This window comes from Sphingosinicella xenopeptidilytica, assembly GCF_042676985.1.
GTDB classification, from domain to species: domain Bacteria; phylum Pseudomonadota; class Alphaproteobacteria; order Sphingomonadales; family Sphingomonadaceae; genus Sphingosinicella; species Sphingosinicella xenopeptidilytica.
Genome location: NZ_JBHTIK010000004.1, coordinates 54,643 through 277,461 on the forward strand (window position 1 = coordinate 54,643; position 222,819 = coordinate 277,461).

The window sequence follows — 222,819 nt, forward strand, 5'->3', positions numbered from 1 at the left end:
CAACTTCGACGTGTCGGTGAACGCGGTGAAGGAACTGATGGACGCCTGCCGCAACCTCGACAGCTCGCTGAAATAAGGATCGCTGATGAACATCCACGAGTATCAAGCCAAGCAGCTGCTGGCGAAGTTCGGCGCGCCGATCTCGGCCGGTTTCCCGGCGTTCACGGCTGATGAGGCCGAGGCGGCGGCGAAGCAGCTTCCCGGACCCGTCTATGTCGTGAAGTCGCAGATTCACGCCGGCGGACGCGGCAAGGGCCGCTTCAACGGCCTCGGCGCTGACGCCAAGGGCGGCGTGCGTGTCGTGAAGTCGGTTGAAGAGGTGAAGTCGAACGCTGCCGAGATGCTTGGTCGCGTGCTCGTGACGCACCAGACGGGCGATGCCGGCAAGCAGGTGAACCGCCTCTACATCGAGGCGGGCGCACCGATCGCCAAGGAATACTACCTCTCGCTGCTCGTGGACCGCGCCGTCGGCCGTGTCGCTTTCGTGGTCTCCACCGAAGGCGGCATGGACATCGAGGAAGTCGCCGAGCACACGCCCGAGAAGATCCACACCATCCGCATCGACCCAGCCTCGGGCTTCATGCCGCACCACGGCCGCGGCGTCGCGGCGGCGCTGAAGCTGGAGGGCGATCTCGCCAAGCAGGCGGCGAAGCTCGCGCAGCAGCTCTACACGGCGTTCAAGACCACCGACGCTTCGCTGCTAGAGATCAACCCGCTCGTCGAGACGACGGACGGCAAGCTGCTCGTGCTGGACGCCAAGATGGGCTTCGACGGCAACGCGCTGTTCCGCCACCCGGACATCCTCGAACTCCGCGACCTTACCGAAGAGGACGCGATGGAGATCGAGGCGTCGAAGTACGACCTCGCCTACGTGAAGCTCGACGGCAACATCGGCTGCATGGTGAACGGCGCGGGCCTCGCCATGGCGACGATGGACATCATCAAGCTGAACGGCGCGGAGCCTGCCAACTTCCTCGACGTCGGCGGCGGCGCCACGAAGGAGAAGGTGACGGCGGCGTTCAAGATCATCCTCAATGATCCGGCGGTCGAGGGCATCCTCGTCAACATCTTCGGCGGCATCATGCGCTGCGACATCATCGCGGAAGGCATCGTGGCGGCGGCGCGCGAGGTGAACCTCTCGGTTCCGCTCGTCGTTCGCCTTGAAGGCACGAACGTCGAGCTCGGCAAGCAGATCCTCGCCGACAGCGGCCTGCCGATCGTCAGCGCCGACAACCTCGGCGACGCGGCGAAGAAGATCGTGGCGCAAGTGAAGAAGGCGGCCTGACCCCATGAGCATTCTCATCAACAAGAACACCAAGGTTCTCTGTCAGGGCCTGACCGGCGCGACCGCGACGTTCCATACCGAAGCCGCTATCGCTTATGGCACCAAGATGGTCGGCGGTGTGGTTCCGGGCAAGGGCGGGCAGGAGCATCTCGGCCTCCCCGTGTTCAGCACGATGCGCGAGGCGATGGACGTGACGAAGGCGGACGCCAGCGTCGTCTACGTGCCGCCGGCGTTCGCGGCGGACTCGATCCTTGAGGCCATCGAGGCGGAAGTGCCGCTCATCATCTGCATCACCGAGGGTATTCCGGTGCTCGACATGGTGCCGGTGAAGCGTGCGCTCTCGGGCTCCAAGTCGCGCCTCATCGGCCCGAACTGCCCCGGCGTGCTGACGCCGGACGAGTGCAAGATCGGCATCATGCCGGGCTCCATCTTCAAGAAGGGGTCGGTCGGCGTCGTCTCCCGCTCCGGCACGCTCACCTATGAAGCGGTGCACCAGACGACGGCGGTCGGCCTCGGCCAGACCAGCGCGGTCGGCATCGGCGGCGATCCGGTGAACGGCACCAACTTCATCGACGTGCTGGACTTGTTCCTGAACGACCCCGACACCAAATCGATCATCATGATCGGTGAAATCGGCGGCTCGGCCGAGGAAGACGCAGCCGAGTTCCTGAAATCGCATCCGATCAAGAAGCCGATGGTGGGTTTCATCGCGGGACGCACCGCCCCGAAGGGACGCACCATGGGCCACGCCGGTGCCATCGTTTCGGGCGGCAAGGGCGGCGCCGAGGACAAGATCAAGGCGATGGAATCGGCGGGTATCGTCGTTTCCCCGAGCCCGTCCGAACTCGGCACCACGCTCGCGAAGGTGCTCGGGCACTAAGGCATCACGAAATTGTCAAGTTTTTAGGTGCTTTTTAGGAAGGTCCTGCGTAGGGAGGCGCGCAGGACCCTCCGCACGCCAGGAATGACAGGAACCATGGGTTTCGAAGGCCAGCCTCCCTCCGCTCTCGAAGGCGTTTCCGCCTCGTTCGTTGAATCTCTTTATCGCCAGTATTCAGCCAATCCGGCGTCGGTCGACCCGGAATGGCAGCGGCACTTCGCGGGGCTGGAAAGCGTCGCTTCCGGCCCGTCGTGGCAGCGCAAAGGCTGGCCGGATACGGCGACCGACGACCTGACGGCGGCGCTCGATCCGATGCAGATGACGCCGGAGCCGAAAGCGCCGGCGGCGAAGAAGGGCGGGGCCGTCGCGGCGCCGTCCGTCGAAGCGATCCGGCAGGCGGCGGACGATGCGATCCGCGCCATGACGCTGATCCGCACCTACCGCGTGCGCGGGCACCTTGCGGCGCAGCTCGATCCGCTCGGGCTTGCCGAGCGCCCGTTCCCCGAGGAACTGACCCCCGAATATCACGGCTTCACCGGCGATGCGCTGAACCGCAGCGTGTATCTCGGCGGCGTGATGGGTTTCGAGGAAACGACGATCACGGCGCTCGTCGCGGTGCTGAAGCACAATTACTGCGAGCATGTCGGCGTCGAATACATGCACATCAACGATCTGGAGGAGCGCCGCTTCATCCAGGAGCGGATCGAAGGCCGCAACGCCGAGATTCACTTCACGGATGCAGGCAAGAAGGCGATCCTCAACAAGATCATCGAAGCCGAGCAGTTCGAGAGCTTCCTTGGCCGCAAGTACGTGGGTACCAAGCGCTTCGGTCTCGACGGCGGCGAGGCGATGGCGCCTGCGCTGGAAAGCGTCATCAAGTACGCGGGCGCCGGCGGCGTGCAGGAAATCGTGATCGGCATGGCGCACCGCGGGCGCCTAAACGTGCTCGCAAACGTGATGCAGAAGCCGTTTCAGGCGATCTTCCACGAATTCGCTGGCGGTTCCTCGAACCCCGACGACGTCGGCGGATCGGGCGACGTGAAGTATCACCTCGGCACCTCGACGGATCGCGATTTTGACGGCCACCCCGTCCATCTGTCGCTGACGCCGAACCCTTCGCACCTCGAAGCTGTGAACCCGGTCGTGCTCGGCAAGGTGCGCGCGGCGCAGGCGCTGCGCGGCGACGTGGAGCGTGACGAGGTGCTGCCGCTGCTGCTGCACGGCGACGCGGCGTTCGCGGGGCAGGGCATCATCGCCGAATGTCTCGGGTTCTCGGGGCTCGACGGCTACAACACGGGCGGCACCGTCCATTTCATCATCAACAACCAGATCGGCTTCACGACGAGCCCGCAGTTCGCACGCTCCTCGCCCTATCCGTCGGACGTGGCGCGCATGGTGCAGGCGCCGATCTTCCACGTGAACGGCGACGATCCCGAGGCCGTGACCTTCGCCACGAAGGTCGCCACCGAGTTCCGCCAGAAGTTCAACCGCGATGTCGTGATCGACATGTGGTGTTATCGCCGCTTCGGCCACAACGAGGGCGATGAGCCGGGCTTCACGCAGCCGCTGATGTACAAGGTCATCAAGGGCAAGCCGAAGGTCAGCGAGGTCTATGCCGGGCGCCTGATCGCCGAAGGCGTGATCGACGAAGCCTGGGTGGAGGGGGCGACGAACGCCTATGTCGACCGGCTTGACAAGGATTTCGAGGCGGCGCCGAGCTACAAGCCGAACAAGGCGGACTGGTTCGAGGGGCGCTGGGAAGGGCTCGGCCGCCCGGCTGACCCCGAAACCGCGCGCCGTTCGGCGGACACCGGCGTGCCGATGGACCGCATCGATGCGGTGACGAAGGTGCTGACCACCGTTCCCGAAGGCTTTTCGATCCACCCGACGCTGAAGCGCGTCGTCGCCGCGCGCGGCGAGACGATCGCGGCGGGCGAGGGCATCGACTGGGCAACCGCCGAGGCGCTCGCTTTCGGCACGCTGCTGCAGGACGGCTTCGGCGTGCGGCTTTCGGGTCAGGATTCCGGCCGCGGCACGTTCAGCCAGCGTCATGCCGTGTGGGTCGATCAGAAGACCGGCAGCAAATACATCCCGCTGCAGGACATGGACCCGCGCTTCAAGGTGTTCGACTCGCCGCTCAGCGAGTTCGGCGTGCTCGGCTTCGAATACGGCTACGCGCTGACCGATCCGAAGACGCTCGTGCTGTGGGAAGCGCAGTTCGGCGACTTCGCGAACGGCGCGCAGGTGATCATCGACCAGTTCATCGCGTCGGGCGAGATCAAGTGGCTGCGGGCGAACGGCCTCGTCATGCTGCTGCCGCACGGCTACGAAGGGCAGGGGCCGGAGCATTCGTCGGCACGTCTGGAGCGCTATCTCCAGCTCTGCGCCGAAGACAATATGCAGGTCTGCAACATCACGACGCCGGCGAATTACTATCACGTGCTGCGCCGCCAGATGCTGCGCCCGTTCCGCAAGCCGCTGATCATCATGACGCCGAAGTCGCTGCTTCGGCACAAGTCGGCGGTGTCGCGGATCGAGGAGTTCAGCGGCGATTCGCACTTCATGCGTATCAAGTCGGATACGAACCCGCCGGCGGACGACAAGATCGAACGGCTCGTGCTCTGCTCGGGCAAGGTCTATTACGACCTCGCGGACGCGCGCGATGCGGCGGGCGACAAGGCCACCTCGATCGTCCGTATCGAGCAGATCTATCCGTTCCCGCTCGAAGCGCTCGTGGTTCGCCTGAAGCGGATGAAAAAGCTGAAGACGGTCGTGTGGGCTCAGGAAGAGCCGAAGAACGCCGGTAGCTGGAGCTTCGTGCGCGCCTATCTCGAATGCGCGCTCAAGGAAGCCGGGGTGAAGACCGAGCCGGTCTACGCGGGCCGCGCGGCCGCCGCCGCGACCGCGACCGGTCTTGCCAAGCGGCACGCTGCCGAACAGAAAAAGCTCGTGGCGCAGGCGCTCGGCCACGATATCGAAGGTTGAGGAGAGATCATGGCTATCGACGTCGTTATCCCCGCGCTTGGTGAATCGATCACCGAGGCCACTGTCGGCGAGTGGCTGAAGAAGCCCGGCGATGCCGTGAAGGCGGATGAGCCGATCGTCAGCCTCGAGACCGACAAGGTTGCGGTCGAGGTGCCCGCGCCGTCCGCGGGCGTGCTCTCGGAGCAGCTCGCCGCGGTGGGGGATACGGTGAATGTCGGTGCGGTGATCGCGCGCCTTGAAGCGGGCGGTGCGGCTGCTGCGCCCGCGAAGGCCGCGGCTCCGAAGGCGGCAGCGCCTGCCAAGGCTGCCGCGGCCGCCGAAGCCAAGCAGTCTCCCGCCGTCACCGTGGCGCTCGCCGAAACCGGCGTCGATGCCGCGAACGTGCAGGGCACGGGCAAGGACGGACGCCTCACCAAGGCCGATGTGCGTGGCGCCGCGACAGCCCCGGCACCCGCCGCCGCGGCGCCTGCTGCCGGTGCGCGTCAGGAAGAGCGCGTGCGCATGACGCGCCTGCGCCAGACGATCGCCCGCCGCCTCAAGGAAGCGCAGAACACTGCCGCGATGCTCACCACGTTCAACGACGTCGACATGACGGCGGTGATGGAAGCGCGCGACCGCTACAAAGACATGTTCGAGAAGAAGCATGGCGTTCGCCTCGGCTTCATGAGCTTCTTCACCAAGGCCTGCTGCCTTGCGCTGAAGGACGTGCCCTCGGTGAACGCGGCCATCGAGGGTGACGAGATCGTCTATCGCAACTACGCCGACATCGGCGTCGCGGTCAGCTCGCCGGGCGGCCTCGTCGTGCCGATCCTGCGCAATGCCGATGCGCTCTCGTTCGCGGAGACCGAGAAGGCGATCGGCGACTTCGGCCGCCGCGCGCGCGACGGCCAGCTCAAGATCGAGGAGCTGCAGGGCGGCACCTTCACGATCTCGAACGGCGGCGTGTTCGGCTCGCTGCTCTCGACGCCGATCCTCAACCCGCCGCAGTCGGGCGTGCTCGGGATGCACCGCATCGAGGAGCGTCCGGTGGTGCGGGACGGCCAGATCGTCGTGCGCCCGATGATGTACCTCGCGCTCAGCTACGATCACCGGCTCATCGACGGCCGCGAGGCGGTGACCTTCCTCGTCCGCGTCAAGGAAGCGCTGGAAGACCCGACCCGGCTAGTGCTGGACCTTTAAAGGCTCTCGTCGACGTCGATATCGAAGCCCGGCGGCACGCCTTCCGGGCTCTGGTCCCAGCTGCCGCGCAGGCGCGCGAGCGGGCGCATCAGCCATGGCATGTTGCGCCACATGAAACCGGGACGGTGTGTCCAGTAGCGCGAGCGTTCGAGCCACGGGCTGTGGAAGTTCATGGCGATCGAGACACGCTCGCTGTCGCCTTCCTGGGGCTCGACGCGATGCGAAACCCATGAGGGCCACATCAGCATCTCGCCGTCCGAAGGGGCGTAGCGGAAGCTGCGCCGCGACCCGGACTGCAAGGTCTGCACGCCGCTCCAGAGATCTTCGAAGACGATCGCGCCGCCCTTGTCTGTAGCCGACGGCGCGCCCGATACGTAGTAGCAGGCGGACCAGTTCCAGTTGAGCATCACGTGATCGTGTGCTTGGTTGTAGGCGCCGGGCGGATTGACGTTGGCCCAGCCGTCCATGCGCCATTGCTGCGGCGCCGGTTGCTGTTCACCCTGACGCCACTGCGCAGTCGCATCCGTCGCGCGCGCCGCCGCCCAGTGCGTCAGCATCTGCGTCGCGCGGTCCTGCCAGCCGGGCAGGTCGCGCTTCGAGTGCCAGCCGCCGATGTTGGTGCGCTTCATGCCTTTGGACGCGCGCCGGCGTTTTTCGATCGCGGCAAGGATCTCCGCCTGCCAGTATTCCGCCTCTTCCCAGCGGAAAATCAGCAGCGGCGCCGCGAACAGGTTGACCTGGCTCGCGACATTCGAGGCCGCACTGCGATTGATGAACTCGATACGTGTCACGCCGGCTGAACACCCCCCCTTGCGACTCGATGAAATTCGTTTCGCAGGCATTATCATTTCATGTTCGCTTCTAAATCGCCACCCACTGCGGTAAGAGCGGCACGAATCCGTGACTCCCACATAGAACAGGCAAGGTTGACGATGGCTGAAGAGTTCGACGTGATCGTGATCGGTGCAGGCCCCGGCGGCTATGTCGCCGCCATTCGGGCCGCGCAGAACGGGCTCAAGGTGGCCTGTGTCGAAAGCCGCGAAACGCTGGGCGGCACCTGCCTCAACGTCGGCTGCATCCCCTCGAAGGCGCTGCTCCACGCCTCCGAACTCTATGCGCACGCGGCGGACGGCAGCCTTGCGAAGTTCGGTGTCGAAACCGCGGGCGTGAAGCTGAACCTGAACGCCATGCTGGACGAGAAGCTCGCAGCGGTGAAGGGGCTGACCGACGGCATCGCCTTCCTGTTCAAGAAGAACAAGGTGACCTGGCTGAAGGGCCGCGCGCGCTTCACAGGCAAGTCGAGCATCGACGTGGGCGGAACAGCCTATACGGCGAAGTCGATCGTGATCGCGACAGGCTCCTCTGTGACGCCGCTGCCGGGTGTCGAGATCGACCAGAAGGTCGTCGTCGATTCCACCGGCGCGCTGTCGCTGCCGAAGGTGCCGAAGCATCTCGTCGTCATCGGCGGCGGCGTGATCGGTCTCGAGCTCGGCTCGGTTTGGATGCGCCTCGGCGCCAAGGTCACGGTCGTCGAATATCTCGACCAGATCCTCCCCGGCATGGACGGCGACGTGCGCAAGGATATGGCGCGTCTTCTGAAGAAGCAGGGCATGGAATTCCGCACTTCAACGAAGGTCACCGGCGTCAAGGTCGCCAAGGGCGCGGCTGCGGTGACGGTGGAGCCGGCGGCAGGCGGCACGGCAGAAACGCTGGAAGCGGATGCGGTGCTCGTTTCCATCGGCCGTCGTCCGAACACCGAAGGTCTTGATCTCGAAAAGGCGGGCGTGGCGCTGAATGCGCGCGGCCAGATCGAGGTCGGCCACAAGTTCGAAACGGCGGTGGACGGCATATACGCGATCGGCGACGTGACGCCGGGGCCGATGCTCGCGCACAAGGCGGAAGATGAAGGCGTCGCGGTGGCGGATTTCCTCGCGGGCCGTGTCGGCTATGTGAACCACGATGTGATCCCGGCGGTCGTCTACACGATGCCGGAGGCGGCGAGCGTCGGGAAGACCGAGGACGAGCTGAAAGCGGCGGGCATCGCGGTCAAGGTCGGCAAGTTCCCGTTCGCGGGCAACAGCCGCGCCAAGACCAACCGCGATACCGACGGCTTCGTGAAGGTGATCGCCGACGCGGCCACCGACCGCGTGCTCGGCGTTCACATCGTTGGCAGCCTTGCCGGTACGATGATAGCGCAGGCCGCGCAGGCGATGGAGTTCGGCGCTTCAAGCGAAGACATCGCGCTCACCTGCCACGCGCACCCGACGCATTCCGAAGCGCTGAAGGAAGCGGCAATGGCCGTGGAAGGCAAAGCCATCCACGTCTGAACCGCGCCTGATCCGGTTGGGTTGACGGCGACTCGCTTCAGCGCAGCGAAAGCGACGGCTGCTTGCGGTCGCTTGGCCGTGTTTCGGCGGCAGTACGCCATGCATCCTTGCGGCGTTCAGCGAGGCAGATCGAATGCTCGACGCTGCCCTGCCGTTCATTGCGGCAGCTTTGCCTGACGTTTTCATCGATGCGGGTGTGTACGCCCGGGTCGGCGAGATGCGCCGTCTGGTCTTTAGCGGCGGCTTTGGCCGGGAAACCGGTGAGCAGGAAAGCTGCGACCACCGGCACCAGCATCACCGCGCCAACGGTTATGCGTAGAGACTGGCTCACGTCCTCTGTCCTCGTCCATTCTTCCCCAGCCCCTCGCGGCACGATCACCGCATCTGCGGCCTCATACGCCAGACCAGCTCCGTAATATTGTACGGATTCGACAAACATCTTCCTAACGTCGACGAAAATGTCACACTGTGGCGCGGGGCATACAGCCGGGCCGCTGCGGCCGGGGGCTTCCGATCAGTGAAACAGCCACTTCAACCACGTGGGCGGCGGCGTTTTTGCCACTGCCGACACAGGGCGCAATCCGGTGCAAGCGATACAGCGCGCCTGCATCGAGGGGCCGGAGGCGATCGCGCTGGTTTCCGCGAGCATCGACAGGCTCCTGAACTGCTGCACACGCGCAAGCCGCGTAAGCGCATCGGGCGGCGCGGTTTCGCCCTTGTCGCTGCTGAACAGGCTGTTCAGCACTTGCAGCGGGATCGGCGGGGCGACCTCGACGTCCACGGTGCGGACTTTGCCCGGCTGGAGCCCGGCGCGCTTCGCAGCGGCGTCGACCGCGGCATCGAGACCGCCGAAATGGTCGACGAGCTTCAGTTGTCGCGCCGTACCGCCGTCCCACACGCGGCCCTGGCCGATCGCGTTGACGCGCTCGACGGGAAGCTTCCGCGCCGCGCCGACGATCCGCATGAAGCGGGCGTACATATCCTCCACCGAGGCCTGCAGCAGCGCGCCGACTTCGGGTGTGATGCCATCGAGCACGTCGGGCGCGCCGGAGAAGGGCGTGCTCTTCACGCCGTCGGCGTTGATCCCGAGCTCGGCGAGCGTGCGCTGGAAGGTCGGGATGATCGCGAACACGCCGATCGAGCCGGTGATCGTGGAGGGCTGCGCGTAGATTTCGTCGGCGGCGGTCGCGATCCAGTAGCCGCCGCTTGCAGCAACCGGGCCGAACGAAGCGACGACGGGCAGGCCCTGCGACTTCGCAGTCATCAGCGCCTCGCGAATCTGCTCCGATGCCGTGACCGAGCCGCCGGGGGAATCGATACGCACAACGAGCGCCTTGATGCTGTCGTCGGTCAGCGCCTCGTCGATAAGGCCCGCGATGGTCTGCCCGCCTGCAGTACCGGACGGCGCCTCGCCGTCGACGATCTCGCCGGAGACATAGACGATGCCGATGGCATCGCCGCCGCCGATCGGCCCGGCGCCGCTGTGCGCATAGTGATAATCGGCAAGGGCGATGCCGTTGAAACCGCCCGGTCCGCCATTGTCTCCGCTGCCCACAACCTTCGCGAGCATCTCGCCGAACGCGACGCGCGTGCCGATGTGATCGACCATGCCACCCTTGAGCGCCGCCTGCGCGAAGCCGCCGCCCGATGCGGAGAGCAGGCGGGGTAGGGCCTGCATATACGTGCGGACATCGGCGCTCTTGCGACGCGTCGAGACGTCCGTCATCCAGGTTTCCCACAGGCTGTCGACGAGCGCCTGATCGGCGGCCTTCGCCTCGGGCGAGCCTTCGGTGCGCGTGAAGGGCTCGACCGCCGACTTGAAGGTGCCGACGCGGAACACGTTGACGTCGACCTTCAGCTTGTCGAGCGCGTCCTTGAAATACAGGCCCGATCCGCCGGGGCCGGTGAGCAGCACCGCGCCGAGGGGAGCGAGCCACACCTCGTCGGCGTGCGCGGCGAGGTAGTAGCCGTCGTCAAGGTAAGCGGAGGAGAAGGCGTAGACCTTCTTGCCGCTCGTCTTGAACGCGGTGAGCGCCGAGCCGATCGACTGCAGGTTCGCAAGGCCGCCGCCCCAGAAGCCATCGAGATCGAGAACAAGCGTCTTCACGCGCTTGTCCTTCGCGGCGGCGTTGATCGCGTGGATCACGTCGGCAGCTTCGGTCTCGCCGGGGAGGCTCGGGCCGCCCGTCAGCATCGCGAGGGGGTCGGGATCCGTGGCCTGATCGACGACATAGCCATCGATGTTGAGCACCAGCGCGTCGCCCTCCGGCACGCTGATCGGGGCGGAGCCTTGCCTGAGCGCGAGGATCGCAAACAGCAGCAGCAGCAGGAAGAGGAGCGCGAGCGCATCCTTGACGCCGACCAGAAATCGCCAGAAACCGCGCAGGATCGCCATAGTGCTTCCTTAAAAGGATTGAGCCGGTGTAGCGGCAAGGGCCTTGAAGGCCAAGGATAGGCCCCGGGACGTTACAAAAAAATTCACAGGCCAGCCGTTGACACCCCGGGGGGTGGGGCACATATCCGGCCGCGTTGGCACTCACTTCGCGTGAGTGCTAATATCCGAATTCGAAACTTGAACGAGAGGGTGACACGAATGGGCTTCCGTCCTCTGCACGATCGCGTGCTGGTCCGCCGCATCGAGGCTGACGAAAAGACCGCCGGGGGTATTATCATCCCGGATACCGCCAAGGAAAAGCCGCAGGAAGGCGAAGTCGTCGCCGCCGGCGCTGGCGCCAAGAACGAAGAGGGCAAGGTTTCCCCGCTCGACGTGAAGGCTGGCGACCGCATTCTGTTCGGCAAGTGGTCGGGCACCGAGGTCAAGGTCAACGGCGAAGACCTGCTCATCATGAAGGAAAGCGACATTCTCGGCATCGTTAGCTGAGAACGCGCTTTTTTTCGTTTCAGATCCCAGGAAAGGGTAGTCAATCATGGCAGCCAAAGACGTAAAATTCGGCCGCGACGCGCGTGAGCGCATCCTTCGCGGCGTCGATATCCTCGCCGACGCGGTGAAGGTGACGCTGGGGCCGAAGGGCCGCAACGTCGTTATCGACAAGAGCTTCGGCGCGCCGCGCATCACCAAGGACGGTGTGACGGTCGCGAAGGAAATCGAGCTCAAGGACAAGTTCGAGAACATGGGCGCGCAGATGCTGCGCGAAGTGGCCTCGAAGACCAACGACATCGCCGGCGACGGCACGACCACCGCCACGGTGCTCGCCCAGTCGATCGTCCGCGAGGGCATGAAGTCGGTCGCGGCCGGCATGAACCCGATGGACCTGAAGCGCGGTATCGACCTCGCTGTCGCCAAGGTCATCGAGAACCTTGCGTCGCGCTCCAAGGCCGTCGCGGGCTCTGACGAGATCGCCCAGGTCGGCACCATCTCGGCCAACGGCGACACCGAAGTCGGCAAGATGATCGCGGAAGCGATGGAGAAGGTCGGCAAGGAAGGCGTGATCACCGTCGAGGAGGCCAAGGGCCTCACCAGCGAGCTGGAGACGGTCGAGGGTATGCAGTTCGACCGCGGCTACCTGTCGCCGTACTTCATCACGAACCCGGAGAAGATGCAGGTCGAGCTCGACAACCCGCACATCCTGATCCACGAAAAGAAGCTCTCGAACCTGCAGGCCATGCTGCCGATCCTCGAAGCCGTGGTGCAGAGCGGCCGTCCGCTCCTCATCATCGCTGAGGACATCGAGGGTGAAGCGCTTGCGACGCTCGTCGTCAACAAGCTGCGCGGCGGCCTCAAGGTTGCGGCCGTGAAGGCGCCGGGCTTCGGTGATCGCCGTAAGGCGATGCTCGAGGATATCGCGATCCTGACCAACGGCCAGATGATCAGCGAAGACCTCGGCATCAAGCTCGAGAACGTCACGCTCGGAATGCTCGGCCAGGCGAAGAAGGTCACGATCGACAAGGACAACACCACGATCGTCGACGGCGCCGGTGACGGCGAGCAGATCAAGGGCCGTGTCGAGCAGATCCGCGCCCAGATCGAGACGACGACCAGCGACTACGACCGCGAGAAGCTCCAGGAGCGTCTCGCCAAGCTCGCCGGCGGCGTTGCCGTGATCAAGGTCGGCGGTGCGACCGAAGTCGAAGTGAAGGAGAAGAAGGACCGCGTCGACGACGCGCTGCACGCCACGCGCGCGGCCGTTGAAGAGGGCATCGTCCCCGGCGGCGGTACGGCGCTCCTCTACGCGACGAAGGCGATCGAAGGCCTCACGGGCGCCAATGAAGACCAGACCCGCGGCATCGATATCATCCGCCGCGCGCTGCAGGCGCCGGTGCGTCAGATCGCGCAGAACGCCGGTCATGACGGTGCCGTCATCGCGGGCAAGCTGATCGACGCCAAGGACGAGAAGCTCGGCTTCAACGCGCAGACCGACACCTACGAAGACCTGGTGAAGGCCGGCGTCGTAGACCCGACCAAGGTCGTGCGCACCGCGCTTCAGGACGCCGCATCGGTCGCGGGCCTGCTCATCACCACCGAGGCGACGATCGCCGAGCTGCCGGACGACAAGCCGGCGCCGGGCGGTATGCCGGGTGGCATGGGCGGCATGGGTGGCATGGACTTTTAAGTCCAGCCTTCCGCAGTCAAAAGAAAGGCCGCTGGGTGATCCCGGCGGCCTTTTTCTTTGGCGTCATCAATCAAGATTGACGATGGACAAAAAGAAACGGGCCGCATCCGAAGATGCGGCCCGTTCTTTTTTCCGAACTGTCAGTAAAGCTTACTGAGCAGCTTCCGTCGCGGCGTCCGCAGCGGCGTCGGCAGCGCCGGCAGCGGCGTCGGCCGCACCAGCAGCGGCGTCGGCAGCGCCAGCGGCCGCATCGGCAGCGGCGTCGGCCGTCGCGTCGGCAGCGGCGTCAACCGCAGCGTCGGTCTCGGCGACAGCGGCATCAGCAGCAGCAGCAGCGTCTTCAGCCGCGGCGTCCGCGGTCGCGTCAGCGGCTTCTTCGGTCTTCTCGCTGCAAGCGCCGATGCCGAGGCCGGCGACGAGCGCGAGAGCTGCGAAACCCTTGGTAACATTGCGCATCGACTTGTTCCCCTAGAACAGTTTGTATTGACCCTGCGCCCAATAATGGGAGCGGCGCGGATTGTCACGGAAAACCTTGTCTGTGGGAAGAGTTTTGATGCCGCTGTGCAAAATATTTTTGTGAAGAACTTCCGCGGTCCGCCGCCTGCTTCACGGGTGTCGACTTAATGTCTTGTAAAACAATAGATATTCTTCGCAGCGGCAATCCGCACCGGGCATCGGCCGGTCGAGCTGGCGCATGGCTGGTACCCTCCAAAATGCCGCAGGTATCGGATTCGGCAGGATAAATTCCGTATGTGGAGACTGGCCGGCGCGATTCGCGGTTGGTGCCCGCGCCCCTTACGGCGTGACAGTTTCGGCCTTGGGCTCGCCCGTATCAGACTCGGGTGTGGGCATGGGCGCTTCGTCGGTCGCGGGGGCGGGCGTGTCCGCGGGTTCTGATGCCGCGTTTTCGCCCGGCATTGCGTGGGGCGGAGTCTCGTCGTCGAAGGTCGGCGTGAAATCGTCTTCGGGCGGATCGCCATCGTAGATGTCGCTGAGGCGCTGCTGGAGATAGGCGGCGCGAACGGTCGCATATTCGTCGAGCGCCGTGGCGAGCAGCGGGTCGGCCGTATCGATGAGGCGCGAACGCAGGTCGATCGCTTCGCCGGCGGTGACGCCGATCCGCTCGGTGCCGTTGAGGCCCGCGACATGCTTCTGGAACTTCGGCCACGGGTCCGTCACCGAATCGACGCCGAAGCCGACGGTGTCGCGAAGCGTCGAGGGGCCGAGCAGGGGCAGCATGATATAAGGGCCGGAGCCGACGCCCCACGCCGCGAGTGTCTGGCCGAAATCCTCCTCCTGCTTGGGAAGGCCCATCTCGGTTGCATGGTCGAAGAGGCCGGCGACGCCGAACGTCGAGTTGATCATGAAGCGGTCGACGGCGCGGAAGGCCACCTTGAACTTGCCCTGCAGCACCGCGTTGATGAACGACAGCGGCTCGTCGACATTGTCGAGCGCATTCGAGACGCCGCGTCGCGCGATGCCGGGGACGACTGCGCGGTAGCCCTGCGTCACCGGCTTGATGACCGCCGTGTCGACGCCCTTGTTGAATTTGTAGATCGCCCGGTTGGTCTTTTCGAACCGGTCGAGCTCGGCCTCCGAAACGCCGCCCGGAGTCGTTACGCAGCCGGTGAGGAGCGGTGCGGCGAGGAGGGCGACGAGAGAGACGGTGCGTGCGGACATGAGGCTTCCCGGATAACGCTGGGCGACAAGGCGCGGAACGTAGAGTTCCCCGATAGGGCGTGACAACGTATTTCGTTCATTGACCGCATATAAAGATATCTTTATATCCCTTTTCATGCAGCCTGCGCTCGACCTTTTCCGCGCTCTCGCCGATCCGTCAAGGCTTCGGATCATGGCGCTCGTGCGTTCGATGGAGCTGTCGATCGGCGAACTGGCCGAGGTTCTGGGGCAATCGCAGCCGCGCGTGTCGCGGCATGTGCGCATTCTTGCCGAGGCGGGGCTTCTTGTGCGGCACAAGGAAGGCGCCTGGGTTTTCCTGCGGATTGAAGGCGCGGGGCTCGCGGGCGAAGTCGGCGGGCTTCTGGATCGTATGCTGGACGACAGTGCTGCCGTCGTCGCCGACGCGCGGCGGCTCGACGAGATTCGTGCGCGCCGCGTCGCGGAAATGCACAGCTATTTCGATGCCCACGCCGAGGGCTGGGACGGCATTCGTTCGATGCACGTCTCCGATGGCGAGGTCGAGGCCGCGATCCTGCGCGCACTTGCGGCGCGGCCCGTGGGCTATCTGCTCGATATCGGCACGGGAACGGGGCGGATGCTCGAACTGCTCGCGCCGGGATCGCAGGGCGCAGTCGGCGTCGATCGCAGTGCGGACATGCTCCGCGTCGCGCGCGGCAAGCTGGAGGCGGCGCGGCTCGGGCACTGCGAGGTGCGGCAGGCCGATATGTATGCGCTGCCGCAGGCGGACGGCAGCATCGATACCGTGCTGCTGCACCAGGTTCTGCACTATGCGGACAATCCCGCGGCCGCGATCACCGAGGCGGGGCGCGTACTCGCGCCGGGCGGGCGACTGCTCGTGATCGATTTCGCTCCGCATACGCTTGAGGAACTGCGTTCGAATCACGCGCACACACGCCTTGGCTTCGCCGACGAGGCGGTGCTTGGCTGGATGCGCGAAAGCGGTCTTGAAGGCCGTGTTGTGGATCATCTGAAAGGGGGCACGTTGACCGTCAGCATCTGGCTTGGGGAAAAGGCCCCGCTCGCGAAAAGGAAAGCGGCATGATCCTGACGCTCGACCAGATGACGGAAGCGCAGAACGCCGTCCGCCAGCCTTTGTTCGCGGATCTGCGCGGCGACATTGCCGTCTCGTTTGAATTCTTCCCGCCGAAGACGGAGAAGATGGAAGAGACGCTGTGGGATTCGATCAAGACGCTCGAGCCGCTTGAGCCGCGTTTCGTTTCCGTCACCTATGGCGCGGGCGGTTCGACGCGTGAACGCACGCATGCCACGGTCTCGCGCCTCGTGCGCGAAACGACGCTGACGCCCGCCGCGCATCTGACCTGTGTGGATGCCTCGCGCGGCGAGATCGACGATGTCGCGCGCGCCTATTGGGATGCAGGTGTTCGCCATATCGTTGCGCTGCGCGGCGATCCGCCGCGTGCGGGCGAACGATTCGTGCCGCATCCCGATGGATACGAGAATGCCGCCGCGCTCGTCGCGGGGCTTCGGCGGATCGGGGATTTCGAGATCAGCGTTGCCGCCTATCCGGAAATGCACCCTGAAGCCGCGAGCGTGGTGCAGGATCTCGACAATCTGAAGCGCAAGCTCGACGCGGGCGCACACCGCGCGATCACGCAATTCTTCTTCGAGCCGGAAACCTATTTCCGCTTCCGCGATAATGCGGCGGCGGCGGGGCTTAGCGCCGAGATCGTGCCGGGCATCCTGCCGGTGAGCAATTTCGCGCAGACGAAACGCATGGCCGAGATGTGCGGTACGGCGATACCCGGCTGGATGGGGCGGCTGTTCGAAGGCCTCGAGGAGCGGCCCGCCGCGCGCGGTCTCGTCGCCGCCACCGTTGCTGCCGAATTCTGCCGCCGCCTTTATGCGGGCGGGGTACGCGAATTCCATTTCTACACACTGAATCGTGCGGATCTCAGCTATGCGATCTGCCATATGCTTGGAAAGCGCGCGGCATGACGAACGCAGCGGAAAGACTTCGCGCGGAAGCCGCGAAGCGCATCCTGATCAACGACGGCGCGTTCGGCACGGCGATCCAGACCTATGGGCTGGATGAGGCGGCCTATCGCGGCCAATACGACACCGGCCACGATCAGAAGGGCAACAACGATCTTCTGGTCCTCACCCGTCCCGATATCGTGCGCGCGATCACGCGCGGCTATGCCGATGCGGGCGCGGATATCCTTGCCACCAACACCTTCAACGCCAACCGGATCAGCCAGGCGGATTACGGCGCCGAGCATCTGGTCGCGGAGATGAATCATGCCGCCGCCCGCATCGCGCGCGAGGAGGCTGATGCTGCCACCGCGCGCGACGGTCGCCCGCGGTTTGTCGCGGGCGCGATCGGGCCGACGAACAAGACGCTGTCGTTGTCGCCGGATGTGAACGATCCCGGTTTTCGCGCCGTGACGTTCGACGAGGTGAAGGACGTTTACAAGGAACAGGCCGAAGCGCTGCTCGATGCAGGATCGGATTTCATCCTCATTGAAACGATCTTCGACACGCTGAACGCCAAGGCCGCGATCATGGGCATCATCGAACTCGGCGAGGCGCGCGGCGTGCGCATCCCGATGATGATCTCGATGACGATCACCGACATGTCGGGTCGCAATCTTTCCGGCCATTCGGTCGAGGCGTTCTGGTATGCAGTGCGCCATGCCGAGCCGGTGACGATCGGACTCAACTGCTCGTTCGGTGCGAAGGAACTGCGCCCGCACGTGCAGGCGCTGTCGCGCATCGCGGACACGCTGGTGATGATCTATCCGAACGCCGGTCTTCCGAATGAACTCGGCCAGTACGACGAGGCGCCGGACACCACGGGCGGCATGATCCACGAATGGGCGGAGGCCGGGCTCATCAACATCGTCGGCGGCTGCTGCGGCACGACGGCCGCGCACATCGCCGCGATGGCGAAGGCGGTTGAAGGCTTGCCGCCCCGCGCCATTCCGCACCCCGAACCGGCGATGCACCTCGCCGGGCTCGACGCTTTCACACTCGCCTGAACTGCACATCATGACAGACAACACCGCGCGCTTCGTCAACATCGGCGAGCGCACCAATGTTACCGGCTCGGCGAAGTTCAAGAAGCTGATCATGGCGGGCGACTACACCACCGCCATCGAGGTCGCGCGCGATCAGGTTGAGAACGGTGCGCAGATCATCGACGTCAACATGGACGAGGGTCTGCTCGATTCAGAACAGGCGATGGAGACCTATCTGAAGTTGCTCGCGGCCGAGCCTGATATCAGCCGCGTGCCAGTGATGATCGACAGCTCGAAATGGAGCGTGATCGAGGCGGGCCTCAAGTGCGTGACCGGCAAGCCGATCGTGAATTCGATCAGCATGAAGGAAGGCGAGGAAGCCTTCCTTGAGGCGGCGCGGAAAGTGCGCGCTTATGGTGCGGCTGCTGTCGTGATGGCGTTCGACGAGGTGGGGCAGGCGGACACTGCCGCGCGCAAGGTCGAGATTTGCGAGCGCGCGTACAAGCTGCTCACCGCGAACGGATTCCCACCTGAGGATATCATCTTCGATCCTAACATCTTCGCCGTGGCGACAGGGATCGAGGAGCATAACAATTACGGCGTCGATTTCATCGAGGCGGCGCGCGAAATCCGGAAGCGCTGCCCATACGTGCACATCTCCGGCGGGCTTTCAAATCTCTCGTTCAGCTTCCGTGGCAACGAGCCGGTGCGCCGGGCGATGCACAGCGTGTTCCTCTTTCATGCCATTCCGGCGGGCATGGACATGGCCATCGTCAACGCGGGCCAGCTCGACGTTTACGACACGATCGATCCCGAACTCCGCGAAGCGTGCGAGGACGTGGTGCTCAACCGCCGCCCGGATGCGACCGAACGCCTGCTGGAGATCGCCGAGCGTTTTCGCGGCGATGGCCAGGTTGCCGAGAAGGCGACCGAGGAATGGCGGACGTTGCCCGTGCAGAAGCGCCTGGAACACGCGCTGGTGAAGGGCCTCGACGCGTATGTCATCGAGGATACGGAGGAAGCGCGCCAGCAGTTCGCGCGGCCGATCGAGGTCATCGAAGGACCGCTGATGGCGGGCATGTCTGTCGTCGGCGACCTGTTCGGTTCGGGCAAGATGTTCCTGCCGCAGGTGGTGAAGTCGGCGCGCGTGATGAAGAAGGCGGTCGCGCATCTCATCCCGTTCATCGAGGCGCAGAAGGACGAGGGTTCGCGTGCCAAGGGGCGTATCGTGATGGCGACCGTGAAGGGCGACGTTCACGATATCGGCAAGAACATCGTGGGCGTCGTGCTCCAGTGCAACAATTTCGAGGTCATCGACCTCGGCGTGATGGTGCCGTTCCAGACGATCCTGAAAACCGCGCGCGAACAGAATGCCGACATGATCGGGCTTTCCGGCCTCATCACGCCGTCGCTCGACGAGATGGTGACGGTGGCGGCCGAGATGGAGCGCGAAGGCTTCACGATGCCGCTGCTGATCGGCGGCGCGACGACGAGCCGCGTGCATACCGCGCTCAAGATCGAACCTGCATATTCGGGACCGACGCTGCACGTGCTCGACGCGAGCCGCGCGGTCGGCGTCGCGAGTGCGCTGACGTCCGACAATATGAAGGGCAAGCTCGTCGAGGAAACGCGCACCGAATACGCGATGATCCGCGAGGAGCGTGCGAGCCGGGGCGAAAGTAAGCTCGCGAGCCTTGCAGACGCGCGCGCGAATGGATTCCCTGCGGATTTCGCGGCGCATCCTCCGGTGAAGCCCGCGACGTCGGGCGTCCGCGTGATCGACGATGTGACGGTGGATACGCTGATCCCGTACATTGACTGGACGCCGTTCTTCCGCGCGTGGGAACTCGCGGGCAACTACCCGGCGATCCTCAAGGACGAGGTGGTGGGCGAAAGCGCGCGGTCGCTGTTTGCGGACGCGCAGAAGATGCTGGAGCAGATCGCGGGCGAGCGCTGGCTCAGCGCACGCGGTGTCGTCGGCTTCTGGCCGGTGCGGCGCGAGGGTGACGACATCGTGGTGTTCTCGGACGAGGGCCGCACAAGCGAGATCGGCCGCTTCGCCATGCTCCGCCAGCAGATCGAGAAGCGCGCGGGCCGCCCCAACATGTGCCTTGCCGATTTCATCTCGCCCGAAGCCGACTGGATCGGCGGTTTCGCGGTGACGGGCGGGGAGGGGATCGACCTTCATTCCGAACGCTTCCGCCGCGCGCATGACGATTATTCGGACATCATGCTGAAGGCGCTCGCCGATCGCCTCGCCGAAGCCTTTGCCGAATATCTTCACGAGCGCGTGCGTCGCGAGCTCTGGGGCTATGCGCCGGACGAGCGGCTGACGAACGAGGAACTGATCAAGGAGCGCTACAAGGGCATCCGCCCGGCGCCCGGCTATCCGGCCTGCCCGGATCACACGCTGAAGCCCGAACTCTTCCGCCTGCTCGGCGCAACGGCGGCGACCGGAATCGTGCTCACGGAAGGGCTGGCGATGCTTCCCACCGCGAGCGTTTCCGGCTTCTATTTCGCGCATCCGGAGTCGTCGTACTTCGGCGTCGCGCGCATCGGCCGCGATCAGCTTGAGGACTATGCCGCGCGGTGCGGTATTCCGGTTGACGAAGCCGAGCGCTGGCTGCGGCCAAACCTCTGATACGGAAAACGCCGGCGGACCGCGTGGTCCACCGGCGTATCCGGGGTCTGGAAGGGAGAGAGGCCTGCCGGATTACTGGGCGTCGGGCTTGCCGTCGCCATCGGCATCCACCGCATCGGGCTTGCCGTCGCCGTTCGTATCCCACGCATCGGCCTTGCCATCGCCATTCGTGTCCCAGGCATCGGGCTTGCCGTCACCATTGGTGTCGATCGTGGGCGGTGCGTCAGCGCTCTGGGCAAACGCCACTGCCGGAACACCCGCAACCATCACGGCGCCGAGCGCCGCCCCAAGGAGTTTTTCGATTTTCATTTGAATCACCTTTGTCTGTCCGGTTCGCCCCCCGGCTCAGCAAAGGTTGGTCGGTCGCCACGGTGAGACAACTGCCGCGGCGACGAAATGCCCCGCCGAGCGGACGGGCACGATGTTCCGTTCGGCCTGCCGCATTTCCGGCACATCTCGTTCAGGCGAAGGGTTCGGAGGCTTCCACGGATTTCCACCCGCGCGTCGTGAGTCGCTCGATCGGGCGGAAGCGGGTCTTGTAGCTCATGCGCTCGCAGCCCTCGATCCAGTAGCCGAGGTATACGTAATCGAGCGCGGCGGCGGCGGCTTGCCGGATGTGGTCCATGATGATGAAGGTGCCGAGGCCCGAGCGCGTGGGGTGCGCGGGATCGAAGAAGCTGTAGACCATCGACAGGCCATCCGCCTGCCGATCGGTGAGGCAGCAGCCGATGAGGCGCCCCTGCCGTCCGTCCGTCATCGGTTCGCGATACTCGATGATGAGCGTGTTGACCGGCGTCTGCTCGACCATTTCCGCATAGTCGTAGGCATCCATGCGCGTCATGCCGCCTTCGGGGTGGCGCTGGCCAAGGTAGGCACGCAGCAGATCGAACTGCTCGGGCGTCGTCCACGGCTCGCAGATGCTGACCTCGATGTCGTCGTTGCGGCGCATGATGCGACGCTGCGTCTGGCTCGGGGCGAAGCGCTGCGCGAGGACGCGCACCGAAACGCAGGCGTTGCAGCCCTCGCAGCTCGGCCGGTAGACGACGTTCTGGCTGCGCCGGAAGCCGATGCGCGACAGCGCCTCATTGAGCTCCACCGCATCCTCGCCGCGCAGCTCTGTGAAGACCTTGCGCTCGAGCTTGCCCGGCAGATAGGGGCAGGGGCTGGGCGCCGTCACGAAAAATCGCGGGAATCGGAACGTTTGGTCAGTCACGGCTGCGAATTATGGTGCGATGTTGCCGGTTTGGGAAGGCATCGCCTGCACGGCTCGTCGCCCGGCGCCGGGAGCGAGCGCGGGCGGTTCATCGAGCAGGATGATGGTGATGCGCCGGTTCTCGGGCCGGGCAGGGGCATCGGGCAGCAGCGGCTGGCTCGCGGCGCGGCCGGTCACGGCGGCGAAGCGGTCCGCAGGCACGCCGCCGGCCGCGAGGATATCGCGCACGGCGACCGCGCGGCGCGCGGAAAGCTGCCAGTCGTCTCCCTCTCCGGCGCTGTCGGTGTGCCCTTCGACGGCGATGCGGTTCGGCAGGGTGCCGATGCGCGCTGCGATGGTGCGGAATGCGTCGGGGGCGAGCGGCACGGCGCTGCCCTCGGCGAACATCGGGCGGAGGGCGGTGTCGGTGAGCTGGATGTGGATGCCGTCCGCGGCCGGTTCGAGGAGGACATTGTCTGCAAGTGGCGCAAGGTCAGGGTCCGCCGCAAAGGCCGTGCGGATGTCGCGGAGCAGGGCGTCGGCGCGGGCGCGGGTCTTGTCGCTTGGCGCGAGCGAGAGTGGCTCGGGTCCGCCGCTTGCGAACGCGATATCGCCTTCGGCTGCCGCGCCGGCTGCGGGCGCTGCGACCGAGGGGGTGAAGTAGTCGGCGATGCCCTGGAGCGACACTTTCTCCGAACTCGATATGAGCCAGAGCAGCATGAAGAAGGCCATCATCGCGGTGGCGAAGTCGGCGTAGGCGACCTTCCACTGCACGTTCACCGGCCGGACGCCGCGCGGCGTCTGTCGCGCGCGCCGCCGGATGACGGGACGCGCGTTCGCGGCGGGACGGAGGTGACGACTGGCCATTGCAGGGCCAAGTCTAGCCCTCAGAGGGTTAAGCGGGCGCTAAGCGCTTCTGCGAACAGGCGGCCGCGATCGGCGGCGTGCGACAGGAAGAGCGCGGGCTCGATCAGCTCAAGCTCCATCAGGCGCAGCCCACCGTCTGCACCGCGCACCATGTCGATGCGTGCGTAAAGGGCCTCGGCGGGGGCGGCGCGCAGGGCCTGTTCGGCCACCGCGCGGGCGTCTTCCGAAGCTTCGACGGTGATCTCGCGCCCACCGAACTGCTCCTGCACGCGGAAGTCACCGGCGGACGGCACCTTGAGGATCGCGTGGCTGAACGCGCCACCGAAGTAGAACAGCGAATATTCGCCCTCCGTGGCGATCGCCGCCATCATCGGCTGGATCAGCATCGGTTTCCCTGCCACGTCGGCGGGTATGGGGTCGCCGGGCGCCAGACGGTAGGTTCCATCGGCGCCGCCCGATACCGGTGGCTTCACGATCACCGTGTCGCCGAAGCGTGCCCGCGCTTCGGCCATGTCCACGTCCGAAAGCGCCTGTGCGAAGGCCGTGGGGATCACCGGCACGCCCTTCGCCTCCAGATCGAAGAGGTAACGCTTGTCGGTGTTCCAGCGCATCAGCGGCACTGGGTTCGCCATCGGGATGCCAGCCGCCTCCCACGTGTCGAGCGCTGCCGACCAGTCGGCGCCGCGCGATTGGTAGCCCCACGCGAGGAGCGGCAGGGCGATGCCGTCACCGTGAGAGAGAGGCGCCGTCCACGGCTGGAAGCGCACGGCTTCCCCAAGGACTGCTCGAAGCTCGTTCTCGGCGCGGGGCACAGAGTCGGCGTAGCCGCTGTCCGGCGTCAGGATGCAGATATCGGCCATGGTGCGCCTCAGGCGATCTCGACCGACGAGACTTCGTAGCCGCTGTCCTTCAGCGTCGCGATCAGCCGTTCCAGATGGTCGCGGTCGCGCGTTTCGCACTCGATGTCGGCATAGATGCCCTTCGCCGACAGGTTGGTGAACACGCGCTGGTGGTACACCTCGACGATGTTGACCTGCATGTCGTCGAAGATGCGCGCGACGCCGAAAAGCTGCCCCGGCCGGTCGTTGAGCCGGATGCGCAGCCGTGCGAGGCGGCCGGCGCGGGCGAGATCGCGGAGCAGCACGTTCGCAAGCAGACGCGTATCGATGTTGCCGCCGGTGAGCGGCAGGCCGACGACGCGGCCCTTGAAACGCTCGGGATAGGCGAGAAGGGCGGCGAGGCCTGCGGCGCCGGCGCCTTCGACGACGGTCTTCTCGATGTTGAGCAGCATCGCCGTTGCCTGCTCCAGCTTGGACTCGTCGACGAGCAGGATGTCTTTCACGAGCGCGCGGACGATGCCCTGCGTGATCGTGCCCGGTTCCTTGACCGAGATGCCTTCGGCGATGCTGTCGCCGCCGCAGGGCAGGGTTTCGCCCTTCATCTTCGCGGCCATCGAGGGATAGAGCGCCGCCTGCACGCCGACGATCTCGACATCGGGGCGCATCGCGCGCGCCGCGATCGACATACCCGAGATGAGCCCGCCGCCGCCGATCGGCACGACCAGCGTATCGATCTTCGGCGCGTCGGTGAGCATCTCGACCGCGACCGTGCCTTGCCCGGCGATCACCTTGGGATTGTCGAAGGGGTGCACGAAGGTGAGACCGCGCTCGACTTCAAGTTCGCGGGCGCGGGCGTAGGCCTCGTCGTAGTTGTCGCCGTGAAGAATGATTTCCGCGCCGTGGCTTTCGGTCTGCTGCACCTTCACCACGGGCGTGTAGCGCGGCATCACGATCGTTGTCGGGATGCCAAGCCGCGTACCGTGATAGGCGATGCCCTGCGCGTGATTGCCGGCGGAAGCCGCGATGACGCCCTTCTTGCGCTGCGCGTCGGTGAGCGACAGCAGCGTGTTGAGCGCGCCGCGCTCCTTGTAGGCGGCGGTGAACTGAAGGTTCTCGAACTTCAGCCACACCTCTGCGCCGACGATATCGGACAGCGTGCGCGATTTCAGACAGGGCGTGCGGACGATGTGCGGCATGATCGCCATGTGCGCTGCCTCGATATCGGCAAACGTCACCGGCAAAGCCGCCACACCCTGAGAATCGCCCATCTTGTCATCCTGACCTGTTGAATTGGCACCGGCGCCATAGCCCATCTGGCAGCCGAGGCAAACAGCCGCTAGGAACCCGCTCGAGCGGATCAAAACAGGAGGCTGCCGATGGCGCGGGTCGCATTTCTCGGAATGGGTGTGATGGGCGCGCCGATGGCACGGCACCTGAAGGCGGCGGGCCATGACGTTACCGTCTACAACCGCACGCGGGCGAAGGCGGAGGCGTGGGTCGCTGCGAACGGCGGCGCGCTTGCGGAAACGCCCGCCGAGGCCGCGAAGGGCGCCGAGATTGTGCTTACCTGCGTCGGCAACGATGACGATCTGCGCGCCGTGACGCTGGGGCCGGACGGCGCGTTCGGCGCGATGGCGCCGGCGAGCCTTTACATCGACCACACCACCGTTTCCGCCGCGATCGCACGCGAGCTTGCCGAGGCGGGCGCGGCACGCGGCATCGGCGTGCTCGATGCGCCGGTTTCGGGCGGTCAGGCGGGCGCGGAAAACGGACGTCTGACGATCATGGTGGGCGGCGATACGGAGAGCTTCGCGCGCGGCGAGCCGGTGATGCAGGCCTATGCGCAGCGCATCGGCCTTATGGGACCGGCGGGGGCGGGTCAGCTTACGAAGATGGTCAACCAGGTCTGCATCGCGGGCGTGCTGCAGGGCCTCGCCGAGGCGATGAACTTCGCGATGGAAGCGGGGCTCGACGCCAATGCCGTGGTGGACGTGATCTCGAAGGGTGCGGCGCAGAGCTGGCAGATGGAGAACCGCGCGCCTACCATGATCAAGGGCGAATACGACTTCGGCTTCGCGGTGGACTGGATGCGCAAGGACCTGTCGCTCGTGCTCGGCGAAGCGCGGAGCATCGGGCTTTCGATGCCGCTCACCGCGCTGGTTGACCAGTTCTATGCCGATGTCCAGAAGATGGGCGGAGGACGGCAGGACACGTCATCGCTGCTCAGGCGGTTCAGGGGATAAAGATCATGCGGATTGCACTCGCGCTTGCGGCGCTCCTTTCGGCCGGCGCCGCAGACGCGCGAACCGTGATCGTCAATGCGAACGGCTACACGCTCGACGATATCGGCAGGCTTCAGAAATTCGGGGGGCTCATCGTCAGCGACGACGGCCGTGTCGAACGCTTGCTGAAGCCCGGCGAGACGGTGGACGGCGATATCGTGGATGCGGGCGGCAGGACGCTGCTTCCCGGCCTGATCGACGCGCATGGCCATGTCATGCCTCTCGGCTTTATCGCATTGCAGATCGACCTTTCGGACACGACAAGCATCGATCAGGCGCTCGCGAAGATCGCCTCCGATGCCACGGCGAACCCGGAGCGGAAGTGGATCGTCGGCGGCGGCTGGAATCAGGTGAGCTGGGGGCTCGATCGTTTTCCGACAGCCGAAGAGCTCGATATCGCGGTGGCGGACCGGCCAGTCTGGCTGACCCGCGTCGACGGTCACGCGGGCTGGGCGAATTCGGCGGCCTTGAAGGCGAGCGGTATCACCGCGAAAACGCCCGACCCCGCGGGTGGACGTATCGAGCGTGATGCGAAGGGCAAGCCGACCGGAGTGCTCGTCGATACGGCCATGGCGCTCATCGAGAAGAAGCTGCCGCCGCCGACCGCTGCGGAAAGGGCCGCCGCGCTTGAAACGGCGCTCCAGATCATGGCTTCGGTAGGGCTCACCGGCGTTCATGATGCGGGCATCGATCCGGCGACGTGGGCGCTCTACGAGCAGTTTGCGAAGGACGGCAAGCTCACCGTGCGCATCTCTGCCATGGCGGGCGGCGCGGATGCCCTGCGCGCGATCGCGCCGAAGGGGGCGACCGGCTGGCTCTTTGAGGATCGTCTTGCGCTGAACACCGTGAAGCTGCTCGCGGACGGCGCGCTCGGTTCGCGCGGTGCAGCGATGATCGAGCCCTACAGCGACGATCCCGAGAACACCGGCCTGATGATCATCGAGGGTGCGAAGCTGCGCAACGTGATCGCGGCCGCCTCGATGCGCGGCTTTCAGGTGAACGTCCACGCCATCGGCGACAAGGCGAACCGCGAGGTGCTGAACGCGTTCGCGGACATCCAGAAGATGGGCCAGCCGCTGGTGCGCCCCAGCATCGAGCACGCGCAGATCCTGGCGCCGGACGACATCGGTCGGTTCGCGAAGCTCGGCGTCATTGCCTCGATCCAGCCGACGCACGCCACCTCCGACAAGGCGATGGCGGAGGACCGGGTGGGGCCCGAGCGGATCAAGGGCGGCTATGCATGGAAATCGCTTGTGAACAGCGGTGCGCGCATCGCGGGCGGGTCGGACTTCCCGGTCGAGCCGGCCAATCCGTTTTATGGTCTCCACGCCGCCGTCACGCGGCAGGACCGCGACGGGCAGCCGCCGAAAGGCTGGTATGCGAACGAAGCGCTGACCTTGCAGCAGGCCTTCGCAGCCTTCACGACGGGTGCGGCCTATGCGGGGCAGCAGGAACGCAGCGTGGGGACGCTGACGCCCGGCAAGTGGGCCGACTTCATCCTCGTCGACGGCGATGTCTTCAAGATGCCCGCCGGGGACATCTGGAAGGTGAAGGTGCTGGAGACGTGGCTTGCGGGGAAGCGCGTTTACGCGCGGGACTGAGGCGGCCTACTGCTGCTTCAGCACGGGGATGATGCTCGCGAAATCGTCGGTCCAGGGTTGCAGGTCGGGCCGTTCGCGCAGCATCGCCCAGCCTGCGGGGCCAGCGCCGCCGCCGTACATCAGATCCTGCATCCGCATTTCCGTGGGCGTGAGCGCGACCCAGATCGATCGCGAATAGTCGATGCCGGGAAGGCCGGGATCGTAGGGCGTGTGATCGCGCACACGCGCCGTCCAGCCCATATCGCTCGCGATGGCGGCGATCACCGGCTGCAGATCGATATGGCGGTTCGAGATGTGCACCATCAGCACGCCGTCCGGTTTCAGCGCGCCTGCGTAAACCTTGAACGCCTCTTCGGTCATCAGGTGCATGGGGATCGCGTCCGACGTGAAGGCGTCGATGGCGATGAGGTCGTAGGTGTGTTTCGGCTCCTTCGCGAGCGAGAGCCGTGCGTCGCCCATGACGATGCGGAGGTCCGGCGTGCAGCGGGAGATATAGGTGAACAGGCGCTCGTCCTTCGCGATCCGCACCACAAGCGGATCGATCTCGAAGGCGGTCCAGCCTTGTCCCGGTTTCGCGAAGCAGGAGAGCGAGCCTGCGCCGAGCCCGACGTAGCCGACTTTGGCAAAGCGGCCAGCAATGTTCGGCAGTGCGGTGAACGCCTCGGCGATGCCGCTGCCCTTGGCGTAGTAGGACTGCGGCTCGCTCTGCAGGTCCGGGATCAGGCTTTGCACGCCGTGCAGCGTCGTGCCGTGCTCCAGGAGGCGGATGAGCCGCTCGCCGTCTGCCTTCACCGTGTAGATGCCGAAGAAGCTGCGCTCGCGCGCAAGCTCGATACGGCTGATCGCGATCGCCTGCCAGCCGCCGAGGCCAAGCATCAGCGCGCCGAAGCAGGCCGCGAAGGTGAGCCGCCGCCCGATCGAAAGCACGGCGGCAAGCGCGATGAGCGCAAGCGCGGGCGCTGCGGTTTCGGCACGGTCGGCGAGGATCAGTTCGGTATGGACCCACCATGAGGCCGCGAGCGCGATGATTGGAAGGGTGATGTCGAGAACGAGACCCCGGCGGCCGTGCCACAGCTTTCCGATGCGCTTCGTCAGCGGCTTCGCCGGGATCAGCGCGGCGGCGCACACGAGCAGGATCGGGTGCTCATACACCCAGTCGAACACCAACGGCGCGACGATCGCGGAGAAGAAGCCGCCGATGACGCCGCCCAGCGAGATCCAGAGGTAGAAGTCTGTAAGCTGTGACGGTGGCGGGCGTCTCTCGGCGAGGTGGCCGTGGAGTGCCAGCGCGACCACGAACAGCAGCACGAGGTTGGTGAGCGCCATCAGGAGCGCGAACACGCCCTGCGCGAGGAACGTGTAGCCGCCGAGCAGCAGGAGCAGGATCGGCGACGCCATCTTCGCCTGCTTCACAAAGAGCGCGCCGCCCATCGAGAAGGCGACGATGAAGGTGACAAGGTAGAGCGCGAGTGGCACCACCCAGAGCAGCGGCACGGCGACGATGTCCGTCGTCAGGTGCGTCGTCGTCGAGAGCAGCAGGCCCGAAGGCACGGCGGCAAGCGCCGTCCAGACTGCGCGCTCGCGCCACGTGGCGGGCGGTGCGGCCTCGGCGGCGGGCACGGGTTCACGCGCCGGGCGGCGCGCGCAGAAGGCGACGAGAAGGGCGAGGATCACGAAGCCGCCCGACCACAGCCACGCCTGCTCCTTGAGGCGCAGGTACGGCTCGACCGCGAACGGATAGGCGAGGAGCGCGAGCAGGCTTCCCGCATTGCTCGCCGCGTAGAGGAAATAGGGGTCCGCCGCTGCCGGATCGTCGACGCGCGCGTACCACGACTGCATGAGCGGCGCCTGCGCGGCGACGACGAAGAACACCGGGCCGATCGAGGCGGCGAGCAGTGCCAGCAGCCACAGCATCGGCGGCAGTGTCTCGCGGCCCCCGATGTCGGCGAGGCTGATCGGCAGCGTGAGCGCCGCGATGGCGAAGACGGCAAGGTGGAGGATCGTTTGCCGCCGCTGTGCCATGCGGCTGATCGCGTGCGCGTAGACGTACCCCGCGAGCAGCATCGCCTGATAGAACAGCATGGCGACGTTCCACACCGCGGGCGCGCCGCCCAGCGTCGGCAGCGCCATGCGGCCGAGCATCGGCTGGATGAGGAACAGGAGGAACGAGCCGAGGAAGATCGTCGCGATGAACAGCGGCCGTGCCGCCAATCCCCGCGTCTGGACACCCTCGGCGGCTGTCATCCGAGCAGCCGTGCCGCGTCGCGCGCGTAATAGGTGAGGATGCCCGAGCAGCCCGCGCGGCGGAACGCGGTAAGCGCTTCGATGATCATGCGGTCGCGCTCGATGAGGCCAGCGCGCGCGGCGGTTTCAAGCATCGCGTACTCGCCGGAGACCTGGTAGGCGAACACGGGGATGTTGAAGGCGTCCTTCACGCGGGCGATCACGTCGAGATACGGCATTCCCGGCTTCACCATCACGCTGTCCGCGCCCTCGGCGATGTCGAGCGCGACCTCGCGCAGTGCCTCGTCGGCGTTCGCGGGGTTCATCTGGTAGGTCTTCTTGTCGCCTTTGAGGAAACCGCCGGAGCCGACCGCGTCGCGGAACGGGCCGTAGAAGGCGGAGGCGTATTTGGCGGCGTAGCTCATGATCTGCACGTCGTGGAAGCTGCCCGCTTCCAGCACCTTGCGGATCGCGCCGACGCGGCCGTCCATCATGTCCGACGGGGCGATGATGTCCGCACCGGCGCGGGCCTGCACCAGCGCCTGACCCTGCAGCATCTCGATCGTTTCGTCGTTGAGGATGCGGCCGTCTTCCGCGAGCAGGCCGTCGTGGCCGTGCGTCGTGTAGGGGTCGAGCGCGACGTCCGTCAGCACACCGATGCCGGGCGCGGCGTTTTTGATGGCCTTGATGGCGCGGCAGGTGAGATTGTCAGGGTTGAGTGCCTCGCGGCCGTCGGCGGTGCGGCGTTCGGGGGGCGTGTTCGGGAAGAGCGCGATGCAGGGGATGCCGAGGCCTTCGGCTTCCTTCGCGGCCTCGGCGACGAGATCGACCGACAGGCGCTCGACGCCCGGCATCGTCGGCACCGCCGTGCGCTCGCCCGTGCCATCGGTGACGAAAAGCGGCCAGATGAAATCGGCCGGAGAGAGCGCTACTTCCGCGAACAGCGCACGCGACCATGCATGTGCGCGGGGGCGTCTCAGGCGGGTAGCGGGGTAGGCGGCGGCGGGTTTGGGGACGGGAGACATGGCGGCATCTATGGTCGAAAACGCACGCCTTGAGAAGCACGGGCTTTACCGGGGTGCGGCGCGGGCGCTAATCGCGGATCATGACGGGACTCACGATAGAAGCCGTGCTCACCGGCACCGCCCGCCCGCTGCGCGGCGAGGAGATGAGCGCGATCGTCAAGGCGCCCCGGCTCGGCGCGGTGGTGGTGAAGCCGCTCGGCCTTGATGGCGACGAGCAGGCGGATACCGTCCACCACGGCGGCGTCGACATGGCGGTCCACCACTATCCGCGCGATCACTATGCGTGGTGGGCGGAACGGATGCCCGATCAGGCGCTGCTCGGCGCGGCGGGGGCGTTTGGCGAGAATATCTCGACGACGGGCCTCGACGAGAACGGCGCCTGCATCGGGGATCGCTATCGGCTCGGCACCGCACTCGTCGAAATCTCGCAGGGTCGCAAACCCTGCTGGAAACCCGCGCACCGGCTCGGGCGCCCGGCGCTCGTCGCCGAGATCGTCAAGACGGGTCGTTCGGGCTGGTACTACCGTGTGATCGAGCCCGGCGTCGTCGCGGTCGGCGATACGCTGACGCTCGAACGCAGGCCGCATCCCGAATGGACCGTGGCGCGTGTCTTCGGCCTGATCGTCGGCGGGGCGGGGAAGTCCGACCCCGCGTCGCTGCAGGCGCTTTCGGGTCTGAAGCTGCTGTCCGCCGAATGGCGCGAGCGTGCGCGAATGATGTCGGCATGACCTGCCCGCCGATTCTCGTTTTCGATTCGGGCATGGGCGGCCTCTCCGTGCTGGCGCCGATCCGCGCCGCGCTGCCGCAGGCGCCGGTCGTGTACGTGGCGGACAACGCCGGGTTTCCTTACGGCAGCAAGAGCGAGGCGGAGATTGCCGCGCGCGTGCCCGCGCTGCTCGGGCGGTTGACGGAGCGATATCGGCCCCGCCTCATCGTCATCGCCTGCAACACCGCCTCCACGATCGCGCTGGCGCACGTGCGCGCCGCGCTCGACGTGCCGGTGGTGGGCACCGTGCCCGCGATCAAGCCCGCCGCCGAGGCGACGGAGACCAAGGTGATCGGCGTGCTCGGCACGCCGGCCACGGTTCGGCAGGCCTATGTCGATAACCTTGCCGCCGAGTTCGCTTCGGACTGCGTGGTGCTCCGCCATGGCACGCCGGAGCTTGCGGCGATGGCGGAGGCGAAGCTGCGCGGGGAGGAGGTTCCGGCGGAGGACTATGCGGCGGTGATGGCGGGGCTGACAGGGCAACCGCACGGTGTGGACATGGACATCGTTGTGCTCGCGTGCACGCACTTCCCGCTGGTGGAGGATGAGCTTGCCGCTGCCGCCCGCCGCCCCCTGCGCTTCGTCCACGGCGGGCAAGGCATCGCACGCCGCGTCGCGCACCTGCTTCGCGACGCGGACTGGACCGGGTGCGAGCCGACAGGCCTTGCCGTTTTCACACTGAGAGACGAAAAGTCCGCCGCGCTGGTGCCCGCACTCGCGGTGCGCGGGCTCGATGTAGATTATCTCTAACAAAGGGATCGCGGCGAAACTTATGACGACGCATGAGGAATTGCTCGCGCGCCTCAACGCCGATCTGCCGCCCACAGGCATTTTGCTCGGCGCCGAGATTCTGGAGCTGGACCCGGCGGGGCGCGTCCGTATGTCGTTCGTCGCGACGCCTGCGTTCTGCAATCCCAACGGCACGGTGCAGGGCGGCATCGTTGCCGCGATGCTCGACGACGCGGCGGAGATGGCCTGTGTCGCCGATGCGGGCAAGCGCATCTTCGTGGCGACGATCGAGATGAAGGTGAGCTTCCTGCTGCCCGCGAAGGCCGGGAAACTCTACGCGGAAGGCCGCGTCATCAAGCGTGGTCGCATGATCGCCTTTCTTGAGGCGGACCTTTTCGATGGCGAAGGCGCGCTGCTTGCGCGTATGACCTCCACCGCCGCGCCGCGCGCATTCTGAAAGACTTCGAGGGGAGCTGAATGACCGACGACATCCTGTTCGAAAGGCGCGGCCGTGCCGGGCTGATGACGCTGAACCGGCCGCAGGCGCTGAATGCGCTCAATCGCGAGATGTGCCTCGCGCTGCATCGGCAGCTCGATGCGTGGGCCGTGGACGACGACGTTTCGGTGGTGATCATCCGCGGCGCGGGCGAAAAGGCGTTCTGCGCGGGCGGCGACGTGGTGGGCCTCTACCATTCCGGCAAGGGAGGCACTTCGGAGTGGGAAGGCTTCTTCGCGGACGAATACCGCATGAACCTCGCCATCGGCACGTTTCCGAAGCCCTATGTGGCGCTTGTCGACGGGTTCAGCATGGGCGGCGGTGTCGGTGTTTCGGTTCATGCGCCGTATCGCGTCGTTACGGAAAAGACGCTGTTCGCAATGCCTGAAACCGGCATCGGCCTGATCCCGGACGTTGGCGGCACACATGCGCTTGCGCAGATGCCGGGCGAGGTCGGCACCTATCTCGGCCTGACCGGCGCGCGGCTGAAAGCGGCGGACTGCATGTATGCCGGATATGGCACGCACCACTGCACGAGCGCGCAGATCGAGGCGCTGACCGATGCGCTCGCCGAAGGTGGCGATGTCGCGCAGACGCTGAACGCCTTTCATTCGGATGCGGGCCCCGCACCGCTTGAGGCGGTTCGCGCCGAGATCGAGCGGCACTTCGCCTTCGATACGGTGGAGGCGATCATGGAATCGCTTTCGCTCGGCAGCGACTGGGCCGTGGCGCAGCGCGACGTGCTGATGAAAATGTCGCCGACGAGCATGAAAATCAGCCTCCGCGCGCTCCGCGAAGCACGGGGCGACGACCTCGCCGGATGCCTCCGCCGCGAATACAGGCTGGTGTCGGCGATCAAGTCGGGCCATGATTTCTTCGAAGGCATCCGCGCCCAGCTCATTGACAAGGACAAGTCGCCGCGCTGGCGTCCCGCCGCGCTCCGCGACGTGACGGAGGAAATGGTGGACGGCTACTTTGCACCGCCGGCGTGGGGAGACCTCAGCTTTTGAGCGGCAGCGCGCTTGTCGTGGGCCTTGGCCTCAACGGCCTCGGCGTCGTGCGGTCGCTGGCGGCGGTGGGCATCCGCGTGCATGCCTTCGACGACACGATGGGGCCGTTTACCGCCACGCGTCACGGCACGAAGGCGAAGGCGCCGCTTGCAGGCGAAGGGCTTGTCGAGGCGCTGGCCGTCTATCGCGCCCGGCTCGATCATGATCCCGTACTGTTTCTGACGCGCGAGGACGGCGTTGCCACGGTGGCTGCGAACCGGGACCGGATTCCGGGTTATCGCATCGCGATGCCGGAGCGCGATGTCGTAGAGGCGATGGTCAACAAGGATCGGTTCATGCCGATCGCGGCGCGCGCCGGGCTTTCTGTGCCGCGCACAGTGACGCTGCGCAGCGCCGACGATCTCGCGCTCCTTGAAAAGCTGACGCCGCCGCTGATCGTGAAGCCGAGCGAGCATGTCGCCGCCTATCAGGCGCGTTTCAAGAAGGCGTATGTGTTCGACAGCGCTGCCGACGCCGCCCCGATGATCCCGGACATGCTCGCCGCCGCGGGCGAACTCGTGGCGCAGGAGTATGTGCCCGGGGATGACGGCAGCGTCTTCTTCTGCCTCGGCTATTTCGGCGCCGAGAGCGACATGCTCGCTGCCTATACGGGCTACAAGACGGCGAGCTGGCCGCCGCGCGTGGGCGGCACGGCGGGCTGCGCGCCCGCACCCGAAGCGCACGCGCGGCTCGCGGCCGACACGCAGGCGTTCTTCGCCGCCGCGCACTTCCAGGGCATGGGCAGCCTCGAATTCAAGCGCCACGCGCAAACGGGCGCGTTTTACATGATTGAGCCGACCGCGTGCCGCACGGACTACCAGTCGGAGCTGGCGACGCTGAACGGTGTGAATCTGCCCGCAGTGCAGTTTGCCGACCAGATGCGCCTGCCGCTGCCTTCCGCCCAGCCCCGGCACCGGTTCGGCTGGCGCGATCCCGGTGCGGTCGCATCCGGCGCGGTCGTCCCCAAATCGGGGTCCGGCTGGCGGGCGGTGGACGCGCTTTGGCGCGGCGACGATCCCGGGCCGTGGCTTGCCTCGGGACGGGGACGCATCGCGCGCAAGCTCGGCCTCGGCGGCCGGCGATAAAACCTTAACCGTCTCCGGCTAGGCAGGGTTCATGCTCAATACCTTGAAATCGCTCTACAACGACTTCCAGCTTGCGCCCGCTGAACGCGAGGCGAAGAAACGCGACGCGGCCGGACTGCCGTTTGCCGATCCCGGCATCGATGCGGCTGTGGCGGCGTGCACCGCATGGCTTGGCCGTGCGCAGGACTGCTCCGCCACCGCAGACGGCGGCGTCGCCCGCGACTATCACGTCGCCAAGGGCTGGGCGACGAGCTACCCCGAGACGACCGGCTACATCATTCCGACGCTGCTGACGCTGGGCGAGGAAGCCCGGGCGCGGCGGATGCTCGATTGGATCTGCGCGATCCAGCTCGACGATGGCGGCTTTCAGGGCGGCAAGATTGATGCCGTGCCGGTGAAGTCCGTCACCTTCAACACCGGCCAGATCCTGATCGGCCTTGCCATCGGCGCACGCACGCTCGGCGATGCGAAGTATCTGGAGGCCATGCACGGCGCCGCGCGTTTCCTGAGGGACTCGCTCGATCCGGACGGCTGCTGGCGCTCGCATCCGTCGCCGTTCACGCACGCAGGCGAGAAGGCTTACGAAACGCACGTGTCGTGGGGCCTGTTCGAGGCCGAGCGCACTGCGCCCGGCGAAGGCTATGGCGCGGCGGGGCTCAAACAGGTCGACTGGGCGCTCGGCAAGATGCAGGCGAACGGCTGGGTCAATGATTGCTGCCTGCAGCACAAGGACCGGCCGCTCACCCACACGCTCGGCTATTATCTGCGTGGTGTTGTGGAGGCGCACCGGCTTTCCAGTGAACAGCCCTATCTCGATGCGGCGCTGACGATGGCGCGCGGCCTCGTCGGCGCGCTGCGCAGCGACGGGGCGCTTCCGGGTCGTCTGCGCTCGGACTGGGCGGCGGCGGTCGACTGGTCGTGCCTCACCGGCAACGTGCAGATCGCCGAAAGCCTGTTCTATCTCGCTCCGCTTGGCGGCGGCGAGGGTTTCGTGAAGGCGGGCAAGGGGCTCAACGCCTTCGTGCGTCGCACGATTGCCGTGGAAGGCAATCCCGATCTCGTCGGCGGCGTGCGCGGTTCGTTCCCCATCGACGGCGAGTATGGCCAGTGGGCGTACCTCAACTGGGCGGCGAAATTCGCCATCGACAGTTTTCTTGTCGAGAAGTTGATCTAAGTCATTCCAGCCCCTCGTAAAAGTTGCGAACAGATCGCAACAGAGGCCTGCGACATAAAGTGGGGTGACGGGACCGCCACCTCCGATGTAAAGCGGGCAAAAGAGCGGGCAGGACGGGTTAGAGAGCGTGGACTACAACCGCATTTTCAAGGACGCGATCGACCGGCTGCACGCCGAGGGTCGCTACCGCGTGTTCATCGACATTCTGCGTAACCGGGGCAACTACCCGAACGCGCGCTGCTTCGCCGGTCACAACGGCGCGCGCCCGATCACCGTGTGGTGCTCGAACGACTATCTCGGCATGGGCCAGCACCCGGACGTGATCGGCGCCATGGAAGAAGCGCTGCGCGATGTCGGCGCGGGCTCGGGCGGCACGCGCAACATCGGCGGCAACACGCACTATCACCTCGAGCTTGAGAATGAGCTGGCCGAGCTTCACGGCAAGGAAGCCGCGCTGCTCTTCACCTCGGGCTACATCTCCAACGAGGCGACGCTCTCCACGCTCGGCAAGCTGCTGCCGGGCTGCATCGTCTTCTCGGACGAGCTGAACCACGCCTCGATGATCGCGGGCATCCGCGGCGCGGGCTGCGAGAAGCGCGTTTTCCGCCACAACGACCTCGAACACCTCGAAGAGTTGCTCGCCGAGGCGCCGAAGGACGCCGCGAAGCTGATCGCGTTCGAAAGCGTCTATTCGATGGACGGCGACATCGCGCCGATCGCCGAGATCTGCGACCTCGCCGACAAGTATAATGCGCTCACCTACCTCGACGAGGTGCACGCGGTCGGTATGTACGGCGACCACGGCGGCGGCATTTCGGAGCGGGACGGCGTCGCGCACCGGCTGACGATCATCGAGGGCACGCTCGCCAAGGCGTTCGGCATCATGGGCGGCTATATCGCCGCATCGAAGGCGCTGACGGACGTGATCCGCAGCTATGCGCCGGGCTTCATCTTCACGACCAGCCTCGCGCCGGTCCTCGTCGCGGGCGCGCTCGCCAGCGTGCGGCACCTGAAGGCTTCGGGCGCGGAGCGCGAAGGTCAGCAGGCCGCCGCCGCCACGCTCAAGGCGAAGATGGGCGACGCGGGTCTGCCGGTGATGCCGTCCACCACGCACATCGTGCCGCTGCTCGTCGGCGACCCCGCGAAGTGCAAGAAGATCAGCGATATCCTGCTCATCGAGTACGGCGTCTACGTGCAGCCGATCAACTACCCCACCGTGCCGCGCGGCACGGAGCGGCTGCGCTTCACCCCCGGCCCCAACCACGACGAAGCGATGATGGACGACCTCGTCCGCGCGCTCGTGGAAATCTGGGACCGCCTGGAAATGCGCCTCGCGGCCTAGCGGGCCTTTTCCAAGTACGGCCTTGGATCGGCCGGCGCGAAACCCGGCGTCGTTCCGGCGAAATGCTCCAGCCAGTATTTGTGGCCTGAGCCCACGAGCACCAGCACGCGCTCGCCCGGCTTCGCGATGAGGCCGATCTTGGCGAACATCTTGGCGTTCCGCATGTACCACATCGCGTTCAGCACGGCGCCCGGCTGGTCCTCCCCGTCGCCGAAGCGGAGCATGTCGTAATAGCCCTTCGCGTGTTCGGCCGTGCTGCGCGCCGGGTCGTTGATGGTGAGCAGCAGCGCCGGGATCGATTGGGTTTCCTGTGCCTTCGTTTGCGCGTCTGCCTGCTGCCGGAAATAGTCGAAGACCGCGTCGAGTTCGGCCTTCTGTCCGTGCGCGGCGGCGAACGCCTCGACGGGGCCGAACGGGAAATAGTCGGGCTCGCCAGGGCCGGGTTGCTCGTCGAAGCCGTAGACCTCGGCATGGCCGAGCTTCCGTGCCAGCCGGAAGCCGATCTGGATGACCTCGTTGGTCTTGGTCTTCAGGTCTTCGGGCTTGAACGCTCGGTATTCCGGCACGGTGAACGGCTGGGGATACTGCCATTCCACCAGCACCTTGTCCGGCTTCCATGCCGCGAGCGCGGTCGTCAGTCGTTCGAGTTCGGCTTGCCGGGCAGGGGCGGTCACGTCGTCCGCCTTCATGTTCGCCTTGTCGAGACCGGCATTCGAGAAATGGTAGGTGCCGAGCACCATGATCGCTGTGTCCGCGGCGGCCGCGGGCACGATGAAAGCGGCCCCAATGATGGCAAGCATGGCAATGCGCATGAAAACCTCCCCTAGTCGTGTATTATTCATGCAATACACTTGACCGATAGGCAAGCCTCTGCCTGTGCGCTAAGCTCCGATCATGGCGACGAAAACCATCAACCTCGCGCTCCAGGGCGGCGGCAGCCACGGTGCGTTCACCTGGGGCGTGCTCGACCGGCTGCTGGAAGACAAGCGCATCGAACTCTCCGCGATTTCCGGGACCAGCGCGGGCGCGATGAATGCCGCCGCGCTTGCACAGGGCTGGATGTCCGGAGGGCGCGAGGGTGCGCGCGAAAGTCTCGACCGTTTCTGGAAGCGCGTGTCCGACGCGGCGATGTTCGTGCCCGTGCGCGACACGCCGTGGGATACGTGGTGGAACGCATGGACGGGGCACGGCGCGCCGGGACGCGAGATGCTGCGGCAGGTTTCCCGTGCCGTGAGCCCGTACCAGTTCAATCCGGCGGGGCTCAATCCGCTGCGCGACATCGTCGCCGACTCCTTCGATTTCGAGAAGATCGGCAGCTGCAAGGCGCTGACGCTGTTCATCGCGGCGACCAACGTATTCACCGGCAAGGTGAGGGTGTTCTCGGGCCATGAGGTGACGGCAGACGTGCTCGCCGCTTCCGCGTGCCTGCCGCAGCTCTTCCAGGCGGTCGAGATCGACGGCGAGCCCTATTGGGACGGCGGCTACATGGGCAATCCGGCGCTGTTCCCGCTGTTCTACCACGAGGGACCGGAAGACATATTGCTCGTGCAGGTGAGCCCCATCGAGCGGCGCCAGACGCCCACCAGCGTCGAGGACATCGACAACCGCATCGACGAGATCGCCTTCAACGGCTCGCTGCTCCGCGAGCTTCGCGCTATCGAGTTCGTCGACCGGCTGATCGGGGAAGGGCAAATCGTGGCGGGCAAGCGCTACCGCAAGATCCTGATGCACCGCGTGGACGGCGGCGACGAACTGACCGCCTATCCGCCCGCCACCAAGATGAACGCGGACTGGCCGTTCCTCACGGCGCTGCGCGATCTCGGCCGCGTGAAGGCGGAGCATTGGCTGAAGGCGAACTATGCGGCCGTTGGAAAGCGGGCGACGCTCGATCTCAGGGGCATCTTCGAATAGCAGCTATGTTACAATTCTTGGTAGCTTCGGAAGGGGCGCTCCCCTAGATAGTGCGCTCACGCGAATCGCACCCGCAGCTTGCATGAGGCCCGCCGCTCCATGTCCGTTATCGCCATTGGCAGCGACCACGCCGGTTACGTCCTGAAGTCCGCTGTGGCGGACTGGCTGAAGGAGGCCGGGCACGAGGTTCTAGACCTCGGCACGAACGGTGGCGAGTCTGTGGATTACCCGGATTTCGGCCGCGCAGTCGGCGAAGCGGTCGCTTCAGGCAAGGCCGAGAAGGGCGTTGTCGTCTGCGGTTCCGGCATCGGCATTTCGATTGCGGCGAACCGCGTGAAGGGCGCGCGTGCCGCGCTTTGCATGAACGGGCTGATGGCCCGGCTTTCGCGCCAGCACAACGATGCGAACATCCTCGCGCTCGGCGAGCGCCTGATCGGCATCGAGACGGCGCGCGATTGCCTCAATGAATTTCTGAACACGCCCTTCGAGGGCGGACGTCACCAGCGGCGCGTCGACAAATTGTCGGCGTAGCCCACGAAGGAGATACGAGCATGAGCACCGCCGCCGCCACGCCGCTTGCCCAGGACGGGTTCTTCACCGACGGCGTCGCCACTGCCGACAAGGCGGTTTTCGACGCAATCACCAGGGAACTGACCCGCGAGCGTGACCAGATCGAGCTGATCGCCTCCGAGAACATCGTGAGCCGCGCGGTTCTGGAAGCGCAGGGGTCGGTGTTCACCAACAAGTATGCCGAAGGCTATCCGGGCAAGCGCTACTATCAGGGCTGCGCGCCTTCGGACGAGGTCGAGCAGCTTGCCATCGACCGCGCCCGCAAGCTCTTCGATTGCGCCTATGTCAACGTGCAGCCGCACTCTGGCGCACAGGCGAACGGCGCGGTGATGATGGCGCTGGTGCAGCCTGGCGAGACGATCCTCGGCATGAGCCTCGCCGCCGGCGGCCATCTGACGCACGGCGCGCCGCCCGCGCAGTCCGGCAAATGGTTCAACGCCGTGCAGTACGGCGTGCGCGAGAGTGACCACCTTGTCGACTTCGACGAGGTCGAGCGGCTGGCGCTGGAGCACAAGCCGAAGCTGATCATCGCGGGCGGCTCGGCCTATCCGCGCACGCTCGACTTCCCGCGCTTCCGCGAGATTGCCGACAAGGTGGGCGCGTATCTGCTCGTCGACATGGCGCACTTCGCGGGGCTCGTCGCGGCGGGTCTGCACCCGAGCCCGCTGCCGCACGCGCACGTCGTCACCACCACGACGCACAAGACGCTGCGCGGCCCGCGCGGCGGCATGGTGCTCTCGAACGACGAGGCGCTCGGCAAGAAGATCAACTCGGCGGTGTTCCCGGGCCTTCAGGGCGGCCCGCTGATGCACGTAATTGCCGCGAAGGCGGTGGCGTTCGGTGAGGCGCTCGACCCGAGCTTCAAGGTCTATGCGCAGGCGGTGATCGCCAACGCGAAGACGCTTGCGGGCCGTCTGAAGGAGCGCGGTTGCGATGTCGTCGCGGGCGGCACGGATACGCACCTCGCGCTGATCGATCTTCGCCCCAAGGGGCTGACCGGCAAGGACGCCGACGAGGCGCTGGAGCGCAGCCACATCACCTGCAACAAGAACGGCGTGCCGTTCGATCCGTTGCCGCCGACGAAGACGAGCGGCATCCGCGTCGGCTCGCCCGCAGGGACGACCCGCGGGTTCGGGCAGGCGGAGTTCACGCTCATCGCCGACATGATCGCGGATGTGCTGGACGGCCTTGCCGCGAACGGCGAAGCGGGTAACGGTGCGGTGGAAGCGGACGTGCGGGCGCGCGTGAAGGCGCTCTGCGATCGCTTCCCGATCTATCCGGGGCTCTGACGCGGTAAAGGCATAGCGGGAGGGGGGACGAGCGATGCGCTGCCCGTTTTGCGGAGGCGAGGATAGCCAGGTCAAGGACTCGCGGCCAACGGAAGACGGCAGCGCGATCCGCCGCCGCCGGCAGTGCCCGGCGTGCGGCGCGCGTTTCACGACGTTCGAGCGCGTGCAGCTTCGCGAACTCGTGATCCTCAAGAAGTCCGGCGACAAGGAAGTGTTCGAGCGCGACAAGCTTGCCCGCTCCATCGAGATTGCCTGCCGCAAGCGCCCGATCGCGCCCGAGCGCATCGAGCGGCTCGTCTCCGGTATCGTTCGCCAGATGGAAGCGATCGGCGAGGCCGAGATCGAGGCCGAGGTGATCGGGCAGGCGGTGATGGAGGGGCTGAAGAGCCTCGACGCCGTCGCTTACGTGCGCTTCGCGAGCGTCTATCGCGATTTCCGCGAGGCGAAGGACTTCGAGGAGTTCATCGGCGCCATTGAGACCGTTGCGAGGACGGGCGCGAAGTGACGGATGCGGTGGCCGCCGCGCCGCCGCCCGCCATCGTGCTGGTGCGGCCGCAGCTTGGCGAGAACATCGGCAAGGCGGCGCGCGCGATGCTCAATTTCGGGCTCGCCGAGATGCGGCTCGTTTCCCCGCGTGACGGCTGGCCGAACCCCGATGCGGGTCCGGCGGCGAGCGGCGCCGATCTCGTGCTTGAAAACGCGAAGGTCTTCGAAACCGTGGCCGATGCGGTGGCGGACTGCGCCTTCGTCTACGCCACGACGGTTCGCAAGCGGGGGCTTACCAAGGAAGTCGTCGGCCCCGAAAAGGCGGCGCAAGATACGCGCGGCCGCGCGGGACGCACGGCGATCCTGTTCGGCCCCGAACGCTCCGGCCTTGAAACCGACGATGTCGCGCTCGCGCAGACGATTCTCACCGTGCCCGTGAACCCCGCGTTCGGCTCGCTGAACCTCGCGCAGGCCGTGATCCTCTTCGCCTACGAATGGTCGAAAGCCGGGGTCGGCGAGGCTGCGGCCTTCGACAATTACGAAGGCCCGGCCCCGCAGGCCGATCTCGAAGGGCTCATCGGGCAGATCGAAACCGCGCTCGACGCGGCAGAATACTTCCGCGTCGAAAGCCGCGCGCCCGCCTCGCGCCGCACACTCAGGAACATGCTGACGCGCCCCGGCTTCTCGGCGAAGGAGGTGCGAACCTTCAGAGGCATCATCACCGCGCTGACGAAAGAGCGGCGCTAGTCTATACGTCTCGCGCATAGCAACGGTAGCGAGGGTTCCGGTGGCGATCACTTTCGATCACACGATCATTGAAGCGCGTGACAATGAAGCGACGGCGCGCTGGCTGACAGAGCTTTTCGGCCTGCCGACGCATCAGGTGATGGGGTATTTCGCCGTCGTTCGGATTGGCGGCACATCTCTCGACTTCATCAGCACGGCAGACGAGATTGTACCGCGGCATTTCGCCTTTCTCGTTTCCGAGACGGAATTCGATGCGATTTTCGGGCGGTTGAAGGCATCGGGGCAGGGCTGGTGGGCCAATCCGTTTCACAAGCAGCCGGGCGAAATCAACCGCTGGGACGATGGCAGGGGCGTGTATTTCGACGATCCGAACGGCCATTCTCTGGAAATCCTGACGCGGCCTTATGGAAGTGGTGGGCTGGAGGCGAAGCATCCCAACCCCCTGCTGCGGCAGGCGGGGTCGGGTTCTTGACCTTTGGCGCGCGTGCCGCTAAACGCGCGCCTTCGCAATTGGCCCTGCACGTCCGGTGAAGCAGTGGCCGCGTTCTGCGCTTTGGCGGGGCGGTGCGGTTCCGGGCATTTTTGAAACGCGAATTGAAAGGATTGCGCATGTCCAAGCGCAGCAATGCCAAGTACAAGCTCGATCGCCGCATGGGCGAGAACATCTGGGGTCGTCCGAAGAGCCCGGTCAACAAGCGCGAATACGGCCCCGGCCAGCATGGTCAGCGCCGCAAGAGCAAGCTTTCCGACTTCGGTATCCAGCTCCGCGCCAAGCAGAAGCTGAAGGGCTACTACGGCGACGTCACCGAGAAGCAGTTCCGCAAGGTCTATGAGGAAGCCGTCCGCATGAAGGGCGATACCTCGCAGAACCTGATCGGTCTCCTTGAGCAGCGCCTCGACATGGTCGTGTACCGCGCCAAGTGGGCGCCGACGATCTTCGCCGCGCGCCAGATCGTGAACCACGGTCACATCGAAGTGAACGGTGAGAAGTGCAACATCGCCAGCCGCCGCGTGAAGGCGGGCGACGTGCTCTCGCTGCGCAAGAAGGCGCAGGAGATGGCGCTGGTTCTCGAGGCGCAGGGCCTCAGCGAGCGTGAAATTCCCGAGTATGTCTCGGTCGATGGCGACGGCAAGGCGACCTACGTGCGCGTGCCGACGCTTGATGAGGTGCCCTATCCGGTCCGCATGGAACCGAACCTCGTCGTCGAGTTCTACTCGCGCTAAGCCTCACGGCTTTTGCAGAAAACAGGGCGCTGCCGGAAGGCGGCGCCCTTTTTCTATCTGCGCCCTGCAAGCGTCAGGTAGAGCGCGACGGGCACCACCGACAACAACCCATAGATGAGCAGCGTCGAAAGCTGGACGATCCAGAGCGCGGGTGAGGTGATCGTCATCGACTGAACGATCGCGGCGACCTGCTGCGGCGTCTGCGCGGCGTGAAAGACGACGAAGCGGATGGCCATGATCACCGGCGTCAGCGCAAGCGCAATGAAGATGCACAGTGCGGAGAGGCGCCAGCGATTGCCGCGTGTCAGCTCTGCCGAGCGCTGAAATGCGACCATCGGCCATTGCCGCTCGTGGAGTGCCGCGGGGATCGCGAGCACCCAGACGGCGAAGACGGCGATGCAGGCGACGACGAAAAGCAGCGAACTCATCTGCCCCAATTGCAGCAGGCGCGAGACGAGCAGCAGGATGATGCGCAGCGTCATGAGGCCGATGCCGATGACGAGCGCGACGACAAGCCCCGGCTGGAGCCGGCTGAGCCCTGCGCGTATGAACGCGCGCGGATCACTCGTGCGGGCGAGAACGCCGCCGGTGACGGCGCAGAGAAAGATCATCACCAGCAGCCAGCGCAGCGTTTCGGCGATGGTGCCGAGCGCCGGATCGGGCGCGGCCGTGGTGGCGATGCTGAGCGTGCGGAGCGCGACGGCGGGCAAGGTGAGGAAAACGAGGCCGAGCAGGATGATCGGCGCGAACTGCCGCCAGAAGATCGTGAGTGCAAGCCGGAGGACGGTGATGAGGTCGAGCGGGGCGGGAGGCTTCATGGCGTTATGGTACGCGTTCGCCCCCGGCCCACAATATGGAATGCGCTGCCGCCAACGACGAGCGCGACGTCCGCAAGGTCGCTCGCCGCGACGAGTTCGAGCGGGCCGGCCGAGGGTAGCACGATGTTCGCGGCGGGCCAGCTCGGCGCGCCTTTCCTGAGCGAAACCAGCCGGTCGCCGGATGCGCCGCGCAGGTGGACGTAAAGCGTGTCCCGGCCGGCCTTTGCGGCGATGATGCGGAAACCCGAGGGCGGCGTGTAGGCAAGCTCGGTCAGTGTCTGGCTGGCGGGGCCGAGCAGCGGTGCCATCGGATAGGCGACGAGGCTACCCGGGGGATGGCGGCCGTCCGATGTCATCCAGCCGCTGTCGCCGAGGACGGCGATGGCGCGGCCCTGAAAGAAATCGAGCAGACGCGCATCGGCCGGTAGCTGCGAGCGGCGGAAATTCTGCGCCCAGCCGAAATGATAAAGCTCGAAATCTCCGCTCGCCGTCGTCACCTCGGCAGCGTGAAAGAGGCCGCCGCCCGAGAGAGAGAAGAACGGGCGGATACCGCGTGCATCGAGCGGCGCGGCAAGGATCGTCGTTGCGGCATAAGCGGGCTGACCGCGTGTCCAGAGCTTGAGGAGGCGCGGCACGCCTGCACTCGTCAGTGATCCCGGCCCGGTGTTGGCGGCGATGAGGATGCGGCTGTCGTCGTACCAGATCGCCTGCGTTGGTCCCGGCGGCAGTGCGAAGCCGTTCGGTACGAAGCCACCCGCCTTCGTGTCGTACTCGCGCAGCGCGACACCCGGTCGGCCGGTTTCGGCCAGGAAGAACAGACACCGCTCGAAGGCGGGCGGCAGGCAATCGGCATCGACAAGATGCCACGATTTCTTCTCGGCCTTGCCGAGCGCGGCGATATCCGCCGTTACCGACCAGTCCGGCTTGCCGCGCAGCAGCGGCGTCAGGTCGCTGCGCCGCAGGAGGCGCGCCTCGCCGGTTTCGCTGTAGAGCGCGAGGTCATCGTCCTGAAAGCGCGCGACCGTACCCGCCGTAGCGGGGAGGGCCGCTGCAGCAATCAGAAACGCAAGGCAAATTTTGATGCGCGACCCCAACGACATTGCCGCTGGTAACCATGACTCCGCGTGCGGCGCAACCATGCGCCCGCCCGGATGCCGGAAATCAGCGTTCAGCCGTCAGGCTCAATTGCCTGCGCGGGCCACTGCAGGAAGCTCGCTGCGGCCGCGCTTCACGATCAGCTTGTTGAGCGCATTTGCGTAAGCTTTCGCGGACGCGACCATCGTATCGACATGCGCGCCCGTGCCGCGCACGGTGCGGCCGTCTTCGGCGAGCACGACGCTGACTGTCGCCTGCGCGTCCGTGCCCTCGGTGACGGCATGGACTTCGTAGAGCGTCAGCTGCGCGTCGTCATGTGGCACGATCTTGCGCATCGCCTTGAACACGGCATCGACAGGGCCGTTGCCGCGCGTCGTGACGGTCTGTTCCTCGCCGTCCACTTCGAGCGTCAGGATGGCGCGCTGCGGGCCGTGGGAGCCGCAGTAGATTTCCAGCTCCTTGAACTGGATCGCCTGATTCTCGCGCATCGTCTCGTCGTCGACGAGGGCGATGATGTCTTCGTCGTAGACGTGCTTCTTGGCGTCGGCGAGATCCTTGAAGCGCTTGAAGGCGTCCTGGAACTCATTGTCGCCCAGCTTGTAGCCCAGCTCTTCCAGCTTCTGGCGGAAGGCGTGTCGGCCCGAGTGCTTGCCCATGACAAGGCTGGATTCGGAGAGACCCACCGATTCCGGGGTCATGATCTCGTAAGTGCTCGCGTCTTTCAGCATCCCGTCCTGATGGATGCCGCTTTCGTGCGCGAAGGCGTTGGCGCCGACGATTGCCTTGTTGGGCTGAACCTGAAAGCCGGTGACGGCTGAGACCAGCCGCGAAGCGCGGGTGATCTCGCGTGTCTCGACGCCGGTTTCAAAGGGCATGACGTCGTGACGCACGCGAAGCGCCATGGCGATTTCTTCGAGCGCGGCGTTGCCCGCGCGCTCGCCGATGCCGTTGATCGTCGATTCCACCTGCCGTGCACCGCCCGCGACTGCCGCAAGCGTGTTGGCGACGGCGAGGCCGAGGTCGTTGTGGCAATGGGTGGAGAAGATCGCCTGATCCGCATTGGGAACGCGGGAGATCACATCGCGGAACATGGCGCCGTAGGTTTCCGGCGTGGCGTAGCCGACCGTATCAGGCAGGTTGATCGTGGTGGCACCGGCGCGGATCGCGGTTTCGACGGCGCGGCACAGGAAATCGAGATCGCTGCGCGTCGCGTCTTCCGCCGACCATTCGACATCGGGGCAGAGATTGCGCGCATGGCTTACCGAGGCGCGAATCTTCTCCAGTACCGCTTCCGGCTCCATCTCCAGCTTCACGCGCATGTGGAGCGGCGAGGTGGCGATGAACGTGTGGATGCGCGGGCTCACCGCCTCCTTGAGTGCGGCCCATGCGCGGTCGATGTCGCCGGTGGCGGCACGTGCGAGGCTCGCCACCGTGGCCTTCTTCGCCTGACGGGCGACCGCCTGTACGGCTTCGAAATCACCCTCGGAGGCGATGGCGAAGCCTGCCTCGATGATATCGACGCCAAGCGCTTCCAGCTGCTCGGCGACGCGCAGCTTTTCAGCGAGGTTCATGGAACAGCCGGGGGACTGCTCACCGTCTCGCAGCGTGGTGTCGAAAATCTTCACATAGTTCTGACTGGACATGGCACACCTTCAAAATCTCGGAAAATGGGAGCGAACCTTTGCGGTTCGGTTTGATCGAGACCCTTAGGCGGCGGCGCGTCCAGAGCGCCAGACAGCGGAAACCGCGCGCCTAAGGGCGCGTAAGTCGAAGGAGCGCGAGAAGGGCGCGCTGAGAGAGGGCGAGGCTGTCGGACCGCATCATGGGCGGCAGTCTATGTGGCAAGCGGCCGGATTTGTCCAGAGCTTTGGCCTGAAATGATGTCGGCAAGCCATTCGGGTAGTCGCTGTCGAGATTCTTTACAGAAACGTAACGATATTCATTGGTGATCCGGAACCAAACATCAATGTCAGTAACAAGGCGCTGGAACGTAAAGAAATTTCCAGATCGGCATATTCCTTGCAAAACGAAAATAACTGTCTGAACGGTGCCTCCGGGCATGTCAGGCAGCTATCCATAAATCGGGCAGGGGAGTATGTAATGTTCAAGGTTCTTCTGGCAGGTGTTGCGGCAAGCGGTCTTCTGGCCGGCGCGGCCAATGCTGCCGTTATTTCCATTGATAGCGTGTCAGGTGTCTGGACGGCGACTGATCCCGTTGCCGGCATTTCCGGCATCAACACCAACGAGATTCGTTGGGGCACGAGCACCGGCTTCGGCAAGAGCGGTTATGATTTCGACGGCGCCGCTCCGCCCGCGTTCAGCGTGAACGAGGACGAAGGCTTCAACCTCGGCACGTTCACGCACCACAACAACCCGATTACCGGTACTTCGCTGGAATCGGCGACGCTGAAGGTGACGACCACGCTCACGATCGATGGCGAGACGCAGGATATCGTCTCGATCTTCGACTTCGCGCACCTCGAAACGGACAATGATCCGCGTGGTTTGTGCGACAACGGCGAATCCAACTATCAGGGCGTCAACATCAACGGCTGTGCCGACCGTGTGACCTTCACGATCAATGTCGGCGCTTCGGATTCGTTCCTCATCGGCGGCATCAATTACTACGTCGATATCCTCGGCTTCACGATTGAGGATGCGCTCGCCAGCGCGTTCTGGACCAAGGAAAAACTCGATAACGATGCCGTACTCCAGGGCGTCATCACGTCGACGCCCGGCGTGCCGCCGTCGACGGATGTTCCGGAGCCCGCGATGCTCGGTCTGTTCGGGCTTGGGCTTGCCGGCATCGCCGCTGCGCGCCGCCGCCGCGCCGCCTGAACGCCAAGCAGCACTTCAAAAAACGGAAAGGCTCCCGAAACGGGAGCCTTTCTTTTTCGTGCGCGTTCCGCTGCGTTTCAGATGATGTTTGCCGGAAGCGGTTTTGTCTGCGAGGCGCCGGCGACGGCTGGCTTCACCTCGCTCATCACGCATTCGAGCTCGATATCGACCGGGCCTTCGATCTGCGCCATGGCGTCCGCATCGAGAATGGCGCCGTCGATGTCCACGGCCCAGCAGCGGCCATCGAGCTCGGAGAGGAGGGCGGCGACGTCCGATCCGTTTTCGACGGGTTCCGCTGCGACGGGTGCGGCCACCAGAAGGGTTGCCAGGGCTGCGATGCCATACCGAACGATCATTGCCGGTTTCCTCTCCATCATTTCGTATGGATCAAATGCAAAAGTGGTGCCAGCGTTCCCTCAGCCCGCTGGATCAGCGGCTTCGATGGTTAAGGTGCGGAGCGCCGGTATCGAACTGTAAAGGCAAGCGACAATCGCCTGCGGGGCAAAGAAAAAGGGCGACCCGAAGACCGCCCTTTCCACCTGAGACCGAAGCTGTTCAGCCCTTGCGGCGACGCGCGGCGACAAGGCCGATCGCACCGAGACCGAAGAGCGCGAGCGCGCCCGGTTCGGGCACATCGGTGATCGGCTTGTAGGCCAGCGCGACGTTATCGAACTCGAACGCATAGCCCGAGCTGGAGGCGACCACCTTGTTGAAGGCCGTGTCCGAATTGATGTTCACGTAATAGGTGCCGGCCGCGCCCTGATCGCCGTTCGCGATCGCCGCGACGTCCGATCCCGAGTAGGTGAACAGCAGCGTATCGCCGGCGTAGAAGGCGAGCGAGTTGTAAGTATCGACCGAGCCCCACAGGATGCCGAAATACTGGTGATCATCACCAAGGTCGAGCGTGACGGTGCCGATGCCGGTCGTCAGATACTGGGTGGCGTCCTGGCCATCCGCCTGCGCGTTGCCGAACAGCGTGCCGTTGCCGCCCGAAATGTAAGGCGCCGCATACTTGCCGCCAACATTCGGAAGCGAAGCCGTGCCTGCATCCGTGCCGGCGAACGAAACGGTGATGCCGCTCGCGGTCGTGCCGCCGGGGCCGATCGCATCGAAGCTCTCGTAGATGTTGGCGCCGACGGGAACGCCGCCCACCGACGATGAAATCACAGCGGCCGACGCGCTGGTGGAGGCGAGCATGGCGGCAACAGCAAAAGCATACTTCATGACATTATCCTCTGATCAAACCGTGTTCGGTCGATCAGATGCAGAGACGATGCCAGAATCGAGGGAGTCAGCTTTTACAGGATAGACGATAGTTAACAGTGCGTTAGCTATAATCGTTATGTAAGTTTGCCCGACACGCCCACCTGCTGTCAGGGGCGGCGTTCGAAGGCGGCCGTAATGTGGAGGCTGACCTCGTCGCCAAGCACGGGCAGCGCATAGGTGATGCCGTAGTCGCTGCGCTTGATCGTTGCGCGCGCCTCGAAGCCGACGGTTTCGATCTTGCTCATCGGATTGGGGCCGGTGCCGGTGAAGCGCGCATCAAGCACCACGGGTTTCGTGATGCCCTTTATGGTGAGGTCGCCGGTGATCTTCGCCTTGAGGCCGTCGACGACGACGCCTGTCGACTTGAAGGTGGCGGTCGGGAACTTTGCCGTGTCGAAGAAGTCGGCGGTCTTGAGGTGTGCGTTCAGCTTTTCGCTGGTCGTCGTCACCTTGTCGACGGGAATGGTCAGCGAAACGCTGGCAGCCTCGGGCTTCGCCGGATTCAGCGTCAGCGTGCCCGTGGGATTGCCGAAGATGCCATAATAGACGTTGAAGCCGAGATGGTTGATGCCCCACGCGATCTGCGTGTGGTCTGTATCGACGGTGTAGGTGCCCGCGGCGACCTTCGCGGCGGCCTCGGCGCCCGGCTGGCCCTGGGCGAACGCGGGGGCGGCAAGTCCGATGAGGGCGAGGGCGACAAGCTGGGCTTTCATGGCGGGGCTCCTGAAACGGGAAACGGCGCCCGCAGCCTGTGCCGCGCGCGCCGTTCCTGTCAACCGAAGCTATCGTGACAGGCGTTAGTTCACCGCCTTGTCGACGAGCTTGTTCTTGCCGATCCACGGCATCATCGCGCGCAGGCGGCCACCGACCTCTTCGATCTGGTGCGCGTTCTGGTTCTTGCGCGCAGCCTTGAGCTCGGGGTTGCCGGCGCGGTTGTCGAGGATGAAGTCCTTTACGAAGCGGCCCTGCTGGATGTCGGCGAGCACGCGCTTCATCTCGGCCTTGGTCTCTTCGGTAACGATGCGCGGACCAGTCTTGTAGTCGCCGTATTCGGCGGTGTTCGAGATCGAGTACCGCATGTTGGCGATGCCGCCTTCATACATCAGGTCGACGATCAGCTTCACTTCGTGCAGGCACTCGAAATACGCCATCTCGGGCGCGTAACCGGCTTCCACCAGCGTTTCGAAACCCGCCATGATGAGGCTCGAAAGACCGCCGCAAAGCACGGCCTGCTCGCCGAACAGGTCGGTTTCGCACTCTTCCTTGAACGTCGTCTCGATGATGCCCGAGCGACCGCCGCCGACGGCGGAGGCGTAGGAGAGTGCAACGTCGTGCGCGTTGCCGGTGGCATCCTGCGCTATGGCGATGAGGCAGGGCACGCCGCCGCCGCGCTGGTATTCGCTGCGCACGGTGTGGCCGGGGCCCTTCGGCGCGATCATGAACACGTCGATATCGGCGCGCGGCTCGATGAGGCCGAAGTGGACGTTGAGGCCGTGCGCGAACGCGAGCGCCGCGCCTTCCTTCATGTTCGGCGCGAGGTCGTTCGCATAGATCGCGGCCTGATGTTCGTCGGGCGCCAGCACCATGATGACATCGGCCCACTTGGCGGCCTCGGCATTCGAAAACACCTTGAAGCCGGCGCCTTCGGCCTTTTTCGCGGTGGCCGAGCCTTCGCGCAGCGCCACGGCGACTTCGGCGACGCCGCTGTCGCGCAGGTTCTGTGCATGGGCGTGGCCCTGGCTGCCATAACCGACGATCGCGACCTTCTTGCCCTTGATCAGGCCCACATCGGCGTCGGCATCGTAATAAACGCGCATGATATCAGGACTTTCTCTGTTCGATTGGGAGGGAGTGACGAAAAACTCAGCTCGGGTCCTTGCCGCGCGAGATGGCGACAACGCCGCCGCGCGCGACCTCGACAAGGCCGACTTCGCGCATCAGCGCGATGAACGTGTTGACCTTCTCGGTGGACCCGGTGATCTCGAAGATGAAGCTCTCGATCGTCGCATCGACGACGCGCGCACGATAGATGTCGGCAAGGCGCATGGCTTCGAGGCGCTTGTCGCCGCCACCCACTACCTTGAGCAGCGCCATTTCGCGCTCGACGTGCGGTCCGAGCTCGGTGAGGTCGCTGACCTTGTGAACCGTCACGAGCCGGTCGAGCTGTGCCTCGATCTGGTCGATCACCTCCTGCGAGCCAGAGGTGACGATGGTGATGCGGCTGACATCATGCGATTCCGTGATGTCAGCCACGGTCAGGCTCTCGATGTTGTAGCCGCGCGCGGAGAACAGCCCGACGATCTTCGCAAGAACGCCGGACTCGTTGTCGACGGTGATGGCGAGCGTGTGCCGCCGGATAGGCCCGAGATCGCGCATCAGACGAGCGCCTGCGCGTCTTCGTCGAGTTCGCCCTTCACGTCGGACGGGTTCAGGAGCATTTCCGTGTGTGCGGCGCCCGATGGGATCATGGGGAAGCAGTTCTCCAGCTTTGCGACGCGGCAATCGACGAACACCGGGCCGTCATAGGCGATCATTTCGGCGATGCCGGCGTCGAGCCCGTCGACGTCTTCGATGCGGATGCCCTTCCAGCCGTAGGCCTCGGCGAGCTTCACGAAATCGGGAAGCGCCTCGCTGTAGCTTTCGGCATAGCGGCTTTCATAGGTGAGCTGCTGCCACTGGCGCACCATGCCCATGTATTCGTTGTTGAGAACGAACACCTTCACCGGCAGGCGATACTGCACGGCGGTGGACATCTCCTGAATGTTCATCAGGATCGAGGCTTCGCCGGCGATATCGATGACGAGGGACTTGGGGTTGCCGAGCTGCGCGCCGATCGCGGCGGGAAGGCCGTAGCCCATCGTGCCGAGCCCGCCCGAGGTCAGCCACTTGCGCGGAGATTCGAAGTGGAAGTGCTGCGCGGCCCACATCTGGTGCTGACCGACCTCGGTGGAGATGATCGGCGCCTTGGCCTTCGTCGCCTCGTAAAGGCGCTGAATAGCGTATTGCGGCAGGATTTCCTTGCCGGTCTGCTTGAAGCCGAGGCTTTCCTTCTTCCGCCATTCGTCGATCTTCGCGAACCATGCCTTCTGGTCGACGGCCTTGTGGGCGCGCGCCTTCCAGATCTTCAGCAGGTCTTCGAGCACGTGGCCGACATCGCCGATGATGCCGAGGTCCGCCTTCACGTTCTTGTTGATCGATGAACGATCGATATCGATGTGGATCTTCTTCGAATTCGGCGAGAAGGCGTCAAGGCGCCCGGTCACGCGATCGTCGAAGCGCGCGCCGATGCAGAGCATCAGGTCGCATTCGTTCATCGCCATGTTGGCTTCATAGGTGCCGTGCATCCCGAGCATTCCGAGCCACTGTGGGGAGGCTGCGGGGAAGGCGCCAAGGCCCATCAGCGTCGAGGTGACGGGCGCCCCCGTGACGCGCGCCAGCTCGCGCAGCAACTGCGAGGCGCCGTTGCCCGAATTGATGACGCCGCCGCCCGTGTAGAGGATCGGACGCTCGGCCTTCGCCAGCATCTCGACGGCGGCTTCGATATCCTTCAGCTCGCCCTTCAGCTGCAGCTTGTAGCCGTTGTGCAGCGCCGAGCGCTTGCGATAGCCAGCGCGTGCGACTTGCACGTCTTTCGGGATGTCGATGACGACAGGGCCGGGGCGGCCCGAGGTGGCGATGTGGAACGCCTCGTGGACGATGTCCGCCAGCCGCTCCGGGTCTTTCACCAGATAGTTGTGCTTGGAGCAGTGGCGGGTGATGCCGACCGTGTCGCACTCCTGAAAGGCGTCCGAGCCTATGAGGTGCGTGGCGACCTGCCCGGTGAGCACGACGATCGGGATGGAATCGAGCAGCGCGTCGGTGATGCCGGTGACCGCATTGGTCGCGCCGGGGCCCGAGGTGACGAGCACGACGCCGGGCTTTCCGGTCGAGCGCGCATAGCCCTCTGCAGCATGGACCGCGGCCTGCTCGTGGCGGACGAGAATGTGCTTGATCACCGACTGCTGGAACAGCGCGTCGTAGATCGGCAGCACGGCGCCGCCCGGATAGCCGAAAACGGTATCGACGCCGAGCTCGGTCAGCGCCTGGATGAGATTTTCCGCTCCGGTTTTCTGTTCGTTCACGGCCATGGTTTCCTTGATTCGGCCCGCGCATGTACGAGATTAAAACGTTCAGGGCAACCCCATTGCTTGTAATATTCGTACAAATTGAATTTTAATAACGCATGATAGATGCAAAACTGGCGTCGTGCTTTGAGGCCTCGCCTTCAATCGTCAAGTTCGGCAAGATACGCCGGATGGAAGACGCTACCGTTTCCACCGGGTTCGAGGATAGCCGCGCCGGGACCCGGACCTGGCATTTCGTCGTCGGAGTCTTCGCGCTGCTTGCCGCGCTGATCGGCATTGGCGCGATTTCGTTTGCCGCGTTCCAGCGCGCGGTCGACATCGAACGCACGCGTACCGAAGCTGTGGCCCGAACCAGCGAGGGCTTCGAGAGCCTTGTCGCGGCTGAGCGCGCGATCAACGCGCTCCAGGAGGCCGAGCGCAGCCAGCGCGGTTACATACTGACCGAAAACCCGGTCTTCCTCGAACCCTATGAAGCCGCGATCGCGCGCAGCTCGACCGTGCTCGACGACCTGCAGCGCCGGATCGGCGAGGGTGACGAGCGGCAGACGGCGCGTTTCGTCGTGCTGCGGCGTCTCATCGCGCTGAAGCTCGAAGAGATGGCGCGGTCCGTGGAGATGACCCGCCGGGGCCGTATGGAGGCGGCACGGATCGACGTCGCCTCGGGCTATGGGCGCCGCCTGATGGATGAGATTCAGGCGATGATGAACGAGATCGTTGCCGAGCAGCGCGCTGTGCTCGACCGACGGCAGCAGGAAGTGGTGAAGCGCGACCAGCTCGGCGCGCAGTCGCTCTACCGACTGGCGGCGCTCGGCGTTGCGTTGCTGGTGGCGGCGCTCATCTCGATGATCGCGCTCGCCTACATGGTGTACCGCACCAAGCTGGCGCTGGAGCGCGAGGAGGCGGGGGAAATCCGGCGCAACGTGCTGGAGGCGGCGGTCGCCGCGCGCACGCACGAGCTGACACAGGCGAACGTCGCGCTCCGCGCCGAGATCGCTTCACGCGAGGCCGCGGAAAACCGTTTGAGGCAGGCGCAGCGGATGGAAGCCGTCGGGCAGCTCACGGGCGGGATCGCGCACGACTTCAACAACATGCTCGCGGTGATCATCAGCAGCCTCGACCTTCTGAAACGGCGGATCAGCGCAGACGACGCGCGCGTCGTGAAGCTGATCGACAATGCGCGTGAGGGTGCGAACCGCGCCGCGTCGCTCACCGCGCGGCTGCTCGCTTTCTCACGGCGCCAGTCGCTCAATCCGCAGACCGTTGACGTCAACATACTGATGAAGGGCGTCATCGAGCTGATCGGCCGCACGCTCGGTGAGCGGATCAGCGTGGAAACCAAGTTCGGCGACGACATTCCTCCGGTGTTCGTCGATCCCGGCGAGCTCGAGAACGTTATCATCAACCTCGCCGCCAATGCGCGCGATGCGATGCCCGACGGCGGCGCGCTCAGGATCGAGACGAAGCGCTACGTGCCGGATGACGAGCCGCTATCCGAAGGCGAGGCGGCGAGCGCCTATGCGCTGATCAGCGTGGCCGATACGGGGCAGGGGATGCCGCCGGAAGTTGTCGAGCGCGTCTTCGAGCCCTTTTTTACCACCAAGCCCGTTGGCAAGGGCACCGGCCTCGGCCTCAGCCAGGTGCACGGCTTCGTCCACCAGTCCGGTGGACATATTTCGATCGAATCCACGCCGAGCAAGGGCACGCGCGTCGATATCTATCTGCCGGTGCAGATCATCGGGCGCATCGTTTCGTCCGCGCCGCGCGCGGAAGGGCCACTCGCGGGTGGAAGTTCCGAAGAGACGATCCTTGTGGTGGAAGACGAGGACCAGCTCCGCATGGTGACGGTCGAGAACCTGCGCGAGCTCGGCTACACGGTGCGCCATGCCGCGAACGGCAAGGAAGCGCTCGAAATCCTCGACGAGCATCCGGGTATCCATCTGCTCTTCACCGATATCGTGATGCCGGGCATGTACGGCGACGAACTGGCACGCGAGGCGCTGTCGCGCTGGCCGGATCTCGGCCTTCTCTACACCAGCGGTTTCGCTCGCACGGGCGTCGATGGCGAGCCCCTCGATCCGCCTGCCGAGACCGTGCGCAAGCCCTATACGATGGAGGGGCTCGCGCAGAAGGTACGCGAAAGCCTCGATCAGACCTCTAAGGCCGAAGCCGGGGCCAGTCCGGCGTCTGGTTCCTGAACCACGTGCGCTGGCGCTTGGCGTAGCGTCGCGTATCGAGCTTCGCGCGCAGGATCGCGGCCTCCAGCGTGGATTCGCCCCTGAGATGCGCGACGAGTGGCGGGACGCCGATCGCCTTCATCACCGGGAGCGCCGGGTCTAGGTTCATGGCAAGGAGGCGCGCCGCTTCATCGAGGCCGCCATCCGTCAGCATCGTATCGAAGCGCGTATCGCAGCGGCGCCCGAGTTCGTCACGGTCGATTTCGACGACGGCGGGCTCCAGGGCCACCACGCCGAGCAATCCGCCCGAGAGCTGCGCTTGATGATCGCCGAGCGAGATGCCGGTGCTGCGCATCACCTCCAGCGCGCGTGCCATGCGCTGAGTATCGTTGGGGTGGAGGCGCGCGGCCATGGCCGGGTCTTCGCGGGCAAGCGTCTGTGCGAGCGCGGCGGTATCGAGCGCGCGGACTGCGGTGCGGACGTCCGGATCGATCTCCGGCACCGGGGCGATTCCGTGCAGCAGCGTGCGGAGATAAAGGCCTGTGCCGCCGACAAGGATCGGCAGCAGGCCCTGTTCATGCGCACGCGCGATCTCGCGCCGTGCGAGGCCTGCCCACCCGGCGGCGCCAAGCGGAGATTCGGCATCGAGAAAGCCATAAAGCCGGTGCGGCGCGCGCGCGGTCTCAGCGGACGAGGGGCGGGCGGAAAGCACGCTCAAATCGCGGTAGCACTGGCTCGCATCCGCATTGATGATGACACCGCGCCGCGTTTCCGCCATGCGCAGCGCGAACGCCGACTTGCCGCTGGCAGTCGGCCCTGCAATGACCGCCAGCGGCGGCGAGGAAGGCGAGGCCATGAAGCTTGTTACAATCGTGGGATCGGAGCGTCTATCCGCAGGCGACGTAAGCGCGGCACGCGATGCCGCTGCCTCTGCCGGGATGGATGCCGGCGCTGCGAGCTGGACGGAAGCTGAGGCTGTTGCCGAGTTCTCGGGAGCCGGTCCCGCCGCGGCTGTGCGCGACGCCGTGGAGGTCGCGGTTCCGCACGCCGACGTCATCGTTCAGGCAGCAGCGGAGCGCAGGCGGCGGCTTTTCATCGCCGACATGGATTCGACGATGATCACGGTCGAATGCATCGACGAGCTTGCCGATTACGCAGGCCTCAAGGCCGAGATCAGTGCCGTTACCGAGGCGGCGATGCGCGGCGAGATCGATTTCATCGGCGCGCTCGAAGGCCGCGTTGCGCTGCTTGCCCAGCTTCCTGTTGCTGCCATAGACGACTGCCTGCGCGACCGCGTGCGCCTGTCGCCGGGCGCGCAGACGTTGGTGCGCACGCTGCGGCGGCACGGTGTTTACACACTGCTCGTCTCCGGCGGCTTCACGCGCTTTACCGGCCCGGTCGCGGAGATGATCGGCTTCGACGAGGCGCGCGCCAATGTTCTTGAAACCTACGGCGACGTACTCACCGGCAAGGTCGTTCCGCCCATCGTGGACGCGAACGCCAAGCGCGAGGCGCTGACCGGCGCGGCACACGAGAGGGGCATCGCGCTTGCCGAGACGATCGCGATCGGCGACGGCGCCAACGACCTGCTGATGGTGGAGACGGCGGGCCTCGGCGTTGCCTATCACGCCAAGCCGAAGCTTGCCGATGCGGCGGACATGCGGATTCGTCGCGGCGATCTCACCGTGCTGCTGCACGCGCTTGGCATTCCCCGCGCCGACTGGATTTCGGCTTAGAGCCTGTCCTGTTGATTTTGAGGCATCGTGATTGCGTTTCCGTGTTCGTCCGGCAAGGAGCGTGGTGCGGCGCGTAGCAGAGCTACGCGCAAACCGCGCGACGCCGTCCGGCGGGCGCGGTAACGCAACCGCGAAGCGGCGGGCGGAAATGGGCGCATGGGGGCGTCGCTCGTCGGTCACGATGCTTCTGCATCGCTCCCTCCTCGCTCCTACCCATGCACCCTTTTCCGCTCCGTCACGACGCCTCAAAATGAACAGGACAGGCTCTAGCGCCTCGCGCGGTCCCGCCGCGTCGCGATCAGGATACGGGCGCCGATCGCGCCCTCGCGGATGAGTTCGATGCGGTTCAGCCAGCGCTCGCCTTCGGCCAGGAGCTGCGGGATCAGGGCTTGCCCTGCGGCCGTGCGGTGCATCGCCCGAATTCGGTCGATCGCGCCGCCCCAGCTGTATTCGACCTCGGCGGCATAGTCCGCGGAAATATCGCTGACCGCGACGACGGAGAGCCGCGCATCCTCCACCAATCGAGAAAGCGTCTCCACGGAGCGCAGGCGCGGCCGCACGGGTTCCGTATCCGCCCATTCGCGGTAGCGCGGCGATGTCGTCTGGCGTTCGTCGGTGAGCACGAGGCTGCGCACCGCCACCTGCCCGCCGGGCACGAGCGTTTCGCACTGGCTGCGCAGCAGCGTCGTCAGGGGTTCGCCGCGTTCGGCGACGCCATCGACGAGGATGAAATCCGCGTCCGAAAGCAGGGCGCTGTCGGCAGCGCGGAGCAGCCTCACGCGTCCATCCGAAGCGTCGGCGAGCGGCTTCTGCGTTTCGGCGGCGAGCACCGTGCAGCCGATCGCCGACTGGAGTTCGCTCGCCACGCCGCCGAGTTCCGCACCGAGATGTAGAATGCGGCTGCGTTGCCCCAGCCCGGCGCGCGCGGACAGCGCCCTCAATTGGGATGTGCCGCGCGGCGTCAGTGAGCCGTTACCCCACACGATCTGTGCGGCAGCCAGCCGTTCGGGCGTCCAGTTCGTGGGTTCGGACGGCTGCGATGGAACCGCCTGCGCACGGGCCAGTGGCGACGGGCGCGGTGACAGTTGCTGGGAGGGCGCTGCATCCTCGTTGGCGACACGGGCGGCGAGGCGGCGTTTCAGCTCGGCAAGGTCATAGCCTTCCCACCATGCGCGCAGGCGCTGCCGCAAGGGTCCGCGCATCGGGATGCTGTCAGGCATTCAGGGCGTGATCGGCGGCCGACGTCATACCGGCGCAGAGCGAGGCAAGCGCGAAGGTCGCCGCATCCTCGCCCACGAGGAAGCGCACCGCCGCGCCATCGCGGCCGACGCGGACGACCCGCGCGCGAATCGCCCCAGCAAGCGGATGGGAGAGTACGACCGGCTCATCGATTTGGAGCGCGTGATCGGTTTCGATGAAGGCGCCGGCTGCTGAGACATCGCGAAGCGCGGCGCTGACGTCCACGCCCGCGGCGTGGAGCGTGCAGAATCTGCCGCTGCGGATCGCAGCGTGCCGTCGTGGGAATTCGCTGATGTTGTTGCCGATCATTCGCCGTCTGTCCCGCACCAAAGCAACTCTCGGGACATACGCGTCCCGCGGGTATCCAGAGCTAGCGCAAAGCCGTCGATGAAAGGTTAATTGGTGTGGACCGCGAAGCACGGCCTGCCGCTGTCGCGCAGGCGCTGGCAAATGGCGTTGGCATCGCCGGCGTTCGCGAAGCGGCCAGCCTGCAGGCGGACCATGTTGCCGCTCGGCGCGTAAGCCGGTTCAAGGCCTGATACGATCGCCGGATATTCGCGGCGCAGCGCAGTCCACGCCTCGCGGGCACGGGCTTCCTGGGAGAACGCGCCGAGCTGGATGCGCCATTCGCCGCCTGCGGGGTTTGCGGCCGCTGGAGCGGCGGCACGGGGCGCTGGGATTTCAGTGTTGGCGACAATCGTGCGGCCGGGTGCGGCGGCAGGGCGGGGGCTTATCACCGCGGGCGTCTGCGCGGGCTTTTGCGTTGCTGCCGGCGTCTTCTCTGCTGCGATGGTGTTGGCGAGCTTGCGCGGGGCAGGCGCGGGCACGGGCTTGCCGCTTGATGCAAGCTTGTCACCCGTCGTCATCGCCTCGACCATCTCGCTGCCGGCTGCCCGGTCGGCAGGCGACAGGCTTGCCGTCATGGTGGCAAGTGCGCGCCCGGCTTGCGGGAGGCCCGCGTTGTTCGCCTGTGTCATGTAAGCATAGGCGAGCGGCCAGTTCTTCGGCAGTGTGTCGCCGTTGAAATGGAGTACGCCGAGCATGTATTGCGCGCGGGCATCACGCTTCGCCGCCGCCTTCTGCCAGAGTTCCGCCGCCTGCGCCTTCTCGCCGCGCTGGGCGAGCAGGATGCCAAGATTGGACTGGGCGGGCGCGTGGCCCTTGTCGGCGGCGCGGCGATAGAAGTCTTCCGCTTTCGCCTTGTCGAGCGGAACGCCGCGGCCGAGCTTATAGGCCTGCCCCATGTTGAAGAGCGCGTCGGGGTCGCCTTTGGCGGCGAACGGCATCCATTCGGTGACCGCGCCCTTGTAGTCGCTTGCCTGCCATTTGACGACGCCTTCCTTGACGCCGCCAAGTGCCGGAACCGAAACGAAAAGGGCAAGAAACGCAGTCGCGGTGATGAGGCCGTGTCGCATGGTGGCGTTCTCTAGAGCAGTCTTTCCGGCAAGGGAATCCCCGACAGCGGTTACGATGCCGTATGCGGAAACTCCCCGCCGCATTTTTCGCACGCAATCATCGGAGAGTTTTCAAGAAATAACCCCAAGGCTTTACCGAAAATTAGCTTTGTGCGTGCGATCCATGCCCCTGCAATTCGCAGAGTCTATGGGGAAAAGCCAATGCGCGTTCTCGCGTTAGCTTCACAAAAGGGCGGTTCGGGCAAGACCACGCTCAGCGGCCATCTCGCTGTTCAGGCGCAGAGGGCCGGCGCGGGGCCCGTCGTTCTCATCGATATCGATCCCCAGGGCTCGCTTGCCGACTGGTGGAACGAGCGTGAGGCCGAAATGCCCGCATTCGCGCAGACGACCGTCGCGCGTCTCGTCACCGATCTTGAAATGCTGCGGCAGAAGGGCTTCAAGCTCGCCGTGATCGATACGCCGCCGGCGATCACCGTCGCCATCCAGAGCGTACTTTCGGTCGCTGAACTCGTCGTCATCCCGACCCGCCCAAGCCCGCACGACCTGCGCGCCGCAGGTGCCACGGTGGAGCTGTGCGAGCGTGCCGGCAAGCCGCTGATCTTCGTCGTGAACGCGGCGACGCCGCGCGCCAAGATCACCTACGAGGCCGCCGTCGCGCTTTCGCAGCACGGCACGGTCGCGCCGGTGACACTGCATCATCGCACCGATTTCGCGGCATCGATGATCGACGGCCGCACGGTCATGGAAATCGAGCCTGACGGCAAGTCCGCGCAGGAAATCGAAGAGCTGTGGACGTACATCGCGGACCGCCTTGAGAAGAATTTCCGCCGGACGGTGTTCAACGCACCGGGCCAGCACGTGCCGACTCCTGCCGCGCGGGCCGCCGGCGGGTTCGGTCGGAAAGCTGCAAGCTAACAATAAGATGCAAGGGGCCGTTCCGGGGAAAGGTAAGTTATGAACGAGGCCAACTATGCTTCTTTGACCGCCGGTCTACTCGCGCGGAAAGGACAAGCGCGTCCGGCGATGCGTCCGCAAGGCTACGGCTTTGCGTCTGACGACGATCTCGGTTGGAACGACATGGGCGGCACCGACATGCTGACCGCCGAACAGCGCGCCGCGCTGATGCCGGCACAGCCGATGCATTTCCAGCCGCGTCCGGCGGCGGATTTCGATCCGTCCGTGCCGTCTCCGGTTGCCGCGCAGCAGCAGGCGATCGCGGACGAGTTCGCAGCCGCAGCGGCTGCGATTGTTGCCGCGCCGGAACCGGAAATGACTGAGCTTCCCGAGGTTCCCGTGTCTGCGCCGATCGCAGCGCCGATCCCGACAATCAACGTGGCGCCCGCGCAGCCCGTGCATCGCCCGCGGGCGATCGCAGGCTCCAAGGCGAAGGCCGCGTTCACGCTGCGCCTCGATCCGGAGCGCCACATGAAGCTGCGCCTCGCGTGCGTCTATGCGCACCAGTCCGCGCAGCAGCTCGTGACCGCGGCGCTCGACGAATATCTGTCCACGCATTTTCCGGACGCGTTGAAAGACGTGAGGAAGACCGCCGCCAACTAGGCGCGAACGACGGGGTGAAGGGGCCAAGACCATGCAGACTCAGCGCAATACGGTGCTCAAGCTGGCCGCGAGCGCATTCACGCTCGGGGTCTCTCTGACGGCGTGCCAATCCTCGAACAGCCCGGTGGCGCACGTGAATACGGCGATCGGCTCCGTCGATGCGCCGCAGCCTTCGGTCGTCCTCATCAAGCAGGCGGAAGCCGCGCGGCTGGCCGGTAATCCCGTCGCTGCGATCAGCTTCGCCGAGCTTGCCGTTACGGCCGATCCGCAGAACGCCGACGCGCGCTTCACGCTTGCCAAGGCCTACACGGCGGCCGGTCGCTACCAGTCGGCTGCGGAAGCCTATGGCGACCTTTCGGCGATGAACCCTGCGGACGCGAACGTCCGCTTCCGTGCTGCGCTTTCGTCGCTTGCGGCGGGCAACCGCTACACGGCGCTGTCGTCGCTCGATGCGCTTGCCGCCGAGCCTTCACTTGCCGCCGACGTTGGCCTCGCACTCGCGCTTTCGGGTGAGACGCGCAAGGCGATCAGCCTGCTCGAAACGTCCGTTCGCGCGGGCAATTCGACCCCGCGCCTTCGCCAGAATCTCGCGCTTGCACAGGCTCTTGCCGGTGAATGGGCTGCGGCGCGCACGACCGCCTCGATGGACCTCGCCCCCGATGCGGTCGATGCCCGCGTTGCGGAATGGGCTGCAATTGCTTCCAACACCGACAGCTCGTGGCGCACAGCCTCCGTGCTTGGCGTGGAGATGGCCGCGAATGACGCTGGCCGCCCGGTGGCGCTCGCCTGGGCGCAGCCGCGGGCGGACGTCGTGGTGGCGGCCGTTGAAGCCCCTGTCGTGGAAAGCGCGCCGGAGCCTGTGGCTGTTGCCGTTGTCGCTGAACCCGCGGCGGTCATTGCTGAGGCCGCGCCGATCGTTCGTGCCGAGCCTGTCGCCATTGCGCGGGCCGAGGTGCCGGTCGCGGCCGAGCCTGCGCAGCCGATCGTGAAGATCCGGGCGGTGCAGCCCGGGTTTGAGGCGCCGAAGCCTGTTTCCGCCGTGAAGCGGGAGATTCGTGCGCTGCAGAAGCCGACGCATGGCGCCTGGGTCGTCCAGCTCGGTTCCTATGCGAAGCCCGAGTTTCTGAACGCGGGCTGGAAGACACTGATCCGCAAGAACAGCGCGCTTGGCGAATTCGAGCCGATCCGGAGCCAGATCGCGGTGAAGGGCGCCACATATCACCGTCTCGCTATCGGCTCGTTCGCGAACGTCAACGAAGCGGTCGACCTCTGCCGCGACCTCAAGGCCGGGGGCTATAGCTGCTTCGTCCGCAAGGGTGCGGGCGCGCCGGAAGCCACCTCTTCCAAGAAGGCCTGATCAGCCGGCGAAAGCGATTTCGCCGCCTTTCACGGTCCATTTGACGCGACCCTGAACGGGAAGCCCGTCGAACGGTGTATTGTCTCCTGCCGAGACGAACTTCGACGCCGCGATGCGCCACGGCGCGCCGGGATCGAACAGCACGATGTCGGCCGGCGCCCCTTCACCGAGATTTCCGCCCGGAACCCCGAAGATCGCCGCCGGTGTCGCGCTCATCATCGCGATGAGGCGTGAGAGGGGAACGCCCGCGTTTTCGCCCGCCGAAATCGCCAGCGCGAGCAGCGTCTCCGCGCCCGACATGCCGGGCGTCGCGTGTGCGAACGGCAGTCGCTTCTCGTCCTGCCCGCGCGGATCGTGCGCCGAGGTGAGGCAATCGATCGTGCCGTCCGCAAGACCGCCAAGCAGCGCGCGGCGATCATCCTCGCTTCGAAGCGGCGGGGAGAGGCGCGTGAAGGTGCGGTAGCCGGTGACGGCCTCGTCGTTCAGCAGCAGATAGGCTGGTGCCGTGCCGCAGGTGATGCGTGCGCCGCGCGACCGTGCGGCGCGGATCACATCCAGCCCCTCAGCTGTCGTCACCTGATGGATGTGAAGCCGCGCGCCCGCTGCTTCGGCGAGGCGCACGTCGCGTGCGATGGCGACGGCTTCGGCGATGGCGGGGGCTGAGGCGAGGCCCAGCCGTGTCGCGGTTTCGCCCGTGGTCGCTTCTGCGCCTTCGGTGAGCGCGGCGTCTTCGGCATGGACGACGGTGACGAGATCGAACGCGGCCGCATATTGCAGCAGCCGGTACATGACTGCTGCGGAGGCGATCTGACGGCGTCCGGTTGCGATGGCGACGGCGCCTGCCGCCTTCATCAGCGCGACTTCGGCAAGCTCGGTGCCCGCGAGACCGCGCGTGGCGGCGGCGAGCGGATGCACCCACACGTGCGGCTTGCCGATGCGCTGGGCGCGTTCGGCAAGCGCGGGGTCGTCGATCACCGGCGACTGATCAGGCATCAACAGCGTGCGCGTGATGCCGCCCGCAAGGAACGCGGCCGGTTCCGATTTGAACACGCCCGCGTCGACAAGGCCCGGCGCGGCGACGAGACCCCCAGCGTCGATCCGCAGCGCATCGGATGGAATCTCGGGCCTGCCGATGGCGGCAATCGTGCGGTCGGCGATGAGGATGTCCGCCGTGGTATCGATCCCGCGCGCGGGATCGATGATGCGCGCGTCTGTGATGGCGAGCGGCTTCATACCCGTGCCTCCCAATCAGCCACGCCGCGCCGGGCGCGGGTCAGCACGTCGAGGCAGGCCATGCGGACGGCGACGCCCATCTCGACCTGCTCGGTGATCGCGGAGCGCGCGATGTCGTCCGCGACCTGCGATTCGATCTCGACGCCGCGGTTCATCGGGCCGGGGTGCATGACGAGTACGTTGTCGCCCGCGGTCGCGAGGCGCTTCGCGGTGAGGCCGTAGAAATGGAAATACTCGCGTTCGGAGGGGAGATAGGCCCCCGCCATGCGCTCGCGCTGCAGGCGGAGCATCATGATGACGTCTGCGCCTTCGAGGCCCGCGTCCATATCGGTGAAGGCAGTGACGCCGAAACGCTCGATCCCGGCGGGCATCAGCGTGGGCGGCGCGACCGCGCGCACCTCGGCGCCGAGCGCAGCGAGAAGGTGGAAGTTCGAGCGTGCGACGCGGCTGTGCAGGATATCGCCGCAGATCGCGACCTTGAGGCCTTCGATGCGGCCCTTGCGGCGGCGGATGGTGAGCGCGTCGAGCAGCGCCTGTGTCGGGTGCTCGTGGCGGCCGTCGCCCGCGTTGAGCACGGGGCAATCGACCTTGGAGGCGATGAGCGCGACCGCGCCCGAGGCATCGTGACGGATGACGATCACGTCGGGGTGCATGGCGTTCAGCGTCAGCGCCGTGTCGAGCAGCGTTTCGCCCTTCTTCATCGAAGAGGACTGGACGGACATGTTGACGACGTCCGCGCCGAGGCGCTTGCCCGCGATCTCGAACGACAGCAGCGTGCGTGTCGAGTTTTCGAAGAAGGCGTTGATCTGGGTGAGGCTCGCCAGCCGTTCGTCGCGCTTGTGCGCGCTGCGGCTGAGTTCGACCCAGTGTTCGGCCTCGCTCAAAAGGAAGCCGATTTCCCAAGGCTTCAGGCCTTCGATTCCAAGCAGATGTGCGTGCGGGAAGGGATGCACGCCCGGCGGCACGGCCGGTAGCGGAGCGGGTTCTGGTGTCGATGTCATTAAAGCCGAGCCTTTAGACGCACGCGCCCGGACGGGCAAGGGGCGAAACGGGAGAGGAGGGCGCAAGGCACCGGCGGGGGAACGGGAAGGCCGTAAGAGGCGCTGCCCAAACCCGCCCTCGAAAAATCAATAACTTGCCGAGCAAAGTGGAGGAAGTGGAGGCCAATGCGCGGATTTCGCGTTTGCGCGCGGCGGTGATTGACGAGAGGGGTGGTGGCGCGGGCGGGCATCGCAGTCTGCTACATCATCCGGTGTGCTGTAGGACAGGCGTTTCATACGGCAAACCTGCAGGCTTGACGGGCGGACACGCGCCGGGCACGCCCATGCAAAAGCCGGGGGAGCGTCAATGAAGCACGAAGAAACTGCCGATCTGCCGTATCTGAAGAAGGTTGTCGGGGCTTCGATGGCCGGAACGGTCGTCGAATGGTACGAATTCTTCCTCTACGGCACCGTCGCGACGCTGGTGTTCGGCAAGCTGTTCTTCCCCGACACGGGCAACGAACTCGACGGCATCATCGCGGCGTTCGCGACCTATGCGGTGGGTTTCATCGCGCGGCCGCTCGGCGGCATCATCTTCGGGCATTTCGGCGACAAGGTCGGCCGCAAGTCGCTGCTGCAGTTCAGCCTGATCCTGATCGGTCTTTCCACCTTCCTGATGGGCTGCCTGCCTTCGTTCCACCAGATCGGCTACTGGGCGCCGCTGCTGCTGGTGACGCTGCGCTTCATCCAGGGGTTCGCGCTCGGCGGCGAATGGGGCGGTGCGGTGCTGCTCGTGACCGAGCATTGCCCGAACCGCAGCCGCGGCTTCTGGGGCAGCTTTCCGCACGCGGCGGTGCCGCTCGGCAACCTTGCCGCGACGGTGGTGCTGCTCGTGCTCTCGGCGACGCTTTCCGAGGAGGCGTTCCTGTCGTGGGGGTGGCGCGTCGGTTTCTGGCTTTCGGTCGTGATCGTCGGGATCGGCTATTACATCCGCACGCAGGTGTCTGACTCGCCGATCTTCAAGGCCGCGAAGGCCGAAATGGAGGAAAAGGCGCACGCCGCCGGCAACGGCCTCACCGAAGTCTTCCGGCTCTATCCGCGCCGCGTGTTCACGGCGATGGGCCTGCGCTTTGCGGAGAACATCCTCTACTACATGGTGGTGACGTTCTCGATCACGTACCTGTCGCACCGGGGCGTCGACACTACGCGCATCCTGACTTTGCTGTTTTTCGCGCACATCATTCACGCATTCATCATCCCCGCCGTCGGGCACGCCACCGACCGGTTCGGACGGCGGCCGCTCTATATCGCGGGCGCTCTGCTGACGATGGTATGGCCGTTCGCGGCGTTTCCGATGCTGGATACGGGGGCGACGGGGATCGTGCTCGCGGCGATCATCACGGGCATGATGGTCCATTCGCTGATGTACGCGGCGCAGCCCGCGATCATGACCGAGATGTTCCCCACGCGGATGCGCTATTCGGGCGTCTCGCTCGGCTATCAGCTGACGGCGATCATCGCGGGCTCGTGGGCGCCGCTGATCGGTACGGCGCTGCTGCGCGAGTATGAAACGTGGTGGCCGATCGCGGTGTACATCATGTTCGCCGGGGCGGTGAGCCTGGTCGCGGCGCTCGTGATGCGCGAGACGAAGGGCGTTTCGCTTGTGGCGATTGACCGCGAGGATGCGGCGCGAAACTAAGCGGTCAGCGCCAGCGCATCGATGGCGGCTTGCAGGATATGCGCGGCGGCGAGGGCGTCGACGCGTTCGGCGCGCTTCGCGCGGCTCATGTCCGCGGCGATCATCTCGCGGGTGACCGCGACGGTGGAGAGGCGCTCGTCCCAAAGGAGGGCCGGGAGGGCGAATTCCGTTTCCAGCGCGCGCGCGAAGGCGCGGGTGGCCTGCGCGCGCGGGCCGTCCGTGCCGTCCATGTTCACCGGATAGCCGAGCACGATGCCGGCGAGCGCGCGGCCGCCCGCGAGGCGGCGAAGCTCGGCGAAATCCTGTGCCTGCTTGCGGCGGATGATGGTTTCCGCCGCGGTCGCGAAGCGCCATTCGGCATCACAGAAGGCGACGCCGATGGTCTTTGTGCCGAGATCGAGCCCGGCAAGAACACCGCCCGATGGCAACTCTGCCGCGAAATCCGCCGCCGAACGTGTGCTCACTTCGTCCGCCGGGATGCCGCGGCGCGGGCCGTGAGTGCGGCCTGCGTGCGACGCTCGGCATCTGTGCGCAGGTTCGCCCAGAACAGCGGGTAATCATAAACATGGTAGTTGTTGCCGGGCAGCACATAAGAGCGCAGCGCCTCCGGCGGTTTCTCGCCGATGCTGAGATAGCCTTTTTCCATGCACTTCGCGCCGACGATTCCGGGTTCGAGACGGGCATCGGAATAGGTCTCGTCGAACGGGATCAAAGTGCCGAGGTTGCGCGCCGCGCCGTAGGGGTCGGCCTCTGCCTCCGCCTCCGCCGTGGGCGCGGCTTCGGCGCTCGCATCGGCAGCTTCGCCGTCCGCCGGCGTTTCGGCTTCGGCGGTTTCGGGCGGTGCCTCCGCTGCGGGATCCACGCCTTCGAGCGGCGCGGCAGGCCCGGCCAGCGGATCGATGCAGAGCAGGTGTGTGTCCTTGCGCGGCGCTCCGGTGAGACCTGTCGTCGTATAAAACGGATCGAAGATCGATTCCGGTTGCGCCGGCTCCGCATAGCTCTGGTAGGCGATGATGCAGCGCGTCTCTTCGGGTGTTTCGCAGGGCTTGAGGCCGAGCGCGGGAAGGTCCGCCTCGATCGAGATCGGCCAGCCGATCAGATAGGCCGCGACGATCCGGTCCACCACGGGCGTGCCCGCGATCTTCTGCGCGAGCAGCGAGACGAGATGCAGCGATCCCTGGCTGTGCCCGGCGAGGATGATCTTCTGGTCCGCGGGGATTTCGCGCAGGAACAGCTCGAACGCCTTTTCGATATCGCTGTAGGCGACCGCAAAGGCCTTCGCCGAATCCGGCTCCCCAAGCGACAGGAAGGCGCCGAACGTAGCTTGCCGGTATTTCGGCGCCCAGATCTCGCCGATGCCGTTGAACACGCTCGCCTGGCTCTTCAGGAAAATGGTCTGCCGGAAGCGAGGATCGCCGGTGAGCGCGATGGGCGCGTTCCAGCGGTCGCCGCGCAGGTAGGTGGTCGGATGCACGTAGAACACCGCGACGGCGGGTTTCGGCGCCGGGCTGTAGCCTTCGGGTGTCCAGCGCACCACGTCGGCCGGGAGGCCGGGGCGGGCGAGCCATGCGTCCGCGCGATCATAGAATGTGGGCGGCGGCTTCGGGCTCTCCGCGAAGCTGACATCCGGCACGAACGCCGCGCGCATCAGGTAGGGCGCGAACAGCTGGTACGCGAACGCACCCACGATCGCGAGGACGATGAGAGCGGCGATGATGGCGAGAAACCGACGTGCGGCCAAGTTGCTGGACTCCTTTGCCCCGGCGCTTAGCATGGTCGCCATGCGACGAGAATACAGGGGTTAACACCATGCGTATCACACAGGTTCCCTTTGCCATCTGCATCACCCTGCCGCTTGCGGCCTGCGCGGCGGGAAGCGCTGCGCCCGCGCTTCACGACCTCGTGATTCGAGGCGGTACGATCTACGACGGCTCGGGCGGCGCGGCCGCGGTGGGCGATGTTGCCATCGACGGCGACAAGGTGGTTTCCGTGGGCCCCGCCGCGCGCGGGCGGACCGAGATCGACGCCACCGGCCTCGCCGTGGCGCCGGGGTTCATCAACACGCACAGCTGGGCGACCGAATCGCTGATCGTCGACGGGCGCGGGCTTGGCGACCTCAAGCAGGGCGTGACGCTGGAGGTGATGGGCGAGGGCTGGACCATGGGGCCGCTCAATGAAAAAATGAAGCAGCTCCAGGCGGCCCGCCTGGGCGACGTGAAATACGACATCACGTGGACGAGCCTTGGCGAATATCTGGCGGGGCTCGAGAAGAGTGGCATCTCGCCCAACGTGGCGAGCTTCGTCGGCGCGTCCACCGTGCGTATCCATGAACTCGGCGAGGACGATGTCGACCCGACGCCCGAGCAGTTGAAGCGGATGCAGGCGCTGGTGCGCTCCGCGATGAACGAAGGCGCGCTCGGCGTCGGCTCCGCGCTGATCTACGCGCCGGGGTCGTTCGCGGAAACCGCAGAGCTGGTAGCGCTGATGCAGGCCGCTGGGCCTTGCGGCGGGCGCTACATCAGCCACATGCGCTCGGAGGGGGACAGTATCCTGCAGGCGGTGGACGAGTTGATCGACATTGCGCGCCAATCGAAGGCGCCCGCGATCATCTATCACCTGAAACAGGCGGGGAAGGACAACTGGGATACGCTGGACCCGGTGATCGCCAAGGTGGAGGCCGCGCAGAAGGAAGGCCTCGACATCACCGCCACCATGTACACTTACCCCGCGGGCGCCACCGGCCTCGACGCGGCGATGCCGCTCTGGGTGCAGGCGGGCGGCGAGGAGGCATGGATCCAGCGGCTGAAAGACCCCGCGATCCGCGCGAAGGTCGCCGCCGAGATGAAGGCCCCCGGCAAGGGCTGGGAAAACCTCTATTATCAGGCGGGAACACCCGACGGGCTCCTCCTCCTCGGCTTCAAAAGCGAGAAGCTGAAGCCGCTGACCGGCAAGACGCTCGGCGAAGTCGCGCGCGAGCGTGGCAAGAGCCCGGAAGAAACCGCGATGGACCTCGTGGTGGAGGACGGCAGCCGCGTGGGCACCGCCTATTTCCTGATGAGCGAGGCGAACGTCGCCAAGCAGACGACGCTGCCGTGGATGAGCTACGGCTCCGACGCGGATGCGCCCGCGACCGAGGGCGTGTTCCTGAAATCGAGCACGCACCCGCGCGCCTACGGCAACATCCCGCGCCTGCTCGGCAAGTATGTACGCGACGAGAAGACGATCAGCCTCTCGCAGGCGGTGCGCCAGCTCACGTCGTTCTCGGCGCAGCAACTCGGCATCGAGGGCCGTGGCCGCCTCGCGCCGGGCTACTACGCCGACGTCGTGGTGTTCGACCCCGCGACGATCGCCGACAAGGCGACTTTCGACAAGCCGCACCAGTATTCGGTGGGCGTGCGCGACGTGTTCGTGAACGGCCAGCAGGTGCTGAAAAACGGCGAGCCCACCGCGGCGCGCCCGGGCCGCTTCGTGAAGGGGCCGGGCGCGGGGAAATGTCCGGCGTAGAAGCAACGTAAACGGGGGGAGCCATGATCAATTTGAAGGACGGGCTGCGGCGTCATCTGACGCTGGCAGCCTACGGCGCTTTGTGTGGCTTGATCTTCTGGTTGCTTGTTCGTGATGGTGAAGCGGTCGGAGATGCGCAGACAGCGGCCGCAACCGCTGTAGCCATTGCCGGGGTGATACTGGCCTTCACGCTTTCCGGCGTGCGACCCCGGTGGTCAGCCCTATTCGCTGTTATGTGCGGCACCATCGCTGGGGGCGTCGTCTGGTGGAATCTCCGCGCAGGGCCACAGGCCGACAGCAGCGCGTATGGTACAGGGTTCGTCTGGCAATATCTTTGCCTGTTCGCTGCGCTCGCCATTGCATTGCCGGCTTACCAAACGGTGCGTGACGAAGACCGCCGCAGGTTGCCTTACGAGACGCTACATCAGCACAGCTGGGGCAACATCGTGATCGCCATGGGTGCTGGCGGGTTTGTTCTGGCAGTGTCTCTGCTGTTCGCCCTTTGGGCTAGCCTGTTCAATCTGATCGGTGTGAAAATCTTCGGCGAACTCTTCGCGAAGCCTGTATTTTCTGCCGTTATTGGAGGGGCGACCGTATCGCTCGGCATTTCTCTGGCTCGCGAATGGTCTGCGGTCATGAATGCCATGCAGCGGGCGTTGGTGAGCGTGCTTTCGGTGCTGACGCCGTTCCTTGCGTTCGTGCTGCTGCTGTTTCTCTGCTTCCTGCCTGTGACAGGTCTGTCGGCACTTTGGGACACGACACGCCATGCGACACCGTTAATGCTGGGGGCAGTGCTGTTCGCGCTGTTGCTGGCGAACGCTGTTGTTCGCGAGACGAATGGGCAGGCGCCTTCCTTCCGCATATTGCGGAGCGGTGCGGCGGCGCTGGGCTTCGTAATGCTCCCGCTTGCCGTGATCGCGACCGTTTCCACAGGCAGACGGATCGACGCCTATGGGCTGATGCCGGATCGCATATGGGCGATGATTTTCACGGGTTTTGCAATTGCCTACGGTCTTTGCTACCTTTGGCCGCTGATCCGCGGATTCAATGGTTGGGCGGATGCCGTACGAACCGCAAACGTGCGCCTCGGCCTTGCGCTCGGCGCGGTTTTCCTTCTGCTTGCGACGCCCGTTATCGATTTCCGTGAGATTTCCGCAAGGAACCAGACAGCACGCTTGATGAGCGGCAAAGCGCCCGTTGAGACTTTCGACTTTGCAGCTTTGAAGTTCGATCTGGGCGCGCCGGGACGCGATGCGCTGAGCGACTTGAGGGGGATAGGCGATCATCCGCAAGCGAAACGTATCCGGCAGGAGGTGGCCAGAATCGACAAAACGCCATCCCCCTGGGAAGCGCACGCCAGCCGCGAGGCGGCCGATGCCGCCACTCAAACGCGCGCAGCCTTGAAACGAATGTCCGTATACGGCGGAAAGCGGGCAATTCCGACAACGCTGATAGATTATCTGAGCAATCCCGGCATCGATTTTGATCATCAGTTGAAGGCCTGCGGCGGCACAAGAAGTCGCTGCATGGCCGTGATTGCAGATCTCAACGAAGATGGTCGAGAGGATGCCGTTTTCTTTCGCGAAAGGTGCACGCAGGCCGAGGAAAAACCGACGTGCTGGAGTACGACTTATGCCTACAGCCAGACCGCAGACGGTTGGCGTGAAGGACTTGGCCGGGAAGGTACATATTTTTCGGACAGCGACGGCTCGATCATCAAGGCGCTGGAGGCCGGCAAGCTGGATATCGTGCCGCGCGACGGGGTCGAGCTTCGGGTGAATGGAAAACGGGTTGCGGGCATCGATTGATGCCTGCGAGCAGGCACAGACGCTTGCCCGCCAACGAAGCCGCGTGCTAACGGCTCGGGCTCAATCAATCCGGGGTTTTTGCATGTCCGTTGACGCTGCAACCGTCAAACGCGTCGCGCATCTTGCGCGTATCAAGATCGATGACGACAGGTCCGCCGTGATGGCCGAGGAACTTTCCAAGATCCTCGGCTGGGTGGAGATGCTGGGCGAGGTGAATACGGACGGCGTGGAGCCGCTCGCGGCCGTGATTCCGAACACGCTGCGCTGGCGCGAGGATGTCGTCACCGACGGCGGGATTCAGGACAAGGTGCTGCAGAACGCGCCGAAGGCCGAATACGGCTTCTTCGCCGTGCCGAAGGTGATCGAATAATGGCGGCGCTCACCGACCTGACGCTTGGCCAGATGCGCGACGGGCTGCGCGCCAAGGACTTCTCCGCGAAGAATCTCGCCGAGGCGCATGTGAAGGCGGTGGAAGCCGCGCGCGTGCTGAATGCCTTCACCGTGGAGACGCCGGAGCTTGCGCTGAAGGCCGCCGAGGCGGCCGACGCGGCGCTGGCGAAGGGCGAGGCGAAGCCGCTGTCGGGCATTCCGCTCGGCATCAAGGATTTGTTCGCGACCGAGGGCGTGCAGAGCGCGGCGGCTTCGAACATCCTGAAAGGTTTCAAGCCGGCCTATGAATCGACGGTGAGCGGCAAGCTCTTCGCAGACGGCGCGGGGATGCTGGGCAAGCTCAACATGGACGAGTTCGCCATGGGCTCGTCGAACGAGACGAGCGCGTTCGGCACGGTCATCAACCCGTGGCGCGGCAAGGGCAACGAAAGCCTCGTGCCGGGCGGCAGCTCAGGCGGGTCCTCGGCGGCGGTCGCGGCGCGGCTCGTCGCGGGCGCGACGGGCACGGACACTGGCGGCTCGATCCGCCAGCCGGCGGCGTTCACGGGCATTTCGGGGATCAAGCCGACCTACGGCCGCTGTTCGCGCTGGGGCATCGTGGCGTTCGCAAGTTCGCTCGATCAGGCGGGACCGATGGCGCGCGACGTGCGCGACTGCGCGATCCTTCTGAAATCCATGTGCGGGTTCGATCCCAAGGATTCGACCAGCCTCGACCTACCGGTGCCGGATTTCGAGGCGGCGCTGACCGGCGACCTCAAGGGCAAACGCGTCGGCATTCCGAAGGAATATACGGTCGAGGGCATACCGGCTGAGATCGATGCGCTTTGGAAGAAGGGCGCGGACATGCTGCGCGATGCGGGCGCGGAGATCGTCGATATCTCGCTGCCGCACACCAAGTATGCGCTGCCGACCTACTACATCATCGCGCCTGCGGAGGCTTCGTCCAACCTCGCGCGCTATGACGGCGTGCGGTACGGGCTGCGCGAGGCGCCGGAGAACGGCAGCCTGATCGATATGTACGAGGCGACGCGCTCGGCGGGCTTCGGTTCGGAGGTGCAGCGGCGCATCCTGATCGGCACGTACGTGCTCTCGGCGGGCTATTACGACGCCTATTATCTGAAGGCGCAGAAGGTCCGGGCGCTGATCCAGCGCGACTTCATGCAGGCGTTCGAAACGTGCGATGTGATTCTCGCGCCGACCGCGCCGAGCGCGGCGTTCGGCATCGGCGCGAACGTTGACGACCCGATCGCGATGTACCTCAACGACGTGTTCTGCGTGCCCGCGAGTCTCGCGGGGCTTCCGGCGATGTCTGTGCCGGGCGGGCTTTCTGACGACGGCCTGCCGCTCGGGCTCCAGATCATCGGGCGTCCGCTCGACGAGGAAGGCGTGCTGAACGCGGGCTATGCGATCGAACAGGCGGCGGGCTTCACCGCGCGGCCGGAGGCGTGGTGGTAGGTGTCTCTTTCAGATTTCTTCGGTGAAGTCCTGGAGGTGTGCGTTCGGGACGGTCTCATCGAGGGAGCGAAACGGCTTTTCGGAAAGAAGGAGGGCCGTTCAAATCCGGAACGAGAAAAGATATTGGCGAGACGGCGACGTGATCGCCACAATCGGCGGAAGAACAAATGACTGATTACCGCATCAAAGGCGAAACCGGCGAATGGGAGGTCGTGATCGGCCTTGAGGTGCACGCGCAGGTCACGTCGAACGCAAAGCTGTTTTCGGGCGCCGCGACGGCGTTTGGGGCGGAGCCGAACACGCAGGTGAGCCTTGTCGATGCGGCGATGCCCGGGATGCTGCCGGTGATCAACGGCGAGTGCGTGAAGCAGGCGGTGCGTACGGGTCTTGCGCTCGGCGCCGTCATCAACCGCTGGTCGCGCTTCGACCGGAAGAATTATTTCTACGCCGATCTGCCGCAGGGTTACCAGATCAGCCAGTTCCAGCACCCGATCGTGGGCGAAGGCGAAATCCACATCGATCTCGGCGAGGGGCGCACCAAGACGGTGGGGCTGGAGCGCATCCATCTGGAGCAGGATGCGGGCAAGTCGATGCACGACCAGTCGCCGCGCTATTCCTATGTCGATCTCAACCGCTCCGGCGTCGCGCTGATGGAGATCGTCTCGCGGCCCGACATGCGCTCGCCGGAAGAGGCGGGGGCGTATGTGAAGAAGCTGCGCTCGATCCTTCGCTACGTGGGAAGCTGCGACGGCAACATGGAGGAAGGCTCCATGCGCGCCGACGTGAATGTCAGCGTGCGCAGGCCCGGCGATGATCTCGGCACGCGCTGCGAAGTGAAGAACGTGAACAGCGTTCGCTTCGTGCAGGCGGCGATCGAGTATGAAGCGCAGCGGCAGGTGGAGATCATCGAGGGCGGCGGCACGATCGTGCAGGAAACACGCCTGTTCGATCCCGGCCGCATGGAAACGCGCTCGCTGCGTTCCAAGGAAGACGCGCACGACTACCGCTATTTCCCGGACCCGGACCTGCTGCCGCTGGTGTTCGACGATGCTTTCGTCGAGGCGCTGCGCGCGGAACTGCCGGAACTTCCGGATGCGAAGCTCGCGCGCTATGTGCGCGACCTCGGCATCAGCGACTACAACGCAAGCGTGCTGACGGCCGAGAAGGAAGCCGCCGACTGGTTTGAGCGTATGCTGGCGCTGAGTGCAGCGAAGCAGGGCAAGCCGCTCACCGAGGTGGCGCGCGCGGCCTCCAACTGGGTGATCTCCGACCTGTTCGGTGCGCTGAACGCGCTCGGCAAGGATGTCGTCGACAGCCCGATCAGCCCCGAACACGCCGCGACGCTGCTCGCGCTGATCGGCGACGGCACGCTTTCGGGCCGGCTCGGCAAGGACGTGTTCCAGATCATGCTGGAAACCGGCGACGACCCCGAGAAGATCGTGGAAGAGCGGGGCCTGAAGCAGGTCTCCGACACCGGCGCGCTCGACGCGGCGATCGCCGACGTGCTTGCGAAGAACGCAGACAAGGTCGCCGAATACAAGGGCGGCAAGGAAGCGCTGTTCGGCTTCTTCGTCGGCCAGACGATGAAAGCGACCGGCGGCAAGGCGAACCCGAAGGTGGTGAACGAACTGCTGAAGGCGGCGCTGGCGGGGTAGCGCAGCGCCGCCTTCGCAGGGTCAGAGCGTTGGCGGTGTTGTTTCTGCCGCGGCCGGGGCGGCCTCGATCGGTGCTGCAGCCGGGCTGGGTTCGGCCGCTGTAGCCGCAGGTTCCGCGGTGGCAGGCGCAACGGCCGGCGCTGGAGCGGCAGCGATGAACTTGATGGCGGTGCCGGTTACGGCGGTGCTGCCCCAGCTCATCAGCGTGACGCGCGAATCGCCGTAGCTTGCCTTGATCACGGCATCGGCGCCGAGCTTTTCTCCGCGCTCCCAGAGCTCGCGGTAAATCTTTTCCTGGCTGGCTTCCTTGCTGAAGATCGTGGCCTTGCGAACCTCGGCCTTCACTTCGCCCAGCACTTCGTAAGGACGGTCGGTGATGTCGTGCGGGAATACCGGCACGCCGACAGCCTCGTTCACGATCACGTAATTCAGCTTCTTCGTGTCTTTCGCAAGACCAGGTGTTGCGCCTAGGACGGCGGCGAGTGCTGCAATTCCAACCACAGCGGTGCGAACCATGATGGCCCCCAAGATTTTCGACTCCGGAAGGGCACCATCGCCCTCCCGCTCGCGCTTCACCACGCCTTCGGGGCAATTGCAATCGTCACGCATACGGAACATGATCGGGCATGTGGAATCCTGTTGGGGGACGGGTGTGAACGGCTGGGGATTGATGGCGGCAGCGCTGGTGCTGCCTTCGGCGGCAATCGCGCAGGAACAGACTTCGCCCGTGACTGCCGAGGCCGTGCCGGCGGTCACGACCATGTCGGCTGGACGGCTGACGAAAGGCACCGTTCTCGAACTGATGGTGCTGAACGAAGTGTCGTCCCGCACCGCGCAACCTGGTATGCGCATCGTACTCAGGCTCAACAAGCCGCTGCTCATCGATGGAAAGCTCGTGCTTGCCGAGGGCACGCCGGTGTTCGGGGAGGTGCTGGACACCAAGATGAGCGGATCGGCAGGAAGCCGGGGGCAACTCTCCGCGCGGCTCACGCACATCCAGAACGGTACGCAGCGCATTCCAGTGACGGGCGACATGAGCGCTCTTGGAAAAGGCGGGAAATCGGATGATGCGCTGAAATGGGTTCTGGCGCCGATCTATGCGCCGTTCGCTCCGGGGAACAATGCGAAGCTGAAGGCAGGGCAGATTGTGAACGGTGTGATCGAGGCCGATCATGACGTGACATGGGATGCCGGAGGAAAAGCGCAGATCACGCCGACGACAGCGTCAGGCCCGGTTTCCTAAACCGTGATCGTTTCAGGCTTCAAGCCTCGCCCACCGTGTCGATGAGTGCGGCGTCCAAGGCTTCGCGCGGCGTTTTGCCGGCCCAGAGGATGAACTGGAAAACGGGGTAGTAGCGTTCGCACTCGTCGACGGCGGCTTCGACGAGTGTTTCGGCCTGTGCGAGCGAGAGGCCACTGTCTTCGTCCGGGCCGTCGAGCATCGAGGCGTGGCGGAAGAGGAGCGTGCCATCCGCCGACCACATCTCGAAGTGGCCGAGCCAGAGCTGTTCGTTGATGAGGCTCAGCGCCTCCCACACAGCGGCGCGGCGGTTTTCCGGCACGCGGATGTCGGGCATGGCGATGAACTGGAGGACGCGTTCCTCCTCGCGCCAGAGCGCGCGGAGCTGGTACGTTGTCCAGCTGCCCTCGACGCGGGCGATGAGTTCCTCGTCGCTGGCGCGCTCGAACGACCAGCCATGCGCGCCGAAATAATGCTCGAGCATATCGAGCGGCGCCGCCGTGGCCTGGGCCATTTCAAGTTCGAGTTCGGTCAATAGCTGGTCCGATAATGTTCAAGCCTGCACCATATATGGTGCGATGCCCACAGGCGACACGCAAGACGCTGCGCGCCGGCGGCCGCGAATTTGCTGTGGATATCAGGCCGCGGGCGCTGATTTGCCCGCCTTCTTCGCCGCTGGCTTACGCACCGGGGCGGCTTTCGCGGGTGTCGTTCCTGCCGCGGCTTCGAGCTTGGCGATTCGCGCCTTCAGCTCCTCGTTCTCAGCGCGGGCGTTCGCGGCCATCTGCTTCACGGCTTCGAATTCCTCGCGCTTCACGAGATCGAGCCCGCCGACGAATTCCTCCATGCGCGCGCGGAAGCCCGCTTCCATCTCGCGGCCCATGCCGGCGAGCGAGCCCATGGCGCCGGTCGCCATGCGCGAGAAATCGTCGAAGAAGCGGTTTTTGGACTGCATGGACGGGGCCTTCGCTGTGTTGTGGGCCTAATATGGCGGCGCGGCGCCCGGATTCAACTGCCAGATGCGGAAGGACAGCCCGGCGGCGAAGCAGAGCCATACGAGATAGGGGACGAGCAGCCATGCGGCGATGCGGTCCAGCCGGGCGAACGCGAATGTCGTGGCGAGCGCGGCGGCGAGGATGACGAGGATGAGCGCGAAGCTGGGACCGAGCAGGTGCAGCTTGAAGAACAGTGTCGACCACGCGAGGTTGAGCACGAGTTGGACGGCGAAGAGCAAGGCGGCGCGGCGCCTCTCCGGGCCTGCAGGCGCCGCGAGGATGCGGGCGATGGCGACGCCCATCAGCGCGTAGAGCAGCGTCCAGACGATGCCGAACACGAACCCGGGCGGATAGAGCGCGGGTTTCAGGAGCGTCGCGAACCACGGATTGCCCTCGCCCGACCCCGCGACGACGCCGGAGAACGAGCCGAGCAGCATCACGCCCGGAACGGTCAGGAAGGCGATGCGCAGCGACTTGGCGAGCGCCACGCGTTTATTCGGCAGGCGCGGGCGCTATGCCGCGCTCCTCGTCCAGCTTGCGCGAAACCGCGAGCGGTGAACCGGTGCCACGGGCGAGGCGCCGGTAGAAGACGGGGATAATGAACAATGTGAGCAGCGTCGCGAGGCTGACGCCCCAGACGACGACAGTGCCGATCGCCTGCCGCGAGGCTGCGCCCGCGCCCGACGCGAACATCAGCGGCACCGCGCCCGCGACCGTTGCGATCGAGGTCATGATGACGGGACGCAGGCGGCGCACGGCGGCACGGCGGATCGCGTCGTCGAACGCGACGCCCTGGTCGCGCAGCTGGTTCGCGAACTCGACGATGAGGATGCCGTTTTTCGCCGCGAGCCCGACGAGCATGACGATGCCGATCTGGCTGTAGAGATTGAGCGACTGACCCATCACGACGAGGCCGAGCAGCCCGCCGCCGACCGCGAGCGGCACGGTGAGCACGATGACGCCCGGGTGCACCCAGCTTTCGAACTGCGCGGCGAGCACGAGGAAGACGAGCAGGATGGTGACGCCGAGCACGCCCCAGATCGCGCCGCCGGTCTGTTTGAAGGCGCGGCTTTCGCCGTCGTAGCCGATGGCGGCAACTTCGGGCAGCGTCGAGGCTTCCGCCTCCAGCCAGTTGAGCGCCTCCCCGAGCGAATAGCCGGGGGCGACAGAGCCTTCGAGCGTGATGGCACGGAGCTTGTTGAAATGGCCGAGCTCGCCCGCATCCGCGAAGCTGCGCAGCGAGACGAGGTTCGACAGCGGAATGACGTCCCCCGTGCGCGAGCGGACATAGACGTTGGAGAGGTCTTGTGGCGTCAGCCGGTCCTTGGCTTCGGCCTGCACGATGACGCGGTATTCCTCGCCACGATCGATGTAGGTGGTGACGCGGCGCGAACCCATCATGGTTTCGAGCGTGCGGCCGATCTCGCTGACGGACACGCCGAGGTCGCCCGCGCGCGTCGTGTCGATGTCGACGAGAAGCTGCGGCTTCGTTTCCTTGTAGTCGGCTTCGAGGTTCTCGATGCCGGGATAGGACGCGGCGGCATCGATGATCGCATCGCGGGCGCGGGCGAGTTCCTCGAATGTCGCGCCGGCGATGACGAAGCGGATCGGCCGGCTGCCCCGGTTTGCGCCGAGCGTTTGCCCGCCCGATGCGAAGGTGCGGACGCCCGGATAGTCTTCCAGCGCCTTCTGGATCATCTGCCCGGCTTCCGCCGTCGTTTGATCGCGCTCCGACCAATCCTTCAGGAACACGGTGACGCGGCCGTTCGCGAAATCCTCGCTCGTGCCCCAGCTGCCGGGCGCACGCACGATCATACGCCGGATGGGGCCATCGTCGATCATCGGCAGCATACGGGCCTGGATGTCTTCCATGTAGCGGACCATCTGGTCGTAGCCCGTGCCTTCGGCGGCTGTCACGTTCACCTGCAGGTTGCCCGTGTCCTCAAGCGGCGCGAGCTCGGAGGGCAGCGTGGTCGCGAGTGCGATGCAACCCGCCACGATGCCGGCCGAGATGCTGCCGATCAGCAGCGGCCGATCCAGCAGACGGCCGAGCACGCGATCGTACGCAGACTGGAGGCGCTCGAAACGCTGATCGACCCAGCGCGTCATGCGGTTGCTGCCCGATTCGGCGGTGAGCATCTTCGAGCAGAGCATCGGTGTCAGCGTCAGCGCGATGAAGCCCGAGAAGGCGACAGCGCCGATCATCGCGGCGGCAAGCTCGCGGAACAGGAGGCCGGTGTTTCCGGCAAGGAACATGATCGGCACGAACACCGCGCAAACCACAGCGGTCGTCGCGATCACGGCGAAGGCGACCTGCCGCGCGCCTTCGTAGGCGGCGACGAGCGGCGTTTCGCCATGTTCGATGCGGTAGTAGATGTTTTCGAGCACCACGATCGCGTCGTCGACGACGAGGCCGATGGCGAGCACCAGCGCGAGCAGCGTGAGCAGGTTGATCGAGAGCCCAAGCGCCCAGAGCACGGCGAAGGTCGCGATAAGGCAGATCGGTACCGTGACGGCGGGAATGATCGTCGCACGCAGCGAACCGAGGAACAGGAAGATGACGAGAATGACGAGGACCGATGCCTCGGCAAGCGTCATCCAGACGTTCTTGATGGCTGCTGAAATGAACACTGAACTGTCGTTCGACACGTCGAGGCTGACCCCGGCGGGCAGCATCTTGCGGGTTTCTGCGAGTCGCGCCTTGACCTCATCGGCCACCGCAAGCGTGTTTGCGCCCGACTGGCGAACGATGCCGATGCCGACGCCCGATTTTCCGTTCGTGCGGAAGAAGTTGTAGGGGTTTTCCGGTCCCACCTCGACCCGCGCGACGTCGCCGAGGCGGACGAGATGCCCGTCCGCACCGCGCGAGATGACGAGTCCGCGGAAATCATCTACCTGACTGTAGGCGCGGGCGACGCGAACCGTGAGGTTCTGCGTTTCCGCCTCGACGCGGCCGGCGGGCAGCTCGACATTCTGCGCGCGCAAAACAGCCTCGATGTCGCCCGGCGTCAGGCGATAGGCGGCGAGCTTCTCGCGATCGAGCCAGATGCGCATCGCGGGTTTCGAAAGGCCGGCGATCTGCACGCGCGCGACACCGTCGATCGAGGAAAAGCGGTCGACGAGGATGCGGTCCGCATAGTCCGCGAGCCACAGCGGATCGCGTCCTTCGGCCGAGAGGTTCATCCAGAGGATCGGCATCGAATCGACGTCGACCTTGCGGATTTCAGGTGGGATCACCTCGTCCGGCAGATCGTCGGCAAGGCCGCTGACACGGTCGCGGATGTCGTTTGCGGCGTCGTCCACGTCGCGGGTCGCCGAGAACTCGATATTGATGTCGGCAACGCCGTCGCGCGAGCGCGAGCGGATCATTTCGATGCCCTCGACGCCGGCGATCCGGTCCTCGACGAGCTGCGTTATGCGCGATTCGACGACGCTGGCGGCCGCGCCGGGATACGCCACCTCGACCGAAACGATCGGCGGCTCGATGGCCGGATACTCGCGTACCGGCAGCGAGAAGAAGGCGATGGCGCCGGCCAGCACGATGATGAGGCTGACGACAGCCGCGAACACCGGGCGTTTGACAGAGACATCGGAGAGGATCACCGGGACTTCCCTGCGCCGGCTGCGGCGCCGGAGAGGGCTCCGGTCGTGGATTTTTCAGGCTCTCCGGGGAACACCGGCCGAACCTCCGCATCGTCGCGCACCTTCACGACGCCATCGGCGACGATGCGGTCGCCGCGATTGAGGCCGCCTGTGATTTCCACCATGCCGCCCGACCGCATCCCGACCTCGACCGGTATGCGGTTGGCGACGTTCTTCTCATCAAGCCGGAAGATGAACTGGCGGTCGCCCTGCGCAACCAATGCCAGTTCAGGGACGGCGAGCGCATCGCGCGGATTGGTGACGATGGAAACGGTGAGCAACATACCGGGGTGCAGGCGCCGCTCAGGGTTTGGGAGCAGCGCGCGGACGGCAACCGAACGGGTGATGGGATCGACCTGCGGCTCGACACCCTCCACGGTGCCGCGGAACACCTCGCCCGGCCAGGCCTGCGCACGCGCCTCGATATTCTGGCCGGCCTTGACCGCCGAGATGAAACGCTCGGGCACGGTGAAATCGAGCTTGATCGAGCTGATGTCGCTGATCGTCGCGATCTCGGTGCCCGCCGTGACGACACTGCCCGGCGAGAGGCGGCGCAGGCCGACGACGCCGGAGAAGGGCGCGCGGATGATGCGGTCGCCGATCTGTGCGCGGATGACACCTGCCTGCGCGCGTGCCTGATCGCGCGCGGCGGTCTGTGCATCGATGCTGGCATTGGTGGCGAAGCCGCGCTGCTGGAGTTCGCGCAGGCGGCCGAGCTGCTGCTGCGCTTCGCGCGAGCGGGCCTCCGCGCTGGCAAGGTCTGCATTCTGCTCGACGGTGCGCAGCACGGCGATCACGGTGCCGGCCTGCACATAGGCGCCATCGGCGAAGCGCAGCGATTCCACGCGTTCGGTGACGGTGGAGGTCAATGTGGTGGATTCGCGGGCAAAAGCGGTGCCGACGGCATCGATGCTGTCGACGAAGCGCGTAGGCTCGACAACGCCGCCGACCACGGTCGGGGCGCGGCCTTCACCGCCTCCCTTTTGTCCGCCGCAGGCGGCCAGCGAAACGGCGAGCGCGAACGCAACGTGCCTTGATATCGACAAATCCCACTCCGATCAGGCGTACGCCGCTACACACAACGGCTAAAAATCATCCACACAGGCTGCAAAGTCCAATGCTTTACGAAACAGCGTCGGCAAATCCCGCGCGGCGGACTCATCCGCTGCACGCCAATCCCCCGCCGGTTTCGTTATGCCCGACAGATCGCCCGAAAACACAGTCAGATGCAACTCGAAATGCGTGAAAACATGGGTCACACGCCCTTCGCCGCGTGACCAGCGCGTGAGGGCGGGGGCGCCGGGATGCGTGTTATCGGCCATCGGAGCGTCGGCGATCTCGCTCATCGGTAGCCCGAGCATCCCGCCGAGAAGGCCGCGCGGCGGGCGCCGCACCAGCAGGATCTCGCCGCGGTCGCGCAGCACATAGACGTTTGCGTAGCGCACCGGGCGCGGTGCTTTCTGCGCCTTTTTCGGGAGCAGATCGGCGATGCCGCGTCGCGCCGCGTCGCAGGAGTCAGCGATGGGGCAGACGAGACAATCGGGAGACCGGGGGCGGCAGACCGTGGCGCCGAGGTCCATCATCGCCTGCGCGAAATCGCCTGCGCGCGCGGTGGGCGTGATCGTATCCGTGAGCGTGCGAAGCGCGGGTTTGGCGCTGGGCAGGGGCTCTTCAACCGCGAACAGCCGCGCGACGACGCGCTCGACATTGCCGTCGACGACGACGGCGCGCTCGCCGAAGGCAATCGCCGTGATCGCCGCGGCTGTATAGGCGCCGATGCCGGGAAGGCCGAGCAGCGCCTCTTCGGTGGATGGGAAATGCCCGCCGTGGCCCTCTGCAACTGCGCGCGCGCAGGCGAGGAGGTTGCGCGCGCGGGCGTAGTAGCCGAGGCCTGCCCATGCCGCGAGCACGTCTCCGTCCTCGGCCGCGGCGAGTGCCTCCACCGTCGGCCAGCGCGTGGTGAAATGCTCGAAATAGGGGATGACGGCCGCCACGGTCGTCTGCTGGAGCATGATCTCCGAAAGCCAGACGCGATAGGGATCGGCCGCATTCGCGCCGGGCGGCGCGCGCCACGGCAGGCGGCGGTGCGACCGGTCGTACCAGGCGAGCAGCGGCGCCGCGATGTGCTTGGGGGCGATTTCCTTGGCGGGCATGGCGCGCCTATGGCATGGGTTTCTTCATGAGGAAACCGGGTGACAGAAGGGGCGGGAGCCGGTCGGTGGCCGAGCTTGTGCCGCTTGTCGGGCGCAAGGCGTTCCGTCGCTTCGGCTTCGTCGATAGTGCGGTCGTGGCGCGCTGGCCGGAAATCGTGGGGCCGGACTATGCGCGGCATTCGACGCCCGAATCGCTGAGCTTCCCGCACGGCAAGCGCAGCGGCGGCACGCTCAACCTCTCCGCCACCGGTTCGCACGCGCTGATGATCCAGCACGTCGCGCCGCAGATCATTGAGCGGGTGAACCGCTTTTTCGGCTATGATGCCGTCGCGCGCATCGCCATCCGGCAGGGGCTTGCCGTTGAGCGCGCGCCCGCGGGCGAGGCCGTGCAGACCCCCGGCGAGGTGCCCGAAGACGTGGCGGGCAGCCTGAAGGCGATCGCCGACGACGGGCTTCGGCAGAGCCTTGAAGACCTTGCACGGCAGATGAGCGGGACGAAGGGTCTGCCCGTCATTCGATAGCTGAAAATGCGCTGATCGGCTTTGACTTGGGGTGCGGGCCTCGCCATAGTGTCCCACCCGCATTTGTGGCAGGTATTGGGTTTCTTTGAGGGTGGACTACCAGATGTTGAGAAAAGCGCGCTTCAAGGCATTGTGTTTGTTCGGAGCCGTCGCAGTGCTTTCGGCCTGCGGACAGGAATCATCTGAAGCCGCCGGGAGCAAGGCCGGCACTGCGCCCAAGGCGGAAACGCCGGCGACACCGGCCGCACCGGCCGGGAAAGGCAAGTGGCTCGAAACCGTGAAGGCGACCCCCGAGGGCGGCTTCAGCATCGGCAACCCGAACGCTCCGGTGAAGCTCATCGAATTCGCGTCGCTCACCTGCCCGCACTGCCGCGATTTCCACGAAATGGCGATGCCGGCGATCAAGGGCCAGTACATCGCCACCGGCAAGGTGCTCTACGAGTTCCGCAACTTCGTGTTGAACCCGGCGGACTACGGCGCCACGATGCTCGCGCGCTGCCAGGGGCCGAGCGCATTCTTCGGGCTGGCCGACGCCTTCTTCAAGAACCAGCAGACATGGATCGAGCCGTTCACCAAGCTCACCGAGGCGCAGACCTCCCAGCTGCAATCATTGTCGCCGGACGAACAGGTCGTCACCTACGCGAAGCTCGGCGGGCTCGACACGTTCGTGCGCGCGCGCGGGATTCCGGAAGCGAAGTTCAAGGCCTGCCTCACGGATGCGAACCAGCGCAGCCAGCTTGAGACGATCCGCAAGACGGCGGTCGAGCAGTACAAGGTGACGGGCACGCCCGCGTTCGTGCTGAACGACAAGTCACTCGAAGGCGTGCACAGCTGGGCGGACCTCGAGCCGCTGCTCAAGGATGCCGCGAAGTAGCGTGAAGCGTGTGGGCGTGAGAGAGCGGGGGGCGCGTGCATTTCAGGCGGATTAGACTCGCCGGGTTCAAATCCTTCGTCGATCCTGTGGAACTCAGGATCGATGACGGGCTGACGGGCGTCGTCGGTCCGAACGGCTGCGGCAAGTCAAACCTCCTTGAAGCCATCCGCTGGGTGATGGGCGAATCGAGTGCCAAATCCATGCGCGGCGGCGGCATGGAAGACGTGATCTTCGCGGGCACCGACCGCCGCCCGGCGCGCGACGCCGCGCACGTTACGCTTCACCTCGACAATTCGAGCCGTCGCGCGCCCGCGCAGTTCAACGATTCGGACGATCTCGAAGTGGTTCGCCACATCGAGCGCGGCCTGGGCTCTGCGTACCGCGTCAATGGCCGTGACGTGCGCCAGAAGGATGTACAGCTGCTGTTCGCCGACGCGGCGACCGGCGCGCACTCGCCCGCGCTCGTCAGCCAGGGTCGCATCGGCGCGATCATCGCCGCGAAGCCGCAAGACCGCCGCCTGCTGCTCGAAGAGGCGGCGGGGATTTCGGGTCTTCATGTGCGCCGCAAGGATGCCGAGCAACGCTTGCGCGCGGCGGAAACCAATCTGACGCGGCTCGACGATGTGCTGCAGGGCCTGTCCGCGCAGGCCGCGAACCTGAAACGGCAGGCGCGTCAGGCGGAGCGCTACAAGAAACTCTCCGAGCAGATTCGGATCGCCGAGGCGATGCTGCTCTACGCGAAGGCCGCTGAGGCGAACGCCGACGCGAATGCCGCGAAGGCCGAGGCCGAAGCGCTGCGCGGGAAGATCGAGGACGCGACGCGGCTCGGCGCGGCGATCTCGGCGCGGCAGGCGGACGCCGCCGCGAACCTGCCGCCGCTGCGCGAGGCCGAGGCCGAAGCCGCGGCGATCCTGCAACGCCTGAAGCTCTCGCGCGATTCGCTGAACGCCAAGCTCAACGAGGTCGAGCGCCGACGCCGCGAGGCCGAAGCGCGGCGCGAGGCGGCGGAGCGCGACATCGCGCGAGAAGATGCGCTGCACCACGATGCGCACGCCGCGCTCGAACGGCTGGCGGCGGAAGACGGGGCCATCGCCGGGCGGCTCGCCGAAGCTGAGGCCGCGCTTGGTCCGGCGGAAGTACGCATCACTGATCTCGAAGCCGTCGTCGAGGCGGATCAGCGCGCGCTTGCCGATGCGCTTGCCGCGCAGGCCGAGGCGCAGGGACAGCGCCGCGCGATCGAGGCCGAGCTTTCGGCGCTGCGTTCCCAGATCGCGCGGGCCGAATCCGAAAAGACGCGCACGCTCGCCGCACAGGCCGCGGCCGCGCAGGGTGATGACGCGGGCGAGCGGCTGATCACCGCCGAGGGCCGCGCGAAGGATGCCGAGGCGGAAGCCGAGCGTGCCTCCGCCGCGATCGCGACCGGAGAGGAACGCCGCGCCGGGGCGGAGACCGCGCGCGATGCGGCGCAGGCGAAGCGGGGCGAGGCACAGGCGGCGCTATCCGCGCTCACCGGTGAGAGGCAGTCGCTCGAACGCTCGCTCGCGGCGAGCCGTGGTGGTGATGCCGAGCCGCTGATCGACCGTGTGCGCGTGGCGAAGGGTTTCGAGGCGGCGTTCGCGGCCTCGCTCGGCGACGACACGGCGGCGCCGGTGGGCGGCGAAAGCGGACGCCGGTGGGGCGGGGCGACGAAGGGCGAATGGGATCCGGCGCTTCCGGCAGGCGCGCGGCCGCTTTCCGAGGTGATCGAGGCGCCCGAGGAAATCGCGCGGCGCGCCGCACAGATCGGTGTCGTCGACAACGAGATGCTGGACCGGATGGCGGCGAAGCTCTCCGTCGGCCAGCGATTGGTGACCACCGAAGGCCGCTTGGTGCGCTGGGACGGCTTCCGCACCGAAGCGGGCGACGGCAGCGCGGCGGCGGAAAAGCTGCGCCAGCGCAACCGGCTCGCCGAGGTTGAGGCATTGCTGCCCGACGCCGAGGCGGCGGTGGAAGCTCTTGATACCGAGTTCGCCGCTGCGCGCGCGATTGTCGCCGAAACCGCCTCCGCAATCGACGGCGAACGACAGGCGTTGCGCCGGGCGGAAGCCGCGCGTGCTGAAGCGGCGAAGGTGATGTCGCAGCTCGCGGGTGAGGTCGAGCGCCGCGCCGCGCAGCTCGAAGCGTTTGCGGCAGCCGTGACGCGCGCGAACGACCAGATCGCCGAGTGCGGCGAGAAGACGCAGGAACTGGAAGCCGCGCTTCTGGAGGTTCCCGCAGCAGAAGGGCTGACCGAAGCGGTGACGGCGGCGCGCAATACGGCCGATGCGCATCGCTCCGACCTCGCGATGGCGCGCGCCGAACATGTTGCCCTCCAGCGCGGCCTGCAAAGCGATGGTGCGCGACGCGACGCGATCACCGCCGAACGCGAAGCCTGGGAGCGTCGCATTTCGGGCAGTACCGCACAGCGCGAGGAGCTTGCCGCGCGAATCGCGGCGGCGAACGCAACGATTGCCGAAATCGCCGACGTGCCCGCAGCGATTGCCGAGCGTCAGGCGCGGCTCGCGGGCGATCTTGCTGACGCAGAGGCCGCGCGTCAGGCGGCGGCGGACCGGCTCGCCGAGGCCGAGGGCGGGCTCCGCACCATCGACGGCGAGGCGCGCGAGGCGACCGAGATTCTCTCGACCCTGCGCGAAGAACGCGGGCGCATCGAGGTGCGCGTCGAGACCTGTGAGCACCGGCGCACGGAACTCAACCGCCTGTCGGTCGAGCGTTTCCAGTGCTCGCCACAGATGCTGCCTCAGCGCTTCGAGTTCAGCGACGAGAACATGGAGGACGCGGAAACGCTGAACTCCGGGCTCGACCGCCTGACCGGCGAGCGCGAGCGCATGGGGCCGGTGAACCTGCGCGCCGACGTGGAACTCGAAGAGATCGAGACGACGCTGACCACCTCGACATCCGAGCGCGAGGAGCTGGAAACCGCGATCGCCAGGCTGCGTGGCAGCATCGGCTCGCTAAACCGCGAAGGCCGCGCGCGGCTGCTCACCGCGTTCGAGGAGGTGAACCGCCACTTCGGCGACCTCTTCACCAGCCTGTTCGGCGGCGGCGAGGCGCGGCTCGAACTCATCGAATCGGACGATCCGCTCGAAGCCGGCCTTGAGATCATGGCGCAGCCGCCGGGCAAGAAGCTGCAGTCGCTGACGCTGCTTTCGGGCGGCGAGCAGGCGCTGACGGCCGTGGCGCTAATCTTCGGCCTGTTCCTGACGAATCCGGCGCCGATCTGCGTGCTCGACGAGGTCGATGCGCCGCTCGACGATGCCAATATCGAGCGTTTCTGCGATCTTCTCGACCGCATGACGACGCTGACCGACACGCGTTTCCTTATTGTGACGCACAACGCCGTCACGATGAGCCGGATGCACCGCCTGTACGGCGTCACCATGGGCGAGAAGGGCGTCAGCCAGCTTGTTTCCGTGGACCTCGGCCGCGCGGAAACGCTGCTCGCGGCGGAGTAGACATGCCGCCGTGTATGCCATGCCGCGCTGCGGCAAGGCGAGCGTTGACTTGGCGAAAACCCGCCACTAAACGTGCGCTCGCGTTCGGGGTTTCGGCTCCGGCGTCTCGTCGCTTGCCGGAAACGGCTTGTGTTTCGGGTGGACTGTTCGAACCGTCCTCTAGGCATGGAGATGATCGTTGGCAGACGACCGACGCTCTGAACCGGACGACCTCGGTCGCCGGCTTGCCGAGGCGAAAGAACGGGCCAATCCGAAACGTGACGGGCTGAAACGGGAAGAGAACAGGGGCTGGTCGATCGCCATCGAGTTCATCGGTGCGATCCTCGTGGGTGCCTTTTTCGGCTGGCTGATCGACGGCTGGTTCGGAACAGGGCCTTACGGAATGATCCTGTTCTTTTTGCTCGGCTTTGGTGCCGGTCTGCGCACGGTGATGCGCAAGAGCGGCGACTTCGACGGCAACCCGGACGACAACAACTAAGGTTCAGGAGCGCGGGCGTTCAATGGCGAACCCGATGGAACAGTTCGAGATCAAGACGCTCAGCTCGCTTGAGCTTGGCGGCTACGATGTCTCGTTCACGAATTCTTCGCTGTGGATGATGATCGCGCTCGTCACGGTCGCGGGTTTCCTCTTCATCGGCACTGCTGCCCCGAAGCTCGTTCCCGGGCGCTGGCAGGCTTCCGTCGAGTATCTCGAGGAATTCATCCGCAACATGCTGGCGGAAAACGTCGGGCCGGAAGGCCGCAGGTACGTGCCGCTGGTGTTCGCGCTTTTCATCTTCGTGCTCGGCTGCAACCTTCTCGGCCTGCTGCCCTTCGTGGGCGCGTTCACGCCGACCAGCCACATCGCGGTCACCTTCGGCCTTGCCGCGCTGGTGTTCCTCGTGGTGCTGGGCGTCGGCTTCGCGCGCCACGGGCTCCACTTCTTCTCGCTCTTCATTCCCAAGGACTGCCCGATCGTGCTGCTGCCGCTGGTGACGGCGATCGAGTTCGTCTCGTTCCTGTCGCGGCCGTTCACGCTGGCGATCCGGTTGTTCGCGAACATGACCGCGGGCCACGTGCTTCTGAAGGTGTTCGGCGGTTTCGTCGTCAGCCTCGGCGTGTTCGGCCTGCTGCCGCTCGGCGTCAACGTCGCGCTCACCGCGCTCGAAGTGATGATCGCCGTGGTGCAGGCCTACGTGTTCGCTCTGCTGACGTCGATCTACCTGAACGACGCGGTCAATCTTCACTAGTTTCAACGTAATCCCAACAGCTTAGTTCAACGGAAGGGTTTCAACATGGATATCGCATCAGCCAAGCTCATCGGTGCCGGTCTCGCTGCTGTCGGCGCGGGCATTGCCGCCATCGGCGTGGGCACGATCTTCGGCCAGTTCCTGCAGGGCGCGCTGCGCAACCCGGCCGCTGCCGACAAGCTCGGTGGCCGTCTGATCTTCGGCTTCGCGGTGACCGAGGCCCTCGGCCTCATCGCCGCCGTCGTTGCGCTCGCGCTCGCGTTCGGTTGATCTTCCAGGGCTTCGGACCGGCGCGTGATGCGCGTCGGTCGGTGCCCTTTTGATCACTCAGCCGGATTCGCATCGGGGTAAGTCATGCCACAGTTCGACCCGTCCAATTTTCTGCCGCAGATGTTCTGGTTGGCGATCACATTCGCCATCCTTTACTTCGGCGTCGTCCGCCTGACGCTGCCGAAGATCGGCAAGGTCGTCGACGAACGGGCCAGCATCATTGCGGCCGATCTGTCGGCGGCGGAAGTGGCACACACGGCTGCCGCGAATACGGGCGAGGCCTATAATGCGGTGCTTGCCAAATCCCGCGATGCCGCGACGAGTGTCGTGTCGGATGCGAAGGCGGTTACGGTTCGCGAAAACGAAGCCAAGCTCGCCGCTCTCGATGCCGAACTGAATGCGCGTCTTGCGTCGGCGGAAGCCCGCATTTCAGATGCGCGCGCCAAGGCCCTAGGCGAGATCGATGCCGCGGCGAGCGAAGCGGCGGCCGATGTCGTGGAGCGTCTAACCGGCGTTCGTCCCGGCGAATTGGAAGCCAGGGCCGCGGTCGCCGCGAGCCTGTCGTAGGAAGTCGCCATGCAAGTTCCCGCCGGTGATGTGACCCCTGTCGATGTGCCGCCGAGCGCAGGCGAGGTCGATCAGATGACCGCGACCGTTGCCCACGAGGCTGCGCATGACGAGCATCCGGTCATGCTCGGGCTCGATGCCGAGGGTTGGGTCTACGTCAGCATCACGATCTTCTTCCTCCTCGCGATCTTCGTGATGAAGGCGCCGAAGCTGATCGCGCAGGGCCTCGATGCCCGCATCGCGCAGGTGAAGGCGCAGCTTGCCGAAGCGAAGACGCTGCGCGAGGAAGCCGAAAAGCTTCTCGCGGAAGCGAAGGCGCGCGAGGCGCAGGGCGAAAAGGATGCCGCGGCGATCATCGCGCACGCGAAGCAGGAAGCCGAGCAGATCACCGCGGCCGCGCAGAAGAGCGCGGAGACGATGGTCGCGCGCCGCACGGCGATGGCCGAAGCCAAGATCGGTGCCGCCGAGCGCGCCGCCGAAGCCGAACTCCGCGCCCGCGCCGCAACGCTTGCAACCGCAGCCGCATCGCGCATCATCGCCGACACGACGGACAAGGCGACGAAGACCAAGCTCACCGACGCTGCGATCGGCGAACTGGACCGGCGGCTCCACTAGGCAGCGCGGTTCAGACTGAATTCGATGGGCCGGGGCGGATTCGTTCGCTCCGGCCCTTTCGTTTGTTCGAGATCGGGTGGTTATTCCGCGTTCTTCCGGTAGGCGAACATTCGCGTCACATAGGGAAACGCAACGTCCGGGCGTTCGGAAAGCGCGGGTGTCGCGCGGATCAGGTCACGCACGCGGCGTTCGACCTCTCGTTGTTGTTCAGGCGGCAATGCGGCGATGAAGCTCACGGAGAGCGTTCGCTCCACGACGACCTGTTCCGCGCTGCCGACGTGGGCATTCCGCGCGCTCCGTTCATCGAGCGCGGTGAAGCCTTCGGCCGGGAACACGCACCGCCATTCACCACTCTGGTAACGCGGTGTCCCTTCCTCGAAGGCATCGGTTATTCTGCCAAGCTCGGCGACCCACGGCATATCCGTGTCGCGAACGTTCCAGATAAGCCCGAGCACGCCGCCGGGAACGAGCACGCGGTGGATTTCGGCGAGCGCTTCGCGGGTCGCAAACCAGTGGAACGCCTGCGCGCAGACGACCGCATCGACGGCGGCATTGGGGAGGGGAATATTGTCCGCGGTTCCGGCAAGCGCCTCCACGTCGCCGTAACGCTCCACGAGTTCAGCGCGCATGGCCGCGACGGGTTCCAGTGCGAGCACCTTTGCGCCGCTTTCGCGGAGCAGCGGTACGAACTTGCCCGTTCCCGCGCCAAGATCGAGAACGGACTTGCCGGGCGCCAGTTCGACGATTTCACGCAGCCAGGCGCCTGCTTCGGTCGGATAATCGGGTCGTCCGCGCACATAGGTCTGCGCGGCTGCGGTGTATCCCGCCGCTGCGCTGTCGTGGACGGTGTTCATTACCCCGCCGCGTAGCTTGGACGGTCCGTCACCTCGGCGTGCCAGCGCAGCGTGTTCGTGTGATCTTCGGGGATGCGCACCTTGATCCAGCGGGCGAAATCGATCGCGATGATCGCGGTGATGTCGGCGATCGTGTAGCGGTCGCCGGCGACATAGGCGCTTTCGCCGAGGCGATCGTTGAGCATCGTGAAGAAGCCCGGCAGCAGGATACGGCCGCGCTCTGCAAGCTCCGCGATCTGTGCCGTATCCGGCCCGCCGCCGGGCTGCGCGCGGTTGGCAAATAGTGGCTGCGTGTTTCGGTAGACGGAGGCGATGGTCGCCAGCCCGTCGAACTCGATGCGGCGCTGCCAGCATTCGATGACGCCAGCTTCTTTCGCATCGCGGCCCATCAGGTTCGGCTCGGGGTGCAGCGTTTCGAAGTAGCGGCAGATGGCGATCGATTCGTCGATCACCGTGCCGTCGTCCAGCACCAGCGCCGGGATGAGACCGCGCGGATTGACGGCGAGATATTCGGGCGTGCGGTTCCCGCCCTCGGCGACGTTCACCTCCTCGATCTCGATCGGGATACCTTTTTCGGCGAGGAAGATGGTGACGCGGCGCGGATTGGGCGCGCGGTTCATGCCGTAGAGCTTCATGGTCGATTCCCCTGTTTCGCAAAGCTGATTGCACGAGGCCACGTTCTCGTCTATGCGCGCTAGCCGCAACAAGGAACAGGGTTCCCGCGCAATGACGTTCGAGGTTCGAGGACTACGACGAGGATAGACGCCGCTGAAAGCGGCGCGGATGGCGCGTGGCCATTCTTCATCCTCCTGTCACTCGAAGACTTGAAAGTTCCGCACATGATTATCGTGCCCGCCAGCGCCCGGCACGGCGCTGCCATTGAAGCGCTTCTCGACGACGTTTTCGGTTCCGCCCGGCACGGCCGCACCGCCTATCGCCTGCGCGACGGCGTGCGCGCGGTGGACGGGTTGAGCTTCGTGGCGCTGGACGCCGACGGTGCTCTTATCGGCTCGATCCAGCTCTGGCCGATCGAACTCGCGACAGCAGAGGGCGTGCACGCATTGACGCTGCTCGGACCGGTCGCGGTGGCGAAGAGCCTGCAGGGTACGGGCATCGGCGCCGCGCTTATGGAGACCGCGATCGCGGCAGCCGACGCCATGGGGCGGAGCGCGATCGTGCTGATCGGGGATCCGGAATATTATGGCCGCTTCGGGTTTACGGCGGAGGCGACGGGGGACTGGGCGGTGCCGGGTCCGGTGGAGCGGCACCGGCTGCTTGCGCGGTTGCCTGAAGGGCTGGTGCTAAACACTGCCGGCACACTTCGGCCCACCAAGGCGCTCAGCGCCGTTCGCGCCACCACGCCAGCACAAAAAGGCCCGCGGCGAGCAGCAGCGCCAGCGGCGGCATGATGAGGGGCTTCTCGTCGACTGCGACGAGTGATCCGCTGCGGTTCTCGACGAGGCCGAGCCAGCCGGCGCCCGCAGCCGTATCGGTTGGGGCGATGCGGCGGACTTTGGGGACGCCGTCCCGCAGCCAGTAGCTGCCGCCGCCCGAGGCTTTGACCGGAGCGACAAGGGGGGCTTCGCGGGGGCGGACTTCGGCGAATTCGGCGCTGTCGCCCGCGAGGACGTAGCGGATGCGGTCGCCTGCCGCGACGCGGTAGAGCCCGTCCGCGCCGACCGTGACGCTCGCGCCGGTGACGCCTTCGCCGCGCGGTTCGAGCGGGATGCCACGATCGTTGTCGGCGGGATCGGTGAGGATCGCGGCTTCGGGCGGGGTGAGGCCGTGCGCGGTGATGTCGATGCGGCGGGCCTTTGCGGAGGCTTCGAGGCGGTTCTCGTCGAGATCGGGCTCCTGCATCAGCCAGTGCGCGATGCGACGGAGAAGCTCCGCGTGCGGCCCCGCGCCGTCGACGCCGCGCGACCACCACCAGACGTTCGTGGAGGCGATGAGCCCGACACGCCCGCGCCCGACGCGGTCGAGGATGACGAGCGGCTTGTCCCCGGCACCCGACATCAACACCTCGCCGGAGGTCGGCGTCATGTCGCTTTGCGAGCCCCAGCGGCCCCACGCATCGCCGCCCCAGATTTTCGGAAGCTCGGCGGTGACGGGATGGCGGCGACCCGTGGGGGTGAGGAGCGGGCGGAACGGCACTTCGATGCCCGGCCCGGCGGTGCGCGCGGGGAGAACGGGTGCAAGCTCGGTGGCGGCGAGGCCGCCTTCGGACGCGAATTCCTCACCTGTGACGACGAGCAGACCGCCCCCGTCTTTCACGCGCGCGCCGAGATCCTGGAAATAGATCGGCGAGAGCAGCTCGGAGAGGCTGAAACGGTCGAAGATGATGAGATCGAAGTCGCCGAGATGCTGCTCGAACAGTTCCTCGACGGGGAAGGGGATCAGCGACATCTCGTCGGGCGGCGTGGTGTCGAAGCTGGTCGGCAGGCGCAGGATCGTGAAGTGCACGAGATCGATGTTGGAATCGCTTTTCAGGATGTCGCGCCAGACACGCCCGCCGGGATAGGGCACGCCAGAGACGAGCAGCACGCGCAGCCGGTCCGTGACGCCGTTCAGCCGGACGAGCGCGCGGTTGTTGACGAGCGTCGCTTCGCCGCCGGAAAGCGCCGCGACCGAAAGCGCCATCTCGATCGTGCCGCGCCGGGTGACGGGGACGGAGAGGCGCACCGGTTCGCCGGTCGGCACATCGCGCTCGGTGGTGCGGCCGCCCGCGACCTGCTGCGTGAGCGCGGCCGTGCCGCGCGGCGCGTTCGGGCCGTCGTCTATGCGGATCACGACCTCGGCGGGCTGGCCGACGACGCTGTAGCTCGGCACGCGCTCGACGATGAGGCGGCGGTCGGGCGTGTCGGGATCGCCCGCGATCAGGTGATGCAGCGGCACGTTTGCGGGAAGCAGGCGCGGATCGGGCGCATCCGCCGAAATGCCGTCGCTGAGCACGACGACGCCCGCGAGGCGCCCGGCAGGCGCGTCCGACGCGGCGCGTTCGATGGCGGCGGCAAGGCGTGTCGGTTCGCCGGGCGCCTGCGGCACGGTGACGACGCGCCACTCGACGCCCGGAGAATCCCGGCGCAGCGCGGCGAGTGCGGCGTCTGCTTCGCGGGTGCGGTTTCCGATGCCCATGCTCGCCGAACGGTCGACAACGGCGACGGCGACGTCCGGGCGCACGGCGCGGCGCTCCTGAAGCCACACGGGGTTTGCGAGCAGCAACATCAGGATCGCGGCGATGAGCGCGCGGGGCCAGAACAGGCGTGGCGCGCGCCACAGCACGAGGCCGAGCCCCGCCGCGAACAGCACGCCGACGAGAACGACGCCCCACCACGGCAGCAGCGGCACGAAGCTGATCGCGCGCTCCGTCATCGCGGCTTTTCGCCCATGCGCTCAAGAAGCGCGCGCGTGTGGACCTGATCGGCCTTGTAGGTGCCGGTGAGCGCATACATCACGAGATTGACGCCGAAGCGCAGCGCTTGCTCACGCTGCGACGGGCTGACGGCACGGTCGCTCGACCAGAGCGAGGCCCAATCCCCACCGCCGATGACGACGCCGGACACGCGGCCGTCTCCACCATCGGTGCCCGCTTCGGTCCAGACTGCGCCGCCTGCGTAGCTGTGCAGCAGGTAGAAGCTGCGCGAGAGCACATGTTCGCTGCCGACTTCGCTGAGCGCGGGCAGACCGAGCGGTTCCAGTAGATCGCGCGCGCCGCTGCCCGCACCAAGCGGCCGCCCGAAATCGAAGAGCACCAGGCCGCCGGCGGCGATGTAGGCGCGGAGCTTCAGCGCGGTTGCCGGAGACATGGAGCGTACCTGCCCGGCGGGCCAATAGAGCACAGGATAGGCGCCGAGCGGATCGCGCGCGGGATCGACGGCGGCGGGCTTGGCGGGCGAGACGGAGGTGCGGCGCGTGAGCGTCTGCCCGAGCGTTTCGAGGCCGCGCGCGACGCCTGCGTCTGCGGCGGCGCTGCCGGTGCGCACGTAGGCGAGCTGGAGATCGGCGGCCTCCGCGGGTTTGGGAGCCATGACGAAGAGCATCGCAGCCGCGACCGGCACGAGTGCGCCGCGCAGGCGAAGCGCGACGAGGATGTCCACAAGCGCGAGCAGCACGGCGGCGAGGATCAGCCATGCGCCGATATCGACCGGCGGCGCGGCTTCGGCGGCGGGGCGAAGGCCCTGCGTGCCGACGGGCGCGAAGCTGAAGCGCGGGCCGAGCGCGCCCGCGAGGTTGATGACCCTGCGCGCATCGCCGCTGCGATAGAGGCCGGGCGGCGAGGCCGCGCTTGCCACGGCGGCGTCAAACGCTGCGGCGGGAATCGTGACAGGCTGGGCGGGTTCCTGCCATTCGCCGCGCGCGCCGAGCATCCGTTCGAGCACCCACGGCTTCGCGCCCGCGATGTCGATCGAGGCCGGATTGGCGCCGAGCGGCAGCAGGCGGCGCAACATCGCTTCAAAGAGGCCGCTGAGGGGGAGCGTGGACCACGATGGGTCGGCGGCGGTGTGGACGAGGATGAGAAGCCCCGCGCCGCGCCGCGCCGCGCTCACCATCGGCGTGCCGTCCGCAAGCCATGCCCAGCGCATCGCGTCAGCATCCGACGCGGCGAGAAGCTGGCGCGCGACGCGCGCTTCCGCCGGTATGGGAAGCCCGGCGAGCGGCCCGGCGGCTTCGAAACCGCCGATCGCCTGCGGCTGTTGCCACGAGAGTACGCCGCCAAGTGCGCGTGCGCCCGCGCGCAAGGGTACGGGCGAGAGCGCGCTACCGTTTTCGGCGATGCGCGGCCCGGCGAAGAGGATGACGACGGCGCCTTTCTCCACGCGCTCCAGCAGCGGTTTCGCCTGCGCGGGCTCGGCGGCGACATCGGTGAGCACGAACAGCGTCGCGGGGTCTTCGGCGGCGGTGGCGAGCGTGCCGGTCTTGATCTCGGCGTGCGGTTCGAGTGCGCGGCGCACGTAGTAGCCGCCTGATTCGAGCGGCGGGGCGTTCGATGGGCCTTCTATGACGACGACACGCGGACGCGCCGCGCTGCCGTCTGCAAGGTAGATCGCCTGCGCGCTGCCGCCGACGGTGAGGCGGCTCACGTCGGCGCGCTCCGAGGCGTCGAGGCGGACGCGGAAGGTCGCGACGTCGCCTTCGAACTGGAGGGGCTCGCTGGAGAGCGTCTGGCCCCGACGGCTGCGGAAGCCGAGTGTGGCAGCCGCAAGGCCGGGCGGCGCGATAACCTGTCCGCTCCAGCCGTCGTTGGTGCGCCCGGCGATGCGGATGGCGGGTTCGGCGGGCGGCAAAGCGAGGAGTTCGCCGCCCGCCAGCGCGCGGCGGAGCGCGGGGGCGCCTGCGTCCTCAACGCCGTCCGACACCCAGAGGAAGGCGGCGTCCTTCGGCAGCGCGGCGGCGCGGCGGGCGCGGTCCGCCGGCCACGGCAGCGGCGAGAGCGCGGCGAGCTGGGCCTTTGCCGTCGGCGCATCGACCCAGTGCGCGGTGGGCGCCGGTCCATCGAAGGCGGTGGGGAGGATCGTGAAGCGCGTCGTTGCCGGAAGCGTATCGATGCGCTCGGCGGCGGCGGTGACGAGCCGGTCCCACTGCGAGGCGGCGGACCAGCCGTTGTCGACGACGATGGCGAGGCGTGCGGGCGGCGCTGTTGCAGGTGTCGGCTTCCAGACCGGCCCGGCGAGGCCGACGAGGAGCAGTGCGACGATGCCGATCCGCAGCAGCACCAGCCACCACGGCGGCGTCGCGACGGGCGGCGGCGGGATTTCGGCGTCGCCGAGCAGCACGATCGAGGGCAGGCGGACGCGGCGCACGGCGGGCGGCAGGCGGCGCAGCAGGAACCAGAGGAACGGCAGCGCTAGGCCTGCGGCGAGCAGCCACGGCACGGCGAAGCTGAATGCGCCGCCCATCAGGCCGCGCGCAGCCAGTTTGCGATGCGCGCGGCGTGCGCGGCGGCGTCATCGCTTGTCACCGCCTCGACGAGCAGCCAGCCTGGGCGGTCGCAGGCGGCGGCGATGCGCGCGCGGTGCGCGGCCCATGCGGCGGCATAGGTTTCGCTGAGGGCTTCGACGCGGCCCGCCTCGAACGGGCGATCGCCGGGCTCGACGGCATCGAAATGCACGCGGCCCGCGAAGGGGAAGGCGATCTCGGCGGGATCGGCGACGGCGATGACGACGCCCTGCGCGCCAGCTGCCGCTGCGGCGGCGATCCAGTCGAGCGCGCCGGGGCTGAGGAAATCCCCTGCCGCGAGCACGATATCGGCGGGGCCGGGGTTCGTGAGCAGGGGGACATCGCCGTGGCCGTGCGGCGCGAGCAGGGCGTCACCGCGCAAAGGGCGCGGATCGGGAGGCGCGCAGCACGTCTCGCCTGCCTCGTACGCGGCGAGGCCGAGCGCGGCGACGAGCGTATCCGCGAGCGTTTTCTTGCGGGGCAGGGATTCATCGGAGGCGTAGTCCATCGAGGCGCTCGCGTCGGACCAGAGCCACAGGCGCACGGGGTCTTCGCGCTCGCGCTCGCGCACGTAGAGCGCGTCGCTGCGGCCCGAGCGGCGCCAATCCACCTTGTCCGCCGCCTCGCCGGGGGTGAGCATCCGGTATTGCCAGAATTCCGAGCCCGGTCCTGCCGCGCGGCGGGGGTGCGCGCCCGCCTGTCGCGCGGCGCGGGCGCGGGCGCGCGTGAGGCGCAGCGGGCCGAGCATGGCCGCGATGCGTTCGGCGTCGAGGAGCCCGCTCACTCCAGACCGGATTCGATCGTCCGGATGAGCTCGGCGACGGTGCGGCCTTCGCTGCGCGCCGCGAAGCCGAGCTGGACGCGGTGGCCGAGCGCGGGCTGGAGCAGCGCCGCGACGTCCTCCAGCAGCGGCACGGCGCGGCCTTGCAAGAAGGCGCGGGCGCGCGCCGCCGTGATCAGCGCCTGTCCGCCGCGCGGTCCCGGTCCCCAGAGGAGGCCAGGGTTTTCGGGGCCGGGGCGGAGGCTGCGCACGGCGCGGAGGATCGCGTCGACGACGCCTTCGGGCACGGGCATGTGCGTGAGAAGCGTCTGTGCCTCGATGAGATCGGCGGCTTTCAGCATGGCTTGCGGAACAGGCTCGTCCGCGCCCGTGGTGGCGACGAGGATGGCGCGTTCGTCGGCGAGCGCGGGGAAATCGATGTCGATCTGGAGCAGGAAGCGATCGAGCTGGGCCTCGGGGAGCGGGTAGGTGCCTTCCTGCTCGATGGGGTTCTGCGTGGCGAGCACGTGGAACGGGCGGGGCAGGGGCCGCGCGGCGCCCGCGACGCTCACCTGCCGTTCCTGCATGGCCTCCAGCAGCGCGGACTGGGTGCGGGGGCTGGCACGGTTGATCTCGTCCGCCATCAAAAGCTGCGTGAAGACCGGGCCTTCGATGAAGCGGAACGCGCGGTCGCCTTCGCGGGACTGTTCGAGCACCTCGGCGCCGAGAATGTCCGACGGGACGAGGTCGGGCGTGAACTGGATGCGGCGCGTGTCGAGGCCGAGGACCGTGCCGAGCGTCTTCACGAGGCGCGTCTTCGCGAGGCCGGGCAGGCCGACGACGAGCGCGTGGCCACCCGCGAGGAGGGCGACGAGCGCCAGATCGATGACGCGCTCCTGCCCGATGATGGTGCGGCCGATCTCGGCGCGGGCGCTTGCAAAGCTGGCGGCAAGCGCATCGAAGCGCGCTTCGGCCTGCTTGACGTCGAGAGGGGGCTTGGGTTCGGTGTTCACGGCACTCTAATACGTCGGGTGATCAGGGTTACAATCATCGCCGCGCGCGATAAGGGTGGCAAGCCATGATCGACACACGTGCCACCCTCGACCTTCCGGCGTCGCTTGCTGAAATCGCGCAGGCCGTCGCCGCGCAGAGGCTGCCGCCGGTCGAAAGCTGGCACCCGGAGCGCACCGGCGACAGCGAAATGCGGATCGCGCGGGACGGGACGTGGTTCCATCAGGACGCGCCGATCCCCCGGCCCGAGATGGTGCGGCTGTTCTCGACGATCCTGCGCCGCGAGGCGGACGGGCGGCATGTGCTGGTGACGCCTGCAGAGAAGCTCGACATCGCGGTTGAGGACGCGGCGTTCATCGCCGTCGCGGTGCGGAGCGAGGGAGAGGGGGACGGGCGGCGTCTCGGCTTCACGCTGGGCACCGGCGATCCGGTGATCGCCGGGCCGGAGAACGCAATTTCGCTGCGGGACGGGGCGCCGTACCTGCATGTGCGCGGCGGGCTGGAGGCGCGGATCGCGCGGCCCGTCTATTATGAACTCGCCGAAATCGCCATCGCCGAGGGCGGCGATCCGCCCGGCGTGTGGAGCGAAGGCGCATACTTCCCGCTGATGGACGCCGCATGAGCCCCGATCTCGACTGGATTCGCGCGCGCCTGCGCCACTATGAACGCATCCCCGGCCATCTGCCGCAGTTCGGCGACGACATCGACAATTTCGATACCGAGCTCCTCGGCGCGCTTACGCCTGCGGCGGTGCTCGTGCCGGTGATCGCGCGGCGCGAACCGACGCTGCTGTTCACCAAGCGCAATGCGAACATGCGTCGTCATGCGGGACAGGTGGCGTTTCCGGGCGGGCGGCTCGACCCCGGTGAGGACGCGGTGCGCGCGGCGCTGCGCGAGGCGGAGGAGGAGACGGCGCTGTCGCCGACCCACGTGGAAGTGATCGCCCCGATCGACGACTATGCGACGGGAACGGGGTTCCGTGTGACGCCGGTAGTGGGCATCATTCCGCCCGACCTCGCACTGATGCCGCACGAGGCGGAGGTCGAGAGCCTGTTCGAGGTGCCGCTCGATTATGTGCTCGATGCTTCGAAGCACGAGAGGCGGACGGGCGAATGGAAGGGGCGTGAACGCACCTTCTACGTGATCCCGTGGCGCGATGGTGACATCTGGGGCGCGACGGCGGGGATGGTCGTGAACCTCGCGCGGATCCTGACGCAATGAGGCTTCCTCGGCAGGCATGGGCGGAGACGCCGGGCGGCAGCGCTGTGCTGAGTGCGCTCGATGCGGGGAGCGGTACGACACGGCTGGTCGGCGGCGCGGTGCGCGATGCGCTGCTCGCGCTGCCGGTGACAGATGTCGATCTTGCGACGGCGCTTTCTCCCCAAGAGGTGACGAAGCGACTGGAAGCAGCGGGGGTGCAGGTGGTGCCGACGGGGATCGCGCACGGCACGGTGACGGCGGTGACGCCTGACCTCATCATGGAGGTCACGACGCTGCGCCGTGACGTTTCTACGGACGGGCGGCGTGCGACGGTGGCCTATACGGACGACTGGCGCGAAGACGCGGCGCGGCGCGATTTCACGATCAATGCGCTCTATGCGCGGCTTCCGGGCGGCGAGATCGACGATTGGTTCGGTGGGCTCGCCGATCTGGATGCGGGGCGGGTGCGCTTCATTGGAGAGCCGCTGCAGCGCATCGCGGAGGATCACCTGCGTATCCTGCGCTTCTTCCGCTTCCACAGCCGCTTCGGACGCGGAGAGCCGGATGCGGAGGGGCTTGCCGCCTGCGCGGCGCGTGCGAACGACCTGATGGCGCTGTCGCGTGAGCGTATTCGCGACGAGCTGTTCCGTATCCTCGTGCTGCCGCGCGCGGCGGAGACGATCGGGCTCATGCTGTCGCTCGGCGTGCTGAAGCCGGTGCTCCCGGAAATCGTGGCGGAGCGGGTTTCGAACCTCGCGGCGCTTACAGCGCGCGAGGCTGCGTGGGGCGCCGAGCCCGATCCGGTCCGGCGCTTTGCCGCGCTGTTGCCGCAGCGCGCGGGGCTGGGCACGGCCTTCGGCGCGCGGCTGCGGCTGTCTCGGCGCGATACGGCGCGGCTCGATGCGCTTGGCCTTCCCGACCCGGCACTGCCCGATGACCCGTGCACAGCCGCCTATTTCAGCGGCGCGGAAACGGCGCGGGACCGGCTGCTGCTGCTGGGGGATGAAGGCCATGCGGCATGGACGGCGCTGGAAGGCTGGGAGCGCCCCGCAATGCCGGTGAGCGGCAAGGATATCATCGCGCGCGGTGTTACCCCCGGCCCGGAGGTGAGCCTCCGCCTGCAGCGCTTCGAACGCGGCTGGGTGGCGTCAGGATGTCCGCGCGACGCTGTGCACGTCGGTGCGCTGCTCGACGCGGCGCTTGCGTGAAGGGCAGCAGATGCCGTTGTCGATGAACTGTTCGGCTTCCTGCGCAGCCATCGGCCGGGCGAAGAAATAGCCCTGCGCGGTGTCGCAGCCGAGCGCGCGCAGGCGCTCCGCCTGGCTCTCTTCCTCGACACCTTCCGCGACGGTCGTCATGCCGAGATTGCGCGCGAGCGCGATGATCGTGGTGACGATCTTGTGGCTGTCGTCCGACTTCATCATGCCGCCCACGAACGACTGGTCGATCTTGAGCACGTCGATGGGCAGCTGCTGAAGGTAGCTGAGCGACGAATAGCCGGTGCCGAAGTCGTCCATCGCGATGCTGAGATCGAGCTGCTTGAGCTTGGTGAAGATTTGCCGCGCCAGCTCCGGGTTCTCGACGATGGCGCTTTCGGTAAGCTCGACCTTGAGCGCGCGGCCCGGGATGCCGGACGCCGTGAGCGCGGCCTCGACCGCGCCGACGATATCGTCCTGTGCCAGTTGCAGCCCCGAGACGTTGACGCCGACCGTGAGATCAGCGGCTCCGGCGCAGCGCCGGCGCCAGTCGGCAATCTGGTTGCAGGCGGTTTCGATCGCCCATCGGCCGAGCGGGACGATCAGCCCCGAATCCTCGGCGATGGGGATGAAATCGGACGGTGAAATGACACCGCGCTCGGGATGATTCCAGCGGGCGAGCGCTTCGAAGCCCACAAGGCGGCCTTCGGCGAGGTTCACGTAAGGCTGGAAGGCGAGTTCGAGTTCCTGCCGCTCAATCGCCTTCCTGAGATCCGCTTCCATGCGGAACATGTCGCGCGCGACGCTGTGCGCGCTCGACTGGTAGATGGCGATGCCGCCGCGTCCGCGCGACTTCGCGGTGTGCAGCGCGAAATCGGCGTCGCGGATCAGGTCTTCGGAATAGCGGCGTGACGAGAAGGTCGTGGCGATGCCTATGCTTGCCGAGACGAAGCACTCGCCGCCGGTGATGACGAATGGCGACTTCAATGTGCTCTGAATGCGCTCGACGACGCGGATCGTGTCTTCGGGTGCATCGATGTTCTTCACCAGCACCGCGAACTCGTCGCCCGAGAGGCGCGCGAGGCAATCGTTGGCGCGAATGCAGGGCAGCAGGCGGCGTGCCATCGCCGCGAGCAGCTCGTCGCCGACGATGTGACCGAGATTTTCGTTCACGCGCTTGAAGCGATCGATGTTGATGACCGCGACCGCGAGGTGCGACTTCATGCGGCCTTCGAGCGCTTCTTCGAGCTGTTCGATGAACAGCACGCGGTTGGGAAGCCCGGTGAGTGCATCGTTCAGCATCGTCTGCTTGAGGTTGCGTTCGGCCTGAATCTCGGGTGTGCGGTCGCGCACGGCGATGACCACGCGTGCCGGAGCGTCGCCCGACGGCGCCAGCGGTGAGATGTGCGCGGAAAGATGGCGTTGGCGGGGGCTTTCCGAAACCGTCCAATCGATCTCGCGCTTGGCACCGCGCGGGTCCTGCAGCAGCGATTCCACGGCGACGCCGATGCGTGGGTTCTCGTTCAGAAGGCGGATGCGCGGCAGACCGAGCCCGATCACCTGATTGTGCGGATAGCGCGCCCAGCTTTCGAAGGTGGCATTGGAGGACAGGCACACGGGAATGCCATCGGGTCCGGCCTGGAAGATGAGCACGCCGACGGGGAGCGTATCGATGACACCCTGAAGTATCGCTTCGGCTGCGGCAGCAGCGGCGGGTTCAATACCGCCGATACGATCTGCCGCCGAACCTGCCGCTCCGATCGCGCGTTTCGACTGCATCGTTCCCTTCACTTGCGACTCGGCCGGCTGGTTTCCCGGCCTCAGATCACGCGAAGGCCGGCACCGGTTTTGAAAGGAATGGCACGCACGAAATTAAGGAGCCGTAAAGCGCAGTTATGCTTTCGAAATAAAGTTAACTTCCGAAGCGGAAGTATTGGAGCAAGCTGCGTGATTCCGAAATCACGCAGCTTGCTCTCTCTTTGTGGACGCATCGTCGTTCGCGCAAAACCGGTTCCCACTTTTGCGCACGATGCTTAGTCGAAGCGATTATTGCGCGGGAAACCCATCGGCGGCAGGCGGCCGACCTGCGCGCGTGAACCGAGCCAGTTGGCAAGGTCCGTTTCGGTTCTGGTTCGGCCTTCCTTGCCGCCCATCGTCCACGAAAGCCCGTCCGCGAAGCGGAAGGGCAGGACGTCTGAAAGCCCGCCGTCGCGGTATTTCTGGAGCGCGACGCCCTGACCGCGCGCCATCACGGGGATTTCGCCGACCGGCACGATCAGCAGCTTCCGGTTCTCGCCGATGAGCGCGAGGTGGTCGTCTGTCGTGGCGATAGGCCGAATGCTGTGCAGCCGCGCGCCTTTCTTGAAGGTCACGACCTGCCGCCCCTTGCGGGTTTCGGCGAGCAGCTCCTCGTTCACCGCGATGAAGCCTCGGCCGTCGCTTGACGCGAGCAGCACGCGCATTTCGGGCCGCGCGGGGAGGACGGTGGCGATCGTCGCGTCGCCTTCGATATCGACAAGCAGCCGCAGCGGTTCGCCGAAACCGCGGCCGCCGGGGAGCTTGTCCGCCCCCACGGTGTAGAAACGGCCGTTGTCGGCGGCGATGAGGATCTTGTCGGTGGTCTGCGCGTGGAAGGCGAAGGCGGGGCCGTCGCCCTCCTTGAACTTGAACGCCTCCGGGTCGCTGAGGTCGAGGTGACCTTTCATGGCGCGCGCCCAGCCTTTTGCCGAAACGACGACGGTGATCGGTTCCTTCTCGATCATCGCTTCCAGTGGGATTTCACGCGTCGCCGAGGCTTCCTCGATCCGCGTGCGGCGGGCGCCGAGCACGGTTTCGAAGCCGTAGCGTTCACGAAGCACGGCGAGGTCGCGTTTCAGGCGTGTGCGCTGGCGTGCCGGGCTGTCGATGAGCGCGACGAGGCCTTCGCGTTCCTTGGCAAGATCATCGCGTTCCTTGCGGATTTCCATTTCCTCGAGGCGGCGGAGGCTCCTGAGGCGCATGTTGAGGATGGCTTCGGCCTGCCGGTCTGTGAGCTGGAACTCTTCCATCATCACGGCCTTCGGCTCATCCTCGGTGCGGATGATCTCGATGACACGATCGAGATTGAGATAGGCGATCAGATAGCCGCCGAGCAGCTCCAGCCGGTCGTCGATCTTCGCCAGCCGGTGGCGGGAGCGACGCAGCAGCACGCCGATCTGGTGGGTGAGCCACTGCGTGAGCACGTCTTTCAGGCTCATCACGCGCGGCGTGCGCTCGGCATCGAGCACGTTGAGGTTGAGCGAGAAGCGCGTTTCAAGCTCGGTGAGGCGGTAGAGGCTTTCCACCAGCACCTCGGGCTCGACGTTGCGGCTTTTCGGCACGATGACGATGCGGATCGCTTCGTCGCTCTCGTCGCGCACGTCTTCGAGGATGGGCAGCTTCTTGTCGGCGATGAGCTGCGCGATCTGCTCGATCAGCTTGCCCTTCTGCACGCCGTAGGGGATTTCGGTGATGACGAGTTGCCACGTGCCGCCGGAGAGCTTTTCGGGCTCCACGGCCCATTTGCCTGTCGTGGGGTCTTCATGCCCGGCGAAACGCGCACGCACGCGGAAGCTGCCGCGGCCGGTGGCGTAGGCTTCGCGGATGCTCGCCGGGCTGTCGACGATGAGCGCGCCGGTGGGGAAATCCGGGCCCTTCACGTGTTCGAGAAGCTGGTCAAGCTCGGCGGCGGGCTGATCGATGAGGAGCACGGCGGCGTCGATCAGCTCGGCGGCGTTGTGCGGCGGGATCGAGGTGGCCATGCCGACGGCGATGCCGCTGGCGCCGTTCGCAAGGAGGTTCGGGAACAGGCCGGGCATCACCTCCGGCTCTTCGTCCTCGCCGTTGTAGGTCGGGCGGAAGTCGGTGGCGTCCTCGTCGAGACCGGCCATCAGATCGAGCGCGACCTGCGTGAGGCGCGCCTCGGTGTAGCGGTAGGCGGCGGCGTTATCGCCGTCGATGTTGCCGAAATTGCCCTGGCCGTCGACGAGCGGGTAGCGGAGCGAGAAATCCTGCGCGAGGCGGACCATCGCATCGTAGACGGCAACGTCGCCGTGCGGATGGTATTTACCGATGACGTCGCCGACGACGCGCGCACACTTCTTGTAACCCTGACCCGGATCGAGCTTCAAAAGCCGCATCGCCCAGAGGAGCCGGCGGTGGACGGGCTTCAACCCGTCGCGCACATCGGGGAGCGACCGCGCGGTGATCGTGGAGAGCGCATAGACCAGATAACGATCGGCGAGCGCGTCGCCGAACGGGGCTTCGATGATGTTCGATTCAGGGTCGAGAAGTTCGGTCATGGGAGGGCGATAGCAGGCCCGGAAGGGCGATGCGAGCCTTCCGTCAGGGACGCTCGTAGTTGCCGAACGGATCGCTTGCCGCCTCGCGCGCGGCCTCTGCGAGCAGCCATTCGCGGAACGCCTTCACCTTGGGCCGTGCGCCGGTGTGCGCGGGGTAGACGAGCCAGTAGCTGCGATGATCGAACACGGTCTCCCCGAAGGCGGGGACGAGCCGGCCGGCGGCGATATCCTGCGCCCAGAACAGCGGATTGAGCAGGCCGATGCCGTGCCCCGCCATGATCGCCTGCACCTCCATGATCTGGGAATCGAGCCGCAGGCCAGGGGAGGGGCGATCCTCGATGTGCGCGGCATCGAAGCAGTCGCGCCAGATCGACCACCATTCGTCGCCCGCGCTGATGCGGGGCAGGCGAAGCACGTCGTCGATGCTTTCGATCGGCGGGTGCGCGGCGATGAAAGCGGGGCTTGCGAAGGCGCGGAGTGCGTCGCGCATCACGAAATGCGCGGTGAGCCCCGGCCATTCGCCGTGCCCGACGCGCACCGCGACGTCGACATCCTCGCGCGCGAAATCGACGATATGGTTCTGGCTCTGCAGGCGCACGGCGAGCGACGGCCGCGTCACCTGAAACGCGCCGAGCCGGGGCGCGAGCCAGTTGGACGCGAAGGAGACGGTGCAGGAGATGGTAAGCACGCTCTCCGTCTCCTGCCGTACGGTGCGGAACGCTTCCTCCATCGTGTCGAAGGCGCCGGAGAGCAGCGGGGCGATGCGCGCGCCGACATCGGTGAGCTTCACACCGCCGCCAGTTCGGAAGAAGAGCTTATGACCGACGCGGTCTTCGAGCAGGCGGACCTGATAGCTGACTGCAGCCTGCGTCATGCCCAGCTCCTCGGCTGCGCGGGTGAAATGGCCGTGACGCGCGGCAGCTTCGAAGGCGCGGACAGCGGCGAGGGGTGGGAGGTGGCGCATTGGCTCATCATAAGTCTGGCTTATGAATGGCGTCCATCGTTTTGTTGGCTTCGCGGGCGACGCACGGGCACATTCCACGCATTGGACTACGGAGAATTGCCATGCGTGATGAATTCGAGATGCGGCTGATGACCGAGCACCGCTCGGCCCTCTACGGCTTCGTGGAAGGCGTCGTCGCTTCGGTGATCGACACGATGTGCCATCTGCGCACGATCCAGTGGCGTGCGCCGTGGCGCGCGGAACAGCCGCGCTGCCGCTGATGCCCTACCGCTTCAGCCGCGTCTCGATCCTGTCGCGCGCGGCGGTGAGGTTCGCGGCGCGGCGGCCGGTGAGGAGGTCGCGCTCGATGAAGTGGCGGGCGATGCGGAGCGCTTCGGCGACGTCCTCCGCGCTTGCCGCGCCGCCGTTCGAGATGAACGCGGGCAGGCGGAACAGGCGGTCCGCATAGGGCGCGCCTGCGCCTGCGCTCACCGCGCGGCCGGTTTTCGGGGAGACGAAGGCGAGATCTTCGGTCTGCCCCGTGGCGGCGCAGGTGGAAAGGTCTAGCCCGAAGCCCAGTTCCGCAAGCAGTAGCAGCTCGAAACGCGCGAGCGCGGCGAGCGTGACGAGCGGATCATCCTGAAGCTCGGCGAGGTCGAGGATCGATTCGAGCGTTGCGTGGACGCGCGGGTAGGGGTGGCCTTCGGGAAGCAGCGTCGCGGCGAGGCCCGCAAGCCATTCGACGAGCGCCAGCGCCAGCGGATCGAAGGCGAGCGCGGCGCGCGAACGCACGATCTCCACGCCTGCGCGGGCAAGCTGCGTTTCCGTGCGCCCATCGAGACGCAGGCGCACGCGCGTGCCGGGCGCGAGCGCGGGGCGCAGCCGCTGCGAGCGACCGCCGGGCACATAAGCGGCGACAAGTCCCGCCTCCGCCGTGAGGAAGCGCACGACCGCGCCGTTCTCGCCGTGGGCAATGGCGGCGCAGACAAGGGCTTCGGCATCAAGGTGCATTGGCGGATCATCGCCGAGGCGCTAGACGCGCGTCAAACGATATGCGGGGCCTGAAGCGTGCTGACCGAACTGACACCTGAACAGATGGACCGCTACTGCGCGCGCATCGGTGTGCCGCGCGAGGGTGCACCCGATCTCGACCGCCTCGCCGCCTTCCAGCGCGGGCACGTGCACGCGTTCACGTGGGAAGTGCTCGATGCGTTCATGGGCTGGCCGAACGCCATCGATCCGGCGGCGGCGTTCGACAAGATGATCGACGGCCGGCGCGGCGGCTGGTGCTATGAGATGAACGGGCTTCTGGGTGCGGCGCTCTCCGGGGCGGGCTACCAGGTGACGCGCCTGTGCGGCGGCGTGAACCGCGCCGCACTCGGCGATCTGGTGGTGGGCAACCACTTGACGCTGCGCGTGGACCTCGATCGGCCGTGGCTGGTGGACGGCGGCCTTGGCGACGCGCCCGCGCGGCCGATTCCGCTCGCGATCGGCGATCACAGCGAGGACTACCACGACTTCGGCATCGAGGCGGCGGACGACGGCTGGCTGCGCTTCCGCAACCAGCGCTTCGGCGCGGCGCCCAGCTTTGACTTTAAGGCGGACTATGCCGACGAGCCGCAACTCGCCGCGCAGCAGGCATGGCTGATGGCGGACGACGGCTCGCCGTTTCGGAGCAATTTCGTGGTGATGCGCCACTTCGACGGCCGCATCGAATCGATCGTCAACCGCACGCGGCGCACGGTGACGGCTGGTGGCATGTCGACGGAAGCAATGACGAGCGCGGACGATCTCGCGGCGGCGCTTGGCGGCGTGTTCGGGCTCGAGGTGCCGGACGTCGCGGCGGTGTGGGCGAAGGTGGAGACGTTGCCGAAGGGCGAGTTCGAGTAGGGTCTTAGGCGGCGCCAAACGCGACATAGATGCCGACGCCGATGACGAGCGCGGCGAAAATGCGTTCAAGCAATGCCTTGTGGCTGGAAAGCCTCCTGCCAAGCCCGATACCGATCACCGCCCCGGCTGCACCGCCAGCAACGAGCAGCGTAGTCAGCGGCCAATCGACATAGCCTGACAGCGCGTAGGACACCGCCGTGGTCAGCCCAAGTGCGACGACGACGACAAGTGATGTGCCGACCGCATAGGTGAAAGGCATGGCTGTCGCCGCGATGAGCGCGGGCACGATGAGGAAGCCGCCGCCGATCCCAAAGAAACCGGCGGCAAACCCGACACCCGCACCCAACGGCAACAGCCGGGGCAGGAGAATTCCGGCCGTCTCCCGCGACAGTCGGACATCGGGATCGGCCTCTCGCTTCCGTTTGCGCAGCATCGAGAGGCCCACGCCGACCATCAGCAGGCCGAACAGCATCAACAGGCGTTTTCCGTCGAAGGCCTTGCCGATCTCCGCGCCGATAGCGGCACCAGCGATACCGGCAGACGCAAAGGCAAGCGCGCAGCACCACTTGACCATGCCGGCGCGGGCATGAGCTGTGAGACCCGCCAGTGCGTTTGCCGTAACCGCGACAGCGGCCGTTCCAATTGCGGCGTGGGTTGAGCCGACACCGACGACATAGACGAGCAGCGGCACGGCGAGGATGGAGCCCCCGCCGCCCACCAGCCCCAGCACGATCCCGATGAGGCCGCCCGAGGCGAGTGCGAGCAGAATTTCGGGTGCTGTCACGCCACTTTTGCCGCCATGCCGCGGTTCCACGGCATCCACTTCAGTAGCCGCGCCATGCCGCACCAGCCCGTTGCGCCCGCAACCATCAGTCCCGCGCCGACAAAAGCGGAGAGGGCGAAGAAGCCGCTATCGACAAGGAAGCCAAGGGTAACGCCGAGCAGCGCCAGTCCGCCCGCGGCGAGCTGGACCTGCCGCATCAACTCCAGCGGCTGACGCCGATCGAAGGACACATCGAGCCCGGCGCGGTGCCACGCGTCGATCCCGCCCTCGATCATGTAGCAGGGGCCTTCGGCGGCGGCCGCGAGCCGGGGGGCATTGGCCTCTGTTCGTGCGCCCGATCGGCAATGGAACACCACCGCGCAATCGCTGGTCTCGAGGCGGTCAAGTGCGCCTACGGGCACGTTGGCCGCACCGGGGATATGCTCGCGTGCATGTTCATCAGGCTCGCGGATATCGATCAGCTGTGCGCCGGCCTCGATCAGACGGCGGGCTTCCGCGGGTGTAACAGGGATCATCGTCATCGGATCAGTCTTCCTGGCAATAGAGCTTGTAGAGTTCGGCGAGCAGCGCTTCGATCCGTGGGTCGGCGATCCGATACCAGAGCGTCTGGCTTTCGCGCCGGAAGGCGACGAGACCCTCGTCGCGCATTTTGGCGAGATGCTGCGACAGGGCCGACTGCGACAGGCCGACATCGGCGGCGAGATCGCCGACCGTCCGCTCGCCATGCTCGACAAGTTTGCACAGCATCATCAGGCGGCGACCATTGCCGATCGCTTTCAACGTCTGCGCCAGCGCGCCGGCCTTCCGTTCGAAGGTCGCGAGGTCTATCGGGGGCTTGAGCATCACAACGCCTTTATTATTAGATATTGCTAATTTAATAGATGCTAATATGTAATCAAGGGGCGAATGGAGGTTCCGATGACTGCCAACCCGACGATCGAAGCGTTTTTCGACGAGCCCACCAACACGATCAGCTACCTGGTTGCCGATCCCGCCACGCGCACGGCTGCGGTGATCGATCCGGTGCTTGATTTCGATCTGGCGAGCGGTGAGGTCGATACCGGTTCCGCCGACAGCATCCTGGCGATGGCGGAGGAAAAGGGCTGGCAGATTGCCATGGTGCTGGAAACCCACGCCCATGCCGATCATCTCTCGGCCGCGCCTTATATCAAGGCGAAGACGGGCGCGTGGATCGGCATTGGCGGACATATCCGCGACGTGCAGAAAATCTTCCGTCCGGTCTTCGCGTTCGACGACATGAAGACGGATGGCTCGGACTTCGATCGGCTCTTCTCCGATGGCGAGCGCTTCACGCTTGGGGCGCTGGAGATCGAAGTGATGCACACGCCCGGCCACACCCCCGCCGACCTCACCTATCGGATCGGCGACGCGGCGTTTGTGGGCGATACGCTGTTCATGCCGGATTACGGCACCGCGCGCACGGACTTTCCCGGCGGTGATGCGCGCCAGCTTTACCGCTCGATCCGGCGCCTGCTCAGCCTGCCGGACGACACGCGCGTGTTCCTTTGCCACGACTATAAGGCGCCTGGCCGCGACCAGTATCGCTGGGAAACGACCGTGGGCGAGGAGCGCCGGAACAGCATCCATGTCCATGACGGGGTGAGCGAGGACGACTTCGTCGCGATGCGCGAGGCGCGCGATGCGACGCTGGCGGTTCCGAAACTGCTGCTGCCCTCGATTCAGGTGAATATCCGCGCGGGGCGCTTTCCGGCGGCGGAAACGAACGGCGTCCGCTTCCTGCGCATCCCGGTGCAAATCAAGGGTGACGTTGCCGAAGCCGTTTTTGCCTAGGACCGATCGACATTCAGCTCTGACGGCCTGCAAATGGCGGCTTTCCGAGCTTCCGGTGCTCACGTACCTTTAGTACGCTGCGCTCCGGGTCACGAAAATCCACCATTTTCGGCACGTCATCCTCTGAATGTCGATCGGTCCTAGGCTCGGCGGGGATCAATCCACCCAGCCGAGACCCATGTCCCGATAGGTCTCGCGGTCGTCGGCCCAGTCCGGTTTCACCTTCACGTTCAGGAACAGGTGTACGCGCCGATCGAGCAGCGTTTCCAGCTCGGCGCGGGCGGCGGAGCCGATGGCGCGGATGCGGATGCCGCCTTTGCCGAGCACGATGGCTTTCTGCGTATCGCGCTGGACGAGGATCTGCTGGTGGATCTTCACGGAGCCGTTCTTCTGCTCCTCCCACAGCTCGGTCTCCACGGTGGAGGCGTAGGGCAGTTCCTCGTGGAGCTGACGGTAGAGCTGTTCGCGCGTGATCTCGGCGGCAAGAAGCCGCGTCGTGATGTTGGAGACCTGATCTTCCGGGAAGTGCCAGGGGCCTTCGGGGAGCGCGGCGGCAAGCGTGCGGCGCAGATCGTCGATGCCATCGCCGGTGACGTTGGAAACCATCAGCGTTTCGGCGAAATCGACACGGCGGTTCGCTTCGGCTGCGATCGGGAGCAGGCGCTCTTTCGCGGCGATATCGACCTTGGTGATGGCGAGCATCTTGGGCTCGGGCCGGTTCGCGAGCACTTCGAGGATCGCGTTCGTCTCCTCGGAGATCGCGCGCTTGCCGTCGATGACGAGGAGCACGATGTCGGCGCCCGCGGTGCCTTCCCACGCGGCGTGGACCATCGCGCGATCGAGGCGGCGCTTGGGCTGGAAGATGCCGGGCGTGTCGACAAGGAGAATCTGCGTCTGCTCCTCGATCGCAAGGCCCATCAAGCGCGTGCGCGTCGTCTGCACCTTAGGGCTGACGATGGCGACCTTCTGGCCGACGAGTGCGTTCACGAGGCTGGACTTGCCCGCATTGGGCGCGCCCACCACCGCAACGACGCCGCAACAGGTCTTCTCGCTCATGCACCCGTCTCCCGCGAAAGCAGCGCGATTGCCGCCTGCTTTTCCGCTTCCTGTTTGCTGGAACCTTCCGCCTCTTCCGGCGCATAGCCCCTGACGGTGACACGAACGCGGAAACTCGGCGCATGATCCGGGCCGGAGCGGCCGACGACCTCGTAAGCGGGAATCGGGAGGTGTTTCGCCTGCGCCCACTCCTGCAGTGCGGACTTCGGATCGCGCGGTGCGGTGGCGCGCCGATCGAGGTGCGCCGCCCATGCGGACCGGATGAAAGCCTCGGCGGCGGGGAGGCCGCCATCGACGTAAAGCGCGCCGATCAATGCCTCGCAGATGTCGCCGAGCACGTTGTCCGAACGGTGCACGCCCGCCTGCCGCGCGGCGGTTTCCATGCGGATCATCGGCGGCACGCCCACGGTGCGCGCGACCTCGGCACAGGTGCCCTTGTCGACAAGCGCGGCGAAGCGGCGCGCGAGTTCGCCTTCGGTTTCATCGAAGCGCTGATAAAGCCACGCGGCGATGACGCAGCCGAGCACGCGGTCGCCGAGGAATTCCAGCCGTTCGTAGTTGCGTTTGCGCCCGCCACCGTGCGTGAGCGCGGTTTCAAGCAGCTTCGGATCGGCGAATTCGTGGCCGAGCGCTTCTCGTGCCCAACCGGCGCTTTCCATCAGAAGAGCCGCCCGATGCGCTCCCAACGCGCGGCCGAGACCCACGTCCACGGCAGGAACCAGTTTGCCGAGCCGTCGGTCGAGAAGAACATGATCTCGGCGCGGCCGACGAGATTTTCCGCAGGCACGAAGCTGATGCCGCCCTCGGCGAAGCTGAAGCGGCTGTCGGAGCTGTTGTCGCGGTTGTCGCCCATCATGAAATAATGGCCTTCGGGCACCACGAACGGCGCGGTGTCGTCGCCTGCGCTCATCGGGTCGCTGTCGAGCACGAAATAGGTGCGGCCGCCGGGCAGCGTTTCTTCGAAGCGCATATAGCGGCACATGCGCTCGCCGGTCTGGTCCACGAAGACCTCGCCCTTGAGACAGGCCATGTTCGGGCTCTGCGGCACAATGAAATCGGCGACCCGGCGCTTGGGGACGGCATCGCCGTTCAGGTAGAGCGTGCCGCCGCGCATCTGGACGATGTCGCCCGGCAGGCCGATCACGCGCTTGATGAAGTCCGTGCGGTTGTCGCTCGGCGTCTTGAACACGGCGATGTCGCCGCGCTCCGGCGCGCTGCCCGCGATGCGGCCTTCGAAGATCGGCGGGCCCATCGGGAACGAGTAGCGGCTGTAGCCATAGGGCCATTTCGCGACGAACAGATAATCGCCGACGAGCAGGCGCGGCAGCATCGATTCGGACGGGATGTTAAAGGGTTCGTAGCCGAACGAGCGTAGGAACAGCGCGATCAGCACCGCGCCGACGATGGTTCTGAGGCCTTCCTTCATCGAGCCGAGCATCTGTTCACCGCGCGCCTGATGGACTGCGCGGGCGGCTTCGGTAGAAGGGTCTACGGTTTCAGGATCGCTCACAGGGCGGCACTATTGGCCCCGGTCCGGGGTGTCAAGCAAGGAGCGGGGGGCGGATGGACGAGCGGAGCACGGCCTGGAGAGCGGTGGAGACGGCAAGCACCGGACTTCCCGCGCTGAGCGCGCTGTTCACGGCGGAACCGGACAGGGCGGGGCGGCTCTCGGTGGACGTTGCCGGGCTCCATTTCGATGTTTCGAAGACGCATCTGTCGCAGGCCGTGGAGGCGGCGCTCGCAGGCTTGCTGTCGGCATCGGGCTTCGAATCGCGCCGTGCGGCGCTCCTTTCCGGTGCGGTCGTGAATCCGAGCGAAGCGCGCGCGGCGACGCACGCGGCGGAGCGCGGTTCGGGCAGCGGGCCTGCTGTTGCGGCGGCAGCGGAAGCGCGCGCAGCGACAAGACGGCTGGTGGAACGCGTGGAGGCCGGGGCGTTCGGCGAAATCCGGCATATCCTCCACATCGGCATCGGCGGCTCGGCGCTTGGCCCGGCGCTGCTGATGGATGCGCTCGGCGGTGAGGGCGTGCGTTACGACACGCATGTGATCTCCAACATCGACGGTGTCGCGCTGGCGCGCGCGATGCGCGTCTGCGATCCGGCGCGGACGCTGGTGGTGGTCGTGTCGAAGACGTTCACGACCGTCGAGACCATGACCAACGCCGAAAGCGCGCGGGATTGGATCGGGAATGCCGAGCGCTTCGTGGCCGTGACGGCCGCGCCGGAGAAAGCTGTGGCGTGGGGCGTGGCGCGCGAGAACGTGCTTGGCTTCGCCGAAAGCGTCGGCGGGCGCTACTCGCTGTGGTCGGCGGTGGGGGTGACGGCGGCGCTTAGCCTTGGCTGGGCGGCGTTCGAGGCGCTGCTTGCGGGCGCGCGTGCGATGGACACGCATTTTGAAACCGCGCCCGGGACGAAAAACGCGCCGGTACTCGCGGCGATGGTCGACGTGCTCTACGCGGCATTCCTCGGCGCCGAGACGCGCGCGGTCTTTGCCTATGACGAGCGATTGCGGCTACTGCCGCCGTTCCTCCAGCAGCTCGAAATGGAGAGCAACGGCAAGCGTGTGGACCGTGAGGGCAGGGCGCTGACGCACCCGAGCGCGGCGATCACGTGGGGCGGCACGGGCACGGACGCGCAGCACGCGGTGTTCCAGCTTCTGCATCAGGGCACGCATCTGGTGCCCGCCGAATTCGTGATGGTGAAGACGCCGGGGCATGGGCTGGGGGTGGCGCATCACCGGCAGCTTCTCGCGAACGCTATCGCGCAGGGCGCGGCGCTGATGCGGGGACGGACGACCGAAGAGGCCCTGGCGATGAGTGGCGGCGATATGGCGCTGGCGGCGGCGAAGACGTTTCAGGGCAACCGGCCTTCGAGCGCGATCGTGCTGGAAACGCTGGACCCGCACACACTTGGCGCGCTGATCGCGTTTTACGAGCACCGCACGTTCGCCGCGGCGGTACTGCTCGGCATCAATCCGTTCGACCAGTGGGGGGTGGAACTCGGCAAGGAGATGGCCCGCGCCGCCTTGAACAGCAGCGCGGGCGAAGGATTTGACGCCTCGAGCCAGGCCTTGCTGGCGCGGCTGCTCTAGGCGCCCGCTGCGACCAGCGCCTGTTCGATATCGGCGATGATGTCGTCGATGTGTTCGAGGCCGATCGACAGGCGCACGTAGCCGGGGGAGACACCGGTGGCGATCTGGTCGGCTTCCGAAAGCTGCGAGTGCGTCGTCGAGGCCGGGTGGATCGCGAGGCTGCGCGCATCGCCGATGTTGGCGACATGGTAGAGCAGCTTGAGGTTGTCGATGAACGCGCGTCCGGCGTCGCGGCCGCCTTCAAGCTCGAAGCCGAGCAGACCGCCGTAGCCACCCTTCAGATATTTGTCGGCGCGGGCGCGGGCTTCGCTGTCCTGAGCCGAAGGGTGAATAACCTTGGTTATCCCCTTCCGTTTCTTGAGATAATCGACGACTGCCTGCGTGTTCGACGAATGGCGCGGCATCCGGAGCGGCAGGGTTTCGAGGCCCTGCAGGATGTGGAACGCGTTCGTCGGCGAGAGCGCGGCGCCGAGATCGCGCAGCAGCACGGTGCGGGCACGCAGGATGTAGGCGATGGGGCCGAGCGGCTTCACCGCCTGCGTCCAGACGGCGCCGTGGTAGCTCGCGTCGGGCGTGTTGAGCGTGGGGCTGCGCTCGGGCTTCGCTTCCCAATCGAACGTGCCGCTATCGACGATGAGCCCGCCGATCGAGGTGCCGTGGCCGCCGATATACTTCGTCGCCGAATAGACGACGATCGCGGCGCCGTGATCGAAGGGACGCGCAAGCAGCGGCGCGGCGGTGTTGTCGACGATGAGCGGAATGCCGAGCGCGCGGCCGAGCGCGGCGACCTCGCCGATCGGGAACACGCGCAGCTTCGGGTTCGGAAGCGTTTCCGCGTACCATGCGCGGGTGCGGTCGTCGCTGGCGCGCACGAATGCCTGCGGGTCCGCCGGGTCGACGAAGCGCACTTCGATGCCCTGGTCCTTCAGCGTGTTCGCAAACAGGTTCCACGTCCCGCCGTAAAGGTCCGTGGAGCTGACGACATTGTCGCCCGCACGCGCGAGGTTCTGGATCGCGAACGCCGAGGCGGCTTGACCAGACGCGACCGCAAGCGCCGCCACGCCGCCTTCGAGTGCGGCGATCCGCTGCTCGAGGACGTCGGTCGTGGGGTTCATGATGCGCGTGTAGATGTTGCCGAGCTCGGAGAGCGCGAACAGGTTCGCCGCGTGCTCGGTGTTTTTGAACTGGTACGAGGTCGTCTGGTAGATGGGGGGTGCCACCGCGCCCGTTGTCGGGTCCGCGCGCCAGCCGGCGTGGAGCGCCAGCGTTTCGGGGTGCAGGCTGTTGGTCACGAGTGATCCTCCTGTTTGTTTGTTTTCTCTTTAGTCGTCCGGACCGCGAGAAGCCAAGAGCCGGTACGTGCGGCGCCTTGGCAAACCGAAGCGAAAGCCCTTAGAAAATCAGCATGAATCGCGCTGCGGCGAACATCATGGGCCTTTACGAGCGACATGCTGCTGCGTGGACAGCCGCAAGAAAAGCCGCGCCCGTTCTGGAAATGGCATGGCTGGAGCGTTTCGAAGCCGCGCTTCCCGTTCCGTCGCATGTTCTGGACATAGGCTGTGGTTCGGGTGAACCGATCGCCTGTTTTTTGCGGGCTCGGCATCACGAAGTGATGGGCGTCGACAGCTCCAAAACGATGATCGACATGTTCCTGAAAGCTTGCCCTGATGCGGAAACCATCGTTGCCGACATGCGATGCCTTTCGCTCGGGCGGCGCTTTGGCGGTCTCATCGCGTGGGACAGCTTCTTCCATCTGCCGCCCGATGGCCAGCGGCATATGTTCGGCGTTTTCGGTGCCCACGCTTTGCCTGGGGCGATGCTGATGTTTACCAGCGGCCCGGCGGCGGGCGAGGCGATAGGGAAGCTTGAAGGCGAGGATCTCTATCACGCGAGCCTTGGCGGACCCGAGTATCGCCAATTGCTTGACCTCGCCGGTTTCGATGTGGTCGCGCAGGTCAACGAGGATCCGGGCTGCGGCGGGCGCACCGTGTGGCTGGCGAAGCAGCGTTAGGCTGCTTCATTCAGGTTGGTAAATCTGGGGCGGAAACAGCCTCGTGCCTTGCTGCGATGCAGCAGGTGCTGTAAGGGCGCGCGCGACCCTTTAATCTCGAATTTGAAAGACACCCCCTACGATGGGACTTCGTAACGTGGCGATCATCGCCCACGTCGATCACGGCAAGACGACTCTTGTCGACCAGCTTTTCCGCCAATCGGGCACGTTCCGCGAGAACCAGCGCGTCGAAGAACGCGCGATGGATTCGAACGACCTCGAAAAAGAGCGCGGCATCACCATTCTTGCCAAGTGCACCTCGGTCGAGTGGGCGCACGGCGGCGACACGACGCGCATCAACATCGTCGACACGCCCGGCCACGCCGACTTCGGCGGCGAGGTGGAGCGAATCCTCTCGATGGTGGACGGCGTGATCCTGCTTGTCGACGCCGCCGAGGGGCCGATGCCGCAGACGAAGTTCGTCACCGGCAAGGCGCTCGCACTTGGCCTGCGTCCGATCGTCGTCGTGAACAAGGTCGACCGTTCGGACGCGCGCGCCGACGAGGTGCTCGACGAGGTGTTCGAGCTGTTCATGGCGCTCGATGCGAGCGACGAGCAGCTCGATTTCCCGGCGCTGTTCGCCAGCGGCCGCGGCGGCTACGCCGGACTTTCGGCGGACGTGCGCTCGGGCGACCTGACGCCGCTGTTCCAGAAGATCGTGGAGCACGTGCCCGCGCCGAACACCGACGCGAACGGGCCGTTCAAGATGCTGGCGACGCTGCTCGACCGCGACAACTTCCTCGGCCGTATCCTCACGGGCCGCATCGCGAGCGGCAAGCTTTCGGCGAACATGCCGATCCGTGCGCTCGATGCCACCGGCAAGGTCGTCGAAGAGGGTCGCGCCAGCAAGGTGTTCGCGTTCCGCGGGCTTGAGCGCGTGCCGGTTGAAACCGCCGAGGCGGGCGACATCGTCGCCATCGCCGGGCTTTCCGCTGCAACCGTCGCCAACACGATCGCCGAACCGACGGTAACCGAGCCGCTCGATTCGCAGCCGATCGATCCGCCGACGCTCGCCATGACCTTCGCCGTCAACGACAGCCCGTTCGCGGGCCGCGAAGGCAGCAAGGTGACGAGCCGCATGATCCGCGACCGTCTGCTGCGCGAAGCCGAGGGCAACGTCGCCATCCGCGTGACCGAGAGCGCCGACAAGGACAGCTTCGAAGTGGCGGGCCGCGGCGAGCTTCAGCTTGGCGTGCTCATCGAGACGATGCGCCGCGAAGGCTTCGAACTCGGCATCTCGCGCCCCCGCGTGCTGTTCCGCGATGGCCCAGGTGGCCGCGAGGAGCCCTATGAGACGGTCGTGATCGACGTCGACGAGGAGCATTCGGGTACGGTCGTCGAGAAGATGGCGCATCGGAAGGGCGAGATGACCGACATGCGTCCTTCGGGCGGCGGCAAGACGCGCCTGACCTTCATCGCGCCGTCGCGCGGCCTTATCGGCTATCACGGCGAGTTCCTGTCCGACACGCGCGGCACGGGCATCATGAATCGACTGTTCGACAGCTATGGCCCGCACAAGGGACAGATTTCGGGGCGCCAGAACGGCGTGCTGATCTCGATGGAACAGGGCGAAGCGGTCGCCTATGCGCTGAACGCGCTGGAAGACCGCGGCATCCTGTTCATCTCGCCCGGCGAGCCGCTGTATCAGGGCATGGTGATCGGCGAGAACGCGAAGCCGCAGGATCTTGAGGTCAACCCGCTGAAGTCCAAGCAGCTGACCAACTTCCGCGCATCGGGCAAGGACGACGCCATCCGCCTGACGCCGCCGAAGCGCATGACGCTGGAGCAGGCGATCGCCTACATCGACGACGACGAGTTGGTGGAAGTGACGCCGAAGTCGATCCGCATCCGCAAGCGCTTCCTCGATCCGCACGAGCGCAAGCGGGAATCGCGCAAGGCTGCTGCCTAGAGCCTGATCGTTTGAGCCTGGAAGCGCACCGCGCTTCCAGGCTCAAACGTGAATCCGTCCTATTTCATAATTTAAACCGCGGTTACGCCGCGACCAGAACCCCGAGATCGGTGAGATAGTCGGCGCCGCCCGTTTGCTGGAGCGGCAGCGCGGTCGCGCAGAAGGCGCACTCGGCGGAGCTGCGGCCGATGTACCAGTTGGTGTGGCCGCAACCCGGGCAGCAATTGACCTTCGACGGGCGGTACACAAGCCGGTAGCCCTGCTTCGAGCCGTCATAGGCGCGCGTGTCGAGCATGGTCCTCGTCCTTTCAACTCGGCGCCGGTAGAGGGCGCCTCGTCGCTGCAACACGCAAGGAGGGTGCCAGTTCCGCATGTGGCGGAAATTGCAGCGTTCTGAGGATTGGAGGCCACAGGATTGTAAGGTTTTTCGACCCGTCTGTGCCGCGATGGGACAGGTTGGCACGTCGATGCGAACCCGTAACGTATTGATTTCGTGTTCAGACGCTCAGCAGATGAACCTCGCCGGGCTCCGGGACGAGCATACCGTACCATTCGAGGAACTTGCCGTTGCCGTCGCGCACCGCCGTGCCGGTGGCGCTGAACATCACGTATTCGCCCCCTGGCGGTCGCATCCGCATAAGCGAGCCGCGCGGGACGCCGCTCTGGATCGCGAGGGCGAGGGCGGTCTTGACGATTTCGACGTCATCCGGGTGCGTGAAGCTCTGCCAGCCGGCGCCGAGCGCGTCTTCGGGCGGGCAGCCCGTGAGCCGCGTGAAGCTGTTGTTGATGTAGGTGACATCGCCCTTCGAATTGCACGCGAAGATGATGACGGGAACGGTGTCGACGATCGATTCGAAGCGCTGCTTGATGATCTGCAGGCATTCGACCTCCGCGCGCAGGCGGCGAATCTCGCCCTCCTTGCGGGCGAGCGCAGCTTCAGAGCGAACGCGGACGTGATCGACCGCCTTGCGGACGAAATCCAGCTCCTCGGGACCGGGCGAAAGGCCCGGCAGCTCTGTCTCTCGGCCCATGGCCACTCTCCAGCAAACGCAACGCGGTGCAAACATACTGGCACGCGAGGGTTAATGCGCTGTATGCGCCGGGCGGAAAGGGGACCTTCGTGACATCACGGGAAACGGAACTGGACGCGGCGCTCGGCGGGCTCGGCGTCGTCTTCACGAAGCACGAGCATCAGGCGGTGTTCACCGTGGGTGAGAGCGAGGCGCTGCACCACGAGATCGCCGGGGCGCACACCAAGAACCTGTTTCTTAAGGATGAGGCGGGGGCGTTCTTCCTCGTCACGATCCCTGCCGAGGCGCGCGCGAACCTGAAGGCGCTGCCCGCCGTGATCGGATCGCGGCGGCTGAGCTTCGGCAAGGCGGAGGACATGGAGCGCCTGCTCGGCATCACGCCGGGATCGGTGACGCCGCTTGCCGCGTTCAACGATGCGGGCGGCGTGGTGATGGTGGCGCTGGATGCGGCGCTCGCGGCGGCGGAGGTCGTCAACGTCCACCCCTTGCGCAACACGGCCACGGTCGGCATGTCCGGGCGTGACCTTGTGCGTGCGCTCGAAGCGTGGGGTCACGCGCCGATCATCGCTCACATTCCCGTGCTGGAGGACAAATGACCATCGAAACCGTTTCGACGAACCGCAGCTTCGGCGGCACGCAGGGCGTCTACAAGCACAGCTCGCGCGAAACCGGGACGCCGATGGTGTTCAGCGTGTTCGTGCCCGACCACGCGCCGGGCGCGAAGCTGCCGGTTGTGTGGTATCTCTCCGGCCTCACCTGCACGCACGCGAACGTCACCGAGAAGGGCGAATTCCGGCGCGCGTGCGCCGAACTCGGCCTCATCTTCGTGGCCCCCGATACGAGCCCGCGCGGTGACGACGTGCCCGACGACGAGGCTTACGATTTCGGCAAGGGCGCGGGCTTCTACGTCGATGCGACCGCCGCGCCCTGGGCGGCGAACTTCCGGATGCGCAGCTATATCGAGAGCGAACTGCCTGAAACGATCGGCGCGCACTTCCCGGCGGACATGGCGCGGCAGGGCATCATGGGCCATTCGATGGGCGGCCACGGTGCGCTCACGATTAGCCTCCGCAACCCAGGCCGGTTCCGCGCGACCTCGGCGTTCGCGCCGATCGTCAGCCCGCTCCACTGCCCGTGGGGCGAGAAGGCGCTTGGCGGCTATCTGGGGGCAGACCGCGCGGCATGGCGCGAGTATGACGCCTGTGCGCTGATCGAGGACGGCGCGCGTGTGCCGGAGCTGCTGGTGGATCAGGGCGGGGCGGACACTTTCCTGAAGGAACAGCTGAAGCCCGAGCTGCTCGAAGCAGCGTGTGCGAAGGCAGGTATTCCGCTGACGCTCGGCCTGCGCGAGGGCTACGACCACAGCTATTACTTCATCTCGACGTTCATGGAGCCGCACCTGCGCTGGCACCATGAACGGCTGACCCGTTAGGACGGATCGGCCTTGTCATTGCGCAGCGCCTCGCGGAAGGCGTCGAGGCGGGCGCGGTAGCCTTCGGCGTCGCCGTATTCGAGGAAGGCCTGATAGCGCTCGTGCGCGCCGCTGACCTTCAGCGCGTGCTTGATCGGGCACCAGTATTGTTCGGTACGCGCAGCGACCTCACGCACGTAGCTGACGACGCCGTTGCCGTAGCTGCAATAGGCGCAGTTCAGCGCCTCGATCCCATTCAGATAAGCGAGGCTGCCGCGATCGAACGCGATGTGGTCGCTGCGGCGGACGCGCGCGATGCCATAGGCGCGAAAGCAGATCGCCTGATAGAGGCTGACCCAGATGTCGATGATGACGAATGGCACGATGAGCGAATAGATCACCGGCGCGGTGGCGATCGTGCGCCATGAAGAGCGGGCGAAGAATTCGGTGAGGCCCATGCGCAGCCGCTTGTGCTCCGCCACGATGCCCTGCTCGAACTCGACGAGCCGCGCCTTCAGCGACCAGCCGAGCGCCTTGCGGCGGCGATCGATCTCGCGGTCCAGCTCCTGTTGCAGGCGGACGATCTCGTGCGCCAGTTCCTCGATACGCCCCGTCATGTGCTTCCCCCGGCAGCCGATCCGGCGCGATGGTAGTCGGACGCCGTGCGCGACTCCAGACGGAGACGCCAACCGGGATGTTCAGCCTTGAAGACGCGCTTTGGGTGTCAGGCGGGAACGCGCGTGTAGCGGCCGTCGACGTAGAGCAGCGGGTCGACGACATCGCCGACGGTGACGGACTCCACGCGGCCGATGACGATGGTGTGCGTGCCGTAAGCGAAAAGCCCGTCCTGCTTGCAGACGACATTTGCCTGCGCGCCGCCGAGCAGAGGGAGGCCGCCCGGGCCGTCCCGCCAGTCGCCGCAGGCGAAGCGTTCCTCGCCCTTGGCGCCGCCGCCGCACAGGCGCGAGATATCCTCCTGATCGGCGGACAGCACGTTGATGGCGAAGTCCGCGCCCGCTGCGAGCGGGGCGTGGATCGATGCGGAGCGGTTGACGCAGACGAGCATCGAGGGTGGGTCCATCGACATCGCTTCGACGGCGGTCGCTGCCATCAGGAAGCGTTCGCCCTCGTGGCGGCTGCTGATGACGCAGACCGTGGTGGCGAGACGGCGCAGCGCCTGCTTGGTCGCACCGACGAGATCGATTTCACCCAACGCGCTTCTCCCGCTTTTGCCGGGAGCCTATGGCACAGGAGGAAACGCAATGCCAAGCGCGGCATGGCGCGTTCCAGCCATCCTTTCGGGAAGGAATATTTTTCCGTGCCGCGTCCGTCAGAGAATGGCGGGGAGATCGAGGCCCTGTTCGCGCGCGCAGTCGCGCGCGATGTCGTAGCCCGCATCCGCATGGCGCATGACGCCCGTTGCGGGGTCGTTCCACAGCACGCGTTCGATGCGGCGTGCGGCGGCTTCGCTGCCGTCGCAGACGATGACCATGCCCGAATGCTGCGAATAGCCCATGCCGACGCCGCCGCCGTGGTGGAGCGACACCCATGTGGCGCCGGACGCGGTGTTGAGGAGCGCATTGAGGAGCGGCCAGTCTGATACGGCATCGGAGCCGTCGCGCATCGCTTCGGTCTCGCGGTTGGGGCTGGCGACGGAGCCGGAATCGAGATGGTCGCGGCCGATGACGACGGGGGCCTTGAGCTCTCCCTTCGCTACCATTTCGTTGAAGGCGAGACCGAGGCGGTGGCGATCGCCGAGCCCGACCCAGCAGATGCGCGCGGGCAGGCCCTGAAACTTGATGCGTTCGCGCGCCATGTCGAGCCAGTTGTGGAGGTGCGGGTTGTCGGGGATGAGTTCTTTCACCTTCGCGTCGGTTTTGTAGATATCTTCCGGGTCGCCCGAGAGCGCCACCCAGCGGAACGGGCCGATGCCGCGGCAGAACAGCGGCCGGATGTAGGCGGGAACGAAGCCCGGGAAGGCGAACGCGTCTTCGACGCCCGCGTCCTTCGCGACCTGCCGGATGTTGTTGCCGTAATCGACCGTGGGGACGCCCGCCTTCTGGAAATCGAGCATGGCGCGGACGTGATCGGCCATCGAGGCTTTCGCGGCCTCGGCGACGATTTCCGGGTTCTGCGCGCGCATCCCGAACCAGCGTTCGAGGCTCCAGCCTGCGGGCAGGTAACCGTTCACGGGGTCGTGCGCGGAGGTCTGGTCGGTGAGGAGGTCGGGGCGGATGCCGCGCTGGTAGATTTCGGGGAGAAGCTCGGCGGCGTTGCCGAGGAGGCCGACGGAAATTGGTTTCGTCGCGGCGGTGACGAGGCGCAACGCTTCGTCGAGGCTCTCCGCCGCATGATCGAGGTAGCCGGTGCGCAGGCGCATCTCGATGCGGCTCGGCTGGCATTCGATGGCGAGGCACGATGCGCCCGCCATCACTGCCGCGAGCGGCTGCGCGCCGCCCATGCCGCCGAGGCCTGCCGTCAGCAGCCATTTGCCCGAAAGATCGCCGCCGTAGTGCTGGCGGCCCATCTCGACGAACGTTTCGTAGGTGCCCTGAACGATACCCTGCGTGCCGATGTAGATCCACGAGCCCGCCGTCATCTGGCCGTACATGGCGAGACCCTTGCGGTCGAGTTCGTTGAAATGCTCCCACGTCGCCCAGTGCGGGACGAGGTTGGAATTGGCGATCAGCACGCGCGGCGCGTCCGCATGGGTGCGGAACACACCGACAGGCTTGCCCGACTGGATGAGCAGCGTCTCGTCGTCGTTCAGGCGGCGCAGCGTCTCGACGATCCTGTCGTAGCTTTCCCAATCACGCGCGGCGCGACCGATGCCGCCGTAGACGACAAGCTCTTCGGGGCGCTCGGCGACGTCCGGATGCAGGTTGTTCATCAGCATCCGCAAGGGCGCTTCGGTCAGCCAGCTTTTCGCGCTGAGCGTCGTGCCGGTGGCGGGGCGGATGATGCGGCTGGTGTCGGTGCGGGTCATGCGTGGCCTTTGGCGAAAGCGAGGGCGGCTTCCAGAACCTCGCGGAGTGTGGATTGCAGCGGCTGCGCGCGGGCGGGGTCGTAGTCGGCGGGCCAGTTGCCCCACGCGGTGACAGGAGGCTCGGCGAGGTAGGTGCGCATCGCGAGTTCCATCTGGACCGCGTGGATGCCTGCGCCGGGGTTGCCGTAGTGGCGCGTCGTCCAACCGCCCTTGAAACGTCCGTCGAGGACATGCGTGTAGGGCGAACGTTCGCAGGCGGCCATCACCACCTCGGCGAGCGCGGGCGCGCAGGTCGCGCCGCCGTTGGTGCCGACGTTGAGGTCGGGAAGGTCGCCCGGGAACAGGCGGGGCACATGGCCGCGAATGGAATGCGCATCATAGAGCACGACGTGCGCGTGGCGGCGGCGCAGGCGCGCGAGCTCTTCGGAGAGGACGCGGTGGTAGGGATCGAACCATGTCTCGCGGCGGCGCGCGATTTCGGCTTCGTCCGGCTCCTCGCCGGGGCGGTAGAAGGGCTCACCGTCGAAGGTTTCGGTGGGGCAGAGGCCCGTGGTGATCTGGCCGGGATAGAGCGAGACGCCGGACGGATCGCGGTTCACGTCGATCACCGTGCGCGACATGCCGGTGCGGATCGTCGTGGCGCCGAGATCGCGCGCGAAGGCGTAGAGCGCGTCCACCCACCAGTCGGTGTCCTTGAGCGCGAGCCACGGCGAACGCAGCGTGTCCTCGATTTCCGGCGGGATCGTGGTGCCGGTGTGCGGGAAGGCAACGACGAGCGGCGCTTCGCCCTGGTGCACCATCAGCCACGTCATAGCGAAAGCTCCGCGAGCGCGGCGAGCGTGCCCGCGTTCACGAGGCTCGCCGCCGCGACGATATCGGGATGGAAATGGCGGTCGTGGTCGAGCGTCGGGACCTTGACGCGGAGTGCGGCGCGGGCCTGTTCGAGCGCAGGGCTGGAGGTGAGCGGCGCATGGAAATCGCAGCCCTGCACGGCGGCGAGATACTCAATGGCGAGAACGGAAGCGAGGTTCTCGGCCATCGGCAGCAGGCGGCGCGCGCCATGCGCGGCCATCGAGACGTGGTCTTCCTGATTGGCCGAGGTCGGGATCGAATCGACGCTCGCGGGATAGGCGCGCTGCTTGTTTTCCGAAACGAGCGCCGCCGCGGTCACCTGCGGGATCATGAAGCCCGAGTTGAGGCCGGGCTTCGGCGTGAGGAACGCCGGGAGGCCGGAGAGCGCGGGATCGACGAGCATGGCGATGCGGCGCTCGGCGATCGATCCGATCTCGCAGAGCGCGAGCGCGATCATGTCCGCCGCGAAGGCGACGGGCTCGGCGTGGAAATTGCCGCCGGAAAGCGCCTCGTCCGTATCGGCGAAGATGAGGGGATTGTCCGAAACGCCATTCGCCTCGTCGACGAGCGTTTCGGCCGCCTGTCGCAGAATGCCGAGCACGGCGCCCATCACCTGCGGCTGGCAGCGCAGGCAGTACGGGTCCTGAACGCGCGCGTCGCCTTCGAGGTGCGAGGCGCGGATGGCGGAAGCGCGCATCAGCGTGCGCAGCGCCTCCGCGACGTCGATCTGGCCGCGATGACGACGCAGCGTGTGGATACGGGGATCGAACGGCGTGTCGGAACCCTTCGCGGCTTCCGTGGAGAGCGCGCCGGTGACGAGCGCGGTGCGGAAGAGGCTTTCGGCTTCGAACAGACCCGCGAGCGCGTAGCTGCAAGAGAACTGCGTGCCGTTGAGGAGCGCGAGACCTTCCTTCGCACCGAGCGTGAGGGGAGCGAGCCCTGCCTTCGCCAGTGCTTCGGCTGCCGGGATGCCGTCGATCTCACCCACGCCGATCATGGTCGCGGCCATGTGCGCGAGCGGGGCGAGGTCGCCGCTGGCGCCGACGGAGCCCTGCGACGGGATCGTGGGCATCAGGTCTTTCGCCAGCACGGCCTCGATAAGGTGCACGGTCGCCGTGGAGACGCCCGAGGCGCCATGGCCGAAGCTCGCCAGCTTCAATGCCATCATCAGGCGCACGACCGCGCGGGGCATCGGGTCGCCGACACCTGCCGCGTGGCTGAGCACGATGTTGCGCTGGAGCGTGGCGAGATCGGCGTCGTCGATGCGGACCGAGGCGAGTTTCCCGAAGCCGGTGTTGATACCGTAAACGGGATCGCCGCGATCGAGGATGCGCGCGACGGCAGCAGCGCTCGCTTCGATGGCGGGAAAGGCGGCCGGGTCGAGCGCTGCCGCTTCGCCGCGATAGATGGCGCGCAGGGTTTCGAAACCGATGGCGCCGGGGGTGAGCGTGATCGTCACTGTCCTCTCCAGATGCGCGCATGGAGCGGATTGAAGCCCATGCGGTAAACGAGTTCGGCGGGCTCGCCGATGTCCCAGATCGCGAGATCGCAGGCCTTGCCGGGCGCAAGCGTGCCGATGTCGCTGCGCCCGAGAGCGCGCGCGGCCTCGCGCGTGAAACCGGCGATGCATTCGTCCACCGTCAGGCGGAACAATGTCGCTGCCATGTTCATTGCGAGCAGCGGCGAGGTGAGGGGCGAGGTGCCGGGGTTGCAATCCGTCGCAAGCGCGATGGGCACGCCGTGCGCGCGGAGCGCGGCGACGGGCGGGCGCTTCTCCTCGCGCGTGAAATAGAAGGCGCCGGGGAGCAGCACGGCGGCGGTGCCGGAGGCGGCCATCGCGGCAATGCCGGTCTCATTCAGATGTTCGAGGTGGTCGGCCGAAAGCGCGCCATGGCGGGCGGCAAGTGCCGCGCCGCCGAGATCGGAAAGCTGCTCGGCGTGGAGTTTTACGGGCAGGCCGATCGCTTTGGCAGCGTCGAACACCCGCGCCACCTGATCGGGCGAGAAGCCGATGCCCTCGCAGAAGGCGTCGACGGCATCGACGAGCCCTTCCGCGACGAGCGCGGGCAGCATTACGTCGCATATGTGGGCGACATAGGCGTCGGGGTCGGTGAATTCAGGCGGCAGGGCGTGCGCGCCGAGGAAGGTGGTGATGACGGCCACATTACGTTCTTCGCCGAGACGGCGCGCAGCGCGGAGTTGCCTGCGCTCGGCGTCCAGCGAGAGGCCGTAGCCGGATTTGATCTCGACCGTGGTGACGCCCTCGGCGATCAGCGCATCGAGGCGGGGCAGGGAGGCTGCGACGAGATCGTCTTCGCTCGCCGCGCGCGTTGCTGTCATCGTCGAGACGATGCCGCCGCCCGCGCGGGCGATCTCTTCATAGGATGCGCCTGCGAGCCGCAATTCGAATTCGCGCGCGCGGTTTCCAGCGTAGACGAGATGCGTGTGGCAATCGATGAGGCCCGGCGAAATCCAGCGGTCTTCGCAATCGATGGTTTCAGCGGCGCTCGGCGCCCCGGCGCGCGGCCCTGCATAGGTGATGATGCCGCCCTCGCACACCACGGCGCCGTCCTCGACGATACCGAGGCCGCGCCCTTCGAGCGTCATCAGTCTTGCGTTGTGCCAGAGGCGATTCATGCGTGCCATTCTCAGCGCGATCGGTTATTATGTCTAGACATAATATCGAGGTGGCGATGCAAAGACTCTGGTTCACGCAGGCAAGACTGAACGGCGGCTGGGCAAAGGACGTGCGGTTGACGCTGGCCGGAGGGCTGATCGAAAGCGTCGAAACGGGCGTTGCGCCGGGGGCGGGAGACGAGCGCCACGGCATCGCGATTCCGGGGCTCTGCAACGTTCACAGCCACGGTTTCCAGCGCGGCATGGCCGGACTTTCCGAGCGGCGCGGGCGGCCGGACGACGATTTCTGGTCGTGGCGCGAGGTGATGTACCGCTTCCTCGGCCGCATGACGCCCGACGACATCGCCGCGATCACCGCGCTCGCCTATGCCGAGATGCTGGAGAGCGGCTACACGCGCGTCGGCGAGTTCCACTACCTCCACAACGACATCGGCGGTGGCCGCTACGCCGACCCCGCGGAAACGGCGGGAAGCATCGTTGCGGCGTCAGAGGAAACCGGGATCGGCCTCACACTGCTGCCCGTGTTCTATGCGCACGCCGATTTCGGCGGCACGCCGCCCGCGCCGGGGCAACGCCGCTTCATCAGCGACATTGATGGCTTTGCACGGCTGATGGAGGCGAGCCGTGCCAAGCTGCGCAAGGGTGACGTGATCGGCATCGCGCCGCATTCGCTGCGCGCGGTAACGGCGGAAGAGCTTGCCGCGATCCTGCCGCTCGCGGAGGGCGGGCCTATCCATATCCATGCCGCCGAGCAGACGAAGGAGGTGGACGCCTGCCGCGCGTGGTCCGGTGCGCGGCCTGTTGAATGGCTGCTCGAAAACGCGCCTGTCGACGAGCGTTGGTGCCTGATCCACGCCACACATATCGACGACGTGGAAGTCATGGGGCTCGCCGCCTCGGGTGCGGTCGCGGGGCTTTGCCCGGTGACGGAAGCGAACCTCGGCGACGGCGTGTTCCCGGCGGAAGCCTATCTGCGCCTTGAGGGCCGCATCGGCACGGGCACCGATTCGAACATCCTTGTCGATGCGGCGAGCGAACTGCGCATGATCGAATACAGCCAGCGGCTTCACCATCGGCGCCGCAACATTCTCGGCTGCGAGGAAACCGCGTCGGTCGGGGAGCGGCTGTTCGGCGGGGCGCAGGCGGGCGGTGCGCAGGCGCTGGGCGTGAAAAGCGGACTCGCGGCCGGGATGCCCGCCGATATCATTGCGCTCGATGCTTGCCATCCGGCGCTCGCCGCAAGAAAAAGCGACATGATTCTCGATAGCTGGATTTTCGCGGGCGGCGCGGGCTGTGTGGACAGCGTCTGGGCCGGCGGCGTGCGGCAGGTGGAAGGCGGCCGCCATGTCGCGCGGGGGGCGATCACGGCGCGTTATGCCGCCGCGCTGGAGCGCCTTACCGCGTGAAGCCCGGCGAGCGCATCCGCGCCGATATCGAGGGACGAATCCGTTCGGGCGAATGGAAGCCGGGAGACCGCATCCCCTTCGAACACGAACTCGTCCGTAGCTATGGCTGCTCGCGCGCCACGGTGAGCAAGGCGCTGGAGATGCTGGCGCGGGCAGGGCTGATCGAGCGGCGGCGCAAGGCGGGATCGTTCGTTGCGCACCCGCGCGTGCATTCGGCGGTTCTGGAAGTTCCGGACCTCGCGAAGGTCGTCGCGGAACGCGGGCTTGCCTATCGCTGGCAGCGGCTGAAACGCGAGGTTCAGGACGGGAATGTCGTCGTGACCGGGCTCCATCACGCGGGCGATGAGCCCTATTGCATCGAGCAGCGCGAAATCTCGCTCGCCGCCGTGCCCGAGGCTGAAGCCGAGACGTTCGCGGATGAAGCGCCCGGCACCTGGCTTTTGAAGCGCGTACCGTGGAGCGAGGCGCGGCACCGGATCAGCGCCGTGATGCCCACCGCCGCCGAAGCGCGCCTGCTCGGCATTCCGCGCACCGCGTGCCTACGCATCGAGCGCTGGACATGGCGCGGCGGGGATCCCGTGACGAGCGTTTCGCAGCTCTTCCCTGGCGATCGCCACGACCTTGTCGCGGATTTCGCGCCCGGCGCCTGATTTGGCCGCCTGATTTCAGGTTTTGAGGAAAGAAGTGGTGGATGCACTAGGGCTCGAACCTAGGACCCGCTGATTAAGAGTCAGCTGCTCTACCAACTGAGCTATGCATCCACATCGGGCATGAGATAGGGCGCCGGGGCGCCGCTTTCAACCGCGAGGCGGGCGCTATAGCGCGGGGTATCCCGGGTTGCAAGACCGGAATCGCGCCTCGTGCCCTAGAATGCCGACGGGCCTTCGCCGATCATGGTTTCCTCGCGCTGGCGATCGATCGAAAGCATGATGCCGATGAGGATCATCGCGGTCATCATCGCCGATCCTCCGTAGGACATCAGCGGCAGCGGAATGCCGACGACGGGGGCGAAGCCCATCACCATCGCAAGATTGACGAACACGTAGAAGAACAATGTGCAGGTGAGGCCCGCAGCGGTGAGCCGCGCGAACTGGTTGCGCGCGCGGAGCGCCACCGAGAAGCCCCAGCCGAGGATGATCGCGTAGCAGGCGAGCACGAAGAACATGCCGAAGAGACCCCATTCCTCCGCCATCGTCGCGAAGATGAAGTCGGTGTGCAGCTCGGGAAGATACTGGAGGTGGCTCTGCGTGCCCGAAAGGAAGCCCTTGCCGGAAAGGCCGCCCGATCCGATCGCGATCTTCGACTGGGTGATGTGGTAGCCCGCGCCGAGCGGATCGGCATCCGGATCAAGGAAGATGAGCACGCGCCGCCGCTGATAATCGTGCAGCAGGCTGACTGCGATGGGAATCGCCGCGACGAGCGCCGCGCCGCCGCCCACGAACAGCGACATGCGCGCGCCCGCCAGAAACACGATCACGACCCCCCCGAACGCGATCGAAAGCGCGGTGCCGAGATCGGGCTGCAGCATGACGAGCCCCACGGGTAACCCGATGAGCACGGCGGGTGCGACGAGGCTCCCCCATCGCTGCGTTTCGACGCGCGGCAAATAGTGAAAGAAGCGCGCCAGTGCGAGCACGATGGCGATTTTCATGAGTTCAGAGGGCTGCAGCCGAATGACTCCGAGATCGAGCCAGCGTTGGCTGCCGCCGCCGACCTTGCCCAGAATCTCGACCCCGAGCAGCATGACAAGAACGATCGCATAGCCGGGGTAAGCGGCGCGCAGCCACCACGACAGCGGCACCTGGCTCATGGCGAGGGCCATCACGAAAAACAGTGTGAACCGGATGCCCTGATTGAACGCCCACGGGCGCACGTGCCCGCCCGCGGCGGAATAAAGCACGGCAAGCCCGAACCCGCCGAGCGCGAGCAGCGTCAGCAGCATCCGCCAGGGCAGCGCCTGCAGCCGTTCGGGGATCGCGCTGTTAAGCATCGGGGATCGGTTCTGTGGGCGAGGGCGGGGTGGCGGCCTGCGCCGCTGCCGCTGCGGCGGCCACGGCGGCGCGCTGTGCGGCCTCCCGGCCCCAGCCTTCCTCCAGCCGTTCAAGTGCGGCCATCGCGATCTCGGGTGCGAACAGGAAGGTCATCACGTCCTTCGCGATCGGCGCGGCGGCGATGCTGCCGCCGCCGCCGTGCTCGACGACGACGCTCACCGCATAGCGCGGCTCCTCGACCGGCGCGAAGGCGATGAAGTGGCCGTGATCGCGGTATTTCCACGGGATCGACTTGAAATTGGCGCCGCGTGTCGCGCTCGTCAGCGCGCGCACCTGCGCAGTGCCGGTCTTCCCCGCCATCTGGATGGGGATGGGAAGGCGCGAACGTCCGGCGGTGCCCTGCGGGCCGTTCACCGTGAGGCCCATGGCGTAGCGGACGCGCGCGAGATGTTCGGGATCGATATCGATGGTGCCCGGCGTGCTGCCGCCGGAAACGAGGCGCGGCACGACGCTCCGGCCTGAAGCAATGCGCGCCGACATCACGGCAAGCTGCAGCGGCGAGGTGAGCATGTAGCCCTGGCCGATCGCGGTGTTCAGCGTCTCGCCGGTCAGCCATTCCTTGTCGTAGCGGCGGCGCTTCCATTCGGGCGTGGGGACCAGACCCTCGCGCTGCGCCGGTAGCGACAGGCCTTCATAGTCATGCCCAAGCCCAAGGCGCTTCGCCATGCTCGCAATCCGCTCGATGCCGATCTCGCGGCCGCGCGTATAGTAATAGACGTTGCAGCTCTGGAAGATGCTCTTGTCGAGGTTCACGGTGCCGTGCCCGCCGCGCCGCCAGCAGGCGAAGCGGTGGCTGCCGAGGTAATAGGCGCCGGGGCAGTGCACCGTGGCGTCCGGGCTGATCCCGTATTCGAGCGCGGCAAGCGCCGTCACCGGTTTGAACGTCGATCCCGGCGGATAAAGGCCCTGCACGGTCTTGTTGATGAGCGGATTGTGATCGTCCGACATCAACGCGTTCCATTCCTTGTGGCTGATGCCGTCGGAAAACGTGTTTGGATCGAACGCGGGCATGGAGACGAGCGTCAGAACGTCGCCCGTCCACACGTCGAGGACGACGACACTGCCGGATTCGGGGCCAAGGCGCCGCGCCGCGAAGGACTGGAGATCGCGATCGATGGTGAGCTTCACGGTCTGGCCGGGCGTATCGTTCACCGTGGAAAGCTCGCGGATCACACGCCCGCGCGCGTTCACCTCCACGCGGCGCGCACCCGCCTTGCCGCGCAGCGGCACATCGAGCACCTTCTCGATGCCGTCCTTGCCGAGCTTGAAAGCGGGGTGCAGGTAGAGCGGATCGCGGTCCGCCGCGAGATACTGCTCGCGTGTGGGGGCGCCGACATAGCCGAGCAGATGGCCGACAGAATCGCCATCGGGATAGTAGCGCGTGAAGCCGCGCACGGGCTGCACGCCGTCATAATCGGGCAGGCGTACGTTGATCGCGGCGAAATCGTTCCAGCTGATGCCCGCGGCGACCTGAATGGGGAGGTATTTCGGCTGCGTGGCCGCGGCATCGCGAATCCGCGCGACCTCCTCGGGCGGCAGCCTGAGCAGGCGCGTGAGATCGGCGAGCGTCTGTTCGAGGTCGGCGATCTGCTCGGGGATCATCTCCAGCCGGTAGTCGGGCTGGTTGACGGCGAGCGGCTTGCCGTTCCGGTCGACGATCCAGCCGCGCCGCGGCGGGATCAGGCGCACGGAAACGCGGTTGTCCTCGGCAAGGAGCTTGTATTTCTCCTGCTCGAAGATTGAGAGATACGCCATGCGCCCGGCCAGCAGCAGGCCGAGACCGCCGGTCGCCGCGCCCACAAAGAGCGTGCGGCGCGTGAACATCTGCTCGCGCGCGGCTTCGGAGGTGAGCTTCATGGCGCCCACCTACGCTGGATCCGCGCGAAGAAGTGCGCGGCGAGCGGGTACACGGCGATCGTCGCCACCGTCTGCGTCGCAAGCGGCAGGAAGGGGAACGGGTCCGCGACGAGGGCGCAAAGTCTCCACAGCGCCAGATGGTACACGAACAGCAAGGGGATGCTGAACAGCCAGTCGCCGACCCAGCTCGCGCGGCGCACATACACGTCTGCATAGCGCACGAGCATCATGAACAGCGGCAAGAGCAGTCCGTTCGCGCCGACGGGCGTTCCGAGCAGGATGTCGCCGGCAATCCCCATCGGCAACCCGGTCCATTCGGGCATCTGCTGCGGGCGGTAGAGCGTCCAGAGCAGCACGAGCAGCAACGCGAGATTGGGCATCACGGGCAGCGGCGCGAACATCGGCAGCGTCATCATCATATAGGCGACGACGATGACGATCAGCGGGATCGCCAGCTTCCAGTGATCGAAAATCCAGCGTGCCCGCTCGCGCGCGGTCATCTGGTGCCACGGCGTCGTGATCATTCCGCTACCTGTTGCTGGATCACGGCTTCGGGATGGGCTTCGCGCGCCTGCGTCGGCTCTTCGGGAAGCGGCATGGGCGGCATGTAGGGACGCTCGACGATCACATAGTCGAGCCCGTCGGGTGTCGCCGCCGGGCGGGCTTCAGGCATGTCGCCGGAAACGCTGACGACGGTTGCCACGGTAAGGCCGGGTGGGAACAGGCCGCCGTCGCCCGAGGTGACGAGCCGGTCGCCGATACGGACTTCGGAATTGGAGGGGCCGGAGAGGTCGACGTCGAGCAGCGGTAGGTTCTTGCCGATAAGGAGCGCGGGAAGCCCGGTGCGCACGACGCGCACGGGCACGCGGCTCGATACGTCGGTGAGCAGCATCACGCGTGTGGCGCGCTTGCCGACATCGACCGTGCGGCCGATAAGGCCCGCGGCCGCGAGCACGGGTTGGCCGGGTTCGATGGCGTGCCGCGCGCCGCCGCTGATGAGCGCGTAACGGACATAGGCGCCGGTGCTGGAGCCGGAGATCGCGAACACGCCGATGCGCTCGCGCGCCGGTTCGGAGACCTTGAGGAGCGATTTGAGCTCGCGGTTCTCGTGCAGCGCCTGCGCGTGGCGCTCGCGCTCGATCTGGTACATGCGCTCGCGGCCTTCGAGCAGCCGCACCTTCTCGACCGCCTTGAAATAGTCGGCGACCGAACCCGCCGCGGCCTGAACCTCGGCAAGCGGTATCAGAATGGCAGTCCAGAGCGGCGCAACGAGATCGGCCGCGCCGCTGCGCAGCGCAGAATATCGGTCAGGGCTGGCACGGCTCAGCACCAGCAGCATCGCGGCAACGGCAACGGCGGCGATCGTCGCCGCGCGTCCCAGAAGCGCGATGTTGCGTTGCCGGCGCGAACTCCGCCCGCTCGATCTGCGGGGTGGCCACGCCATCCGCAGCGACTCCCTAGAGTGCGGTGGTCAGGACGCCGCGAAAGATCGGCTCTTCGAGCGCGCGGCCGGTGCCGAGCGCAACGCAGGTCAGCGGATCGTCGGCAACGGTGACGGGAAGGCCGGTCGCGTCGCGCAGAACTTCGTCGAGCTGGCCGAGCAGCGCACCGCCACCCGTCAGCACGATGCCCTGATCGACGATGTCGGCGGCAAGCTCCGGCGCGGTGTTTTCAAGCGCCTGACGGACGCCCTCGACGATCGCCGAAACCGGCTCAGAAAGCGCCTCGGCGATCTGCGCCTGATTGATGGTGATTTCCTTGGGCACGCCGTTCATCAGGTCGCGGCCCTTGATCTCCAGCGTCACGCCGACGCCGTCGAGCGGCGGCTTCGCCGTGCCGATTTCCTTCTTGATGCGCTCTGCCGTGGCTTCGCCGATCAGCAGGTTGTGGTTGCGGCGGACGTAGCTGACGATGGCGTCGTCCATCTTGTCGCCGCCGACGCGCACGGAGGTCGTGTAGGCGAGGCCGCGCAGCGAAAGCACGGCGACTTCGGTGGTGCCGCCGCCGATGTCGACAACCATCGATCCGATCGGCTCTGTCACCGGCATCCCGGCACCGATCGCGGCGGCCATCGGCTCCTCGATCAGATACACTTGGCTCGCGCCCGCGTTGTTCGCGGCGTCGCGGATGGCGCGGCGCTCGACGCTCGTGGAGCCCGAGGGCACGCAGATCACGATTTCGGGATAATTGCCGAACTTCCGCGTGTGCACCTTCTTGATGAAGTGGTTGATCATCTGCTCGGCGACATAGATGTCGGCGATCACGCCGTCGCGCAGCGGGCGGATGGCTTCAACGTTGCCCGGCGTCTTGCCCATCATCATCTTGGCGTCGTTGCCGACTGCCTTCACCATCTTGCGGCCGTTGATCGTCTCGATCGCGACCACCGACGGCTCGTTGAGCACGATACCGCGCCCGCGCACGTAGACGAGCGTGTTGGCCGTACCGAGATCGATGGCCATATCCTGGGCAAGAAAACCGAAAATGCGGCTGAGCATGGAGTTCTTCTCTTTTATGCGTGTGGACGCGCGTTGGCCTGCATATGCAGTGTTGTCGCAGGGAAGTGCAAGGGGCGCATTGGCGTCGCTTCCGTGGTTAACGCGGCTTTCACCACGCAATACGCGACGAACCGCTAACAAAGCCTTGCGATCGTTGCTACGAAGTGGCGGCCATGCCCATTCGCCGCCTGCCTGAAGACCTCGTCAACCGCATCGCCGCCGGCGAAGTCGTCGAGCGGCCGGCAAGCGCGGTGAAGGAACTCGTCGAAAATGCGCTCGATGCGGGCGCGACGCGAATCGCCGTCGAGCTTGAAGGCGGCGGCCTCGATCTCATCGCCGTCACCGACAACGGCTGCGGGATGGATGCGGACGACCTCCGCCTCTCGCTCGAACGCCACGCCACGTCGAAACTTCCGACCGGCGACCTCGAAGCGATCGCCACGATGGGCTTCCGCGGCGAGGCGCTGCCCTCGATAGCCAGCGTCAGCCGCTTCCGCATCGCCAGCCGGACGGCAAGCGGGGAGGGGTGGGAGATCGAGGTCGACCACGGTGCCATCCAGCGCGACGGACCGGCCTCGTTGCCGCAGGGTACGCGTGTTTCGGTCGCGGACCTTTTCGGCAAGGTGCCCGCGCGGCGCAAGTTCATGAAAAGCCCGCGTGCAGAGCTTGCCGCCTGCCTCGACACCGTGCGCCGTCTCGCGATGGCGCGCGCCGATGTGGGGTTCAGCGTAAGCCACGAAGGCCGCCGGCTGCTCGATGCGCAGCCTTCGGCCGATCTGCTCGAAAGCGCGCGTGTGGCGCGGCTCGCGGCCATATTGGGGCAGGAATTCACCGACAACGCCGTCGCGATCGATCTGGTGCGCGACGGGCTTCGTCTCGGCGGGCTCGCGGCGGTGCCGACCTACAGCCGGGGCGCGGCGGACCACCAATATCTGTTCGTCGGCGGACGTCCGGTGAAGGACCGGCTGCTGCTCGGCGCGGTGCGCGGCGCCTACCGCGACCTCCTTGCGCGCGATCGGCACCCGGTGCTGGCGTTGTTCCTCGACGTGCCCTTCGACTTCGTCGACGTGAACGTGCATCCCGCGAAAACCGAAGTGCGCTTCCGCGATCCGGCGCTGGTGCGCGGCCTCATCGTCTCCGGGCTCCGCCATGCGCTCGACAGCGGCAGCGGGCACGCTGCGACCACGGTCTCGGAAGCCGCGCTTTCCGCGTTTCGGCCCGAACCGATCGCGGCACCTGCGCCCGCGCGTCCCGCGATGTTCGGCGATCACAGCTTCCGGTTCAACGCACCGCCGCAGGCCCGCGCCGAAGCGCCTTCGCCGGTCTACGCGGAAAGCCGCGATGCGGATCTCACAGCATTCCCGCTCGGCGCCGCGCGCGGGCAGGTGCACGGCAGCTGGATCGTCGCGGAAACGGCGGATTCGCTCGTCATCGTCGATCAGCACGCCGCGCACGAGCGCCTGACGCTCGAAAAGATGAAGCGGGCGATGGAGGGTGGCGGTGTCCGGTCGCAAGCCTTGCTCCTCCCCGAAGTCGTGGAACTCGACGAAGCCGAGTGCGACGGGCTCGAAGCGCACGCCGCCGAGCTTGCCGAGATGGGGCTGGAGATCGAGCGCTTCGGCGCGGAGGCGATCCTCGTTCGCGCCACGCCCGCGATCCTCGGCAATGCCGACACCAAGGCGCTGGTGCGCGATCTTGCCGACGACATCAGCAGCCTCGGCGCGGCGCACAGCCTGAAGGAACGGCTCGACGAGGTGTTCGCGACGATGGCCTGTCACGGCTCGGTGCGCGCGGGCCGCTCGCTCAGCGTCACGGAAATGAACGCGCTGCTGCGCGAGATGGAGGCGACGCCCCATTCGGGCCAATGCAACCACGGGCGCCCGACTTATGTTAAGCTCGCGCGCGGAGATATCGAGAAGCTGTTCGGGAGGCGGTAGCCATGATGCGATCGGTGTTGGTGTCGATGATGCTTCTTTCAGCGCCGGCCATGGCGCAGGACGCGACGCTTTCGGAGCGGACCTACGGCACGTGGAAGAATCCCAAGAACAGCGTTCACGTCGAGGCGCGGGAGTGCGACGGCAAGATGTGCGGCGTCGTGGTGTGGGCAAACGCCAAGGCCAAGGCTGACGCACGGCGCGGCGGCACGGACCAGTTGATCGGCCGCCAGCTCTTCCAGGATTTCGAGGAGCAGCAGGAAGGCCGCTGGAAAGGCAAGGTCTACGTCCCCGACATCAACCGCACCTTCCACGGCACCGTCACGATCATCGATGCCGACACGCTGGAAGGGAAAGGCTGCCTGCTCGGCGGTATCGGTTGCAAATCGCAGGTGTGGACGCGGGTGAAGTAAGCGGGAACCGCCTACTGCGCCGCGCCGGCTGCGGTCCGCCGATTGAGCCGGAACATCACGGCGCGAACGACAAGGCCGATCGCAAGCAGAACCAGGCACCACAGGCTCGCTTCGAGGCCAATGCCGTAAGTGGCGAAGGCAATAAACAGGATGGCGACCGCAATCAGAAAACGCTGCGCGGGGGCAGGGCTGCACCGCCACGCCGCAAGCGCGGAGGTGAGATACAGCATGATCATCGCGGCGGTTGAAAGCAGAATGATGAACGTGAAGAGGTGGGCCGTGGCGCGGCTGCTGTTGGCAAGCAGCAGAATGATGCTGAGGACGCTGGCCACGATCTGCGCGACGACGGGCGTGTTGCTTCCGCGCGTCTTTGCCATGGCCGCGGGCATTTCGCCGCGCAGTGCCATCGCGTAACCAAGCTCGCCGGTGCCGAGGATCAAGCCGTTCAGGCACCCGATTGCCGCGACCGCCAGGGTCAACGCGCTCACGGTTGCGGCGGTATTGCCCCAGCGCGACACCAGCGCATCGGCAAAGGGTGCCGGCGAAGCGACGATGACGCTGGTCGGCAGCAGCATCTGGATCGCCGTTCCAGCGATGAGATAGAGCACAACGACAAACGCCGTGCCGCCGATCAGCGCCCGGGGGATCGTCCGCTCCGGATCGCGGACCTTGCCGACCGGGGTGGTTGCCGTTTCAAATCCGGTGAAGGCGAAAAAGGTGAGGGCTGTCGCCGTTGCGATGTTGGCGAAGTTCACCGGCAGCGGCGCGAACGGTTCGAAGGTTCCGCCGGTGACGCCGCGTTCAACAAAGAGGAAGACCACGGCCAGCAGAGGGATGAGCTTGATCGCAACGGTGACGATCGAAAAACTGCCTGCCGCGCGGACGCCCGCGGCGTTGATCGCGGTGAGCACCACCAGCCAGCCGATCGCCATGGGGACGATCGCAGCCTCGCCGCCAAGCGACGGGCTGACGAAAGAGAGCGCCGCCGCTGCGGCAATCGCCACCGCCGCCTGCGCCACCCAGTTCGACACCCAGAAGCTCCACGCGACAAGGAACGCGACCGTCGGCCCATATTCCTTTTCGACGTTGGCCTGGATGCCGTCTCCGCCGAGGCGGGACAGGCGGGCGAGGCCATAGGCGATGCACAGGATGCCGACGCCGCTGATGACCCAGCCGATCAGCGCGTTGCGGCCGAGGGGGGCGAGGCTGACCGGAAGCATGAAGATGCCCGAGCCGATGATGGTGCCGACAACGAGTGAGGCCGTCATCCAGAAGCCGATCATCTGCGGCTTGGCGCTTGCGGTCATGGTGCCCCTCCACCGACCGGAACAGCAGAATCGCCGTCAGGTCGGTGCGGACGTTAAACGAACTGCGGAGGGTGCGTGCGATTTTATTGCTTTAGCGGCTCAGCCTGCTTTCCGCGCCTCGTCGATCGCTTTTTTCAGCTCGTCATAGCCAACCGCGCCCGAAAGGATGCGGTTGCCGACGACGTAGCTCGGCGTGCCGGTGAGGCCGAGCGCGTTGCCGAGGCGGAGGTTCTTGTCGATCTCGCGCTTCAGGCGTTCGCTTTTCATGTCGGTCGCCGTGCGCGCCTCGTTGAGCCCGGCCTTGCGGACGCCCTGGATCGTCTTTTGCGTCGAGACGCGCGCCTTGTCCGTGAACATCCAGTTGTAGAAGGCGCGGTATTTGCCTTGTTCGGCTGCGGAAAGGCTGGCGAGCGCGGCTTCGCGGGAGGCTTCGCCGAGCACCGGGAGGTCGCGGTATACGACCTTCAGCTTCGTGTCCTCCTTCAGCAGCCGTTCGACGTCCGGGTGCGAAAGGCGGCAGTAGGGGCAGTTGAAATCGAAGAACTCGACGAGCGTGACGTCGCCGTTCTTCGCGCCCGCCCATGCGCTGCCGAAGGGCGTTTCGATCTCCTCGCGGTTCTGGGAGACGAGGCTCGAGACCTCGCGCGCCTGCAGGCGGTTCACCGCCTCCGGGATGATCTCCGGGTGCGCGAGGATATAGTCGTGTACGATCTTCTCCACCTCTTCGCGCTGCGCCTTCGTCAACGCGCCGCCGTTCGCGATCGAGGGCTGGCGGCCGGTGAGCAGCATCAGGAGCCCGCCCGCGAGCAGCAGCAGCGCGAACACGCCCACGATGTTGGCCGCAAGCGGCCAGCGCGCCCGCAGGCGTTTGTAGAAATCGATCATAAAGCCCCTAACGACGTTTCCGCTTGCCGTCCTCGTCTTCGACGGCGTGTTGGCTCACCATGTAGATATCCTGTGCCCGAATCCAGTCCGGAGTGCCGGGGCTGAGGCCGGCCATCGCCATGCGCGAACTGGCGAGCGCGAGCTGTGCGTTGCCGGTGAGATTGTTCTGCTCGGCGGTCGCGAGCGCGGCGCGCGCTTCGTCGCCGCCGCGCGCATAAGCGATGCCGAGCTGATACCAGGCGAAGGGGTTTCGGTTGTCGCGCGCCACCGCGGCGCGCAGCACGCGCTTCGCTTCCTCGGTATTCTCGGGCTTTTCGGTCGCGATCAACGCATGGCCGAGCATCCCGGCGATCAGCGGCTGATCGGGCGCGAGCGCGACCGCGCGGCGCAGCGGGCCGATCGCATCGGCGACCTTGCCGGATTCGAGCAGCACCTGCCCCTTGAGTTCAAGGAAGAAGGGGTCATCGGGCGCATCCCGCAGCAGCCAGTCGATCTCGGTTTCCGCCCGGTCCGGGAAGGCATTCTTGTGCCATGCGTAGGCGCGGGCGTAGCGCGCGGGCACCGAGGTGTCGGTTTCCGGGTATTTCTGGAAGGTGCGCGAGGGCTCCTCAATATAGCCGGAGAGCTTCGCCTTGATGCGCAGGAACTTCGCCTGCAGCGCCGGGTCGGTGGGCTTTTCCCACGCCGCGTCGTTCTTGTACGTGTTTTCGAGCGCGGCGATGCGATCACCGGTCAGCGGGTGGGTGCGCGCGTAGCCGTTGTCCTGCGGGATCGCGAGCCGGAATTCCTGGTTCTGCAGCTTCTTGAAGAAGTTGATCGATCCCCGGCCGGAAAGCCCGGCCTTGTGCAGGAAGGTCGCGCCGGCCTGGTCCGCCGCGGATTCCTGCGTGCGCGAATACGCGAGGAACTTGCCGAGCGCGGCCTGCTGCCCGCCCGCGAAGATCGCCATGCCCGCTTCGCCTGCGCCCGCCGCCATCGCCGCCGCGCCGAGCAGCATCGAGAGCAGTGTGATAGAGGTCGCCGCCTTGGCGCCCTCGCTGAAGCGCACGACGTGCCCGCCGGTGATGTGGCCGATTTCGTGGGCGATGACGCCCTGCACCTCGTTGACGTCGTCCGCGGCCATGATGAGGCCGCTGTGGATATACACCGCCTGTCCGCCCGCGACGAATGCGTTGATCGAGGAATCGCCGATGAGCACGACATCGAGCGCGCGGGGGTTGAGCCCGGCAGCTTCGGCGAGCGGTGCGGAGATTTCGTGGAAGAAGGCTTCGGTTTCCGCGTCGCGCAGGATGCTCTGGGCGAGCGCGGGGCGCACGGAGGCCGTAATGGCGAGAACAGCGGCAAGAAGAAGGCGCAGGCCGGCCGAAAAAGGCTTCCGGGCTGAAACAAACCGGGATGTCATCGCCGCCCTATCACCTTTCGCGACTGAACCCCCAATGAGCGAAACTAGGGCGGCGGCGGGCGATTGCAAGCGCGCCGCCGCCAAGTCCGATCTGTCGGCGCCTCAGTCGCCGAACGTCCGCTGCCACCAGCCCTTGCGCGGCGGTGCGGAATCTTCCGTATCGTTCGCGGCGGTCTCGACCGTCTCGGCGACCTCCACGGCCTCCGACACAGTTTCCGCGGCAGGCGCGTTCTTGGCGGCGGCCTTGCGGCGCGGCGCGCGCTTCGGCTTTTCGGGCGCTTCGGCTGCAACCTCTTCAACAGGTGGTGCGGGTTCCGGCGCAGGCTCGGGCGCGGCCTCCACGGTCTCCGCCTTCTTGCGCCGGGTCCGCTTGGGCTTGGCTTCGGCCTCGGCCGCGGGCGCTTCAACGGCGGGAGCCTCGACCGTTTCCGGTTCCGCGGCTTCCACGGTTTCAGCGGTTTCAGCCTTCACGGCCTTGCGACGGCCACGCGGCTTGCGGGCAGGGGCTTCGGCTTCCGCGGGGGCTTCCTCCGTGGCCGGTTCGATTTCCGGCGCGGTTTCGTCCTCTGAACCGGCTCCGGCCTCGGCGGCTTCGCCCTCTGCGGCTTCATCCGTGACCTCGTCACCATTCCGGCGACGGCCGCCACGACGACCCCGGCGGCGGCGGCGGCGCTTGCTGCCGTCCTCATCCCGGTCGTCGCGCGATTGCTCCTGCGTCTCGGCGCGTCCAGCTTCGCCTTCCGCGGCTTCTTCCGCGTCCTCGCTCCCGGCATCGAGAGCTTCCGCGTCGTCCTTCGGCGCGGGGCGGCGTTCGTCGTCGCGTTCGCGGTCGCGGCGACCGCGCCCACGGCGGCGGCGGCGCGAACGGCCCCCGTCGTCGCGGCGCTCATCGCTACGCTCGCGGCGCTCGGAGACTTCGGCTTCGGCCTCTTCGTCCTCGACCTCTTCCTCGTCTTCCTCGACGATATCGTCGTCGTCATCCTCGGGGGCGGGCGCCACCGGGGCCTGCAGGCTGACGCGGGGCACGGGCGGCGGGCCGCTGCCGTCGATCTCCTGATCGCCGACATTGAGGTCGCCGTTCGGCGCGATCTCGACCATGACGCCGTACAGATCCTCGACACGCGAGATCTGGCTGCGTTTCACGTTCAGCATGTAGATCGCCACCTCGAAGGGCAGGCGCAGCGTGATGCGGCTGTGCTTGCCGCGCAGCGCCTCGGCCTCCAGCACGCGCAGCGCGCCGAGCGCGGCGGACTGCACGGTGCGGACCATGCCCGCGCCTTCGCAGACCGGGCAGACATGCGTCGAGGCTTCGAGCACGCCGGTGCGCAGCCGCTGGCGGCTCATTTCCAGGAGGCCGAACGACGAGATGCGGCCCACCTGAATGCGCGCGCGGTCGTGCTTCAGCGCTTCCTTCAGTGCCTTCTCGACCTTGCGGTTGTTCGAATGCACATCCATGTCGATGAAATCGATGACGACGAGGCCAGCCATGTCGCGCAGGCGAAGCTGACGCGAGATTTCGCGCGCCGCTTCAAGGTTCGTCTTGAGCGCGGTTTCCTCGATATTGTGCTCGCGCGTCGATTTGCCCGAGTTGATGTCGATCGAAACGAGCGCCTCGGTCGGGTTGATGACCATGTAGCCGCCCGACTTCAGCTGCACCACCGGGTGGTACATGGCCGCCAGCTGCTGCTCGACCTGAAAGCGCTGGAAAAGTGGAACAGGATCAACGTATTGCTGAACCTTCTTCGCATGGCTTGGCATCAGGAGCTTCATGAAGCTCCGGGCCGCACGGTATCCCTCGTCTCCGTCCACCAGCACTTCGCCGATGTCCCGATTGTAGATATCCCGGATCGCCCGCTTGATGAGATCGGAGTCCTCGTGGATCAGCGCAGGCGCGCTCGATGCCAGCGTCTTCTCGCGGATCTCATCCCACAGGCGCGTGAGGTAATCGAAGTCGCGGCGGATTTCGGCGCGCGTGCGCGAAAGCCCCGCGGTGCGGATGATGCAGCCCATGCCGGTCGGCAGCTGCAGCTCCGAAACGATGGACTTCAACCGCTTGCGATCGCTCTGGTTCGAAATCTTGCGGCTGATGCCGCCGCCGTGGTTGGTGTTCGGCATGAACACGCAGTAGCGGCCTGCAAGGCTGAGGTACGTGGTGAGCGCCGCGCCCTTGTTGCCGCGCTCTTCCTTGACGACTTGCACCAGCAGTACCTGACGGCGCTTGATGACTTCCTGGATCTTGTAGCGACGGCGCAGGTTCTGGCGCTTCGCCCGCATGGCGTTGTCGTGGTCGTCGTGATGATCGCTGCCGACTGTGGTGGGCGCGGGCGGCTCGCTGTCCTCGCCGTCGTCGGACGGCTCGTCGGCGCTCTCCGCGTCGTCATCGTCGTCCTCGTGCTCGGCATCCATCTCGGCGCGGTGCGCCTCGGCGGCCTCGCGCTCCTCGCGGAGCAGCGCGTCGCGATCCTCTTTCGGGATCTGGTAGTAATCCGGGTGGATTTCCGAGAAGGCGAGGAAGCCGTGCCGGTTTCCGCCATATTCCACGAACGCCGCCTGCAGTGAGGGTTCGACGCGTGTAACCTTGGCGAGGTAGATATTGCCCTTCAGTTGTTCCTTCTGGGCGGATTCGAAGTCAAATTCCTCGATCCGGTTGCCTTCTATGACGGCGACCCGGGTCTCCTCCGGGTGGCGCGCGTCGATGAGCATGCGCATTGACATTGAGTGTTCTCCGAGGCCTCGGCACCGCTGCGGCTTCAGCCGCAGACGATGGGGCACGTGTTACGGGAGCGTCGGGCAAGCCCGCGCTCCGATGGTTTGGAACTGTGGCGAGCCGCATATCGCGCGCCGAGGGGAAGGCCATCGCCTTCATCGTCTCCTCATGGCATCGCATTGCCGACATGCGTCAAAACCTCGATCTTAGCGGCAGCATCTCCCCGTCCGGCAGAATGCCAGTGCCGTTTCGCGCGGGAAGGCGTGAAACCATCGACCCGGTAAAAGAGCAGACGGTTTGGACACTGACGGAGGACCGGACTTTGGCCGCTATCCGGTCTGCTAGCAGCTATGCGTGGCATGAACAACACAAAGCGTTACGGAAATGTGCAATTCACTTGAACACTCCGAGCCTTAACCATAAGATTCGGCAGAAGTTCGCCATTTCCGGGGGTTGCCGGGCGAACAAAAGTGCTCTTGCGGGGGATGGAACATGTCGCGCTGGTTGAGGCGGGGAAGGCAGGCGCTTTGCGCACCGCTGATTGCGGCGTGCATCACGCTTTCCGCGCCCGCCATCGCCGCGCGGCTTGGCGATGCTGTGGTGGCGCAGAGCGGCGAAAACGTGGTCGTGACCATCAATGCGGAGGGCGTGGGGCGTATCTCCGCGTTCGCACTTTCCGGGCCTCCGCGCCTCGCTATCGATCTCGACAATATGACAGCGCCGGGCGGCTCGGTTCTGGGCGGCGGCATCGTTCTCAAAGTGCGCAATGCGCAGTTCGATGCCGACACGGCACGCCTGGTCGTCGATCTCACGTCGCCCTCGCGCATCCTGTCGAGCAGCTATTCCAGCGGACAGCTGAAGCTGACAGTGGGTCCGACGAGCGCGGCGGCGTTCGAAAAGCTGGTTGCAAGCGGCCGTTCGACACTGATCGCCGCGCCCGGCAAGACGGAAAAACCCGTTGCTGTAGTTGTTCAGCCTGCACCGCCGCCCGCCGTCAAGCCGGCACCCGCCGTGCCGGTGAAGGTCGCGACGCCCGCGCCGAAACCCGCTGCAACGGTTCCGACCAAGGTGACTGCCACCACACCTGTGGCCAAAGCCCCGGCCACGCCGCCGCCGCGCCCCCGTCTTGCGGGGCGGCTGCCGGTCGTCGTGATCGACGCGGGGCACGGCGGCAAGGACGTGGGTACGATCAGCGTGCTCGGCGAGAAGAAATACGAGAAGGACGTCGTTCTCGCGATCGCCAAGGCGATCAAGAAGGAACTCGACGCTTCAGGGCGCGTAAAGGCGATCCTGACGCGCGACGACGATACCTATCTGCGCCACCGCGACCGGTTCGGCATCGCGCGGCACAGCAATGCCTCGCTGTTCATTTCCGTGCACGCCGACAGTGCGCCGGTGCCGAACGCGAGCGGGGCGACAGTCTACACGCTTTCGGAGAACGCATCCGACGCCGAGGCTGCGCGGCTTGCCGCCAAGGAAAACCGGTCGGACATCATCGCGGGCGTCGACCTCGCGGTCGAGACCAACGAGGTGACCGACATCCTCATCGACCTCGCACAGCGCGAGACGATGAACACCTCCGCCGAGTTCGCCGCGATCCTCCAGCGCGAGATGCGCGAGGACATCAAGGTGCGCAGCCAGTTCCACCGTTTCGCGGGCTTCCTGGTACTGAAGGCGCCGGACGTGCCCTCCGTGCTCCTGGAGACCGGCTATCTTTCGAACGAGGAGGACTCGAAGTTCCTCTTCTCCACCTCAGGCCAGCAACGGATCGCCAAGGCGGTGCGCCGCGCGGTCGAGGCGCATTTCCTGCGGCGGCTGGCGCAGCGCTGATCCGCGTTCGCCGAGGATCGTCTCGGCGACGTGCAGCGTGCGCTCGTTGTCGACATCGATCGCGAGTGCGCCGTCGCTGACAAGGACGGGGCGGATGGTGAGACCGAACCGCCGCGAAAAGCCGCGGAATGCGCCATCGAGTGTGGCAAGACCGTAGCGGAAGCGGATGAGGTTCAGGAGGCCGAACGCCTTCACGATCCGCATCGGGAATTTCGCGAACTGACCGCCGCCCCGGAACACCTCGGCGGCTTTCAGTGCCTCGCGCGAGCCGAGCACATACGTATTGCAGTTCGAATACTCGCCGCAGCGGAAGCGGTAGAAGCGGCGCTGCCCGTCCGGGTGGGCAGCGATCACGCGGTCGCGGCGGGCGAACGCGACGGCGGCGCCCGCGCCGTGCGATGTGGCAAGGATTTCGGCGATACTCGCGGACGTCAGGTTCACATTGTCGGCGGTGGTGACGAGGAAGGGCGGCGCGGAGGCGTTCGCGGCGCCGAACACGCTGTCGACGAGATTGGGTGCCGAGCGTTCGACCGCGATGCGGCCGCTGCCGAGTTGGCGGATCAGGGGGGCGATGATTTCCGGGGTGTCGATCGAGACGACGATACGACCGATACCCTGCGCCGCGTCGAGCGCTTCGAGGACGTGGAGGAGCATCGGTTTGCCGGCCACGGGTACAAGGCACTTGTGCGAGACGCCTGCGTTCGCGGCGAGCGGATCGAGGCGTCCGTCGCGCTTGCCTGCAAGCACGATGGCGGAGAAACCGGAGGTCATCTCAGGCGACGAGCCGCTCGGAGACGGTGCTCATCAGCCCCTGCCGCCACAGGCTGTGCGCGACGATGGACTCGACGAGTTCATGGTGCTCGATGCCGAGCGTCGCGGCGGAGCGGGAAATGCTCTTTTTCGACCAGAGATTGCAGGAGAGGTTCACCTCCATGAACCACACGCTTTCGGTCGCAGGATCGTAGCGGAATTCGAAGCGTCCGTAGTCGAACGGCCAGAGTTCGCGGCACATCGCCCGCGTCATCGCATACAGCCGCTGCGCGACGCGGGAATTCGCCAGCACTTCGAGCGGATCGTCGCGCTGTTCGGTGAGCGCGCGCTTCTCCTCGTAGCTGCGGAGCGCGTCGGGATCGGCGGGGATATAGGCCATGGCGGGCAGCAGCCATGGCTCAGGCGCGCGCCCGCCGACAACCGGCACGGCAATGTCGAGCAGGGGCAGCCACGGCTCGATGATCGCGTCGTGGCCCGCCGTGTGGAGGTGCGCGGCGTGTGCGAGTGCGCCCGACCAGCTTTCGGCGACGCCGATGCCCCACGAGGCCGAGGAGGCGTTCGGCTTGATGATGTAACGCGCGGCGTCCAGCGCCGCCACGGCGGCAAGATCGGTGCCGCGGCGGAGGATGCGCCAGTCCGACGTTGGCACTGCGTGCTGGCGGGCAACGAGCTTCATCAGGTGCTTGTCGTCCGAAAGCCCGCGCAGGATCGGCGAAGCGCCGAGATAGGGGATGCCGAGGCGCTGGAGCAGCAGCGGCGCCAGCATCTCGCTGTTGAGGAACCCGGCGCGGTTCAGCAGCGGAAACACGAAATCAACGTCAGGTTCCGAAAACAGCGCGTCGAAACTGTTTGCAGTCACGACATTGAGGCCGATCTTCTCAAGCGTGCGGCGCAGTTCGTGGTGGTACTGGGCATGGTTGCCGTCCACCCGATCGTGGCTGCCGTCGCCGCAGGCGTGCTTCGCAAGCAGCATGATTCTGAGCGAGGCCTTCAGATGCGCGGGGATCTGCAGGCAGTGTTCGTGGGGAAAATCCGTATCCATGGCGGCCGGTTAGCAGCGGCAGGCGACGGTTCGATGCCAGTCCTGTTGCGAGACGATGACGTTCGGATGGCGGACCCGGTTCGGCGCGTTCAGCTTGAGACTGGCTGCCGGCCTGCTATAGGCAGCGTCGATGGCACGTCTTGCCCAGATTCTCGGCGACCTCAAAAGCCGGTTCCGTGCCCTGCCGCGCTGGGCGCGTGTGCTGAGCTATGTCGCGGGCAGTGCTGCGCTGTTCGGCATCCTCGTCGTATTCGTCGCCTGGCTGGTTTTCGCGCGCGGGCTTCCCGATGCGGCGCAGCTTGCCGAATACGAGCCGCCGCTGCCGAGCCATGTGCGCGCGGCGGATGGGACGCCCTTCGCGAGCTTCGCGCGCGAGCGACGCATCTTCCTCGATTACGAGCAGACGCCGAAGCAACTCGTCGGCGCGTTCGTCTCCGCCGAGGACAAGACCTTCTTCACGCACCCCGGCATCGATCTGCCCGGCATCTTTCAGGCGGCGATCACCAATCTGAAGGCGATGGGTACCGGCAAGAGGCCGGTCGGCGCCTCCACGATCACGCAGCAGGTGGCGAAGAACCTGCTGCTGACGAATGAGGTGAGCTACGTGCGCAAGGTGAAGGAGATTTTCCTTGCTCGGCGCATCGAGCAGGCGCTGACCAAGCCCGAGATCATCGAGCTTTACCTCAACCAGATCTTCCTCGGCCGCAGTGCCTACGGCGTGCAGGCCGCATCGTTCGCCTATTTCAACAAGCCGGTCGAAGAGCTTTCGCTGGCGCAGACGGCGTTCCTCGCGGTGCTGCCGAAGGCGCCCGCCAACTATAACCCTTCCACCGAGAAGGGCCGCGTCCGTGCGCTCGCGCGGCGCAACTGGGTGCTCGGGCAGATGGCGGAGAACGGCTATGTGACCGCGGCACAGGCGCGTGCCGCCGCTGCAGAGCCGATCGTCGTCGTCAACCGCGCCGAAATCCCGCGTGATCGCACCGGTGATTATTTCATCGAGGATATCCGCCGCGAACTCGTGGAGAAGTACGGCGAGGAGGGCGAGCACGGCATCTACACGGGCGGGCTGTGGGTTCGCTCCACGATCAACCCGGCGATGCAGCGCGCCGCCGAAATGGCGCTGCGCGATGGCCTCGTGAAATACGACCGCCCGCGCGGCTGGCGGGGTGTGACCGACAAGATCGAGCTTGGCGAAGGCTGGGCGCAGCGGCTGCGCGCCGTGAACCTGCCGGTCGGTTACGACGACTGGCGCGCGGCGGTGGTGCTCGACAAGGCGGGCGGGGTGATCTCGCTCGGCTTCGAAGACGGCACGAACGGCCGCATGTCCGCACAGAACGCTTCGATCCCCGTGCGCGGGGTCGGCGTGCCGGCGTTCCAGCGGCTCGCAGCCGGAGACGTCATCCCCGTGAAGCGCGTGGCGGGCGACGACTATACGCTGCGCCAGATCCCGGACATCGGCGGCGGCATGGTGGTGATGGAAGTCTCCACGGGCCGCGTGCTCGCGATGGTCGGCGGCTTCGACGCACGCCGCTCGCAATACAACCGCGCGACGCAGGCGATGCGGCAGCCGGGATCGGCGATCAAGCCGTTCGTCTATGCCGCCGCGCTAGACAACGGCTACACGCCCGCGTCTGTGGTCGTGGATGCGCCTTACTGCGTGTTCCAGACGCGCTCGCTCGGCACCAAGTGCTTCCGCAACTTCTCGGGCGGCTATGCGGGCCCGCAGACGATGCGTTGGGGCCTCGAGCAATCGCGCAACCTGATGACCGTGCGCCTCGCCTACAACACGGGCATGGACAAGGTCGTCGAGACGATCGACCAGATGGGGATCGCCAAGCTTTCGCCGGTGCTTTCCATGTCGCTCGGCGCGGGCGAGACGACGGTGATGAAGCTGACGAACGCCTATGCGATGCTCGCGAACGGCGGCAAGCGGCAGTCGCCCGTGCTTTACGATCTGATCCAGGACCGGCGCGGCCGCACGATCTATCGTGCCGATGCGCGCGACTGCGCGGGCTGCAGCGCGCCAGACTGGGATGGCGACGCGATGCCGCGCCCTGCTGACGCCCGCCCGCAGGCGATGGACGCGAAGACCGCCTATCAGGTCGTGCACATGCTGGAAGGCGTCGTGCAGCGCGGCACCGCCGTGGTGCTGCGCGACCTCAATCGGCCGATGTTCGGCAAGACCGGCACAACCAACGGGCCCACCAACGTGTGGTTCGTGGGCGGCACGGCGGATGTCGTGGCGGGGCTCTACCTCGGCTTCGACGAGCCGAAGAACATGGGCGGTTATGCGCAGGGCGGCACGCTCGCGGCGCCCGTGTTCAAGCAGTTCGCCATCGCGGCGCTGAAAGATATGCCGAAGCGGCCTTTCGAGATATCGCCCGGCGTGCGCATGGTGCGGATCGATCGGCGTTCGGGCAAGCGCGTCTACGGCGGCTGGCAAGTCGATACCGATCCGCGCGCCGCGGTGATCTGGGAGGCGTTCAAGCCCGAAAGCGAACCGCGCCGCGTTGCGGCCGCCTACGATCCTTTCGCCAAGGCCGAAGTCGTGCGCTCGGACAGCGAATTCTTGCAATCCACCGGCGGCATTTACTAGAAGCCGCAGCTTCCATCACGAAGGACGAGTACCATGCGCGCTGAAGCGCTCAATCATGTCGACCGGATCAAGCAGGCGCTCGCCCTGCTGAGGAGGTTTCTTTGACTGGGATGTCGCCCTTAAACGCCTTGATGAGCTGAACGCCGAGGCCGAGAATCCCGAACTCTGGAACGACCCCAAGGCTGCGCAGAAGCTGATGCTGGAGCGCCGCCGCCTCGATGAGGCGATCCAGGCGACGCGGAGCATCCAGACCGAACTCGACGATACCGTCGAGCTCATCGAGATGGCCGAGGCCGAAGGCGACGAAGACCTCGTGAACGATGGCGTCGCCGCGCTTGAGACGCTCGCGAACCGTGCTGACAAGGACAAGGTCGCCGCGCTGCTTTCGGGCGAGGCGGACGCGAACGACACCTATATCGAGATCAACGCCGGCGCGGGCGGCACGGAAAGCCAGGACTGGGCCTCGATGCTGCAGCGCATGTACCAGCGCTGGGCGGAACGGCGCGGCAACAAGGTGGAACTGGTCGACTATCACGGCGGCGAGCAGGCGGGCATCAAGTCCGCGACGCTGATGGTGAAGGGCGAGAACGCCTACGGCTACGCCAAGACCGAAAGCGGCGTGCACCGGCTGGTGCGCATCAGCCCCTACGACAGCGCGGCACGGCGGCACACGAGCTTCGCGAGCGTGTGGGTCTATCCGGTGGTGGATGACGACATCGCCATCGAGATCAACGAAAGCGATCTCAAGATCGATACGTACCGTGCCTCGGGCGCGGGCGGGCAGCACGTGAACACGACGGACAGCGCCGTGCGCATCACGCACGTGCCCACGGGCATCATCGTCGCCTGCCAGAACCAGCGCAGCCAGCACAAGAACCGTGCCGAGGCGATGAAGCAGCTGAAGGCGCGCCTCTACGAAGCCGAGCTGCAGAAGCGCGAGGCCGAGGCGAACGCGGTGAACGCGACCAAGACCGATATCGGCTGGGGCCACCAGATCCGGAGCTACGTGCTGCAGCCCTATCAGCAGGTGAAGGACCTGCGCACGGGCATCGTCAACACCAGCCCCGATGATGTGCTGGACGGCGATCTCGATGACTTCATGGCGGCGGCGCTGGCGCAGCGCGTGACGGGCGAGAAAGTGGTCGTTTCAGACGACGACTAGCCGAGATACCTGTCGAGGCCTGCGGTCATGTCGGCGATCAGGTCGTCTGCGTCTTCGAGGCCGCAGTGGATGCGGAGCATCGGGCCGTCCGTCTGCCAGCGTGTCGCGGTGCGGAGCGGGTTCACCGGCAGCACTAGGCTTTCGTAGCCGCCGAACGAGAAGCCCATGCCGAAGTGGCGGAGGCCGTCCACACAGGCGGCGAGCGCCTTGCGGTCGCCGGGTTTCAGCGCGATGGCGAACAGGCTGGCGTAGCCGCTGAAATCGCGTTTCCAGAGCGCGTGGCCGGGATCGCCGGGCAGGCCGGGGCAGATCACGCGCTCGACGGCGGGGTGGTTGCTGAGCGCTTCGGCAAGCGCGAGCGCGGTCTTGCCGTGGCGCTCCATGCGGATGGCTAGCGTGCGCAGGCCGCGCAGCGCGAGCGCGCAGTCGTCCGGCGCGGCGGTCTGGCCGAGCCGGAGCGCGGTGTTCCGGAAATTCTGCCATGCACCCGGTGCGGCCGTCACCGAGCCCATCAGTGCATCGCTGTGGCCGACCACGTATTTGGTGAGCGACTGCACCGAGAGATCAACGCCGTGGCTGATCGCCGGGAAGAGCAGGGGGGTCGCCCACGTGTTGTCGAGGATGGAGACGAGGCCGCGTTCGCGCGCGAGTGCCGCGATGGCGGGTACGTCCTGCACCTCGAAGGTCAGCGAACCGGGGCTTTCCATGTAGATCGCCTGCGTGTTCGCGCGGATCAGCGGCGCGAGGCCGTCGCTGTCCGTGGGGTCGTAGTATTCGGTCTCGACGCCGATCCGCGCCATCACCGATTTCGCCATCACGCGCGTCGGTTCGTAGACGTTGTCGGCCATCAGGAGGTGACCGCCCGAAGACGTTGCCGCCATCAGCGCTGCGGCGATCGCGGCGACGCCCGACGGGAACAGATGGGTGCCCGCCGCGCCCGGCTCCATTTCGGTCAGCGCCTCGGCAAGCGCCCACTGTGTCGGCGTGCCGCGGCGTCCGTAATAGAGCCCGGCGTCGGGGTTGCGCGAGGCGGCCTCATAGGCGTCCAGCGTCTCGAAGAGGCACGTTGAGGCACGGTAGACCGGCGGGTTGACGACGCCGTGCGTCCATTCCGGGCGGCGCCCGGCGTGAACGAGTTTGGTGGCAGGCGCGTCGCCGCCGGACTTGTCCCCGCTCACGCCGCTCCGGTCACGACGGGCGTGTCCGCCTCGCCGCCCCATTCGGACCACGAACCGTCATAAAGCGCGGTTTTCTTCGCGCCGAGCAGGTGCAGCCCGAACGACAGTGCGGCGGCGGTGACGCCCGAGCCGCACGTGGTGACGACGGGCTGATCCGGATCGACGCCGACTTCGCGGAACGCGGCGCGCAGCGCCTCGCCCTGCTTGTAGGTGCCGTCCTCGTTGTAGAGTTCGGTGTAGGGCAGGTTGAACGAGCCCGGGATGTGGCCGGGGCGCACGCCCGGGCGGGTTTCCGGCTCGTCGCCGCGGAAGCGCGCGGCGCCGCGCGCGTCGACGACCTGCTCGGCCTTCGTCTTCAGGTTTTCCTTCATCTGCGCGAGATCGCGGACCTGCGCCTTGTCCTTCCAGACGGTGAAGTGGCGGTGGCGGACGACGGGCTTGCCCGATTCCATCGCGCGGCCTTCGGCTTTCCACTTCTGGAGGCCGCCGTCGAGGATCGCGACTTCATGCGCGCCGAACAGATTGAGCAGCCACCACGCGCGCGCCGAGGAGCGGAGCGGCGAGTTGTCGTAAACGACGATGCGGCTACCGTCGCCAAGCCCGATCGCCTGCATACGGCTGGCGAACTTCTCTGCGCTCGGCACCATGTTCGGCAGGCTTGAGCTGGTGTCGGCAAGCTCGCCGAGATCCATGAACACGGCGCCCGGAATATGCCCGGCCTCGAATTCGGCGCGGGCATCGCGCGCGTCAAGGAAGTAGGAGGCATCGACGATGCGCAGGTCGTTCGCGCCCAGCTCTTTCGCGAGCCATTCCGTCGTTACCAGCGAATCCATGCGTTGCTCCTTGAACCTGTGTCTCAATCGTCTTCCTGAATAGTCGGACGCCCCGATATTGCCAATGGAGTATGGGGGCTCTAACGCGAAACCTATGGAAACGACGCATCTCGGCAAGGTGAGCGCGCTTCCGGCGTCTCCGGAGGCCGCGAAGCTCGACTACGTGCCCAATCCGCGGCCCCAGAGCCGCTATCTCGTGCGCTTCGCGGCGCCGGAATTCACATCGCTGTGTCCGGTGACGGGCCAGCCCGATTTCGCGCATCTCGTGATCGACTACGTGCCCGCCGCGCGCATCGTGGAATCGAAGTCGCTGAAGCTGTTCCTTGGGAGTTTCCGCAACCACGCGGCGTTCCACGAGGATTGCACCGTCGGTATCGGCGAGCGGCTGTTTCGCGAGATGGCGCCGCACTGGCTCAGGATCGGCGGCTACTGGTATCCGCGCGGCGGCATTCCCATCGATGTGTTCTGGCAGTCCGGCGCGCCGCCTGCGGACGTGTGGGTGCCGGATCAGGGCGTCGCGCCGTACCGGGGTCGGGGCTAGGGAATCCCGATCAGCTTGTGCGTCTGGAGCGACAGGCGCCACTTCGGATGGGTGAGGCAATATTCCGTCGCGGCGGCAATGTTTTCCGCCTGCGCGGGGCCGTCCATGGGTTGCAGGAAGAAATTCCGGAATTCGAGCGCATCGAACATCTCCGGGCTGTTGTTCGGCTGCGGGTAGACGAGCTTCAGTTCGTCGCCTGATGTCTGCACCAGTTCGGCGTCCGCCTTGGGGCTGACGCAGATCCAGTCGATTCCGACGGGTGCCGGGAGCGTGCCGTTGGTTTCGATGGCGATCGAGAAGCCCCGCGTGTGCAAGGCGTCGATCAGCGCGCTATCGAGTTGCAGCAGTGGCTCGCCGCCGGTGCAGACCACGAGGCGGTGGTCGCTGGTCTCGCCCCACGCTGCAGCGACGGCATCGGCGAGTGCTTCAGCGTCCCGGAACTTGCCGCCGCCGGGGCCGTCGGTGCCGATGAAATCCGTGTCGCAGAAGGTGCAGACGGCTTTCTCCCGGTCCCGTTCGAGGCCCGACCAGAGGTTGCAACCCGCAAAGCGCAGGAACACGGCGCGGCGGCCCGTCTGGGCGCCTTCGCCCTGCAGGGTGAGGAAGAGCTCTTTGACGGCGTAGGTCACGGTGCGGCGTAGGCGGTGGGGTCGGGGAGGCCCGCCTCCTCGAAACCCTTGTGGCGGAGGCGGCAGGCGTCGCAGCGGCCGCAGTGGAGCGGCGTGCCGTCCGCTGCCGTAGCGGGATCGTAGCACGTCCACGTCCCGGCGATATCGACGCCGAGCCGCGCCGCTTCACACGCGATCCCGGCCTTGTCGAGATCGATGAGCGGCGTGTGCACCTTGAAGCGCTCGCCCTCGCTGCCCGCCTTGGTGGCGGTTGCGGCAAGCGCCTCGAACGCCGCGATGAAGGCGGGGCGGCAATCAGGATAGCCCGAATAATCGAGCGCATTGACGCCAATGAAGATATCCCGCGCACCGATAGCTTCCGCCCACGCGAGCGCGACCGACAGGAACACGGTGTTGCGCGCGGGTACATAGGTGGGCGGGATCACGCCGCTGTCGACTGCGCCGTCGCCCTTCGGCACGGCGATCTGGTCCGTAAGCGCCGATCCGCCGAACGCCCGGAGGTCGAGCGGAAGCACGATGTGCCGCACCGCATAGATCGCCGCCGCCCGCCGCGCCGCCTCCAATTCCACCCGGTGGCGCTGGTTGTAGTCGACGGTGAGCGCGTGCACGGCATACCCGCCCGCGCGCGCGATGGCGGCGCACGTAACGGAGTCGAGTCCTCCCGAGAGGAGAACCACTGCCGGTTGCGAAGTCGTCATGGTGGCGCGATAGTCGTTTCGCCCGGTACGGGCAAGTTTCGGGGGGTAGATGAGCAGACACATTTTCGCGGCGGCTGCCGTTATCTGTGCGACGGCCGCTCCTGTCGAAGCGCAGACCTTGCAGCAGCGCTACGATGCTGCCGAAGCGGCCCTTGCGGCCGGGGAATATGAAAAGGCCTCCACGCTTTTTGCTGATGTCTTGGCGCGAATGGGCAAGACGCAGCGCGGAACTCCTGCGGAGGCGGACCTGCGCCAGCGTCTTGGGGAGATGGACATTGCACTGGGCCGGCTGGAGCGCGGTCTCGCAACGCTGGCGCCCGTCATCGCTATTTATGAAAAGGCCAAGGCGACATCTGCGCTTGTGGATGCACATGGCCTCATCGGCCGGGCGCACGAAAAGCTGGGCGAGATGCGTCAGGCCGCGGAGAGCTATCAGGCCGCGTTCGATCTCAATACGGATCCCGCGAAAATTCAGACACTTTCGATTCCGTTGGCGCGCGCTTTGGTTTTCACTGATGCGGCGCGTGCGCGCCGCATGGCTGATGCGATGCTCAAGGATTTCCGCCCGGGCGAAGACAAGAGGCGCAGCGGTGAACTGCTGGGCGAATTCCAGATGCTGCGTGGCCGCGTCGAACTCAACGCCGGAAACCACAAGGAGGCTCTGGAGTGGTTCAAGACGGCGGCGAAAAGTGCGGGCGGGATCGGAACCCGCGTTTCGCTTTCCGATATTGCCATCCGTTCTGATCTGGCGCTGGCCAGCTTCCTCACCGGCGATCTCGACAAGGCCTTCTACTACATCGCGATGACGGGTGCGGGCCGCATGGGCGGCAAGGGGCCGCAATTTCCGGATGGAAGTGCCTTGACGCTGCCGGATTGCTCCCCGGCCTTCAACCTTGGGCCGGACGATCTTGTGGTGCTCGACATCGCGCTCAGCGATGATGGGCGCGTCCTCAGCGCTGCGCCCGTCTATTCGAGCAAGCCGGGTGAAATCGAGGCTGTGTTCGTGAAAGCCGCGCGCTCGTGGTTGTGGTCCGCCGAAGAAATGCAGAAGACGGAACCGTTCTGGCGCATTTCAACGCGCGTTGCGGTCCGCTGTACCTTCAATACGGAGCGGCGTTGGATCGGCGATGCGTTCATGCGCGAACTCGTCGGCGAAACAAAAGCGCAAACGGTCTCCTTTGGTCCGCTGGCCGGGAAGGCCGACACCGAAACGTTGCGGCGCGAACTCGCGCGACTCGAAGCCGCGACCGGATCAGACTCGCCGGCACTGGTTCCAGTGCTGACCCGATTGGCAGAGAAGGATGACGAGGGCGTCTATGTAGAACGCGCTCGGCAGATCATGGAGGCCAGTGATCTCTCTGCGCGCCGCCGCGCCATTCTGGACGCGTTGATAGCCCGGAATCGCGTGCAGCGTGGTGGGGAAGCGCTGCAGAGGCAGCCCGATGCCAGCTGGCCTTCGGATGTCGCGGACTGGTTCCGTGTCGAGCAGGCACTGGAACTTGAAAAGCGCCGCCGGAGCGACCGGGCGGAGTCTCTTTATGCGGAAGTCTTCCGGCGCGGCGATCCTAAGACGGACACACTCGCCCAGTTTGCGGCGCTGCGGCTTGCCTCGATCGCCTACGACCGCAAGGCGCAGGAACAGGCTTCCGGCTTTCTTGCCGCCACCGGCCTGCGCCCCGATCAATGTGCGCTGCTCGATGCGGCGCCGATTGGACGAAACAATTGGGTGACGGCGGACGATTATCCACAGGCTGCAGTAAACTGGGGCGCCGAGGGTTACATCGTCATGGGCTATGACATCGCCGTTGACGGCAAGGTGAAAACGCCGCGTGTTGTCTTTGCCTACCCTCCGTTCGTGTTCGAAGACACGATGGAAGCTGTTGTCGGCCGTTGGCGTTTCAAGCCGATCTACCGGGAAGGCGAACAGATCGGCTGCACGGGAGCCCGCCAGACGTTCCGCTTTTTTATCCCCGGCAAGAGTTGATCCGCGCACTGCACGGCGCAAAGAAAAAGGCCGCCGGATACGACCGGGCGGCCTTTCAAAAATCAGTCGGCTGGATATCCAGCTAGGGGAGGTAAGGTGTGCCGTAAGGCACGGGCCCGTTTAGCGTGCTTATGGTAAAATTCGGGTTAACCGCGATTTTTCGCGTTTGATCGCCCGGCGCGCGCCCTGTAATCGTCGCGGCCATGAAGCGGACCCTGCTCCCACTCAACGCGCTGCGCGTCTTCGATGCCGCCGCGCGCCACCTGTCGTTCACCAAGGCGGCGGATGAACTTGCGGTGACGCCTGCCGCCGTCGGCCAGCAGATTCGTACGCTCGAGGACGTGCTCGGCACCGTGCTGTTCCGGCGCATGACGCGGAACCTCGAACTCACCGACGAAGCGGTGCGCAGCCTGCCTGCGCTCCGCGAGGGCTTCGCCAAGCTGGAGGAGGCCGTGGCGATCATGCAGGCGGGGCAGGGCGAGGAGCGCCTGACCATCGCCGCGCCGCGCGACTTCATCGGCAAGTGGCTGGCGCCGCGGCTGGGCCTCATCAAGGCGTCGACGACCGCACGGCAGGTGACGATCCTTCCTACAGACGGGCCGGTCGATTTCAACGCGGCCAATCTGGACGCCGCGATCTTCTTCGGCGCGATGCCCGCCGAGGAGGAACTGAGCGGCAAGCTGATCGCGCCGGGCACGGTCGTGCTGGTGGCGACGCCGGAGATCGCCGCGAACGTGAAGATCGTCTCGGAAGTCGCCGCGCAGCCGCTGGTCGAGCACCCGTCCGCGGACTGGCGCGGCTGGTTCGAGGCGCACGGTGTCCACATGACCGATCGCAGCGCCAGCCTCGGCGTTGCCGATGCAGGCCTCGCCATCGACAGCGCGGTCGCGGGCTACGGGATCGCGCGTGTGCCGCTGGTGCTCGCCGAGGCCGACATCGCCGCCGGTCGGCTCGCCGTCGTCATGGAGTCCAAGGTTTCGGACGAAGCCTATTGGCTGATCGCGCCGAGCGCACAGTGGCGCCAGAAGAAGGTGCGCGATCTGGTGGCGGCACTTAGCGACTAAACGTCGATCGCGTCTTCCGAAACGGTCGCGGCGCGCTCCTGAATGAAATTGAAGCGATGCTCCGGGTTGCGGCCCATCAGGCGGTCGACGAGATCGACGACCGGCGCGCGTTCTTCATAGGTATCGGGCAGCGTCACGCGGATCAGCGTGCGCTTTTCCGGGTCCATCGTGGTTTCGCGAAGCTGCATGGGGGACATCTCGCCGAGGCCCTTGAAGCGGCCGATTTCCACCTTGCCGCGCCCCGAGAATTCGCCCGCGAGCAGCTCGTCCTTGTGCGCATCGTCGCGCGCGTAGGCGACCTTGCCGCCTTGTGAGAGGCGGTAGAGTGGCGGCTGCGCGAGGTAGAGGTGGCCGTTCTTCACGAGGCCCGACATCTCCTGGAAGAAGAAGGTCATCAGCAGTGTGGCGATGTGCGCGCCGTCCACGTCGGCGTCGGTCATGATGACGACGCGGTCGTAGCGGAGCGCATCGGGATCGAAGCGATCACGCGAGCCACAGCCGAGCGCCTGGATGAGATCGGCGATTTCCTGGTTGGCGCCGATCTTGTCCCGGTTCGCCGAGGCGACGTTCAGGATCTTGCCGCGAATGGGCAGGATCGCCTGCGTCTTGCGGTCGCGCGCCTGCTTGGCCGAGCCGCCTGCCGAGTCGCCCTCGACGATGAAGATCTCGGTGCCTTCCGGCGCATCCGACGAACAGTCTGTGAGCTTGCCGGGGAGGCGGAGGCGACGCGCGCTCGTCGCAGTCTTGCGCTTGATCTCCTTTTCGGCGCGGCGCTTCAGCCGCTCGTCCATGCGTTCGAGCGCGAAGCCGAGGAGCGCGCGGCCGCGTTCCATGTTGTCCGAGAGGAAGTGGTCGAAATGGTCCTTGACCGCAGCCTCGACGAACTTCGCGGCTTCGGGGCTCGTCAGCCGGTCCTTGGTTTGGCTCTGGAACTGCGGTTCGCGGATGAACACGGAGAGCATGATTTCTCCGCCCGAAAGCACGTCCTCGGCGGTGAGGCCTTCGCCCTTCTTCTGGCCGATCAGCCCTGCAAAGCCGCGGATGCCCTTGACGAGCGCCGTGCGCAGGCCCGCCTCGTGCGTGCCGCCCGCGGGCGTCGGGATCGTGTTGCAATAGTAGCTCGCGGAGCCTTCGCCGTAGAGCGGCCACGCGACCGCCCATTCCGCCGAGCCCTGCGTGTCCGGGAATTCCGCGCGGCCCGCGAAGAATTCGTTCGTCGCGCAGTCCCGGTCGCCGAGCTGTTCGGCGAGGTGATCGGCAAGGCCGCCAGGGAACTGGAACACGGCGGTCGCAGGTGTGTCGTCGCTGATGAGCGCGGGGTCGCACGACCAGCGGATTTCGACACCGCGGAACAAATAGGCCTTGGAGCGTGCGAGGCGATAGAGGCGGGCAGGGCGGAACGTCGCCTTGTCACCGAAGATCTCGGGATCGGGGTGGAACGCGATGGTGGTGCCGCGCCGGTTCGGGGCCGCGCCGACCTTTTCGAGTTTCGAGGTGGTGTGACCGCGCGAATAGCGCTGGCGGTAAAGCTCGCGATTGCGCGCGACCTCGACGACGAGTTCGTCGGAGAGCGCGTTCACCACCGAGATGCCGACGCCATGAAGACCGCCCGAGGTGGCGTAGGCCTTGCTCGAAAACTTGCCGCCCGAGTGCAGCATCGTGAAGATCACCTCGAGCGCCGACTTGCCCGGATATTTGGGGTGCGCGTCGATCGGAATGCCGCGGCCGTTGTCGGAGATCGTCAGCGTGCCGTCCGACGCGAGCGAAACCTCGATGCGGTTCGCGTGACCGGCGACCGCTTCGTCCATGCTGTTGTCCAGCACCTCGGCGGCGAGATGGTGCAGCGCGCGCTCGTCCGTGCCGCCGATATACATGCCGGGGCGGCGGCGCACGGGCTCCAGCCCTTCGAGAACTTCGATCTGGTCGGCGGTGTAGTCGGTCGGGTTGGCGGCGCCCGTGAAGAGATCACTCATAGCGGCCTTATAGGGGCCGCAGCGGCAGCGGTGAAGGGGCTGCGGGCGCCTAGCGTGCGCGTTCGAAAAGTGCCGAAATCGTGTCGTTGTCGAGCCGGCGCTCGGCGGGATGGATGATCGCCGAGAGCGATTCGACGCGCCGGCGAATCCGCTCCGCGAGCATCCCGCTCGCATGGTGCATGGCCTCGCCGCCCAGCGGGTGCAGCTCGGCAAGGCCTTGCAGTATGAAGGCCGAAAGGTCGCCGCTCAGCCGATCGAAACGGCGGCGCACGGATGCGGGGCAGAGCGCGTAGGCCTCGATCACCAGTGCGGCATCGCGCAGGTGGCTGGCTTCGAAGTGTTCGATGTAGTTGCGCGGGCGCCAGTGGTGCAGGTCGCGGTCGAGCGCGGGATCGCTGCCGGTGACCTCGAGGAGCATGAGAACTTCATTGAACTGATTGAGGAAGTCGCTGGCGAGGCCAGTGTGGGGATCGATGCCGGTGATGGCCTCGGCGGCGATGTCCGCGATGCGCGAGGCCATGGCTTCCGTCATGTCCGGCGGGAATGCGGCGGCGTTCCGATAGGGCTCGCTCACTGTCCAACCGCCTGAGTCTGCGTCCATCATCCCCTGTCTCTTAGGCGGCAGGCGTGAAAAACGCCTTAAACGTCCACAACGTCGTTTTTTTTCGCCGGAGATGCATTTTTGCGTTGCAACATGTCGTGCTGCGGTGCAATATGATTATGCCTATATGGCGATCCTCCCCAAGGATTTGACTAGAGGGTCGGCGGTGACGCCGGCCCTTCTTTCTGTCTGGATTCAGACTGTTGCGTGAAAGCATCAACTGCGTTGCAACTTTGTGACCAGTGGGGCGAAATCACTTGTGCGTCGCCGCAGCGTGGTGAACACTCCCCCTGAAGCATGAGCTTCGGAACGACCCCTCCCAGGGCGAGCAGCGATCACAGCTGAAATGAAGGTGGAGGAATGATGAAAAAGGGAATTGGCAGCCGCGCGATCTCGACGACCGTGCTTGCGGCTGCAACGCTTGTCGGCAGCCTCGCAGTGGCGGCTCCGGCCTTCGCGCAGGACGCAGAAGCGACCAGCGATTGGGAAATCTCGGGCAACGCGGGAATTTTCTCGCAGTACCGCTGGCGCGGCATTTCGCTTTCGGATGAGGAAGTGGCCTTCCAGGGCGGCATCGATGTCGCGCATTCGAGCGGCTTCTACGTCGGCACCTGGGGTTCGAGCCTCGCCGGCTTCGGCTCCTACGGCGGCGCCAACACCGAAATCGACGTCTACGCGGGCTATGCCGGTGAAGCGGGCGGCTTCGGCTACGACATCGGCGCGATCTGGTATCTCTATCCGGGCACCAGCGGCACGGACGTGGTGGAAATCACCGCCTCGCTGAGCAAGGAACTGGGTCCGGTCGGCGCGAGCGTCGGCGTGGCCTATGCGCCCAAGCAGGACTCGCTCGGCAACGACGACAGCTTCTACCTCTACACGGATTGGTCCGCAGCCATTCCGAACACCCCGGTCTCGCTCAATGCGCACCTCGGCTACACCGACGGTTCGCTCTCGATCGACCGCGGGTTCTCGACCGATGGCGACTATCTCGACTGGTCTCTCGGCGCGTCGGTCTCTTACGACAAGCTGACGCTCGGCGTTTCTTACGTCGACACGGACGTGAAGGGCGGCGACCCGTCGATCAACAAGATCACGGACTCGGCGATCATCGTTTCGCTGACCGCGGCGTTCTGATCCAGCGATCAGTTCAGGGTAACGGAAGCCCCGGAAATCTCAGGATTTCCGGGGCTTTCTTGTGTCTGCGCGGCGGGAATGACGTGTGCCATTGGTCCAGATGAGAGGGTGAGGCGGGACGCGATAATGGGCTAAGGGAGCGTTAGGCGCATTAGCCCGACAAGGAGAGGCCGTGAACCAGACCGACGAGCGCATCCGAGCGAGTTTCGCAAAACAGGGGCTCATGCGGACATTGGGCGCGACGCTTGTCGATGTCGCGCCGGGTGCCGTCGAGATCGCCCTGCGGCCGGACCCGGCGGTTTCCCAGCAGCATGGTTTCGTCCACGCTGGCGCGGTGAGCGCCATTGCCGACACGGCGGCGGGCTATGCCGCACTGAGCCTGATGCCTGCGGGCCGGGGCGTGCTGACGACGGAGTTCAAGATCAACCTCGTCGCGCCTGCGATGGGGGATCGCATCGTCGCGCGCGGCAAGGTGATCAAGGCGGGCCGGACGCTGACTTTGGCGCAGGCGGAGGTGTTCGCGGAAAGCGGAGGGCAGGCGAGGCTGGTTGCCTTGCTGACTGCCACGTTGATGGCGATCGAGGCTCGCGACGGCATTGTCGACTGAGCGGCGAGCCGGCAGTTTTCCGCGCGCCCAAATGAAAAGGGGCCCGCGCTTTCGCGCGAGCCCCTGAACGGCCCAAATCCCCCGATCAGGCCGAATAGTACATGTCGAATTCGACAGGCGAAGGCGCCATTTCCCAGCGCAGCACTTCGTGCATCTTCAGGTCGATGAAGCTGTCGATCATCTCGTCGGTGAAGACACCGCCGCGCGTGAAGACCTTGCGGTTCTTGTCGAGGTTGACGAGCGCCTCACGCAGCGAGCCGCACACGGTCGGAACCTTCTTCAGCTCCTTCGGCGGAAGGTCGTAGAGGTTCTTGTCCATCGGCTGGCCCGGGTGGATGCGGTTCTCGATGCCGTCGAGGCCGGCCATCAGGATCGCGGCGTAGCAGAGGTAGGGGTTCGCCGTGGCGTCCGGGAAGCGGAACTCGACGCGGCGGCTCTTCGGACCCGTGCCGTACGGAATACGGCAGGAGGCCGAACGGTTGCGGCTGGAGTAGGCCAGCAGCACCGGCGCTTCGAAGCCCGGGACGAGGCGCTTGTAGCTGTTCGTCGAGGGGTTCGTGAACGCGTTCAGCGCCTTGGCGTGCTTGATGACGCCGCCGATGAAGAACAGCGCGGTTTCCGAAAGACCGGCGTAGCCGTCACCCGAGAACAGCGGCTTGCCCTTCTTCCAGATCGAGATGTGCGTGTGCATTCCCGAGCCGTTGTCGTCCTTGATCGGCTTCGGCATGAATGTTGCCGTTTTGCCATAGGCGTGCGCGACATTGTGCACGACATACTTGTAGATCTGCATACGATCGGCGGTCTGGACGAGCGTGCCGAAGGTGAGGCCAAGCTCATGCTGCGCTGCAGCAACTTCGTGATGATGCTTGTCCATGGGCAGGCCCATTTCGAGCATCACGGAGACCATTTCCGAACGCAGGTCGTGGCACGGATCAACCGGCGCGACGGGGAAATAGCCGCCCTTGGCGCGCGGACGGTGGCCCATGTTGCCCTCGTCGTACTCGCGGCCCGTGTTGGTCGGCAGCTCGATGTCGTCAATCTTGTAGCCGGAGCCGTTGTAGCCGTTTTCGAAGCGTACGTCGTCGAAGACAAAGAATTCGGCCTCGGGGCCGACATAGGCGGTGTCGCCGACGCCGCTGTTGCCGAGGAAGGCTTCGGCGCGCTTGGCGACCGAGCGCGGATCGGAGCCATAGAGTTCGCCCGTCGCCGGGTCGACGACGTCGCAGAACACGATCAGCATCGGCGTCGCCGAGAACGGATCGACATAGACCGAGTCGAGGTCCGGCTTCAGGATCATGTCGGACTCGTTGATGGCCTTCCAGCCGTCGATCGACGAACCGTCGAACATGATGCCGTCGGTCAGCATGTCTTCATCGACGACGCTCGCGCACATCGCCATGTGGTGCCATTTGCCGCGAAGATCGGTGAAGCGGACATCGAGCCACTCGATCTCCTTGTCCTTGATCTGCTTCAGAATGTCGGCTGGTTTGTTCGCCATTACTCGCCTTTCCTCTTTTAACCCTGCTGTTGTGGAGTTGTTATGGTGATGATGGTTCAGATGGCTTCGTTGTCGCGCTCGCCGGTGCGGATGCGGTAGGCCGACTCGATCGTCGACACGAAGATCTTGCCGTCGCCGATGCGGCCCGTTTTGGCGGCACCCGCGATGGCTTCCACGGTGCGCTCGACAATGGCGTCGTCGACGACGACCTCGAGCTTCACCTTGGGGAGAAAGTCCACGATATATTCGGCACCGCGGTAAAGCTCCGTGTGGCCCTTCTGGCGGCCAAAGCCCTTCGCCTCGACAACGGTGATGCCCGATACGCCGACTTCGTGCAGCGCTTCCTTCACCTCATCAAGCTTGAAGGGCTTGATGATCGCCTCGATCTTTTTCACCTGGCTTTACCCCTTGAACGAATTCGATCTGCCCCGGATGGGGTATTGCCTTCGCGTAACGCATGATCCGTGCCAGATGCCGCAGCGCGGCAAAGCGCAGGGAAGCGCATTTTCAGGGCAGTCACTTTGTCGAATGCTGCACGACTTCCGGGCATCTTGCCTAAAAATTCAGCAGGTGCATGTGCCTCGCTTGACGGCAGGCCGGGGCGCCCGTATGTGCGCATCCTCATCGCGTGTGGCGACCGTAGCTCAATCGGTTAGAGCGCCGGTTTGTGGTACCGGAGGTTGCGGGTTCGATCCCCGTCGGTCGCCCCAGTTTTCTCGCTTTTCCGCGCTTTTCAGCGAACCTAATAATCCTTCGACCAGCGCAGGTTGACGCTGGTGCCGCCGAGCGTCGCGACCGACGAGAGGATCGAAAGCGCACGCGTCAGCTCGATCTCGAGCTGCGTCGCGGTGTAGCCCTGCGCATCGGTGGCGACCTCCACATAAACGCGGTCGGTCAGGTACTCGCCCGCCGCGACAGCGGTCTTCTGGCCGGTGAGCTGGTTCGCCTCCATGATGCGCAGCCGATCGAGCCCGACCGCGCGGCGCACGGCGTTGATCGGGTTGATGCCGCCACCGCCGCCCTGCAGCGAGGCGACAGCGCCGGCGAGTTGCAGCGCCTCGGGCGCGGAAAGGTTCGAGATCGAGGTGCCGAACAGCACGCGCGAGAGCACCTCGTCCTGCGGCAGCGCGGGCACGGACGAGAAGGCGATCTCGGGGCGCTGGCCGGTGCCGCGGATGGTGATGGTGGCGGTGAGGCCTTCGACGCGCGCCTCGGCCGCGATGTCCACCACCGGATCGGGTGGATAGGTGCCGGTGAAGCGCAGTTCGCCGCGTGTCAGCCGGAAGGTCTTGCCCGCGAATTCGTAGTCGCCGCGCACGAGTTCGGCGACGCCGCCGATGCGCGGCGCGGTCGCTGACCCCTTGATGTCGAGGTCCGCCGACCATTCCGAATCGAGGCCCATGCCGCGCACCATGATCTCGTTGTTGCCGCGCGCCTTCACGTCGAGCTGCCAGACGGTGGGTTCCGCCGCGCCCTCCACGACCACCGGGTCTGCGCGCAGGAGTTCGGTGTTCTTCTCGCGCACGCGCAGAACCGGCACTTCGGTCTGCGCGGTCTGCCCGATATTGAAGCGCGCGCGGTCGATATTGACGTTGCCCGAAATGATGGCGCCTTCCGGGCTGTTGCTGATCCGCAAGGGGCCGCTCGCGGTGGCGCGAAGGTCGTCGCGGTTGAGGATCAGCGCCGATTTCAGCACCATGGCGATCTCGATCGGGAAGCCGCGTGCGAACGAAAGGTCGATGCCGCCGCTGCCGGAGATGGAGCCGTTGCCGGTGGCGCCCGAAAACTCGGTGAGTTCGAGGCGGGAGCCGGTGAAGCGCCCGTCGAGGCGGATGTTATCGACAACCGTGCCGGTGATCGCGCTTTCGATTCGCGACGTGCGTGAGCGTACGATGCCGGTGAGCGAGGGATCGCCGAGTTCGCCGCTGATCTCCAGCGCCACCGCGATATTGCCGCGCACGCTGAGCGCGCCGACGCCGGTCAAAGGCCAAAGCATTTCGGCCGGGCCGCGCCAGCGGAGCTGACCTGTGATCGGCGCTTTCATCAGACGGTCGAGCCAGGGATCGTCGATGCTGCCCGGGATCGACAGGAGACGGCCCTGCAGGATGCCGAGGCGCTGGCCGTTATCGAGGAAGGCGGCGCGCATCACCGCCTTGTTCGCTTCGAGCTGCGCGACGACGGCGAGATCGACGGGCTTCGAGAAGGCCTCTGTCGCGCGCGTGAAATCGGTGACGCGCAGCTTCGCGGTGCCGCGCGGCAGGCCGCCCGAGGGGAAGATCATGTCGATGCGCCCGCTCGCGGTCCCGGAGAAGTTCATGCCCGGCAGCGCAAGCTGAAGCAGGCCGAGCCCGGCGGCGTTGAGATCGGTGGTGAGGCTGATCGAATCGCCGAACGTGCCGCTGATCCGCGCGGTGCCGGAGGGCAGGTTGAGCACCACGGGCGCGAGGTGCCAGCCCTCTTCCTTGCGATCGAGACGCGCGGGGGCGGCGAGCGCGAACTTCTGGCGTGCGATCGTGCCCTGGCTGGTGACGATGATGCTTTCGGGATCGAAGCTCGCGGCAAGATCGAACGTGAAGGGCGCGCCGCGCTCGCCGGTGGCGATCAGCGCGGCGGTGCCTTCGCCCGCCTGCATTTCGAGCGTGCCCTTCAGCGTTTTCAGCAGCAGCGCCGATTGTTTCAGGCCTTCGATGTCGAAGCGGCCCGAGATTTCGGCGCCGGCCTCTCTGAGCACGATGTTGCCGTCTACCCAGCCGCGCCGGATGGTCGTGCCGCCGCCGAAATCGAGCCGTGCGGCGCGCGCACCGAGATTGGCGTCGATGCGCTGCACGCCGTCTTCGGGCGACAGACGGATTTTGCCCGAGATGCCGGTGCCGCGCACGTCGAGCACGCCGGAGACCGCTGGGGCGCCGTCAACGGCGCGGAGCGGGCCAGACGCGGTGAGCCCGGCAATCTCGGCAGCCTCGATATCGTATACCGCCTGCGGTGCGCCGGTGAGGATGCGGCCGCGCGCGCGCGCCGGGCCTGCGACCGTGTCGGCAAGCGCGGTGAAGGCGTAATTCTCACCCTGCGGCGTGAAGGTCGCGCGGATGTCGCGAAGCTCGATGCCCGCCGCGTAGCTCTTGACTCGGATCCGCGCTTCGGGGCGTGTTACGAGGCCGCCGAGTTCGACGTCCATCGGGCCGTACCGCTGCGAGACGGCATTGCCGTTGAAACGGATGCGCTGGTCCATCGCATAGGTGCCGCGCCCGGTGACGCGCATGTCGGGCGAGGTGAGCACGGCGTTCGTGAAGGTGACCAGGCCGTCGGGCGTACGGACGATATCGGCGACGACACGCGGATTGCCCTGGAAGAGGAAGGTCAGCAGGCCGTTGTCGAGCCGCTTCATCGCGGCGTCGGCCTTGCCGCTGATCCGCAGGCGGTTCTGGGCCCGCGCATCAGGTTCGAACAGCAGCTTCGCCTTGATGTCTGCCATGCCGAGACCGGGGATGACGTAGCGCGGCACCGACCCGTCGGCGTTCACGCTGTAGCGGCCCGTGCGTGTCTCGATGTTGAGGTCGGCAATCGCGGTGACGCGGTCGCTCGAAAGCTTGAGGCCCTTGCCGGTGATGTACGGGCCGTCGAGCGCGATGACGCCGGTGATGCGCGGGTTGGTCGCGAGATCCTCGATAAGTTCGCCGAGCCCGGTGACGCGAAGCGCGCGCGCCTCGATCGGAACGGCGAGCTTGTCTCTCGGGAGTTCGCCCTTGCCCGTCACCTCGACACGGTCGAGGCGCGTGGTGCCGATGGCGAGCCAGTTGGCGGACAGGCGATAATCGACGAGCGGGCGCGAGAAGGAGCCGTCGAGCGTCATCGCGAGGCGCATGTCGTCCGCCGTCATCGTCGAGATCAGCGCCTTCGGCTGGCGCACCGAAGCGCCCACCGACAGCGTACGGAAGCGGGATTCGGCGAGATCAACCGTGCCATCGAGTTCAAGCCCGACCGAAGGCGAGACGATCGAGGCGCGGCCTTCGATGACGCGCTCGGCGATGGTCGCGGCGGCATCCAATTCGATCGAGGGCGATCCGAACTTGCGGACGATGCCGCCGATGGCAAGGCCGGGGGAGGCGGTGCCCTTCAGCGCGAAGCGGCCATCGTCGGCGCTGAGCGCGAGGTTCATGAGCGGGCTGTCGCCGAGCGTGCCGACCGCCGTGCCGCGCCATTTCTCCCAGCTGCCTTCGCCTTCGATGGTGGCGACGAGCGGCTGATCGAGCCCGAGGATGCCGCCGACGACACCACCCGCTGGGGCAAGGAGCTTGCCTTCGATGTCGAACACCTTGTCGTCGGGCCGGGCATCGATGCGCGCGACGAGCGCGTCGCCGCCGGTACGCGAGGAGGCGCGCAGCGCGGCGAGCAGGCGGCCGCTCGCGATATCGGCGCCGCCATCCGCGGTGATGTGGTGCTGCTTGCCGAGCACGGGCGGTTCGAGCGTCAGGTCGCCGATCTCGAAACGGCCGACATAGATGTCGTAGTTCGGGAGGATCGGCTTTTCCTCCTTGCTCGGGATCAGCTTGGGCACCTTGAGCAGTCGCGCCTCTGGCACGACGAGCTTCACGATGTGGAGCCGGCGGCTGAACACCGCCTGCGGCCGCCAATCGAGCTCGACGCGGGGCGCTTCGAGGAAACGGCCCTGCGGGTCCGACAGGGTGAGACCATGGACGACGGCGGCGCCGTAGAGCGAGCCGTCGATCCGGTCGATGCCGATGCGCAGCCCCGATTCGGGCGTGAAGCCCATGACGCGCGCGACGAGCCAGACGCGGCCCCGGTCCGTGTCGAGCACGGTGAGCGCGGTGGCGATGAGCAGCGCGAGGCCGACGACGATGGCGGAAAGCCACAGGAAGCCGCGCATCGCATAGGTCCAGAACGGACGGCTCAGCACCTCGTCCTCGATCTCTTCGATGATGCCGTCGCGCCCCTCCATCAGAAGGCCTGCCCGATGGAGACGTAGACGGCGATGCGCGAATCGCCCCTCTGCCGGTTGAGCGGAGTCGCGATATCGATTCGGACTGGGCCGAAGTTGGTGTAGTAGCGCGCGCCGATACCGGCGCCGAACTGCAGGTCGCGGAAGCGTGGATAGGGGCGAGTGTCGATCTGGCCCGCGTCGATGAACGGCACGACGCCGAAGTTGCCGAAGCGGTAGCGTGCTTCGAGGCTGAACTCCATCAGGCTGCGGCCGCCGAGCGGATCGCCGTCTTCGTCCTGCGGGCCGACGTCCTGATAGCCGTAACCGCGTACCGACCCGCCGCCGCCCGCGTAGAAACGCCGCGACGGCGCGATGCGCGAGCGTGTGGCGCCGAAGATGGTGCCGAACCGCGCGCGGCCCGCGAACACGAGATTGTCTTCCATCATCGGCAGGTAGGCCGAGCCATCCACCTGCGCGCGCGTGTAGCCGAAGAAGCCGTCCTGGAATGAAGCCTCGGGGCTCACCCAGCCGGTGAGGCGGTAGCCGTGCTTGGGATCGAGAAGATCGTCGGTGCCGTCATACGCCACCTGCACGGGCGCGGCGGCGATGATGAAGGTGCGAAGCGGCGCGTAGCCCGGCGCGATGCGCAGGCTGCGGTCGCGCTCTTCGGAGGCCTGCAGCTCGCCGCCGATCCGGTATGTCCACGCCTTCTGCCAGATGAGGTTGGTCTCGCGCTCGATAAACGCGCCGAGGCCCAGCGTGCGGGCGTAATAGGCCTCGCGGTCCTCGACGCTGGCCTCGACACGCGCGGCGAGCGTGCGGTCGCGCTGCTTCCAGTTCGAGCGGCGGAGATCGGCGGACAGGCGCTGCTCCTGCGTGCCGAGCACGCCGCGGAACGTGACCTGCCCCTGCGGGCGAATGAGGTTCCGGTGCTGCCAGCTCGCTTCGACCCGGAAACCGTCGGTCGTGCTGTAACCGACCTGCCCGGCAAGCGTGCGCTGCGGGGCAGGGGTGAGTGCGACGACGAGGTTCACGGGTGTCGTGCCGTCGGCCTGCGGCGGCCCGCGCTCCGGTGTGATGCTCACCGTGCTGACAAGTCCCGTGGCGATGAGCGCGCGGCGAAGGTCCTCGATCTCGCGCGTGTCATACGGGTCGCCCGGCTTGAAACGGGCGAGGCGGCCGATGTGCTTGGCGCTGAACAGCGGGTCGCCATCGACATGAATTTGCCCGAAGCGGGAGTTGTCGCCGAGCTTCACGTTCAGTGCATAGCTTGCCGTGCGCGTGTCGTGATCGACGACGATGTCGGGGTTGTCGACGTCCGCGAACGGGAAGCCGCTTTCGCCGAGGCCGAGGCGAAGCCGGTCCAGCGCCGCGTTGAAATCGTTGGCGACGAGCGGCTGCTTTTCCTTGAGGTCGAGTTTCTGCTCGACGAGCGCGCGCTCGGCCTCGTCGTCCACGTTGATCTGGATTTCGCCAAGCGCGTAGCGCGGCCCCGTGTCGACTGCGGCGGTGACCTGAACGCGGCCATCGCGGGCGGCGGGATCGACCTCGATGGCGATCTCGGGATCGTAATAGCCTTCTGCGCGGAGCAGGCGCGTGAGCAGTTCGGTGTCCGCGCGCCCGCGTCGCTGAAGCTCGGCGAGCGAAGGCACGGTCTTGCTGCGCCCGGCATAAAGCGCCGAGAGCGATTTGAACGCGTCGGCGACCTTGAGGCGGCTGATCGGCCCCAGCTCGAAATCATAGCGGAGATCGACGGGCGCTTCCTGTGCTTCCAGCGCGACGTCGGCGTCGGCCGCCTCTTCCGCGAAGAGGTCTTTCCATTCGTCCTCGATCTCGGGAAGCTCCGGGAGCGGGACGCGGGGGTTGGTTCTCTGGTCGTCGGCGTCCGCGGGATCGGCGGGCGTTTCTCCCGATGCCGGGGGCGCAGGCTGCTGCGCCGCCGCCGGCGACGACAGGAAGAGCGCAATAGCCGCAATGCTGGTGCCGATCAGCGCTCGATACATTGCACGGGTCTAGCCGAAGCCGGCCCCGCGCCGGTAGGGGAATCTTGTCGACTTTCCGCTTTGGTCTATCGGCTCGTCGATGGATCAGTGCACTTCGCCGACGACATCCTCAAGCTGGAGCAGCATGATCGCGCGCTCGACCTGCCGCCAGCGGCAGAAAAGGTTGAGATTGCCGGAATCGCGGTAGCGATCGGCGATGGTTGCGGCTTCGACGACAGCGTCGTCACCGAACTTGGCGATCAGGCTCGAGGCATCCTCGAGCGAACCGCGATCGTGTATGGCAAGCAATTGCATTGGAGATAACCCCCGCCTATCCTGTTCCTGCACCTTCACCAGCAAGGCTGATGCCATCTTCCAACTGGCTGATTTAAAAGAGCTTTCCCTGTTTCGTTGGCGGCATGGCCTGTCCAGCCTGTTTCAGGGCGGGACAGGTGGTGCAAAAAACGGGTCCGCAGATAGCGAAGGAATGAGAAATGCAGGCTGAACGGCATGGGCGAAACCAGGGTACGCCCGCGGGACTGCTCATCGCGCTCGGGCTTTTCGCGGGCACGGGATTCGGCATCGTCCGGCATCAGGCGATGCTCGGCGCGGTGATCGGTATGGCGGCCGGTATCGCGCTTGCAGTTCTCTGGACGCTGTTTCAGCGCAGACGCTAGGTTTCAGCGCAGTTCGCGGCCCACCCAGATCACGCGGCCGACGATATCGAGGCTCTCCGCCGCACAATCCTCCCAGTTGGGCCAGCCGGGGTTGTCGCTCTTGATGGCGATGCCCTGCGTCGCCGGGTTCCGTGTCAGCCGCTTCACGACCACGTTGCCGCCGCTGCGCAGCGCATAGATGCCGTCACGCAGGGCTTCGGCGCCGTCGGCCGTATCTACGAGCACGGGGTCGCCGTGCGAAAGCGTAGGGTGCATTGCATCGCCCGCGATGCGCAGCACCGTGAGCGCCTGCGGATTGTCGCTGCATAGCCCGGTGACCCAACGCGCCTGAAAGGCGAGCGCGGCCTCGGGCGCGTCTCCGGCAGCATCCAGACAGGGGATGAGCAGATAGTCGTCCACCGCCGAGGCTTCGGCGGCACGGGCGATGACGGCTTGCCCCACGCGAGCCTCAGGGCCGCCCAGCACGTGTTCGGGCACATCGAAATGGCGCGCGAGCGTCCGCCGGTCATCCTCGTCGAGCTTGCGGGGCACGCCGCGCCGGATGAACTGCTGGATGTAGGTGGAGTTGCGGCCAATGAGGCGTGACACCGACGCGTAATCTTCCCCGCGTGCATGAATAAGTGTGTCGAGTGTCCGGCGAACGGCGGCTGCGTTCACGGCGTGCCTCCCTCGGGCAAACAATGATCGTTTTTATCCTAGACATGTAGGAAAACGCTTCATAGTTGTTTTTTACCGATCAGGAAGGGGAGAAAACAATGTCGCTGTTGTTTCAAATCGAACGTTGCCTGAAACGCACACGTCTGACGCCCACGCGCTTCGGGCGTAATGCCCTCGGCGATCCTCGACTCGTGTTCGACCTCAGGCGTGGCCGCGAACCGCGGCCGCGCACGACAGCGCGCATCGAGGCTTATATTCGCGGGCTCGGCGCCTGATGCCCTGCCCACTGATGCGAACGGTACGGGGCCGCCTCATGGCCTGCACGGATGCGCTGCACGGCGCCGTTGAAACCTATGATGCGGTGCCCTGGGCGAGCGCGACATTCGAGGGCCAGCGCCATGCGTTCACGCTGCGCATCGACGGTGACGCGGAGAGCGTCGACCGCGCGGCGCTGCGCGTGTGCGGCACGCTGCTGGGGGAGGAGATCGACCTTCCCGGCGAACTCGTCGCCGATCTCGTGATCATCGGCGAGGACAGTCTGCGGCATGGGGCGATGCAGGCGCGGCGCCTGCATTTCGAAGCGCTTACCGTGCGCGACTGAGCAGGCGCTCGTAAACCGGCACGTAGGCCGCGACGCTGCGGTCCCAGTTGCGCTCGGCGGAGACCCACGCCTTGGCTTGCGCCCGGCGTGCGGGCCATGCGCTCCGATCGGCGAGCAGGCCGATCAGGGCATCGGCGGTGGCATCGGGATCGTCGGCCGCGAAGAGCGTGCCGGTGACGCCGTCTTCGATGAGCTCACGGTGCCCGCCGACGTTTGAGGCAGCGACGAGCTTTTCCTGCGCCATCGCTTCCAGCGGTTTCAGTGGCGTCACCAGTTCGGTGAGGCGCATCGCCTTGCGCGGATAGGCGAGCACATCGACAAGGCTGTAGTAGCGATCGACCTCGCTGTGCGGCACGCGGCCGACGAAGCGGATGCGGTCGCCGACGGGCGAAGCCGATGCCGCCGCGCGCAGCGAGGCTTCCATCGGGCCGCCGCCGACGAGCAGCAGGTGCGCCTTCGGCCGTGCCGCGACGAGCCGTGGCATCGCAGCGATCAGGATGTCGAGGCCTTCGTAGTCGTAGAAGGAGCCGAGGAAGCCGATGACCTCCGCGTCCTCAAGGCCGAGCTCGGCCGCGAGCGCGGCGTCGCGCGGCTGCGGATCGCCGAACTGCGCGAGGTCGACCGCGTTCGGAATCTCGAACAGCTTCGCCTCGTCGATACCGCGCGTGCGGAGGTCGCCGAGCAGACCCTTGCAGATCGCGCCCACGGCGTCGGCCTGACGGCACGCCCAGCTTTCGGCGGCGTAGGTCAGGCGGTACTTGAGATCGCCCTCTCGACCTGTGCCGTTGCCGACTGCCGCGTCTTCCCAGAAGGCGCGAATCTCATAAACGAGCGGTAGGTTGTGGCGGCGGGAGGCGCCCCACGCCGCGGCGAAGGTCAGTACCGGCGAATGGGCGTGCAACAGGTCGGGCTTCGTTTCCTCGATCACCGCGTCCAGACGCTTTGCCGTTGCCGAAATCTCACCGATCAGCGGCAGACCGGACTTGCGGGTGCGGTAGAAGGTAAGGCCGTCGACGGTTTCGGGGTCGGGGCCTTCCGCATAGTGCCGCGGTGTTGTCAGCATCTGCGGCTGCCAGCCGAGGCGGCGCTGGCCTTCGATCAGTGCGCGCGAACGGAACGTATAGCCGCTGTGCAGCGGCAGCGAATGATCGAGGATGTGAAGCGGCTTGATCGCCATCAGCGGCCGCGCCGCACCAGATCGGCGACGCAGCGCTCGGCGGTGCGGCCGTCCCAGAATTCCGGGCGCTTCGCAGTCCCTGGCGCGGCGGCAAGCGCGGCATCGAGCGCGCCGACGAGCGCATCGGCTTTCACCAGCCGGTTGGTGCCTTCGGTGACGGTGATCGGCCGTTCGGTATTGTCGCGGAGCGTGAGGCAGGGGATGCCGAGGTAGGTGGTTTCCTCCTGAAGCCCGCCGCTGTCGGTGATCGCGATGCGGGCGTCTTTCAAAAGGCTCATGAACGGCTTGTAGGACTGCGGCTCGGCAAGTGTGATGTTGCCCTTGGCGAGCGTGTCCGAAAGACCGAACGCCTCGACGCGGCTCTTCGTGCGCGGGTGCATCGGGAACATCAGCGGCAGACGCTGCGACGCCTCGACCAGAGCCTCGACGAGCGCCTTTAGCTGCGGGGCTTCATCGACGTTCGACGGGCGGTGCAGCGTGACGATGCCGTAATTGCCCGGCGTGAGGCCGAAGCGGGCGGGGGCGTTCTCGGCATCGAGCTTCGGCCGGATGCGCTCGAAGCTGTCCATCATGATGTTGCCGACGCGCGTGATGCGGCTTTCAGGGATGCCTTCGGCGCGCAGGTGCGCGTCGCCATCGGGCGATGGGGTCCACAGCACGTCGGAGATCGCATCCGTCACCAGCCGGTTGATCTCTTCGGGCATGGCGCGGTCACCCGAACGGAGCCCCGCTTCGAGGTGGACGACGGGAATGTGGAGCTTGGCGCCGACCATCGCGCACGCCGCCGTCGAATTGACGTCGCCGACGACGACGAGCCAGTCCGGCCGTTCGTCCATCGCGATCTTCTCGTAGGCGATCATCACCTTGCCGGTCTGCTCGGCATGGCTGCCGGAGCCGACGCCGAGATGATGATCGGGCGCAGGCAGGTCGAGATCGGTGAAGATGTCGTCCGACATGTTCGCGTCATAGTGCTGTCCAGTGTGGATCAGAACGGGTTCGAAATCATCGTGGGCGGCAAGCGCATGCCAGAGCGGCGCCACCTTCATGAAGTTCGGGCGTGCCGCCGCGATCATGTGCACTCGCCTAGTCATGCGTCGTCCGTTTCCCTTTTCACTTCCGCGTCCTATTGCCAATGCGCCCGGCTTTCGCAAGGCCGGGTGCAAACATTCGGCAAGTACCGTCTGAAGGTGACGGCTTTGCCCTTCGATGCACGAGATGTTAAGCGGGTGCCGTTAACAGCGCGATGACAGCGTCCCGCGATGCGGGCGCGTCTCAGGACCACGCTCAGGACAGGGCCCGGATGGTAGACAATTTCGCATTGCTGGTGTCGCAGCTGATGATGATCGTCGTGCTGTGGCGCTGCTTCACGCTCCCGGCCGAGGACGGCAAGGAAGACGCGCCGAAGCAGGGCTTTCGTGCGCGCAACCGCAGCGCTGCCCGCGGGCGCAACGGGACCACGCCGGTAGACTGATGCGCGACCTCGTTCTCATCCTCTTCATCGTCGGCTTCGTCGTCGCTTCGTTCCGGCGCCCGTATTTCATGGCGCTCGGCTACATCTGGGTCGACTTCCTGCAGCCGCAGAAACTCACCTACTGGTTCCTGAGTGGCGCCCCGGTGGCTCTCATCATGGGGATGGGGGCGGTCGCCTTCTATGTATTCCTCGACGAGAAGCAGCGCATTCGTCTCAGCTTCGTGCAGGGGCTGATCATTTTTCTGGTGCTCTATGCGACGGTCAATACGTTCGGTTGGGCGATCGTGACCGATCATGCGCGGGAGAAATGGGACTGGGTCTCCAAAGGCCTGTTGTTCTCGGTGTTCCTACCGTGGGTGTTGACGACGCGCCGGCGTGTCGAGGCGGCGGCTTTCGTGATGATCCTCAGTACCGCCGCGATCACGATTTCCGGCGGAGTCAAGACGCTTCTCGGGAGCGGCGGCTATGGAACGGTTTCTTTCCTCGTTCAGAGCAACACAGGTCTCTACGAAGGCAGTACGCTTGCGACGGTCGCATTGGCATTCATACCGCTGACGCTCTGGCTTTATCGCCGCAACACAATCATGAAGCCTAGCCTGCTGACACTTCTGGCGACCGCGGGCATTATCTTCTCGATGATTCTCGTCACGGTCGGCGCAGAGGCGCGTACCGGCCTTGTCGCTGGCGCGGTGCTTCTCCTCCTCTTGTGGCTGGTGAACAGCCGAAAGCTCATTTTTGCCGCTGCGATAGCTGCCGCCGCGGCGATCGCTATTCCCATGCTTCCCGCCTCGTTCACGGACCGGATGTCGACGATCAAAACTTACGATGAGGACATGTCGGCGTCGATCCGCCTTTCGGTTTGGAAGTGGACCATCGATTTCGTGAAGGAGCACCCCTTCGGCGGCGGCTTTGGCGTCTATCGCATCAACCAGTTCGACGTGGACATGCAGCGCCGCGAGGGCGTGGCCGACAATATGGACACGCGCACCGTGACGGTGAAGAAAGAGGCGCGCGCTTTCCACAACAGCTTCTTCGAGGTTCTGGGCGAGCTCGGCTATCTGGGCGCGGCGATTTATGTCTCCATCGTCATCCTGGCGCTTCACGCCACATGGACGCTGAGACGCATCAGCACCGGCGATCCGGAGCGGGACGTGTGGTTCCGCGACCTCGGCACGATGATGGCGATCTCGCTGATCGTCTACACGGTGGGTTCGATGTTCGTCAGCATCGCGTTCCAGCCGCCTTATTACGACCTCCTCGCGATCACGATCGCGGCGACGCACATCGCCCGCCGCGAACGGCTGGGCAACAACGTCGACGAGAAGGTCGGCCCGCGGCGGCGTCCGGTCGGGATGGGGACGGCCGCACCCGCAAAAGCCTGATCCGGGCCGGAACAGCGGTTCCAACGCCGCGCGCCTGCCTGTAGAAGCCGGTTGAACCACAATCGGCCTCCGGCGTTGGAAAGCAGATGCCAAACAATCAGATACTCCCCGCGTCCGACATCCAGAACCTGAACGAGGCCTCGGCGTGGATCGCCGCAAACGGCTCCGCGCTGTTCATCTACGGCGCCGTGGCCGTCGGCATCTATCTGCTGCTCGTGGGTATCCGCGCTGTTGCGTGGCGCCTCGTGGGTGCGCCGGGCGCACTGGAGCCGAACAGCTGGCGGGCGATCCTGGGTCAGGTGCTCCGGCGCACGCGCAGCTTCTTTCTCGTCGCCGTCTCCGTTCAGCTCGTGGCCGCGAGCATCTCCGGCCTCGCCGGCGCCCTGCCGGTGGTGCACTTCCTCTTCACGGTGGCGGCAGTCGTGCAGGGCGCGATCTGGATACGCGAGTTCGCGCTCGGCATTGTCACGCGCCGCGCGGCGGGCGAAGACCCGCACAATTCGACGCTCGTCTCGGCGATGGGCGTTATCCGCATCATCATCAACGTGGTGATCTTCGCGATCGCGGGTATCGTCATTCTCGACAACCTCGGCGTCAACGTCACCGCGCTCGTCGCCGGCCTCGGCATCGGCGGTATCGCCATCGGCCTTGCCGCGCAGGGTATCTTTTCAGACCTGTTCGCGGCGCTCTCGATCCTGTTCGACAAGCCGTTCGTGCGCGGCGACGTCATCACGGTGGATACGCTGACCGGCACGGTCGAGGCGATCGGGCTCAAGACCACGCGAATCCGTTCGCTCTCCGGCGAGCTCGTATCCGTGTCGAACGCCAAGCTGCTCGACAATCGCATCCACAATCTGGCTGCCATTCGCCGCCGCCGTGTCGTGATGACGATTGGGGTTATCTACCAGACGCCGCCGGAGGTGCTCGAAAGCCTGCCCGCCGAGATCGAGAAGCTCGCGGAGCCAATTCCGCTCGTGACCTTCAGTCAGGCGTTCCTCACGAACTTTGCCGCAAGTTCCATCGACATCGAGATCATTTTTCATGTCGAGACTGCCGGCGCAAAGGAGATGATGGCCGCGCGGCAGGCCTTCATGTTCCGCCTGGTGCGGCGCTTTGCCGAACTGGGCGTGGATTTCGCTTATCCGACGCAGATGGGCTTCGTCGGCGGTCTCGACGGCAAAGCTGTCGATCCGCTCGCCGCGCCCCTTCATCCCTAAAGCGTCACGTCCTCGATCGAGAGCAGGCTGGCGTTGCCGCCTGCCGAGGTCGTGTCGATGCTCACTGTGCGTTCCACCGCGAAGCGCGGCAGATAGTGCGGCCCGCCCGCCTTCGGCCCGGTGCCCGAAAGGCCTTCGCCGCCGAACGGCTGTGAACCGACGATCGCGCCGATCATCGAGCGGTTGACGTAGAGGTTGCCGACACGCGCCGCCGCCACGGTGCGCTCGCAGCGGCTGGCAATCCGGCTGTGGAGCCCCATGGTAAGGCCGTAGCCGCTGCGGTTGATGCGCGCGATTGTCTCGTCGAGTGTGCCCGTTTTCCATGTCGTGACGTGCAGGATCGGGCCGAACCACTCCTTCGTCATATCCTCGATGCAGTCGAGCCGGATCACCGTTGGCGCGACGAAGCGGCCTTCGGGAACCGCGACCGTGTGCAGCCAGCGGTCCGCCACCGACAGGCGATAGTCTTCGAGCTTCCGGTATGCGGCATCGTCGATCACCGGGCCGACATCGGTGCGCGGATCGGCGGGGTCGCCGACGACGAGCGTATCCATCGCGCCCTTCAGCATCTCGAGCGTGCGATCGAGCACGTCCTCCTGCACGACGAGTAGCCGGAGCGCTGAGCAGCGCTGACCGGCGGAACGGAAGGCTGACGTCACGACGTCGGCGATCACCTGCTCGGGAAGCGCGGTCGAATCGACGATCATCGCGTTGAGCCCCCCGGTTTCGGCGATCAGCGGCACGATCGGCCGCGCGTCATCGGCCACAAGACTGCGCGCGATGGCCTTGGCCGTGCCGGTCGATCCGGTGAAGGCGACGCCCATGACGCGCGGATCGCCGGTGAGCGCGTTCCCGACGTCGGCGCCACCGACGACGAGCTTCAGCACGTCCTTCGGTATGCCCGCCTCATGGGCGAGCGCGACGGCGCGCAGGGCAATGCGCGGCGTCTGCGGGGCGGGCTTCGCGACGACGCTGTTCCCCGCGACGAGCGCCGCCGTGATCTGACCGAGGAAGATCGCGAGCGGGAAGTTCCACGGCGCGATGCAGGCGAAGACGCCGCGGCCTTCAAGGCGCATCGTGTTGCTCTCGCCCGTCGGTCCCGGCAGTTCGATGGGCGCGAACGCCGCGCGTGCCTGGTTGGCATAATAGCGGCAGAAGTCGGCGGCTTCGCGCACTTCGCCGATCGCATCGCCGATGGTCTTGCCCGCCTCGTGGACGGCGAGCGCCATCAGGTCGATGCGATGTTCCTCAAGCAGGTCGGCAAGCCGATTGAGCGCGGCGGCGCGCGTTTCCACGGGCGCGCGCGACCAGCCTTCGAAGGCTGCGTCGGCGGCGGCGATCGCGGTCTGCACCTCCGCCACGGTCGAATCGGCGGGCGCCGGGCCGATGTCGGCGCGGGCGGCGATGGCGGATGCGGTGTCTTCGAGGGTCATGGCGTCCTGCAGATCAAGGCCTTCGCTGTTGCCGCGTACGGCACCGAACAGCGCGGCGGGGAGGGGGATGGAGGGGTGGCGTGTACCCTTGGCCGACACGATCTTCTCGACCGGGTCGGCGAGAAGCTCTTCCTCGGTGACGTTCGGGTCGGCGAGCTGGTGCACGAAGCTGGAGTTGGCGCCGTTTTCGAGCAGGCGCCGCACGAGATAGGCGAGGAGGTCGCGGTGGCCGCCGACGGGCGCATAGATGCGGCAGTTGTAGCCGCCTTCACGCACCAGCCGGTCGTGGAGGCCTTCGCCCATGCCGTGCAGGCGCTGGAATTCGAAGTCACGGCGGTCGCCCGCCCATTCGAGCAACGTCGCGACTGTGAGCGCGTTGTGGCTGGCGAAAGCGGGGTAGATGTGTTTCGCGGCGAGCATGTCACGGGCGCAGGCGAGGTAGGAGACGTCGGTCGCGGCCTTGCGCGTGAACAGCGGATAGTCGGAAAGCCCGGCTTCCTGCGTGCGCTTGATCTCGCTGTCCCAGTAGGCGCCTTTCACGAGCCGTACCGCGATCTTGCGGTTCGTCTCGCCGCCGATCGCGTCCCCCCACGCGATGACGGCGCGGCAGCGCTTCGAATAGGCCTGCACCGCCATGCCGAGCTTGTCCCACCCGGACAGTGACGGCGCGCGGGCGGCGGCGGCGATGATATCGAGCGACATCACGAGCCGCTCCGATTCCTCGGCATCGACGGTAAGGCCGATGTCCGCCTTCGCGGCGCGCCCGGCGAGTTCGACGAGCATGGCGGAGAGTTCAGGCACGCAGGTGTCGGCGTGCGCGGTCTCGTAGCGCGGGTGGAGCGCGGAGAGCTTCACCGAAATGCTGTGATCGCGGCCCTTGCTGCCCTTGCCGATGGCGTCGATCGCGTCCGAGTAGGAGCGGAAGTAGCGCTCGGCGTCGTCCCGCGTGCGCGCCGCTTCGCCGAGCATGTCGAAGCTGGCGACGAAGCCCGTGTGATCCTTGTCGTTCGCGCGTTCCAGCGCCTCCTCGATGGTGCGCCCCATCACGAACACCTGACCCATCAGGCGCATCGCGGTGCCGACGGTGGTGCGCACGACGGGTTCGCCGACGCGGCCGATCAGGCGCTTCAGCGTCGAGCCGCTTTCGCCGACGAGCGAGCGGGTGACGACGAGGCCCCACGTGGCGCTGTTGACGAGCGTGGAATCGGATTTGCCCGCGTGCGCCGACCAGTCGGCGGTGCCGAGCTTGTCGCGGATAAGGAGGTCCGCCGTCTCCGCGTCGGGCACGCGCAGGAAGGCTTCGGCGAGCGCGAGGAGGGCGATGCCTTCGTCGGTGTTGAGCCGGTATTCCTGGAGGAAGCGGTTGACCCAGCCGCTCGACTGCGCGGCGCGCAGCTCGTCGAGAAGCTGCCCCGCGCGCGCGGTGATCCGCTGCCGGGCGGCGGCATCGACCCGCGCGGCTTCGCACAGCGGCAGGATGATGTCGGGTTCGGGCGCCCGGTGCAGGCGCTGCATGTCGGCAAGGATGTCGGCGATGGGCATGGCGAGTCTTTCGCTGATGATCCTTCGATCATGCCAGCGAATGTGGAAAATGTGCTTTGTATTTTCGTTTATATGTCGGAATTATATCCGATGAAATCTCATTTTGCCGAAGAAAGTTCGGATTGATGATCGATGCCGTGGACCGCGCCATCCTGCGCACGCTGCAGGAAGACGGGCGCATCACCAACCAGGCGCTCGCCGAGCGCTGCAACCTTTCGCCCGCCGCCTGCCACGAGCGCGTCCGGCGGCTGCGCGAGAAGGGCTATATCGTCGGCACCGTGGCGGTGCTCGATCCGGTGCTGCTCGATTGCGCGCTGCTCATCTTCGTCGAGGTGCTGCTCGACCGCACGACGTCCGACGTGTTCGACGATTTCGCCGCTGCCGTGCGGCGGATGCCGGCCGTGCTCGAATGCCACATGGTGGCGGGCGGGTTCGATTACCTCATCAAGGCGCGCGTCAAGGACATGGCGGCCTACCGCGCTTTCCTCGGCGATACGCTCGTCGACCTGCCCGGCGTGCGCGAGACGCGGACCTATGCCGTGCTCGAGGAGGTCAAGAATACTCACGTTTTGCCTATCTAGGCAGCCGGGGCGGGGCGCCCTAATCCGGGGCGCAATCACGCGGGAGGCGGGCATGACGGCGATTTTGGTGCAGGAGTACAAGGCGCTCGCGGGCAAGGAAATCGGCGTTTCGCGCTGGGTCGAGATGGATCAGAAGCGCATCGACACCTTCGCCGAATGCACGGAGGATCACCAGTTCATCCATGTCGATCCGGTGCGCGCGGCGCAAACGCCGTTCGGCGGCACGATCGCGCATGGTTTCCTCACGCTGTCGCTGCTTTCGGGGATGGCCTACGACGTGTTTCCGCCGATCGAGGGCACGAAGATGGGCGTGAACTACGGCATGAACAAGCTGCGCTTCCTCGCGCCCGTGCCATCGGGCAAGCGTGTTCGCGGGCGTTTCAAGTTGCTGGAGGTGACCGAGCGCCATCCGGGCGTGCTCCAGTCCACCTACGAGGCGACCATCGAGATCGAGGGCGAGGACAAGCCCGCCCTTCTGGCCGAATGGGTCGGCCTCACTTACGTATAAAGCTCAGGAACAGGAGACTCTCCCATGCGCGAAGCCGTTATCGTTTCCACAGCCCGCACGCCGATCGGCAAGGCCTATCGCGGTGCGTTCAACGCCACCCCGTCGCCGACGCTCGCGGGCCACGCCGTGAAGCACGCTGTCGCGCGCGCGGGCATTGATCCCGCGGAGGTCGATGACTGCGTGTTCGGTTCGGCCATGCTGCAGGGCGTGCAGTCGCCATGCATCGGGCGCCTCGCGGCGCTGCGCGGCGGGCTTCCGGTGACGGTGGCGGGCATGGCGCTCGACCGCCAGTGCGCGAGCGGCCTGATGGCGATCGCGACGGCAGCGAAGCAGGTGATCGTCGACGGGATGCAGATCGTGGTGGGCGGCGGTGTCGAGTCGATCTCGATGGTGCAGAACGAAAAGCTCCGTATCGAGCCTGATCTCAGCCTCATCGAGTTGCAGCCTGCGGCCTATATGCCGATGATCGACACCGCCGAGATCGTCGCCAAGCGCTACAACATCAGCCGCGACGTGTGCGATGAATTCGCCTTCCAGTCGCAGCAGCGCACCGCGGCGGCGCAGCTGGCCGGGCGGTTCGACGACGAGATCGTGCCGCTGCCCTCCGTGATGGTCATGAAGAACAAGGACACGGGCGAGGTCACCAAGCACGAGGTGACGCTGACCAAGGACGAGGGCAACCGCCCCGAGACGACGCTCGAAGGTCTCAAGGGCCTGCAGCCGGTGCGCGGTCCGGGTCATAACGTGACGGCGGGCAACGCCAGCCAGCTTTCGGACGGCGCCTCGGCCTCGCTCGTCATGGAGGCGAAGGAGGCGGAACGCCGCGGCCTGAAGCCGCTCGGCCGCTATGTCGGCATGGCGGTTGCGGGCGTCGAGCCAGACGAGATGGGCATCGGCCCCGTGTTCGCGATCCCGAAGCTCTTGAAGCAGAACGGCCTTACCGTCGCCGATATCGGCCTCTGGGAGCTCAACGAGGCGTTCGCGGTGCAGGCGCTCTACTGCCGCGACAAGCTCGGTATCGATCCCGAGAAATTCAACGTCGATGGCGGCGCAATTTCCGTGGGCCACCCCTACGGCATGTCGGGCGCGCGCCTCACCGGCCATGCCCTGATTGAGGGGCGGCGGCGCGGCGCGAAGTATGTCGTCGTCACCATGTGCATCGGTGGCGGGCAGGGCGCGGCGGGCCTGTTCGAGGTTTATGGTTGATCGCAACGATCTGCTAACCATTTTCGTGCGAGATTCGGGGCATGTCGAATGCATCCGATAACCACCGGAATGCGGCGCGGGCCGCGACCAACTATCTCGCCAGGATGGATTACCGTCGTGGCCAGGTGACGGCGCGCGTTATCGACATGTCGATGACGGGCGCCCGTCTTGCCACGCACGAGCAGGTCGCGATCGGCGAGAGGGTCGTCCTGACGACGGTGCGCATGGGAATGCGGTCCGGCGTTGTCGTACGTTTCGCGGATGGCGAGCTTGGCATTCGTTTCACCGACGAGATCGCCGAGGCGCACGAAGCACGCATGGCAGCTGCGAGTTAAGCGGTCGCGTAGTCCTGCGCGAAAGCCGCTGCCGCGCCGACAAGGCCGGTGTGCATGTGCGTTACGAGCCGCACCGGAATTCTCTGCATTCGCGCCGCATAGCGCCCCTTGTTCGTGAAACGCGCGTGAAAGCCTGACGCGCGAAGCTGCGTTTTCGCCCGGTTCGAAAGCCCGCCGACGATCGCCACGCCCATCGCGCCGTGCGCGAGGGCAATGTCGCCTGCAACGGCGCCGTAAATCATCGCGAAGCGCTCGAACGCGGCATCATCGCCCGCGAGCGCAGCGGTCCAGAGATCGGCATCCGTCATCGGTGAAGCCTCGGGATCGAGCGCAGCGCGGATCGCCCCGAGACCGGGTCCGGAGACGAGCCGCTCGTTGGAGACGCGGCCATACATGCGGCGCAGCGCGGGCATCATCGCTTCTTCGGCCGCATCGAGCGGTGCGAAGGCGATGTGCGCGGCTTCCGTTTCCACCACATCGACGCGTGCGCCGCGCCGGATCAGGATGGCGGCGCCGAGGCCCGTGCCGGGCCCGATCACGCTCACCGGATGGTCGAGCGGGAGCGGCACATCGGGGCCGCACAAATGCTCGGTCCATTCATGGCCCAGCGTCGCAACGCCATGCGCCATCGCGCCGAAATCGTTGAGCAGCGTCAGCGCCCGAAGGCCCAGCCGTTCAGCGAGGCCCGCGCGATGGATTTTCCAGTCGTTGTTGATGAAGGCGAGCACGTCGCCCTCGATCGGGGCGGCAATGCCGATCGCGGCGGCATCCGGAAGGTCGTGGCCGAAGCGCGCGGGGAGGGCTGCCCAGGCGGCTTCCAGCCCTTCAAAGCCCGTACTTTTCAGCGTGACCGGCGCGCCGAGATCAAGGCATTGCCCACCTGCGATCTCCGCGATCGCAAAGCGGGCGTGCGTGCCGCCGATATCGGCTGCGACGATCTTCATCGTGCCGTCAGGCAGGGCACCAGTGAATGTCGACCGGAACGGTGACTTCGGCGAGCACGCGGCCGATCGGCGTGTCCGAAAGCGGCCCGTCCTCCAGCGCCTTTTCGAGCACCGCCTTCGCATCGTCGCCTTCGAGCGCGACGATCAGCGTGCGCGCGGAAATGATCGCCGCGCGGGTCAAAGTCACGCGCGCCACCGGCGCGTCCTTCGGCAGCGGATCGGGCATCACGCCGATGGCGCGGCGGGCCTTCGGGCCGTTCAGCGCCTCGTCGAGATCGGGGCCGCGGAAGATGCCCGCGGTCTCGCCGTTCGCGCCGACATCGAGCCACACGAGATCGGGCGGCCATTGCAGGTCTTCGAGCCGCGCGTCGGCGGCGCGTCCGGCGGCTTTGTAGTCGGCGTTTTCGCTGCCGATCGGCAGCACACGCGCGCCCTTGGGCAGGAAGATACGCGCGAGCGCGGCGGCAGCGGAAAGCGGGCTGTCGACGGCGACGAGGCAGTCGCCGGTCGGCACGATGGTGACGCGCTTCCAGTCGAACTTCGCCTTCGCAACCTCTTTCAGCACGGTGAGCGCGATGCCGCTGCCGGGCACGGCGATCAGCGCCTGCCCGCGCGCATCGATGGCGCTTTCGATAATGAACTGGATGTCGCCCGCCGCCGACGCGGCGAGTTCGGCGGAATCATCTGCATCCCACCATTCGGCTTCAATCATGGCTGCTCCTGCCGGACTGTTCGCACCGAGGCCGGGGCTCGAAGCGAACGATGAAGAATCGCGTCCTGTCTAACGACTGAGACGCGATTCTCCATCCGCAATTTGCCCTGCGCGGGGGGCTATTCGGCCTGCACCGAACCCTTCGCCGGAAGAACCGCCGCAGGTGCGCTTCCCAGCGCGATCGACACCACAGGGGCTTCCGCGCCGCCATCCGCACGGTCGAGCGTCAGCGTTGCGGCCTTCCGGTTACCGGCCTTGTCCTTCAGCACAGCGGTGACGCTCGCCCAGCCTTTGGCGGTCTGGACCGTGCCAAGCCGGTCGGCGGTCCACACCGTGCCCGATTTCACGTCGTTCAGCTTTACCGTGCCGGTCGCGAAGCGCTCACCTACACCCTGCTTCGTGGTGAGGGTGATGCTGTACTCCGCCGACTGCCCGTTCACGGTGAAGGACCGGGCGACCGCCGTGCCGGTCATCGGACGGCTCGGCATGTGCGCGTCGCGCAGCAGCACCGCGCCCGCCTTCGCGCCGGTCACTGCGCCGCCCTCAAGCGCCGCAACGCCGTTCACAATCACGTGGCGGACACCATCTGATGGCAGTGTCGGCGCGTCGAACGTCGCATGATCGCGCACGGTCTTCGGATCGAAGACCATCACGTCGGCGCGCATACCGGGGGCGATGTGGCCGCGATCGACCATGCCGATGATCGCGGCGGGGAGGGCGCTCATCTTGCGGACGGCGTCTTCCATCGTGATCGTGCCGGTATCGCGCACATAGTGGCCGAGGATCTTGGGGAAGCTGCCGAAATAGCGCGGATGGCCCCGATTCTCGATCGAGGCGCCGCAATCGCACGCAACGGCCGTGTCGGGATATTGCAGGAACGCGATCACGTCCTTCTCGTCACCGAACGTCATGTTGGCGCGGGTGTAGGGGTCGCGTTCCAGCGTGCGCAGCACCGCCTCGCCGGCACGGATGTTTTCAGCAGCCATGATGTCAGTGAGCCGTTTGCCGAGATCGGGAAGCGCAATGCCTTCGGCGCCGCCGAGGCGCGTTGCCATCGCATATTCCGCCGCCTCGACGAGCTGCGGGCGGAGCTTCGGATCCTTGAAGCGTGCGAGCATCGCGTCGCGCCCGCCGTCCGCCGCCCAGCCAGGGACGAGGAACGCCTGCAGCATCGTCTGCCCGGCGAGATAGGGGTAGATGTCGATCGCCGTCCACGCTCCGCGCGCGGTGGCGGCAGAGACCATTTCGAGCACCTTCGGCGCATTGCCGCGCTCTTTCCCTGCGCTCTTGATATGCGTGATGACGGGAACGAGTCCTGCTTTCTCGCCGATCAGAACGGTCTCTTCCATGCCCTTGAACGAGCTGAGATTATCCTCGGGGCGCAGCCGGTCGTGGTTCGGGAAATTGGTGCGCCACGGCTTTGCGACCGAGACAATGTCGATCACCTCCTCGGGCTTCGCGTAATAGGATGGGCGGTAATCGAGACCAGAAGCGACGCCCCATGCGCCCGCCTTCAGGTTCTTTTCGATCGCGGCTTTCATCGATGCGATCTGCTCGGGTGTCGGGCGCAGGTCGCGGTCGCCCATCGCGTCCCGCCACACCGCATTGAAGCCCACATAGGCGCCGAGATTCTCGGCAAGTCCGTTCGCAGCCATCTCAGGGAGCTGCGTGGCGATGTCGTTGCCCCCACCGCCGTCGGCATTGACGATCTCGGTGGTGACGCCCTGCGTCAGCATGTTGACTGCGGTCGAGACGCCTTCGGGCTCTGCATGGCTGTGGATGTTGATGAAGCCGGGCGCGACGACGAGCCCGGCGGCGTCGATGGTTTTCGCGGCCTTCGCCTTGCCGAGATCACCCACCGCGACGATGTGCCCGTCCGCGATCGCGACGTCTCCCGGATAGGCGGCAAGGCCGCTGCCGTCGACGATGGTGCCGCCCTTGATCACGATATCATAGGCGGCATCCTTGGCGAGCGCCGGGGCGGCCTGTGCCAGCAGCAGCACGGCGGGTGCGGCGCCCAGCCAGCGCGCGATCTTCCGGTTCATCATAAGCTATTACTCTCCCATCCCTTCGGCGATTCGCCATTCAGGATAATGGCGATCCCCATTGGAAAAATTCAACCTGAATGAGTGATGGGACGGGCAATAATGTGCGGCCGCCGGGTGGCGTGTCTTCCGGCTGGCTGGAGAGCAATGCAGGGGGAAATTTGGAGGCCCGAGCCGGAATCGAACCGGCGTGCAAGGATTTGCAGTCCTCTGCGTAACCACTCCGCCATCGGGCCAAAACGTTGAAATCGCGTGGGTTGCGGGCTTCTAGCCGAACCGAGTTCGCAGTGCAATCCTTGAATGTTCGCAGAGTCATCATTTGTTCTATGCCCCCATCTTCCTGATCGCGGCCTCGCTGTCGCGCCGCTGCGTCATGTATTTCATCGCCATCTGGTATGTCCGGTGCCCTAGGACGGACGAGCATTGCCCCGCCGTACACCCGGCAGCCTCAAGGCGGGCAGCGGCGGCGTAGCGCAGGCCGTGCATCGTCCTGTTCGGCATCCCGTCTATGTCGGCACACGCACGCCTGAGCGCTTGAGACAGCGAGTTGACCGTATAGGGGCGCCCATTGGCAGCGCGTGCGATCGGCCCGCCAAACGTCGTCTTGCGCCCGGCGAGGTGCTTGCGAAGTATGGGGTGGCAGGCGATCTCAAGCGGCTCGCCCGTCTTGGACTGCCTGACGCGTATGATCGTGCCCTGGTAGTCCTCCCAGTCCATGGACACGACATCCTCGCGGCGCTGGCCTGTGTAGAGCGCCAGCATAACGGGCGTTATAACGTGGGCAGCGGCCTTCGACAGGAACAGCGCGATCTCCGGCTCGCTCCACGCGATATAGGGCTTCACCTTGGCCTTGAGCTTCTTGATTTTCGCAGCCGGGTTGAATCCGTCCGGCACCAAATCCTCGGATGCGGCATAGCCGTACAGCACCGATACCGTTTGGATGAACTTGTGCGCCTTGCGCGGTGTCGATGCCATGCTGTCGCGTACCAGCTTTATCATGCCGCGCGTCGTGATCGCGAACGGCTCGTCGCCAAGCTCATCCTCTATGATCCGCAGCGTCTTTGAGTAGTCGAGTTGCGTGGACGCCGCGAGGTGCTTGAACTCTGCGCTGCCCTCAAAGCGCTCCACAAGCCAGCGGAAACTCGCGCGGTCATGTTCGGGCGGCTTCGACTTGCTCAGCGCCAGCAGTTCGGCGTACTTGATATGAAACTCAGGTTCGCCGGGCTGTCCCGGCAATGCCGCGTCGATCCCGGCACGGCGGAAGCGCCAGTAGCGGCGTTTCGCGATGTACGTGTAGGCCAGCTTAGTCACGACCACGCCGCTTCTCCCTGAACCTGCGTTCAAGGTCATAGCTTGCGCGCTGGCGCTCGGCAGCGTCAAGCGGCTGCCCGCCAAGCTGGTCAGCCCACGTATCGAGGTCGTGACGGTCGTACAGCACGCGCTTGCCGAAGTGCTTTGGCTTAGGGCCATTCGCGCGGATCGTGGTGGCACTCAGAGACACGTAGGCAGCGGCCTGCTCGACGCTCATCAGGCGAGGCCAGTCCGGAAGCATGGGTCTCTCTCTCACGCTGCACGGTGGCGCAGGCGTCGGAGGCGCGGGTGTTCCAAAGTTCGACAGGTTCCGGCTCATCCGGGTTGTTTGACCGGGCGCTATCATCACAGCATTCGGACATGGCGCCGCAATTCACACATTCAACCCAGCGGTATCGTTCGCCGGTAGGGCCTTTCGATGTTTGTTCTTCGGCCTCACTGTGGCAAAACGGGCACGGCTTAATCTCGCTCATAGTCGTCATCCTCGAAATTCTCGCAGTCCGCGCGCGGATACCCGCAGCAGTCGCAATCGCCGACCCATTCCCAATCGGCGATCCGCTCGCCACAATTCGGACACCACAGGCCGAACTCGTTACGAATGAAGGGCGCCTCGACCTTCTCACGGAAGCGCTGCATCTCGCTCATGAGCGCGGTCCTTCGGTGGGGTGCGCGGGTGACGGCGGGGCAGCGTAGCGAACAGGCGCGGACGGCGAAACGAAATGCAGCAAACCGCAGGTGGGGAAACATATGAGCCTCAATGCGGCCGCTATCAGGGTGCTAGTTGAGCGCGGACTGTCCGGCGACGACATTCTTGCGGTCGCTGACGCACTGGAATCCGATGCGAAGAAAAGCGCCGCCGCTGTCCGGCAGTCCCGGTACAGGGACAGGAAACGTAACGAACGTGACGTAACGCGTGACGTAACACCCCCCCCTATAGAAGATAATCATACCCCCCCACCTTCTTCTCAACCTTCGGTTTCGAAGAAGGAGCGCGCCCGAGAATTGCCAGACGACTGGCAGCCCCTCCCGTTCGGCGGCGGCACGGTTTGCGGAAAGATCATCGACGGCTGGCCGCCCGGAGAGGTTGACCGCCAGCTTGAGCACTTTCGCGCCCACCACGGCAAGAAAGGGGACAAGTTCAAGGACTGGCAAAAGGCTTGGGCAACGTGGGTTTTGAATTCGGAGAAGTTTGGACATGGACGGCAGCAACAGACCGGTGGTGTACAGCGCAGTGGGACGCCAGCAATCAACGCCCTCGCCAGAGAAGCTCTCGAATGGGGAATGGCGGAAGACGGTTTCGGAAACGGTGGCGCGGATTTCCACGATGCCCTCCCAGCGCCAAGGCGAATTGGACGCGAAGATCATGCTGGCGGCATACGCGGAAGCCCTTGAAGGCGTGCCAGCATGGGCAATCGAAGCTGCGCGGAAATCGCTGATCCGATCGCAGTGGAGACCATCCCCCGGTGAGGTTTACGAAGCCGCTATGATCGAAGTACGGCACCACCGTGAAATGGCTGAAATGCGCCAGAAAGCGCCAGCAAAACCCGCCCAAGAGCACCACCCCTTGCTAGCACCGAGCAGAGAGGAAACGGACAGGCTTAACGCATTCATGGCCGCTCAGGGTCTATCCACCCGCTTCAACTACGACGGCACAACGTATCAGGCATAATCGGCATTCGGACAGGGGCAGCATATGACACAACTCGCAACAATCGAAACACCGGCACTTCCGCCGATGGAAACCCTCGACGCCTATCTCGACGCGGGCCGGCACCTTGCGACGATGCGCAAGCGTCTCGGGTTCCTGATCGGCGATTGGGTCAACCATGGCCGCGAGCATTTCGCCGAGCAGATCGAGATGGCGCTGGAGACGGCTGGGATCGATGAACGGTTTGCGGCACGGGCTGCCAACGTCGCCAAGTCGTTCCCGCCGTCAATCCGCAGTGATGCCCTGTCATTCGATCATCACCGCGTCGTGCTCTCGCTGCCGAGGACCGAGCAGCTTGAGATGCTGACCGAGGCGAGCAAGCGGCACTGGAAGCCCCAGGAACTCAAGGACGCGGTTGCCAAGCGGCGGTACGAGAGCGGGCAGGATTTCCCCGACGATGACGTTGACGCGCATTTCGAGGTGCAGATCATCCGGGCGTGGAACCGGGCAACCACAGCGGCACGGGAGAGCTTCGTCGAGCGTGTCGAGGCAGCGGGACTTGGCGTTATCGATGAAAGCAAAATCTATGACTGATTGCGGTATTCGGCTTCCATCTCGTGCGCGGCGGCTCCCGACGTCGGTGCCTCTGCCTGTCGATCCGGAGTTTGTTCCTACGTTCCTCGCCTATGGCTGGCAGCGCGTCGAACGCATCTGGGGCAAGCGGCGGGTGCAGACGTGGGTGTCGGTGATCGGGCGATTGGAGTTGGAGAGGATGCGGCGGGACGTGCGGAGGGCGAAGTGATGTCGGTATCGATTAACGATATCTTCGACGACCAGATTGCCGAGGTCCTTACGCGCCTTGCGAACGGCGAGAGTTTGCGGTCGATCGGCAATGATGCCCGGATGCCCAAGCACACCACGTTCCTGCTCTGGGTGAGTAAAGACCCTGTTCTGGCTGAGCATTATGCGCGCGCGCGCGAGGTCGGCATGGACGCAATCGGCGAGGAAATCCTTGAGATCGTCGATAGTTCGACACCCGATACGGCGGCGCGTGACCGCCTGCGCTACGACGCCCGCCGCTGGTATCTGTCGAAGCTCGCACCCAAGAAGTACGGGGACAAGCTGGACATGACGTCCAGCGACGGCAGCATGAGCCAGCCATCCGTCATCCGGATCGTCGCGGCAGATGACCGAAGCAAGGATTGAACTTCCGCCAAAGCTGGTCCCGCTGTTCACCCCGCCGCGCGGCGCCGTTCAGTATCGGAACGCTTATGGCGGGCGCGGCTCCGGGAAGTCGTTCAACTTCGCAAAAATGGCTGCGACATGGGGGTATGTTGAGCCCCTGCGAATCCTCTGCACCCGCGAATTTCAGGTCAGCATCTCCGAATCGTTTCATGCTGAACTCAAGGCGGCCATAGCCTCAGAGCCATGGCTTGAGGCGCATTACGACGTCGGCGTGGACTTCCTGAAGGGGGCGAACGGGACGCAGTTCATTTTCCGTGGGCTCCGGCGCAATACGCAGTCGATCAAGTCTCTGGCAATGATAGACCTCACGATCGTCGAAGAGGCTGAGGACGTGCCTGAAATGTCGTGGCTGGCGCTGGAGGCCACAGTGTTCCGCCGCGCCCGCTCGGAGTTGTGGGCCATATGGAACCCGCGAACACAAGATAGCCCGGTCGATAAGCGGTTCAGGAAAAGCCCGCCGGACAACGCGTTGACGGCGGAGTTGAATTGGAACGACAACCCATTTTTCCCGCCCGGGCTGGAAACACTGCGCAGGCGAGAGCAGGAGCGCCTTGATCCGGCAACCTACGCCCATGTCTGGGACGGCGCCTACCTCGTAAATTCGGACGCGCAGGTCTTTTCGGGCAAGTGGCGCACCGCTGAATTCGAGCCCGCCGCATCGTGGGACGGGCCATATCAGGGCGGCGACTTCGGCTATGCTCAAGACCCCACCGCCGCAGTCCGCTGCTACATTCACGGCGACACGATTTACATCAGCCATGAGGCTGGCGGGCGCGGTATCGAACTTGACGCGATTGCCGATAAGGTTTGCGACGCGATCCCAGACTATGAGCGCTATGTCAGCCGCTGGGACAGCGCCTCGCCGGGCTCGATCAGCATCTTGACGCGATCCGGCCTCCCGAGAGCGTCGTCGGCGCCCAAATGGCAGGGGAGCGTTGACGACGGAATACGGTTCCTGCGCTCGTTCCGGGAGATCGTCATCCACCCTCGCTGCGTGAAGACGGCAAGCGAAATGCGGCTATACAGCTACAAGGTTGACCGACTGACGGGTGACATTCTGCCGATCCTGGTCGATGCAAATAATCACTACATCGACGCCCTGCGCTACAGCGTGTCGCCATTGATCAAGAGCCGCCGCTACAACATCCTCGCAGCCTGACGGCGGTAAACCCTATCCACCTCCCGCCAATAGTGGCGGCATGGCGCACACTCTTCCAACCCCGGCGAACCTCAAGACGCGATACCCGGAATTTACCGCCGTTGCCGACGCGACGGTGCAATACTGGCTGACGGATGCCGAGCGGTTCGTCGACGCGTCGTGGCGCGAGGCCGATTATGCGCCCGCCCTGATGGCCGTGGCAGCCGATAGTATGGCGAAGGGGGGATTGCTGCCCGGCGAGGCGGGATTGGCGCTCACGGGCGTGTCCAGCTTCAAATCCGGCACATTTTCCGCGAACATCAGCGACGCCGCACAGACGCAGGCCGCAGAGGGCGGGTGGAGCGCGACGAAATACGGGCGCGAGTTCAAGATGCTCATGCGCCGGAACTTCGGCGGGCCGCGTCTCGTGCAGGCGCCCTGCCTGTGAGCCTCGCTGCCGCCTTCGCCGACATCGCGCTCAGTTTCTCGGCCGCAGTCGGTGCGCCGTTCGTGGACGCGAACATCATCACACCGGGCGCCGCGACATACGACAGCGGCGGTGATATCGCGACACCGGCCAACCCGACGACGCGCGCTTGCAAGGCTCAGGCGGACGAGGCGAGCGAAGCCATGCGCGGGGAGAACGGATACGCAGACGGCGACATAAGAATCCTCATCCTCTCCGCATCGTTCACCGGCAGCATCACGACCGACGACCGCGTGCAGATCACCGCCGGGGTCTATGCGGGCACGTACAGCGTCGAGAGCATCCGCCGCGATCCCGCCAACATCGGGTTCGAACTGCGTGGCCGTCGTGGCTAGGAAGGGTATGCCGGGCGCGAAGGCGCACATTGCGCGGCTGAAGAAGCTCAGCGGGCCGCAGATGATAAACGCGGTCGGCAAGGCGCTTTTCCACGGCGGGGAGATCATCCAGGTCGAGGCGCAGATCAGCATCACGGCTGGGGCTGTCAGCGGGAAGAATCACGTTGCATCCTCGCCGGGCCAGCCGCCGAACAATGACACTGGCCTGCTCGCGGGCAACATCCGCACGACGCAAAAGGCCCCACTGCTCGTCGAGGTGTCGAGCAGCGCGCCATATGCGGCACCGCTCGAATTCGGCACGTCCCGCATGGCTGCCCGTCCGTACATGACCCCGGCCCGCGACAAGAAACGCGGCGAGGTCACAAAGATCGTTCGGGACGCCGTCGAGCGCGTCGTCAAGCGTTCAGGGGGTGGGCGCTGATGGCGACGGCGGACTTCACACGCGACCTGCGGCGCGCGGTCATCACGGCGCTGAAGGCAGACACAACGCTGATCGCCATCGTCCCGGCGGCGCGCATATACCCCTCGACCGTCCCAGCCAGCCCGACGTTCCCGTTCATCCGCTGGGACGCGCCGAACAACATACCGCGCGGTCACGGCTGCACGCAGGGGGCGGATATCTCGTTCTTCGTCCACAACTTCGCCAAGCCCCGCATGTCCGGCGCACAAGTTGCCGAAACCGCCGAATCCTACTGCGAGCGCATCACGGCGCTGATGGCAAAGGCGCTGCACCGGGAGAGACTGGCGCTCACCAACGCAACGGCCCGCGTTCGGGTCCGCAGCACGCGCGTCATGATGGACGGCGACGAGCGGGATGCCTTCCACGGCCTGCTAGATTGCATTGCCGCCGTAACGATCACCTGATACAAGACCGCCGGTGGCAGTCGGCGACATCTCCGAGCGCATGTTTCGCGCGCTGTGCGTTCAGCTTATCCGGGCGGGCAAGCTCGATAGCGACGATATCGATGCAGCCGCCGACGAACTCAGCGCGCAGGGCGATGACGACGCGGCGAACACGCTGCGGTGCTTCACGCTGCACGCAGCGGCCCCGTCACAGTCCGAATGGATCGCCGAACAGCGCCGCAAGCAGATGCGGCCCATCGACGGCGGGCGAAAAGGCGACGGCGGTAAACCCACCGACTGAGGCAACATAGCGTCTCCGGCAATTCCACTTCGGAGATTGCCGCGTGACCATTCCAGCCTCCGCCGATCTTGGCGTCCTGTCGATCCGCACGGCAGTCGGCCCGCCCGCTGTTTACGCCGTTCTGTGCGGCCTCACCAACCTCGGTATCAACGAGACAATCTCGACCAGCGAGACGTTCGTTCGCGATTGCGACACGCCGAACCGTCCTGGTGGCCGCAAAATCCGAAATCAGGGCTATTCCTGCACGATCACTGCATCGGGTCAGGACAATATCGATCTCTACGAGACCTATGCCGATGCCCTTGGCGTGCGGCAGGTCTACCAGATCGACCTTCGCGAAGATGACGGCTCCGACACCGGCGCGTCGATGGGCCTGCTCACCGTCACCGGGATCATGACCGCCCGCAACCGCTCGATCAGCGATGAGAGCCCCGGCACGCTCGAAGTGACGTTCGAGGCCGAAACGGTTCCGGTCTGGGTGCCTGTGACCTGACATGGACACGGCGCTTGACCTGTCGTTCGCCGACGGGTCTTACAGGTTTTGGCTTCCACTCCCCCAAGCGCTTGAGCTTGAGCGCCGTTGCGGCGGCAAATCACTATTCCAGATGTACGACCAGATCGGCGGCGGCCTCGCGATTGACGGCGAGGCCCCGGTCTACGTCGGCGGCGGCGCTGCAATGGTCACGGATGTTCGTGAAATCATCCGGCTCGCGCTGATCGGCGGCAATAGCTGCATCGTGGACGGCGAGGAAAAGCAGGTTGGCCCGATGACCGCCAAGCAGCTTGTCGATGATTACGTCTACCCCGCGCGCCCGTTCACCGAGAGCCTGCACGTCGCATGGTCGATCCTGCACGCGGCGATCACTGGCATTTCGCTCAAAAAAAAAGCCGGAGCGGAAAAGCCGAAAAGCCCAAAGCGCTCCGTAAAGGCCAAGTCCTCAGCAACTGCGGGATGATGGGCCTCGACCCCGCCGCGCTCTCGCTGTCGGGATATTTCGAGGCGCTTGAGGCGCACAACGAAGCGCACAGCCCGGACGAGAAGGGCGAGCGCGCGCCCGTCGATCACGAGCGATTGGCGAGGCTGAACAAGGCGCTGGGGATCGGAGGATAACATGGCCGAGATTGACCCGGTGATTTTGCAGCTCATCGCCGATACGAAAAAGTATCAGGTCGATGTACAGAACGCCACGCGCGTCGTCGAGCAGCGGCTCGATGCGCAAGGGCGCTCGGTCCAGAGGCTCGAAAAGCAGTTCAAGGCATCGTCCGGGCGCATCAGTGCGACCATGAAGGGTCTCGCCGGGTCGCTGGCTGCGGCGTTTTCGGTGCGGCAGGTGCAGCAGTACGCCGACAGCTACACGCAATACACGAACCAGTTGAAGGTCGCCGGCCTTGAAGGCGAGGCGCTGGCGAAAACGCAGGAAGAGCTATTCGGCATCGCGCAGCGGTACGGCGTTGAACTCGAAAGCCTCGGCACGCTCTACAGCCGGGGCGCGCAGGTGTCTCGTGAACTTGGCGCATCGCAGGCCGAACTCATTCAGTTCTCGTCCGGTGTCGCGGCGGCGCTCAAGGTGCAGGGCGGCGCGGCGTCGTCGGCGCAGGGGGCGCTGTTGCAGCTATCGCAGGCGCTTGGCAGCGGAACTGTGCGCGCGGAAGAATTCAACTCGATCAACGAGGGCGCGTTGCCGATCCTGAAGGCGGTCGCGGCCAATCTCGATGCTGCGGGCGGGTCCGTCGCGAAACTCAAGAACCTCGTCAATGACGGCAAGGTCAGCAGCGACGCATTCTTCCGCGCGTTCCTGAAGGGCACGGCGGATCTTGAAGCGCAGGCGGCGCGGTCGTCGCTCACCATCGGCAACAGCTTCACCGTCCTGAACAACGCGCTCGGCAAGTTCATCGGCGAGACCGATCAATCATTGTCGGCGACCGAGCGCGTATCGCAGGCGATCATCGGGCTATCGGAGAACCTCGACACGGTATCGACCGCGCTCGTCGTCATCAGCACAGTGATGGTCGGGCGGTTCGCGGCTGGCATGGTCGCAGGCGCCACGGCAACAGGGCTGACATCGACGGCGGTGTTTGCGCTTCAGGCGCGCGCGGCGGGCGCTGCAACCACGATGGAAGCGCTGGCACTCACCAGCCGCGCGGCGGGGACGTCCATGCTTGCAGCGTTCGGCGGGCCTGTCGGGCTCGCAGTGACGGCGCTTGTCGGCGGGATCATCTATCTCGCGACGCGGACGAACGACAGCCGAGACGCGGCGCTCGACCTTGCCGTTGCGCACCGGGAGGCGTCGAAAGCCGAGGACGAGCACCGCAAGGTACTCACCGAACTCAACACGAAAATGGGCGAGGGCGCCAAGATCGCCCGTGACGCAGCGAAAGCCGCGCGCGAAAAAGCTCAGGCCGATTTGGCGCAAGCTCAGGCCGCTCTCAAGGCCGCAATAGCCGAACGGGAAAAGGCCAAGGCGCAGGCGGCAACGGCAGCCGAGATCGCGCGCGCGCAGTCTGGCGCAGGCGAAGACCGCCGCTACTCGGTGTTGGGCGCGCAGGTCGCCGGACGCGCGGGCGTCGCGAAAAAGGACGCGTCAGTCATTGAGGCGCAAGCGGATATCATCACCCTGGAGCGCCGCCTGAAAGAATTGCAGGACGGTTTGGACGGCCCCGGCGCCAGCGACAAGCCGATCAAGCTCATCGACAAGGGCAAGAAATCCAAAGGCCCCACCGCCGCCGAACTCGAAGCCCGCCACAATCAGGAAATGTCCCGCCTCCGCATGGAGGAACTGAGCGCTCGCCTCGATCTCGTCACGGGTGCGGAGGAGCGCGCAGCCTTGCAAAAGGCGCTGCTCGATGAGGAATACAAGGCCCGTAAAGCCGAAATCCTCGCCGATGAAGACCTGACGAAAGCGCGCAAGGCCGAACAGTTGAAGGCGCTCGATGTGCTGTACAAGAACGGCGGGCTTTACGGCGATGCTGTCAGCCGGGAGAAGCGCGCGCAGCTTGAGGAAGAGGCGCTGGATATCGCCAGCGCCCGCAATGAAAACGAGCGCGACCTGCTCTCGTCCGACCTGCAACTCGCCGACAATCGCGAACAGCGCCGCGATATCGAATTGCGGCTGCTTGATCTCGCATACGATCAGGAACGCGCGGAACTCGAAGCCGTGCTTGCGAGCGTCGCCGCGACGGATGCGCAGAAGAAAATCGCAGCCGAACGCCTGCGCATCCTCGACCGGCTGAAGTCCAGCGACACGGCGGCGGTTAATCGCGAATACGAAAGCCCGGTTGAGCGCTATCGCAGGGGGCTTGAGGAGGACGCCGGCAACCTCAACGATATCGTCGAGGAAAGCGCGATCGATGCGATGGACCGCTTCGGCGACAGCATCGCGAATACCAGCGCGGAATACCTGAAGCTCGGCGGGGTCGCGGGCGATGTCATCAACGGGATTATCCGCGACCTGATCCGGCTCGCGGTGCAGCAGACGGTCGTGAAGTCCATCATGGGTGCGATCTCGTCGGCGTTCGGCGGCAGTGTGGCAAGCGACTCCGTGAACGCCTTCGATTCCAACTTCCGGGGGCTCGCATCCGGCACAAACTACGCCCACGGCGGCATGTACAACGTCGGCGAGAGCGGGCCTGAGCGCGTGTTTCTCCCGCGCGGGTCAAAGGTCATGCCCGCGACCCAGACCGCCGCGATGGGCCGCAACAGCCAGCCCATGCAGGTCGTCGTCCGTGTCGCACCCTCGCCGTACTTCGACGCGACCGTGGACAGCCGGGCGGCGAACGTCGCGGCGCCGATGGCGATTGCGTCGGGTGTGGAGTCGTCTCGGCAGGCACAGCAGAGCATGATGCGGCGCGGGCGTAATCGCATCCCTTGAGGTGGTGACGGCGGTAATCCCGCGCACCCCTTGACGCCATCGTCCTGCGGCTATGGCCGTTACCCTCCCGACATGTCCGTACCCCAACGATTATCAGGTGCTGCTACGGGATTTCGGCGGCGTCCTGACCCCGTTTCTTGGCGGTCCCGAACAGCGCATCAACCGCATCGGAACACGCTTCGGCCTCCGCGTCGTGCTGCCGTCGATGGATGCAGGAGAAGGCCAGACCTACATCGCCCGGCTGCTTCAGGGCCGCTCGCAGACGGTCATCCTGCCATTCCCGATCTTCGACCTTGAGACGACAGGCACGGGCACGCCGCTTGTCCGAACAGACACAGCGGGCGGATCGACGATTCCGCTCAAGGGCATGACGGTCGGCTACCCGATCAAGGAAGGCCAGTTCTTCCACGTCGTCCACTCGGGCCAGCGCTACATCTACATGGCGACGGCGGCCACGACGGTAAACGGCTCAGGCAATGCGGACCTGCCGATCTTCCCGATCCTGCGCACCGGGCTAACCACCAACGATGTCGTCAATTTCGAGACGCCGATGATCGAGGGCTTTGTATCCCCCGGCGATGACCTCTCGTGGCAGATCGGACTCGACAACGGGCGTGAGATCGCGTTTTCAGTGATGGAGATCGCCTGATGGCCGATCCCGCACTTGAAGCTGCCCTAGCCGCGCAGGCGCCCATCGTATTCGGCGCGATCCGCATCGACATGGACGGCATCGACGGACGTACCGGGCCGCTCGCACTTCTCGACGGTTCGGGCGAGGTGACGATCAACAGCGAGCTTCACGTCGGCCGCGATGCCACGTTTGGGACCATCGACAGCATCAGCGTCATCAATGAAGCGGAAGGCGAGGAGGCGCCGGAGATTAGCTTGACGCTACTTCCCGCGTCCGGCGCGTCGGCAACGTCGCTCGCCAGCCCGCTCATGCAGGGCCGGCAGGTGAGCATCATGCTGGGGGCTTTGAACCCCGCCACCGGTGCGCCCATCGGTCAGCCGGAAGTGATATTCCTCGGCGAGATCGACGTGCCGACCCTGCGCGCGAAAGAGGGTTCGCACGCCGTCGAGTTCACGATCACCAGCGTTTTCGAGCGGCTGTTCGAAGTCGAGGACGGCTCGCGCGCACAAGACGGCTGGCATCAGTCGTTCCACCCCGGCGAACTCGGGTTCAACTTCATGTCCGGCACGAACAAGAACCTCTATTGGGGCGCGAAACCGCCGCCGCGCAGCTACACGAGCGGAGTGGGCGGCATCCCCGGTCTGCCGGGTGGGTTCGGCGGCTTTGGCGGCATCGGGTTCTACTGATGACCCCGATCGAAAAGCGATACCAGGCAACGTCGCTCACCGTGCAGAAATACCGCGCGCGCAAGTTCGCATGGGGCGCGTGCGACTGCGGCAAGATCGCCGCGTTTCATGCGCGCAAATTCGGCTGGAAGGTGCCGAAAACCGGCACGTACAAGAGCGCTATCGGCGCGCGGAAATACCTGAAGTCGCTCGGCGTCGAGACGCTGCCGGAACTGCTCGACAAGATCGGATTCGCGCGTATCGCCCCCGCGTCGTCGATGATGGGCGATTTCGTCAGCTTCGAAAGTGATGACCCCATCGGCGGAGTCGGCATCGTCATCGGCGGCGGCAAGATCATGGCGTTCCATGAGGACCATCCCGGCCCGGTCATGATCGACGCGGACTGGAGCAAGGTTGACCGCGCGTGGTCTGTGATGGTGCGAGACGATGGCTAAGGCAGTCCGCACCATAGGCACTGTGGTTGGCGTCGCGCTTGTCGTCGTCGGCGTGGCCACGGCGAACCCTGCGCTGATTTCGGCTGGTATGCAGACGGTCAGCTATTCGAACTTGGCCGCCTCCGCCATCGACATGGTGGCGCCACAAAAACCGAAATTCAGCGATCAAGGCAACCCGCTCAGATTTCAGACAAACCCACAATCCGGGCTACCATACGCCATCGGCCGAACGCGCATGTCCGGTGTTCGGATCTACGCCGACACCTACGACGGCTTCAAGCGCAAGGGTGAGCACGACGTTCTTTCGTTCGGCGTGCTGCTTTCGGCGGGCGGCACGATCGACAGCATCGAGAAGTTTACGGCGGACGGCGAGACGATCACGTTCAACGGCACCACGGGCAATGGCAATGGGTCGTGGACCGATTGGATGGCCCAGAAGGTGTGGCTGGGCGGCGCGCAGACATCAGCGCTGGCGCTCACGTTCGGTGGTAGCGGCCCGCCCGGCTGGACGAGCAATCACAAGCTCTCTGGCATCACGCACGCGCTCTGGTCGCTGCGGTACGACAACGACGGCAAGAAGTACGCGGCAGGCGTCCCTGAGCCCGCGTGGATAGGTAAATGGGTCAAGGTTTATGACCCGCGCCTAGACAGCACGTATCCGGGCGGCAGCGGCTCATGCAGGGCGCTCAATGAGAGCACCTATGTCTGGTCGCGCAACCCGGCATTGCACGCGCTGACATGGGCTCTGGGGCGCTGGCAGGACAACAAGCGCACGCTCGGCATCGGTGCGCCTGTCACGAATATCCGTGTCGCCGATTTCGTCGAGGCTGCGAACGTCGCCGATGAGAACGCTTGGGGCATCGGCGGCGTCGAATGGTCCACGGATTCGAAGTGGGCGATCCTGAAGCGCATGTTGCAGGCGGGCGGCGCGGTCCCGACGATGACCGGCGCGATGATCGGTTGCCGGGTGAACACTCCGCGCATCGCGGTCGCCACCATCACCAGCGACGACATTCTCGACGAGATGGCGATCACGGTGACGAAGCCCCGCCGCGAGCGCTTCAATACCGTGATCCCGCGCTATCGGTCGGAAAGCCACGAATGGGAGATCATCAGCGCCGATCCGATCAGCGTACCGGATTACGTCACTGAGGATGGCGGCATCCGGCAGAAGGAAATCGACTATCCGCTCGTGCAGGCAGAGGTCGGTCAATCGGGTTTCGACGGCGATCTACAGGCGGGACAGCTCGCGGCTTACGATATCGTCAACAGCCGTGAGGGCGGCCCGATAAGCTGGACGACGGGGCCGAAGTTCATCGGGCTCAAGTCCGGCGATTGCGTCACGCTCGACGTGCCGGAACAGGGCCTTGTCGATCAGGACGTGCTGATTACCGGCGTCGAGCGTGATCCTGGCACCGCGAAGCTGCGCTTCACCGCGAACACCGAGACTTCGGCGAAGCACGCCTTTGCGCTTGGCGAAACCGCCGTACCGCCCCCGCCGTTCACGCTGACCCCGCCGGAGATCATCCCGGAACAGCCGGATTCGGATGTCTGGGATGCGGTCCCGCTCGCGACGGCGGATGGCATCCCGTTCATTCGCGTCGAGGGCGACACTTCCGACGTGGGGTGGGAGGCGGTTGTTATCCAATACCGCGCGGACGGCGGCGATTGGACCGTGGCGGGGACATTCCCGATTACCGGCGATTTCTTCTGGTATGAGATCATGAGCCTCGACGGCGAGACTGAATACGACATTCGGCTCGCGTACAAATCGCCGTGGGCAACGGGCGACTGGCTGGAAATCAGCGCCATCGAGACGCCGGAAGCTGGAATTGAAGGCCCCCCGGGTCCGCCGGGCGCGGATGGTGATCCGGGTGTAGACGGAACGGACGGAACGGACGGCGCTGACTCATCCGGCCTTGTCATCAACGGCAACTTCGAGACCGGCGATTCGCGTGGGTGGTATTCATTCGCAGGAACGATTGTTTCTTCGGGCGCATATAGCGGCACATATGCAGCGCGCGTGGCCTCCGCTTCAGGCGGCCCTAATATCATTTCAAATAGGTTCGCGGCTCAACCGGGCGATCTTTTCCGGGCGGCGTGCGTAGTCAGCCGCGACGAAACGTCACTGCCTGACGCCGCCTGCCTGCTAAGGTGCCGGGCGTTCGATTCTAGCGGTAGCCTTATAAGCGGCACGACGCTTCAATCTGCAAATATATCGACGGCGGGCTGGCAGCCTCTTTCCGGTGAGTACACAGCCCCGGCGGGAACGGTATCCGTCTCTGTTGACGTTGGTGAGGCAGCTGGAACCACCGGCCACTGGATTGTGGACGCAGTTAGCGCGTCGGCTAAGGGTTCTCCCGGTGTCTCCGGCCCTCCCGCCACAAGCATCTCCGTCACCCGGAAGGCGGTCAACGTCTGGGCCTACGCGAACGGCACTGTCGTATCGTGGGCGGACGCGGTGGGACTTCTCAAGGTCTATTCCGGCGATACCGACGTAACGGCGTCCGCGACGCTGTCCGCGACAGCTTCAAGCGGTGTGACGGGCACGATCAATACGGCCACGAACACGCCCGTCTCGGGACAACCGAAGGGCTATTACCGCGTCACGGCAATGACCGGCGACACGGGCTACCTGACGCTTACCGCTGTCTATGGCGGCGTCACCATCACCGAGGTTTTCTCAGTATCAAAAGCCAAAGGCGGGTACGAGATTGTCGGCTCTCTCCCGGTCTCCGATTTGTTCGAGGGGCGGGTGGTGTTCCTGACCACCGACGACAAGCTTTATCGATACACGGGGTCGGCATGGACGAAGGCGGTCGATGGCCTCGATCTTGTCGCGAACTCGGTGACGACGAACGCGATCAACGCGGGGGCTGTGACGGCGGCAAAGATGGCCGTGACCGAACTTAGCGCGATCACGGCGCTCATCGGCCTTCTGCGCACAGCTACCACCGGCGAGCGTCTCGAAATAGAGGACAACGTGATCCGGGTCTATGACGCGAGCAACAATCTGCGCGTCCTGATCGGCGACCTGTCCTGATGGCGTTCGGGATCAAGATCATGAACGCGGCGGGCGATACGCTGATCGACACGAGCTTTCGCGTCGGGCGGCTTCTCGGGCATGTAGATATCGACGGCAGCAATCAGTCCGGCACGCAAAGCGTCCCCGGCATGAGCGAGGGCGATCCCTTCTACATCTTCGAGAAGTTCAGCCTGAACAACAACCGCCCGACCGTCGTGTTCAACACTGGCACCAACGAAATGGAGTGGACGGCTGGAACCGGAGCCTACACCGGCAAGCTGTTCTACGGGGTCCACTGATGGCGTTCGGGATCAAGGTCTGGAACGACTACGGTTCAGTTCTGATCGACGATCAGGCTCCCGTCTATGGCGTTGTGGCGGAGGGGTCTGCAACCACCGTTTCACCGACCACACAGATAGGCGCGAGCAGCTTCAGCATCTCATACACCGGCAGCGCCGATTCCGCGCCGATCGTAGCAATCCGCCCGTCGCTTCTGTCGAGCATAATCGGCGCCTCGCGTTCGTCGAATACATGGACATGGACGTTCAATAGCGCCCTTTCCATAGGCGCGACAGTTCCGTGGTGGGTGTTCGACAGGCCCGACCCGCCCGCCGAGGATTACGGGATCAAGATTTTCGACGCGGCGGGGAACGTGACCTACTACACCGCGCAGAAACCGCTGCGCATCAGGGACGTGATCGAATACGACGGCGACGCTCCCGGCGGTCTCACTTACGACACCGGACGGCTTTACGCGGGCGGCTTCATCACCGGCTGCGGCCAATCGAACCGGATCGCGTCGGGGCCGGGGCTGTTCACGCTCCGCGTCTTCTCGCTCGGCGTCCGCGATACCGGCGCCGGGACGATCCAGGTTGCCCATCATCAGCATTCGCAAGGCTCGCCAGCACCTGCGCCCGGTGCCGGCGTCGTCGATCTTTGGGAGGGCGCGCTTCTCGTTCTCGACGTGACCGATTTCTAAGGAGGAAACCATGATTGCACTTCTCGCCGCCGCGCTGCTTGCCGCGCAGGCCGAGGCCCCGCCGCAAAAGGAGCCGGAAGTCGTCTATATCGACCGCTGCGGCCGCGCCGCCGACTTCGAAGCCGACAAGCTGCGCAGGCAGGGCAAGGTCGTCATTCGCGGCGTCCTGATCGGCTACAAGGGCAAGAAGGGCCGCCGCATCCCGGTCTATCAGCAGTCGTGCTGAGTGGACGGCGGTAATGCCAAAATCACGACGGCGGTAGCGTCGAACAATGTCCGGCGCCCGCATTCGATCCATCACGTTCAAGGCCGGCTACGCAGCCGATAGCCTGACCAACGCCATCACAGGCCAAGGCACGAGCGCGGATTGGCGCCGCGCGAACGTGTATCAGTCCTGCCGCCTTACCCAATACCAGATCGCCAGCGCCTATGACGGCAGCGGGCTCATGGGCAAGGTCATCGATATCCCCGCGCTGGACAAGGTGCGCGCGTGGCGGGATTGGCAGGCGGACAAGGACCAGATCACGAAGCTCGAAGCCGAGGAAAAGCGGCTCGGACTGCGGCAGAAAATCCGCCTCGCCGAAGTTTATCGCGGACTTGGCGGCGGCGCGCTTGTTCTCGGACTGCCGGGCGATCCGACACAGCCCGCGCCGAACGTCAACAAAGGCGGCATCGCCTATATCCACGTCGTGTCCCGCTTCAAGCTCGATATCGGGCGGCTGATCGAGGATTACCGCGACCCGAACTATAACAAGCCGGAGCGGTATCGTCTCAGCACGACAGGCGGGCAAATCGACCTGCACCCGTCGCGCGTCATCGCCTTCCCCGGTGATCCCGTGGCTGATGTCATCGGCATGACCGATGAAGACCGGTTCTGGGGAAAAAGCCGTATCGAACGCATGATGGAGGCGGTCCAGAACAGCGACAGCGCGAATGGCGCGTTTGCCGGGCTTGTCGCGAAGGTGCGGAATACCGTCATCAAGATTCCGGGGCTGATGGATATCGTCAGCACGCAGGAAGGCGAGGCGGCCCTGCGTCGGCGCCTCTCCGCGATGGTCATGGGCGAAAGCCTCTACAACGCCTCGCTGATGGATGCGGGAACCGGCGGCGACAACCCCGGCGAGGATGTGCTTTTCAACCAGGTCAACTGGACCGGCATCCCCGATATCATGATGGCAATGGCGCAGTTTGTGTCCGGCCTCTCCGATATCCCCATGACCCGGCTTCTAGGAACCTCTCCCGCTGGCATGAACGCGACCGGCGAATCCGACATGGCAAACTGGAACAAGATGATCCGCGCCGGTCAGGAAATCGAACTCGCGCCGTGCATCGATGAGCTTGACCGCTACCTGATCCCATCCGCGCTCGGCTCGCGTCCACCGGAAATCTTCTACGAGTGGGCGCCGCTCGACGTGCCCACCGAGAAGGAGCAGGCCGATACGTTCGCAGTGTTCATGGGCGCTGCTGAGAAATTGCAGCTTACCGCGACGATCCCCGAACGCGCATTCAGCGAGGCGCTACAGAACGCGCTTATCGAACGCGGATATATGCCGGGCCTTGAAGGCGCGCTCGAAAGCATCCCGGAAAGCGAGCGTTACGGCGTCTCGGCTGAACCGGATGGCGACGGCAGCGATCCATCGGAATTGCAGGCAAGCGGAAAGGAGGCTGATCCAACATCTGCCCGGAATGGCGGGCCATCCCCCCGGTCCGCCACCGGTGCCACCGACGCCGCGACATGGCTGGCAGACGCAAAGCCGCGTCCGCTCTATGTCAGCCGTCAGCTTCTCAATGCGTCTGCGTTGATCGCGTGGGCGCGCGCGAACGGCTTTGCCACGACGCTGCCCGCCGACGATATGCACGTGACCATCCTCTATTCGCGCAATGAGGTAGATCCACTCCGCATGGGCCGCGACTGGCGCGAAGACGACAAGGGCCGCGTGACGGTGCGACCGGGCGGCCCGCGCGTCATTGAACGCCTTGGCGAGAATGCCGTCGTCCTGTCGTTCGCCAGCCCCGATCTCGTGTACCGCCACAAGGACATGATCGAAGCGGGCGGAAGTCACGATTACCCGTCGTATCAGCCGCATATCACGGTGTCTTACGAGATACCGGCGGGCGTCGATCTTGATGCGCTGAAGCCGTTCAACGGCGAGCTTGTGTTTGGCCCCGAACGGTTTGAGGCGCTGGACCTCGATTGGAAGTCGAAGGTCCGTGAGGCGTAATGCAATTCAACCTCGCCGAAATGGTCCGTCGCCAGCGTAACGTGCGGCGCAAATCTATCGCACTGCGCGAAACCGCCCCGCCATCCACGCTCGCGACGGGCCTTTACCAGACATATGCGCAGGTCATCACGGCATGGTCGCAGGCCAGCGAGACGATCATGCGCCAGTACCGCGCGACGCTCGCCGAAATGGCAACCGACAGCCCCGCCGACGTGAACGCCGAAATCGAGCGGATGCAGGGGGCAATCAATAGCCTCATGCTGACCCTGACGCCGGAGGTGCGCGAATGGGCGTTCTCCGTCGAACGCTGGCAGCGGAACCGTTGGACGTCGGCGATCCTTTCGGGAACCGGCGTCGACCTGTCGTCCATGCTCGGCGTCGGCGACGTGCGCGTGCCGCTGGAGACGGCGATCGAATGGAATGTCTCGCTCATCAAGGACATATCGGATCAGGCCCGGCAGCGCATTTCGAACGCGGTGTGGGATGGGCTGCGGAACAATCGCCCGGCGCGCGATGTGGCGGCGTCGATCCGCGAGGCTGTTTCGATGGGGCGCGATCGGTCGAAGCGCATTGCGGCCGATCAGCTCAACAAGCTCAATTCCTCGCTTGCCGATGAGCGACGGAATCAGGCGGGCATGTCGGAGTGGTCGTGGGTGCATTCGGGCAAGCGGCATCCTCGCGAGGATCACCGGGCGCGCAATGGGTTCGTGTATTCGGATGACCCGGCGATGGTCGGGAAGACTGTTGAGGGTAAGGTTGTTCGGACGCCGCCTGCGGATCGACCGGGCCAACTTCCCTACTGCGGTTGTCGGTCGCTTTCTGTGCTGATTTTTGAGGACTAGCCGGGCCGGCTCTGGTATCATGCGGGCCAGCGGCGCGTGAACACCGCTGACCCTGACCACCCCGAACATGGAGCGTTCGACATGGCTGATGAGATCGATACCGCAGAGCCGCCACAGGCCGCAATCTACAACATCGGGAAATTAACAGAGAGCCTCGTATTTCGCCGCAATAAAATCGAGAACGTCGCCGATATGCAGATCGTCTTTGACGCCGTGGAGTCCGCGCTGGCCTCTATGGCATCGACGCAAATAGAGCCTGAGAGGCTCCAGAGATTGCTCCGCCTTGAAGCGCGGGCAGACACGCGGTTTCCGGTATGACTCCGCTCGAACGCGCCATAGCCGCCATCAACAACACTGCACTCGTGCAGAACATAGCCGGCGACCAGCTTGGCGTTGTCGGCCGAGAGCCGTTCTATGTTGTGACGAACCCGGAGCCACTAGCCCGCGCCGTTCTACGCGCCATCTCCGAACCGAGCGACGCCATGGTCTCCGATGGCGCCGATATGATTCCGTGCAGCGGTGGAGGTGACGAAGGGCCGCCGAATTACCGGGCCGCAAGGCAGTGCTGGCGGGCGATGATCAATGCAGCTTTAGAACTTCCAGGCCGCTGACTACGGTCTCAATACGGGCGCACCCGCGCGCGTAAATCGACGGCGGTAATCCGCCCACACCCCCCAATCTAACCTTTCGCGCATGGTATACCTGCGCGATACGCTCGTACTCGACAAGCCCCGCCGCACCCGCGACGGGTATCTGGCTGTCCGTGCGCGCGCGGCTCGTGTCGGCGTCTATGATTATGCCGGTTTCGAGATCGACCCGGACAACGTGCACGGCCTCCGCGATCAGGCGACCGTCAAGGTTCTGCGCGACGACGCCACGGTATTCGATGAGGCGGCTGTTCGGTCGTTCATCGGCAAGCCCATCACCAACGACCACCCGAAAGAGCCCGTCACCGCCGCGAACTGGCGCGACCACGCGCGCGGCACCGTCATGGGCGCGCTGCGGGACGGCGACTATCTCGCGTTCGACCTGCTTCTCACCGATGCCGAGACCATCGCAGCCGTCGATTCCGGCAAGCGCGAACTGTCGAACGGCTACGGCGTAGACCTCGAAATCGGATCATTCACGGCGGCGGACGGCACAGCCTGCCAAGCGCGCCAATCACGGATCACCGGCGGCAATCATGTGGCGCTGGTCGATAGGGGCCGCGCTGGCTCCGAATGCGCGATCAAGGACGGCAAGCCCAGCTTCGCCATCTGCGACGCGATCCCTGCGGACGTTCTCGCCCGCCTCACCTCCATCGGAGACACACAAATGAAGACCCTGACGATTGATGGTCTCATCGTCCCCAACGTCTCTGATGAGGCTGCGGCGGCGATCACCAAGTTGCAGGCCGACAATGCGGCCCTCGCTGACAAGGCGAAGGCTGCCGGAGACAAGGCCGTTGCCGACGCGGCGACGATCACCGCGAAGGACGCGGAAATTGCGGACCTCAAGGCCAAGCTCGCCGATGCCGCGATCACCCCGGCCAAGCTCGCCGATGCCGCCAAGGAATATGCAGACGTTCAGGCCAAGGCGAAGGCCGCCGGTGTGACCGTTGCTGCCGATGCCGACACTGCCGCGATCAAGAAGGCGGTCGTGGACGCCAAGATGGGCGATGCGGCCAAGGGCTACACCGCCGATCATATCGCCATCGCGTTCGACGCGCTGACGAAGGGCGTCAAGGCCGCCGATCAGGAAACGCGGATCATCCCGTACCCGGCCACTCAGGACGCCGCAAAGGGCGCCACGGATGCCCGCCGCCAGTGGCTCAACAACAAGGCGACCGCGTACCGCGCCGCCGGTCAGGCCTGAGGGAGATAAACGATGGCCGTTCTTCAGAACACTTTCCCGGACGACATTCCCGAGGGCTTTCCTGGAATGGAAGCCAACGGGGAGGCTAGCAACATCATCAGCCGCACGCTGGAATCTGCGAACTGCGGTTTCGGCAAGGCGGTCTTTCGCGGCGCTGACGACCAAGGCTGCGTAACGACGCCGAGTGCCGCCCTCTATGGCATCACGCTCGCCAATCGCGGCCTCCCGGTCACGACTGCGCGCGCTGCCGATACGTACATCACCGGCGACACCATCCGCATCAAGAACAGCGGGACCTCATGGGTGCTCGCGGGCGACGACGTGACAGACGGTGCGGCGGTCTACGTGACCAGCGGCGGCGCATTCACCGACACGTCCGGCGGCAACACCGCGCTGGTCGGCTGGGTATTCGATCAAACCAAATCGAGCGGCGATGTCGTCCGCATCGTGCGTCGCTGAGGAGCATTGAAATGACGAAACCCATGTTCTTCGACAGCGTACAGGCGGCGGTTGCCCACCTCGAAATCGAGGGCGGACAGGCGTTCGCGGACGCTATTCGCGGTGTCGATCTCAGCAACGATCAGCAGGTCATGTCGTTCCTCGCGCCGCAGCTTCTGCGCGTCGAGAGCGGCGTGTACATGGTCAAGTACCCGACCGCCGACTATGCCGAGTTCATGCCGGTCGATACGGCGGGCACGGTCTGGACTGCGGGCTCGCTGTTCTACAGCGGCGACATCGCGGGCAAGCCGGAATGGTATGACGCGGCGGCGGACGACATGCCCTATGCGGACGTGTCGCGCGCTCAGTTCCTTCAGGAAAACCACATGGCCGCGATTGGCTACAAGTGGAACCGGGCGGACCTTGAGCGTGGGCAGCAGCTCGGTATCAACATCCTCGCCGACAAGGCGGATGCTGCGAGCAAGACGGCCGAACGCTTCATGCACAAGGTCGCGATGACCGGCGACGGTCTGAAGTTCGCCACCGGCTTCGTGAATGACCCGCTCCAGACGATCACGTCCGGTGTGGCGATCACGTCCGGCAGCGACCCAGATTCGGACGTTGCGGTGCTGAATGACGCGCTGACCTCGGTGGAGACGAACACCAAGGAAACCTACCGCGCCGACACTCTGGCACTGCCGACGAGCATCTGGAATATCCTGGCATCCAAGCGGATGACGGATACCGGCCTCTCGGTGCTGTCCTACATGGCGGCCAATTCCATTCTCGGCTCGGTGACGCTGAAGCGCACCCGCCATCTGGAAACGGCCGGCGCGGGCGGCGAGAAGCGTATCATCGCCTATGCCAACACGCCTGAGGCGCATCGCTACCACCTCCCCGGCGGCGGGCATCAGCTTTTCCCGGCGTGGCAGAAGGGTCCGTTTTCGTGGGAAGTGCCTGGCATCATGTCCATCGGCGGCTACGAGAACCGCATCCCGAAGGCGAAAACGGCGGTCGATCTGGCCGCGTCGTAACCGGAGAACGTCTAATGGCGCAGTTCAGAAATGATGCGCCCGGTGCAAGAGCGGTCCTCCTAAGGGGCTGCTCTTATGCTTTGCTGGAACCGGGCGAAACAGCAACATTCGCAGACGCGGCAGTCGTGTCGTGGCCTGCCGACCTCACGCGGCTCGATGATCCTGCGGCGCCTGAGGATGACAGGCGGGCCGTTGTCGAGGCGATGGACGATGACGCCCTGCGGGCATTCGTCGAGAAGCTGACGGGCAAGAAGCCGCACCACAAGGCCGGGCGCCCGGAACTGATCGAGGCGGCCCTTGCGTGCGCGTGACCTCGACGAGACGGGGATCACGAATCTCGGGCCGGTCCCGGAAGGCATGAGCTTCCTGCACGCCACGATGGCGATGAGGGGAAAGCGCAAGTTCATCCTCAATCCCGAACACCACAGCAAGCGGCTGACCATCTGCGAGACCCTGCGCGAGATTCACCGCGAGAGCGAGAAACCTGAGCCGGACATGGTCGCGATCCGTGAACTTGTGATGTCGGCGGGGGACATGGCCAAACGGATGGACGCCCGGATGAAAGAACTGAAAGGCATGATCCCTTGATTCGTATTTTGACTTGGCTCTGGAAGCAGCCCGGCGGGCGCTCCACGTACACCGCAGAACACGTCAACGTCTGGGCAGACTGCATAGACCGCCACCTCTCCATGCCGCACGAACTGGCGTGCGTGACGAACAGCCCGGAAGGCATCGACCCGCGCGTTCGGATCATCTCCCCGCCCGGCGAGTTCGAGGATGTGCGTATCCCGACATGGGGCGCGGACAAGGGCTATCCGCAGTGCCACCGACGCCTTGCGATGTTCCGCCCCGATGCTACCGAGATATTTGGCGAGCGCTTCGTGAGCATGGACCTGGACGCGGTTATCGCCGGCAGTCTCGATCCGCTGTTCGACCGCCCGGATGATTTCGTCATGTATCGCGGCACCTCGCCGCGCCGCCCCTACAATGGCAGCATGGTCATGATGACGGCGGGCTGCCGGTCGCGCGTCTATACCGAGTTCACGCCCGAACGCGCAGCCGAAGCGGGGCAGAAATTCATCGGCTCCGATCAGGCATGGATAAGCCATATCCTCGGCTGGGGCGAGACGACATGGGGGCCGGAACACGGCGTCGTGTGGTGGGGCAGCAGCAAGAACCACCTCGCCCCCGAATGGCGGCTGATGTTTTTCCCCGGCACGCCGAAGCCTTGGGAATTGACGACGGATGCGTGGATCGGGAAGCACTACCGGCGCAACAGCGCATGGGATGATGCCGCGATTTCTGTGCGCCTGAACGCCGCCTAGCCACCTCGACGGCGGTAATCCCGAACCTCACCGGGCGCGAAGGTGCGCCATGCTCGGAGAGGTATAAGCATGGCGCTGAACGAATTGACGCTTTCTCACACGCGGGGCGTTCGCGGGCGACCCTTCCAAGCCGAAATCGAGGGCCTTACGTCCGGCTGGGTTGAAGTCGTGTCGGATAAAGGCGCGCCCGGCTTTGCGGTCATCAATGGCCGCGTGCGCCATGAGGCGCTGCCGTATCAGCCATCGACTGTCGTGCTGCGCGAGCGTGCGCCGGGACAGTCCCCGCGCCTGTCCCGCATCGAGATATCAGCGTCCGAACCTTGGGAGATTGAGGCGCAGGCCGCGAGCATGATCGGCGAGGGCCGCACGCTCCGCCGGCTGCTCGTCACAAGCGTTCTCGATAGCGGGGATCTCATTTGGCACGTGCTTGCTGAAGACGACCTCGGCGACACCGAATGGGAGGAAGTCGGCGAGCCCACGCCCTCCGCCCCCGCATTCGCCAGCGAGCCCGGAACGCTTGATGAGGTCACGGAAGATATTGACGCTACCTCATTCGGCTTTGTAACGGCCTCCGGCTACCCTCCGCCGACTTACCTCCTTTCCGGCACATACCCGGAAAATGTGCAGATTATCGTCGGCGGCGACCTTGTAACTCTACCGGCGACGGTGTCGAGCGCACAGGTTCCGGGCATTTCATACATCGCTACAGGAACAGGCAGCGGCGCAATAGACGTTGACCTTACCGCATCGAATGGGGTCAGCCCTGATGCGGCGGCGAATGCAACCGTTCCTATCGATATCGCGCCGCCTGCCCCTGAATGGTCACCAAGTTCGTACAACCTTGAATTGCCATTCATTGATCCCATCACATTCGGCAATGCGCTTGTGGTTTCCAACGCCGATACGATCAAGGTCATCGAATTGCCAGGCGAAGGTGTGTTCTATATCGATGACGGCGACGACACGCCGCTCGCTGTGAACGACGAATTCCCGCTTGCTGATCTTGCCGATCTGACGGGCGAAAGTGATGGCGACACCGGGCCTGTTACCGGCGATCTGGTTTTGCAGGCCATCGGCGACGGTGGCACGGCGAATATCACGATCACGGTAACGATCGCTGACAATGTGCCGGTCATCACGTCCCGCACGCTCAACATCGAGCAGGGGCAAACGCTCCCGCTGGGCCTTGACCTTTCGAACTACATGTCAGCGGGCACAGGAACGCTCGCGAACGACAGTGATGCAACCCTGAACTACCCGGATCAAAGCGCATGACTTACCCCACTTTTTATGGCGTCACCGCTTCGCTCGGCGGCATCAACGCCCTGAGCCTCAACGTATCGTCCGTGACGGCGGCGGGGCGGCAGTTGTGGATAGGCTTTCGCTCCGCAAACCAGCCGATTGCTGCACCATCCGGATGGACGGACGTAACGAATTCGTCGTGGGGGGACGGCACGGCAGGTGGTGCGGACGCAAACCGGCTTCAGCTATTCAAGAAAAACGATCTTGCGGACGGTTCTGAAACAACTGTTACGCTTGCTGACAGCGGCAGCTCGAACTTCGCCTTTGCTTTCGCAACTTCGCCAGCCGACATCGACGTGCAGAATGTCAGCACGGGTGCTTACACCACGTCGCCGTCATGGCCGGGAGTAACGACGACAGGCGCAGACAGCCTGATCGCACTGTTCTCCTGTGCCGACTATGACGTTGACGGCGGTCAGGCGATGAGCGGCGTTACAAACGCCAATCTCAGCAGCATCACCGAACGCTTCGATGACCGCACCAATCAGGGCAACGGTGGCGGTATTACGCTTACCACGGGCCTCAAGGCAACGGCAGGCGCTATCGGCACCACCACCGGCACGCTCGCAGCCTCCGCAAGCGCCGCAGGTCTCGTCCTTGGTGTTGTCGCGCTGAAAGAGCCGGGCGGAGGCGGTCCGACGCAGGAAACCACGCCGACCGATCTTGAAATCACGTCGATTGTTCCTGGCCCTGACAGTTGCGACGTGACGTTCGACTGCGCAAGCGGTGGCGGTTCGCCCACGGGGCTGGAGTATGGCGTTGTCACCAGTTCCGGTGACACGCCGGGAGCGTGGACAGCGATTGCTTTTGGCGATCTACCCTACACGTTTTCGGCGGCAGGTTCGCGCACGCGCTATCTGAAGGTCCGCGCAACTGGCAGTCTTGACCCGTCCCCACCCGCAACGGTCGAATTCGCGACGCCTGCTCTCGTGCAGGAAAACGGCGACAGCGCGAGCGGGATTACCGAAGGCGAGTTTGGCGCCGCGACTGTTACTGTCGCCGCTGATGCGCCGCTTGGGGACGCTGGAATCATTGAAGCGCGGTGGACCGGAACGGCGGGGAACACGGTTGGCGAGGATGTCACGGTCAACGTGATCGACGCTGAAGAACCCCCAGAGCCCGGTGTGTGGACTATCAAAATCGATGGCGTTGAAAAGACCCCTGAGTTTCTTGGAAACCACGTCACGCCGTCCGGCACGTGGCCTTGCTACTATCTCGGCGATCTGCCGGATGGCGCGCGGGCTTACATGGACCTTTACAACAGCAACGTCGATTTCTGCCGGGTCCGCATCCATCGCCTGTCCGGCTATACGACCGGCGCGCACATGCCGACGACCGCGCCGATCATCCAGAAACACTACGATGTTTCAATCAACGGCGATGTGACGTCGGTCGGTGTGTTGAATGGCGCAATCGGCCACTGTGAAACGGTGCAGCCGGTGGCATTCACGTCCGCCGCGCTTGTCGCCGCGATGAATGCAAAGCGCATCATGCCATGCTCGGTTTCCGCGTTCTCAGGGTGGCCGCGAACGCCATCCACGACGCCCGGAACCCCTCCCGGCAATGCTCCAAAGACCTATGTTCCGGCGCGTATCTATGGGCGGGCATCGACCAATAACACGATCGGGTTTATCGAAGGCGCGGGCGGCGAATACACGTCGTCGCGTGGGTTCCTGCCCGGTGAAGAGGCGCAAATTCTCTCTGCGGCCTTCGACAACAACACGACCATGTTCAACGCCATGAAGGACTGGATCAAGGCGCAGACCTACTATAGCCCGACCGTTCCTCATCTCTGCATCTGGTCGGCAAATCATCATACGCTGCGCGACCCGCAAAAGCCATTCTCCGGCGATGCCACGTATTTCAATCAAGGGAGTTCGGCCGAGGATTTGGGGGAAGAGGGGTACTGGCGGGTGCCTTTCGGCTATCCCTATGCCGTCGAGTTGGGCGCGTTTTACACCAGCATTGTATCGGTCACGAACGCCAATCCCTGTGTCGTAACCTATGATGGCCCCGTTGCTCCGGTGAATGGACAGGGGATTTATATACGCGACGCAACCGGCATGACTGAACTTTCTGGATCGTTTACGGTGACATCCAGAAACACGACCGCAAAGACCTTCGTTCTGCAATCTGGCGGCGTAAATGTCGATTCCACTGGCTGGGGAACCTACACGGGCGGAGCAACCGGTCACTCGACACTCGATCATGGCCGCGACGAAGCCCACCTGTTCAATCACGGCTTTACGTGGTGGGTTGCAACTGGCGATCCTCTCGCTGCTATCTTGATGCAGGGTATCGCGGCTTATGCGTTGGCGAGCGTCTACCAAGGGAAGAACGCTGACGGAACGTATCGCCATCGCTTCGACGCCCAACGCGCTACTGCCAACTTCTGGCCTGCGCTCTGGCGACTGCGCGACGTAGCGATACATGCGTCTGGTCCGAACCTCTGGACATCTGAACGCGCGTTGCAAATGTGCTCGGAGTGTCTAGATGATTGGTCGAACCGTATCGACGCCATTGACGCGGGAACTGATGCAACAAGCATCATGCTGCGTCTTATTGGATCGCTCGACGGTGATAACGGGTTTGGGATTTCGAACTTCCAGACGCAGATGTATTCGACCGAAGGTGCCTATCTGTGGGCATCTGCGGGCCGTCCAAAGATGCTGGAGCGCATCGCTCGCCAGATGGTGACACGCTTCCTGCATTTCGGAGGCACGCGCGGCGTGTATGGCACGCGGTCGGGGTCTGCACTTGGATTGCGAGAGGTTTCGGGCGGACCGATCACCTACAGCGATCTCGCCGGGATGATTGATTACGTCAACACCAACAGCACATGGATCAATACGAGTTTCGCGGGCGCGGCGCAGCACACGGTGCATCGCGCTTACTGGCTGCTCAAGATGGCTCAGGATGCCGTGGCGCGTGGGTGGATCAGCCCGGTCGATGATCTTGACGAGGCGGTCGATGCGATACTCGCCGCGCGGGCTGTGGCACCACCTGACAAAGACCTCGGCGTTGTCTCGTGGAAGCATAGCCAAATTGACTTTGGCTCGGCGGGGATCGCGTAATGCTGACAAACGAACAACTGGGGGCGCGAGTGGATCGATTGGAGGGCCGGCTAGCGTCCGTTGAAGAGCAGGTTTCCTCGATCAAGGAGGGGATGGCGACAAAGAGCGATATCGAGCGCGTCTTGTCGGCGGTTGCCTCTGTTGAGGCGAAGACCGCCGGGCCGGTCGAGGTCTACAGCACGACAAAGAGCGTGGGCAAGTTCGCGGTCTGGGGCGGGACGATCGTGGCCGCGATCTTTGGCGCGATCGTCGCGGTCAAGGAATGGGTGCTGCGATGAAAATACCGGCGAACGTCCTCAAGTGGGCGATGGCCGCATCTGTCCCCGTCGCGGTAGCGATCGTTGCGCCGTGGGAAGGTAAATCAAACGACCCCTACCGCGACATCGTAGGCGTCCGCACCGTCTGCTACGGCGAAACCCGTGTCGAGATGCGCCGGTACACCGATGCTGAATGCCTGGCGATGCTCAACAAGGCCGTTGCAGAATTCGCGAACCAAGTGCTGCAATGCACGCCGCGCCTGCAATACCACCCGTACCAGCTCGCGGCTGCGGTCAGCCTCGCCTATAATATCGGCGTCGGCGCCTACTGCCGCAGCACAGTCGATCGGCTGTTCGATGCTGGCGACCTGAAGGGCGCGTGCGATCAGTTTGCCCGCTGGCGGATGGCGGGCGGGATGGTTGTGCAGGGGCTCGTCAATCGCCGGAAAGCGGAAACCGAGCTATGCCTCACCGGCCTCTGATCGTCCGCCACTGGCGCGAGATCGCCGTTGGTGGCGTCCTCCTCACCCTCGCCGCCGTCTGCTGGTATCGAGGTGAACGCATAGACACGCTCGAAGCCAAACTCGCCGCTGAACAATCCCGCTACGAGCAGCAGGTCTCAGACTACCGCGCCGCCTACCAGACAGCCGTTGCCAATGCCCACGCAGCAGCACGCTTCGTCGAGGTGCAACAGGAAAGGATCACCCATGAGGTCAGCGCCGACTATCAGGCTCGCCTTGCTGACGTGCGCGCTCGCTATCAGCGCCTGCTCGCCGAGGCCAAAGCCGATTCCCGTGACGCCGGAACGCCCGATTTGCCCGGCGTTTCCGATGCCACCTGCCGAGTTAATGCAGGCCCCACGTATTGTGGACTTTCTCTCGAAGCCCGCCTCGTAGCGACGGAGCAGGCTTTGCAGCTCGATGCGCTACAGAACTGGATCAGGAAGCAGGTGGCGGTGGAGCGGTAGGCGCCTGCGAATTTACAGGGACGCCCGCCAATCCTGAGCAGCCCGCTCCATGGCGGCGATCACAGTGCTCTCCGGCGCATTTACCGCGTCCGGCATCGGGTACTCCTTCTCCCAGATGGTGGAGCCATCCGGCTTGCAGATGGACATAGTGCACCGCTCGCCTCTGCCATAGAAATAGACGCTCAATCCGCACGAGAGGTCGGCATGACCTTCGAGCGGAATGTCTCCGTAGACTTGCGGGTTGATGATCTCCATTCTGCCCTCCCCGATCAACGGCGCTTGATGTTATTTGGTGAGGGGTAAGTTCACGATCTTGTCCACCCGCCCGTCCGGGTGACGGAACTCAATCACGTCGTTCGGTAGCGATTTGCGAACGACCACAGGCATCCCGAACACCTTGAACGGCTTGGCTTTGCCCTTCGCCACGGCAAGCGCTTCCTGCAGCCCTTCGGCGATCTTGTCGAATGCAGCCTTGCTCATCCTCGTATCCCAATAATCGCATAAACGCGCTTTATGCGGTAAGTGCGGGGCTTCCACCCGCCGCCGTGCAGCGCACCATCCGGTGACATGCACGTCTTGCCGAGCCTTGTGTTCTCTAACGTCTCCCGGCTCGGGAGGGCTGACGGGTTGCAGGCCGGGCTTGATACCGGCTGTCTCTGTCGTCGGGTCTCGCGTGCACACTAACCCGCTACTAGCCGTAAGGGGCTCTCCCCGCACGTCCTTCCGTGCCGCCGCAACTCTTACCCCCTACCAGAATCCGCAGATTCCCGCAACCAAGAAGGCTTCCAGGTAGTGTCTCAGTTTGAATTTTCTGCCCCGCATTTCTTGTAAGGCCCGCGCGGCTTGGGTGCCGGAGCGTCGGCGTCGATCCGGGCAACAATGTCCTCAAGGCTCCACAGGCGATCAGTAACGCCAGCGGCCATCGCAGGCGTGACCTTGAGCGTCTTGTGGATACGGCAGAAGTTGTAAAACGCGAAGTAGAGCGCCAGCGCGTGGATATGGTTGTCCAGCTTCTTAGAGAAGCCGTTGGTAAGGCGGGTGAACCGGCGCATCGACATGCGCATCGTGAGGTTCTGGCGCTCGACATAGGACGTTGAGACGTGCGCTTTGTCGGGGTTGCCCTCAACGGCGAGCTTGCGGGCGCCGATGCACTCGGCGGGGCTGTAACGGCCCGGTGCGGTGATCGAGGGACCATAGAGCTTCACAAGCTGCGCATAGTCCACGTCGCCGCCGAAAGCGCCTTCGACCGCCTCAAGGTAAGCCTTGTGTCCGTCCGTGGTGAGCTGGACGCGGTTCTCAAGGCGGCTGCGCAGATCGTCCATGAGCGTGATCGCGGACTCACCGGAACGGTCTCCGACGTAATAGCTCACGATCAGCTTTGTATCGGCATCGAGCGCGGTCCACGTCCACACGTCACCAGCACCCGCAGGGGCGGCCTTGGCCGTCGCCACGTTCTTTTGCTTGGCATACGCAAACGACCAGATTTCATCGCACTGGATACGGCTCGCCTTCACGTTGCGGACCGTTTCGTCATGCAGCTTCAAGCAAGCCTCGCCAGCCTCGCCAGCCTCGACCAGAAGCTTCGAAACCGTGTTGATCGACACGTCGGCAACGCGGCTGATCGACCGCATGGACGATCCTTCGCACAGCATGGCGAGGATTTGCGTGCGCTTGGCGAGAGAGAGCTTGTTCATGTCATTTTCAATATGAACTTTTAATAGAAAGTGCAAGCATATTCCGCATGCGCGCAGCTAATTTTCGCTTGCCCTGAGCGTCCTATTTTGTGAGATTGCGCGCGCTCGGAGAATTATCCGGGCGTAGGGCGGGCGAATATGATGATCGAAGAAGAATGGGAAGCGCGGAAGAACGAAGTGTATGCCGCCTTTAGTCCGGGCGCGCCGATCAAACTGCAGGAGGACTTGGCCGGTCGCGAAGAGCAGGCGGCCCGCCTTCGGAATATCATGACAAGCGCCGGCGAACATGCGCTGATCTATGGAGAGCGTGGAGTAGGTAAAACCTCCATCTCCAATACATTTTACGCTTCGCTCAACTCTCCTACGAGGCGCGTACGCGCAATCCAAGTAAATTGCGGAACAAGTGATTTTCCCACGATCTGGCGCAAGGTATTCCGTCGCATAAGCGCTCCAGCTGAGTCGGGCGCAAGGTCGCTCGATGAGCTATACCCCAATGATATAACGCCAGACGACGTCGAGGTGGAATTTTCCGCTATCGATCTAAATGAACTAATGATCGTGGTTCTGGACGAGTTCGATAAGATATCCGACGATGCGACAAAGCTTCTAATGACTGATACAATTAAGTCATTGTCGGATCACGGCCTGCATACCAAGCTTGTACTGGTAGGTATCGCAGAAAACGCGGAAGAACTTCTTGCCCATCATGGCTCAATTTCCAGAGCCCTCAAGCAGGTAAAAATGCCTAGATTGAGTCTAAAAGATTTGGAAAAGGTGGTTTCCGTCCGTTATAAGCGTTGCGGACTTAAGATTGATGATGAAGCGCTTTTCCAGATCGCTTTTCTTTCTCGTGGCCTTCCCTACTATTCACACCTTGTCGGGCGTCATGCGGCCTTATCTGCATTGAATGCTAAGCGCATTGTGGTTCGCGATGACGATGTGTTCCAGGGGCTCGCAGAAGCAATGAAGGAGGTAGATCAGACAATCACGAAAGAGTATCTTGAGGCCGTCGTTAGTCAGAGAAACGAAGAAACACTATTCGAGCCGGTGCTTATCGCTTGCGCGCTTGCTGAGCCTGACGATTTGGGGCAATTCCAACAAGCGGGTGTAGCGCTACCTTTGGCGGAGATTTCTCCAAAAAAGCCCCCTTACACGGCAGCCACGTTCGCATTCCATATGAATGAATTTTGCGAAGAGAAGCGAGGGTGCATACTCCAGAGGGCCGGTGAAGCGCGTAACTACCGTTATTCATTCACCGACGCGATGATGCAGCCTTACGTGATCATGCGCGCATTGCAGAATAACAAATTGAGCCGCGCAACGTTCGAGAAGTTTGTCACTCGCCGTCAGCGCTCACTCGCCATCTAGCTCTCGCCGCTTGCCGTGCAATTTCGGAACGTTTTTCAGATGTAAGCTTCGCAGCTCGCGCCTTCCCGCCCTTCCGTCCCATTGCAATTGCCGCCTTGGCAACAGCCTCATCAGTGACGTCCTCGACTTCGCCGGTCGCGATCTTGCCGACAAGCACGGCAAGGCCGATTGCATCGGCCGGACGCTTCTCTCCACGGGGGCCTTTAGGCATCAAGCCCACCTAAACGACTGATTTGATCTTGAAGCGCATTGATTTGGTCTGCGACCACTTCCTTAGTAGTGTCGGACGCGCCTTCTCCAATTAACCGCTCTAGCTCCACTAGCGCAGATTTCACTTGGCTTTTCGCCTGATCTATACGCTCTTGATGCGTCATATCGCCTCCATGCTTTC

At 65.5% G+C, this 222,819-nt stretch carries 218 protein-coding genes and 3 tRNA genes (1 of these 221 only partly in view); 120 read left to right on the top strand and 101 right to left on the bottom strand.

Features of this window, described 5'->3' with window-relative positions; all coding sequences use genetic code 11:
- The 5 genes from mdh to odhB all read left to right on the top strand — a co-directional run.
- Positions 1 to 76 carry the 3' end of a malate dehydrogenase gene (gene mdh, locus ACFQ00_RS06740; RefSeq protein WP_381488076.1) on the top strand. Its footprint begins 887 nt before the window's first position, so the window shows 76 of its 963 coding nt (coding positions 888–963); its start codon lies off the left edge, out of view; the stop codon is at positions 74 to 76.
- Positions 77 to 85: 9 nt separating this feature from the next.
- Complete coding sequence (gene sucC, locus ACFQ00_RS06745) at positions 86 to 1,285, top strand: ADP-forming succinate--CoA ligase subunit beta (RefSeq protein ID WP_374598910.1); 1,200 nt, start codon at positions 86 to 88, stop codon at positions 1,283 to 1,285.
- A gap of 4 nt (positions 1,286 to 1,289) precedes the next feature.
- Positions 1,290 to 2,165 carry a succinate--CoA ligase subunit alpha gene (sucD, locus tag ACFQ00_RS06750; protein WP_381488080.1) on the top strand — a complete coding sequence of 292 codons (876 nt, stop codon included), beginning with the start codon at positions 1,290 to 1,292 and terminating at the stop codon, positions 2,163 to 2,165.
- Positions 2,166 to 2,261: 96 nt separating this feature from the next.
- Positions 2,262 to 5,150 (top strand): 2-oxoglutarate dehydrogenase E1 component, encoded by a 2,889-nt coding sequence (locus ACFQ00_RS06755; protein ID WP_381488083.1) that lies wholly within the window; start codon positions 2,262 to 2,264, stop codon positions 5,148 to 5,150.
- 9 nt (positions 5,151 to 5,159) lie between these two features.
- A complete protein-coding gene (gene odhB / locus ACFQ00_RS06760) occupies positions 5,160 to 6,329 on the top strand; it encodes a 2-oxoglutarate dehydrogenase complex dihydrolipoyllysine-residue succinyltransferase (RefSeq protein WP_381488086.1) in 1,170 nt (389 codons plus the stop codon).
- Here odhB and ACFQ00_RS06765 read toward each other — a convergent pair.
- Positions 6,326 to 7,120: a putative 2OG-Fe(II) oxygenase gene (locus ACFQ00_RS06765; RefSeq protein ID WP_381488089.1), complete on the bottom strand. Its 795-nt coding sequence runs from the start codon at positions 7,118 to 7,120 to the stop codon at positions 6,326 to 6,328. The genes odhB and ACFQ00_RS06765 overlap by 4 nt on opposite strands.
- Positions 7,121 to 7,261: 141 nt before the next feature.
- On the opposite strand from ACFQ00_RS06765, the gene lpdA reads away from it, so the two are divergent.
- Positions 7,262 to 8,656: a dihydrolipoyl dehydrogenase gene (gene lpdA, locus ACFQ00_RS06770; RefSeq protein ID WP_381488092.1), complete on the top strand. Its 1,395-nt coding sequence runs from the start codon at positions 7,262 to 7,264 to the stop codon at positions 8,654 to 8,656.
- Between the two features lie 37 nt (positions 8,657 to 8,693).
- On the opposite strand, the gene ACFQ00_RS06775 is transcribed toward lpdA, so the two are convergent.
- Both ACFQ00_RS06775 and sppA read right to left on the bottom strand, forming a co-directional pair.
- On the bottom strand, positions 8,694 to 9,095 hold the full coding sequence (locus ACFQ00_RS06775) for a hypothetical protein (protein ID WP_381488095.1): 402 nt from the start codon (positions 9,093 to 9,095) through the stop codon (positions 8,694 to 8,696).
- A 75-nt stretch (positions 9,096 to 9,170) separates the two neighbouring features.
- Positions 9,171 to 11,051, bottom strand: a complete 1,881-nt coding sequence (gene sppA, locus ACFQ00_RS06780) for a signal peptide peptidase SppA (RefSeq protein ID WP_381488098.1) — start codon at positions 11,049 to 11,051, stop codon at positions 9,171 to 9,173.
- 198 nt (positions 11,052 to 11,249) lie between these two features.
- On the opposite strand from sppA, the gene groES reads away from it, so the two are divergent.
- Both groES and groL read left to right on the top strand, forming a co-directional pair.
- The gene (gene groES / locus ACFQ00_RS06785; RefSeq protein ID WP_121048033.1) at positions 11,250 to 11,537 is read left to right on the top strand and encodes a co-chaperone GroES; all 288 of its coding nucleotides are present in this window, start codon (positions 11,250 to 11,252) and stop codon (positions 11,535 to 11,537) included.
- A gap of 46 nt (positions 11,538 to 11,583) precedes the next feature.
- Positions 11,584 to 13,227 (top strand): chaperonin GroEL, encoded by a 1,644-nt coding sequence (gene groL, locus ACFQ00_RS06790; protein ID WP_381488103.1) that lies wholly within the window; start codon positions 11,584 to 11,586, stop codon positions 13,225 to 13,227.
- A 150-nt stretch (positions 13,228 to 13,377) separates the two neighbouring features.
- On the opposite strand, the gene ACFQ00_RS06795 is transcribed toward groL, so the two are convergent.
- Together ACFQ00_RS06795 and ACFQ00_RS06800 are read right to left on the bottom strand one after the other, a co-directional pair.
- A complete protein-coding gene (locus ACFQ00_RS06795) occupies positions 13,378 to 13,683 on the bottom strand; it encodes a hypothetical protein (protein ID WP_381488105.1) in 306 nt (101 codons plus the stop codon).
- A 339-nt stretch (positions 13,684 to 14,022) separates the two neighbouring features.
- Positions 14,023 to 14,907, bottom strand: coding sequence for an MlaA family lipoprotein (locus tag ACFQ00_RS06800; protein WP_381488107.1), 885 nt, complete (start codon positions 14,905 to 14,907; stop codon positions 14,023 to 14,025).
- A 115-nt stretch (positions 14,908 to 15,022) separates the two neighbouring features.
- Between ACFQ00_RS06800 and ACFQ00_RS06805 the strand changes: the two genes are divergently transcribed.
- The 4 genes from ACFQ00_RS06805 to metH are packed head-to-tail and all read left to right on the top strand — an operon-like array spanning position 15,023 to position 20,547.
- Positions 15,023 to 15,970 (top strand): ArsR/SmtB family transcription factor, encoded by a 948-nt coding sequence (locus ACFQ00_RS06805; RefSeq protein WP_381488110.1) that lies wholly within the window; start codon positions 15,023 to 15,025, stop codon positions 15,968 to 15,970.
- Positions 15,967 to 16,884 (top strand): methylenetetrahydrofolate reductase, encoded by a 918-nt coding sequence (gene metF, locus ACFQ00_RS06810; protein ID WP_381488113.1) that lies wholly within the window; start codon positions 15,967 to 15,969, stop codon positions 16,882 to 16,884. Before ACFQ00_RS06805 ends, metF begins: the two co-directional genes overlap by 4 nt.
- Positions 16,881 to 17,927 (top strand): homocysteine S-methyltransferase family protein, encoded by a 1,047-nt coding sequence (locus ACFQ00_RS06815; RefSeq protein WP_381488116.1) that lies wholly within the window; start codon positions 16,881 to 16,883, stop codon positions 17,925 to 17,927. The genes metF and ACFQ00_RS06815 overlap by 4 nt, the downstream gene beginning before the upstream one ends.
- A 10-nt stretch (positions 17,928 to 17,937) precedes the next feature.
- A complete protein-coding gene (metH, locus tag ACFQ00_RS06820) occupies positions 17,938 to 20,547 on the top strand; it encodes a methionine synthase (RefSeq protein WP_381488120.1) in 2,610 nt (869 codons plus the stop codon).
- Between the two features lie 72 nt (positions 20,548 to 20,619).
- Here the strand turns inward: metH and ACFQ00_RS06825 are convergent, their stop codons facing one another.
- The 5 genes from ACFQ00_RS06825 to ACFQ00_RS06845 all read right to left on the bottom strand — a co-directional run bounded on the left by ACFQ00_RS06825 (position 20,620) and on the right by ACFQ00_RS06845 (position 24,713).
- Complete coding sequence (locus ACFQ00_RS06825) at positions 20,620 to 20,856, bottom strand: hypothetical protein (protein WP_374598937.1); 237 nt, start codon at positions 20,854 to 20,856, stop codon at positions 20,620 to 20,622.
- A 151-nt stretch (positions 20,857 to 21,007) separates the two neighbouring features.
- The gene (locus tag ACFQ00_RS06830) at positions 21,008 to 21,760 is read right to left on the bottom strand and encodes an arginyltransferase (protein WP_381488124.1); all 753 of its coding nucleotides are present in this window, start codon (positions 21,758 to 21,760) and stop codon (positions 21,008 to 21,010) included.
- A gap of 9 nt (positions 21,761 to 21,769) precedes the next feature.
- Positions 21,770 to 22,606, bottom strand: a complete 837-nt coding sequence (locus tag ACFQ00_RS06835; RefSeq protein ID WP_381488127.1) for a flagellar motor protein MotB — start codon at positions 22,604 to 22,606, stop codon at positions 21,770 to 21,772.
- Between the two features lie 20 nt (positions 22,607 to 22,626).
- On the bottom strand, positions 22,627 to 23,466 hold the full coding sequence (locus ACFQ00_RS06840) for an ATP-grasp domain-containing protein (RefSeq protein WP_381488130.1): 840 nt from the start codon (positions 23,464 to 23,466) through the stop codon (positions 22,627 to 22,629).
- Between the two features lie 8 nt (positions 23,467 to 23,474).
- Positions 23,475 to 24,713, bottom strand: a complete 1,239-nt coding sequence (locus tag ACFQ00_RS06845) for a threonine ammonia-lyase (protein WP_374598945.1) — start codon at positions 24,711 to 24,713, stop codon at positions 23,475 to 23,477.
- A 108-nt stretch (positions 24,714 to 24,821) separates the two neighbouring features.
- Here ACFQ00_RS06845 and ACFQ00_RS06850 point away from each other — a divergent pair, with 108 nt between their 5' ends.
- Positions 24,822 to 25,688, top strand: coding sequence for an NAD(P)-dependent oxidoreductase (locus ACFQ00_RS06850; RefSeq protein WP_381488133.1), 867 nt, complete (start codon positions 24,822 to 24,824; stop codon positions 25,686 to 25,688).
- A 5-nt stretch (positions 25,689 to 25,693) separates the two neighbouring features.
- Complete coding sequence (locus tag ACFQ00_RS06855) at positions 25,694 to 27,328, top strand: amidohydrolase (RefSeq protein WP_381488135.1); 1,635 nt, start codon at positions 25,694 to 25,696, stop codon at positions 27,326 to 27,328.
- Positions 27,329 to 27,334: 6 nt separating this feature from the next.
- Here the strand turns inward: ACFQ00_RS06855 and ACFQ00_RS06860 are convergent, their stop codons facing one another.
- A complete protein-coding gene (locus ACFQ00_RS06860; protein WP_381488139.1) occupies positions 27,335 to 29,572 on the bottom strand; it encodes a spermidine synthase in 2,238 nt (745 codons plus the stop codon).
- On the bottom strand, positions 29,569 to 30,576 hold the full coding sequence (gene hemB / locus ACFQ00_RS06865; RefSeq protein ID WP_381488141.1) for a porphobilinogen synthase: 1,008 nt from the start codon (positions 30,574 to 30,576) through the stop codon (positions 29,569 to 29,571). The genes ACFQ00_RS06860 and hemB overlap by 4 nt, the downstream gene beginning before the upstream one ends.
- Positions 30,577 to 30,656: 80 nt before the next feature.
- On the opposite strand from hemB, the gene ACFQ00_RS06870 reads away from it, so the two are divergent.
- The 7 genes from ACFQ00_RS06870 to hemA all read left to right on the top strand — a co-directional run bounded on the left by ACFQ00_RS06870 (position 30,657) and on the right by hemA (position 37,217).
- Positions 30,657 to 31,304, top strand: coding sequence for an MOSC domain-containing protein (locus ACFQ00_RS06870; RefSeq protein WP_381488143.1), 648 nt, complete (start codon positions 30,657 to 30,659; stop codon positions 31,302 to 31,304).
- Entirely contained in the window at positions 31,301 to 32,092 is a 792-nt protein-coding gene (gene murI, locus ACFQ00_RS06875) for a glutamate racemase (protein ID WP_381488146.1), read from the top strand. The genes ACFQ00_RS06870 and murI overlap by 4 nt, the downstream gene beginning before the upstream one ends.
- A gap of 22 nt (positions 32,093 to 32,114) precedes the next feature.
- Entirely contained in the window at positions 32,115 to 32,528 is a 414-nt protein-coding gene (locus ACFQ00_RS06880) for a PaaI family thioesterase (protein WP_381488149.1), read from the top strand.
- A gap of 20 nt (positions 32,529 to 32,548) precedes the next feature.
- Entirely contained in the window at positions 32,549 to 33,577 is a 1,029-nt protein-coding gene (locus ACFQ00_RS06885; RefSeq protein ID WP_381488152.1) for an enoyl-CoA hydratase/isomerase family protein, read from the top strand.
- Positions 33,574 to 34,701 (top strand): carboxylate--amine ligase, encoded by a 1,128-nt coding sequence (locus tag ACFQ00_RS06890; protein WP_381488155.1) that lies wholly within the window; start codon positions 33,574 to 33,576, stop codon positions 34,699 to 34,701. Before ACFQ00_RS06885 ends, ACFQ00_RS06890 begins: the two co-directional genes overlap by 4 nt.
- 31 nt (positions 34,702 to 34,732) lie before the next feature.
- Positions 34,733 to 35,875, top strand: a complete 1,143-nt coding sequence (locus ACFQ00_RS06895; protein ID WP_381488157.1) for a hypothetical protein — start codon at positions 34,733 to 34,735, stop codon at positions 35,873 to 35,875.
- Between the two features lie 127 nt (positions 35,876 to 36,002).
- On the top strand, positions 36,003 to 37,217 hold the full coding sequence (gene hemA / locus ACFQ00_RS06900; protein WP_381488159.1) for a 5-aminolevulinate synthase: 1,215 nt from the start codon (positions 36,003 to 36,005) through the stop codon (positions 37,215 to 37,217).
- Here hemA and ACFQ00_RS06905 read toward each other — a convergent pair.
- Positions 37,214 to 38,029, bottom strand: a complete 816-nt coding sequence (locus ACFQ00_RS06905; RefSeq protein ID WP_381488162.1) for a DUF5694 domain-containing protein — start codon at positions 38,027 to 38,029, stop codon at positions 37,214 to 37,216. The genes hemA and ACFQ00_RS06905 overlap by 4 nt on opposite strands.
- 82 nt (positions 38,030 to 38,111) lie before the next feature.
- Between ACFQ00_RS06905 and ACFQ00_RS06910 the strand changes: the two genes are divergently transcribed.
- From ACFQ00_RS06910 to rpsD, 7 genes are all read left to right on the top strand, one after another.
- A complete protein-coding gene (locus ACFQ00_RS06910; protein ID WP_381488165.1) occupies positions 38,112 to 39,128 on the top strand; it encodes a patatin-like phospholipase family protein in 1,017 nt (338 codons plus the stop codon).
- Between the two features lie 99 nt (positions 39,129 to 39,227).
- Complete coding sequence (rpiB, locus tag ACFQ00_RS06915; protein WP_293780970.1) at positions 39,228 to 39,659, top strand: ribose 5-phosphate isomerase B; 432 nt, start codon at positions 39,228 to 39,230, stop codon at positions 39,657 to 39,659.
- A 20-nt stretch (positions 39,660 to 39,679) separates the two neighbouring features.
- Positions 39,680 to 40,987 (top strand): serine hydroxymethyltransferase, encoded by a 1,308-nt coding sequence (gene glyA / locus ACFQ00_RS06920; RefSeq protein WP_381488169.1) that lies wholly within the window; start codon positions 39,680 to 39,682, stop codon positions 40,985 to 40,987.
- 34 nt (positions 40,988 to 41,021) lie between these two features.
- Positions 41,022 to 41,492, top strand: coding sequence for a transcriptional regulator NrdR (gene nrdR, locus ACFQ00_RS06925; protein ID WP_339704447.1), 471 nt, complete (start codon positions 41,022 to 41,024; stop codon positions 41,490 to 41,492).
- Positions 41,489 to 42,220 carry an RNA methyltransferase gene (locus ACFQ00_RS06930; RefSeq protein ID WP_381488174.1) on the top strand — a complete coding sequence of 244 codons (732 nt, stop codon included), beginning with the start codon at positions 41,489 to 41,491 and terminating at the stop codon, positions 42,218 to 42,220. Before nrdR ends, ACFQ00_RS06930 begins: the two co-directional genes overlap by 4 nt.
- Before the next feature lie 40 nt (positions 42,221 to 42,260).
- The gene (locus tag ACFQ00_RS06935) at positions 42,261 to 42,692 is read left to right on the top strand and encodes a VOC family protein (RefSeq protein ID WP_381488178.1); all 432 of its coding nucleotides are present in this window, start codon (positions 42,261 to 42,263) and stop codon (positions 42,690 to 42,692) included.
- Positions 42,693 to 42,829: 137 nt separating this feature from the next.
- Positions 42,830 to 43,444 carry a 30S ribosomal protein S4 gene (gene rpsD / locus ACFQ00_RS06940; RefSeq protein ID WP_374598982.1) on the top strand — a complete coding sequence of 205 codons (615 nt, stop codon included), beginning with the start codon at positions 42,830 to 42,832 and terminating at the stop codon, positions 43,442 to 43,444.
- Positions 43,445 to 43,497: 53 nt separating this feature from the next.
- Here the strand turns inward: rpsD and ACFQ00_RS06945 are convergent, their stop codons facing one another.
- The 3 genes from ACFQ00_RS06945 to ACFQ00_RS06955 all read right to left on the bottom strand — a co-directional run bounded on the left by ACFQ00_RS06945 (position 43,498) and on the right by ACFQ00_RS06955 (position 47,000).
- A complete protein-coding gene (locus tag ACFQ00_RS06945) occupies positions 43,498 to 44,262 on the bottom strand; it encodes a hypothetical protein (protein WP_381488182.1) in 765 nt (254 codons plus the stop codon).
- Positions 44,259 to 45,356, bottom strand: coding sequence for a hypothetical protein (locus ACFQ00_RS06950; RefSeq protein WP_381488185.1), 1,098 nt, complete (start codon positions 45,354 to 45,356; stop codon positions 44,259 to 44,261). Before ACFQ00_RS06950 ends, ACFQ00_RS06945 begins: the two co-directional genes overlap by 4 nt.
- 87 nt (positions 45,357 to 45,443) lie before the next feature.
- Positions 45,444 to 47,000, bottom strand: a complete 1,557-nt coding sequence (locus ACFQ00_RS06955; protein ID WP_381488188.1) for a 2-isopropylmalate synthase — start codon at positions 46,998 to 47,000, stop codon at positions 45,444 to 45,446.
- A 457-nt stretch (positions 47,001 to 47,457) separates the two neighbouring features.
- Between ACFQ00_RS06955 and ACFQ00_RS06960 the strand changes: the two genes are divergently transcribed.
- A complete protein-coding gene (locus ACFQ00_RS06960) occupies positions 47,458 to 48,195 on the top strand; it encodes a THxN family PEP-CTERM protein (RefSeq protein WP_381488191.1) in 738 nt (245 codons plus the stop codon).
- Positions 48,196 to 48,272: 77 nt separating this feature from the next.
- Here the strand turns inward: ACFQ00_RS06960 and ACFQ00_RS06965 are convergent, their stop codons facing one another.
- The 6 genes from ACFQ00_RS06965 to ACFQ00_RS06990 form a co-directional block, all read right to left on the bottom strand.
- Positions 48,273 to 48,551 carry a hypothetical protein gene (locus tag ACFQ00_RS06965; RefSeq protein ID WP_381488194.1) on the bottom strand — a complete coding sequence of 93 codons (279 nt, stop codon included), beginning with the start codon at positions 48,549 to 48,551 and terminating at the stop codon, positions 48,273 to 48,275.
- Between the two features lie 199 nt (positions 48,552 to 48,750).
- Positions 48,751 to 49,419: a PEP-CTERM sorting domain-containing protein gene (locus tag ACFQ00_RS06970; protein ID WP_381488196.1), complete on the bottom strand. Its 669-nt coding sequence runs from the start codon at positions 49,417 to 49,419 to the stop codon at positions 48,751 to 48,753.
- Positions 49,420 to 49,568: 149 nt separating this feature from the next.
- A complete protein-coding gene (locus tag ACFQ00_RS06975) occupies positions 49,569 to 50,174 on the bottom strand; it encodes a YceI family protein (RefSeq protein ID WP_381488198.1) in 606 nt (201 codons plus the stop codon).
- An 84-nt stretch (positions 50,175 to 50,258) separates the two neighbouring features.
- Positions 50,259 to 51,278: a ketol-acid reductoisomerase gene (gene ilvC, locus ACFQ00_RS06980; protein WP_374598996.1), complete on the bottom strand. Its 1,020-nt coding sequence runs from the start codon at positions 51,276 to 51,278 to the stop codon at positions 50,259 to 50,261.
- Between the two features lie 46 nt (positions 51,279 to 51,324).
- Entirely contained in the window at positions 51,325 to 51,837 is a 513-nt protein-coding gene (ilvN, locus tag ACFQ00_RS06985; RefSeq protein ID WP_381488202.1) for an acetolactate synthase small subunit, read from the bottom strand.
- Positions 51,837 to 53,588: an acetolactate synthase 3 large subunit gene (locus ACFQ00_RS06990; RefSeq protein WP_381488205.1), complete on the bottom strand. Its 1,752-nt coding sequence runs from the start codon at positions 53,586 to 53,588 to the stop codon at positions 51,837 to 51,839. The genes ilvN and ACFQ00_RS06990 overlap by 1 nt, the downstream gene beginning before the upstream one ends.
- Positions 53,589 to 53,755: 167 nt before the next feature.
- Between ACFQ00_RS06990 and ACFQ00_RS06995 the strand changes: the two genes are divergently transcribed.
- Positions 53,756 to 55,780: a hybrid sensor histidine kinase/response regulator gene (locus tag ACFQ00_RS06995; RefSeq protein ID WP_381488207.1), complete on the top strand. Its 2,025-nt coding sequence runs from the start codon at positions 53,756 to 53,758 to the stop codon at positions 55,778 to 55,780.
- Here ACFQ00_RS06995 and miaA read toward each other — a convergent pair.
- Entirely contained in the window at positions 55,740 to 56,615 is an 876-nt protein-coding gene (gene miaA / locus ACFQ00_RS07000) for a tRNA (adenosine(37)-N6)-dimethylallyltransferase MiaA (protein ID WP_381488209.1), read from the bottom strand. The genes ACFQ00_RS06995 and miaA overlap by 41 nt on opposite strands.
- On the opposite strand from miaA, the gene serB reads away from it, so the two are divergent.
- Positions 56,614 to 57,495: a phosphoserine phosphatase SerB gene (gene serB, locus ACFQ00_RS07005; RefSeq protein WP_381488213.1), complete on the top strand. Its 882-nt coding sequence runs from the start codon at positions 56,614 to 56,616 to the stop codon at positions 57,493 to 57,495. The two genes, miaA and serB, sit on opposite strands and share 2 nt — an antisense overlap.
- Positions 57,496 to 57,761: 266 nt before the next feature.
- Here serB and ACFQ00_RS07010 read toward each other — a convergent pair whose 3' ends face one another.
- From ACFQ00_RS07010 to ACFQ00_RS07020, 3 genes are all read right to left on the bottom strand, one after another.
- Entirely contained in the window at positions 57,762 to 58,715 is a 954-nt protein-coding gene (locus ACFQ00_RS07010) for a hypothetical protein (protein ID WP_381488216.1), read from the bottom strand.
- Positions 58,708 to 59,043: a PilZ domain-containing protein gene (locus ACFQ00_RS07015; RefSeq protein WP_381488219.1), complete on the bottom strand. Its 336-nt coding sequence runs from the start codon at positions 59,041 to 59,043 to the stop codon at positions 58,708 to 58,710. The genes ACFQ00_RS07010 and ACFQ00_RS07015 overlap by 8 nt, the downstream gene beginning before the upstream one ends.
- 86 nt (positions 59,044 to 59,129) lie before the next feature.
- Complete coding sequence (locus ACFQ00_RS07020; protein ID WP_381488222.1) at positions 59,130 to 60,149, bottom strand: SPOR domain-containing protein; 1,020 nt, start codon at positions 60,147 to 60,149, stop codon at positions 59,130 to 59,132.
- A 201-nt stretch (positions 60,150 to 60,350) separates the two neighbouring features.
- Here ACFQ00_RS07020 and ACFQ00_RS07025 point away from each other — a divergent pair, with 201 nt between their 5' ends.
- The 3 genes from ACFQ00_RS07025 to ACFQ00_RS07035 all read left to right on the top strand — a co-directional run bounded on the left by ACFQ00_RS07025 (position 60,351) and on the right by ACFQ00_RS07035 (position 63,063).
- The gene (locus tag ACFQ00_RS07025; protein ID WP_381488224.1) at positions 60,351 to 61,064 is read left to right on the top strand and encodes an AAA family ATPase; all 714 of its coding nucleotides are present in this window, start codon (positions 60,351 to 60,353) and stop codon (positions 61,062 to 61,064) included.
- 108 nt (positions 61,065 to 61,172) lie between these two features.
- Positions 61,173 to 61,706 (top strand): hypothetical protein, encoded by a 534-nt coding sequence (locus tag ACFQ00_RS07030; RefSeq protein ID WP_381488227.1) that lies wholly within the window; start codon positions 61,173 to 61,175, stop codon positions 61,704 to 61,706.
- 31 nt (positions 61,707 to 61,737) lie between these two features.
- Positions 61,738 to 63,063, top strand: coding sequence for an SPOR domain-containing protein (locus ACFQ00_RS07035; RefSeq protein WP_381488229.1), 1,326 nt, complete (start codon positions 61,738 to 61,740; stop codon positions 63,061 to 63,063).
- Here the strand turns inward: ACFQ00_RS07035 and ACFQ00_RS07040 are convergent, their stop codons facing one another.
- Positions 63,064 to 64,296, bottom strand: a complete 1,233-nt coding sequence (locus tag ACFQ00_RS07040; protein WP_381488232.1) for a dihydroorotase — start codon at positions 64,294 to 64,296, stop codon at positions 63,064 to 63,066.
- Entirely contained in the window at positions 64,293 to 65,297 is a 1,005-nt protein-coding gene (locus ACFQ00_RS07045; RefSeq protein WP_381488235.1) for an aspartate carbamoyltransferase catalytic subunit, read from the bottom strand. Before ACFQ00_RS07045 ends, ACFQ00_RS07040 begins: the two co-directional genes overlap by 4 nt.
- Positions 65,298 to 65,643: 346 nt before the next feature.
- On the opposite strand from ACFQ00_RS07045, the gene ACFQ00_RS07050 reads away from it, so the two are divergent.
- Positions 65,644 to 66,975 (top strand): MFS transporter, encoded by a 1,332-nt coding sequence (locus tag ACFQ00_RS07050; protein ID WP_381488238.1) that lies wholly within the window; start codon positions 65,644 to 65,646, stop codon positions 66,973 to 66,975.
- Here ACFQ00_RS07050 and ruvX read toward each other — a convergent pair.
- Entirely contained in the window at positions 66,972 to 67,439 is a 468-nt protein-coding gene (ruvX, locus tag ACFQ00_RS07055) for a Holliday junction resolvase RuvX (RefSeq protein WP_381488241.1), read from the bottom strand. The genes ACFQ00_RS07050 and ruvX overlap by 4 nt on opposite strands.
- A complete protein-coding gene (locus ACFQ00_RS07060; RefSeq protein ID WP_381488244.1) occupies positions 67,436 to 68,716 on the bottom strand; it encodes a DUF3089 domain-containing protein in 1,281 nt (426 codons plus the stop codon). Before ACFQ00_RS07060 ends, ruvX begins: the two co-directional genes overlap by 4 nt.
- Before the next feature lie 68 nt (positions 68,717 to 68,784).
- Between ACFQ00_RS07060 and ACFQ00_RS07065 the strand changes: the two genes are divergently transcribed.
- The 5 genes from ACFQ00_RS07065 to gatB all read left to right on the top strand — a co-directional run bounded on the left by ACFQ00_RS07065 (position 68,785) and on the right by gatB (position 75,787).
- Positions 68,785 to 70,479, top strand: coding sequence for an N-acyl-D-amino-acid deacylase family protein (locus ACFQ00_RS07065; protein ID WP_381488247.1), 1,695 nt, complete (start codon positions 68,785 to 68,787; stop codon positions 70,477 to 70,479).
- A 23-nt stretch (positions 70,480 to 70,502) separates the two neighbouring features.
- Complete coding sequence (locus ACFQ00_RS07070; RefSeq protein WP_381488251.1) at positions 70,503 to 72,287, top strand: hypothetical protein; 1,785 nt, start codon at positions 70,503 to 70,505, stop codon at positions 72,285 to 72,287.
- An 82-nt stretch (positions 72,288 to 72,369) separates the two neighbouring features.
- Positions 72,370 to 72,657 carry an Asp-tRNA(Asn)/Glu-tRNA(Gln) amidotransferase subunit GatC gene (gatC, locus tag ACFQ00_RS07075; RefSeq protein ID WP_381488254.1) on the top strand — a complete coding sequence of 96 codons (288 nt, stop codon included), beginning with the start codon at positions 72,370 to 72,372 and terminating at the stop codon, positions 72,655 to 72,657.
- A complete protein-coding gene (gene gatA / locus ACFQ00_RS07080) occupies positions 72,657 to 74,132 on the top strand; it encodes an Asp-tRNA(Asn)/Glu-tRNA(Gln) amidotransferase subunit GatA (RefSeq protein ID WP_381488257.1) in 1,476 nt (491 codons plus the stop codon). The genes gatC and gatA overlap by 1 nt, the downstream gene beginning before the upstream one ends.
- 167 nt (positions 74,133 to 74,299) lie before the next feature.
- On the top strand, positions 74,300 to 75,787 hold the full coding sequence (gene gatB / locus ACFQ00_RS07085) for an Asp-tRNA(Asn)/Glu-tRNA(Gln) amidotransferase subunit GatB (RefSeq protein ID WP_381488259.1): 1,488 nt from the start codon (positions 74,300 to 74,302) through the stop codon (positions 75,785 to 75,787).
- A gap of 21 nt (positions 75,788 to 75,808) precedes the next feature.
- On the opposite strand, the gene ACFQ00_RS07090 is transcribed toward gatB, so the two are convergent.
- Positions 75,809 to 76,405 (bottom strand): hypothetical protein, encoded by a 597-nt coding sequence (locus ACFQ00_RS07090; protein ID WP_381488261.1) that lies wholly within the window; start codon positions 76,403 to 76,405, stop codon positions 75,809 to 75,811.
- A gap of 34 nt (positions 76,406 to 76,439) precedes the next feature.
- Here ACFQ00_RS07090 and ACFQ00_RS07095 point away from each other — a divergent pair, with 34 nt between their 5' ends.
- Entirely contained in the window at positions 76,440 to 77,030 is a 591-nt protein-coding gene (locus ACFQ00_RS07095; RefSeq protein WP_381488264.1) for a hypothetical protein, read from the top strand.
- 19 nt (positions 77,031 to 77,049) lie between these two features.
- Here ACFQ00_RS07095 and ACFQ00_RS07100 read toward each other — a convergent pair whose 3' ends face one another.
- The 6 genes from ACFQ00_RS07100 to mutY form a co-directional block, all read right to left on the bottom strand.
- Positions 77,050 to 77,541, bottom strand: coding sequence for a type III secretion system chaperone family protein (locus tag ACFQ00_RS07100; RefSeq protein ID WP_374599464.1), 492 nt, complete (start codon positions 77,539 to 77,541; stop codon positions 77,050 to 77,052).
- A gap of 123 nt (positions 77,542 to 77,664) precedes the next feature.
- Complete coding sequence (locus tag ACFQ00_RS07105) at positions 77,665 to 77,982, bottom strand: accessory factor UbiK family protein (RefSeq protein WP_381488268.1); 318 nt, start codon at positions 77,980 to 77,982, stop codon at positions 77,665 to 77,667.
- Between the two features lie 27 nt (positions 77,983 to 78,009).
- On the bottom strand, positions 78,010 to 78,510 hold the full coding sequence (locus ACFQ00_RS07110) for a TspO/MBR family protein (RefSeq protein ID WP_381488271.1): 501 nt from the start codon (positions 78,508 to 78,510) through the stop codon (positions 78,010 to 78,012).
- Positions 78,511 to 78,514: 4 nt separating this feature from the next.
- The gene (locus ACFQ00_RS07115; protein ID WP_381488274.1) at positions 78,515 to 81,625 is read right to left on the bottom strand and encodes an efflux RND transporter permease subunit; all 3,111 of its coding nucleotides are present in this window, start codon (positions 81,623 to 81,625) and stop codon (positions 78,515 to 78,517) included.
- A complete protein-coding gene (locus ACFQ00_RS07120) occupies positions 81,622 to 82,710 on the bottom strand; it encodes an efflux RND transporter periplasmic adaptor subunit (protein ID WP_381488277.1) in 1,089 nt (362 codons plus the stop codon). The genes ACFQ00_RS07115 and ACFQ00_RS07120 overlap by 4 nt, the downstream gene beginning before the upstream one ends.
- Positions 82,711 to 82,749: 39 nt before the next feature.
- On the bottom strand, positions 82,750 to 83,817 hold the full coding sequence (gene mutY, locus ACFQ00_RS07125) for an A/G-specific adenine glycosylase (RefSeq protein WP_381488280.1): 1,068 nt from the start codon (positions 83,815 to 83,817) through the stop codon (positions 82,750 to 82,752).
- A gap of 65 nt (positions 83,818 to 83,882) precedes the next feature.
- Here mutY and ACFQ00_RS07130 point away from each other — a divergent pair, with 65 nt between their 5' ends.
- The 8 genes from ACFQ00_RS07130 (at position 83,883) to ACFQ00_RS07165 (ending at position 91,384) form a co-directional block, all read left to right on the top strand.
- A complete protein-coding gene (locus ACFQ00_RS07130; RefSeq protein ID WP_381488283.1) occupies positions 83,883 to 84,338 on the top strand; it encodes a DUF721 domain-containing protein in 456 nt (151 codons plus the stop codon).
- 136 nt (positions 84,339 to 84,474) lie between these two features.
- The gene (locus tag ACFQ00_RS07135) at positions 84,475 to 85,212 is read left to right on the top strand and encodes a DsbA family protein (protein ID WP_381488286.1); all 738 of its coding nucleotides are present in this window, start codon (positions 84,475 to 84,477) and stop codon (positions 85,210 to 85,212) included.
- A 35-nt stretch (positions 85,213 to 85,247) separates the two neighbouring features.
- On the top strand, positions 85,248 to 88,703 hold the full coding sequence (locus ACFQ00_RS07140; protein WP_381488289.1) for a chromosome segregation SMC family protein: 3,456 nt from the start codon (positions 85,248 to 85,250) through the stop codon (positions 88,701 to 88,703).
- A gap of 178 nt (positions 88,704 to 88,881) precedes the next feature.
- Entirely contained in the window at positions 88,882 to 89,181 is a 300-nt protein-coding gene (locus ACFQ00_RS07145) for an AtpZ/AtpI family protein (RefSeq protein WP_381488293.1), read from the top strand.
- Positions 89,182 to 89,203: 22 nt separating this feature from the next.
- Positions 89,204 to 89,932, top strand: coding sequence for a F0F1 ATP synthase subunit A (locus ACFQ00_RS07150; protein WP_381488296.1), 729 nt, complete (start codon positions 89,204 to 89,206; stop codon positions 89,930 to 89,932).
- 45 nt (positions 89,933 to 89,977) lie between these two features.
- Positions 89,978 to 90,202, top strand: coding sequence for a F0F1 ATP synthase subunit C (locus tag ACFQ00_RS07155; RefSeq protein ID WP_121048099.1), 225 nt, complete (start codon positions 89,978 to 89,980; stop codon positions 90,200 to 90,202).
- Positions 90,203 to 90,286: 84 nt separating this feature from the next.
- On the top strand, positions 90,287 to 90,769 hold the full coding sequence (locus tag ACFQ00_RS07160) for a F0F1 ATP synthase subunit B family protein (RefSeq protein ID WP_381488300.1): 483 nt from the start codon (positions 90,287 to 90,289) through the stop codon (positions 90,767 to 90,769).
- Positions 90,770 to 90,778: 9 nt separating this feature from the next.
- The gene (locus ACFQ00_RS07165; RefSeq protein ID WP_381488303.1) at positions 90,779 to 91,384 is read left to right on the top strand and encodes a F0F1 ATP synthase subunit B family protein; all 606 of its coding nucleotides are present in this window, start codon (positions 90,779 to 90,781) and stop codon (positions 91,382 to 91,384) included.
- Between the two features lie 80 nt (positions 91,385 to 91,464).
- Here ACFQ00_RS07165 and ACFQ00_RS07170 read toward each other — a convergent pair whose 3' ends face one another.
- Both ACFQ00_RS07170 and ACFQ00_RS07175 read right to left on the bottom strand, forming a co-directional pair.
- The gene (locus ACFQ00_RS07170; RefSeq protein ID WP_381488306.1) at positions 91,465 to 92,238 is read right to left on the bottom strand and encodes a class I SAM-dependent methyltransferase; all 774 of its coding nucleotides are present in this window, start codon (positions 92,236 to 92,238) and stop codon (positions 91,465 to 91,467) included.
- Positions 92,238 to 92,873: a glutathione S-transferase family protein gene (locus ACFQ00_RS07175; protein ID WP_381488308.1), complete on the bottom strand. Its 636-nt coding sequence runs from the start codon at positions 92,871 to 92,873 to the stop codon at positions 92,238 to 92,240. The genes ACFQ00_RS07170 and ACFQ00_RS07175 overlap by 1 nt, the downstream gene beginning before the upstream one ends.
- Before the next feature lie 204 nt (positions 92,874 to 93,077).
- Here ACFQ00_RS07175 and ACFQ00_RS07180 point away from each other — a divergent pair, with 204 nt between their 5' ends.
- A complete protein-coding gene (locus ACFQ00_RS07180; protein WP_381488311.1) occupies positions 93,078 to 93,647 on the top strand; it encodes a GNAT family N-acetyltransferase in 570 nt (189 codons plus the stop codon).
- Here ACFQ00_RS07180 and ACFQ00_RS07185 read toward each other — a convergent pair.
- From ACFQ00_RS07185 to ACFQ00_RS07200, 4 genes are read right to left on the bottom strand one after another with little or no spacing between them, the layout of a single operon-like run.
- Entirely contained in the window at positions 93,577 to 95,610 is a 2,034-nt protein-coding gene (locus ACFQ00_RS07185; RefSeq protein ID WP_381488314.1) for a hypothetical protein, read from the bottom strand. The genes ACFQ00_RS07180 and ACFQ00_RS07185 overlap by 71 nt on opposite strands.
- Positions 95,607 to 98,135 (bottom strand): DUF4159 domain-containing protein, encoded by a 2,529-nt coding sequence (locus ACFQ00_RS07190; protein ID WP_381488317.1) that lies wholly within the window; start codon positions 98,133 to 98,135, stop codon positions 95,607 to 95,609. The genes ACFQ00_RS07185 and ACFQ00_RS07190 overlap by 4 nt, the downstream gene beginning before the upstream one ends.
- A complete protein-coding gene (locus ACFQ00_RS07195) occupies positions 98,135 to 98,959 on the bottom strand; it encodes a DUF58 domain-containing protein (RefSeq protein WP_381488320.1) in 825 nt (274 codons plus the stop codon). Before ACFQ00_RS07195 ends, ACFQ00_RS07190 begins: the two co-directional genes overlap by 1 nt.
- A complete protein-coding gene (locus tag ACFQ00_RS07200) occupies positions 98,956 to 99,948 on the bottom strand; it encodes an AAA family ATPase (RefSeq protein WP_381488323.1) in 993 nt (330 codons plus the stop codon). The genes ACFQ00_RS07195 and ACFQ00_RS07200 overlap by 4 nt, the downstream gene beginning before the upstream one ends.
- A 65-nt stretch (positions 99,949 to 100,013) precedes the next feature.
- On the opposite strand from ACFQ00_RS07200, the gene ACFQ00_RS07205 reads away from it, so the two are divergent.
- From ACFQ00_RS07205 to ACFQ00_RS07215, 3 genes are read left to right on the top strand one after another with little or no spacing between them, the layout of a single operon-like run.
- Positions 100,014 to 100,568 carry a DUF1285 domain-containing protein gene (locus tag ACFQ00_RS07205; RefSeq protein WP_381488326.1) on the top strand — a complete coding sequence of 185 codons (555 nt, stop codon included), beginning with the start codon at positions 100,014 to 100,016 and terminating at the stop codon, positions 100,566 to 100,568.
- On the top strand, positions 100,565 to 101,167 hold the full coding sequence (locus ACFQ00_RS07210) for a CoA pyrophosphatase (protein WP_374599076.1): 603 nt from the start codon (positions 100,565 to 100,567) through the stop codon (positions 101,165 to 101,167). The genes ACFQ00_RS07205 and ACFQ00_RS07210 overlap by 4 nt, the downstream gene beginning before the upstream one ends.
- Positions 101,164 to 102,354 carry a CCA tRNA nucleotidyltransferase gene (locus ACFQ00_RS07215; protein ID WP_381488331.1) on the top strand — a complete coding sequence of 397 codons (1,191 nt, stop codon included), beginning with the start codon at positions 101,164 to 101,166 and terminating at the stop codon, positions 102,352 to 102,354. Before ACFQ00_RS07210 ends, ACFQ00_RS07215 begins: the two co-directional genes overlap by 4 nt.
- On the opposite strand, the gene ACFQ00_RS07220 is transcribed toward ACFQ00_RS07215, so the two are convergent.
- The 3 genes from ACFQ00_RS07220 to ACFQ00_RS07230 all read right to left on the bottom strand — a co-directional run bounded on the left by ACFQ00_RS07220 (position 102,295) and on the right by ACFQ00_RS07230 (position 107,625).
- Entirely contained in the window at positions 102,295 to 104,121 is a 1,827-nt protein-coding gene (locus ACFQ00_RS07220; RefSeq protein WP_381488333.1) for a putative bifunctional diguanylate cyclase/phosphodiesterase, read from the bottom strand. The two genes, ACFQ00_RS07215 and ACFQ00_RS07220, sit on opposite strands and share 60 nt — an antisense overlap.
- 254 nt (positions 104,122 to 104,375) lie before the next feature.
- A complete protein-coding gene (gene parC, locus ACFQ00_RS07225; RefSeq protein ID WP_381488336.1) occupies positions 104,376 to 106,661 on the bottom strand; it encodes a DNA topoisomerase IV subunit A in 2,286 nt (761 codons plus the stop codon).
- Positions 106,662 to 106,704: 43 nt separating this feature from the next.
- Complete coding sequence (locus tag ACFQ00_RS07230; protein WP_381488339.1) at positions 106,705 to 107,625, bottom strand: LysR substrate-binding domain-containing protein; 921 nt, start codon at positions 107,623 to 107,625, stop codon at positions 106,705 to 106,707.
- 101 nt (positions 107,626 to 107,726) lie between these two features.
- Between ACFQ00_RS07230 and ACFQ00_RS07235 the strand changes: the two genes are divergently transcribed.
- A complete protein-coding gene (locus ACFQ00_RS07235; RefSeq protein ID WP_381488341.1) occupies positions 107,727 to 107,885 on the top strand; it encodes a hypothetical protein in 159 nt (52 codons plus the stop codon).
- Positions 107,886 to 107,889: 4 nt separating this feature from the next.
- On the opposite strand, the gene recO is transcribed toward ACFQ00_RS07235, so the two are convergent.
- Complete coding sequence (gene recO / locus ACFQ00_RS07240) at positions 107,890 to 108,615, bottom strand: DNA repair protein RecO (protein ID WP_381488343.1); 726 nt, start codon at positions 108,613 to 108,615, stop codon at positions 107,890 to 107,892.
- A 57-nt stretch (positions 108,616 to 108,672) separates the two neighbouring features.
- Between recO and ACFQ00_RS07245 the strand changes: the two genes are divergently transcribed.
- Entirely contained in the window at positions 108,673 to 109,494 is an 822-nt protein-coding gene (locus ACFQ00_RS07245; RefSeq protein WP_381488345.1) for an arylamine N-acetyltransferase family protein, read from the top strand.
- Between the two features lie 4 nt (positions 109,495 to 109,498).
- Here ACFQ00_RS07245 and ACFQ00_RS07250 read toward each other — a convergent pair whose 3' ends face one another.
- The 3 genes from ACFQ00_RS07250 to ACFQ00_RS07260 are packed head-to-tail and all read right to left on the bottom strand — an operon-like array spanning position 109,499 to position 111,121.
- Entirely contained in the window at positions 109,499 to 110,278 is a 780-nt protein-coding gene (locus ACFQ00_RS07250) for a sulfite exporter TauE/SafE family protein (RefSeq protein WP_381488348.1), read from the bottom strand.
- Positions 110,275 to 110,799: a rhodanese family protein gene (locus tag ACFQ00_RS07255; protein WP_381488351.1), complete on the bottom strand. Its 525-nt coding sequence runs from the start codon at positions 110,797 to 110,799 to the stop codon at positions 110,275 to 110,277. The genes ACFQ00_RS07250 and ACFQ00_RS07255 overlap by 4 nt, the downstream gene beginning before the upstream one ends.
- A gap of 4 nt (positions 110,800 to 110,803) precedes the next feature.
- Positions 110,804 to 111,121 carry an ArsR/SmtB family transcription factor gene (locus tag ACFQ00_RS07260; RefSeq protein ID WP_381488353.1) on the bottom strand — a complete coding sequence of 106 codons (318 nt, stop codon included), beginning with the start codon at positions 111,119 to 111,121 and terminating at the stop codon, positions 110,804 to 110,806.
- A gap of 75 nt (positions 111,122 to 111,196) precedes the next feature.
- Here ACFQ00_RS07260 and ACFQ00_RS07265 point away from each other — a divergent pair, with 75 nt between their 5' ends.
- The gene (locus ACFQ00_RS07265) at positions 111,197 to 112,090 is read left to right on the top strand and encodes an MBL fold metallo-hydrolase (protein ID WP_381488355.1); all 894 of its coding nucleotides are present in this window, start codon (positions 111,197 to 111,199) and stop codon (positions 112,088 to 112,090) included.
- A 156-nt stretch (positions 112,091 to 112,246) separates the two neighbouring features.
- On the opposite strand, the gene era is transcribed toward ACFQ00_RS07265, so the two are convergent.
- The 3 genes from era to lepB are packed head-to-tail and all read right to left on the bottom strand — an operon-like array spanning position 112,247 to position 114,572.
- A complete protein-coding gene (gene era, locus ACFQ00_RS07270) occupies positions 112,247 to 113,146 on the bottom strand; it encodes a GTPase Era (RefSeq protein WP_374599092.1) in 900 nt (299 codons plus the stop codon).
- Positions 113,143 to 113,805 (bottom strand): ribonuclease III, encoded by a 663-nt coding sequence (gene rnc, locus ACFQ00_RS07275; protein WP_381488358.1) that lies wholly within the window; start codon positions 113,803 to 113,805, stop codon positions 113,143 to 113,145. The genes era and rnc overlap by 4 nt, the downstream gene beginning before the upstream one ends.
- Positions 113,805 to 114,572 (bottom strand): signal peptidase I, encoded by a 768-nt coding sequence (lepB, locus tag ACFQ00_RS07280; protein WP_381488717.1) that lies wholly within the window; start codon positions 114,570 to 114,572, stop codon positions 113,805 to 113,807. The genes rnc and lepB overlap by 1 nt, the downstream gene beginning before the upstream one ends.
- Positions 114,573 to 114,709: 137 nt before the next feature.
- On the opposite strand from lepB, the gene pgi reads away from it, so the two are divergent.
- Positions 114,710 to 116,236 (top strand): glucose-6-phosphate isomerase, encoded by a 1,527-nt coding sequence (pgi, locus tag ACFQ00_RS07285; RefSeq protein ID WP_381488362.1) that lies wholly within the window; start codon positions 114,710 to 114,712, stop codon positions 116,234 to 116,236.
- Here the strand turns inward: pgi and ACFQ00_RS07290 are convergent.
- Positions 116,233 to 117,528 (bottom strand): O-acetylhomoserine aminocarboxypropyltransferase/cysteine synthase family protein, encoded by a 1,296-nt coding sequence (locus ACFQ00_RS07290; protein WP_381488365.1) that lies wholly within the window; start codon positions 117,526 to 117,528, stop codon positions 116,233 to 116,235. The genes pgi and ACFQ00_RS07290 overlap by 4 nt on opposite strands.
- 113 nt (positions 117,529 to 117,641) lie before the next feature.
- Here ACFQ00_RS07290 and ACFQ00_RS07295 point away from each other — a divergent pair, with 113 nt between their 5' ends.
- The gene (locus ACFQ00_RS07295) at positions 117,642 to 118,247 is read left to right on the top strand and encodes a class I SAM-dependent methyltransferase (protein ID WP_381488368.1); all 606 of its coding nucleotides are present in this window, start codon (positions 117,642 to 117,644) and stop codon (positions 118,245 to 118,247) included.
- Between the two features lie 121 nt (positions 118,248 to 118,368).
- A complete protein-coding gene (gene typA / locus ACFQ00_RS07300; protein WP_381488370.1) occupies positions 118,369 to 120,195 on the top strand; it encodes a translational GTPase TypA in 1,827 nt (608 codons plus the stop codon).
- An 82-nt stretch (positions 120,196 to 120,277) separates the two neighbouring features.
- Here the strand turns inward: typA and ACFQ00_RS07305 are convergent, their stop codons facing one another.
- The gene (locus ACFQ00_RS07305) at positions 120,278 to 120,490 is read right to left on the bottom strand and encodes a hypothetical protein (RefSeq protein ID WP_271256524.1); all 213 of its coding nucleotides are present in this window, start codon (positions 120,488 to 120,490) and stop codon (positions 120,278 to 120,280) included.
- A gap of 202 nt (positions 120,491 to 120,692) precedes the next feature.
- Entirely contained in the window at positions 120,693 to 121,226 is a 534-nt protein-coding gene (locus ACFQ00_RS07310; protein ID WP_381488374.1) for a PAS domain-containing protein, read from the bottom strand.
- 89 nt (positions 121,227 to 121,315) lie between these two features.
- On the opposite strand from ACFQ00_RS07310, the gene ACFQ00_RS07315 reads away from it, so the two are divergent.
- Together ACFQ00_RS07315 and fghA are read left to right on the top strand one after the other, a co-directional pair.
- The gene (locus ACFQ00_RS07315) at positions 121,316 to 121,822 is read left to right on the top strand and encodes a prolyl-tRNA synthetase associated domain-containing protein (RefSeq protein ID WP_381488376.1); all 507 of its coding nucleotides are present in this window, start codon (positions 121,316 to 121,318) and stop codon (positions 121,820 to 121,822) included.
- A complete protein-coding gene (fghA, locus tag ACFQ00_RS07320) occupies positions 121,819 to 122,658 on the top strand; it encodes an S-formylglutathione hydrolase (protein WP_381488379.1) in 840 nt (279 codons plus the stop codon). Before ACFQ00_RS07315 ends, fghA begins: the two co-directional genes overlap by 4 nt.
- On the opposite strand, the gene ACFQ00_RS07325 is transcribed toward fghA, so the two are convergent.
- From ACFQ00_RS07325 to hutI, 6 genes are all read right to left on the bottom strand, one after another.
- Positions 122,655 to 123,254, bottom strand: coding sequence for a hypothetical protein (locus ACFQ00_RS07325; RefSeq protein ID WP_381488381.1), 600 nt, complete (start codon positions 123,252 to 123,254; stop codon positions 122,655 to 122,657). The genes fghA and ACFQ00_RS07325 overlap by 4 nt on opposite strands.
- 107 nt (positions 123,255 to 123,361) lie before the next feature.
- The gene (locus ACFQ00_RS07330; protein ID WP_374599117.1) at positions 123,362 to 123,850 is read right to left on the bottom strand and encodes a flavin reductase family protein; all 489 of its coding nucleotides are present in this window, start codon (positions 123,848 to 123,850) and stop codon (positions 123,362 to 123,364) included.
- Positions 123,851 to 123,967: 117 nt separating this feature from the next.
- On the bottom strand, positions 123,968 to 125,623 hold the full coding sequence (gene hutU, locus ACFQ00_RS07335; RefSeq protein ID WP_381488384.1) for a urocanate hydratase: 1,656 nt from the start codon (positions 125,621 to 125,623) through the stop codon (positions 123,968 to 123,970).
- Positions 125,620 to 126,435 carry an N-formylglutamate deformylase gene (gene hutG, locus ACFQ00_RS07340; RefSeq protein ID WP_381488387.1) on the bottom strand — a complete coding sequence of 272 codons (816 nt, stop codon included), beginning with the start codon at positions 126,433 to 126,435 and terminating at the stop codon, positions 125,620 to 125,622. Before hutG ends, hutU begins: the two co-directional genes overlap by 4 nt.
- Positions 126,432 to 127,934 carry a histidine ammonia-lyase gene (gene hutH, locus ACFQ00_RS07345; RefSeq protein ID WP_381488389.1) on the bottom strand — a complete coding sequence of 501 codons (1,503 nt, stop codon included), beginning with the start codon at positions 127,932 to 127,934 and terminating at the stop codon, positions 126,432 to 126,434. The genes hutG and hutH overlap by 4 nt, the downstream gene beginning before the upstream one ends.
- Positions 127,931 to 129,112 (bottom strand): imidazolonepropionase, encoded by a 1,182-nt coding sequence (gene hutI / locus ACFQ00_RS07350; protein ID WP_381488391.1) that lies wholly within the window; start codon positions 129,110 to 129,112, stop codon positions 127,931 to 127,933. The genes hutH and hutI overlap by 4 nt, the downstream gene beginning before the upstream one ends.
- 56 nt (positions 129,113 to 129,168) lie before the next feature.
- Between hutI and ACFQ00_RS07355 the strand changes: the two genes are divergently transcribed.
- Together ACFQ00_RS07355 and ACFQ00_RS07360 are read left to right on the top strand one after the other, a co-directional pair.
- Entirely contained in the window at positions 129,169 to 130,518 is a 1,350-nt protein-coding gene (locus tag ACFQ00_RS07355; RefSeq protein ID WP_381488394.1) for a formimidoylglutamate deiminase, read from the top strand.
- Positions 130,515 to 131,168 (top strand): UTRA domain-containing protein, encoded by a 654-nt coding sequence (locus ACFQ00_RS07360; protein ID WP_381488396.1) that lies wholly within the window; start codon positions 130,515 to 130,517, stop codon positions 131,166 to 131,168. The genes ACFQ00_RS07355 and ACFQ00_RS07360 overlap by 4 nt, the downstream gene beginning before the upstream one ends.
- A gap of 35 nt (positions 131,169 to 131,203) precedes the next feature.
- Here the strand turns inward: ACFQ00_RS07360 and ACFQ00_RS07365 are convergent.
- From ACFQ00_RS07365 to ACFQ00_RS07390, 6 genes are all read right to left on the bottom strand, one after another.
- A tRNA-Lys gene (locus ACFQ00_RS07365) sits at positions 131,204 to 131,279 on the bottom strand.
- 104 nt (positions 131,280 to 131,383) lie between these two features.
- A complete protein-coding gene (rodA, locus tag ACFQ00_RS07370; protein WP_381488398.1) occupies positions 131,384 to 132,508 on the bottom strand; it encodes a rod shape-determining protein RodA in 1,125 nt (374 codons plus the stop codon).
- Positions 132,501 to 134,426 carry a penicillin-binding protein 2 gene (gene mrdA / locus ACFQ00_RS07375; protein ID WP_381488400.1) on the bottom strand — a complete coding sequence of 642 codons (1,926 nt, stop codon included), beginning with the start codon at positions 134,424 to 134,426 and terminating at the stop codon, positions 132,501 to 132,503. Before mrdA ends, rodA begins: the two co-directional genes overlap by 8 nt.
- Complete coding sequence (mreD, locus tag ACFQ00_RS07380; protein WP_381488402.1) at positions 134,423 to 134,950, bottom strand: rod shape-determining protein MreD; 528 nt, start codon at positions 134,948 to 134,950, stop codon at positions 134,423 to 134,425. The genes mrdA and mreD overlap by 4 nt, the downstream gene beginning before the upstream one ends.
- Positions 134,947 to 135,870 carry a rod shape-determining protein MreC gene (gene mreC, locus ACFQ00_RS07385; protein ID WP_381488406.1) on the bottom strand — a complete coding sequence of 308 codons (924 nt, stop codon included), beginning with the start codon at positions 135,868 to 135,870 and terminating at the stop codon, positions 134,947 to 134,949. The genes mreD and mreC overlap by 4 nt, the downstream gene beginning before the upstream one ends.
- A gap of 13 nt (positions 135,871 to 135,883) precedes the next feature.
- On the bottom strand, positions 135,884 to 136,921 hold the full coding sequence (locus ACFQ00_RS07390) for a rod shape-determining protein (protein WP_381488410.1): 1,038 nt from the start codon (positions 136,919 to 136,921) through the stop codon (positions 135,884 to 135,886).
- Positions 136,922 to 137,094: 173 nt separating this feature from the next.
- Between ACFQ00_RS07390 and mutL the strand changes: the two genes are divergently transcribed.
- Both mutL and ACFQ00_RS07400 read left to right on the top strand, forming a co-directional pair.
- The gene (mutL, locus tag ACFQ00_RS07395) at positions 137,095 to 138,858 is read left to right on the top strand and encodes a DNA mismatch repair endonuclease MutL (RefSeq protein WP_381488413.1); all 1,764 of its coding nucleotides are present in this window, start codon (positions 137,095 to 137,097) and stop codon (positions 138,856 to 138,858) included.
- Between the two features lie 2 nt (positions 138,859 to 138,860).
- The gene (locus tag ACFQ00_RS07400; protein WP_381488416.1) at positions 138,861 to 139,268 is read left to right on the top strand and encodes a DUF2147 domain-containing protein; all 408 of its coding nucleotides are present in this window, start codon (positions 138,861 to 138,863) and stop codon (positions 139,266 to 139,268) included.
- An 11-nt stretch (positions 139,269 to 139,279) separates the two neighbouring features.
- On the opposite strand, the gene ACFQ00_RS07405 is transcribed toward ACFQ00_RS07400, so the two are convergent.
- From ACFQ00_RS07405 to ACFQ00_RS07420, 4 genes are all read right to left on the bottom strand, one after another.
- A complete protein-coding gene (locus tag ACFQ00_RS07405; RefSeq protein WP_381488419.1) occupies positions 139,280 to 140,575 on the bottom strand; it encodes an APC family permease in 1,296 nt (431 codons plus the stop codon).
- A gap of 99 nt (positions 140,576 to 140,674) precedes the next feature.
- Positions 140,675 to 141,460 (bottom strand): DsbA family protein, encoded by a 786-nt coding sequence (locus tag ACFQ00_RS07410; protein ID WP_381488421.1) that lies wholly within the window; start codon positions 141,458 to 141,460, stop codon positions 140,675 to 140,677.
- Between the two features lie 7 nt (positions 141,461 to 141,467).
- On the bottom strand, positions 141,468 to 142,862 hold the full coding sequence (locus ACFQ00_RS07415; protein ID WP_381488424.1) for a M48 family metalloprotease: 1,395 nt from the start codon (positions 142,860 to 142,862) through the stop codon (positions 141,468 to 141,470).
- A 102-nt stretch (positions 142,863 to 142,964) separates the two neighbouring features.
- Positions 142,965 to 145,577, bottom strand: a complete 2,613-nt coding sequence (locus tag ACFQ00_RS07420; protein ID WP_381488426.1) for an Rne/Rng family ribonuclease — start codon at positions 145,575 to 145,577, stop codon at positions 142,965 to 142,967.
- 484 nt (positions 145,578 to 146,061) lie between these two features.
- On the opposite strand from ACFQ00_RS07420, the gene ACFQ00_RS07425 reads away from it, so the two are divergent.
- Positions 146,062 to 147,399: an N-acetylmuramoyl-L-alanine amidase gene (locus ACFQ00_RS07425; protein WP_381488429.1), complete on the top strand. Its 1,338-nt coding sequence runs from the start codon at positions 146,062 to 146,064 to the stop codon at positions 147,397 to 147,399.
- Here the strand turns inward: ACFQ00_RS07425 and ACFQ00_RS07430 are convergent.
- Both ACFQ00_RS07430 and ACFQ00_RS07435 read right to left on the bottom strand, forming a co-directional pair.
- A complete protein-coding gene (locus ACFQ00_RS07430; RefSeq protein ID WP_381488431.1) occupies positions 147,322 to 148,170 on the bottom strand; it encodes an NTP transferase domain-containing protein in 849 nt (282 codons plus the stop codon). The genes ACFQ00_RS07425 and ACFQ00_RS07430 overlap by 78 nt on opposite strands.
- 1 nt (position 148,171) lies before the next feature.
- Positions 148,172 to 149,212 carry a D-alanine--D-alanine ligase family protein gene (locus ACFQ00_RS07435; RefSeq protein ID WP_381488434.1) on the bottom strand — a complete coding sequence of 347 codons (1,041 nt, stop codon included), beginning with the start codon at positions 149,210 to 149,212 and terminating at the stop codon, positions 148,172 to 148,174.
- A gap of 130 nt (positions 149,213 to 149,342) precedes the next feature.
- Between ACFQ00_RS07435 and ACFQ00_RS07440 the strand changes: the two genes are divergently transcribed.
- Complete coding sequence (locus ACFQ00_RS07440; protein ID WP_381488436.1) at positions 149,343 to 151,808, top strand: penicillin-binding protein 1A; 2,466 nt, start codon at positions 149,343 to 149,345, stop codon at positions 151,806 to 151,808.
- A 33-nt stretch (positions 151,809 to 151,841) separates the two neighbouring features.
- A protein-coding gene (gene prfB, locus ACFQ00_RS07445) for a peptide chain release factor 2 (protein ID WP_374599162.1) occupies positions 151,842 to 152,970 on the top strand; the annotation gives its coding sequence in 2 pieces (ribosomal slippage) (positions 151,842 to 151,910 and positions 151,912 to 152,970; 1,128 coding nt in all).
- Here the strand turns inward: prfB and metC are convergent.
- Together metC and sseA are read right to left on the bottom strand one after the other, a co-directional pair.
- Positions 152,967 to 154,148, bottom strand: a complete 1,182-nt coding sequence (gene metC, locus ACFQ00_RS07450; RefSeq protein WP_381488440.1) for a cystathionine beta-lyase — start codon at positions 154,146 to 154,148, stop codon at positions 152,967 to 152,969. The genes prfB and metC overlap by 4 nt on opposite strands.
- Positions 154,145 to 154,981 carry a 3-mercaptopyruvate sulfurtransferase gene (gene sseA / locus ACFQ00_RS07455; protein ID WP_381488443.1) on the bottom strand — a complete coding sequence of 279 codons (837 nt, stop codon included), beginning with the start codon at positions 154,979 to 154,981 and terminating at the stop codon, positions 154,145 to 154,147. Before sseA ends, metC begins: the two co-directional genes overlap by 4 nt.
- Positions 154,982 to 155,075: 94 nt before the next feature.
- Between sseA and queF the strand changes: the two genes are divergently transcribed.
- Positions 155,076 to 155,522 (top strand): preQ(1) synthase, encoded by a 447-nt coding sequence (queF, locus tag ACFQ00_RS07460; RefSeq protein ID WP_374599168.1) that lies wholly within the window; start codon positions 155,076 to 155,078, stop codon positions 155,520 to 155,522.
- Here the strand turns inward: queF and queE are convergent.
- Entirely contained in the window at positions 155,519 to 156,151 is a 633-nt protein-coding gene (gene queE, locus ACFQ00_RS07465; protein WP_381488445.1) for a 7-carboxy-7-deazaguanine synthase, read from the bottom strand. The two genes, queF and queE, sit on opposite strands and share 4 nt — an antisense overlap.
- Positions 156,148 to 156,849, bottom strand: a complete 702-nt coding sequence (queC, locus tag ACFQ00_RS07470) for a 7-cyano-7-deazaguanine synthase QueC (protein ID WP_381488448.1) — start codon at positions 156,847 to 156,849, stop codon at positions 156,148 to 156,150. Before queC ends, queE begins: the two co-directional genes overlap by 4 nt.
- 49 nt (positions 156,850 to 156,898) lie before the next feature.
- Between queC and ACFQ00_RS07475 the strand changes: the two genes are divergently transcribed.
- Both ACFQ00_RS07475 and ACFQ00_RS07480 read left to right on the top strand, forming a co-directional pair.
- Positions 156,899 to 158,833 (top strand): energy transducer TonB, encoded by a 1,935-nt coding sequence (locus ACFQ00_RS07475; RefSeq protein ID WP_381488451.1) that lies wholly within the window; start codon positions 156,899 to 156,901, stop codon positions 158,831 to 158,833.
- Positions 158,834 to 159,036: 203 nt separating this feature from the next.
- Complete coding sequence (locus tag ACFQ00_RS07480) at positions 159,037 to 159,897, top strand: LysR family transcriptional regulator (protein ID WP_381488453.1); 861 nt, start codon at positions 159,037 to 159,039, stop codon at positions 159,895 to 159,897.
- Here the strand turns inward: ACFQ00_RS07480 and parE are convergent.
- On the bottom strand, positions 159,894 to 161,870 hold the full coding sequence (gene parE, locus ACFQ00_RS07485) for a DNA topoisomerase IV subunit B (protein WP_381488456.1): 1,977 nt from the start codon (positions 161,868 to 161,870) through the stop codon (positions 159,894 to 159,896). The two genes, ACFQ00_RS07480 and parE, sit on opposite strands and share 4 nt — an antisense overlap.
- Positions 161,871 to 161,919: 49 nt before the next feature.
- Positions 161,920 to 162,474 carry a hypothetical protein gene (locus ACFQ00_RS07490; RefSeq protein ID WP_381488458.1) on the bottom strand — a complete coding sequence of 185 codons (555 nt, stop codon included), beginning with the start codon at positions 162,472 to 162,474 and terminating at the stop codon, positions 161,920 to 161,922.
- 357 nt (positions 162,475 to 162,831) lie between these two features.
- Between ACFQ00_RS07490 and ACFQ00_RS07495 the strand changes: the two genes are divergently transcribed.
- Positions 162,832 to 163,605: a TorF family putative porin gene (locus ACFQ00_RS07495; RefSeq protein ID WP_381488461.1), complete on the top strand. Its 774-nt coding sequence runs from the start codon at positions 162,832 to 162,834 to the stop codon at positions 163,603 to 163,605.
- Positions 163,606 to 163,777: 172 nt separating this feature from the next.
- Positions 163,778 to 164,212, top strand: coding sequence for a PaaI family thioesterase (locus tag ACFQ00_RS07500; RefSeq protein WP_374599184.1), 435 nt, complete (start codon positions 163,778 to 163,780; stop codon positions 164,210 to 164,212).
- An 85-nt stretch (positions 164,213 to 164,297) separates the two neighbouring features.
- Here the strand turns inward: ACFQ00_RS07500 and glnA are convergent, their stop codons facing one another.
- Positions 164,298 to 165,710, bottom strand: coding sequence for a type I glutamate--ammonia ligase (gene glnA, locus ACFQ00_RS07505; RefSeq protein WP_381488465.1), 1,413 nt, complete (start codon positions 165,708 to 165,710; stop codon positions 164,298 to 164,300).
- Positions 165,711 to 165,766: 56 nt separating this feature from the next.
- Entirely contained in the window at positions 165,767 to 166,105 is a 339-nt protein-coding gene (locus tag ACFQ00_RS07510) for a P-II family nitrogen regulator (protein WP_381488467.1), read from the bottom strand.
- A gap of 238 nt (positions 166,106 to 166,343) precedes the next feature.
- On the opposite strand from ACFQ00_RS07510, the gene ACFQ00_RS07515 reads away from it, so the two are divergent.
- Positions 166,344 to 166,420, top strand: a tRNA-His gene (locus tag ACFQ00_RS07515).
- 32 nt (positions 166,421 to 166,452) lie between these two features.
- Here the strand turns inward: ACFQ00_RS07515 and ACFQ00_RS07520 are convergent.
- The 3 genes from ACFQ00_RS07520 to ACFQ00_RS07530 form a co-directional block, all read right to left on the bottom strand.
- Positions 166,453 to 170,667: a translocation/assembly module TamB domain-containing protein gene (locus ACFQ00_RS07520; protein WP_381488470.1), complete on the bottom strand. Its 4,215-nt coding sequence runs from the start codon at positions 170,665 to 170,667 to the stop codon at positions 166,453 to 166,455.
- A complete protein-coding gene (locus ACFQ00_RS07525) occupies positions 170,667 to 172,652 on the bottom strand; it encodes an autotransporter assembly complex protein TamA (protein WP_381488472.1) in 1,986 nt (661 codons plus the stop codon). Before ACFQ00_RS07525 ends, ACFQ00_RS07520 begins: the two co-directional genes overlap by 1 nt.
- Before the next feature lie 84 nt (positions 172,653 to 172,736).
- Entirely contained in the window at positions 172,737 to 172,946 is a 210-nt protein-coding gene (locus ACFQ00_RS07530) for a hypothetical protein (protein ID WP_121048184.1), read from the bottom strand.
- A gap of 179 nt (positions 172,947 to 173,125) precedes the next feature.
- Between ACFQ00_RS07530 and ACFQ00_RS07535 the strand changes: the two genes are divergently transcribed.
- A complete protein-coding gene (locus ACFQ00_RS07535; protein WP_381488475.1) occupies positions 173,126 to 173,308 on the top strand; it encodes a hypothetical protein in 183 nt (60 codons plus the stop codon).
- 3 nt (positions 173,309 to 173,311) lie between these two features.
- Here the strand turns inward: ACFQ00_RS07535 and ACFQ00_RS07540 are convergent, their stop codons facing one another.
- Positions 173,312 to 173,896, bottom strand: coding sequence for a S24 family peptidase (locus ACFQ00_RS07540; RefSeq protein ID WP_381488478.1), 585 nt, complete (start codon positions 173,894 to 173,896; stop codon positions 173,312 to 173,314).
- 167 nt (positions 173,897 to 174,063) lie between these two features.
- On the opposite strand from ACFQ00_RS07540, the gene ACFQ00_RS07545 reads away from it, so the two are divergent.
- Together ACFQ00_RS07545 and ACFQ00_RS07550 are read left to right on the top strand one after the other, a co-directional pair.
- On the top strand, positions 174,064 to 174,240 hold the full coding sequence (locus ACFQ00_RS07545) for a hypothetical protein (protein WP_381488481.1): 177 nt from the start codon (positions 174,064 to 174,066) through the stop codon (positions 174,238 to 174,240).
- Between the two features lie 38 nt (positions 174,241 to 174,278).
- On the top strand, positions 174,279 to 174,566 hold the full coding sequence (locus ACFQ00_RS07550) for a hypothetical protein (protein WP_381488484.1): 288 nt from the start codon (positions 174,279 to 174,281) through the stop codon (positions 174,564 to 174,566).
- Here ACFQ00_RS07550 and ACFQ00_RS07555 read toward each other — a convergent pair.
- Together ACFQ00_RS07555 and wecB are read right to left on the bottom strand one after the other, a co-directional pair.
- Positions 174,550 to 175,743, bottom strand: a complete 1,194-nt coding sequence (locus tag ACFQ00_RS07555) for a TIGR04063 family PEP-CTERM/XrtA system glycosyltransferase (RefSeq protein WP_381488487.1) — start codon at positions 175,741 to 175,743, stop codon at positions 174,550 to 174,552. The two genes, ACFQ00_RS07550 and ACFQ00_RS07555, sit on opposite strands and share 17 nt — an antisense overlap.
- Positions 175,743 to 176,816 carry a non-hydrolyzing UDP-N-acetylglucosamine 2-epimerase gene (wecB, locus tag ACFQ00_RS07560; protein ID WP_381488490.1) on the bottom strand — a complete coding sequence of 358 codons (1,074 nt, stop codon included), beginning with the start codon at positions 176,814 to 176,816 and terminating at the stop codon, positions 175,743 to 175,745. The genes ACFQ00_RS07555 and wecB overlap by 1 nt, the downstream gene beginning before the upstream one ends.
- A gap of 227 nt (positions 176,817 to 177,043) precedes the next feature.
- On the opposite strand from wecB, the gene ACFQ00_RS07565 reads away from it, so the two are divergent.
- From ACFQ00_RS07565 to ACFQ00_RS07575, 3 genes are all read left to right on the top strand, one after another.
- A complete protein-coding gene (locus tag ACFQ00_RS07565) occupies positions 177,044 to 177,214 on the top strand; it encodes a hypothetical protein (protein WP_381488493.1) in 171 nt (56 codons plus the stop codon).
- A complete protein-coding gene (locus ACFQ00_RS07570; RefSeq protein ID WP_381488495.1) occupies positions 177,214 to 178,596 on the top strand; it encodes a putative O-glycosylation ligase, exosortase A system-associated in 1,383 nt (460 codons plus the stop codon). Before ACFQ00_RS07565 ends, ACFQ00_RS07570 begins: the two co-directional genes overlap by 1 nt.
- Before the next feature lie 86 nt (positions 178,597 to 178,682).
- Positions 178,683 to 179,813 carry a mechanosensitive ion channel family protein gene (locus tag ACFQ00_RS07575; RefSeq protein WP_381488498.1) on the top strand — a complete coding sequence of 377 codons (1,131 nt, stop codon included), beginning with the start codon at positions 178,683 to 178,685 and terminating at the stop codon, positions 179,811 to 179,813.
- Here ACFQ00_RS07575 and ACFQ00_RS07580 read toward each other — a convergent pair.
- Entirely contained in the window at positions 179,810 to 182,788 is a 2,979-nt protein-coding gene (locus ACFQ00_RS07580; protein ID WP_381488501.1) for an L-glutamate gamma-semialdehyde dehydrogenase, read from the bottom strand. The two genes, ACFQ00_RS07575 and ACFQ00_RS07580, sit on opposite strands and share 4 nt — an antisense overlap.
- A 125-nt stretch (positions 182,789 to 182,913) precedes the next feature.
- On the opposite strand from ACFQ00_RS07580, the gene ACFQ00_RS07585 reads away from it, so the two are divergent.
- Genes ACFQ00_RS07585 through ACFQ00_RS07600 form a run of 4 tightly spaced genes read left to right on the top strand, consistent with a single transcriptional unit; the run spans position 182,914 to position 185,418 of the window.
- Positions 182,914 to 183,369, top strand: a complete 456-nt coding sequence (locus tag ACFQ00_RS07585) for an Lrp/AsnC ligand binding domain-containing protein (protein ID WP_293778840.1) — start codon at positions 182,914 to 182,916, stop codon at positions 183,367 to 183,369.
- Positions 183,370 to 183,421: 52 nt separating this feature from the next.
- Positions 183,422 to 183,877: a MaoC family dehydratase gene (locus ACFQ00_RS07590; protein ID WP_381488504.1), complete on the top strand. Its 456-nt coding sequence runs from the start codon at positions 183,422 to 183,424 to the stop codon at positions 183,875 to 183,877.
- 24 nt (positions 183,878 to 183,901) lie between these two features.
- Positions 183,902 to 185,083: an acetyl-CoA C-acyltransferase gene (locus ACFQ00_RS07595; protein ID WP_381488507.1), complete on the top strand. Its 1,182-nt coding sequence runs from the start codon at positions 183,902 to 183,904 to the stop codon at positions 185,081 to 185,083.
- A gap of 41 nt (positions 185,084 to 185,124) precedes the next feature.
- Entirely contained in the window at positions 185,125 to 185,418 is a 294-nt protein-coding gene (locus ACFQ00_RS07600; protein WP_381488510.1) for a PilZ domain-containing protein, read from the top strand.
- On the opposite strand, the gene ACFQ00_RS07605 is transcribed toward ACFQ00_RS07600, so the two are convergent.
- The 9 genes from ACFQ00_RS07605 to ACFQ00_RS07645 all read right to left on the bottom strand — a co-directional run bounded on the left by ACFQ00_RS07605 (position 185,415) and on the right by ACFQ00_RS07645 (position 191,753).
- On the bottom strand, positions 185,415 to 186,362 hold the full coding sequence (locus ACFQ00_RS07605; protein WP_381488513.1) for a glucokinase: 948 nt from the start codon (positions 186,360 to 186,362) through the stop codon (positions 185,415 to 185,417). The genes ACFQ00_RS07600 and ACFQ00_RS07605 overlap by 4 nt on opposite strands.
- A 7-nt stretch (positions 186,363 to 186,369) precedes the next feature.
- On the bottom strand, positions 186,370 to 187,074 hold the full coding sequence (locus tag ACFQ00_RS07610) for a 6-phosphogluconolactonase (RefSeq protein WP_381488516.1): 705 nt from the start codon (positions 187,072 to 187,074) through the stop codon (positions 186,370 to 186,372).
- Positions 187,075 to 187,193: 119 nt separating this feature from the next.
- Entirely contained in the window at positions 187,194 to 189,122 is a 1,929-nt protein-coding gene (locus ACFQ00_RS07615; protein ID WP_381488519.1) for an N-acyl-D-amino-acid deacylase family protein, read from the bottom strand.
- Positions 189,123 to 189,281: 159 nt separating this feature from the next.
- Positions 189,282 to 189,355: transfer RNA gene (locus tag ACFQ00_RS07620), tRNA-Cys, on the bottom strand.
- Positions 189,356 to 189,443: 88 nt separating this feature from the next.
- Positions 189,444 to 190,436, bottom strand: a complete 993-nt coding sequence (locus ACFQ00_RS07625; protein WP_381488522.1) for a tyrosine-type recombinase/integrase — start codon at positions 190,434 to 190,436, stop codon at positions 189,444 to 189,446.
- Positions 190,423 to 190,671, bottom strand: coding sequence for a helix-turn-helix transcriptional regulator (locus tag ACFQ00_RS07630; protein WP_381488722.1), 249 nt, complete (start codon positions 190,669 to 190,671; stop codon positions 190,423 to 190,425). The genes ACFQ00_RS07625 and ACFQ00_RS07630 overlap by 14 nt, the downstream gene beginning before the upstream one ends.
- The gene (locus ACFQ00_RS07635; protein ID WP_381488525.1) at positions 190,580 to 190,912 is read right to left on the bottom strand and encodes a Lar family restriction alleviation protein; all 333 of its coding nucleotides are present in this window, start codon (positions 190,910 to 190,912) and stop codon (positions 190,580 to 190,582) included. Before ACFQ00_RS07635 ends, ACFQ00_RS07630 begins: the two co-directional genes overlap by 92 nt.
- Positions 190,890 to 191,075, bottom strand: a complete 186-nt coding sequence (locus ACFQ00_RS07640) for a hypothetical protein (RefSeq protein WP_381488527.1) — start codon at positions 191,073 to 191,075, stop codon at positions 190,890 to 190,892. Before ACFQ00_RS07640 ends, ACFQ00_RS07635 begins: the two co-directional genes overlap by 23 nt.
- A 132-nt stretch (positions 191,076 to 191,207) precedes the next feature.
- Positions 191,208 to 191,753, bottom strand: coding sequence for a hypothetical protein (locus ACFQ00_RS07645; protein WP_381488529.1), 546 nt, complete (start codon positions 191,751 to 191,753; stop codon positions 191,208 to 191,210).
- Between the two features lie 40 nt (positions 191,754 to 191,793).
- Between ACFQ00_RS07645 and ACFQ00_RS07650 the strand changes: the two genes are divergently transcribed.
- From ACFQ00_RS07650 to ACFQ00_RS07820, 35 genes are all read left to right on the top strand, one after another.
- Positions 191,794 to 192,099 carry a hypothetical protein gene (locus ACFQ00_RS07650; RefSeq protein ID WP_381488531.1) on the top strand — a complete coding sequence of 102 codons (306 nt, stop codon included), beginning with the start codon at positions 191,794 to 191,796 and terminating at the stop codon, positions 192,097 to 192,099.
- Between the two features lie 24 nt (positions 192,100 to 192,123).
- Positions 192,124 to 192,672, top strand: a complete 549-nt coding sequence (locus ACFQ00_RS07655; RefSeq protein ID WP_381488534.1) for a hypothetical protein — start codon at positions 192,124 to 192,126, stop codon at positions 192,670 to 192,672.
- 207 nt (positions 192,673 to 192,879) lie between these two features.
- Positions 192,880 to 193,284 (top strand): terminase small subunit-like protein, encoded by a 405-nt coding sequence (locus ACFQ00_RS07660; RefSeq protein ID WP_381488537.1) that lies wholly within the window; start codon positions 192,880 to 192,882, stop codon positions 193,282 to 193,284.
- A complete protein-coding gene (locus ACFQ00_RS07665; RefSeq protein ID WP_381488539.1) occupies positions 193,265 to 194,482 on the top strand; it encodes a PBSX family phage terminase large subunit in 1,218 nt (405 codons plus the stop codon). The genes ACFQ00_RS07660 and ACFQ00_RS07665 overlap by 20 nt, the downstream gene beginning before the upstream one ends.
- A 40-nt stretch (positions 194,483 to 194,522) precedes the next feature.
- Positions 194,523 to 194,909, top strand: coding sequence for a DUF4054 domain-containing protein (locus ACFQ00_RS07670; RefSeq protein WP_381488542.1), 387 nt, complete (start codon positions 194,523 to 194,525; stop codon positions 194,907 to 194,909).
- Positions 194,906 to 195,283: a hypothetical protein gene (locus ACFQ00_RS07675; protein WP_381488544.1), complete on the top strand. Its 378-nt coding sequence runs from the start codon at positions 194,906 to 194,908 to the stop codon at positions 195,281 to 195,283. The genes ACFQ00_RS07670 and ACFQ00_RS07675 overlap by 4 nt, the downstream gene beginning before the upstream one ends.
- A gap of 7 nt (positions 195,284 to 195,290) precedes the next feature.
- The gene (locus tag ACFQ00_RS07680) at positions 195,291 to 195,704 is read left to right on the top strand and encodes an HK97-gp10 family putative phage morphogenesis protein (protein ID WP_381488547.1); all 414 of its coding nucleotides are present in this window, start codon (positions 195,291 to 195,293) and stop codon (positions 195,702 to 195,704) included.
- Complete coding sequence (gp17, locus tag ACFQ00_RS07685) at positions 195,704 to 196,147, top strand: tail completion protein gp17 (RefSeq protein ID WP_381488550.1); 444 nt, start codon at positions 195,704 to 195,706, stop codon at positions 196,145 to 196,147. The genes ACFQ00_RS07680 and gp17 overlap by 1 nt, the downstream gene beginning before the upstream one ends.
- Before the next feature lie 13 nt (positions 196,148 to 196,160).
- Positions 196,161 to 196,427: a hypothetical protein gene (locus tag ACFQ00_RS07690; RefSeq protein ID WP_381488552.1), complete on the top strand. Its 267-nt coding sequence runs from the start codon at positions 196,161 to 196,163 to the stop codon at positions 196,425 to 196,427.
- Between the two features lie 43 nt (positions 196,428 to 196,470).
- Positions 196,471 to 196,920 carry a hypothetical protein gene (locus ACFQ00_RS07695; protein ID WP_381488554.1) on the top strand — a complete coding sequence of 150 codons (450 nt, stop codon included), beginning with the start codon at positions 196,471 to 196,473 and terminating at the stop codon, positions 196,918 to 196,920.
- A 1-nt stretch (position 196,921) separates the two neighbouring features.
- The gene (locus ACFQ00_RS07700; RefSeq protein ID WP_381488557.1) at positions 196,922 to 197,383 is read left to right on the top strand and encodes a hypothetical protein; all 462 of its coding nucleotides are present in this window, start codon (positions 196,922 to 196,924) and stop codon (positions 197,381 to 197,383) included.
- The gene (locus ACFQ00_RS07705) at positions 197,380 to 197,538 is read left to right on the top strand and encodes a hypothetical protein (RefSeq protein ID WP_381488561.1); all 159 of its coding nucleotides are present in this window, start codon (positions 197,380 to 197,382) and stop codon (positions 197,536 to 197,538) included. The genes ACFQ00_RS07700 and ACFQ00_RS07705 overlap by 4 nt, the downstream gene beginning before the upstream one ends.
- 1 nt (position 197,539) lies before the next feature.
- On the top strand, positions 197,540 to 200,296 hold the full coding sequence (locus ACFQ00_RS07710; RefSeq protein WP_381488565.1) for a tape measure protein: 2,757 nt from the start codon (positions 197,540 to 197,542) through the stop codon (positions 200,294 to 200,296).
- A gap of 52 nt (positions 200,297 to 200,348) precedes the next feature.
- Positions 200,349 to 200,945 carry a hypothetical protein gene (locus ACFQ00_RS07715; protein WP_381488568.1) on the top strand — a complete coding sequence of 199 codons (597 nt, stop codon included), beginning with the start codon at positions 200,349 to 200,351 and terminating at the stop codon, positions 200,943 to 200,945.
- A complete protein-coding gene (locus ACFQ00_RS07720; RefSeq protein ID WP_381488570.1) occupies positions 200,945 to 201,613 on the top strand; it encodes a hypothetical protein in 669 nt (222 codons plus the stop codon). Before ACFQ00_RS07715 ends, ACFQ00_RS07720 begins: the two co-directional genes overlap by 1 nt.
- Positions 201,613 to 202,047, top strand: coding sequence for a DUF6950 family protein (locus ACFQ00_RS07725; protein ID WP_381488573.1), 435 nt, complete (start codon positions 201,613 to 201,615; stop codon positions 202,045 to 202,047). The genes ACFQ00_RS07720 and ACFQ00_RS07725 overlap by 1 nt, the downstream gene beginning before the upstream one ends.
- Positions 202,040 to 205,090: a hypothetical protein gene (locus tag ACFQ00_RS07730; RefSeq protein ID WP_381488575.1), complete on the top strand. Its 3,051-nt coding sequence runs from the start codon at positions 202,040 to 202,042 to the stop codon at positions 205,088 to 205,090. The genes ACFQ00_RS07725 and ACFQ00_RS07730 overlap by 8 nt, the downstream gene beginning before the upstream one ends.
- Positions 205,090 to 205,371: a hypothetical protein gene (locus ACFQ00_RS07735; protein WP_381488578.1), complete on the top strand. Its 282-nt coding sequence runs from the start codon at positions 205,090 to 205,092 to the stop codon at positions 205,369 to 205,371. Before ACFQ00_RS07730 ends, ACFQ00_RS07735 begins: the two co-directional genes overlap by 1 nt.
- Positions 205,371 to 206,051, top strand: coding sequence for a hypothetical protein (locus ACFQ00_RS07740; RefSeq protein WP_381488581.1), 681 nt, complete (start codon positions 205,371 to 205,373; stop codon positions 206,049 to 206,051). Before ACFQ00_RS07735 ends, ACFQ00_RS07740 begins: the two co-directional genes overlap by 1 nt.
- A gap of 10 nt (positions 206,052 to 206,061) precedes the next feature.
- Positions 206,062 to 206,277, top strand: a complete 216-nt coding sequence (locus tag ACFQ00_RS07745) for a hypothetical protein (RefSeq protein WP_381488584.1) — start codon at positions 206,062 to 206,064, stop codon at positions 206,275 to 206,277.
- Positions 206,278 to 206,323: 46 nt separating this feature from the next.
- Complete coding sequence (locus tag ACFQ00_RS07750) at positions 206,324 to 208,273, top strand: phage portal protein (RefSeq protein ID WP_381488587.1); 1,950 nt, start codon at positions 206,324 to 206,326, stop codon at positions 208,271 to 208,273.
- Positions 208,273 to 209,115, top strand: coding sequence for a phage minor head protein (locus ACFQ00_RS07755; protein ID WP_381488590.1), 843 nt, complete (start codon positions 208,273 to 208,275; stop codon positions 209,113 to 209,115). The genes ACFQ00_RS07750 and ACFQ00_RS07755 overlap by 1 nt, the downstream gene beginning before the upstream one ends.
- 81 nt (positions 209,116 to 209,196) lie before the next feature.
- Positions 209,197 to 209,433: a hypothetical protein gene (locus tag ACFQ00_RS07760; protein WP_381488593.1), complete on the top strand. Its 237-nt coding sequence runs from the start codon at positions 209,197 to 209,199 to the stop codon at positions 209,431 to 209,433.
- Entirely contained in the window at positions 209,430 to 209,726 is a 297-nt protein-coding gene (locus ACFQ00_RS07765) for a hypothetical protein (protein WP_381488596.1), read from the top strand. Before ACFQ00_RS07760 ends, ACFQ00_RS07765 begins: the two co-directional genes overlap by 4 nt.
- A gap of 82 nt (positions 209,727 to 209,808) precedes the next feature.
- Positions 209,809 to 210,969, top strand: coding sequence for a DUF2213 domain-containing protein (locus tag ACFQ00_RS07770; protein ID WP_381488599.1), 1,161 nt, complete (start codon positions 209,809 to 209,811; stop codon positions 210,967 to 210,969).
- 12 nt (positions 210,970 to 210,981) lie between these two features.
- Positions 210,982 to 211,428 (top strand): structural cement protein Gp24, encoded by a 447-nt coding sequence (locus ACFQ00_RS07775; protein ID WP_381488602.1) that lies wholly within the window; start codon positions 210,982 to 210,984, stop codon positions 211,426 to 211,428.
- 11 nt (positions 211,429 to 211,439) lie between these two features.
- On the top strand, positions 211,440 to 212,441 hold the full coding sequence (locus ACFQ00_RS07780; protein WP_381488605.1) for a major capsid family protein: 1,002 nt from the start codon (positions 211,440 to 211,442) through the stop codon (positions 212,439 to 212,441).
- Positions 212,442 to 212,566: 125 nt separating this feature from the next.
- Positions 212,567 to 212,752 carry a hypothetical protein gene (locus tag ACFQ00_RS07785; protein WP_381488609.1) on the top strand — a complete coding sequence of 62 codons (186 nt, stop codon included), beginning with the start codon at positions 212,567 to 212,569 and terminating at the stop codon, positions 212,750 to 212,752.
- Positions 212,739 to 213,029, top strand: a complete 291-nt coding sequence (locus ACFQ00_RS07790; protein WP_381488612.1) for a hypothetical protein — start codon at positions 212,739 to 212,741, stop codon at positions 213,027 to 213,029. Before ACFQ00_RS07785 ends, ACFQ00_RS07790 begins: the two co-directional genes overlap by 14 nt.
- Complete coding sequence (locus tag ACFQ00_RS07795) at positions 213,026 to 213,766, top strand: hypothetical protein (RefSeq protein ID WP_381488615.1); 741 nt, start codon at positions 213,026 to 213,028, stop codon at positions 213,764 to 213,766. Before ACFQ00_RS07790 ends, ACFQ00_RS07795 begins: the two co-directional genes overlap by 4 nt.
- A gap of 69 nt (positions 213,767 to 213,835) precedes the next feature.
- Entirely contained in the window at positions 213,836 to 215,041 is a 1,206-nt protein-coding gene (locus ACFQ00_RS07800; RefSeq protein WP_381488617.1) for a hypothetical protein, read from the top strand.
- Positions 215,038 to 218,142, top strand: coding sequence for a hypothetical protein (locus tag ACFQ00_RS07805; protein WP_381488619.1), 3,105 nt, complete (start codon positions 215,038 to 215,040; stop codon positions 218,140 to 218,142). The genes ACFQ00_RS07800 and ACFQ00_RS07805 overlap by 4 nt, the downstream gene beginning before the upstream one ends.
- Positions 218,142 to 218,420, top strand: a complete 279-nt coding sequence (locus ACFQ00_RS07810) for a hypothetical protein (protein WP_381488622.1) — start codon at positions 218,142 to 218,144, stop codon at positions 218,418 to 218,420. Before ACFQ00_RS07805 ends, ACFQ00_RS07810 begins: the two co-directional genes overlap by 1 nt.
- On the top strand, positions 218,417 to 218,881 hold the full coding sequence (locus ACFQ00_RS07815; RefSeq protein WP_381488624.1) for a lysozyme: 465 nt from the start codon (positions 218,417 to 218,419) through the stop codon (positions 218,879 to 218,881). Before ACFQ00_RS07810 ends, ACFQ00_RS07815 begins: the two co-directional genes overlap by 4 nt.
- Positions 218,863 to 219,366, top strand: coding sequence for a hypothetical protein (locus ACFQ00_RS07820; RefSeq protein WP_381488626.1), 504 nt, complete (start codon positions 218,863 to 218,865; stop codon positions 219,364 to 219,366). Before ACFQ00_RS07815 ends, ACFQ00_RS07820 begins: the two co-directional genes overlap by 19 nt.
- 12 nt (positions 219,367 to 219,378) lie before the next feature.
- Here ACFQ00_RS07820 and ACFQ00_RS07825 read toward each other — a convergent pair whose 3' ends face one another.
- The 3 genes from ACFQ00_RS07825 to ACFQ00_RS07835 form a co-directional block, all read right to left on the bottom strand.
- The gene (locus tag ACFQ00_RS07825) at positions 219,379 to 219,621 is read right to left on the bottom strand and encodes a hypothetical protein (protein WP_381488628.1); all 243 of its coding nucleotides are present in this window, start codon (positions 219,619 to 219,621) and stop codon (positions 219,379 to 219,381) included.
- Positions 219,622 to 219,651: 30 nt separating this feature from the next.
- The gene (locus tag ACFQ00_RS07830; RefSeq protein ID WP_381488631.1) at positions 219,652 to 219,846 is read right to left on the bottom strand and encodes a hypothetical protein; all 195 of its coding nucleotides are present in this window, start codon (positions 219,844 to 219,846) and stop codon (positions 219,652 to 219,654) included.
- 317 nt (positions 219,847 to 220,163) lie between these two features.
- Complete coding sequence (locus ACFQ00_RS07835; protein WP_381488634.1) at positions 220,164 to 221,060, bottom strand: IS1 family transposase; 897 nt, start codon at positions 221,058 to 221,060, stop codon at positions 220,164 to 220,166.
- 138 nt (positions 221,061 to 221,198) lie between these two features.
- Here ACFQ00_RS07835 and ACFQ00_RS07840 point away from each other — a divergent pair, with 138 nt between their 5' ends.
- Complete coding sequence (locus ACFQ00_RS07840) at positions 221,199 to 222,428, top strand: AAA family ATPase (RefSeq protein WP_381488637.1); 1,230 nt, start codon at positions 221,199 to 221,201, stop codon at positions 222,426 to 222,428.
- Positions 222,429 to 222,819 lie beyond the last annotated feature (391 nt).

What these genes read in the sequence shown, in the direction of transcription:
- ACFQ00_RS07720 (WP_381488570.1), top strand. Translation starts at nt 200,945, where the DNA reads ATGGCCGATCCCGCACTTGAAGCTGCCCTAGCCGCGCAGGCGCCCATC.
- ACFQ00_RS07565 (WP_381488493.1), top strand. Translation starts at nt 177,044, where the DNA reads ATGGTAGACAATTTCGCATTGCTGGTGTCGCAGCTGATGATGATCGTC.
- ACFQ00_RS07220 (WP_381488333.1), bottom strand. Translation starts at nt 104,121, where the DNA reads ATGCAGTCGAAACGCGCGATCGGAGCGGCAGGTTCGGCGGCAGATCGT.
- ACFQ00_RS07680 (WP_381488547.1), top strand. Translation starts at nt 195,291, where the DNA reads ATGCCGGGCGCGAAGGCGCACATTGCGCGGCTGAAGAAGCTCAGCGGG.
- ACFQ00_RS07735 (WP_381488578.1), top strand. Translation starts at nt 205,090, where the DNA reads ATGGCGTTCGGGATCAAGATCATGAACGCGGCGGGCGATACGCTGATC.
- ACFQ00_RS07580 (WP_381488501.1), bottom strand. Translation starts at nt 182,788, where the DNA reads ATGCCCATCGCCGACATCCTTGCCGACATGCAGCGCCTGCACCGGGCG.
- hutU (WP_381488384.1), bottom strand. Translation starts at nt 125,623, where the DNA reads ATGACCCGCACCGACACCAGCCGCATCATCCGCCCCGCCACCGGCACG.
- ACFQ00_RS07535 (WP_381488475.1), top strand. Translation starts at nt 173,126, where the DNA reads ATGCAGGCTGAACGGCATGGGCGAAACCAGGGTACGCCCGCGGGACTG.
- ACFQ00_RS07425 (WP_381488429.1), top strand. Translation starts at nt 146,062, where the DNA reads ATGTCGCGCTGGTTGAGGCGGGGAAGGCAGGCGCTTTGCGCACCGCTG.
- typA (WP_381488370.1), top strand. Translation starts at nt 118,369, where the DNA reads ATGGGACTTCGTAACGTGGCGATCATCGCCCACGTCGATCACGGCAAG.
- ACFQ00_RS07615 (WP_381488519.1), bottom strand. Translation starts at nt 189,122, where the DNA reads ATGATGAACCGGAAGATCGCGCGCTGGCTGGGCGCCGCACCCGCCGTG.
- lepB (WP_381488717.1), bottom strand. Translation starts at nt 114,572, where the DNA reads ATGAAGGAAGGCCTCAGAACCATCGTCGGCGCGGTGCTGATCGCGCTG.
- ACFQ00_RS07235 (WP_381488341.1), top strand. Translation starts at nt 107,727, where the DNA reads ATGCGTGATGAATTCGAGATGCGGCTGATGACCGAGCACCGCTCGGCC.
- ACFQ00_RS07840 (WP_381488637.1), top strand. Translation starts at nt 221,199, where the DNA reads ATGATGATCGAAGAAGAATGGGAAGCGCGGAAGAACGAAGTGTATGCC.
- ACFQ00_RS07090 (WP_381488261.1), bottom strand. Translation starts at nt 76,405, where the DNA reads ATGTTCCGTATGCGTGACGATTGCAATTGCCCCGAAGGCGTGGTGAAG.
- ACFQ00_RS07660 (WP_381488537.1), top strand. Translation starts at nt 192,880, where the DNA reads ATGTCGGTATCGATTAACGATATCTTCGACGACCAGATTGCCGAGGTC.
- ACFQ00_RS07570 (WP_381488495.1), top strand. Translation starts at nt 177,214, where the DNA reads ATGCGCGACCTCGTTCTCATCCTCTTCATCGTCGGCTTCGTCGTCGCT.
- ACFQ00_RS06880 (WP_381488149.1), top strand. Translation starts at nt 32,115, where the DNA reads ATGACGACGCATGAGGAATTGCTCGCGCGCCTCAACGCCGATCTGCCG.
- ACFQ00_RS07215 (WP_381488331.1), top strand. Translation starts at nt 101,164, where the DNA reads ATGAGGCTTCCTCGGCAGGCATGGGCGGAGACGCCGGGCGGCAGCGCT.
- ACFQ00_RS07260 (WP_381488353.1), bottom strand. Translation starts at nt 111,121, where the DNA reads ATGCTCAAGCCCCCGATAGACCTCGCGACCTTCGAACGGAAGGCCGGC.
- ACFQ00_RS06885 (WP_381488152.1), top strand. Translation starts at nt 32,549, where the DNA reads ATGACCGACGACATCCTGTTCGAAAGGCGCGGCCGTGCCGGGCTGATG.
- ACFQ00_RS06815 (WP_381488116.1), top strand. Translation starts at nt 16,881, where the DNA reads ATGACGAACGCAGCGGAAAGACTTCGCGCGGAAGCCGCGAAGCGCATC.
- gatB (WP_381488259.1), top strand. Translation starts at nt 74,300, where the DNA reads ATGACTGATTACCGCATCAAAGGCGAAACCGGCGAATGGGAGGTCGTG.
- groES (WP_121048033.1), top strand. Translation starts at nt 11,250, where the DNA reads ATGGGCTTCCGTCCTCTGCACGATCGCGTGCTGGTCCGCCGCATCGAG.
- ACFQ00_RS07205 (WP_381488326.1), top strand. Translation starts at nt 100,014, where the DNA reads ATGATCGACACACGTGCCACCCTCGACCTTCCGGCGTCGCTTGCTGAA.
- ACFQ00_RS06895 (WP_381488157.1), top strand. Translation starts at nt 34,733, where the DNA reads ATGCTCAATACCTTGAAATCGCTCTACAACGACTTCCAGCTTGCGCCC.
- ACFQ00_RS07405 (WP_381488419.1), bottom strand. Translation starts at nt 140,575, where the DNA reads ATGACCGCAAGCGCCAAGCCGCAGATGATCGGCTTCTGGATGACGGCC.
- ACFQ00_RS06945 (WP_381488182.1), bottom strand. Translation starts at nt 44,262, where the DNA reads ATGAAGCCTCCCGCCCCGCTCGACCTCATCACCGTCCTCCGGCTTGCA.
- groL (WP_381488103.1), top strand. Translation starts at nt 11,584, where the DNA reads ATGGCAGCCAAAGACGTAAAATTCGGCCGCGACGCGCGTGAGCGCATC.
- glyA (WP_381488169.1), top strand. Translation starts at nt 39,680, where the DNA reads ATGAGCACCGCCGCCGCCACGCCGCTTGCCCAGGACGGGTTCTTCACC.
- ACFQ00_RS07525 (WP_381488472.1), bottom strand. Translation starts at nt 172,652, where the DNA reads ATGTATCGAGCGCTGATCGGCACCAGCATTGCGGCTATTGCGCTCTTC.
- ACFQ00_RS07705 (WP_381488561.1), top strand. Translation starts at nt 197,380, where the DNA reads ATGATGGGCCTCGACCCCGCCGCGCTCTCGCTGTCGGGATATTTCGAG.
- glnA (WP_381488465.1), bottom strand. Translation starts at nt 165,710, where the DNA reads ATGGCGAACAAACCAGCCGACATTCTGAAGCAGATCAAGGACAAGGAG.
- ACFQ00_RS07820 (WP_381488626.1), top strand. Translation starts at nt 218,863, where the DNA reads ATGCCTCACCGGCCTCTGATCGTCCGCCACTGGCGCGAGATCGCCGTT.
- ACFQ00_RS07180 (WP_381488311.1), top strand. Translation starts at nt 93,078, where the DNA reads ATGATTATCGTGCCCGCCAGCGCCCGGCACGGCGCTGCCATTGAAGCG.
- sppA (WP_381488098.1), bottom strand. Translation starts at nt 11,051, where the DNA reads ATGGCGATCCTGCGCGGTTTCTGGCGATTTCTGGTCGGCGTCAAGGAT.
- ACFQ00_RS06965 (WP_381488194.1), bottom strand. Translation starts at nt 48,551, where the DNA reads ATGATCGTTCGGTATGGCATCGCAGCCCTGGCAACCCTTCTGGTGGCC.
- ACFQ00_RS07670 (WP_381488542.1), top strand. Translation starts at nt 194,523, where the DNA reads ATGGCGCACACTCTTCCAACCCCGGCGAACCTCAAGACGCGATACCCG.
- ACFQ00_RS07045 (WP_381488235.1), bottom strand. Translation starts at nt 65,297, where the DNA reads ATGACATCGACACCAGAACCCGCTCCGCTACCGGCCGTGCCGCCGGGC.
- ACFQ00_RS07295 (WP_381488368.1), top strand. Translation starts at nt 117,642, where the DNA reads ATGAATCGCGCTGCGGCGAACATCATGGGCCTTTACGAGCGACATGCT.
- ACFQ00_RS07520 (WP_381488470.1), bottom strand. Translation starts at nt 170,667, where the DNA reads ATGGAGGGGCGCGACGGCATCATCGAAGAGATCGAGGACGAGGTGCTG.
- ACFQ00_RS07750 (WP_381488587.1), top strand. Translation starts at nt 206,324, where the DNA reads ATGTCCGGCGCCCGCATTCGATCCATCACGTTCAAGGCCGGCTACGCA.
- ACFQ00_RS06905 (WP_381488162.1), bottom strand. Translation starts at nt 38,029, where the DNA reads ATGCGCATTGCCATGCTTGCCATCATTGGGGCCGCTTTCATCGTGCCC.
- ACFQ00_RS06990 (WP_381488205.1), bottom strand. Translation starts at nt 53,588, where the DNA reads ATGGCCGTGAACGAACAGAAAACCGGAGCGGAAAATCTCATCCAGGCG.
- queC (WP_381488448.1), bottom strand. Translation starts at nt 156,849, where the DNA reads ATGACGACTTCGCAACCGGCAGTGGTTCTCCTCTCGGGAGGACTCGAC.
- gatA (WP_381488257.1), top strand. Translation starts at nt 72,657, where the DNA reads ATGGCGGCGCTCACCGACCTGACGCTTGGCCAGATGCGCGACGGGCTG.
- ACFQ00_RS07815 (WP_381488624.1), top strand. Translation starts at nt 218,417, where the DNA reads ATGAAAATACCGGCGAACGTCCTCAAGTGGGCGATGGCCGCATCTGTC.
- ACFQ00_RS07490 (WP_381488458.1), bottom strand. Translation starts at nt 162,474, where the DNA reads ATGATGGACGCAGACTCAGGCGGTTGGACAGTGAGCGAGCCCTATCGG.
- ACFQ00_RS07605 (WP_381488513.1), bottom strand. Translation starts at nt 186,362, where the DNA reads ATGAAGATCGTCGCAGCCGATATCGGCGGCACGCACGCCCGCTTTGCG.
- ACFQ00_RS06825 (WP_374598937.1), bottom strand. Translation starts at nt 20,856, where the DNA reads ATGAAAATCGAAAAACTCCTTGGGGCGGCGCTCGGCGCCGTGATGGTT.
- ACFQ00_RS07655 (WP_381488534.1), top strand. Translation starts at nt 192,124, where the DNA reads ATGACACAACTCGCAACAATCGAAACACCGGCACTTCCGCCGATGGAA.
- ACFQ00_RS07530 (WP_121048184.1), bottom strand. Translation starts at nt 172,946, where the DNA reads ATGCAATTGCTTGCCATACACGATCGCGGTTCGCTCGAGGATGCCTCG.
- ACFQ00_RS07025 (WP_381488224.1), top strand. Translation starts at nt 60,351, where the DNA reads ATGCGCGTTCTCGCGTTAGCTTCACAAAAGGGCGGTTCGGGCAAGACC.
- lpdA (WP_381488092.1), top strand. Translation starts at nt 7,262, where the DNA reads ATGGCTGAAGAGTTCGACGTGATCGTGATCGGTGCAGGCCCCGGCGGC.
- ACFQ00_RS07710 (WP_381488565.1), top strand. Translation starts at nt 197,540, where the DNA reads ATGGCCGAGATTGACCCGGTGATTTTGCAGCTCATCGCCGATACGAAA.
- ACFQ00_RS07230 (WP_381488339.1), bottom strand. Translation starts at nt 107,625, where the DNA reads ATGCGCCACCTCCCACCCCTCGCCGCTGTCCGCGCCTTCGAAGCTGCC.
- ACFQ00_RS07190 (WP_381488317.1), bottom strand. Translation starts at nt 98,135, where the DNA reads ATGGGCGGCGCATTCAGCTTCGCCGTGCCGTGGCTGCTCGCCGCAGGC.
- pgi (WP_381488362.1), top strand. Translation starts at nt 114,710, where the DNA reads ATGGACGAGCGGAGCACGGCCTGGAGAGCGGTGGAGACGGCAAGCACC.
- ACFQ00_RS07100 (WP_374599464.1), bottom strand. Translation starts at nt 77,541, where the DNA reads ATGGCCCAGGCCACGGCGGCGCCGCTCGATATGCTCGAGCATTATTTC.
- ACFQ00_RS07590 (WP_381488504.1), top strand. Translation starts at nt 183,422, where the DNA reads ATGACGGCGATTTTGGTGCAGGAGTACAAGGCGCTCGCGGGCAAGGAA.
- ACFQ00_RS07065 (WP_381488247.1), top strand. Translation starts at nt 68,785, where the DNA reads ATGCGTATCACACAGGTTCCCTTTGCCATCTGCATCACCCTGCCGCTT.
- ACFQ00_RS07390 (WP_381488410.1), bottom strand. Translation starts at nt 136,921, where the DNA reads ATGCTCAGCCGCATTTTCGGTTTTCTTGCCCAGGATATGGCCATCGAT.
- ACFQ00_RS07600 (WP_381488510.1), top strand. Translation starts at nt 185,125, where the DNA reads ATGTCGAATGCATCCGATAACCACCGGAATGCGGCGCGGGCCGCGACC.
- ACFQ00_RS07030 (WP_381488227.1), top strand. Translation starts at nt 61,173, where the DNA reads ATGCGTCCGCAAGGCTACGGCTTTGCGTCTGACGACGATCTCGGTTGG.
- ACFQ00_RS06835 (WP_381488127.1), bottom strand. Translation starts at nt 22,606, where the DNA reads ATGGCCAGTCGTCACCTCCGTCCCGCCGCGAACGCGCGTCCCGTCATC.
- ACFQ00_RS07630 (WP_381488722.1), bottom strand. Translation starts at nt 190,671, where the DNA reads ATGCTTCCGGACTGGCCTCGCCTGATGAGCGTCGAGCAGGCCGCTGCC.
- odhB (WP_381488086.1), top strand. Translation starts at nt 5,160, where the DNA reads ATGGCTATCGACGTCGTTATCCCCGCGCTTGGTGAATCGATCACCGAG.
- ACFQ00_RS07185 (WP_381488314.1), bottom strand. Translation starts at nt 95,610, where the DNA reads ATGACGGAGCGCGCGATCAGCTTCGTGCCGCTGCTGCCGTGGTGGGGC.
- ACFQ00_RS06870 (WP_381488143.1), top strand. Translation starts at nt 30,657, where the DNA reads ATGACGGGACTCACGATAGAAGCCGTGCTCACCGGCACCGCCCGCCCG.
- ACFQ00_RS07770 (WP_381488599.1), top strand. Translation starts at nt 209,809, where the DNA reads ATGGTATACCTGCGCGATACGCTCGTACTCGACAAGCCCCGCCGCACC.
- ACFQ00_RS07730 (WP_381488575.1), top strand. Translation starts at nt 202,040, where the DNA reads ATGGCTAAGGCAGTCCGCACCATAGGCACTGTGGTTGGCGTCGCGCTT.
- rnc (WP_381488358.1), bottom strand. Translation starts at nt 113,805, where the DNA reads ATGGAAAGCGCCGGTTGGGCACGAGAAGCGCTCGGCCACGAATTCGCC.
- mrdA (WP_381488400.1), bottom strand. Translation starts at nt 134,426, where the DNA reads ATGAAGCTCACCTCCGAAGCCGCGCGCGAGCAGATGTTCACGCGCCGC.
- ACFQ00_RS07775 (WP_381488602.1), top strand. Translation starts at nt 210,982, where the DNA reads ATGGCCGTTCTTCAGAACACTTTCCCGGACGACATTCCCGAGGGCTTT.
- ACFQ00_RS07495 (WP_381488461.1), top strand. Translation starts at nt 162,832, where the DNA reads ATGATGAAAAAGGGAATTGGCAGCCGCGCGATCTCGACGACCGTGCTT.
- sucD (WP_381488080.1), top strand. Translation starts at nt 1,290, where the DNA reads ATGAGCATTCTCATCAACAAGAACACCAAGGTTCTCTGTCAGGGCCTG.
- ACFQ00_RS06805 (WP_381488110.1), top strand. Translation starts at nt 15,023, where the DNA reads ATGCAGCCTGCGCTCGACCTTTTCCGCGCTCTCGCCGATCCGTCAAGG.
- ACFQ00_RS07595 (WP_381488507.1), top strand. Translation starts at nt 183,902, where the DNA reads ATGCGCGAAGCCGTTATCGTTTCCACAGCCCGCACGCCGATCGGCAAG.
- mutY (WP_381488280.1), bottom strand. Translation starts at nt 83,817, where the DNA reads ATGCCCGCCAAGGAAATCGCCCCCAAGCACATCGCGGCGCCGCTGCTC.
- ACFQ00_RS07555 (WP_381488487.1), bottom strand. Translation starts at nt 175,743, where the DNA reads ATGGCGATCAAGCCGCTTCACATCCTCGATCATTCGCTGCCGCTGCAC.
- rpiB (WP_293780970.1), top strand. Translation starts at nt 39,228, where the DNA reads ATGTCCGTTATCGCCATTGGCAGCGACCACGCCGGTTACGTCCTGAAG.
- ACFQ00_RS07585 (WP_293778840.1), top strand. Translation starts at nt 182,914, where the DNA reads ATGATCGATGCCGTGGACCGCGCCATCCTGCGCACGCTGCAGGAAGAC.
- ACFQ00_RS07155 (WP_121048099.1), top strand. Translation starts at nt 89,978, where the DNA reads ATGGATATCGCATCAGCCAAGCTCATCGGTGCCGGTCTCGCTGCTGTC.
- ACFQ00_RS07255 (WP_381488351.1), bottom strand. Translation starts at nt 110,799, where the DNA reads ATGACGATGATCCCTGTTACACCCGCGGAAGCCCGCCGTCTGATCGAG.
- ACFQ00_RS07175 (WP_381488308.1), bottom strand. Translation starts at nt 92,873, where the DNA reads ATGAAGCTCTACGGCATGAACCGCGCGCCCAATCCGCGCCGCGTCACC.
- ACFQ00_RS06845 (WP_374598945.1), bottom strand. Translation starts at nt 24,713, where the DNA reads ATGGGCGATTCTCAGGGTGTGGCGGCTTTGCCGGTGACGTTTGCCGAT.
- ACFQ00_RS07810 (WP_381488622.1), top strand. Translation starts at nt 218,142, where the DNA reads ATGCTGACAAACGAACAACTGGGGGCGCGAGTGGATCGATTGGAGGGC.
- rodA (WP_381488398.1), bottom strand. Translation starts at nt 132,508, where the DNA reads ATGCTTAACAGCGCGATCCCCGAACGGCTGCAGGCGCTGCCCTGGCGG.
- ACFQ00_RS07430 (WP_381488431.1), bottom strand. Translation starts at nt 148,170, where the DNA reads ATGACCTCCGGTTTCTCCGCCATCGTGCTTGCAGGCAAGCGCGACGGA.
- ACFQ00_RS07740 (WP_381488581.1), top strand. Translation starts at nt 205,371, where the DNA reads ATGGCGTTCGGGATCAAGGTCTGGAACGACTACGGTTCAGTTCTGATC.
- metH (WP_381488120.1), top strand. Translation starts at nt 17,938, where the DNA reads ATGACAGACAACACCGCGCGCTTCGTCAACATCGGCGAGCGCACCAAT.
- nrdR (WP_339704447.1), top strand. Translation starts at nt 41,022, where the DNA reads ATGCGCTGCCCGTTTTGCGGAGGCGAGGATAGCCAGGTCAAGGACTCG.
- ACFQ00_RS07420 (WP_381488426.1), bottom strand. Translation starts at nt 145,577, where the DNA reads ATGTCAATGCGCATGCTCATCGACGCGCGCCACCCGGAGGAGACCCGG.
- ACFQ00_RS06910 (WP_381488165.1), top strand. Translation starts at nt 38,112, where the DNA reads ATGGCGACGAAAACCATCAACCTCGCGCTCCAGGGCGGCGGCAGCCAC.
- mreC (WP_381488406.1), bottom strand. Translation starts at nt 135,870, where the DNA reads ATGGCGTGGCCACCCCGCAGATCGAGCGGGCGGAGTTCGCGCCGGCAA.
- ilvN (WP_381488202.1), bottom strand. Translation starts at nt 51,837, where the DNA reads ATGCGCGATCTCGGGCCTATCCGGCGGCACACGCTCGCCATCACCGTC.
- rpsD (WP_374598982.1), top strand. Translation starts at nt 42,830, where the DNA reads ATGTCCAAGCGCAGCAATGCCAAGTACAAGCTCGATCGCCGCATGGGC.
- queF (WP_374599168.1), top strand. Translation starts at nt 155,076, where the DNA reads ATGGAAACGACGCATCTCGGCAAGGTGAGCGCGCTTCCGGCGTCTCCG.
- ACFQ00_RS07780 (WP_381488605.1), top strand. Translation starts at nt 211,440, where the DNA reads ATGACGAAACCCATGTTCTTCGACAGCGTACAGGCGGCGGTTGCCCAC.
- metF (WP_381488113.1), top strand. Translation starts at nt 15,967, where the DNA reads ATGATCCTGACGCTCGACCAGATGACGGAAGCGCAGAACGCCGTCCGC.
- ACFQ00_RS07035 (WP_381488229.1), top strand. Translation starts at nt 61,738, where the DNA reads ATGCAGACTCAGCGCAATACGGTGCTCAAGCTGGCCGCGAGCGCATTC.
- serB (WP_381488213.1), top strand. Translation starts at nt 56,614, where the DNA reads ATGAAGCTTGTTACAATCGTGGGATCGGAGCGTCTATCCGCAGGCGAC.
- miaA (WP_381488209.1), bottom strand. Translation starts at nt 56,615, where the DNA reads ATGGCCTCGCCTTCCTCGCCGCCGCTGGCGGTCATTGCAGGGCCGACT.
- ACFQ00_RS07825 (WP_381488628.1), bottom strand. Translation starts at nt 219,621, where the DNA reads ATGGAGATCATCAACCCGCAAGTCTACGGAGACATTCCGCTCGAAGGT.
- ACFQ00_RS07575 (WP_381488498.1), top strand. Translation starts at nt 178,683, where the DNA reads ATGCCAAACAATCAGATACTCCCCGCGTCCGACATCCAGAACCTGAAC.
- fghA (WP_381488379.1), top strand. Translation starts at nt 121,819, where the DNA reads ATGACCATCGAAACCGTTTCGACGAACCGCAGCTTCGGCGGCACGCAG.
- ACFQ00_RS06850 (WP_381488133.1), top strand. Translation starts at nt 24,822, where the DNA reads ATGGCGCGGGTCGCATTTCTCGGAATGGGTGTGATGGGCGCGCCGATG.
- ACFQ00_RS07700 (WP_381488557.1), top strand. Translation starts at nt 196,922, where the DNA reads ATGGACACGGCGCTTGACCTGTCGTTCGCCGACGGGTCTTACAGGTTT.
- gp17 (WP_381488550.1), top strand. Translation starts at nt 195,704, where the DNA reads ATGGCGACGGCGGACTTCACACGCGACCTGCGGCGCGCGGTCATCACG.
- ACFQ00_RS07170 (WP_381488306.1), bottom strand. Translation starts at nt 92,238, where the DNA reads ATGAACACCGTCCACGACAGCGCAGCGGCGGGATACACCGCAGCCGCG.
- parC (WP_381488336.1), bottom strand. Translation starts at nt 106,661, where the DNA reads ATGACCGAACTTCTCGACCCTGAATCGAACATCATCGAAGCCCCGTTC.
- ACFQ00_RS06795 (WP_381488105.1), bottom strand. Translation starts at nt 13,683, where the DNA reads ATGCGCAATGTTACCAAGGGTTTCGCAGCTCTCGCGCTCGTCGCCGGC.
- ACFQ00_RS07415 (WP_381488424.1), bottom strand. Translation starts at nt 142,862, where the DNA reads ATGACATCCCGGTTTGTTTCAGCCCGGAAGCCTTTTTCGGCCGGCCTG.
- hutG (WP_381488387.1), bottom strand. Translation starts at nt 126,435, where the DNA reads ATGACGTGGCTGATGGTGCACCAGGGCGAAGCGCCGCTCGTCGTTGCC.
- ACFQ00_RS07310 (WP_381488374.1), bottom strand. Translation starts at nt 121,226, where the DNA reads ATGGGCCGAGAGACAGAGCTGCCGGGCCTTTCGCCCGGTCCCGAGGAG.
- ACFQ00_RS07020 (WP_381488222.1), bottom strand. Translation starts at nt 60,149, where the DNA reads ATGCGACACGGCCTCATCACCGCGACTGCGTTTCTTGCCCTTTTCGTT.
- ACFQ00_RS07070 (WP_381488251.1), top strand. Translation starts at nt 70,503, where the DNA reads ATGATCAATTTGAAGGACGGGCTGCGGCGTCATCTGACGCTGGCAGCC.
- ACFQ00_RS07835 (WP_381488634.1), bottom strand. Translation starts at nt 221,060, where the DNA reads ATGAACAAGCTCTCTCTCGCCAAGCGCACGCAAATCCTCGCCATGCTG.
- ACFQ00_RS07410 (WP_381488421.1), bottom strand. Translation starts at nt 141,460, where the DNA reads ATGATCGATTTCTACAAACGCCTGCGGGCGCGCTGGCCGCTTGCGGCC.
- ACFQ00_RS07760 (WP_381488593.1), top strand. Translation starts at nt 209,197, where the DNA reads ATGGCTGATGAGATCGATACCGCAGAGCCGCCACAGGCCGCAATCTAC.
- ACFQ00_RS07015 (WP_381488219.1), bottom strand. Translation starts at nt 59,043, where the DNA reads ATGATCGGCAACAACATCAGCGAATTCCCACGACGGCACGCTGCGATC.
- sucC (WP_374598910.1), top strand. Translation starts at nt 86, where the DNA reads ATGAACATCCACGAGTATCAAGCCAAGCAGCTGCTGGCGAAGTTCGGC.
- ACFQ00_RS07640 (WP_381488527.1), bottom strand. Translation starts at nt 191,075, where the DNA reads ATGAGCGAGATGCAGCGCTTCCGTGAGAAGGTCGAGGCGCCCTTCATT.
- ACFQ00_RS06970 (WP_381488196.1), bottom strand. Translation starts at nt 49,419, where the DNA reads ATGAAGTATGCTTTTGCTGTTGCCGCCATGCTCGCCTCCACCAGCGCG.
- ACFQ00_RS06775 (WP_381488095.1), bottom strand. Translation starts at nt 9,095, where the DNA reads ATGTTTGTCGAATCCGTACAATATTACGGAGCTGGTCTGGCGTATGAG.
- gatC (WP_381488254.1), top strand. Translation starts at nt 72,370, where the DNA reads ATGTCCGTTGACGCTGCAACCGTCAAACGCGTCGCGCATCTTGCGCGT.
- mutL (WP_381488413.1), top strand. Translation starts at nt 137,095, where the DNA reads ATGCCCATTCGCCGCCTGCCTGAAGACCTCGTCAACCGCATCGCCGCC.
- ACFQ00_RS06955 (WP_381488188.1), bottom strand. Translation starts at nt 47,000, where the DNA reads ATGTCCAGTCAGAACTATGTGAAGATTTTCGACACCACGCTGCGAGAC.
- ACFQ00_RS07550 (WP_381488484.1), top strand. Translation starts at nt 174,279, where the DNA reads ATGGCCTGCACGGATGCGCTGCACGGCGCCGTTGAAACCTATGATGCG.
- murI (WP_381488146.1), top strand. Translation starts at nt 31,301, where the DNA reads ATGACCTGCCCGCCGATTCTCGTTTTCGATTCGGGCATGGGCGGCCTC.
- ACFQ00_RS06995 (WP_381488207.1), top strand. Translation starts at nt 53,756, where the DNA reads ATGGAAGACGCTACCGTTTCCACCGGGTTCGAGGATAGCCGCGCCGGG.
- ACFQ00_RS07715 (WP_381488568.1), top strand. Translation starts at nt 200,349, where the DNA reads ATGGCCGTTACCCTCCCGACATGTCCGTACCCCAACGATTATCAGGTG.
- ACFQ00_RS07830 (WP_381488631.1), bottom strand. Translation starts at nt 219,846, where the DNA reads ATGAGCAAGGCTGCATTCGACAAGATCGCCGAAGGGCTGCAGGAAGCG.
- ACFQ00_RS07650 (WP_381488531.1), top strand. Translation starts at nt 191,794, where the DNA reads ATGCTGGCGGCATACGCGGAAGCCCTTGAAGGCGTGCCAGCATGGGCA.
- ACFQ00_RS07355 (WP_381488394.1), top strand. Translation starts at nt 129,169, where the DNA reads ATGCAAAGACTCTGGTTCACGCAGGCAAGACTGAACGGCGGCTGGGCA.
- ACFQ00_RS07805 (WP_381488619.1), top strand. Translation starts at nt 215,038, where the DNA reads ATGACTTACCCCACTTTTTATGGCGTCACCGCTTCGCTCGGCGGCATC.
- ACFQ00_RS06975 (WP_381488198.1), bottom strand. Translation starts at nt 50,174, where the DNA reads ATGAAAGCCCAGCTTGTCGCCCTCGCCCTCATCGGACTTGCCGCCCCC.
- ACFQ00_RS07050 (WP_381488238.1), top strand. Translation starts at nt 65,644, where the DNA reads ATGAAGCACGAAGAAACTGCCGATCTGCCGTATCTGAAGAAGGTTGTC.
- ACFQ00_RS07480 (WP_381488453.1), top strand. Translation starts at nt 159,037, where the DNA reads ATGAAGCGGACCCTGCTCCCACTCAACGCGCTGCGCGTCTTCGATGCC.
- ACFQ00_RS06840 (WP_381488130.1), bottom strand. Translation starts at nt 23,466, where the DNA reads ATGGCCGATATCTGCATCCTGACGCCGGACAGCGGCTACGCCGACTCT.
- ACFQ00_RS06960 (WP_381488191.1), top strand. Translation starts at nt 47,458, where the DNA reads ATGTTCAAGGTTCTTCTGGCAGGTGTTGCGGCAAGCGGTCTTCTGGCC.
- ACFQ00_RS07545 (WP_381488481.1), top strand. Translation starts at nt 174,064, where the DNA reads ATGTCGCTGTTGTTTCAAATCGAACGTTGCCTGAAACGCACACGTCTG.
- ACFQ00_RS07440 (WP_381488436.1), top strand. Translation starts at nt 149,343, where the DNA reads ATGGCACGTCTTGCCCAGATTCTCGGCGACCTCAAAAGCCGGTTCCGT.
- ACFQ00_RS06755 (WP_381488083.1), top strand. Translation starts at nt 2,262, where the DNA reads ATGGGTTTCGAAGGCCAGCCTCCCTCCGCTCTCGAAGGCGTTTCCGCC.
- ACFQ00_RS07665 (WP_381488539.1), top strand. Translation starts at nt 193,265, where the DNA reads ATGACCGAAGCAAGGATTGAACTTCCGCCAAAGCTGGTCCCGCTGTTC.
- ACFQ00_RS07400 (WP_381488416.1), top strand. Translation starts at nt 138,861, where the DNA reads ATGATGCGATCGGTGTTGGTGTCGATGATGCTTCTTTCAGCGCCGGCC.
- parE (WP_381488456.1), bottom strand. Translation starts at nt 161,870, where the DNA reads ATGAGTGATCTCTTCACGGGCGCCGCCAACCCGACCGACTACACCGCC.
- ACFQ00_RS07475 (WP_381488451.1), top strand. Translation starts at nt 156,899, where the DNA reads ATGAGCAGACACATTTTCGCGGCGGCTGCCGTTATCTGTGCGACGGCC.
- ACFQ00_RS07040 (WP_381488232.1), bottom strand. Translation starts at nt 64,296, where the DNA reads ATGAAGCCGCTCGCCATCACAGACGCGCGCATCATCGATCCCGCGCGC.
- ACFQ00_RS07210 (WP_374599076.1), top strand. Translation starts at nt 100,565, where the DNA reads ATGAGCCCCGATCTCGACTGGATTCGCGCGCGCCTGCGCCACTATGAA.
- ACFQ00_RS07325 (WP_381488381.1), bottom strand. Translation starts at nt 123,254, where the DNA reads ATGACGGGGCGTATCGAGGAACTGGCGCACGAGATCGTCCGCCTGCAA.
- ACFQ00_RS07800 (WP_381488617.1), top strand. Translation starts at nt 213,836, where the DNA reads ATGGCGCTGAACGAATTGACGCTTTCTCACACGCGGGGCGTTCGCGGG.
- ACFQ00_RS06855 (WP_381488135.1), top strand. Translation starts at nt 25,694, where the DNA reads ATGCGGATTGCACTCGCGCTTGCGGCGCTCCTTTCGGCCGGCGCCGCA.
- mreD (WP_381488402.1), bottom strand. Translation starts at nt 134,950, where the DNA reads ATGATCACGACGCCGTGGCACCAGATGACCGCGCGCGAGCGGGCACGC.
- ACFQ00_RS06860 (WP_381488139.1), bottom strand. Translation starts at nt 29,572, where the DNA reads ATGACAGCCGCCGAGGGTGTCCAGACGCGGGGATTGGCGGCACGGCCG.
- ACFQ00_RS07635 (WP_381488525.1), bottom strand. Translation starts at nt 190,912, where the DNA reads ATGACGACTATGAGCGAGATTAAGCCGTGCCCGTTTTGCCACAGTGAG.
- recO (WP_381488343.1), bottom strand. Translation starts at nt 108,615, where the DNA reads ATGCACCTTGATGCCGAAGCCCTTGTCTGCGCCGCCATTGCCCACGGC.
- ACFQ00_RS07435 (WP_381488434.1), bottom strand. Translation starts at nt 149,212, where the DNA reads ATGGATACGGATTTTCCCCACGAACACTGCCTGCAGATCCCCGCGCAT.
- ACFQ00_RS07105 (WP_381488268.1), bottom strand. Translation starts at nt 77,982, where the DNA reads ATGCAGTCCAAAAACCGCTTCTTCGACGATTTCTCGCGCATGGCGACC.
- hemB (WP_381488141.1), bottom strand. Translation starts at nt 30,576, where the DNA reads ATGTCTCCCGTCCCCAAACCCGCCGCCGCCTACCCCGCTACCCGCCTG.
- ACFQ00_RS07150 (WP_381488296.1), top strand. Translation starts at nt 89,204, where the DNA reads ATGGCGAACCCGATGGAACAGTTCGAGATCAAGACGCTCAGCTCGCTT.
- ACFQ00_RS07725 (WP_381488573.1), top strand. Translation starts at nt 201,613, where the DNA reads ATGACCCCGATCGAAAAGCGATACCAGGCAACGTCGCTCACCGTGCAG.
- sseA (WP_381488443.1), bottom strand. Translation starts at nt 154,981, where the DNA reads ATGGATTCGCTGGTAACGACGGAATGGCTCGCGAAAGAGCTGGGCGCG.
- ACFQ00_RS07305 (WP_271256524.1), bottom strand. Translation starts at nt 120,490, where the DNA reads ATGCTCGACACGCGCGCCTATGACGGCTCGAAGCAGGGCTACCGGCTT.
- ACFQ00_RS07165 (WP_381488303.1), top strand. Translation starts at nt 90,779, where the DNA reads ATGCAAGTTCCCGCCGGTGATGTGACCCCTGTCGATGTGCCGCCGAGC.
- ACFQ00_RS07765 (WP_381488596.1), top strand. Translation starts at nt 209,430, where the DNA reads ATGACTCCGCTCGAACGCGCCATAGCCGCCATCAACAACACTGCACTC.
- ilvC (WP_374598996.1), bottom strand. Translation starts at nt 51,278, where the DNA reads ATGCGCGTTTATTACGATGCCGACGCCGATGTGGGCCTGATCAAGGGC.
- ACFQ00_RS07010 (WP_381488216.1), bottom strand. Translation starts at nt 58,715, where the DNA reads ATGCCTGACAGCATCCCGATGCGCGGACCCTTGCGGCAGCGCCTGCGC.
- ACFQ00_RS06800 (WP_381488107.1), bottom strand. Translation starts at nt 14,907, where the DNA reads ATGTCCGCACGCACCGTCTCTCTCGTCGCCCTCCTCGCCGCACCGCTC.
- wecB (WP_381488490.1), bottom strand. Translation starts at nt 176,816, where the DNA reads ATGATCGCGGCGGCACGCCCGAACTTCATGAAGGTGGCGCCGCTCTGG.
- ACFQ00_RS07755 (WP_381488590.1), top strand. Translation starts at nt 208,273, where the DNA reads ATGCAATTCAACCTCGCCGAAATGGTCCGTCGCCAGCGTAACGTGCGG.
- era (WP_374599092.1), bottom strand. Translation starts at nt 113,146, where the DNA reads ATGAGCGAGAAGACCTGTTGCGGCGTCGTTGCGGTGGTGGGCGCGCCC.
- ACFQ00_RS07160 (WP_381488300.1), top strand. Translation starts at nt 90,287, where the DNA reads ATGCCACAGTTCGACCCGTCCAATTTTCTGCCGCAGATGTTCTGGTTG.
- ACFQ00_RS07610 (WP_381488516.1), bottom strand. Translation starts at nt 187,074, where the DNA reads ATGATTGAAGCCGAATGGTGGGATGCAGATGATTCCGCCGAACTCGCC.
- ACFQ00_RS07745 (WP_381488584.1), top strand. Translation starts at nt 206,062, where the DNA reads ATGATTGCACTTCTCGCCGCCGCGCTGCTTGCCGCGCAGGCCGAGGCC.
- ACFQ00_RS07265 (WP_381488355.1), top strand. Translation starts at nt 111,197, where the DNA reads ATGACTGCCAACCCGACGATCGAAGCGTTTTTCGACGAGCCCACCAAC.
- hutI (WP_381488391.1), bottom strand. Translation starts at nt 129,112, where the DNA reads ATGAATCGCCTCTGGCACAACGCAAGACTGATGACGCTCGAAGGGCGC.